This window comes from Saccharothrix sp. ALI-22-I, from assembly GCF_001984175.1.
GTDB lineage: Bacteria > Actinomycetota > Actinomycetes > Mycobacteriales > Pseudonocardiaceae > Actinosynnema.
This window is the reverse complement of sequence record NZ_MTQP01000056.1, coordinates 1-213,524: the sequence shown is the minus strand read 5'-3', so window position 1 is coordinate 213,524 and position 213,524 is coordinate 1. Positions and strand designations below refer to the sequence as shown.

Annotated in this window: 200 protein-coding genes, 1 tRNA gene, 8 pseudogenes and 2 riboswitches; of the genes and pseudogenes, 120 read left to right on the top strand and 89 right to left on the bottom strand. The window is 70.8% G+C overall.

The genetic code is table 11. The annotated features are described in order from the left end of the window. The first annotated feature begins 10 nt into the window (after positions 1 to 10). Genes ALI22I_RS54690 through ALI22I_RS16175 form a run of 4 tightly spaced genes read left to right on the top strand, consistent with a single transcriptional unit; the run spans position 11 to position 7,442 of the window. A complete protein-coding gene (locus ALI22I_RS54690; protein WP_274522974.1) occupies positions 11 to 4,162 on the top strand; it encodes a thioester reductase domain-containing protein in 4,152 nt (1,383 codons plus the stop codon). Positions 4,163 to 4,170: 8 nt separating this feature from the next. Next, positions 4,171 to 5,745 carry an acyl-CoA carboxylase subunit beta gene (locus ALI22I_RS16185; protein ID WP_077006306.1) on the top strand — a complete coding sequence of 525 codons (1,575 nt, stop codon included), beginning with the start codon at positions 4,171 to 4,173 and terminating at the stop codon, positions 5,743 to 5,745. Then, positions 5,742 to 5,921, top strand: a complete 180-nt coding sequence (locus ALI22I_RS16180; RefSeq protein WP_077006305.1) for an acyl-CoA carboxylase subunit epsilon — start codon at positions 5,742 to 5,744, stop codon at positions 5,919 to 5,921. The genes ALI22I_RS16185 and ALI22I_RS16180 overlap by 4 nt, the downstream gene beginning before the upstream one ends. Positions 5,922 to 5,936: 15 nt before the next feature. Then, positions 5,937 to 7,442, top strand: a complete 1,506-nt coding sequence (locus ALI22I_RS16175; RefSeq protein WP_077006304.1) for an aspartate aminotransferase family protein — start codon at positions 5,937 to 5,939, stop codon at positions 7,440 to 7,442. Positions 7,443 to 7,498: 56 nt separating this feature from the next. Here the strand turns inward: ALI22I_RS16175 and ALI22I_RS16170 are convergent, their stop codons facing one another. Next, positions 7,499 to 9,160 carry a hypothetical protein gene (locus ALI22I_RS16170; RefSeq protein ID WP_077006303.1) on the bottom strand — a complete coding sequence of 554 codons (1,662 nt, stop codon included), beginning with the start codon at positions 9,158 to 9,160 and terminating at the stop codon, positions 7,499 to 7,501. Between the two features lie 92 nt (positions 9,161 to 9,252). Here ALI22I_RS16170 and ALI22I_RS16165 point away from each other — a divergent pair, with 92 nt between their 5' ends. Beyond that, positions 9,253 to 9,906: a DUF2461 domain-containing protein gene (locus ALI22I_RS16165; protein WP_077006302.1), complete on the top strand. Its 654-nt coding sequence runs from the start codon at positions 9,253 to 9,255 to the stop codon at positions 9,904 to 9,906. On the opposite strand, the gene ALI22I_RS16160 is transcribed toward ALI22I_RS16165, so the two are convergent. Beyond that, positions 9,884 to 10,228 (bottom strand): VanZ family protein, encoded by a 345-nt coding sequence (locus tag ALI22I_RS16160; RefSeq protein ID WP_077006301.1) that lies wholly within the window; start codon positions 10,226 to 10,228, stop codon positions 9,884 to 9,886. The genes ALI22I_RS16165 and ALI22I_RS16160 overlap by 23 nt on opposite strands. A gap of 82 nt (positions 10,229 to 10,310) precedes the next feature. On the opposite strand from ALI22I_RS16160, the gene pyk reads away from it, so the two are divergent. Together pyk and tesB are read left to right on the top strand one after the other, a co-directional pair. After that, a complete protein-coding gene (gene pyk, locus ALI22I_RS16155; protein WP_077006300.1) occupies positions 10,311 to 11,735 on the top strand; it encodes a pyruvate kinase in 1,425 nt (474 codons plus the stop codon). An 8-nt stretch (positions 11,736 to 11,743) separates the two neighbouring features. Beyond that, positions 11,744 to 12,670 (top strand): acyl-CoA thioesterase II, encoded by a 927-nt coding sequence (gene tesB / locus ALI22I_RS16150; protein ID WP_077006299.1) that lies wholly within the window; start codon positions 11,744 to 11,746, stop codon positions 12,668 to 12,670. 172 nt (positions 12,671 to 12,842) lie between these two features. Here tesB and ALI22I_RS16145 read toward each other — a convergent pair whose 3' ends face one another. Both ALI22I_RS16145 and ALI22I_RS16140 read right to left on the bottom strand, forming a co-directional pair. Next, on the bottom strand, positions 12,843 to 14,228 hold the full coding sequence (locus ALI22I_RS16145) for a pyridoxal phosphate-dependent decarboxylase family protein (protein ID WP_077006298.1): 1,386 nt from the start codon (positions 14,226 to 14,228) through the stop codon (positions 12,843 to 12,845). A gap of 93 nt (positions 14,229 to 14,321) precedes the next feature. Continuing rightward, positions 14,322 to 15,329 (bottom strand): LacI family DNA-binding transcriptional regulator, encoded by a 1,008-nt coding sequence (locus ALI22I_RS16140; protein ID WP_077006297.1) that lies wholly within the window; start codon positions 15,327 to 15,329, stop codon positions 14,322 to 14,324. Positions 15,330 to 15,448: 119 nt separating this feature from the next. Here ALI22I_RS16140 and gndA point away from each other — a divergent pair, with 119 nt between their 5' ends. The 3 genes from gndA to ALI22I_RS16125 all read left to right on the top strand — a co-directional run bounded on the left by gndA (position 15,449) and on the right by ALI22I_RS16125 (position 19,941). Continuing rightward, on the top strand, positions 15,449 to 16,888 hold the full coding sequence (gene gndA / locus ALI22I_RS16135; protein ID WP_077006338.1) for an NADP-dependent phosphogluconate dehydrogenase: 1,440 nt from the start codon (positions 15,449 to 15,451) through the stop codon (positions 16,886 to 16,888). A gap of 24 nt (positions 16,889 to 16,912) precedes the next feature. Next, positions 16,913 to 17,530, top strand: coding sequence for a rhomboid-like protein (locus ALI22I_RS16130; RefSeq protein WP_077006296.1), 618 nt, complete (start codon positions 16,913 to 16,915; stop codon positions 17,528 to 17,530). A 203-nt stretch (positions 17,531 to 17,733) separates the two neighbouring features. Beyond that, positions 17,734 to 19,941, top strand: coding sequence for a SulP family inorganic anion transporter (locus tag ALI22I_RS16125; RefSeq protein ID WP_077006295.1), 2,208 nt, complete (start codon positions 17,734 to 17,736; stop codon positions 19,939 to 19,941). 172 nt (positions 19,942 to 20,113) lie between these two features. Here ALI22I_RS16125 and ALI22I_RS16120 read toward each other — a convergent pair whose 3' ends face one another. Then, positions 20,114 to 20,437, bottom strand: coding sequence for a hypothetical protein (locus ALI22I_RS16120; RefSeq protein ID WP_077006294.1), 324 nt, complete (start codon positions 20,435 to 20,437; stop codon positions 20,114 to 20,116). Positions 20,438 to 20,609: 172 nt separating this feature from the next. Here ALI22I_RS16120 and ALI22I_RS16115 point away from each other — a divergent pair, with 172 nt between their 5' ends. From ALI22I_RS16115 to ALI22I_RS16065, 12 genes are all read left to right on the top strand, one after another. Further along, positions 20,610 to 21,458, top strand: coding sequence for a helix-turn-helix domain-containing protein (locus tag ALI22I_RS16115; RefSeq protein ID WP_077006293.1), 849 nt, complete (start codon positions 20,610 to 20,612; stop codon positions 21,456 to 21,458). A 17-nt stretch (positions 21,459 to 21,475) separates the two neighbouring features. Continuing rightward, positions 21,476 to 21,667 (top strand): DUF397 domain-containing protein, encoded by a 192-nt coding sequence (locus ALI22I_RS16110; protein WP_077006292.1) that lies wholly within the window; start codon positions 21,476 to 21,478, stop codon positions 21,665 to 21,667. Positions 21,668 to 21,834: 167 nt separating this feature from the next. After that, on the top strand, positions 21,835 to 22,482 hold the full coding sequence (locus tag ALI22I_RS16105; protein ID WP_077006291.1) for a DedA family protein: 648 nt from the start codon (positions 21,835 to 21,837) through the stop codon (positions 22,480 to 22,482). Between the two features lie 1,034 nt (positions 22,483 to 23,516). Then, positions 23,517 to 26,369 (top strand): AfsR/SARP family transcriptional regulator, encoded by a 2,853-nt coding sequence (locus ALI22I_RS16100; protein ID WP_077006290.1) that lies wholly within the window; start codon positions 23,517 to 23,519, stop codon positions 26,367 to 26,369. A gap of 164 nt (positions 26,370 to 26,533) precedes the next feature. Then, positions 26,534 to 26,686, top strand: a complete 153-nt coding sequence (locus tag ALI22I_RS50885) for a hypothetical protein (RefSeq protein ID WP_179118252.1) — start codon at positions 26,534 to 26,536, stop codon at positions 26,684 to 26,686. 4 nt (positions 26,687 to 26,690) lie between these two features. Then, positions 26,691 to 29,627, top strand: a complete 2,937-nt coding sequence (locus ALI22I_RS16095; protein ID WP_077006289.1) for a helix-turn-helix transcriptional regulator — start codon at positions 26,691 to 26,693, stop codon at positions 29,625 to 29,627. 141 nt (positions 29,628 to 29,768) lie between these two features. Further along, the gene (locus tag ALI22I_RS16090; protein ID WP_077006288.1) at positions 29,769 to 30,521 is read left to right on the top strand and encodes an ABC transporter ATP-binding protein; all 753 of its coding nucleotides are present in this window, start codon (positions 29,769 to 29,771) and stop codon (positions 30,519 to 30,521) included. 4 nt (positions 30,522 to 30,525) lie between these two features. After that, entirely contained in the window at positions 30,526 to 33,036 is a 2,511-nt protein-coding gene (locus ALI22I_RS16085) for an ABC transporter permease (RefSeq protein WP_077006287.1), read from the top strand. A gap of 414 nt (positions 33,037 to 33,450) precedes the next feature. Then, complete coding sequence (locus ALI22I_RS16080) at positions 33,451 to 34,734, top strand: ABC transporter substrate-binding protein (protein ID WP_077006286.1); 1,284 nt, start codon at positions 33,451 to 33,453, stop codon at positions 34,732 to 34,734. Then, entirely contained in the window at positions 34,731 to 35,714 is a 984-nt protein-coding gene (locus tag ALI22I_RS16075; RefSeq protein WP_077006285.1) for a carbohydrate ABC transporter permease, read from the top strand. Before ALI22I_RS16080 ends, ALI22I_RS16075 begins: the two co-directional genes overlap by 4 nt. Beyond that, positions 35,711 to 36,547, top strand: a complete 837-nt coding sequence (locus ALI22I_RS16070) for a carbohydrate ABC transporter permease (protein ID WP_443216943.1) — start codon at positions 35,711 to 35,713, stop codon at positions 36,545 to 36,547. The genes ALI22I_RS16075 and ALI22I_RS16070 overlap by 4 nt, the downstream gene beginning before the upstream one ends. Positions 36,548 to 36,554: 7 nt before the next feature. Beyond that, positions 36,555 to 37,973 carry a GH1 family beta-glucosidase gene (locus ALI22I_RS16065; RefSeq protein ID WP_077006284.1) on the top strand — a complete coding sequence of 473 codons (1,419 nt, stop codon included), beginning with the start codon at positions 36,555 to 36,557 and terminating at the stop codon, positions 37,971 to 37,973. 58 nt (positions 37,974 to 38,031) lie between these two features. On the opposite strand, the gene ALI22I_RS16060 is transcribed toward ALI22I_RS16065, so the two are convergent. From ALI22I_RS16060 to ALI22I_RS16045, 4 genes are read right to left on the bottom strand one after another with little or no spacing between them, the layout of a single operon-like run. After that, positions 38,032 to 39,063, bottom strand: coding sequence for a LacI family DNA-binding transcriptional regulator (locus ALI22I_RS16060; RefSeq protein ID WP_077006336.1), 1,032 nt, complete (start codon positions 39,061 to 39,063; stop codon positions 38,032 to 38,034). 38 nt (positions 39,064 to 39,101) lie between these two features. Then, the gene (locus ALI22I_RS16055) at positions 39,102 to 40,199 is read right to left on the bottom strand and encodes a GNAT family N-acetyltransferase (RefSeq protein WP_077006283.1); all 1,098 of its coding nucleotides are present in this window, start codon (positions 40,197 to 40,199) and stop codon (positions 39,102 to 39,104) included. A gap of 60 nt (positions 40,200 to 40,259) precedes the next feature. After that, on the bottom strand, positions 40,260 to 40,646 hold the full coding sequence (locus ALI22I_RS16050) for a hypothetical protein (protein WP_077006282.1): 387 nt from the start codon (positions 40,644 to 40,646) through the stop codon (positions 40,260 to 40,262). A 60-nt stretch (positions 40,647 to 40,706) separates the two neighbouring features. Further along, complete coding sequence (locus ALI22I_RS16045; RefSeq protein WP_077006281.1) at positions 40,707 to 41,111, bottom strand: hypothetical protein; 405 nt, start codon at positions 41,109 to 41,111, stop codon at positions 40,707 to 40,709. A gap of 120 nt (positions 41,112 to 41,231) precedes the next feature. Here ALI22I_RS16045 and ALI22I_RS16040 point away from each other — a divergent pair, with 120 nt between their 5' ends. From ALI22I_RS16040 to ALI22I_RS16030, 3 genes are all read left to right on the top strand, one after another. After that, on the top strand, positions 41,232 to 41,780 hold the full coding sequence (locus tag ALI22I_RS16040) for a DM13 domain-containing protein (RefSeq protein ID WP_077006280.1): 549 nt from the start codon (positions 41,232 to 41,234) through the stop codon (positions 41,778 to 41,780). 240 nt (positions 41,781 to 42,020) lie between these two features. Further along, positions 42,021 to 43,013: an AraC family transcriptional regulator gene (locus tag ALI22I_RS16035; RefSeq protein ID WP_077006335.1), complete on the top strand. Its 993-nt coding sequence runs from the start codon at positions 42,021 to 42,023 to the stop codon at positions 43,011 to 43,013. A gap of 112 nt (positions 43,014 to 43,125) precedes the next feature. Beyond that, positions 43,126 to 46,494: a phosphodiester glycosidase family protein gene (locus ALI22I_RS16030; RefSeq protein WP_077006279.1), complete on the top strand. Its 3,369-nt coding sequence runs from the start codon at positions 43,126 to 43,128 to the stop codon at positions 46,492 to 46,494. A 183-nt stretch (positions 46,495 to 46,677) separates the two neighbouring features. Here the strand turns inward: ALI22I_RS16030 and ALI22I_RS16025 are convergent, their stop codons facing one another. Genes ALI22I_RS16025 through ALI22I_RS16015 form a run of 3 tightly spaced genes read right to left on the bottom strand, consistent with a single transcriptional unit; the run spans position 46,678 to position 50,443 of the window. Beyond that, positions 46,678 to 48,741 carry a 3-hydroxyacyl-CoA dehydrogenase NAD-binding domain-containing protein gene (locus tag ALI22I_RS16025; RefSeq protein ID WP_077006278.1) on the bottom strand — a complete coding sequence of 688 codons (2,064 nt, stop codon included), beginning with the start codon at positions 48,739 to 48,741 and terminating at the stop codon, positions 46,678 to 46,680. Continuing rightward, a complete protein-coding gene (locus tag ALI22I_RS16020) occupies positions 48,741 to 49,943 on the bottom strand; it encodes an acetyl-CoA C-acetyltransferase (RefSeq protein WP_077006277.1) in 1,203 nt (400 codons plus the stop codon). The genes ALI22I_RS16025 and ALI22I_RS16020 overlap by 1 nt, the downstream gene beginning before the upstream one ends. Before the next feature lie 56 nt (positions 49,944 to 49,999). Further along, positions 50,000 to 50,443, bottom strand: a complete 444-nt coding sequence (locus ALI22I_RS16015; RefSeq protein ID WP_077006276.1) for a GNAT family N-acetyltransferase — start codon at positions 50,441 to 50,443, stop codon at positions 50,000 to 50,002. A 185-nt stretch (positions 50,444 to 50,628) separates the two neighbouring features. Between ALI22I_RS16015 and ALI22I_RS16010 the strand changes: the two genes are divergently transcribed. The 8 genes from ALI22I_RS16010 (at position 50,629) to glyA (ending at position 57,729) form a co-directional block, all read left to right on the top strand. After that, positions 50,629 to 51,753, top strand: coding sequence for an acyl-CoA dehydrogenase family protein (locus tag ALI22I_RS16010; RefSeq protein ID WP_443216942.1), 1,125 nt, complete (start codon positions 50,629 to 50,631; stop codon positions 51,751 to 51,753). Beyond that, entirely contained in the window at positions 51,753 to 52,877 is a 1,125-nt protein-coding gene (locus tag ALI22I_RS16005; RefSeq protein ID WP_077006274.1) for a CaiB/BaiF CoA transferase family protein, read from the top strand. The genes ALI22I_RS16010 and ALI22I_RS16005 overlap by 1 nt, the downstream gene beginning before the upstream one ends. Before the next feature lie 427 nt (positions 52,878 to 53,304). Then, on the top strand, positions 53,305 to 53,466 hold the full coding sequence (locus ALI22I_RS50880; protein ID WP_179118251.1) for a hypothetical protein: 162 nt from the start codon (positions 53,305 to 53,307) through the stop codon (positions 53,464 to 53,466). Positions 53,467 to 53,657: 191 nt separating this feature from the next. Then, positions 53,658 to 54,146 (top strand): transcriptional regulator, encoded by a 489-nt coding sequence (locus tag ALI22I_RS16000; protein WP_077006273.1) that lies wholly within the window; start codon positions 53,658 to 53,660, stop codon positions 54,144 to 54,146. Between the two features lie 120 nt (positions 54,147 to 54,266). After that, a complete protein-coding gene (locus tag ALI22I_RS15995) occupies positions 54,267 to 54,668 on the top strand; it encodes a hypothetical protein (RefSeq protein ID WP_077006272.1) in 402 nt (133 codons plus the stop codon). 15 nt (positions 54,669 to 54,683) lie between these two features. Then, on the top strand, positions 54,684 to 54,986 hold the full coding sequence (locus ALI22I_RS15990) for a DUF3817 domain-containing protein (protein ID WP_077006271.1): 303 nt from the start codon (positions 54,684 to 54,686) through the stop codon (positions 54,984 to 54,986). Between the two features lie 62 nt (positions 54,987 to 55,048). Next, positions 55,049 to 55,142: riboswitch (glycine riboswitch) on the top strand. Position 55,143: 1 nt separating this feature from the next. Beyond that, a riboswitch (glycine riboswitch) is annotated at positions 55,144 to 55,239 on the top strand. 110 nt (positions 55,240 to 55,349) lie between these two features. Further along, positions 55,350 to 56,450: a glycine cleavage system aminomethyltransferase GcvT gene (gcvT, locus tag ALI22I_RS15985; RefSeq protein WP_077006270.1), complete on the top strand. Its 1,101-nt coding sequence runs from the start codon at positions 55,350 to 55,352 to the stop codon at positions 56,448 to 56,450. A gap of 13 nt (positions 56,451 to 56,463) precedes the next feature. Next, positions 56,464 to 57,729: a serine hydroxymethyltransferase gene (gene glyA / locus ALI22I_RS15980; RefSeq protein WP_077006269.1), complete on the top strand. Its 1,266-nt coding sequence runs from the start codon at positions 56,464 to 56,466 to the stop codon at positions 57,727 to 57,729. 87 nt (positions 57,730 to 57,816) lie between these two features. On the opposite strand, the gene ALI22I_RS15975 is transcribed toward glyA, so the two are convergent. Then, a complete protein-coding gene (locus ALI22I_RS15975; RefSeq protein WP_077006268.1) occupies positions 57,817 to 58,500 on the bottom strand; it encodes a COG4315 family predicted lipoprotein in 684 nt (227 codons plus the stop codon). Positions 58,501 to 58,626: 126 nt separating this feature from the next. Between ALI22I_RS15975 and ALI22I_RS15970 the strand changes: the two genes are divergently transcribed. Next, the gene (locus ALI22I_RS15970; protein WP_077006267.1) at positions 58,627 to 60,687 is read left to right on the top strand and encodes a S9 family peptidase; all 2,061 of its coding nucleotides are present in this window, start codon (positions 58,627 to 58,629) and stop codon (positions 60,685 to 60,687) included. A 193-nt stretch (positions 60,688 to 60,880) separates the two neighbouring features. Here the strand turns inward: ALI22I_RS15970 and ALI22I_RS15965 are convergent, their stop codons facing one another. The 4 genes from ALI22I_RS15965 to ALI22I_RS15950 all read right to left on the bottom strand — a co-directional run bounded on the left by ALI22I_RS15965 (position 60,881) and on the right by ALI22I_RS15950 (position 64,707). Then, the gene (locus ALI22I_RS15965) at positions 60,881 to 61,723 is read right to left on the bottom strand and encodes a spermidine synthase (protein WP_077006266.1); all 843 of its coding nucleotides are present in this window, start codon (positions 61,721 to 61,723) and stop codon (positions 60,881 to 60,883) included. Continuing rightward, positions 61,720 to 62,133, bottom strand: a complete 414-nt coding sequence (speD, locus tag ALI22I_RS15960) for an adenosylmethionine decarboxylase (RefSeq protein WP_077006265.1) — start codon at positions 62,131 to 62,133, stop codon at positions 61,720 to 61,722. Before speD ends, ALI22I_RS15965 begins: the two co-directional genes overlap by 4 nt. Before the next feature lie 55 nt (positions 62,134 to 62,188). Then, positions 62,189 to 63,388: a type III PLP-dependent enzyme gene (locus ALI22I_RS15955; protein ID WP_077006264.1), complete on the bottom strand. Its 1,200-nt coding sequence runs from the start codon at positions 63,386 to 63,388 to the stop codon at positions 62,189 to 62,191. A 98-nt stretch (positions 63,389 to 63,486) separates the two neighbouring features. Continuing rightward, positions 63,487 to 64,707: a metallophosphoesterase gene (locus tag ALI22I_RS15950; RefSeq protein WP_238598387.1), complete on the bottom strand. Its 1,221-nt coding sequence runs from the start codon at positions 64,705 to 64,707 to the stop codon at positions 63,487 to 63,489. A 78-nt stretch (positions 64,708 to 64,785) separates the two neighbouring features. On the opposite strand from ALI22I_RS15950, the gene ALI22I_RS15945 reads away from it, so the two are divergent. Both ALI22I_RS15945 and pabB read left to right on the top strand, forming a co-directional pair. Beyond that, positions 64,786 to 65,373 (top strand): hypothetical protein, encoded by a 588-nt coding sequence (locus ALI22I_RS15945; RefSeq protein ID WP_077006263.1) that lies wholly within the window; start codon positions 64,786 to 64,788, stop codon positions 65,371 to 65,373. 123 nt (positions 65,374 to 65,496) lie between these two features. Further along, a complete protein-coding gene (gene pabB / locus ALI22I_RS15940; RefSeq protein WP_077006262.1) occupies positions 65,497 to 67,515 on the top strand; it encodes an aminodeoxychorismate synthase component I in 2,019 nt (672 codons plus the stop codon). Between the two features lie 55 nt (positions 67,516 to 67,570). Here the strand turns inward: pabB and ALI22I_RS15935 are convergent, their stop codons facing one another. After that, positions 67,571 to 67,912, bottom strand: coding sequence for a histone-like nucleoid-structuring protein Lsr2 (locus ALI22I_RS15935; protein ID WP_077006261.1), 342 nt, complete (start codon positions 67,910 to 67,912; stop codon positions 67,571 to 67,573). 272 nt (positions 67,913 to 68,184) lie between these two features. Here ALI22I_RS15935 and ALI22I_RS15930 point away from each other — a divergent pair, with 272 nt between their 5' ends. The 5 genes and pseudogenes from ALI22I_RS15930 to ALI22I_RS15915 all read left to right on the top strand — a co-directional run bounded on the left by ALI22I_RS15930 (position 68,185) and on the right by ALI22I_RS15915 (position 69,964). Next, on the top strand, positions 68,185 to 68,466 hold the full coding sequence (locus tag ALI22I_RS15930; RefSeq protein ID WP_077006260.1) for a metal-sensitive transcriptional regulator: 282 nt from the start codon (positions 68,185 to 68,187) through the stop codon (positions 68,464 to 68,466). Between the two features lie 84 nt (positions 68,467 to 68,550). Continuing rightward, positions 68,551 to 68,624, top strand: a tRNA-Leu gene (locus tag ALI22I_RS15925). A gap of 162 nt (positions 68,625 to 68,786) precedes the next feature. Next, positions 68,787 to 68,930 (top strand): annotated as a pseudogene (locus ALI22I_RS54685) (helix-turn-helix domain-containing protein); the annotation flags it as partial. A gap of 6 nt (positions 68,931 to 68,936) precedes the next feature. Continuing rightward, on the top strand, positions 68,937 to 69,308 hold the full coding sequence (locus tag ALI22I_RS15920) for a transcriptional regulator (RefSeq protein WP_238598393.1): 372 nt from the start codon (positions 68,937 to 68,939) through the stop codon (positions 69,306 to 69,308). Continuing rightward, a complete protein-coding gene (locus tag ALI22I_RS15915; RefSeq protein WP_202970988.1) occupies positions 69,308 to 69,964 on the top strand; it encodes a nucleotidyl transferase AbiEii/AbiGii toxin family protein in 657 nt (218 codons plus the stop codon). Before ALI22I_RS15920 ends, ALI22I_RS15915 begins: the two co-directional genes overlap by 1 nt. Positions 69,965 to 69,988: 24 nt before the next feature. Here ALI22I_RS15915 and ALI22I_RS50875 read toward each other — a convergent pair whose 3' ends face one another. Continuing rightward, positions 69,989 to 70,132 (bottom strand): hypothetical protein, encoded by a 144-nt coding sequence (locus tag ALI22I_RS50875; RefSeq protein WP_179118250.1) that lies wholly within the window; start codon positions 70,130 to 70,132, stop codon positions 69,989 to 69,991. Positions 70,133 to 70,212: 80 nt separating this feature from the next. Next, positions 70,213 to 70,368: pseudogene (locus tag ALI22I_RS55595) on the bottom strand (IS701 family transposase); the annotation flags it as partial. A 193-nt stretch (positions 70,369 to 70,561) separates the two neighbouring features. Between ALI22I_RS55595 and ALI22I_RS15910 the strand changes: the two are divergent. Both ALI22I_RS15910 and ALI22I_RS15905 read left to right on the top strand, forming a co-directional pair. Then, complete coding sequence (locus ALI22I_RS15910; protein WP_238598386.1) at positions 70,562 to 71,440, top strand: alpha/beta fold hydrolase; 879 nt, start codon at positions 70,562 to 70,564, stop codon at positions 71,438 to 71,440. A gap of 24 nt (positions 71,441 to 71,464) precedes the next feature. After that, entirely contained in the window at positions 71,465 to 71,845 is a 381-nt protein-coding gene (locus tag ALI22I_RS15905; protein WP_077006258.1) for a hypothetical protein, read from the top strand. A 240-nt stretch (positions 71,846 to 72,085) separates the two neighbouring features. Here ALI22I_RS15905 and ALI22I_RS15900 read toward each other — a convergent pair whose 3' ends face one another. Continuing rightward, on the bottom strand, positions 72,086 to 72,583 hold the full coding sequence (locus tag ALI22I_RS15900) for a MarR family winged helix-turn-helix transcriptional regulator (protein WP_077006257.1): 498 nt from the start codon (positions 72,581 to 72,583) through the stop codon (positions 72,086 to 72,088). 67 nt (positions 72,584 to 72,650) lie between these two features. Between ALI22I_RS15900 and ALI22I_RS15895 the strand changes: the two genes are divergently transcribed. Further along, the gene (locus ALI22I_RS15895) at positions 72,651 to 73,091 is read left to right on the top strand and encodes a RidA family protein (protein ID WP_338013493.1); all 441 of its coding nucleotides are present in this window, start codon (positions 72,651 to 72,653) and stop codon (positions 73,089 to 73,091) included. 33 nt (positions 73,092 to 73,124) lie between these two features. Here ALI22I_RS15895 and ALI22I_RS50870 read toward each other — a convergent pair. Beyond that, positions 73,125 to 73,253: pseudogene (locus ALI22I_RS50870) on the bottom strand (aldo/keto reductase); the annotation flags it as partial. 332 nt (positions 73,254 to 73,585) lie between these two features. On the opposite strand from ALI22I_RS50870, the pseudogene ALI22I_RS55590 reads away from it, so the two are divergent. The 3 genes and pseudogenes from ALI22I_RS55590 to ALI22I_RS15880 all read left to right on the top strand — a co-directional run. Continuing rightward, positions 73,586 to 74,179, top strand: a pseudogene (locus ALI22I_RS55590) (DUF6055 domain-containing protein); the annotation flags it as partial. 160 nt (positions 74,180 to 74,339) lie between these two features. Next, a complete protein-coding gene (locus ALI22I_RS50860; protein ID WP_077006255.1) occupies positions 74,340 to 74,915 on the top strand; it encodes a cellulose binding domain-containing protein in 576 nt (191 codons plus the stop codon). Then, entirely contained in the window at positions 74,897 to 75,313 is a 417-nt protein-coding gene (locus ALI22I_RS15880) for a hypothetical protein (protein ID WP_077006254.1), read from the top strand. Before ALI22I_RS50860 ends, ALI22I_RS15880 begins: the two co-directional genes overlap by 19 nt. Positions 75,314 to 75,332: 19 nt before the next feature. Here ALI22I_RS15880 and ALI22I_RS50855 read toward each other — a convergent pair whose 3' ends face one another. The 4 genes from ALI22I_RS50855 to ALI22I_RS15860 form a co-directional block, all read right to left on the bottom strand. Then, positions 75,333 to 75,500, bottom strand: a complete 168-nt coding sequence (locus ALI22I_RS50855) for an RGCVC family protein (protein WP_179118249.1) — start codon at positions 75,498 to 75,500, stop codon at positions 75,333 to 75,335. A 176-nt stretch (positions 75,501 to 75,676) separates the two neighbouring features. After that, positions 75,677 to 76,579 carry an acyl-CoA desaturase gene (locus tag ALI22I_RS15875; RefSeq protein ID WP_077006253.1) on the bottom strand — a complete coding sequence of 301 codons (903 nt, stop codon included), beginning with the start codon at positions 76,577 to 76,579 and terminating at the stop codon, positions 75,677 to 75,679. Between the two features lie 253 nt (positions 76,580 to 76,832). Continuing rightward, entirely contained in the window at positions 76,833 to 77,033 is a 201-nt protein-coding gene (locus ALI22I_RS15870) for a cold-shock protein (protein ID WP_077006252.1), read from the bottom strand. A 668-nt stretch (positions 77,034 to 77,701) separates the two neighbouring features. Beyond that, a complete protein-coding gene (locus ALI22I_RS15860; protein ID WP_077006250.1) occupies positions 77,702 to 78,565 on the bottom strand; it encodes a transglutaminase-like domain-containing protein in 864 nt (287 codons plus the stop codon). 234 nt (positions 78,566 to 78,799) lie between these two features. Between ALI22I_RS15860 and ALI22I_RS50850 the strand changes: the two genes are divergently transcribed. Continuing rightward, the gene (locus tag ALI22I_RS50850) at positions 78,800 to 78,952 is read left to right on the top strand and encodes a hypothetical protein (protein WP_179118248.1); all 153 of its coding nucleotides are present in this window, start codon (positions 78,800 to 78,802) and stop codon (positions 78,950 to 78,952) included. A 63-nt stretch (positions 78,953 to 79,015) separates the two neighbouring features. Here the strand turns inward: ALI22I_RS50850 and ALI22I_RS15855 are convergent. Beyond that, a pseudogene (locus ALI22I_RS15855) lies at positions 79,016 to 79,204 on the bottom strand (AAA family ATPase); the annotation flags it as partial. A gap of 79 nt (positions 79,205 to 79,283) precedes the next feature. Next, positions 79,284 to 79,829, bottom strand: a complete 546-nt coding sequence (locus ALI22I_RS15850) for an AAA family ATPase (protein WP_077006249.1) — start codon at positions 79,827 to 79,829, stop codon at positions 79,284 to 79,286. Between the two features lie 293 nt (positions 79,830 to 80,122). Between ALI22I_RS15850 and recQ the strand changes: the two genes are divergently transcribed. From recQ to ALI22I_RS15835, 3 genes are all read left to right on the top strand, one after another. Continuing rightward, on the top strand, positions 80,123 to 81,946 hold the full coding sequence (gene recQ / locus ALI22I_RS15845; RefSeq protein WP_077006248.1) for a DNA helicase RecQ: 1,824 nt from the start codon (positions 80,123 to 80,125) through the stop codon (positions 81,944 to 81,946). Continuing rightward, the gene (locus tag ALI22I_RS15840) at positions 81,943 to 82,728 is read left to right on the top strand and encodes a pentapeptide repeat-containing protein (protein ID WP_077006247.1); all 786 of its coding nucleotides are present in this window, start codon (positions 81,943 to 81,945) and stop codon (positions 82,726 to 82,728) included. The genes recQ and ALI22I_RS15840 overlap by 4 nt, the downstream gene beginning before the upstream one ends. A gap of 78 nt (positions 82,729 to 82,806) precedes the next feature. After that, positions 82,807 to 83,247: a DUF4175 domain-containing protein gene (locus tag ALI22I_RS15835; RefSeq protein ID WP_143532230.1), complete on the top strand. Its 441-nt coding sequence runs from the start codon at positions 82,807 to 82,809 to the stop codon at positions 83,245 to 83,247. Here the strand turns inward: ALI22I_RS15835 and ALI22I_RS15830 are convergent. Both ALI22I_RS15830 and ALI22I_RS15825 read right to left on the bottom strand, forming a co-directional pair. Continuing rightward, a complete protein-coding gene (locus ALI22I_RS15830; RefSeq protein ID WP_077006246.1) occupies positions 83,216 to 85,216 on the bottom strand; it encodes an NACHT domain-containing protein in 2,001 nt (666 codons plus the stop codon). The two genes, ALI22I_RS15835 and ALI22I_RS15830, sit on opposite strands and share 32 nt — an antisense overlap. A gap of 231 nt (positions 85,217 to 85,447) precedes the next feature. Next, on the bottom strand, positions 85,448 to 86,248 hold the full coding sequence (locus tag ALI22I_RS15825; protein WP_077006245.1) for an alpha/beta fold hydrolase: 801 nt from the start codon (positions 86,246 to 86,248) through the stop codon (positions 85,448 to 85,450). A 91-nt stretch (positions 86,249 to 86,339) separates the two neighbouring features. Here ALI22I_RS15825 and ALI22I_RS15820 point away from each other — a divergent pair, with 91 nt between their 5' ends. After that, complete coding sequence (locus ALI22I_RS15820) at positions 86,340 to 86,723, top strand: RidA family protein (RefSeq protein ID WP_077006244.1); 384 nt, start codon at positions 86,340 to 86,342, stop codon at positions 86,721 to 86,723. On the opposite strand, the gene ALI22I_RS15815 is transcribed toward ALI22I_RS15820, so the two are convergent. After that, entirely contained in the window at positions 86,698 to 87,072 is a 375-nt protein-coding gene (locus ALI22I_RS15815; protein ID WP_077006330.1) for a MerR family transcriptional regulator, read from the bottom strand. The genes ALI22I_RS15820 and ALI22I_RS15815 overlap by 26 nt on opposite strands. A 64-nt stretch (positions 87,073 to 87,136) precedes the next feature. Between ALI22I_RS15815 and ALI22I_RS15810 the strand changes: the two genes are divergently transcribed. Then, complete coding sequence (locus ALI22I_RS15810; protein WP_077006243.1) at positions 87,137 to 88,324, top strand: MFS transporter; 1,188 nt, start codon at positions 87,137 to 87,139, stop codon at positions 88,322 to 88,324. On the opposite strand, the gene ALI22I_RS15805 is transcribed toward ALI22I_RS15810, so the two are convergent. Further along, positions 88,325 to 88,744 (bottom strand): CoA-binding protein, encoded by a 420-nt coding sequence (locus ALI22I_RS15805; protein WP_077006242.1) that lies wholly within the window; start codon positions 88,742 to 88,744, stop codon positions 88,325 to 88,327. It lies immediately after the preceding gene. Between the two features lie 90 nt (positions 88,745 to 88,834). On the opposite strand from ALI22I_RS15805, the gene ALI22I_RS15800 reads away from it, so the two are divergent. Continuing rightward, positions 88,835 to 90,112 (top strand): PI-PLC domain-containing protein, encoded by a 1,278-nt coding sequence (locus tag ALI22I_RS15800; RefSeq protein ID WP_077006241.1) that lies wholly within the window; start codon positions 88,835 to 88,837, stop codon positions 90,110 to 90,112. On the opposite strand, the gene ALI22I_RS15795 is transcribed toward ALI22I_RS15800, so the two are convergent. The 8 genes from ALI22I_RS15795 to ALI22I_RS15760 all read right to left on the bottom strand — a co-directional run bounded on the left by ALI22I_RS15795 (position 90,109) and on the right by ALI22I_RS15760 (position 95,914). Further along, entirely contained in the window at positions 90,109 to 90,957 is an 849-nt protein-coding gene (locus ALI22I_RS15795) for a S1 family peptidase (RefSeq protein ID WP_077006240.1), read from the bottom strand. The two genes, ALI22I_RS15800 and ALI22I_RS15795, sit on opposite strands and share 4 nt — an antisense overlap. A gap of 85 nt (positions 90,958 to 91,042) precedes the next feature. After that, complete coding sequence (locus ALI22I_RS54680) at positions 91,043 to 91,348, bottom strand: FAD-dependent oxidoreductase (protein WP_274522973.1); 306 nt, start codon at positions 91,346 to 91,348, stop codon at positions 91,043 to 91,045. Beyond that, entirely contained in the window at positions 91,329 to 91,682 is a 354-nt protein-coding gene (locus ALI22I_RS53680; protein WP_077006239.1) for a hypothetical protein, read from the bottom strand. Before ALI22I_RS53680 ends, ALI22I_RS54680 begins: the two co-directional genes overlap by 20 nt. A gap of 70 nt (positions 91,683 to 91,752) precedes the next feature. Next, a complete protein-coding gene (locus tag ALI22I_RS15780; protein ID WP_077006238.1) occupies positions 91,753 to 92,406 on the bottom strand; it encodes a response regulator in 654 nt (217 codons plus the stop codon). Continuing rightward, positions 92,403 to 93,503 (bottom strand): sensor histidine kinase, encoded by a 1,101-nt coding sequence (locus ALI22I_RS15775; RefSeq protein ID WP_238598384.1) that lies wholly within the window; start codon positions 93,501 to 93,503, stop codon positions 92,403 to 92,405. Before ALI22I_RS15775 ends, ALI22I_RS15780 begins: the two co-directional genes overlap by 4 nt. A gap of 11 nt (positions 93,504 to 93,514) precedes the next feature. After that, positions 93,515 to 93,637 carry a beta-lactamase family protein gene (locus ALI22I_RS49220; protein WP_238598383.1) on the bottom strand — a complete coding sequence of 41 codons (123 nt, stop codon included), beginning with the start codon at positions 93,635 to 93,637 and terminating at the stop codon, positions 93,515 to 93,517. 160 nt (positions 93,638 to 93,797) lie between these two features. Continuing rightward, positions 93,798 to 94,307, bottom strand: coding sequence for a DinB family protein (locus ALI22I_RS15765; protein ID WP_143532228.1), 510 nt, complete (start codon positions 94,305 to 94,307; stop codon positions 93,798 to 93,800). Between the two features lie 20 nt (positions 94,308 to 94,327). Beyond that, positions 94,328 to 95,914: a thiamine pyrophosphate-binding protein gene (locus ALI22I_RS15760; RefSeq protein WP_077006236.1), complete on the bottom strand. Its 1,587-nt coding sequence runs from the start codon at positions 95,912 to 95,914 to the stop codon at positions 94,328 to 94,330. A 287-nt stretch (positions 95,915 to 96,201) separates the two neighbouring features. Here ALI22I_RS15760 and ALI22I_RS15755 point away from each other — a divergent pair, with 287 nt between their 5' ends. The 7 genes from ALI22I_RS15755 to ALI22I_RS15725 all read left to right on the top strand — a co-directional run bounded on the left by ALI22I_RS15755 (position 96,202) and on the right by ALI22I_RS15725 (position 103,197). Beyond that, the gene (locus ALI22I_RS15755; RefSeq protein ID WP_077006235.1) at positions 96,202 to 97,179 is read left to right on the top strand and encodes a hypothetical protein; all 978 of its coding nucleotides are present in this window, start codon (positions 96,202 to 96,204) and stop codon (positions 97,177 to 97,179) included. Positions 97,180 to 97,411: 232 nt separating this feature from the next. After that, positions 97,412 to 98,017: an ANTAR domain-containing response regulator gene (locus tag ALI22I_RS15750; RefSeq protein ID WP_077006234.1), complete on the top strand. Its 606-nt coding sequence runs from the start codon at positions 97,412 to 97,414 to the stop codon at positions 98,015 to 98,017. Between the two features lie 291 nt (positions 98,018 to 98,308). Beyond that, positions 98,309 to 99,484, top strand: coding sequence for a branched-chain amino acid ABC transporter substrate-binding protein (locus ALI22I_RS15745; protein ID WP_077006233.1), 1,176 nt, complete (start codon positions 98,309 to 98,311; stop codon positions 99,482 to 99,484). A 126-nt stretch (positions 99,485 to 99,610) separates the two neighbouring features. After that, positions 99,611 to 100,573: a branched-chain amino acid ABC transporter permease gene (locus ALI22I_RS15740; RefSeq protein ID WP_077006232.1), complete on the top strand. Its 963-nt coding sequence runs from the start codon at positions 99,611 to 99,613 to the stop codon at positions 100,571 to 100,573. After that, entirely contained in the window at positions 100,570 to 101,730 is a 1,161-nt protein-coding gene (locus tag ALI22I_RS15735; RefSeq protein WP_077006231.1) for a branched-chain amino acid ABC transporter permease, read from the top strand. Before ALI22I_RS15740 ends, ALI22I_RS15735 begins: the two co-directional genes overlap by 4 nt. 32 nt (positions 101,731 to 101,762) lie before the next feature. Next, positions 101,763 to 102,503, top strand: coding sequence for an ABC transporter ATP-binding protein (locus tag ALI22I_RS15730; RefSeq protein ID WP_143532235.1), 741 nt, complete (start codon positions 101,763 to 101,765; stop codon positions 102,501 to 102,503). After that, positions 102,493 to 103,197, top strand: coding sequence for an ABC transporter ATP-binding protein (locus ALI22I_RS15725; RefSeq protein ID WP_077006229.1), 705 nt, complete (start codon positions 102,493 to 102,495; stop codon positions 103,195 to 103,197). Before ALI22I_RS15730 ends, ALI22I_RS15725 begins: the two co-directional genes overlap by 11 nt. Positions 103,198 to 103,234: 37 nt before the next feature. Here ALI22I_RS15725 and ALI22I_RS15720 read toward each other — a convergent pair whose 3' ends face one another. After that, positions 103,235 to 103,792, bottom strand: a complete 558-nt coding sequence (locus ALI22I_RS15720) for a DUF4352 domain-containing protein (protein WP_238598381.1) — start codon at positions 103,790 to 103,792, stop codon at positions 103,235 to 103,237. Between the two features lie 73 nt (positions 103,793 to 103,865). Then, complete coding sequence (locus tag ALI22I_RS15715) at positions 103,866 to 104,288, bottom strand: hotdog fold thioesterase (protein ID WP_077006228.1); 423 nt, start codon at positions 104,286 to 104,288, stop codon at positions 103,866 to 103,868. Positions 104,289 to 104,339: 51 nt separating this feature from the next. Here ALI22I_RS15715 and polA point away from each other — a divergent pair, with 51 nt between their 5' ends. Next, positions 104,340 to 107,015 (top strand): DNA polymerase I, encoded by a 2,676-nt coding sequence (gene polA, locus ALI22I_RS15710; RefSeq protein WP_179118247.1) that lies wholly within the window; start codon positions 104,340 to 104,342, stop codon positions 107,013 to 107,015. Positions 107,016 to 107,039: 24 nt separating this feature from the next. On the opposite strand, the gene ALI22I_RS15705 is transcribed toward polA, so the two are convergent. Continuing rightward, complete coding sequence (locus ALI22I_RS15705; RefSeq protein ID WP_077006227.1) at positions 107,040 to 107,483, bottom strand: winged helix-turn-helix transcriptional regulator; 444 nt, start codon at positions 107,481 to 107,483, stop codon at positions 107,040 to 107,042. 78 nt (positions 107,484 to 107,561) lie between these two features. On the opposite strand from ALI22I_RS15705, the gene ALI22I_RS15700 reads away from it, so the two are divergent. The 5 genes from ALI22I_RS15700 (at position 107,562) to ALI22I_RS15680 (ending at position 112,498) form a co-directional block, all read left to right on the top strand. Beyond that, complete coding sequence (locus ALI22I_RS15700; RefSeq protein WP_143532227.1) at positions 107,562 to 108,065, top strand: GNAT family N-acetyltransferase; 504 nt, start codon at positions 107,562 to 107,564, stop codon at positions 108,063 to 108,065. 13 nt (positions 108,066 to 108,078) lie between these two features. Further along, on the top strand, positions 108,079 to 109,398 hold the full coding sequence (locus ALI22I_RS15695) for a hypothetical protein (RefSeq protein WP_077006225.1): 1,320 nt from the start codon (positions 108,079 to 108,081) through the stop codon (positions 109,396 to 109,398). Between the two features lie 108 nt (positions 109,399 to 109,506). Further along, on the top strand, positions 109,507 to 110,793 hold the full coding sequence (locus ALI22I_RS15690) for a Gfo/Idh/MocA family protein (protein ID WP_077006224.1): 1,287 nt from the start codon (positions 109,507 to 109,509) through the stop codon (positions 110,791 to 110,793). Positions 110,794 to 111,296: 503 nt separating this feature from the next. Further along, positions 111,297 to 111,893, top strand: coding sequence for an AAA family ATPase (locus tag ALI22I_RS15685; RefSeq protein WP_077006223.1), 597 nt, complete (start codon positions 111,297 to 111,299; stop codon positions 111,891 to 111,893). Beyond that, complete coding sequence (locus ALI22I_RS15680) at positions 111,890 to 112,498, top strand: hypothetical protein (protein WP_083751754.1); 609 nt, start codon at positions 111,890 to 111,892, stop codon at positions 112,496 to 112,498. Before ALI22I_RS15685 ends, ALI22I_RS15680 begins: the two co-directional genes overlap by 4 nt. A 158-nt stretch (positions 112,499 to 112,656) precedes the next feature. On the opposite strand, the gene ALI22I_RS15675 is transcribed toward ALI22I_RS15680, so the two are convergent. The 5 genes from ALI22I_RS15675 to ALI22I_RS15655 form a co-directional block, all read right to left on the bottom strand. Beyond that, positions 112,657 to 113,244, bottom strand: coding sequence for a TetR/AcrR family transcriptional regulator (locus tag ALI22I_RS15675; RefSeq protein WP_077006222.1), 588 nt, complete (start codon positions 113,242 to 113,244; stop codon positions 112,657 to 112,659). Next, positions 113,241 to 115,136: a YhgE/Pip domain-containing protein gene (locus ALI22I_RS15670; RefSeq protein ID WP_077006221.1), complete on the bottom strand. Its 1,896-nt coding sequence runs from the start codon at positions 115,134 to 115,136 to the stop codon at positions 113,241 to 113,243. The genes ALI22I_RS15675 and ALI22I_RS15670 overlap by 4 nt, the downstream gene beginning before the upstream one ends. Further along, positions 115,133 to 115,768, bottom strand: a complete 636-nt coding sequence (locus tag ALI22I_RS15665) for a hypothetical protein (RefSeq protein WP_077006220.1) — start codon at positions 115,766 to 115,768, stop codon at positions 115,133 to 115,135. Before ALI22I_RS15665 ends, ALI22I_RS15670 begins: the two co-directional genes overlap by 4 nt. 124 nt (positions 115,769 to 115,892) lie before the next feature. Next, positions 115,893 to 116,816 carry a GNAT family N-acetyltransferase gene (locus ALI22I_RS15660; RefSeq protein WP_077006219.1) on the bottom strand — a complete coding sequence of 308 codons (924 nt, stop codon included), beginning with the start codon at positions 116,814 to 116,816 and terminating at the stop codon, positions 115,893 to 115,895. Positions 116,817 to 116,826: 10 nt separating this feature from the next. After that, entirely contained in the window at positions 116,827 to 117,657 is an 831-nt protein-coding gene (locus tag ALI22I_RS15655; RefSeq protein ID WP_077006218.1) for a class I SAM-dependent methyltransferase, read from the bottom strand. A 191-nt stretch (positions 117,658 to 117,848) separates the two neighbouring features. On the opposite strand from ALI22I_RS15655, the gene rpsA reads away from it, so the two are divergent. From rpsA to coaE, 3 genes are all read left to right on the top strand, one after another. Further along, positions 117,849 to 119,345: a 30S ribosomal protein S1 gene (gene rpsA, locus ALI22I_RS15650; protein WP_033442914.1), complete on the top strand. Its 1,497-nt coding sequence runs from the start codon at positions 117,849 to 117,851 to the stop codon at positions 119,343 to 119,345. Between the two features lie 135 nt (positions 119,346 to 119,480). Continuing rightward, positions 119,481 to 120,092: a hypothetical protein gene (locus ALI22I_RS15645; protein ID WP_077006217.1), complete on the top strand. Its 612-nt coding sequence runs from the start codon at positions 119,481 to 119,483 to the stop codon at positions 120,090 to 120,092. 28 nt (positions 120,093 to 120,120) lie between these two features. Next, the gene (coaE, locus tag ALI22I_RS15640; RefSeq protein ID WP_077006216.1) at positions 120,121 to 121,293 is read left to right on the top strand and encodes a dephospho-CoA kinase; all 1,173 of its coding nucleotides are present in this window, start codon (positions 120,121 to 120,123) and stop codon (positions 121,291 to 121,293) included. On the opposite strand, the gene ALI22I_RS15635 is transcribed toward coaE, so the two are convergent. Next, positions 121,290 to 121,733, bottom strand: a complete 444-nt coding sequence (locus tag ALI22I_RS15635) for a DUF402 domain-containing protein (RefSeq protein ID WP_238598380.1) — start codon at positions 121,731 to 121,733, stop codon at positions 121,290 to 121,292. The two genes, coaE and ALI22I_RS15635, sit on opposite strands and share 4 nt — an antisense overlap. Before the next feature lie 211 nt (positions 121,734 to 121,944). Continuing rightward, positions 121,945 to 122,457, bottom strand: coding sequence for a DUF402 domain-containing protein (locus tag ALI22I_RS15630; protein WP_077006214.1), 513 nt, complete (start codon positions 122,455 to 122,457; stop codon positions 121,945 to 121,947). Between the two features lie 108 nt (positions 122,458 to 122,565). On the opposite strand from ALI22I_RS15630, the gene ALI22I_RS15625 reads away from it, so the two are divergent. Together ALI22I_RS15625 and uvrB are read left to right on the top strand one after the other, a co-directional pair. Further along, positions 122,566 to 123,879 (top strand): DUF5685 family protein, encoded by a 1,314-nt coding sequence (locus tag ALI22I_RS15625; protein ID WP_077006213.1) that lies wholly within the window; start codon positions 122,566 to 122,568, stop codon positions 123,877 to 123,879. A 64-nt stretch (positions 123,880 to 123,943) separates the two neighbouring features. After that, positions 123,944 to 126,103, top strand: a complete 2,160-nt coding sequence (uvrB, locus tag ALI22I_RS15620; RefSeq protein WP_077006212.1) for an excinuclease ABC subunit UvrB — start codon at positions 123,944 to 123,946, stop codon at positions 126,101 to 126,103. Between the two features lie 70 nt (positions 126,104 to 126,173). On the opposite strand, the gene ALI22I_RS15615 is transcribed toward uvrB, so the two are convergent. The 4 genes from ALI22I_RS15615 to ALI22I_RS15600 all read right to left on the bottom strand — a co-directional run bounded on the left by ALI22I_RS15615 (position 126,174) and on the right by ALI22I_RS15600 (position 131,016). Continuing rightward, a complete protein-coding gene (locus ALI22I_RS15615) occupies positions 126,174 to 126,566 on the bottom strand; it encodes a hypothetical protein (RefSeq protein WP_083751752.1) in 393 nt (130 codons plus the stop codon). Positions 126,567 to 126,603: 37 nt separating this feature from the next. Then, on the bottom strand, positions 126,604 to 126,975 hold the full coding sequence (locus ALI22I_RS15610) for a VOC family protein (protein ID WP_077006211.1): 372 nt from the start codon (positions 126,973 to 126,975) through the stop codon (positions 126,604 to 126,606). A gap of 250 nt (positions 126,976 to 127,225) precedes the next feature. Beyond that, on the bottom strand, positions 127,226 to 128,152 hold the full coding sequence (locus tag ALI22I_RS15605) for an ABC transporter permease (protein ID WP_077006210.1): 927 nt from the start codon (positions 128,150 to 128,152) through the stop codon (positions 127,226 to 127,228). After that, positions 128,149 to 131,016, bottom strand: coding sequence for an alpha/beta fold hydrolase (locus ALI22I_RS15600; protein ID WP_077006209.1), 2,868 nt, complete (start codon positions 131,014 to 131,016; stop codon positions 128,149 to 128,151). Before ALI22I_RS15600 ends, ALI22I_RS15605 begins: the two co-directional genes overlap by 4 nt. A 306-nt stretch (positions 131,017 to 131,322) precedes the next feature. Here ALI22I_RS15600 and ALI22I_RS15595 point away from each other — a divergent pair, with 306 nt between their 5' ends. The 5 genes from ALI22I_RS15595 to ALI22I_RS15575 all read left to right on the top strand — a co-directional run bounded on the left by ALI22I_RS15595 (position 131,323) and on the right by ALI22I_RS15575 (position 136,341). Next, on the top strand, positions 131,323 to 132,333 hold the full coding sequence (locus ALI22I_RS15595) for a TerC family protein (RefSeq protein WP_077006208.1): 1,011 nt from the start codon (positions 131,323 to 131,325) through the stop codon (positions 132,331 to 132,333). A gap of 53 nt (positions 132,334 to 132,386) precedes the next feature. Continuing rightward, positions 132,387 to 134,297 carry a S9 family peptidase gene (locus ALI22I_RS15590; RefSeq protein ID WP_077006207.1) on the top strand — a complete coding sequence of 637 codons (1,911 nt, stop codon included), beginning with the start codon at positions 132,387 to 132,389 and terminating at the stop codon, positions 134,295 to 134,297. Positions 134,298 to 134,369: 72 nt separating this feature from the next. Continuing rightward, entirely contained in the window at positions 134,370 to 135,053 is a 684-nt protein-coding gene (locus tag ALI22I_RS15585) for a Crp/Fnr family transcriptional regulator (RefSeq protein WP_077006206.1), read from the top strand. A gap of 58 nt (positions 135,054 to 135,111) precedes the next feature. Beyond that, positions 135,112 to 135,705 (top strand): hypothetical protein, encoded by a 594-nt coding sequence (locus tag ALI22I_RS15580; RefSeq protein WP_238598379.1) that lies wholly within the window; start codon positions 135,112 to 135,114, stop codon positions 135,703 to 135,705. 69 nt (positions 135,706 to 135,774) lie between these two features. Continuing rightward, positions 135,775 to 136,341, top strand: coding sequence for a GNAT family N-acetyltransferase (locus ALI22I_RS15575; RefSeq protein WP_077006205.1), 567 nt, complete (start codon positions 135,775 to 135,777; stop codon positions 136,339 to 136,341). 5 nt (positions 136,342 to 136,346) lie between these two features. On the opposite strand, the gene ALI22I_RS15570 is transcribed toward ALI22I_RS15575, so the two are convergent. Both ALI22I_RS15570 and ALI22I_RS15565 read right to left on the bottom strand, forming a co-directional pair. Then, entirely contained in the window at positions 136,347 to 137,003 is a 657-nt protein-coding gene (locus ALI22I_RS15570; RefSeq protein WP_077006204.1) for an RES family NAD+ phosphorylase, read from the bottom strand. Between the two features lie 28 nt (positions 137,004 to 137,031). Next, complete coding sequence (locus ALI22I_RS15565; protein WP_077006203.1) at positions 137,032 to 137,616, bottom strand: DNA-binding protein; 585 nt, start codon at positions 137,614 to 137,616, stop codon at positions 137,032 to 137,034. A 157-nt stretch (positions 137,617 to 137,773) separates the two neighbouring features. Here ALI22I_RS15565 and ALI22I_RS15560 point away from each other — a divergent pair, with 157 nt between their 5' ends. Continuing rightward, positions 137,774 to 138,976, top strand: a complete 1,203-nt coding sequence (locus ALI22I_RS15560) for a glycosyltransferase 87 family protein (protein ID WP_179118246.1) — start codon at positions 137,774 to 137,776, stop codon at positions 138,974 to 138,976. Here ALI22I_RS15560 and ALI22I_RS15555 read toward each other — a convergent pair whose 3' ends face one another. From ALI22I_RS15555 to ALI22I_RS15525, 7 genes are all read right to left on the bottom strand, one after another. Next, positions 138,977 to 139,864, bottom strand: coding sequence for a hypothetical protein (locus ALI22I_RS15555; RefSeq protein WP_077006201.1), 888 nt, complete (start codon positions 139,862 to 139,864; stop codon positions 138,977 to 138,979). Positions 139,865 to 139,994: 130 nt separating this feature from the next. Further along, the gene (locus ALI22I_RS15550; protein ID WP_077006200.1) at positions 139,995 to 140,342 is read right to left on the bottom strand and encodes a toxin-antitoxin system YwqK family antitoxin; all 348 of its coding nucleotides are present in this window, start codon (positions 140,340 to 140,342) and stop codon (positions 139,995 to 139,997) included. Positions 140,343 to 140,356: 14 nt separating this feature from the next. Further along, positions 140,357 to 140,719: a toxin-antitoxin system YwqK family antitoxin gene (locus ALI22I_RS15545; RefSeq protein ID WP_143532226.1), complete on the bottom strand. Its 363-nt coding sequence runs from the start codon at positions 140,717 to 140,719 to the stop codon at positions 140,357 to 140,359. Positions 140,720 to 140,724: 5 nt separating this feature from the next. Then, on the bottom strand, positions 140,725 to 144,984 hold the full coding sequence (locus tag ALI22I_RS15540; protein WP_179118245.1) for a WXG100 family type VII secretion target: 4,260 nt from the start codon (positions 144,982 to 144,984) through the stop codon (positions 140,725 to 140,727). A gap of 20 nt (positions 144,985 to 145,004) precedes the next feature. Further along, positions 145,005 to 145,307: a type VII secretion target gene (locus tag ALI22I_RS15535; protein WP_077006197.1), complete on the bottom strand. Its 303-nt coding sequence runs from the start codon at positions 145,305 to 145,307 to the stop codon at positions 145,005 to 145,007. A gap of 21 nt (positions 145,308 to 145,328) precedes the next feature. Then, positions 145,329 to 145,898 (bottom strand): YbaB/EbfC family nucleoid-associated protein, encoded by a 570-nt coding sequence (locus ALI22I_RS15530; RefSeq protein ID WP_338013492.1) that lies wholly within the window; start codon positions 145,896 to 145,898, stop codon positions 145,329 to 145,331. 206 nt (positions 145,899 to 146,104) lie between these two features. Continuing rightward, positions 146,105 to 146,479 (bottom strand): FKBP-type peptidyl-prolyl cis-trans isomerase, encoded by a 375-nt coding sequence (locus tag ALI22I_RS15525; RefSeq protein ID WP_077006196.1) that lies wholly within the window; start codon positions 146,477 to 146,479, stop codon positions 146,105 to 146,107. A gap of 160 nt (positions 146,480 to 146,639) precedes the next feature. On the opposite strand from ALI22I_RS15525, the gene ALI22I_RS15520 reads away from it, so the two are divergent. Beyond that, positions 146,640 to 148,577 (top strand): beta-propeller domain-containing protein, encoded by a 1,938-nt coding sequence (locus ALI22I_RS15520; RefSeq protein ID WP_077006195.1) that lies wholly within the window; start codon positions 146,640 to 146,642, stop codon positions 148,575 to 148,577. Here the strand turns inward: ALI22I_RS15520 and ALI22I_RS15515 are convergent. Beyond that, entirely contained in the window at positions 148,570 to 149,322 is a 753-nt protein-coding gene (locus ALI22I_RS15515; RefSeq protein ID WP_083751750.1) for an EI24 domain-containing protein, read from the bottom strand. The genes ALI22I_RS15520 and ALI22I_RS15515 overlap by 8 nt on opposite strands. 213 nt (positions 149,323 to 149,535) lie before the next feature. Here ALI22I_RS15515 and ALI22I_RS15505 point away from each other — a divergent pair, with 213 nt between their 5' ends. After that, positions 149,536 to 149,766 (top strand): hypothetical protein, encoded by a 231-nt coding sequence (locus tag ALI22I_RS15505; protein WP_238598378.1) that lies wholly within the window; start codon positions 149,536 to 149,538, stop codon positions 149,764 to 149,766. A 17-nt stretch (positions 149,767 to 149,783) separates the two neighbouring features. Here the strand turns inward: ALI22I_RS15505 and ALI22I_RS15500 are convergent, their stop codons facing one another. From ALI22I_RS15500 to ALI22I_RS15475, 6 genes are all read right to left on the bottom strand, one after another. Beyond that, positions 149,784 to 150,221 carry an SRPBCC family protein gene (locus ALI22I_RS15500; protein WP_077006193.1) on the bottom strand — a complete coding sequence of 146 codons (438 nt, stop codon included), beginning with the start codon at positions 150,219 to 150,221 and terminating at the stop codon, positions 149,784 to 149,786. 62 nt (positions 150,222 to 150,283) lie between these two features. Further along, a complete protein-coding gene (locus ALI22I_RS15495; protein ID WP_077006192.1) occupies positions 150,284 to 150,466 on the bottom strand; it encodes a hypothetical protein in 183 nt (60 codons plus the stop codon). Between the two features lie 33 nt (positions 150,467 to 150,499). Beyond that, positions 150,500 to 151,078 (bottom strand): GNAT family N-acetyltransferase, encoded by a 579-nt coding sequence (locus tag ALI22I_RS15490; protein WP_238598377.1) that lies wholly within the window; start codon positions 151,076 to 151,078, stop codon positions 150,500 to 150,502. Positions 151,079 to 151,133: 55 nt separating this feature from the next. Beyond that, entirely contained in the window at positions 151,134 to 151,583 is a 450-nt protein-coding gene (locus ALI22I_RS15485; protein ID WP_077006190.1) for a DUF309 domain-containing protein, read from the bottom strand. Between the two features lie 83 nt (positions 151,584 to 151,666). After that, entirely contained in the window at positions 151,667 to 152,077 is a 411-nt protein-coding gene (locus ALI22I_RS15480; protein ID WP_077006189.1) for a VOC family protein, read from the bottom strand. 23 nt (positions 152,078 to 152,100) lie between these two features. Further along, positions 152,101 to 152,508, bottom strand: coding sequence for a helix-turn-helix transcriptional regulator (locus ALI22I_RS15475; protein WP_143532224.1), 408 nt, complete (start codon positions 152,506 to 152,508; stop codon positions 152,101 to 152,103). A 32-nt stretch (positions 152,509 to 152,540) separates the two neighbouring features. Here ALI22I_RS15475 and ALI22I_RS15470 point away from each other — a divergent pair. The 3 genes and pseudogenes from ALI22I_RS15470 to ALI22I_RS15465 form a co-directional block, all read left to right on the top strand. Beyond that, positions 152,541 to 153,062, top strand: a pseudogene (locus ALI22I_RS15470) (Y-family DNA polymerase); the annotation flags it as partial. Between the two features lie 21 nt (positions 153,063 to 153,083). Next, positions 153,084 to 153,221 (top strand): annotated as a pseudogene (locus ALI22I_RS55120) (DNA polymerase IV); the annotation flags it as partial. 1 nt (position 153,222) lies between these two features. After that, entirely contained in the window at positions 153,223 to 153,780 is a 558-nt protein-coding gene (locus ALI22I_RS15465) for a dihydrofolate reductase family protein (protein WP_077006188.1), read from the top strand. A gap of 10 nt (positions 153,781 to 153,790) precedes the next feature. Here the strand turns inward: ALI22I_RS15465 and ALI22I_RS50845 are convergent, their stop codons facing one another. After that, complete coding sequence (locus tag ALI22I_RS50845; RefSeq protein WP_179118244.1) at positions 153,791 to 154,303, bottom strand: TetR-like C-terminal domain-containing protein; 513 nt, start codon at positions 154,301 to 154,303, stop codon at positions 153,791 to 153,793. Between ALI22I_RS50845 and ALI22I_RS15455 the strand changes: the two genes are divergently transcribed. Together ALI22I_RS15455 and ALI22I_RS15450 are read left to right on the top strand one after the other, a co-directional pair. Next, the gene (locus tag ALI22I_RS15455) at positions 154,229 to 155,500 is read left to right on the top strand and encodes an MFS transporter (protein ID WP_077006186.1); all 1,272 of its coding nucleotides are present in this window, start codon (positions 154,229 to 154,231) and stop codon (positions 155,498 to 155,500) included. The two genes, ALI22I_RS50845 and ALI22I_RS15455, sit on opposite strands and share 75 nt — an antisense overlap. 96 nt (positions 155,501 to 155,596) lie before the next feature. Continuing rightward, the gene (locus tag ALI22I_RS15450) at positions 155,597 to 156,436 is read left to right on the top strand and encodes an ADP-ribosylglycohydrolase family protein (RefSeq protein WP_077006185.1); all 840 of its coding nucleotides are present in this window, start codon (positions 155,597 to 155,599) and stop codon (positions 156,434 to 156,436) included. Here the strand turns inward: ALI22I_RS15450 and ALI22I_RS15445 are convergent. Both ALI22I_RS15445 and ALI22I_RS15440 read right to left on the bottom strand, forming a co-directional pair. Beyond that, positions 156,418 to 157,281 (bottom strand): SRPBCC family protein, encoded by an 864-nt coding sequence (locus tag ALI22I_RS15445; protein WP_077006184.1) that lies wholly within the window; start codon positions 157,279 to 157,281, stop codon positions 156,418 to 156,420. The two genes, ALI22I_RS15450 and ALI22I_RS15445, sit on opposite strands and share 19 nt — an antisense overlap. Next, on the bottom strand, positions 157,281 to 157,604 hold the full coding sequence (locus ALI22I_RS15440) for an ArsR/SmtB family transcription factor (protein ID WP_077006183.1): 324 nt from the start codon (positions 157,602 to 157,604) through the stop codon (positions 157,281 to 157,283). Before ALI22I_RS15440 ends, ALI22I_RS15445 begins: the two co-directional genes overlap by 1 nt. A 148-nt stretch (positions 157,605 to 157,752) precedes the next feature. On the opposite strand from ALI22I_RS15440, the gene ALI22I_RS15435 reads away from it, so the two are divergent. From ALI22I_RS15435 to ALI22I_RS15415, 5 genes are all read left to right on the top strand, one after another. Further along, complete coding sequence (locus ALI22I_RS15435; RefSeq protein ID WP_202970985.1) at positions 157,753 to 158,886, top strand: aminotransferase-like domain-containing protein; 1,134 nt, start codon at positions 157,753 to 157,755, stop codon at positions 158,884 to 158,886. A gap of 215 nt (positions 158,887 to 159,101) precedes the next feature. Beyond that, positions 159,102 to 160,202 (top strand): sensor histidine kinase, encoded by a 1,101-nt coding sequence (locus ALI22I_RS15430; protein WP_077006181.1) that lies wholly within the window; start codon positions 159,102 to 159,104, stop codon positions 160,200 to 160,202. Beyond that, positions 160,199 to 160,804 carry a response regulator transcription factor gene (locus ALI22I_RS15425; protein ID WP_077006180.1) on the top strand — a complete coding sequence of 202 codons (606 nt, stop codon included), beginning with the start codon at positions 160,199 to 160,201 and terminating at the stop codon, positions 160,802 to 160,804. Before ALI22I_RS15430 ends, ALI22I_RS15425 begins: the two co-directional genes overlap by 4 nt. 149 nt (positions 160,805 to 160,953) lie before the next feature. Then, entirely contained in the window at positions 160,954 to 161,349 is a 396-nt protein-coding gene (locus tag ALI22I_RS15420) for a hypothetical protein (protein ID WP_077006179.1), read from the top strand. 14 nt (positions 161,350 to 161,363) lie between these two features. Next, positions 161,364 to 162,122: a hypothetical protein gene (locus tag ALI22I_RS15415; RefSeq protein WP_077006178.1), complete on the top strand. Its 759-nt coding sequence runs from the start codon at positions 161,364 to 161,366 to the stop codon at positions 162,120 to 162,122. Here the strand turns inward: ALI22I_RS15415 and rnhA are convergent. After that, a complete protein-coding gene (gene rnhA / locus ALI22I_RS15410) occupies positions 162,078 to 162,563 on the bottom strand; it encodes a ribonuclease HI (RefSeq protein WP_143532222.1) in 486 nt (161 codons plus the stop codon). The two genes, ALI22I_RS15415 and rnhA, sit on opposite strands and share 45 nt — an antisense overlap. 160 nt (positions 162,564 to 162,723) lie before the next feature. Between rnhA and ALI22I_RS15405 the strand changes: the two genes are divergently transcribed. From ALI22I_RS15405 to ALI22I_RS15395, 3 genes are all read left to right on the top strand, one after another. Continuing rightward, the gene (locus ALI22I_RS15405; protein ID WP_077006177.1) at positions 162,724 to 163,581 is read left to right on the top strand and encodes an SGNH/GDSL hydrolase family protein; all 858 of its coding nucleotides are present in this window, start codon (positions 162,724 to 162,726) and stop codon (positions 163,579 to 163,581) included. A gap of 105 nt (positions 163,582 to 163,686) precedes the next feature. After that, positions 163,687 to 164,472: a class I SAM-dependent methyltransferase gene (locus tag ALI22I_RS15400; RefSeq protein ID WP_077006176.1), complete on the top strand. Its 786-nt coding sequence runs from the start codon at positions 163,687 to 163,689 to the stop codon at positions 164,470 to 164,472. A gap of 161 nt (positions 164,473 to 164,633) precedes the next feature. Next, entirely contained in the window at positions 164,634 to 165,239 is a 606-nt protein-coding gene (locus ALI22I_RS15395) for a DUF7711 family protein (protein ID WP_077006175.1), read from the top strand. 7 nt (positions 165,240 to 165,246) lie between these two features. Here the strand turns inward: ALI22I_RS15395 and ALI22I_RS15390 are convergent, their stop codons facing one another. Next, the gene (locus tag ALI22I_RS15390; RefSeq protein WP_179118243.1) at positions 165,247 to 166,020 is read right to left on the bottom strand and encodes a nucleoside phosphorylase; all 774 of its coding nucleotides are present in this window, start codon (positions 166,018 to 166,020) and stop codon (positions 165,247 to 165,249) included. A 404-nt stretch (positions 166,021 to 166,424) separates the two neighbouring features. Beyond that, the gene (locus ALI22I_RS15385) at positions 166,425 to 167,102 is read right to left on the bottom strand and encodes an MBL fold metallo-hydrolase (RefSeq protein ID WP_077006174.1); all 678 of its coding nucleotides are present in this window, start codon (positions 167,100 to 167,102) and stop codon (positions 166,425 to 166,427) included. 116 nt (positions 167,103 to 167,218) lie between these two features. Between ALI22I_RS15385 and ALI22I_RS15380 the strand changes: the two are divergent. Continuing rightward, positions 167,219 to 168,154: pseudogene (locus ALI22I_RS15380) on the top strand (acyltransferase family protein); the annotation flags it as partial. Positions 168,155 to 168,273: 119 nt separating this feature from the next. Here the strand turns inward: ALI22I_RS15380 and ALI22I_RS15375 are convergent. After that, positions 168,274 to 169,065 carry a maleylpyruvate isomerase family mycothiol-dependent enzyme gene (locus ALI22I_RS15375; protein ID WP_077006172.1) on the bottom strand — a complete coding sequence of 264 codons (792 nt, stop codon included), beginning with the start codon at positions 169,063 to 169,065 and terminating at the stop codon, positions 168,274 to 168,276. Between the two features lie 240 nt (positions 169,066 to 169,305). On the opposite strand from ALI22I_RS15375, the gene uvrA reads away from it, so the two are divergent. The 3 genes from uvrA (at position 169,306) to ALI22I_RS15360 (ending at position 173,930) form a co-directional block, all read left to right on the top strand. Further along, on the top strand, positions 169,306 to 172,179 hold the full coding sequence (gene uvrA / locus ALI22I_RS15370) for an excinuclease ABC subunit UvrA (RefSeq protein ID WP_077006171.1): 2,874 nt from the start codon (positions 169,306 to 169,308) through the stop codon (positions 172,177 to 172,179). Positions 172,180 to 172,241: 62 nt separating this feature from the next. Beyond that, on the top strand, positions 172,242 to 172,706 hold the full coding sequence (locus tag ALI22I_RS15365; protein WP_077006170.1) for an SRPBCC family protein: 465 nt from the start codon (positions 172,242 to 172,244) through the stop codon (positions 172,704 to 172,706). Positions 172,707 to 173,033: 327 nt separating this feature from the next. Next, positions 173,034 to 173,930: a hypothetical protein gene (locus ALI22I_RS15360; RefSeq protein ID WP_077006169.1), complete on the top strand. Its 897-nt coding sequence runs from the start codon at positions 173,034 to 173,036 to the stop codon at positions 173,928 to 173,930. A gap of 60 nt (positions 173,931 to 173,990) precedes the next feature. Here ALI22I_RS15360 and ALI22I_RS15355 read toward each other — a convergent pair whose 3' ends face one another. Genes ALI22I_RS15355 through ALI22I_RS15345 form a run of 3 tightly spaced genes read right to left on the bottom strand, consistent with a single transcriptional unit; the run spans position 173,991 to position 178,241 of the window. Continuing rightward, positions 173,991 to 175,388: a GntP family permease gene (locus ALI22I_RS15355; RefSeq protein ID WP_077006168.1), complete on the bottom strand. Its 1,398-nt coding sequence runs from the start codon at positions 175,386 to 175,388 to the stop codon at positions 173,991 to 173,993. Next, the gene (locus ALI22I_RS15350; RefSeq protein WP_077006167.1) at positions 175,385 to 176,974 is read right to left on the bottom strand and encodes an N-acyl-D-amino-acid deacylase family protein; all 1,590 of its coding nucleotides are present in this window, start codon (positions 176,972 to 176,974) and stop codon (positions 175,385 to 175,387) included. The genes ALI22I_RS15355 and ALI22I_RS15350 overlap by 4 nt, the downstream gene beginning before the upstream one ends. A 13-nt stretch (positions 176,975 to 176,987) precedes the next feature. Further along, positions 176,988 to 178,241, bottom strand: a complete 1,254-nt coding sequence (locus tag ALI22I_RS15345; protein ID WP_083751749.1) for an amino acid deaminase — start codon at positions 178,239 to 178,241, stop codon at positions 176,988 to 176,990. A gap of 148 nt (positions 178,242 to 178,389) precedes the next feature. On the opposite strand from ALI22I_RS15345, the gene ALI22I_RS15340 reads away from it, so the two are divergent. The 3 genes from ALI22I_RS15340 to ALI22I_RS15330 are packed head-to-tail and all read left to right on the top strand — an operon-like array spanning position 178,390 to position 180,514. Further along, the gene (locus ALI22I_RS15340) at positions 178,390 to 179,358 is read left to right on the top strand and encodes a sugar kinase (RefSeq protein WP_143532220.1); all 969 of its coding nucleotides are present in this window, start codon (positions 178,390 to 178,392) and stop codon (positions 179,356 to 179,358) included. Continuing rightward, on the top strand, positions 179,355 to 180,104 hold the full coding sequence (locus ALI22I_RS15335; protein WP_077006166.1) for an IclR family transcriptional regulator: 750 nt from the start codon (positions 179,355 to 179,357) through the stop codon (positions 180,102 to 180,104). The genes ALI22I_RS15340 and ALI22I_RS15335 overlap by 4 nt, the downstream gene beginning before the upstream one ends. 26 nt (positions 180,105 to 180,130) lie before the next feature. Further along, positions 180,131 to 180,514, top strand: a complete 384-nt coding sequence (locus ALI22I_RS15330; protein WP_077006314.1) for a RidA family protein — start codon at positions 180,131 to 180,133, stop codon at positions 180,512 to 180,514. Between the two features lie 185 nt (positions 180,515 to 180,699). Here ALI22I_RS15330 and ALI22I_RS15325 read toward each other — a convergent pair whose 3' ends face one another. Then, positions 180,700 to 182,988, bottom strand: a complete 2,289-nt coding sequence (locus ALI22I_RS15325; RefSeq protein ID WP_238598376.1) for an ATP-binding protein — start codon at positions 182,986 to 182,988, stop codon at positions 180,700 to 180,702. 108 nt (positions 182,989 to 183,096) lie between these two features. Between ALI22I_RS15325 and ALI22I_RS15320 the strand changes: the two genes are divergently transcribed. Further along, the gene (locus ALI22I_RS15320) at positions 183,097 to 183,693 is read left to right on the top strand and encodes a hypothetical protein (protein ID WP_077006165.1); all 597 of its coding nucleotides are present in this window, start codon (positions 183,097 to 183,099) and stop codon (positions 183,691 to 183,693) included. A 170-nt stretch (positions 183,694 to 183,863) separates the two neighbouring features. Here ALI22I_RS15320 and ALI22I_RS15315 read toward each other — a convergent pair whose 3' ends face one another. Together ALI22I_RS15315 and ALI22I_RS15310 are read right to left on the bottom strand one after the other, a co-directional pair. Next, a complete protein-coding gene (locus tag ALI22I_RS15315) occupies positions 183,864 to 185,378 on the bottom strand; it encodes a S8 family serine peptidase (RefSeq protein ID WP_077006164.1) in 1,515 nt (504 codons plus the stop codon). A gap of 378 nt (positions 185,379 to 185,756) precedes the next feature. Further along, positions 185,757 to 186,107, bottom strand: a complete 351-nt coding sequence (locus ALI22I_RS15310) for a DUF1844 domain-containing protein (RefSeq protein ID WP_077006163.1) — start codon at positions 186,105 to 186,107, stop codon at positions 185,757 to 185,759. 267 nt (positions 186,108 to 186,374) lie between these two features. Between ALI22I_RS15310 and infC the strand changes: the two genes are divergently transcribed. The 4 genes from infC to ALI22I_RS15290 all read left to right on the top strand — a co-directional run bounded on the left by infC (position 186,375) and on the right by ALI22I_RS15290 (position 188,547). Further along, positions 186,375 to 186,980 (top strand): translation initiation factor IF-3, encoded by a 606-nt coding sequence (infC, locus tag ALI22I_RS15305; protein ID WP_077006162.1) that lies wholly within the window; start codon positions 186,375 to 186,377, stop codon positions 186,978 to 186,980. A 73-nt stretch (positions 186,981 to 187,053) separates the two neighbouring features. Further along, the gene (rpmI, locus tag ALI22I_RS15300) at positions 187,054 to 187,248 is read left to right on the top strand and encodes a 50S ribosomal protein L35 (protein ID WP_053722438.1); all 195 of its coding nucleotides are present in this window, start codon (positions 187,054 to 187,056) and stop codon (positions 187,246 to 187,248) included. Positions 187,249 to 187,312: 64 nt separating this feature from the next. Then, a complete protein-coding gene (gene rplT, locus ALI22I_RS15295) occupies positions 187,313 to 187,702 on the top strand; it encodes a 50S ribosomal protein L20 (protein WP_077006161.1) in 390 nt (129 codons plus the stop codon). Then, on the top strand, positions 187,699 to 188,547 hold the full coding sequence (locus ALI22I_RS15290; protein WP_077006160.1) for a TrmH family RNA methyltransferase: 849 nt from the start codon (positions 187,699 to 187,701) through the stop codon (positions 188,545 to 188,547). Before rplT ends, ALI22I_RS15290 begins: the two co-directional genes overlap by 4 nt. A gap of 309 nt (positions 188,548 to 188,856) precedes the next feature. On the opposite strand, the gene ALI22I_RS15285 is transcribed toward ALI22I_RS15290, so the two are convergent. Beyond that, entirely contained in the window at positions 188,857 to 191,667 is a 2,811-nt protein-coding gene (locus ALI22I_RS15285; protein ID WP_077006159.1) for a hypothetical protein, read from the bottom strand. Next, a complete protein-coding gene (locus ALI22I_RS15280) occupies positions 191,664 to 193,418 on the bottom strand; it encodes an HSP90 family protein (protein ID WP_077006312.1) in 1,755 nt (584 codons plus the stop codon). Before ALI22I_RS15280 ends, ALI22I_RS15285 begins: the two co-directional genes overlap by 4 nt. Positions 193,419 to 193,733: 315 nt before the next feature. Here ALI22I_RS15280 and pheS point away from each other — a divergent pair, with 315 nt between their 5' ends. From pheS to sthA, 5 genes are all read left to right on the top strand, one after another. Then, positions 193,734 to 194,801 (top strand): phenylalanine--tRNA ligase subunit alpha, encoded by a 1,068-nt coding sequence (gene pheS, locus ALI22I_RS15275; RefSeq protein ID WP_077006158.1) that lies wholly within the window; start codon positions 193,734 to 193,736, stop codon positions 194,799 to 194,801. A 3-nt stretch (positions 194,802 to 194,804) separates the two neighbouring features. Continuing rightward, positions 194,805 to 197,282 carry a phenylalanine--tRNA ligase subunit beta gene (gene pheT / locus ALI22I_RS15270; RefSeq protein WP_077006157.1) on the top strand — a complete coding sequence of 826 codons (2,478 nt, stop codon included), beginning with the start codon at positions 194,805 to 194,807 and terminating at the stop codon, positions 197,280 to 197,282. 306 nt (positions 197,283 to 197,588) lie between these two features. Beyond that, the gene (locus ALI22I_RS15265; protein ID WP_077006156.1) at positions 197,589 to 198,086 is read left to right on the top strand and encodes a hypothetical protein; all 498 of its coding nucleotides are present in this window, start codon (positions 197,589 to 197,591) and stop codon (positions 198,084 to 198,086) included. 287 nt (positions 198,087 to 198,373) lie between these two features. Beyond that, positions 198,374 to 198,550: a hypothetical protein gene (locus ALI22I_RS50840; RefSeq protein ID WP_179118242.1), complete on the top strand. Its 177-nt coding sequence runs from the start codon at positions 198,374 to 198,376 to the stop codon at positions 198,548 to 198,550. A gap of 107 nt (positions 198,551 to 198,657) precedes the next feature. After that, positions 198,658 to 200,070: a Si-specific NAD(P)(+) transhydrogenase gene (gene sthA / locus ALI22I_RS15255; RefSeq protein WP_077006310.1), complete on the top strand. Its 1,413-nt coding sequence runs from the start codon at positions 198,658 to 198,660 to the stop codon at positions 200,068 to 200,070. A gap of 18 nt (positions 200,071 to 200,088) precedes the next feature. On the opposite strand, the gene ALI22I_RS15250 is transcribed toward sthA, so the two are convergent. Together ALI22I_RS15250 and ALI22I_RS15245 are read right to left on the bottom strand one after the other, a co-directional pair. Beyond that, on the bottom strand, positions 200,089 to 200,721 hold the full coding sequence (locus tag ALI22I_RS15250) for an HAD family hydrolase (protein WP_238598375.1): 633 nt from the start codon (positions 200,719 to 200,721) through the stop codon (positions 200,089 to 200,091). A 101-nt stretch (positions 200,722 to 200,822) separates the two neighbouring features. Continuing rightward, positions 200,823 to 201,230: a hypothetical protein gene (locus tag ALI22I_RS15245; protein WP_077006154.1), complete on the bottom strand. Its 408-nt coding sequence runs from the start codon at positions 201,228 to 201,230 to the stop codon at positions 200,823 to 200,825. 117 nt (positions 201,231 to 201,347) lie between these two features. On the opposite strand from ALI22I_RS15245, the gene argC reads away from it, so the two are divergent. The 9 genes from argC to ALI22I_RS15200 are packed head-to-tail and all read left to right on the top strand — an operon-like array spanning position 201,348 to position 210,301. Continuing rightward, positions 201,348 to 202,364 (top strand): N-acetyl-gamma-glutamyl-phosphate reductase, encoded by a 1,017-nt coding sequence (gene argC, locus ALI22I_RS15240; RefSeq protein ID WP_077006153.1) that lies wholly within the window; start codon positions 201,348 to 201,350, stop codon positions 202,362 to 202,364. Between the two features lie 26 nt (positions 202,365 to 202,390). Beyond that, a complete protein-coding gene (gene argJ / locus ALI22I_RS15235; protein WP_443216944.1) occupies positions 202,391 to 203,602 on the top strand; it encodes a bifunctional glutamate N-acetyltransferase/amino-acid acetyltransferase ArgJ in 1,212 nt (403 codons plus the stop codon). Beyond that, positions 203,599 to 204,474 (top strand): acetylglutamate kinase, encoded by an 876-nt coding sequence (argB, locus tag ALI22I_RS15230; protein WP_077006152.1) that lies wholly within the window; start codon positions 203,599 to 203,601, stop codon positions 204,472 to 204,474. Before argJ ends, argB begins: the two co-directional genes overlap by 4 nt. After that, on the top strand, positions 204,471 to 205,658 hold the full coding sequence (locus tag ALI22I_RS15225) for an acetylornithine transaminase (RefSeq protein WP_077006151.1): 1,188 nt from the start codon (positions 204,471 to 204,473) through the stop codon (positions 205,656 to 205,658). The genes argB and ALI22I_RS15225 overlap by 4 nt, the downstream gene beginning before the upstream one ends. Next, a complete protein-coding gene (argF, locus tag ALI22I_RS15220) occupies positions 205,658 to 206,608 on the top strand; it encodes an ornithine carbamoyltransferase (RefSeq protein ID WP_077006150.1) in 951 nt (316 codons plus the stop codon). The genes ALI22I_RS15225 and argF overlap by 1 nt, the downstream gene beginning before the upstream one ends. Then, the gene (locus ALI22I_RS15215) at positions 206,605 to 207,111 is read left to right on the top strand and encodes an arginine repressor (RefSeq protein WP_077006149.1); all 507 of its coding nucleotides are present in this window, start codon (positions 206,605 to 206,607) and stop codon (positions 207,109 to 207,111) included. Before argF ends, ALI22I_RS15215 begins: the two co-directional genes overlap by 4 nt. Beyond that, positions 207,104 to 208,300, top strand: coding sequence for an argininosuccinate synthase (locus ALI22I_RS15210; protein WP_077006148.1), 1,197 nt, complete (start codon positions 207,104 to 207,106; stop codon positions 208,298 to 208,300). The genes ALI22I_RS15215 and ALI22I_RS15210 overlap by 8 nt, the downstream gene beginning before the upstream one ends. Continuing rightward, positions 208,297 to 209,688, top strand: a complete 1,392-nt coding sequence (gene argH / locus ALI22I_RS15205; protein WP_143532219.1) for an argininosuccinate lyase — start codon at positions 208,297 to 208,299, stop codon at positions 209,686 to 209,688. The genes ALI22I_RS15210 and argH overlap by 4 nt, the downstream gene beginning before the upstream one ends. Beyond that, positions 209,672 to 210,301: a DNA-3-methyladenine glycosylase gene (locus ALI22I_RS15200; protein ID WP_077006146.1), complete on the top strand. Its 630-nt coding sequence runs from the start codon at positions 209,672 to 209,674 to the stop codon at positions 210,299 to 210,301. The genes argH and ALI22I_RS15200 overlap by 17 nt, the downstream gene beginning before the upstream one ends. Before the next feature lie 185 nt (positions 210,302 to 210,486). On the opposite strand, the gene ALI22I_RS15195 is transcribed toward ALI22I_RS15200, so the two are convergent. Beyond that, positions 210,487 to 211,008 carry an EF-hand domain-containing protein gene (locus tag ALI22I_RS15195; protein WP_179118241.1) on the bottom strand — a complete coding sequence of 174 codons (522 nt, stop codon included), beginning with the start codon at positions 211,006 to 211,008 and terminating at the stop codon, positions 210,487 to 210,489. Between the two features lie 102 nt (positions 211,009 to 211,110). Further along, positions 211,111 to 211,599, bottom strand: a complete 489-nt coding sequence (locus ALI22I_RS15190; protein ID WP_143532218.1) for a hypothetical protein — start codon at positions 211,597 to 211,599, stop codon at positions 211,111 to 211,113. Positions 211,600 to 211,693: 94 nt separating this feature from the next. Between ALI22I_RS15190 and tyrS the strand changes: the two genes are divergently transcribed. Further along, entirely contained in the window at positions 211,694 to 212,968 is a 1,275-nt protein-coding gene (tyrS, locus tag ALI22I_RS15185; RefSeq protein ID WP_077006145.1) for a tyrosine--tRNA ligase, read from the top strand. Positions 212,969 to 213,524 lie beyond the last annotated feature (556 nt).

Here is a 213,524-nt window from a genome sequence, read left to right as displayed (position 1 = left end):
CGGTCATTCGATTGGTGAGTTGGCGGCGGCTCATGTTGCGGGGGTGTTTTCGCTTGAGGATGCGTGCCGGGTTGTCGAGGCGCGCGGGCGGTTGATGCAGGCGTTGCCGGTGGGCGGCGCGATGATCGCGGTGCAGGCATCGGAAGACGAAGTGCTTCCGCTGCTCAAGGGGCAGTCGCGGTTGGCGTTGGCGGCGGTGAACGGGCCGCGGGCGGTGGTGATCTCCGGTGATGCGCGTGCGGCTGAGGCGGTCGCGGCGCAGTTGGCGGCGATGGGGCGTAAGACGAAGCGGTTGACGGTGAGTCATGCGTTCCACTCGCCGCACATGGAGCCGATGTTGGAGGCGTTCCGGGCGGTTGTGCTTGGGGCGGGTCTTGGGTCGGCGCGGATTCCGTATGTGTCGACGGTTGGTGAGGCGGGGTCGTGGGAGTCGGCTGACTACTGGGTGGAGCAGGCGCGTCGGCCGGTGCGGTTCCGGGACGCGGTGGACACGTTGATCGCGGCGCAGGCCACCACGTTGGTGGAGGTCGGGCCCGGCGCGGTGTTGACGGCGATGGCCGCGGAGTGGGTCGGTGAGCCCGCCGCGGTGCTGGCGTCGGTGCGCGCGGACCGGCCCGAGCCCGCGTCGGTGGTCACCGCGTTGGCCGGGCTGCACGTGCGGGGCGTGGCAGTGGACTGGGACGCGTTCTACGCGGGCACCGGCGCCCGGCGCGTCGACCTGCCGTTCTACCCGTTCCGGCGGGACCGCTACTGGCTGACCGCGCAGACCTCCGACGCCACCGGGCTCGGGCTGGGCGCGGTGGACCACCCCGTGCTCGGCACGGCGGTGGACGTCGCGGGCACTGGGCAGACCGTGCTGTCCGGCCGGCTGACCCCGCGCGACCTGGCGTCACCGGCGGTGCTGGTGGAGTGGGCGTTGCGGGCGGCGGACCAGGTCGGCTGCACGGTGGTCGACGAACTCACCGTTCGGACGCCCCTGGTGGTGGACGGCGCGCTCCAGGTGCAGGTGGTGGTGGGTGCGCCGGAGGGCGACGGACGTCGTGCGGTGACCGTGCACAGCCGTCCGGACACCGACCTGGGCTGGACCACGCACGCGGTCGGGTACCTCGCGTTGGGCGGGCCCGCGCCGGTGGTGTTCGAGGCCGGTGACGTGGTCGAGGTGGCCGACGCGGCGGGCTACGACCTGCACCCCGCGTTGCTGGAAGCGGCGGTCGGGGACGGGTTCGGGTACCACTGGCGGTCGGTGCGCCTGCACGCTGCGGGCGCGACGGCGCTGCGGGTTCGTCGGGTCGCGACGCCGGACGGGGTTTCGGTCGAGGCGGTCAGCCCGGGTGGTGTTCCGGTGTTGACGGTGGGCGAGGTGCGGACCCGGTCGGTGGCCGAGCCGGACCGGAGTCGGGCGCACGACTCGCTGTTCCGGACCGAGTGGGTGCCGATCGTCGCGCCGAAACCGGTGCGGGCGTTGCGGTGGCGGGTGCTGGACACCGATCAGGCCGGTGCCGACGTGTCCGGTGTGGACGCGGTGGCGGTGCCGTTCGTGCTGGGTGTGGAGGACGCGCCGGGCAACGTGCACCGGGCGACGCGGGAGGCGTTGGCGTTCGCCCGGCGCTGGCTGGCCGACGACGGGCTCGCCGACACCCCGCTGGTCGTGATCACGCGGTGCGCGGTGGGTGTCGACGGCGGGCCGCGCGACCCGGCGGCCGCGGCGGTGTGGGGCCTGATCCGGTCCGCGCAGGCGGAGGCGCCGGGGCGGATCGTGCTGGTCGACGTGGACCACCTGGCCGAGCCGGGTGGGTCGCTGGCCGCGGTGCTGGCGTCCGGGCAGTCCCAGGCGGCGGTGCGGGACGGAACGGTGCTGGTCCCGAGGCTGACCCGGGTGCACGAGCCCGCCGTGCCGGGGCCGGGTTGGGACACCGCGGGCACCGTCCTGATCACCGGTGGCACGGGTGCGCTGGGTGCGCTCGTCGCCCGCCACCTGGTCACCGAGCACGGTGTGACGCGCCTGCTCCTCGCCGGTCGTCGCGGTCTGGCCGGCCCCGGCGCGGCCGAACTCCAGGCCGAGCTGACCGGTCTCGGCGCGCACGTCACCGTCGCCGCGTGCGACGTCGGCGACCGTGCCGCCGTCGGCCGGCTCATCGCCGCCATCCCGGCCGAGCACCCGCTGACCGGTGTCGTGCACACGGCCGGTGTGCTGGACGACGCGGTGATCGGCTCGCTCACCCCGGACCGCCTGAGCGCCGTGCTCGGGCCCAAGGCCGACGCCGCCTGGCACCTGCACGAGGCGACCCGGCACCTCGACCTCACCGCGTTCGTCCTGTTCTCCTCCATCGCGGGTGTCGTCGGCGGACCGGGCCAGGGCAACTACGCCGCCGCGAACGTCGCCCTCGACGCCCTCGCCGAGCACCGCGCGGGCCTCGGCCTGGCGGCGACGTCCATCGCGTGGGGCCTGTGGGCGGGTGTCGGCGGTCTCGGCGGGCACCTGGAGGAGGCCGACCTCAAGCGCATCGCCCGCACCGGGTTCCTCCCGGTCACCGCCGACACCGGGCCCGGCCTGCTCGACGCGGCGCTGCGCAGCGGCCTGCCGGCGGTGGTCGCGACGCCGATCGACGTGCCGACCCTGCGGACGCGGCCCGACCGGGTGCCCGCGATCCTCACCGGCCTGACCCGCACCACCGCCCGGCCGCGGGCCACCGACCGGGCCGACACCGCGCTCGACCTCGCCGACCTGCCCGAGGCGGAACGCCGCGCGGCCGTGCTGGACCTGGTGCTCGGCGAGGCGGCCCACGTGCTGGGCCACACCGGCGGTGTCGAGCCCGACCGGAAGCTGGCCGACCTCGGGTTCGACTCGCTCACCTCGGTCGAGCTGCGCAACCGGCTGGCCGCGGCCACCGGTCTGTCGCTGCCCGCGACGCTGGTGTTCGACCACCCCACGCCGGCCGCGCTCGCCGACTACCTGCACGCGGAGGTAGGTGAAGAGAACAACGCCCAAGGGGTCGACTACGCCGCCGACATCCGGTTGGCCGACGACATCCGGCCCGCCGCCGAGGTCGTCCGGGTCGCGGACGACCCGCGCGAGGTGTTCCTCACCGGCGCGACCGGGTTCCTGGGCGCGTTCCTGCTGCGCGACATCCTCCGCGACACGACCGCGCGCGTGCACTGCCTGGTTCGTGCGGACAGCGAGGAGCAGGCACGCGACAAGCTCGACGCGAACCTGCGCTGGTACCAGGTGGACGTCGACCGCGACCGGGTGTCCATTGTGGTCGGTGATCTCGGCGCGCCCCGGCTGGGGCTGACCGAGGAGCGGTTCGACCGGCTGGCCCGGGACGTCGACGTGGTGTTCCACGCGGGTGCGACGGTCAACTGGCTGCGTTCCTACGACGAGCTGAAAGTGCCCAACGTGCGCGGCACCGAGGAGGTGCTGCGGCTGGCCGCACGGCACCGCACCGTCCCGGTGCACCACGTGTCCACGGTCGGCGTGTTCCAGGGCGTGGTCGAACCGGGCGTGCCGCTGAAGGTCACCGACCCCACCGGCCCGGCCGAAGCCCTGCCCAGCAACTACCTGCGCACCAAGTGGGTGGCCGAGCAGGTGGTCGACCTCGCCCGCGACCGCGGCCTGCCGGTGTCGGTCTACCGGGTGGACGTGATCTGCGGCGACCAGGACAACGGCGCCGGCCAGACCCGCGACTTCGTCTGGCTCAGCCTGAAGGGCCTGGTGCAGGCACAGGCCGTGCCCGCGGGACTCAACGGCGCAGTGCACATGGTGCCGGTGGACTACGTGTCGGCCGGCATCACCGCGCTCGCCCGGCAGGGGACCGGGCGGACGTTCCACTTCTGCAACCCCGGCCACCAGGGCTTCGCCGACTTCGTGGAGCACCTGCGCACGGCGGGCTACCCGTTGCGCGAGCTGGACCGCGACGCGTTCCGCGACCGGGTCCGCGCCGACCGGGACAACGCCCTGCTGCCGCTGCTGGACGCGTTCGAGCTGATGGCCGCGGACAGCGAGGCCTTCTACCCGCCCATCGACACCACCGAGACCGACGCGGCGCTGGCACCCACCGGGGTGCGCCGCCCGGTCGTCGGGGAGGACCTGTTCACCAAGTACGTCGACTTCTTCGTGCGCGCCGGGTACCTCCCGCCGTCGCCGCCGCGAACCCTGGATTGAGGGGGACCATGACTGTCACCGACGAAGCGCCGCGCGACATCCGCGCCCGCGTCGCCGAACTGCGCGCGTTACGCGAGCAGGCCGAGCCCGGACCGTTCGCCAAGGCCTCGCAGGCGCAGCGCGACCGGGGCAAGCTGACCGTGCGGGAACGGCTGGACCTGCTGTTCGACGAGGGCACGTTCCGCGAGATCGAACAGCTGCGCCGGCACCGGGCCACCGGGTTCGGCCTGGAGGACCGCCGCCCGCACACCGACGGCGTGGTCACCGGCTGGGGCCGCGTCCACGGCCGCACGGTGTTCGTCTACGCGCACGACTTCCGCATCTTCGGCGGGTCGCTGGGCGAGGCGCACGCCGAGAAGATCCACAAGGTGATGGACCTCGCCGAGTCGGCGGGCGCGCCCATCATCAGCCTCAGCGACGGCGCGGGCGCGCGCATCCAGGAAGGCGTCTCCGCGCTCGCCGGGTACGGCGGCATCTTCCGCCGCAACGTCCGGGCGTCCGGCGTGATCCCGCAGATCAGCGTGATGCTCGGGCCGTGCGCGGGCGGCGCCACATACTCGCCCGCGTTGACCGACTTCGTGTTCATGGTGCGGGGCATCTCGCAGATGTTCATCACCGGGCCGGACGTGGTGCGCTCGGTGACCGGCGAGGACATCACGCACGAGCAGCTGGGCGGTGCCGACGTGCACGCCGGGGTGTCCGGGGCGGCGCAGTTCCTCTACGACGACGAGGTCGAGTGCCTGGCCGACGTCCGGCACCTGGTGTCGATGCTGCCCGCGAACAACCGCGAGCTGCCGCCGGTCGTGGCGTCGGACGACCCGGTCGACCGGGAGAACACCGCGCTGCTCGACCTGGTGCCGGCCGACCCGAACCAGGCCTACGACATGCGCGCGGTGATCGAGGAGATCGTCGACGACGGCGACCTGTTCGAGGTGCACGCCACCTGGGCGACCAACATCATCTGCGGGTTGGCCCGGCTCGACGGGCACGTGGTCGGCATCGTGGCCAACCAGCCCGCGTCCCTGGCCGGCGTGCTCGACATCCACGCGTCGGAGAAGGCGGCGCGGTTCGTGCAGACGTGCGACGCGTTCAGCATCCCGCTGGTGACGCTGGTCGACGTGCCCGGCTTCCTGCCCGGACGGGAGCAGGAGCACGGCGGCATCATCCGGCACGGCGCGAAGCTGCTGTACGCGTACTGCGCGGCGACCGTGCCCCGCATCCAGATGATCCTGCGCAAGGCCTACGGCGGCGCGTACATCGTGATGGACTCGCGGTCCATCGGCACCGACCTGTCGTTCGCCTGGCCCATCAACGAGATCGCGGTGATGGGCGCCGAGGGCGCGGCGAACGTCGTGTTCCGCCGCGAGATCGCCGCCGCGCCCGATCCGGAGGAAGCGCGGGTGCAGCGGATCAAGGAGTACCAGCGCGAGCTGATGCACCCCTACTACGCGGCCGAACGCGGGCTCGTGGACGACGTCATCGACCCGGCGCGGACCCGGTCCACGCTGATCGAGGCGCTGTCCGTGCTGCGCGCCAAGCGCGCCGACATCCCCGCCCGCAAGCACGGGAACCCGCCCACGTGACCGGCACACCGTTCCTGCGCGTGGACCGCGGCGCGCCGGACCCGGAGGAGCTGGCGGCCGTCACGGTCGCCGTGCTGGCGCTCCTGCGCGTCGACGAGCCCGCACCGGCCGCGGCGCCCACGTGGTCCTTGCCGCCCTATCACGCGCCCGGCGCGTGGAACCAGTACTCCCGTTGAGGAAGAGAGGCACCCATGACCGCCGTCCACAGCGACCGCGAACTCGCCGAGCCCCACCTGCGCGGGTGGCTGTCGAGCATCGGGCTGGACGTCGAGTACGTCCGCGCCGAGGGCAACACGCTCTACCGGCGTGCCGAAGACGGCCGCGAGGTGCCGGTGCTGGACTTCGCGGGCGGCTACGGCTCGTTGATGCTCGGCCACAACCACCCCGCGATCGTGGCCCGTGCGCAGGAGCTGCTCGCCGCGCGGACCCCGATCCACGCCCAGTTCTCCCGACACCCCTACGCCAACGAGGTGGCCAACCGGCTCAACCGGATCATCCGGCGCGAACTGGGTGACGACGAGGCGTTCTCGGCGATCTTCGCCAACAGCGGCGCGGAGGCCATCGAGGCGGCGATCAAGCACGCCGAGCTGGACCGGGTGCTGCGCGCGGGTGAGCTGATGGACTCGGTGCGGGCCAACCTGGCCGCTGTTGCGCCCGGCCGGCTCGCCGCGAGCGAGTTCGAGCGGATCGCCCGGCACAACGCGTCGGTCACCGCCCGCCCGCCGCTGTTCCTGACGCTGGAGGGCTCGTTCCACGGGAAGCTGGCGGGCAGCGTGCAGCTGACCCACAACGCCGACTACCGCACACCGTTCTCGGCCCTGGCGGCGCAGGCGCGGTTCGTGCCGTTCGACCAGCCGGGCGCGGTGAAGGAAGTGGTGGACTCCGCGCGCGCCGTGGTGCTCGACGTCGTCGTCGAGGGCGGCGAGGTGCGAGTGGTCGAGCGGGACTACCCGGTGATCGCGGCGTTCCTGCTGGAGCCCATCCAGGGCGAGGGCGGCATCAACGTGGTGTCGGCCGAGCTGGCGGGCGAGATCCAACAGGCGTGCGCCGGGCTCGGGGTGCCGATCGTGGTGGACGAGATCCAGAGCGGGATGGGGCGGTCCGGGGCGTTCCTGGCCAGTTCCCTGGTGGGGCTGCGCGGCGACTACTACGCGTTGGCGAAGAGCCTCGGTGGCGGGGTGGCGAAGGCGTCGGTGCTGCTGGTGCGCGAGTCGCGGTACCGGCCGGACTTCGAGCTGGTGCACAGCTCGACGTTCGCGAAGGACGCGTTCTCCTGCCACATCGCGTCGACCGTGCTGGACCTGCTGGAGGCCGACGACGGCCGCGCGTACCGGCAGGCGGCCGAGCTGGGCGAGAAGCTGGCGGGCGCACTGCGTGCGGTGCGGGCCGACTACCCGGACGTGGTCAAGGACGTCCGCGGTCGCGGCCTGATGCTGGGCCTGGAATTCCACGCCCAGACCGAGGCGTCGTCGGCGGCCATCCGCGAGAACGCCGGCTTCCTCGGCTACGTGATCGCCGGCTACCTGCTGCAGGCCCACGACATCCGCACCTTCCCGACCGCGAGCGCCGTCACCACGCTCCGCTTCGAACCGTCGATCCTGCTGACCGACACCGAGATCGCCCGCCTGCACACCGCCCTGCGCGCGGTGTGCGAGATCCTGCGGACCCAGGACGCCCGGGGCTTCACCACGTCCTGACCGCAACGGCCCACGCCGGCCCTTCCCACCGCGCGGAGTGGGAGGGGCCGGCCACATCAGACGCCGGTCACCGCGCGCACCGAACGGATGCGGCTGACCGGGAACTCGCGGTGTTCACCGCGAGGTGCGCAGTTGGCTTTCAGGTTCCCGGCGGCGTGGTCGACGGGGGTGATCACGTGCTTCACGGTGCTCCTCGGGCCGTTCGCCACGGCGATCTCCACCGACGTCCGGGTCACCAGAGCCTCCGCCAGCAGCACCACCTCCGCATCCCGCAACACCAGCGACTGGTCCCGCAGCAGGCGCACCGTCCCCGTGTTCGGTCTCGGCCGCTCCCGCTCGACCAGCGCCGACGCCAGCTCCGCCAGCTCCGGCCCGGTCAACGGCGGCCGCGACCCACCGGTCGTCCCGCGCACCGGCGCGGGCGGCTCGACCCGGCGCCTGGGCACCCGCTCCAGCACCGACATGCCGTCCGCGGTCGACGTCGTCGGCGCGTAACCGGCCGCCCGCAGCAGCGCCAACGTCTCCGGCGCGGGCTTCGCGGACGCCAGGACCGTCGGCCCCAACGGCTGCAACGACAGCCGCGCCAACGACCGGTGCCCGGCGATCTCGCTCAACAGCACCGGGTCCTCCGCCCGCACGCAGCACGCCACCGGCGTCACGGTGATCCGCCCGTGTCGCCGCGCCACCTCCGGCACCACCCGCTCCAACGCGTCGGGCGGCACGAACCGGTCCGCCACCTCCGCCACCTCCGCCGCACGACCCGCCAACACCGCGCGGCCCAACGCGGTCGGCGCGCCCAACGCGACCAGACCCACCGACTCGGCCTCCGCCAGCGCCGCCTCCGTCGCCGCCCGGTCGTGCACCGCGGGCCGCGTCCACACCAGCTCCGCCACCACCTCGTGCCGGTGCTCGTACGCCTCGTCCTCGCCCAGCCGCCCGTAGTGCTCCAGCACACCCCGCCTGGTCCACGTCATCCGCGGCCACGCGTCGGCCAGCGCCGCGAGCCGGACCGCGGGCGTCCCGGCACGCCACCCGTCCGACCGGCCGGTCGGCACCAGCCTGCCGTCGTCCACCGCGAGCAACCGCGCCTCCACCGCCAGCTCCACCCACAGCCGCGCCCGCACCTCGTCGGTGCGCAGCACACCCGCGACCCGCCGCAGCTCCCGCAACCCCACCCCGACCCGGCACACCACGTGCTCCACGTCGCACAGCTCCACCAGCCGCGTCACACCGTCCACAGTGGACGTCGCGGCCCGGATCGCGGCCCGGTCGGCGAAACCCCGTTGCTGCGCGGCACGGCGAGGCGTGCGCGGCGCGGGCGTGATGCGGCGCGGCGGCACCTCCTCCAACGGCCGCAGACCCGGCGAGCTGATCAGCCGATCACCCGCCGGCCACAGCAGCGCCCGCGCGCGCAACTGCCCCAACGCCCGCTTGAGCTCCGCCCGCGACGCCTTCCCGGTGCACCGCAACCGTTCCGCCAGCACGTCCACACCGGCCTCGTCGCCGAGCCGCACCGCGGTGTCCAACACGTCCCGGCAAGCCTGGTCGAGCCCGTCGACGGCGGCCCGCAGCGACACCGTCGTGGTCAACTCGTCCGCCAACGCCCGCAACGAGTGGGGTCGGCGGTCGGCGGCGTCCTCGCGCAGCGCCAGGATGTCGCGGATCTCCTGTGCGTCGAGTCCCCGCAGCCAGCCGGCCAGCGCCGATTTCCTACCCATCCGGCCGATTATGCACAGAAAGCGACCACTCGGTGACGCGTTGGTATAGAGCGTCCGAATGACCACGGATGGACGTACGTAAGCTGTGTGCCGTGGAATTCACCGGCTTCGGCGAACACGCCATCGACTTCTACGACGGACTGGAGGTCGACAACTCCAGGGCGTACTGGGACGACCACAAGGACGTGTACCTGCACGATGTCCGAGCGCCCATGGAGGCCCTGCTCGCCGCGCTGGAGTCCGAGTTCGGTAAAGGAAAGGTCTTCCGGCCCTATCGCGATGTGCGGTTCAGCAAGGACAAGACGCCCTACAAAGACCACTGCGGCGGCGTGGTCGAGTTGGGCCGCGGCGGCGGCGCGCACTACGTCCAGATCGGCACCGAAGGCCTGTTCGTGGCCGGCGGGTCGTTCGCCATGGCGTCCGACCAGCTCGCCCGCTACCGCGAATCGGTCGCCGACGACGTACGCGGCCGGGCCCTGGAGAAGCTGCTCGCCAAGCTCGCCAAGACCGGCTGGGAACTGCGCGGCGACAAGCTCAAGCGGGCGCCGCGCGGCGTCGACCCCGAGCACCCCCGCATCGAGCTGCTCAAGCACAAGCGCGTCTACGTGGCGAAGGTGTGGCCCCCGGACGACGTGCTGCACGAGCCGGGCTGCCTGGACCGGGTCCGCGGCGCGTGGCGCGAGGTGACCCCGTTCGTCGACTGGTGCGCCGACCACATCGGGCTCACCGAGGTCGGCTTCCGCTGAGCCTGCCCGTGCGGGTGACCAGGTAGCCCAGGCCGACACCGGCCACGTCGACCAGGCCGTCCAGCACGTCACCGCCGCGGCCCAGCGCGGTGATGAGCCACTGCAACACTTCCGAGACCGCCGCGTAACCGATCAGGCCCGCGAGCAGCGGCGTGAGCGGCAGGCCCGCGTACCGCCCGGTGGCCATGAGCAGGGCGAACAGCAGGAAGTGCACCACCTTGTCGGTGCCCGGTGGCGCGGTCGGCAGACCTGACGCCGGAGTGAACAGCACGATGACGCTGAGCAACGCGGCGACCACGAACGGAAGGATTCTGACGCCCACGACGCCGATTCTGCCTGTTTCGGGGAGATTACCCCCCGGTACATCCTGATCGGTCCAGTGACAGCGACTACGCTACTGAAACGTGAGTCGACGCGCGAAGATCGTCTGTACGCTGGGTCCTGCCACCGCGACCGAGGACAAGGTCAACGAGCTGGTGGCGGCCGGCATGGACGTGGCCCGGATGAACTTCAGCCACGGCAGCCATGCCGACCACAAGCAGGTCTACGACCTCGTCCGGTCGGCGGCCGACGCCTCCGGGCGCGCGGTCGGCATCCTGGCCGACCTCCAAGGCCCCAAGATCCGGCTCGGCCGGTTCGCCCACGGCCCCGTGGAATGGCGCACCGGTGACATCGTCCGGGTGACCGTCGAAGAGGTCGAAGGCACCCACGACCGCGTCTCCACCACCTACAAGCAGCTGGCGCAGGACGCCAAGGTCGGCGACCGGCTGCTGGTGGACGACGGCAAGGTCGGCCTGATCGTCACCGAGGTCGACGGCCCGGACGTGGTCTGCGAGGTCACCGAGGGCGGCCCGGTCAGCAACAACAAGGGCCTCTCGCTGCCCGGCATGGACGTGTCCGTGCCCGCGATGTCCGAGAAGGACATCGAGGACCTGGAGTTCGCCCTCAACCTGGGCGTGGACTTCATCGCCCTGTCGTTCGTGCGCTCGCCCGCGGACATCGACCTGGTCCACCAGGTGATGGACCGCGTGGGCCACGGCCGCAAGCCGGTCATCGCCAAGGTCGAGAAGCCCGAGGCGGTGGACAACCTCGAAGCGATCGTGCTCGCCTTCGACGGCGTCATGGTCGCCCGCGGCGACCTGGGCGTGGAACTGCCGCTGGAGCACGTGCCGCTGGTGCAGAAGCGGGCGATCCAGATCGCCCGGGAGAACGCCAAGCCGGTCATCGTGGCCACCCAGATGCTCGACTCGATGATCACCAACTCCCGGCCGACCCGCGCCGAGACCTCGGACGTCGCCAACGCGGTGCTCGACGGCGCGGACGCGCTGATGCTGTCCGGCGAGACCTCGGTCGGCCGGTACGCCATCGAGTCGGTCAAGACCATGGGTCGCATCATCGAGGCCGTGGAGACCGAATCCACCGTGGTCCCGCCGCTGACGCACGTCCCGCGCACCAAGCGCGGCGTGATCTCCTACGCGGCCCGCGACATCGGCGAGCGGCTCAACGCGAAGGCGCTGGTCGCGTTCACCCAGTCCGGCGACACGGTGCGGCGGCTGGCCCGCCTGCACACGCCGCTGCCGCTGCTGGCGTTCACGCCGGAGCCCAGCGTGCGCAGTCAGCTTTCTCTCACCTGGGGCACCGAGACGTTCTTGGTGCCTAAGGTGGACTCGACGGACGAGATGGTCCGCCAGGTGGACCTGTCGATGATCGACATCGGCCGGTACCAGCCGGGCGACCTCGTCGTGGTCGTGGCAGGCTCGCCGCCTGGCACCATCGGCTCGACGAACCTCATCCGGGTGCACCGCCTGGGGGAGGACGACCACGCTTAGGAGATGACGTGACCGAGGCTGCCCGCGCCGCGGCAACCGCCGAGTTCTCGGATGTTCCCCTGGACATCGACGGTGTGCCGCACGGGCAGCCCGTTCTCGATCGTCTCGTAGCACTGCTCGACCTCGAACGCATCGAGGAGAACATCTTCCGCGGGGTGTCACCCGCCCAGTCGCCGGTGCGGGTGTTCGGCGGCCAGGTCGCAGGCCAGGCCCTGGTCGCGGCCGGCCGCACCGTCCCGCCGGAACGCCGGGTGCACTCGCTGCACTCGTACTTCATCCGCGGCGGCGACCCGACCGTGCCGATCGTGTACGAGGTGGACCGCATCCGCGACGGCCGGTCGTTCACCACCCGGCGCGTGGTCGCGGTCCAGCACGGCAAGGCGATCTTCGCCCTGTCGGCGTCGTTCCAACTGGACGAGCCCGGCCTGGACCACCAGGAGCCGATGCCCGCCGTGCCGTCGCCGACCACGCTGCCCACGTACGCCGAGTCGGCGTCCGGGTACCTGGAGAAGGTCGGCATGGCCGGCCTGCCGAGGCCGATTGACATCCGCTACGTCACCGAGCCGCCGTGGCGCGCCCGCGACGACGGACCGGGCGAGGCACGCAGCCAGGTGTGGATGCGCGCCGACGGCAAACTCCCCGACGACGACCTCCTGCACGTCTGCGTACTGGCCTACGCCTCCGACCTGACCCTGCTCGACTCGATCCTGGTCCGCCACGGCGTGTACTGGGGCACCGACAAGGTCCTCGGCGCCAGCCTCGACCACGCCATGTGGTTCCACCGCCGTTTTCGCGCCGACGAGTGGTTCCTCTACGACTGCGCCTCCCCGTCAGCCTCCGGCGCCCGCGGCCTGGCCACCGGCCACTTCTACAGCCACGGCGGCGAGCTGGTGGCCACCGTGGTCCAGGAAGGCCTTCTCCGAGTGCTGCCGTGAACTCGCGCACCGCCGATCGGCCTGAGCTAGACTAGAGCTCTGACCTGGCCTTATATCGGACCAAAGGTGCCCCGATCGGGTGATCATGACCCGACCACCTATAGAAACGCCGTTATTCCAAGGTCGAAACGTCGGTTGAAACAACGAGGCCGCGACCAACCGGACGCACGGATCACCCGGCAGCCCGCAGCGCGTCCCACAATGCCCGGACGTGGTGTTCCTTCGTCGATTCCGCGCCGATCGCCACGCGGATGGTGAACCGGCCGTTGACGGTGGTGTGGGTGATGAACGCGTCACCGCCGGCGTTCACGCGGTCCATTGCGGTTTTCGTGGTCTCGTCGCCGTTCTTGTGCGCGATGGTGAGCAGCGAAAGGGAACGCGGGGCGACGAGTTCCCAGTTCTCGTCCGCCGCGACCCACGACTCCAGCAGCGCCGCCAACGCCACGTGGCCGCGCAGGTGCGCCCGCACACCCTCCAGGCCGTACCAGCGCAGCACCGACCACAGCTTCAACGCGCGGAACCGGCGGCCCAGGGGGATTTGCCAGTCGCGGTAGTCGACGACCGCGCCCGAATCCGTCGCGGTGTTGCGGAGGTATTCCGGGAGGATCGTGAGGGCGTTCACCAGCACGTCCGGGTGGGCGGTCCAGAACAGGGACAGGTCGAACGCGGTCAGCATCCACTTGTGCGCGTTCGCGGTGAACGAGTCGGCGTGGTGCACGCCGTCGAACAGGTCGCGGAACTCCGGGCAGAGGGCCGCCGGGCCCGCCCACGCGGCGTCCACGTGCAGCCAGATCCCGTGCTCCTCGCACAACGCGGCGATCTCGCGCACCGGGTCCACCGCGCCGGTGCCGGTGGTGCCGATCGTGGCGCACACCAGGACCGGCTTGTGGCCCGCGTCCACATCGGACCGGATCTGCGAGGCCAGGTCGTCCACTCGCATGGCGTGCGCGGCGTCCACGGCGATCGACCGCACCGCCTGCTCGCCCAGCCCGGCCATGCGGGCGGCGCGCTCGATCGACGAGTGGGTCTGCGATGACACGTACACCGTCTCCGAACCATCCACACCGGACTGCCGCCACTTGTCGCCGGACTTGCGGTGCAGGGCGGCGAGGATCGCGATCAGGGCAGCCGACGACGCGGTGTCCTGGATGACGCCGCCGCCGAGGAACCGCTCCGGCAGGCCCATCGCGCCGACGAGTTCGTCCAGCAGGTGCTGCTCGACCTCGGTGGCGGCGGGGGAGGTGGACCACAACATGCCCTGCACGCCCAGGCCCGACGAGAGCAGGTCGCCCAGGACCGAGGGCAGGGACGCGTTCGACGGGAAATACGCGTAGAAGCCGGGGTGCTGCCAGTGCGTGGTGCCGGGCAGCACGATCCGGTCCAGGTCCGTGAGCAGACCGTCGAAGCCTTCGCCCTGCTCGGGCAGCCCGGCCAGCCGGTCGCGCACCCAGCCGGGTTCGACCTGCGACTTCACCGGGAAGTCCGTGACGCGCGAGCGGTAGTCGGCGATCCAGTCGATCACCTCGTGGCCGATCCGGCGGAACTCGTCAGGCTGCATGGGACGCAGATTAGACGCGCCGCCAGAGGCGGGTGGTTCAGCGTCGGGAGGTCTGTAACAAATGGAACAGTGGAACAGTGGAACAGGCGTGCGTCAGAGCTGCGGCACGGGGCCGGTGGATGCCCTGACCACCAGTTCCGTGGCCAGCTCCACGTGCAGCGCCTCCAGCTCGTGCCGGTCCAGCAGCCGCATCAGCAGCGTCACGGCCATCCGGCCCATCTCCTGCAACGGCTGCCGCACGGTGGTCAGTTCCGGCCTCGTGGCACGGCTGAGGTCGAGGTCGTCGAAACCCGCGACGGACAGGTCGCGCGGCACGTCCAGCCCGCGTTCCCGGGCCGCCCGCAACGCGCCGACGGCCATCCTGTCGTTGAACGCGACCAGCGCGGTGGGCCGGCCCGCCAGGCCGAGCAGGTCGCGGGCGACGAGGTAGCCGTTCTCCTCGGTCGGCTCGTCCACGTGCCGCAGCAGCTCCGCCGACGGCAGCACGCCGACATCCGACAACGCCGCCGCGTACCCGGCGAGCCTGCCGTCACTGGCCAGCCAGTCGCTCGGCCCGCCGAGGATCCCGATCCGCCGGTGCCCCAGCTCCACCAGGTGCGCCATCAGCCGGCGCGCGCCCGCCGAGTGCGCCGCGGACACCGAGGCCACGTCACGCGGCAGTTCGGTGCGCGGATCGACCACCACGAACGGGAACCGGCGGTCCCGCAGCCGGACCAGCTCCTCGGTCGGCTCCGGGGGCAGGATCAGGATCGCGCCGCCCACGTCCGACCGGCCGGCCAGGCCCGGCAGCACGGACGCGTGCCGCGCCGACGTGCCCGCGCTCAGCACGACCTGCCGGTGGTGCAGGGTCAACGTCTCGGCCACGCTGGACACGATCAGCCCGAAGTAGTCGGTGAGCAGGTACGGGCAGCGCACGTAGATCGGGCCGATCGGCTTCGCGCCACGCGGTCTCGGCGCCTCCGCGCCCAACCCGGCAACGGCCTTGAGCACCAGCTCCCGGGTGGGCTCGGAGACGTTGGCCTGGCCGTTGAGCACCCGCGAGACGGTGGCGATGGACAGACCGGTCGCCCGCGCCAGGTCCCGCACCGTCACCTTGGCCATCGCGCCCCCTGTTCCAGCGTGTTACACAACGTTACAGGGCACGCCGCCTACTTGACGGTCCGCGCGTTCTAGGGGTCCGCACAGGTGCGCGCGGGCGCGGATTTAGGCAGGCTGTGCAGATGACCACCTCCGAGGCACCCGCGCGGATCGCCGTCACCGGGCTCGCCGTCATGGGCAGCAACCTGGCGCGAAACCTCGCCCGGCACGGCTACCGCGTCGCCGTGCACAACCGCAGCCACGCCCGCACCAAAGCGCTGATCTCCGAACACGGCCACGAAGGCGACTTCGTGCCCGCCGAGACGCTGGAAGAGCTCGTCGCGAGCCTCCAGACCCCGCGCCAGATCATCATCATGGTCAAGGCGGGCGGGCCGACCGACGCCGTCATCGACGAGCTGGTGCCCCTGCTGGAGCCCGGTGACATGGTGATCGACGGCGGCAACGCGCACTACGCCGACACCCGCCGCCGCGAGGCCGCGTTGAAGGAAGCCGGCCTGCTGTTCGTCGGCGCGGGCATCTCCGGCGGCGAGGAAGGCGCGCTCAACGGCCCGTCGATCATGCCGGGCGGGCCGAAGGAGTCCTACGTGCACCTCGGGCCGGTGCTGGAGGACATCGCGGCCAAGGTCGACGGTGTGCCGTGCTGCGTGCACGTCGGGCCGGACGGCGCCGGGCACTTCGTGAAGATGGTGCACAACGGCATCGAGTACGCCGACATGCAGCTCATCGCCGAGGCCTACGACCTGCTGCACCGGGTGGGCGGCATGTCGCCCGCCGAGATCGCCGAGGTTTTCCGCGGCTGGAACAGCGGCGACCTGGAGTCCTACCTGGTGGAGATCACCGCCGAGGTGCTCGGCCACGTGGACCCCGAGAGCGGCGCCGCGCTGGTGGACGTGATCGCGGACGAGGCCGAGCAGAAGGGCACCGGCCGCTGGACCGTGCAGGAGGCGCTGGAGCTGGGCGTGCCGGTGACCGGTATCGCGGAGGCGGTGTTCGCGCGGTCCCTGTCCGGGCGGGCCGGTCAGCGTTCGGCGGTGCGGGAGGCGTTCGGGCCCGCCGACGTGCCGCACGCGATGGACTCGTCGCTGGTCGAGGACGTGCGGCAGGCGCTGTACGCGTCCAAGGTCGTGGCGTACGCGCAGGGCTTCGACCAGATGCGGGCGGCCGGCGCCGAGTACGGCTGGGACCTGGAGCTGGGCGCGATGGCCACCATCTGGCGCGGCGGCTGCATCATCCGGGCCCGGTTCCTGGACCGCATCCGCGAGGCCTACGACAAGGAGCCGGAGCTGGCGTCGCTGCTGGTGGACGACTACTTCCGGGACGCCGTGCGGTCGGCGGAGGCGGCGTGGCGGCGGGTCGTGGTGAAGGCGGTGTCCGCGGGCGTGCCCGCGCCCGGTTTCGTGTCCGCGCTGGCGTACTACGACGGGCTGCGGTCCGAGCGCCTGCCCGCGTCCCTCATCCAGGGGCTGCGCGACTTCTTCGGCGCGCACACCTACCGCCGCACCGACCGCGAGGGCAGCTTCCACACCCTCTGGTCGGGTGACAGGTCTCAGGTGGACGCCTGACCCCACTGCCCCGATCATGGCCGGGTGCGTGATCGTTTCCGCCGCTACCCCGTCACGGCCGGCTACCTGTCGGCCGTGGCGGGGCTCGCGCTGTTGATGCGGTTCGTGTTCGCCGACGGGATGTCGGCGCAGGTCCGCGAGTCGCTGAGCACGAACGCCGACAACCTCGCCGACCACCCGGTCAACGCGTTGCTGGGCAGCGCGTTCGTGCTCGACCCCGCCGGCGACGGCCTGGTGGCCACCGGTCTCGCCCTGGTCGCGGCGGCGGTCTGCCTCGGCGTGCTGGAACGCGAGGTCGGGTCGTGGCGGGCGGTGGCGGTGGTTCTCGCGGGCCACGTCGGCGCCACGCTCGTGACGGCCGCCGTCATCTCTTCGGGTGTTTACCCGACCGATCTCGCCGACGTGGTCGACGTCGGTGTCGGCTACGCCGCGTTCACCGCGGCCGGCGCGATCACCGCGTTGGGGCCGGTGGTGCTGCGCGTGCCGTGGTTGGCGCTGCTCGTGGCCTACCCGTTGGTGAACGCCGAGTGGTTCGGCGCGGTGCCCGAGTTCGCCGCCGTGGGCCACCTCGCGGCCGTCCTCATCGGACTGGGCTGCGGCACGTTGGCGGTCAGCCGCGCCTACGCGGCGACGGGCCGCTGACGCCCGCAAGGCCGTTACCAGGGGTGACGACCCCGTTGGTGATCAACACGACCGGGTGGAACCGCTGTCAGATCGGCCACCTCCTCGTCATCATGGTGTGGACACCGCCGCCCTCGGCGCGGCTGTAGGCACCCCTCCCCCGAACGACGACACCCCGCGCCCGCGTGGGGCGATGACCCCTTTCCACTCGAAAGGACCCCGGAATGAACCGACCGCGCCCCAACAAGTCCCACGCCGGCGAGCACACCACGGCGGGCCCACCGGGCGGTCTCGCCGCCGTGCTCCGGCACGACCTGCCCGCCTCGGTCGTGGTGTTCCTGATCGCGGTGCCGCTGTCGCTCGGTATCGCCGCCGCGACCGGCGCGCCGCTGATCGCCGGGCTGATCGCCGCCGTCGTCGGCGGCGTCGTGGCGGGCGCGCTGGGCGGCGCTCCGTTGCAGGTCAGCGGACCGGCGGCGGGCATGGTGATGATCACCGCGGCGATGATCGCCGAATACGGCTGGGCCGCCACCGCGGCCATCACCCTCGCCGCCGGCGCGGTGCAGATCGTGTTCGGCCTGAGCCGGCTCGGCCGGGTCGCCCTGTCCTTGTCGCCCGCCGTGGTGCACGGGATGCTGGCCGGCATCGGCCTGAGCATCGCCGTCGGCCAGCTCGCCGTCGTCCTCGGCGGCACGGCGGCCACCTCCGTGTTCGACAACCTCGCCAAGCTGTTCACCACCGACGTGCGGTGGTCCGCGCTGCTGGTCGGCGCGCTCACGGTGGCGGTGCTGGTGGGATGGCCGCGGGTGCCGCGCGCCGCGGTCGTGCCCGCGCCGCTGGTGGCGGTGCTGATCGCGACGGTGGCCACCAGCGGGCTCGACGTGGCCAGGGTGGACCTGCCCGACGACCCGCTGGGCCAGGTCGTGCTGCCGCAGATGCCGTCCGGCAGCTTCGGCGGCATCGTGTTCGCGGTGCTGACCGTGGCCGTGGTGGCGAGCGTGGAATCGCTGCTGTCCGCCGTCGCGGTGGACAAGCTGCACGACGGGCCGCGCGCGGACCTCGACCGGGAGCTGATCGCCCAGGGCGCGGCCAACGCCGTGGCCGGCGCGCTCGGCGGCCTGCCGGTGACCGGGGTGATCGCGCGCAGCTCGGCCAACGTCGCGGCGGGCGCCCGCACCCGCGCGTCCACCGTGCTGCACGGCCTGTGGATCGCGGTGTTCGTGCTCGCCCTCGGGTCGGTGCTGGAGCTGATCCCGCTGGCCGTGTTGGCCGGTGTGCTGCTGGTGATCGGCGTGCGGCTGGTGAGCGTGCCCCGGATGCGCGCGCTGTGGCGGCACGGCGAGTTCTCCGCGTACGCGGTCACCGTGGTCGGCGTCGTGACCCTCGGGTTGGTGGAGGGCGTGCTGCTGGGCGTCGCGGCGGCGGCGCTGCGGTCGCTGCACCGACTGACCCGCAGCTCGGTGCGCATCGAGGAGGAGCCCGACGGCTGGCGTGTGGTGATCCGCGGCTCGCTGGTGTTCCTCGGCGCCGGACGGCTGGTGCGCGGCCTGCGCGCCATCCCGTTGGGGCAGCGCGTGGTGCTGGAGCTGCACATCGACTTCCTCGACCACGGCGCGTACGAGGCGATCGACGACTGGCGCGTCGGCTACGAGCGGTTGGGCGGCCACGTCGAGGTGGACGAGGTGCACGACACCTGGTTCAGCAAGGCGACCAGGGGCATCCCGGCCCTGCGCAAGACCCCGCTGTCACCGCTGCCCCGGTGGTTCGCGCCGTGGTCGCACTGGCAGCGCCGCCACCGGTCCGTCACCGTGCCCCGGCCGCGCGGCGACGTCGACCCGATGATCCGCGGCATGCACGAGTTCGAGCGGACCACCGCGCCGTTGGTCCGCCCCTTCCTGGCGGAGCTGGCCGCGCGAGGCCAACGCCCGCGGCAGCTGTTCATCACGTGTGCCGACTCCCGCGTGGTGCCCAACCTCATCACCACCAGCGGACCGGGCGACCTGTTCTGCGTGCGCAACATCGGCAACCTCGTGCCGCTGGACAACGACGACTCCGTCGGCGCGGCGATCGAGTACGCGGTGGAGGTGCTGGCCGTCGAGACGATCGCGGTGTGCGGCCACTCCGACTGCGGCGCGATGAAGGCCGTGGTGCACGGCTCCACCCGGCCGGGCTCCCGGCTGCACGCGTGGCTCAAGGCGGTCGAGCCGAGCCTCATCCGGTTCCACGCGGGCGAATCGGACCTGCCCGTGGTGGAACGGCTGGCGGTGGCCAACGTCGCCCAGCAACTGGACAACCTGATGACGTACCCGAGTGTGCGCGAAGCCGTGGCCACGCGGTCCCTGCGGCTGCTCGGCATGTACTTCGACATCTCGGCGGCCCGTGTCTACCTGGTCGACCCGGAACGCGATGGCCTGGAGCCGGTGCGGGTGTGAGAGGCGCGAGCGGCCGACTTCCCAGGCGACCGAGCCGCCGTCTGCGGAGCAGCGGCCATTAAACACGGGGTGGTCGGCTCGGATGACCGCCGACCACCCCCTGCCGAGCCTTGGCCTGGAACCGACGCCGGTCGGGGGTGCGGGGTCGGCTCGCCTCGGGCTCGGGTCCTGGCTAGCCGACGCTGCGCAGGTGCCTGCGGTGCTCGTCGTACGGGTCGTCGCCGGCCACGGTGAGGCACAGCTGCGCGCCCAGGTACGCCCGGCACGGCGCGGGCAGCCGGCGGCTCCACCAGCGGGTGCGGCAGGTCGGGCAGCGGCCGTGTTCGTCGGGGGTGTGCTCGTCCAGCAGTGCCTTGACCACGGCGACCACCCGGGGCAGCTCGCAGCGGGCCAGATCGACCGCCGTCTCGTCGTCCCCGGTCGACGCCAGGCGGACCAGCGTGGCCAGGTGTTCGTGCAGGGACCTGTCGAGCTGGCTGAAGACGGTCACGGACACCTTCGGCGCTCCTTCCCCAGAGTGCGTGGTGTGTGCTCCACGCACTCTGGGACCGCGTCCGGCCGTCTGCAAGTTGCACCACACGAATGGATGACGTCCCTTTGCTCCGTTCGCGCCCGGCCACAGACTGGGCGGTGTCGCCTGGACGGGCCGCGGACGGGGAGGTGTGCGGATGCCACGGGGCAGCAGCCCGACGCTGCGCAAGCGCCGGCTGGTCAGCGAGCTGCGCAGGCTGCGGGAAGCGGCCGACCTCACCATCGAGGAGGTCGGCGAGCGGTTGGAGTGCTCGGCGTCCAAGATCAGCCGGATCGAGACCGGCCGGGTCGGCGTCACGCCGCGCGACGTGCGCGACATGCTCGCCGCGTACGGCGCGGACCGGGCCACCGTGGACGAACTCGTGCAGCTGGCCCGTGAGGCGCGGCGCAAGGCGTGGTGGGACGAGTTCGGCGACATCGCGCCCGGCCGGTACGTCGGGTACGAGGCCGACGCCGAGTCGGTGCGCGCCTACCAGGGGCTCATGGTGCCCGGCCTGCTCCAGTGCGAGTCCTACACCAGGGCGTTGATCCGGGACGTGCGGCCCGACGCCGCGCCGGCCGAGGTGGACCGGCGGGTCGAGCTGCGCAAGGCGCGCCAGGCGCTGCTGCTGGAGGACGACCCGCTGCGGCTGCACGTGGTCGTGGACGAAGCGGCCCTGCGCCGGCTGGTCGGCGGCCGGGAGGTGATGGCGGAGCAGCTGCGGCGACTCGACGAAGTCGAAAAGCTGCCGAATGTCACCCTCCAGGTGGCTTCTTTCGAGGCGGGCGGTCACGCTGCGATGGATGGCCCGTTCGTGATCCTGGCATTTCCCGAGCAGCTCGATCCGGACGTGGTATACATCGAAAGCACGAGAAGCGACGTCTATTTGGAACAGCCGTCCGACGTCGCCAGGTATTCCCACATGTTCGCGCGGCTCTGCGCGGAATCACTCGACCCGGCCGCGTCGTCCGCGCTGGTCGGGCGGGTGGCGCGCGAGCTGGCCTGAAATCGAGGTGAACTGCCATGCAACGCCAGTGGCGCAAGAGCACGCGGTCGTCCGCGGGCGGTCCGGAGTGCGTGGAAATCGCGCTCGACCCGACCGGGGCCGGTGTGCGGGATTCGAAGAACCGGACCGGCGGCGAGTTGGGCTTCGGTTCCGCGCAGTGGGTCCGATTCGTCGGTACCGCGAAGAACGGCGCGTTCGACTCGCGCTGAGCTCAGGGGTGTGCCCGAGGGCGTGCCCCTGACTTTTGAGCCCCTACCCGTACGACCAAGGTCTGGTATCCGGTCAGCCTCCGGTCCGATGCGCCCGGAGGCGTGACTGCGGTGGACTCCCCTTAGCCTGCACTCCGGTGCTGTCATGATCCACAGGGGGATGAACCATGGCCTTGCTGACCGACGCCCTGGAAGGGCTCGCCGGTCTGCCCCAACCCGCCGTTCTCGCGGTGACGGGCGCGTTGACGTTGGCGGAGTGCACGCTCGGCGTGGGCTTCATCGCGCCGGGGGAGAGCGCCCTGCTGCTGGCCGCCACCACGGTCACCACGGTGCCCCGGTTCCTGGTCATGTGGCTGGTGGTGTCGGTGTGCGCGGTGGCCGGCGACAGCATCGGCTACTTCCTGGGCCGCAGGTACGGCGACCGGCTGCGCGAGAGCAAGGTGGTGCGCAAGCTCGGCCAGGAGCACTGGGACAAGGCGGGCGCGCTGCTGCGCCGGCGTGGCGCGTGGGCGGTGTTCTTCGCCCGGTTCATGCCGGTGGTGCGGACCCTGGTGCCGGCCTCGGCGGGCGCCTCGAAACTGGAGTACCGCCGGTTCCTGCCCGCCTCGATCGCGGGCGCGGTGGGCTGGTCGGCGCTGCACATCGGCATCGGCTCGGCCGCGGGCGCGTCGGCGAAGTACATCGAGTCCGTGTTCAACGGTGTGATGTGGGTCCTGCTGGCCGGCGCGATCGCGATCGGCGCCGTGGTGGTGCTGCGCCGGCGGCGCAAGGCGGCCAGGGCGGTCGAGCCGAAGGAACTCGAAGAAGTCGCCTAGCCCAGCCTTGACCCCGGATGTTGCCGTCCCGGCTACCGGTGCCGCTACGGCTACAGCAGCGCCCGCCCGTGTCCTGCCGACGGGCCCAGGCCCCGGCGGTGACGGCTCACAGGCCCTGGTCGCCGATGCCCCCCACTGAAGTCGTCACCGCGTGCGGGCTACCGCTGTCATGGCGTGACCAGGGCGAAAGGCCCTGGTCCGGGTGCCGTTCCGGGGAGGGCAGTGGAGCTGTCCGCGTCCTCTGTGGAGGGAGCATCGAATGGCTAAGACAAGTCGTACGCGAGCAGGGTGAGGGTGACGCCTACTGGGTGCTGGGCGGGCTTTACGAGGTCAGGGTCGCCGGTGACGAGACCAACGGCGAAATGACGATCATGGAAATGACGGTTCCGGCGGGCATGGGCCAGACCTCACCCCGGCGCTGAGGACCAACCGCCGACTGCGGCGACCAGTGCATCCGGCGCCGACCACGCGGCGTGTATGTACTGGTTGACGAGGCCGCCGAGGAACGGAAGATGTCCGACTACGCCTCAAACGCGCCGGGCGCAGACACTGGCCACAGCCCACCCGCGACCCCGCCGAGGCGGTCCGGATCGCACCGCCCTACCGCGCCGTCTCCGTCGACAAGCAGCGCAAACCACTCTAAGCCACTGGTATTGCGCCTAGCCCAGGCCCGGACGTAGTTGAAGGGGCCGCGTCCGGGGGTTCGGTCCCGGGCGCGGCCCCTTCACTGGGGGGAGGGCAAAGGAGGCGACCATCCCCTACCGGATGGCCTCCTCCGGTGGAGAAGGGGACGAGGGCGGGCCGGCGTTCCGCCGCCGCGGGCTGGATGCCCCTTGCACGCCGGCCTGCCCTCGTCGTTCAGGGAGAGCAGCGGATGTTCCGCTGTCTGGTCCAACCTGCCGCACCGGGTTTCGCCCTGTGTGGTTGATCGGACACGCTTAGCGTAAGAATGCGGCTACAGGACGACTGGAGCCGGACTGAAGTGATCTCCTAGGCTCCTTCGTGGGTCCAACTTCTCGGCGAAGGATCGGTCGGTGGAAGACGGCGGCGGTGAGCGCTTGCGGTTCGAGGTGCTCGGCCTTCTCCGGGCGGTGCGCGGCGGCGGGGAGGTCGATCTCGGCGCCGCCAAGCAGCGTGCCGTGCTCGCGGTGCTGCTGCTGGCCCGCAACACCCCGGTCAGCCGGGACCAGATCATCGAGGCGGTGTGGGGCGACAACACGCCCAGCAGCGCGGTCAACCTCGTGCAGACCTACGTGGCCGGGCTGCGGCGGGCGCTGGAGCCCCGACGTGCCCGGCGTGCCCCGGCCGAGCTGCTGACCTCGGTCGGTGACGGCTACCTGCTGCGCGTGGAGCCGAGCGCGGTCGACCTGGACGAGTTCGAACGCGGTGTGGTGAGCGCGGCCAGGCTGCGCTCCACCGGCGACCTGGACGCGGCGGCCGCCGCCCTGGACGAAGCCCTCGGCCTGTGGCACGGCGAACCGCTGGGCGGTGTCGCCGGCCTGTTCGCCGAGGTCGAGCGCGGCCGGCTGGCCGAGCGCCGGCTGGCGGTGCTGGAGGAACGCGCCGAACTGCTGCTGCTGATCGGCCGCGGCACCGAGCTGGTGCCGTCACTGACCTCGCTGGTCGGCGAGCACCCCCTGCGGGAACGCGGGCACGGCCTGCTGATGCGCGCGCTGTGCCAGGCGGGACGGCAGGCCGAGGCGTTGGCCGTCTACCGCGAGGCACGCCGGGTGCTGATCGACGAGCTGGGCGTCGAGCCCGGCCCGGAGCTGCGCAAGCTCCAGCAGGCCGTGCTGGCGGGGGAGGACCCCGAGCCCGAGCGCCCGACCCGGCCGATGACGCTGCGCACGGCGGCGGACACCTCGCCCGCCATCACGCCCGCGCAGCTGCCGCGCGTCTCGGCGTCCCTGATCGGGCGGGACGACGAGCTCAAGCGGCTGGACGGCCTGCTGGCGGCGTACCCGGAGGGCGGGCTGGTGCTCGTCGTCACCGGCCCCGCCGGCGTCGGCAAGACCGCGCTGGCCCTGCACTGGGCGCAACGCGTGCGCGAGGACTTCCCGGACGGCCAGATGTACGTGGACCTGCACGGCTACGACCCGAACCAGGAGCCGCTGGGCGCGGGCGAGGTGCTGAGCCGGTTCCTGCGCGCGCTGGGCGTGCCGTCGGCGGACATCCCGGTGACGGTGGAGGAGCGGTCGGCGCTGTTCCGCACGCTCATCGCGGACCGGCGCATGGTGGTGATGCTGGACAACGCCCGCGGCTCGACCGAGCTGCTGCCGTTGCTGCCCGGCCCGCCGTCGTGCGTCGTGGTGACATCGCGGCGGAGACTGGTGGGGTTGGTCGCGCACGCCGAGGCGCGGCTGGTCGAGCTGGACATGCTGGACCTGGACGCGTCGGTGGCCGTGGTGGGCCGGATCGCCGGGCGGGACGGCACGGAGGCCGCCGCGTTGCGCCGGCTGGCGGTGCTGTGCGACGGGCTGCCGCTGGCGCTGCGGATCGCGGCGGCCCGGCTGGCGGTCGCGCCGACGTTGCGGGTGGCCGAGCTGGTGGCCGAGCTGGACGACGAGCACGGCCGGCTGGCGGCGCTGGGCCTGGAGGACGAGGACTCGACGGTGCGGGCGGCGCTGGACGCGTCACGCCGGGCGCTGCCGCCGCTGCCCGCGCGGCTGCTGGCGCTGCTGGGCCTGCACCCCGGCCCGGACGTGACGGCGTTCGTGGCGGCCGCCATGGCACAGGTGCGCGTCGCCGAGGCGCAGCGCGCGCTGGACGCGTTGACGGCGGCGAACCTGCTGTCGGTCAACGAGCCCGGCCGGTACGGGGCGCACGACCTGGTGCGGGTCTACATGAGGACGTTGGCCGGCGAGCTGCCGGCCGAGCTGCGGCGCGAGGCGACCAGCCGGATGCTGGACTACTACCTGCACTGCGCGGACCTGGCCGACGGTCAGCTGCCGGTGGGGCGCGGCAGCGTGCGGGTGGCGCCCGAGCACGTGCCGGTCGAGGTGCCGAAGCTGTCCGGCCCGGCCGACGCGATCGGCTGGCTGGACGCCGAGCAGGGCAACATCATCGCCGCCGCCGAGTTCGCCGCCGCCCAACGCGGGGACCCGGAACGGCTGGTGCACGCCTGGCAGCTGCCGTACACGCTGTCGCGGTTCCTCTGGCTGCGGGCCGACCGGACGACGTGGCTGCGCACGACCGAGGCCGCGTTGGAGGCGGCCGTGACGCTGGGCGATCCCGCGGCGAAGTTCGTGATGCTGTTCAACCTGGGCATCGCGCTGGCCCAGTTCCAGCGGTTCGACGAGTCGTTGGGCCGGCACCGCGAGGCGTTGGAGGTGGCGCGGTCGTCGGGTGACGTCAACGCGCAGGCCAGGGCGTTGACGACGGTCGGTGACCTGCTGGCGTTCCTCGGGCGGGTGGACGAGTCGGAGGCGTCCTACCGGGAGGCGCTGGAGGTCAGCCGGGCGGCCGGTGCGCGGTGGACCGAGGCGAACGCCCACCACAACCTCGGCCTGCTGCACCTGTCGTCGCGGCGGTACGACGACGCCAAGTCGTGGCTGCGGGCGGCGGTGAGCATGTACCAAGAGGTCGGTGAGCAGTGCGGTGAGTCGACGTGCCACACGGACCTGGCGCTGGTGCTGCTGGAGTCGGGCGAGGAGGCGGAGGCCCTGACGTCGGCGCGCACCGGGTTGTCGGTCGCGTCGGCCGCGGCGAGCCCTTACCACCAGGCGATGGCGCACGACCGGCTGGCGACGGTGTTCGAACGGCAGGGGGTGCCTGCCGCGGTGTCGCACTGGCAGCGGGCGTTGGCGCTGTTCACGGAGCTGAACGCGCCGGAGGCGGACCAGGTGCGGGAACGCCTGGCACGCGCCCGCGCCACGACAGCCGTCTGACCCCGACGGGCACCTGAGGCATCCCTTACCCGCCATTCGCCATCCCTTACGGCGCCGGGTAAGGGCTCCGACGCCGCAAGCCACGTGAACGACCGATGCCCGCCCGAGGCCCTCAGGACGAATCTTCGTGTCACCAGAGAAGCGCACGACACGAGGAGCAAGTCATGGAATGGACGCCCGAGGCCCTGAAGGCTGAGATCGACTACCGGCAGGCCGCGCTGCGCTCGGACGCGGCGCACTACCGCGTCGGCCGGCGGTCCCTCCCGGCCAGGCGGTCGTGGTGGCGGCGGCTGGGTCACCGTCCCGGCCAGGTGTGACAGCATGCCCGGTGTGGCACGCCTCGGTTCCGGAATCCCCTTGGTGGCGCGTAGCCGGGAGATGACCAGGCTGCGCGGCGCCCTCGACGAAGCCGCCCTCGGCAAGGCGGGCGCGATCCTGCTCGCCGGTGACGCGGGCGTCGGCAAGACCAGAGTGGTGGACGAACTGTCCGCGGCGGCCGGTGACGCGCTCGTGCTCACCGGCCGCTGTCTGGACGTGGGCGAGACCGGCATCCCCTACCTGCCCTTCACCGAGGCGTTGGGGCAGGTGCGGGAGGCCGGTCTGCTCGACCTGGACGCCCGGCCCGCGCTCGGCCTGCTGCTGCCCGAACTGGCGCTGTCGACCGGTCACGGCCGCCGTCCCGAGCAGGACGTCGGCCAGCTCCGGCTGTTCGACGCGGTGCACGGGCTGCTCGGCGACCTGGCCGACCGGCGGCCGGTGCTGCTGGTGCTGGAGGACCTGCACTGGGCCGACGCCTCCACCCGCTACCTGCTGTCGTTCCTGCTGTCCCGGCTGCGCGCGCAGCGGCTGCTGGTGATCGGCAGCTACCGCTCCGACGACCTGCACCGCAGCCACCCGTTGCGGCCGCTGCTCAACGAGCTGGTCCGGCTGCCCGCCGTGCAGCGGCTGGACCTGACCCCGCTGAGCGCGATCGACGCGCGCTCGTTCGTCGCCGCGCTGGCCGACGACCTGGCCGACGACGTGGTGCTGGAAGTCGCCGAGCGCTCCGACGGCAACCCGTTCTTCGCCGAGGAGCTGATCGCCGTCGCCGCCTGCGGTGACCGAGAGGTGCCGTGGACGCTGACCGAGGTGCTGCTGGCCCGCATCGAACGGCTCTCCCCGGACGCCCAGCGCATCGTGCGCGTCGCGTCGGTCGGCGGCCGGTCGGTGCGCCACGACCTGCTGCGCGACGTGGCCGGTATGGACGAGTTCGTGCTGGACGCCGCGCTGCGCGAGGCCGTGCAGCACCACGTGCTGCTGATCAACCGCGACGAGGTCTACACGTTCCGGCACGCGCTGCTGCGCGAGGCCGTCTACAACGACCTGCTGCCCGGCGAACGCGTGCGGCTGCACTCCGCGTACGCCGACCGGCTCGCCTCGTCCGGCGACCGCGGCGCCGCCGCCGCGTTGGCCCACCACAGCCTGGAGTCGCACGACCTGGCCCGCGCGCTGCGGGCGTCGGTCGAGGCGTCGGTCGAGGCGGAGGCGGCCGGCGCGCCCGCCGAGTCGTTGCGGCACCTGGAACAGGCGTTGAAGCTGTGGCCCGCGGTGCCCGAGGATGCCCGCCCGCCCGGCCTGACCGAGTCGACGCTGCTGCGCAACGCTTCGTGCACCGCGGGGACGGCGGGCCAACCGGAGCGGTCCATCGCGTTCGCCCGCACCGGCACCACGGTGATCGACGAGTCGGACGCGGAGGGCGCGGCCGTCATGTGGCGACGCCTCGCCCAGGCGTTGCAGGCGTTGGAGGGCACCGAAGACGAGATGTACCACGCGGTGGAGCAGGCGTGGCGGCTGATCCGGGACCGGCCCGCGAGCCCCGCCCGCGCGTGGGTGTCGGCGGTCTGGGCGGCGGCGCTGCGGGGTGACCGCAAGTACGCCGAGGCCCGTGAGCGCGCCGAGATGGCCGTGGCGGACGGGCGGGTGTCGGGCGCGGAGTCCGCGGTGGCGGACGGGTTGACCACGTTGGGGCTGCTGGACGAGGCCGCGGGCGAGGTGTCGCGGGCACGCGGGCACCTCACGGCTTCGGTGGCGTGCGCGATGGAGGCGGAGGCGTTCAGCACCGAGTTGCGGGCCCGGTACTTCCTCGGCGTGCACCACTACGACCTCGGTGAGCTGGACGAGGCCGGGCGGGTGTTCGACGAGGGCGTGGCGCGGGCCAAGGCGACCGGGCTGACGTGGAGTTCGTTCGGCCTGGAGCTGCGCATCCTCCAGGTGCTGACCAAGTACTACCGGGGCGAGTGGGACGACGCGGCGACCGCGGCCGAACCGCCCGGACTGCGGGTGTCCAGCACGGTGTCCGCGCGGCTGGCCGCGGCGGGCACGCACGTGGCGGTCAGCCGGGGCGAGTTCGAGCAGGCCGAGCGGATGATCCGGGAGCTGCGCGCGGACTGGCACCGCGACCTCCAGATCGCGCTGATCACCGGCGGCACGGGCGCGGAACTGGCGCTGTGGCGCGGTCAACCGGAACTGGCGGTGGACCGGGTCGCGGACGCGATCAGCTGGTCCCGCAAGGAGGACCCGTGGCTGCTGGCCGGCATCCGGCTGGCCGGACTGGGCGTGGCGGGGCACGTGGAGCTGGCCGCGCGGGCACGTCGGCGGCGCGACCGGGCGGCCGAGGAGGAAGCCGTGCGGGCCGGCCGGGAGCTGGCCGAGTACGCGCGCACCACGGCCGAGATGGGGACGCCGCGCACGGGGTCGTTGGGGCCCGAGGGGCAGGCGTGGCTGGCGCGGAGCGAAGCCGAGGAGTCGCGGCTGACCGGGCCGGGCGACCCGGAGCTGTGGCGGTGCGCGGTCGACGGGTTCGGCTACGGGTCGGTGTTCGAGCAGGCCGTGTGCCGTTGGCGGCTGGCCGAGGCGCTGCTGGCCGCGGACCGGCGCGAGGAGGCCGCGCAGGAGCTGCGGCGGGCCGGCGCGGTGGCCGACGAACTGGGCGCGGAGCCGTTGCATGAGGCGTTGGACCTGGTCGCCCGGCGGGCGCGGGTGGCGTTGCGCGATGTCGGGCCGCGTGACCGGGTGGACCCGTTCACGCCGCGCGAGCGGTCGGTGCTGGAGCTGGTCGCGTTGGGGCGCACCAACCGCCAGGTCGGCGAGGAGCTCTACATCTCGGAGAAGACGGTCAGCGTGCACCTGAGCCGGATCATGTCCAAGCTCGGCGCGAGCAGGCGGACCGAGGCCGTGGCCACCGCGTTCGACCGGGGACTGCTCGACCTGCCCGAGTGACGACTGCCCGGGACGTCAGACCGCAGGACTAGCGGCTGTCATCCCGCCGGTTGACCTCTGGTTCCGCCGTCGTGGTGACGACCGGTTACCCGTGTTCCCCATAGCTTTTCGGCGTCCGGAAGAGCTAGGGAATGAGGGAGCATGTCCGCACTGGTGTCCGACGTCGGGACCCGAACCGCTGTAGCCGCCGAGAACCTGGTGAAGGTGTACGGCAAGGGCGACACCGCCGTCCGGGCGCTGGACGGGGTCGGCGTCGCCTTCACGGCGGGCAGGTTCACCGCCATCATGGGCCCGTCCGGGTCCGGCAAGTCCACGTTGATGCACTGCCTGGCCGGGTTGGACAACGTCGACGGCGGCAGCGTGCAGATCGGCGGCACCGAGATCACCTCGCTCGCCGACAAGGAGCTGACCAGGCTGCGCCGCGACCGGGTCGGGTTCGTCTTCCAGGCGTTCAACCTGCTGCCCACGCTCACCGCCGAGGCGAACATCCTGCTGGGCCTGGAGTTGGCCGGCCGCAAGCCCGACCGCGAGTGGTTCGACACCATCGTGGACGTGCTCGGCCTGCGCGACCGCCTCAAGCACAAGCCGAGCGAGCTGTCCGGCGGCCAGCAGCAGCGCGTGGCCTGCGCCCGCGCCCTGGTCGCCCGGCCCGACGTGGTGTTCGCCGACGAGCCGACCGGCAACCTGGACTCGCGCTCCGGCGCCGAGGTGCTGGACTTCCTGCGCATGTCCGTGCGCAAGCTCGGCCAGACCGTGATCATGGTGACGCACGACCCGGTCGCCGCGTCCTACGCCGACCGCGTGGTGCTGATGGCCGACGGCCGACTGGCCGGCGAGATCGACAACCCGACCGCCGACTCCGTGCTGTCCGCGCTCAAGCACCTGGGGGCGTGACCTGATGCTGCGCACGATCATCGCGGGCCTCAAGGCCCGCACCGCGCGGCTCGTGCTGTCCTCGGTGGCGATCGCCCTCGGCGTGGCCTTCGTGACCGGCACGCTGGTGCTCGGCGACGGCATGAACGAGAGCCTGCGCGACGAGCTCGCCAAGGGCGCGCGCAACGTCGACGTCTCGGTCACCGTGTCCGAGGAATCGTCCACCGATGTCCAGGGGATCAGCCCGGAGACGCTGGCGAAGATCCGGCAGGCGCCGGGTGTGGCAGGCGCCGACCCGCGCGACGCCCAGCAGGTGCCGCTGGTCGCGGCCAACGGCAAGGCGAAGCCCGCGATGGCCGTCTCGTTGGCGAGTGACGAGAAGCTGCGCGAGTTCGACCTGACCGACGGCCGCTACCCGACCGCGGCCGACGAGATCGCGGTCGACAAGCGCACCGCCGCCACCGCCAAGCTCACCATCGGCCAACCGGTGGTGTTGCTGGGCAAGGAGGACCAGCGGCACACGTACACGCTCGTCGGCACGTACCAGCAGGGCACCAACTCGATGTCGCTGTCCGGGTCCGACCATGTCGGGCTGACGCAGGAGGGGTTCCAGGCGCTGGAGCCGGAACGGCCGCCGTACCAGGTCGTCGGCACCGCCGCGGCCGGGTTCACCCAGCAGCAGGTGGCGGACAACGTCCGCAAGGCCATCGGCGACAACGGTTTCGTCGTGCAGACCGGCGCGGAGCTGACCCAGGCGGCGCTGGCGCGGGTCGAGTCCCAGTCGGGTGAGTTCACCACGCTGCTGCTGGCGTTCGCGCTCATCGCGCTCGTGGTCGCGGCCATGGTCATCTACAACACGTTCACCATCCTGGTCGCCCAGCGCACTCGCGAGCTGGCCCTGATGCGGTGTGTCGGCGCGAGCCGCGGCCAGGTGTTCCGCAGTGTGCTGGTCGAGGCGTTGGTGATGGGCCTGACCGCGTCGGTGATCGGGCTGTTCGGCGGTCTCGGCGTGTCCGCGCTGCTGCAAAAGGTGGTCTTCGCCATCGGTGACAGTGAGGGCGTGGTGCGCCTGCCGATGACGGTGACGACGGTGCTCGCCGCGTTCGCGGTCGGCACGTTGGTGACCGTGCTCGCCGCCGTGCTGCCCGCCCGCAAGGCGACCCGCGTCGCACCGGTCGCCGCGCTGCGCAGCCAGCCGGACAGCGGTGAGGAAGTCGCCCGCACCGGTGTGCTGCGCGTGCTGACCGCCGTGCTGTTCGGCGCGATCGGCGTCGGCGCGATCGTGTTCGGCATGGGCATCGACAACGAGGAAGCGGCGATGGTCGTCAGCGGCGCCGGCACGATGGCGCTGCTGGCCATGGTGCTCGTGCTCGGCCCGTTGCTGGTCGGCCCGGTCAACCGGGTGCTCGGCGCGCTGCCGCGGGCGTTGCTCGGCGTGCCCGCCAAGCTCGCCTCGGCCAACGCCGGCCGCAACCCCAAGCGCACCGCCGCGACCACCGCCGCGTTGATGATCGGCGTGACCATCGTGGCGCTGGTGACCGTGGTCGCCAACAGCGCCAAGGAGACCGTCAACGCCGAGATCGACCAGCGCATGCCCGCCGACTACACGGTGTCCTCGGCGGTCTACGACCGGCCGTTGCCCGAGGAGTTGGCCGCGCAGTTGGCCGCCGCGCCGGAGGTGGCGAAGGTCGCCCCGACCACGGTGGTCTACGGCGACCGCGCGTACCTGACCGGCGTCCCGCGTGACGCGATCGGCGACCTGATCCGGCCAACGGTCACCAGCGGATCGCTCGCCGATCTCGGTGACGGTGCGATCGCGGTGAACGCGGACTACGCGAAGCGGTCGAACCTGTCGGTCGGCTCGACGGTGGACTTCACGCCGGTGGAGGGGACGACGCAGAAGCTGAAGGTCGTCGCGGTGATCGAGGGGCAGGGGATGTCCGACGGCTTGATGACGCTGGAGACGTCGAAGCGGTTCCCCCAGGCTCTTGAGGGCTACGAGAGCATCCTGGTGAAGCTGAAGGACGGCGTCACGAACGGGCGTGCGGCGGTGGAGAAGGTCACCGACCCGTCGCCGCTGGCCGTGTTGGACAGCGCGGCGGAGACCAAGGAGCAGCTGAACCAACAGCTCAACCAGGTGCTGGGGTTCATCTGGGCGCTGATCGGGTTGGCCGTGGTGATCGCGTTGTTCGGCATCGCCAACACGTTGACGCTGTCGGTGCTGGAGCGGACGCGCGAGTCGGCGTTGCTGAGGGCTCTCGGCCTGACCCGCGGCCAGCTGCGGCTGATGCTGGTGGTCGAGTCGGTGCTGATGGCGTTGATGGGTGCGGCGATCGGCCTCACGCTGGGCATCGGCTTCGGCTGGGTGATCATCGAGGCGCTGTCCACGGACACCATGGCGGTCCCCCTCGCCGTGCCGTTCGGGCAGATCGGCGTGATGCTCGCCGGCGCCGTCGTGGCGGCCGTCGTGGCCGCGGCGCTGCCTGCCCGGCGCGCCGCCCGGACCTCGGTCGTTGCGGGGATGGCCGAGGCGTAAGGGGGGCGGTGGTCCGTTCCTTGTCGGGAGGAGCGGGCCACCGGATCGGGTGAGGGCGTCGAGCGGTCTCCGGACCGGCTCGGCGCCCTCACGCGCGTTGCGGGACGAGTGCGACGCTGGTCACAGAATTTCCGGCGGACACGCGTCCCATCCAGGCCTGAAAGCCCTCTAACAGGGTGCGGGGTGGCCCGGGCGAGGGCCGGGCCACCCTGTCTCAGCGCCACTCGCGCACGTCCCGTCGCCGGACTCACGGACTGTCGCCGGCTGTCACGGTCGGTGCGCAAAGCGCTTCAGAATGTTGCGGATAGGTGTCGACCCGTTGATCGCGGGTTGACAGCGGTGACCGTCACTCACGACTGTGAGAGCGCTCTCATGACGTCGGGTAGAGCCCGGCGAGTGCGTCGAGGAGGACGGATGAGCAGGACTCCGGTCGGCCGGACGACGGCGATCACCGCGATGGCCGTGACCGCGACCCTGGTGGCCGCGTGCAGTGGCGGGGGAGGTGACGCGGGTGACGGAAAGATCAAGTTGTCGATCGGGGTCTTCTCCGACTTCGGCTACACCGACCTGATCGAGGAGTACCAGGCGTCGCACCCGGGCATCGAGATCGAGCAGCGCACGGTCAAGATGGAGCAGCACCACACGCAGCTCGCGACGCAGCTCGCGGGCGGCCGGGGCGCCGCCGACATCGTGGCGGTCGAGGAAGGCAACATCGCGCAGTTCCGCCAGTCCAAGGACAAGTTCGTCAACCTCGCCGACTACGGCGCCAAGGACCTCGAAAGCCAGTGGGCCGCCTGGAAGTGGAACCAGGGCACCACCGACGGCGGAAACTTCGTGCTGGGTCTCGGCACCGACATGGGCAGCCTCGCGCTCTGCTACCGCCGTGACCTGTTCGAGGCCGCCGGCCTGCCGACCGACCGCGAGGAAGTCGGCAAGCTGTGGCCCACCTGGGACGAGTACCTGAAGGTCGCGGACACCTTCACCCGGAAGACGCCGAACGTGAAGTTCGTCGACACCGCCCAGAACGTCTACAAGGCGATCCTCGACCAGACCGAGGAGGGCTACTTCGCCAAGGCCGACGACTCGTTCATCGCGGACTCCAACGCCAAGGTGGAGCAGGCCTTCGCGCTCGCCGCGAGCCTGGGCGAGAAGAAGCAGACCGGTGCGCTGGCCCCGTTCAGCCAGGACTGGAACGTCGCGCTCAAGCAGGCGTCCTTCGCCACCACCACCTGCCCGGCGTGGGCGCTCGCGCTGATCAAGGCCGGCGCCGGCGACGAGGCCGCGGGCAGGTGGGACGTGGCCGCCGCGCCCGGTGGCGGCGGCAACTGGGGCGGCTCGTTCCTGGCCGTGCCCAAGCAGGGCGAGCACCCCGAAGAGGCCTACGAGCTGGCCAAGTGGCTGACCGCGCCCGAGCAGCAGAAGCGGATCTTCAAGGAGACCGGCAACCTGCCCAGCGAGCCCGCCGCGTACCAGGACCCCGAGGTCACCGCGACGACCAACGAGTACTTCAACTCCGCGCCGGTCGGCCGGATCTTCGGCGACTCGGCGGAGAACCTCAAGCCCACCTACCGCGGCACCAAGGACTCCAAGGTCACCCCGGTGTTCAACAACGCCCTGTCCCGCGTCGAGAGCGGCAAGCAGTCCACATCGGACGCGTTCGACCAGGCCGTCCAGGAAGCGCGGGACGCCGCCAAATGACGGTCGTACCGGAACGGACGACGGCGGGACGGGGCACGACGCCCGTCCCGCCGTCGGCGGAGCGCCTGTCGTGGCGGGACAAGCTCGGTCGGTGGGACACGAAGTACACGCCGTACTTCATCATCGCGCCGTTCTTCGTGGTGTTCGGCGTCTTCGGCCTCTACCCGCTGCTGTTCACCGCCTGGGTGTCGCTGCACGAGTGGCAGCTCATCGACGGCGACCAGGGCTTCACCGGCCTGGACAACTACACCGAGCTGCTGTCGGACAAGAACTTCTGGAACGCGCTGGGCAACACGGTCAGCCTGTTCCTGCTGTCCACCGTGCCGCAGCTGTTCGCCGCGCTCGGCCTGGCCGCCCTGCTCGACCGCGGCCTGCGCGGCCGGGCGTTCTGGCGGGCGGGCGTGCTGCTGCCCAACGTCATCTCGGTGGCCGCCGTGGCGCTGGTGTTCGCGCAGCTGTTCGGCCGTGATTTCGGCATCGTCAACGCCCTGCTCGGCGTGGTCGGCATCGACCCGGTCGACTGGCGCGCGCAGACGTGGGCCTCGCACCTGGCGATCAGCTCGATGGTGATGTGGCGGTGGACCGGTTACAACGCGCTGATCTACCTGGCCGCGATGCAGTCGGTGCCCAAGGACATGTACGAGTCGGCGATGCTGGACGGCGCGTCCCGTTGGCGGGTGTTCTGGTCGATCACCGTGCCCGGCATCCGGCCGACGATCCTGTTCACCGTCATCGTGTCGACCATCGGCGGCATGCAGCTGTTCGTCGAGCCGCAGCTGTTCGACCCGGGCGGCACGGCCACCGGCACCGGCGGTGACGACCGGCAGTTCCAGACCCTGGTGATGTACCTGTACGAGAAGGGTTTCCGGCTGTTCGACGCCGGCTACTCGTCGGCCATCGCGTGGGTGTTGTTCCTGTTGATCCTCGTGGTCGCGGTCGTGAACTTCACGGTGGCGCGGCGCATCGCGTCGAAGGGGTGAGCACGGTGAAACGTCTCACGCACGCCGGGCCGCTCGCCTACGCGGCGCTGGTGGTGATCCTGCTCACCTCGGTGTTCCCGCTGTACTACTCGTTCCTGATCGCCAGCAAGGACAACTCGGCGCTGGGTGACGCGGTGCCGTCGCTGGTGCCGGGCGGGAACCTGATCGAGAACCTGACCAGGGTGTTCGACACCGTCGACTTCTGGCTCGCGATGCAGAACTCGCTGGTGGTGGCGGGCACGGTGGCGTTGAGCAACGTCGTGCTCGGCACGCTGGCCGGGTTCGCGTTCGCCCGGCTGCGGTTCCGCGGCGGCAACTCGCTGTTCCTGATCGTGGTCGGCACGTCGATGGTGCCCACGCAGCTGGGCGTCATCCCGCTGTACATGCTGATGTCGGACCTGGACTGGTACGGCACGCTCCAGGCGGTGATCGTGCCCGCGTTGATCGGCGCGTTCTCGGTGTTCTGGATGCGGCAGGCGTGCGAGGAGTCCGTGCCGTACGAGCTGATCGAGGCGGCGCGGGTGGACGGCTGCTCGGTGCTGCGCACGTTCTGGCACGTGGCGTTCCCTGCCGTGCGGCCACAGGCGGCGGTGATGGGCATGTTCACGTTCATGACCGCGTGGAACGACTTCTTCTGGCCGCTGATCGTGCTGGACCCCAACGACAGCCCCACGGTGCAGGTGGCACTGTCGACGTTGGCCAGCGGTTACTACACGGACTACTCGCTCATGCTCTCCGGCGCGTCGCTCGCGGTGCTGCCGGTGGTGGGGATCTTCATCCTGCTGGCACGGCAGATCGTCGGCGGCATCATGCAGGGCGCTGTGAAGGGGTGAGTTCGCTATGACGACAACCGACCCGGACACCGAGGTCGGGCGGGACCTGCTGCGCTTCCCACCGGATTTCCTGTGGGGATCGGCGACGGCGTCCTTCCAGATCGAAGGAGCGACCACTGTGGACGGTCGCGGACCGTCCATTTGGGACACCTTCGCGGCCAAACCCGGTGCTGTGCTGGGTGGTGACACCGGCGACCCGGCGTGCGACCACTACCGCCGCTACCCGGCCGACGTGGAGCTGATGGCGGAGCTGGGGCTGGGCGCGTACCGGTTCTCGCTGGCGTGGCCGCGCATCCAGCCGCTGGGGGCGGGCCGGGTGGAACCCAGGGGACTGGCGTTCTACGACCGGTTGGTGGACGAGCTGCTGGGGAAGGGCGTCCAGCCGGTGGTCACGCTGTACCACTGGGACCTCCCGCAGGCGCTGGAGGACCACGGCGGGTGGCGCAACCGCGATACCGCGTACCGGTTCGCCGAGTACGCGGCGCTGGCGCACGAACGCCTGGCCGACCGGGTGCAGCTGTGGACCACGCTGAACGAGCCGTGGTGCTCGGCGTTCCTCGGGTACGCCAACGGCATCCACGCGCCGGGGGTGGTCGACCCGAAGGCGTCGCTGGAGGCCGCGCACCACCTCATGCTCGGGCACGGGCTGGCGGTGGAGGCGATGCGCGCGCAGGCGCCGGCCGACCACCGGTTCTCCATCGTGCTGAACTTCTGCTCGGTGTGGGTGGACGACGACGCGTCCCTGGACGCGGCGCGCAAGGTCGACGGCCTGCAGAACCGGCTCTTCCTCGACCCGCTGGCCGGGCGCGGCTACCCGGAGGACGTCGTCGAGGACACCGCGTGGCTGGGAGACTGGACGTCGGTGGTGCGGGACGGCGATCTCGACGTGATCGCGACGCCGATCGACTGGATGGGCGTGAACTACTACAGCCCGACCCGCGTGGCCGTCGCCGACGACCCGCTGGTGGTGAGCGGTGGGCCGTTCCCGGGCCTGCGGGGCGTGGAGTTCCTGCCGGCGCGCGGTGAGGTGACCGGGTTCGGCTGGGAGGTGGACGCGCGGGGGCTGACGGAGCTGCTGGAACGGCTCCAGCGCGATGTCGGCCTGCCGTTGGTGATCACCGAGAACGGCTCCGCGTTCCCCGACGTGGTCGAGGGCGGGGAGGTGGTGGACGAGGCCCGGACCAGGTACCTGGTCGACCACCTGCGCGCGGTGCACCGGGCCATCGCGGCCGGGGTGGACGTGCGCGGGTACTTCGCGTGGTCGCTGCTGGACAACTTCGAGTGGGCGGCGGGGTACAGCCAGCGGTTCGGCATCGTGCACGTCGACTACGACACGCAGGTGCGGACGGTGAAGCGCAGCGGTCGCACGCTGGCCAAGGTGATCGGCGCCAACGCCGTCCCCGCCCACGGCTACGACCTGCCCTGACCGGTGTCGGTCGGGGGCCGCCCGGTGTCGCCTGGGCCGGCCCCCGACCGACACGCGGCTACGCGGACTCGCGGCGGACCAGGACGGTGGGCAGGATCTCGCGTCGTGCGCGGATGGTCTCGCCGCGCAGGAGCCGGAGCAGGTGGGTCACCATGTGCCGCACCTGCGCGCTCGTGTCCTGCTGCACGCTGGTCAACGGCGGTGAGGTGTGCGGCGCGATCATCGGGTGGTCGTCGAACCCGACCACGGCGACGTCCTCCGGCACCCGCTTGCCCGCCTCGCGCAACGCGTCCAGCACACCGGCCGCCATGTGGTCGGACGCGACGAACGCCGCGTCGAGGTCCGGCACCCGGGCGAGCAGCTTCTCCATCGCCCGCTTCCCGCCCTCACGGGAGAAGCCGCCGTCCTCGGTCAGCAACGTCGTCGTCTCGTCGTCCGCGCCGACCGCCGCCCGCCACCCGCGCAGCCGGTCCATCGCCGAGTGCTCGTCCAACGGCCCGGTCACCGACACGATCCTCTTGCGCCCCAACGAGATCAGGTGCTCGGTGCCGAGCAGCCCGCCGCCCTCGTTGTCGTGGTCCACCAGGTGCAGCCCGCGCAGCGAACCCCACGGCCGCCCCGCGTAGACCACCGGCAGCGCCAGCTTGCGGGCCACCGTCGGCAGCTGGTCGCCCTTGTGCGGCGCGAACAGCATCGCGCCGTCCACGTGCCCGCCGGCCAGGAACCGCTCGGCCCGCGCCTGGTCCTGCGGCGAGTGCACGAGCATCAGCACCATCTGCACGTCGGCGTCGGCCAGCGACCGGGCCGCCGACCGGATCAGCCAGGCGAAGTGCGGGTCGTCGAAGATCTTGGGCTCGGGTTCGGAGAACACCACCGCCACCGCGCCGGACCGCCGGGTCACCAGCGCCCGCGCGGCCTGGTTGGGCTGGTAGCCCAGCTCCAGCACCGCCGCCGTCACCGCTTCGTGGGCCTCCGGGCTCACCCTCGGTGACGCGTTGAGCACCCGTGACGCCGTCGCGCGGGACACGCCGGCCTTCGCCGCTACGTCCTCCAGCGTGGGCCGGGCGCTCGGGTGCGACTGGACGGACACGGGCACCACTCCTCGACGATCGCCATACGAGACCCAGCTTAGCTGGAGGCGATCTGTCGGGGAGCGCTCCCAACCCGACCGGGGGCGGCGTTCTTCGCACCACCGGGAACGATGGAGACCCGCACCAACCCGTACTCCCGGCGCACCGAGGTCGGCAGCCCGGCGCGGGCCGCGGTGCGGACCAGGCCGGTCTCGGCGGGCAGGCACCAGCCGACCAACTCGCGGTACCCGCCCGCCCGTGCCGCGACGGCCAGTGCGGCGAGCAGCGCGGTGCCCACGCCCCGACCCTGCCAACCGTCCTCGACCAGCAGCGACACCTCGGCGCTGTCCGGGGTGGACGTGGGGATCAGCTGCCCCATCGCGATCACCCGGTCGGCGCACTGGGCGAGGACGGTGGTGCCGCGCGGCGGGCTGAGCAGCCGGTGCAGCCAGCGCCTGGGCACGGTCCGCATACCCGAGTGGTAGCGGTTGAACAGAGTGCCCATCGAGCACCGGGAGTGCAGCTCGGCCACCGCGTCCTCGTCGCCCGCCCGTCCCGGGCGCAGCACCACGGCCATGCCGTCGTCGGTCAGCAGCGCGGTCGGCTGCGGCGTGGCCACGCCCTCGTCGGACAGCAGGTCGATCAACGCCTGCCCGCGGGCCAGCTCCACCTGGGTGAACGGCGACCAACCACGCCGCGCGACCACCACCATCCCATCGCGTGTCACCAGCCGCGCTGTGTTGGATGGCCGCTGCTCCGCAGACGGCGGCGAGGTCGCGTCGTCCGGTTCGATCACGACCGAGTCGGCGGCCAGCACGGCGCGCAGCGCGTCGCACACGGCGCCCGGATCGCGCATCGCGTGCCCGGCCGCGCGCAACGCCGCGGTCGGCGCGTCCACCAGGTCGCGCATGTCGGCGCTGGTGATGCCCATGCACCGGCCGCCCTCGGCGCGCACCGCTTCCACCAGGTCCGCGGGCAGCAGGCCGGGCGCGGCGCGCACCACGATCTCGTCGATGACGCCGCCGGGCACCGGGATCACGGACAGCGAGAGGACGTTGCAGTCCTGCGCCGCGAGCCGGATGGTCACCCGAGCCAGGGCGCCGGGACTGTCGTCCAGTTCGACGCGCAGTCGCCAAGTCTTCGGTGTGGTGTCCATGCGCCCAGGCTGCTCGACCGACGTTGCCACGCGGGGACGTGGGGGTTTCGGCTGGGTGTTTCAGCCGTTGCAGCTGGGCGGCGGGAACAGGTTGAGCGGGCTGCACGGCCACTCGGTGCTGCGCACGGACGTCGTCGTGGTCGTCGGCGGCGCCGCCTCGGTGGGCTGCTGCGGAGGCGGCGGCGGGGCCGCCGGCGGATTCGTCGTCGTGGTGATCTTGACCGTGGTGGTCGGGGAACCGGCCGGCGACGACAGCGCGTCCGTGGTGACGGAACTCGCCGACGTCGTGGAGTTGCTACTGGTCGACGGCCGTCCGGTGATCCACGTCGAGGCCGGCGTTTCGGCCTGCTGGTCGTCGTTCACCCCGTCGAGGTACACCCCGATGAGAATGCCCGTCAGGGCCGACGCCGCGATGGCCAAGCCGCACGTGGCCCACAGCACCCGCACAGCAAGCCTCCTAACAGAACGTACTTGTCCCGCAACGGTGAGCGGCTGAACAGTACCGCCTCACGGCCTCACTTGTGGTCTCCCTTGTTCCTCCACCGCCGTGAGTCTGCGCTCCAACACCGCCGTCCCGAGCACCCGGGCCAGCACCAGACCGGCGCCGGACAGCCCGGCCACCAGTACCGCCCCGGTCATGTGCCAGGTAGGTGCGTCACCCGTGCAGGTGAACACTTCGGTGAACTTCGCCGAGGAGCAGGTCACGAACGGCACGGAGGCCAGGCCGATGCTGGCCGCGGCCACCCCGCCGAGCAGGGCGGACCCGAACGTGCGCATCAACGGGAACGCGGCGTTGGCCGCGCCGACCGCGGCGATGGCGAACAGCAGCGGCACCGGGTGCGGGAACCGCCCGAACGCGGCGCAGCCCACCATCAGCGCGCACACGATCGCCAGCCCGGCCCGTTCACCCACGCCGCGACCTTAACAACGCCGGCCGCGAAGGCGTCAGAACTTCGTAAGCCGGTTTCGCGGGACTCCCGGCGCCCGATTCGTCAGAGTTGTCCCTGACGGGACGACTCTGGAAGGCGTGCGATGTCCAAGCGGGTAGTGGTGATCGGGGTGGCCGGCGTGCTGGTGGTCGCCCTGGTGGTGGGGCTGTACCTGTTCCAGCCGTGGCGGTTGGTCACCGACCGGACGGCCGACGAGGCGTTGCTGGTGCCGGCTGGGACGACGACCTCGGCCGCCGCGACCACGACGACGGTCGCCGCGACGACCACGACGTCGGCCGCGCCCGCCGGTCCGGTCGCGCTGGCCACCGGGCCGTTCCGCTCGCTCGACTACACCACGAGCGGTAGTGCCACCTTGGTCCGATTGGCCGACGGCAAGCACGCCGTCCAGTTCGAGGCGCTCGACACGAGTGACGGACCGGACCTCTACGTGTACCTGTCGGACAAGACCGCGGACTCGCCCGAGGCGGCGTTCGACTCCGGTTTCACGAACCTCGGAAAACTCAAGGCCAATCGCGGCAACCAGGTCTACGAGGTGCCTGCCGGGATCGACCTGAAGACCGTCCGCAGCGTCGTGATCTGGTGCAAGAGGTTTTCCGAAGGTTTCGGAGTAGCACCCCTGGAACAGGGATGACATATTGCCGAAACACATCGACAGTGGTCTAGGCCACGTATGGCCTTTTCGCCGTATTGACGTATCTGGTCTAGACCAAATATAGTTATGGCACCAACACGTCCTTCGTTGGTGGGCGAGCGGACAGCCCCATCGACGAGGAGCCGGCTCACTGGGGTGGGCCACCGTTGGCGGCGGCGCGGTAAGTCCTCTCTCCCCACACCGCGCCGCCGCTCTCGGCTCTGATGCACACTGTGAGTGATGCTCACCAGGACCATCGCCATCCACTACGTCACCGCCGCACTGCGCGGAGCCCGACGACGTGGTCATGACGTCGCCGGACTCCTGGCGTCGGCCGGTATCGGCGAGGCCCTGCTCGCGGACGAACGCGCCCGCGTCACGCCCACCCAGTACACGAAGCTGATCCGGACGCTGTGGGAAGTGCTGGACGACGAGTTCATGGGCCTGGGGCCGCAGCCGAGCAAGCGCGGGACGTTCCCGACCATGTGCCTGCTCGCCGTGCACTGCTCGTCGCTGGAGGACGCGCTGCGGCGCGGTCTCGCGTTCTACGAGCTGTTCGACGTGCGGCCGGTGATGACGTTGACCGAGCGGGACGGCGTGGCCACGTTCACGCTGTCCGCGGCGGGGGTGGACGACCCGGACCGGTTCCTGGTCGAGTCGCTGCTGGTGCTGTGGCACCGGTTCTCGTCGTGGTTGATCGGGCGGCGGATACCGCTGCGCGGGGTGGACCTGGCGTACCCGGAGCCCGCGCACGGCGCGGAGTACCACCTGATCTTCGGCGCGCCGCTGCGGTTCTCCGCGCACGCGACGAGGTTGACGTTCGACGCGCGGTTCCTGCGGATGCCGGTGGTGCAGGACGAGGCCGCGTTACGGCGGTTCCTGCGCGACTCGCCCGCCGAGCTGCTGTCCCGGCGCGATTACGGCGCGGACGCGTCCAGCCAGGTGCGACGGATGCTCGGCAGCGGTGTGGTGGGGCTGGAGAACGTGGCCGCGCGGCTCGGGGTGAGCGCGCCGACGTTACGGCGCAAGCTCGCGGCCGAGGGAACGTCGTTCCGCGAGGTGCGGGAGCAGTTGCTGCGCGACCAGGCGGTGGCGAGCCTGGTGCGCGGCGGCGAGTCGGTGGAGGAGCTGGCGTTGCGACTGGGGTTCTCCGAGGCGAGTGCTTTTCACCGGGCGTTCAAGCGGTGGACGGGCAGCAGTCCTGGTATGTACCGGAGCGGATCTGTTAGCTGATCGGCTCGGTGGTCGATCGGACCGGAACTGCGGCCGAACGGCCGTGTCCGGCGAATCTCCAACACGGTGGACTGACATCGCGTAACTTCTCACCCACTCCGCGGGAGTCGCCGTGCCCCCACGCCCTCGCTCCTCCGCCCTGGTCGCGGCGCTGGTCTTCGCCCTCGTGCCACCGGCACCTGTGGCACACGCCCAGCCGCCACCCGTCGTCGACCTGCCGGGCGTCGCGGTCGCGCCCGCCGTCGACCCCGCCCGCCGCGTCGAGACCGCCCGCGCCACCCGCCCGGTCGCGCCGGGCGTGTTCCTGAGCTCGTTCGACTGGTACGAGCCCGGCGGCGCGGGCGGGTGGATCCGCGGTGACGCGCTCACCGTCGACCTGACCGCGGGCACCAGGGTCGACTACCTGCACCCCGGCCGGGTGGCCGCCGCCGAACCGCTGTCCGCGCAGGCCGACCGGACCCGCGCGGTCGCCGCCGTCAACGGCGACTTCTTCGACATCAACAACTCCAACGCGCCGCGCGGTGTCGGCGTCCAGGACGGCCGGACGGTCAAGTCGCCCGCCGCCGGGCACCGCCGCGCGGTCGGCCTCGACGCGGCCGGGGTCGGCCGGGTGATGGAGGTGTTCTTCGACGGGCGGATCACCCGTGCCGACGGCACCTCGATCCGGCTGGACCAGCTCAACAGCGCCGCCGTCGAGGCGGGTGGTGTCGGGCTGTTCGACCCGATGTGGGGCTCGTACAGCAGGGCGCGGGCGGTGCAGGGCGCGTCACGCGTGACCGAGGTCGTCGTGCGCGCCGGCGTGGTCGCCGAACTGCGCGACCGGGCGGGCGACGACCCGATCCCGGCCGACGGTCAGGTGCTCGTCGGTCGGGAGGCAGGGGCTGACGCGCTCGCCACGCTGGCCGTAGGGGAGCGGATCGCCGTGGAGCACACCACGAAGACCGGTGACGGCGGCGCGTTGCGTGCCGCGATCGGCGGGAACCAGTTGCTGATCAAGGACGGTGTGGTGGTCGCGCCCGACGACCCGCTGCACCCGCGCACGGCGGTCGGCTTCTCGGCCGACGGCAAGAAGATGTTCCTGCTGACCGTGGACGGCCGCCAGGGCGCGTACCTGCTCGGGCTCACCCTCAAGGACGTGGCCGCGATCCTGCTCGAACTGGGCGCGCACAACGCGCTCAACCTCGACGGCGGCGGCTCGTCGACGCTTTTGGCCCGCACGCCCGGCGCGGAGTCGGTGGTCGTGGAGAACACGCCGTCCGACGGCGGTGAGCGTCCCGTGCCCAACGGGCTGGCGCTGTACGCGCCTGCCGGCAGCGGGTCGTTGACCGGGTTCTGGGTGCGCACCGCGATCGACCCGCGGGGCGCGCCGGGCGCGGACACCGTGCCGGGTGGTCACCCGGAGCGGGTGTTCCCCGGCCTGACCCGGCGGCTGGTCGCCGACGGGCACGACGAGACCTACGGCCCGGCGCGCGACGACGCGCACCTGTGGCGGACGACGCGTGCCGACGTGGGGTGGGTCGATCGGGACGGCGTGTTCCGCGCTCATCGGCCGGGCACCACGAAGGCCGTGGCGCAGCGCGGTGGCGTGACCGGTGAGGTGGAGCTGACCGTGCTGGGCGCGTTGGCCGGGCTGTCCGCGACCACGAGCCGGCTGAGCCTGCCCGAGGTGGGCGGCGTCGGCGGGTTCGGGGTGGTGGGTCGGGACGGTGACGGGTTCACCGCGCCGGTCGAGCCCGCGGACCTGGCGTTGGAGTACGACCGCTCGGTGGTCGACATCGCAGCCGGGGCGGACGGTTCGCTCCGGATCACCGCGTTGCAGCCGGGTGCGACGACCGTCGTGGCGCGGGTCGGGTCGCACGTGGTGCGCGTGCCGGTGACGGTCGGGCTGGAGGAACGGCTGGTCGCCGGGTTCGACGACGGCGCGTCGTGGACGTTCGGCTCGGCCCGCGGCTCGGGTTCGGTGACGCCGGTCGCCGAGGGGCACACCGGTGCCGGGCTGCGGATGTCGTACGACTTCTCGAAGTCCACCGGCACCAGGACGGCCTACGCCAACCCGCCGCGGCCGATCGAGGTGGAGGGCCAGCCGTTGGCGCTGGGCGCGTGGGTGTACGGGCACGGTCGGGGCGAGTGGACCGCGTTCACCGTCACCGATTCGACCGGGGTCAGCCGGTCTTTGTACGGGCCGTACATCACCTGGACGGGGTGGCGGTACCTGGAGGTGCCGGTGCCGTCCGGGCTCGCGTTCCCCTTGCGGGTGAACAGGTTCTACACGATCGAGACCAAGGCGGACCGGCAGTACACCGGCGAGGTGATCGTGGACGACATCGTCGCCAAGGTGCCGCCGGCGGTGGAGCTGCCGGAGGCGGAGGAACCGGCGGACCGGTTCGTGGTGCGGGACGGCACGGTGGCCGATCGGCCGTGGCGGTTCGCGGTGATGTCCGACGCGCAGTTCGTGGCGCGCAACCCGGACAGCGACCTGGTGCGGTCGGCCCGGCGGACGTTGCGGGAGATCAAGGCGCAACGGCCCGACTTCGTCGTGATCAACGGCGATTTCGTGGACGAGGCGTCGCCCGCGGACCTGGCGTTGGCGCGCCGGGTGCTGACCGAGGAGCTGGGTGACGAGCTGCCTTGGTACTACGTGCCGGGCAACCACGAGATCATGGGACCGGGCACGATCGACAACTTCCGCCGCGAGTTCGGCGTCACCAACCGGGTCTTCGACCACAAGGGCACCCGGTTCGTGCTGCTGGACTCGTCCACCGGCACCGTGCGCGGCGGCGGGTTCGACCAGGCCGTGATGCTGCGCGACGCGTTGCGCGACCACGATCCGGTGAACTCGGTGGTGGTGCTGGAACACCACCCGACGCGCGACCCGACGCCGACCAAGGGCAGCCAGCTGTCCGACCGGCTGGAGGCCGACGTGGTCGAGGACTGGCTGGCCGACTTCCGGCGCACCACCGGCAAGGGCGCGGCGTTCATCGGCGCGCACGTGGGCCTGTTCCACGCCTCGCGGGTGGACGGCGTGCCGTACTTGATCAACGGCAACTCCGGCAAGGCACCCGCCGGCGAGGCCGGTCGGGGCGGCTTCACCGGCTGGACGATGCTGGGCGTAGACCCCCGCCGTGGTGCGGACGACTGGCTGGCCGCCGAAATCCGCCCGCACGTGGACACCCTGACCCTCGACGCGCCCACGGTCGTCCGCATGGGCACCCCCGCCCAGATCACCGCCACCCTCACCCAAGCCGCCCGCCAGGTCCCGGTGGCCCACCCCGTGACCGCGGACTGGTCCGGCTCCCTGAACCTGCACATCGGCCCGGCCCACGGCTTGCGCCCGTGGCACGTGGCGTGGCTCGACCCCACAACCGGCACCCTGAAAGCCCTACGCCCCGGCCAGCTCACGCTGGCCGTGACCGTGAACGGCGCAACCCAACGCACCACCCTCACCACAGCCCTCCCCACCTGGCCCCGAGCCACCGCCTAACCCCACGAAACCGCGCGTGTCCAACCCCCAGAACGCGCGTGTCCAACGTTCAGAACAGCCGTGTCCTACGTTCAGAACACCCGAGTTGAACGCTCGCGTCCGAGCGGGGGTGTTCTGAACGTTCAACTCGGGTGTTCTGAGTGTTGGACACGGCTGTTCTGAACGTTGGACACGCGGGGGGTGTTAGAAGGGGGTGCGGCGGGCGGCGCGGTCGCGTAGGGAGGCGGGTGGGCGGAAGCGTTCGCCGTAGGTGTCGGCGAGGTAGTCGGCGCGCTCCACGAACTCCGTCAGGCCGTAGGAGTTGATGAACTGGATCGTGCCGCCGCTCCACGGTGCGAAGCCGAAGCCGAAGATGCTGCCGACGTTGGCGTCACCGACCGACGTCAGCACGCCCTCGTCCAGGCACCGCACCGTCTCCAGCGACTGGATGAACAGCAACCGGTCCTCGACGTCCTTCTCCGTCACGCCCGCGTCAGGCCGCGCGTAGCGCGCCAAGCCCGGCCACAGGAACTTCTTGCCGCCCTCCGGGTACTCGTAGAACCCGGCCCCACCGGACTTGCCGGTACGGCCCTCCGCGACCAGCTCCTCCAGCACGCGAAAAGCCGGGTGGTCGGCCAGGGCACCGGAGGCGCTCGGGTCGTCGGCCAGCGTCTGATCGCGGATCTTCAGCTGCAGGGTGAGGGTGACCTCGTCCGACACCGCCAAGGGGCCGACGGCCATGCCCGCACGGCGCGCCACGTTCTCGATCAACGCCGGCGACACGCCCTCCGCCACCATCGACACGGCCTCGGTCACGTAAGTGCCGAACGTCCGCGACGTGTAGAAGCCGCGGCTGTCGTTCACCACGATCGGGGTCTTGCCGATCTGCAACACGTAGTCGAACGCCCGCGCCAACGTCTCGTCCGACGTCTGCGCACCGCGGATGATCTCCACCAACCGCATCTTCGGCACCGGCGAGAAGAAGTGCAGCCCGATGAACCGAGTCGAGTCGCCCACCGCCGACGCCAGCCCCGTGATCGGCAGCGTGGACGTGTTCGACGCGATCACCGCGTCCGGCAGCGCGAACGACTCCGCCGCCGGCAGCACCTTGTTCTTCAGCTCCCGGTTCTCGAACACCGCCTCGATGACCAGGTCGCAACCGGCCAGGTCGGCGTCGGAATCGGTCGGCGTGATGCCCGGCGTGTCACCGGCGCCGCGCCGGGCCGCCTCCAGCGTCACGTCCTTCAGCACCACCTCGATACCGGCCTTGGCACTGACCGACGCGATGCCCGCGCCCATCATGCCCGCGCCGAGCACACCGAGCTTGCTCACCTTCGACGCCGCCACCCCACCAGGCCGCGACCCGCCCGCACTGATCTCGTTCAGCTGGAACCAGAACGTGCTGATCATGTTCTTGGCGATCTGACCGGTGGCCAGCTCCACGAAGTACCGCGCCTCGACCCGCAACGCCGTGTCGAAGTCCACCAACGCGCCCTCGACGGCCGCCGCCAGGATCTTCTCCGGCGCCGGGTACGCGCCGTGCGTCTTCTTCCGCAGCACGGCGGGCGCGGCGGCCAGCAGCCCGTACAGGTTCGGGTCGCCGATCCGCACGTCCGGCACCGCGTACCCCGGCTTGTCCCACGGCTGCACGGGCGCCGGGTTGTCCTTGATCCACGCCCGCGCCTTGGCGATCAGCTCCTCGCGCGACGACGCCAGCGCGTGCACGAGCCCCGCCTGCAACGCCCGCGCCGGCCGCAGCTGCTTGCCCTCCATCAACAGCGGCAACGCGGGCTGCACGCCCAGCAGCCGCACCATCCGGGTCACGCCGCCACCGCCGGGCAGCAGGCCCAACGTCGCCTCGGGCAGCCCCAGCTTGATCCTGTCGTCGTCCAGCACCACCCGGTGGTGGCAGGCCAGCGCGATCTCGAACCCGCCGCCGAGCGCGCTGCCGTTGATCGCCGCGACCACCGGCTTGCCCAGCTGCTCCAACCGCCGCAGCTGCCCCTTGATGTCCTCCAGGTGCCCCAACGCCTCGGCGGCGTTCTCGGGCGTGATCTGGATCAGCAGGTTCAGGTCGCCACCCGCGAAGAACGTCTTCTTCGCCGACGTCAGCACCACACCGGTGATGTCGTCGCGCTCGGCCTCCAGCCGGGAGACAGCCTCGCCCATCGCCTCCTGGTACTCGGCGTTCATCACGTTCGCCGAGCCGGACATGTCCATCGTGAGGGTGACGACGCCCTCGTCGTCCCGCTCGAAGTGGATAGCCATCAGACCCTCTCGATGACCGTCGCGATGCCCATGCCGCCGCCCACGCACAGCGTGGCCAGACCCCGCCGCAGGTCCCGGCGCTCCAGCTCGTCGAGCAGGGTGCCCAGGATCATGCAGCCGGTCGCGCCCAGCGGGTGGCCCATCGCGATCGCGCCGCCGTTGACGTTGACCTTGTCGTCGGGCAGGTCCAGCTCCCGCTGGAACTTCAGCACCACCGACGAGAACGCCTCGTTGATCTCGAACAGGTCGATGTCCTCGACGCTCAGCCGCGCCTTGTCCAACGCCTTGCGCGCGGCAGGGGCCGGGCCGGTGAGCATGATCGTGGGCTCGGTGCCGACGACGGCGGTCGCGATGATCCGCGCGCGGGGCGTCAGGCCCAGCTCCTCGCCGATGCGGGCGTTGCCGATCAGCATCGCCGCCGCGCCGTCCACGATCTGCGACGAGTTGCCCGGCGTGTGGACGTGCTCGATGCGCTCCACGGTCGGGTACCGGTCGATGGCCACCGCGTCGAAGCCCAGGTCGCCGTGGAACGCGAAGCTCGGCTTGAGCTTGCCCAGGCCCTCCAGCGTGGTCTCCGGCCGGATCGCCTCGTCGTGGTCGAGCACGACCGCGCCGTTCTGGTCGACCACGGCCACCAGGGACCGGTCGAACCAGCCCTTGTCACGCGCCAGCGTCGCCCGCTGCTGCGAGCGCAACGCGTAGGCGTCCACGTCCTCGCGGCTGAACCCCTCCATCGTGGCGATGAGGTCCGCGCTCACGCCCTGCGGCACGAAGTTGACCTTCATGTTGGTCTCCGGGTCGGCCATCCACGCGCCGCCGTCCGAGCCCATCGGCACCCGCGACATCGACTCGACGCCGCCCGCCACCACCAGGTCCTCGAACCCGGACGCCACCTTGGCCGCGGCCAGGTTCACCGACTCCAGGCCGGACGCGCAGAACCGGTTGAGCTGCACGCCCGCGGGCCGCAGGTCCCAGCCGGCCGCGAGCACCGCCGTGCGGGCGATGTCCGAGCCCTGCTCGCCGACCGGTGACACGACGCCGAACACCACGTCGTCCACCGCCGAGGTGTCCAGGTCGTTGCGCCGCGCCAGCGCCGCGAGCACCCCGGAAGCCAGGGTGATCGGCTTGACGCTGTGCAGCGATCCGCGCTTTCCCCTGCCACGCGGTGTGCGCACCGCGTCGAAGATCAAGGCTTCGCTCATGTACTCAACGGTAGGCAGCCGGCCCGTGGTTGCCCATGACCGCGCGAGGTGACTTATTAGCTCAACAAGCGGTCCATGATCTCCCCGTTGCCGACGAACCCGAGCCGCGCGTAGAGCCGCCGCGCCGTCTCGTTGCCCTGGAACACGCGCAGCCGCACGAGCGTCCACCCGTGCTCCCGCGCCCACTCCAGCACGTCGGCCACCAGCGCCTCGCCGATGCCCTGCCGCCGGAACTCCGGCTTGACCCACATGGAGTAGAGGTACAACACGCCCAGGTGCTCTTCGTGGGGCACGCCGGCCACCAGCGCGACCGGTTCCGGCGCTTCCGCCACCACGTTCACCCCGTGGCCCGGCCGCAGCAGCTCACGCCACCGCGCCTCGTCGAACTCCCGCTCCACGGCCAACGCCGAGCCGAACGCCTCGGGATCGCTGCTCAGCGCCGTGAGCCGGATGTCGCGCCACGTCGCCCAGTCCGCGGGACCCAGCCTCCGGAGTTGCATATGACCAGTTTTACGCACCGCGAGGTCGCGACTTCCAGGCGACCGAGCCCGCGACGCCGGAGGCGGCGCCATCCAACACTGACAATTGCGCTCACTGGTGGCCGTCACGCTGGCGTACACGGTCATGGCGGACCGGCTCACCAGGTGGGAACGTCGGGGGTATGCCAACTCGCCGTTCCGCATGGATGACCGAGGACCTGGACCAGCTGCGCAAGCTGGCCCGGACGTTCTTCGAGAGGGAGTCGGTCCCCCACCACGAGCGCTGGGCCGCGCAGAAGCAGGTGGACCGGGACTTCTGGAACAAGGCCGGTGAACTGGGCCTGCTCTGCATGTCCATCCCCGAGGAGTACGGCGGTGGCGGCGGCACGTTCGCGCACGAGGCCGTGCTGCTGGAGGAGCAGGCGCGGTGCGGCGACAGCGCGTGGGGCAACAGCGTGCACAGCGGGATCGTCGCCCACTACATCAACTCCTACGGCACGGAGGAGCAGAAGCGGCGCTGGCTGCCGAAGATGGCCTCCGGCGAGTACGTCGGCGCGATCGCCATGTCCGAGCCCGGCGGCGGCTCGGACCTGCAGAACATCAAGACGCGGGCGCTGCGGCAGGGCGACGAGTACGTGCTGAACGGCTCGAAGACGTTCATCACCAACGGCGTGCAGGCCGACCTGGTGATCGTGGTGGCCAAGACCGACCCGAGCCAGGGCGCGACGGGCATCTCGCTGCTGGTCGTGGAGACCGCCTCGGCGCCCGGGTTCCGCCGCGGCCGGGTGCTGGACAAGATCGGGCTGAAGGGCCAGGACACCGCCGAACTGTTCTTCGACGACGTCCACGTGCCCGCGGCGAACCTGCTCGGCACCGGCGAGGGCCAGGGGTTCGTCCAGCTCATGCACCAGCTGCCGCAGGAACGGCTGATCATCGCGGTGGCGTCGGTGGCGGGCATCGAGACGGCGGTGGACCTCACCCTGGCCTACGTGAAGGACCGCACGGCGTTCGGGCGGGAGCTGATCAAGTTCCAGAACACCCGCTTCACCCTCGCCGAGTGCGCCACCGAGGCGCGCGTGACCAGGGCGTTCGTGGACGAGTGCGTGCTGGAGCACTTGGCGGGCAAGCTCGACGTGCCGACCGCGGCGATGGCGAAGTGGTGGGCCACCGAGCGGCTGTGCCGGGTGGTGGACGAGTGCGTCCAGCTGTTCGGCGGCTACGGCTACATGACCGAGTACCCCATCGCCCGTGCCTGGGCGGACGCGCGCGTGCAGAAGATCTACGGCGGGACGAACGAGATCATGAAGGAAATCATCGCGAGGTCGCTCTAGTGCCGGGGCCGCTGGCGGGGTTGAAGGTCGTCGAGCTGGCCGGGCTCGCGCCCGCGCCGTTCGGCTGCATGGTGCTGGCCGACCTGGGCGCGTCGGTGATCCGGGTGGACCGGATCGGCGGCCACACCGAAGTGCCCCTGCTGGGACGGGGGCGGCGTTCGATCGGCGTGGACGTCCGCCGATCCGAAGGTGCCGAGCTGGTGCTCCGCCTGGTCGCGGAGTCCGACGTGCTGATCGAGGGCTTCCGACCGGGCGTCACGGAACGGCTGGGCATCGGGCCCGCGCACTGCCTGGCCCGCAACCCGAGGCTGGTCTACGGGCGGATGACCGGGTGGGGTCAGGACGGGCCGTTGGCGGACCGCGCCGGGCACGACATCAACTACATCGCGGTCGCGGGGGCGCTGGAGCCGATCGGGCGGGCCGGCGCGCCGCCGATCGTGCCGCTGAACATCATCGGCGACTTCGGCGGGGGTGGGCTGCTGCTGGCGATGGGGGTGCTGGCGGCGCTGTACGAGCGGGAGCGGTCCGGGCGTGGGCAGGTGGTGGACGCGGCCATGGTCGACGGGGCCGCGTTGCTGACGACGTTCCTGCACGGGATGTCGTCGGTGGGCGCCTGGTCCGGTGGGCGCGGCACGAACCTGCTGGACGGCGGCGCGCCGTTCTACGACGTGTACGAGGCCGCGGACGGCCGGTTCGTCAGCATCGGGGCGCTGGAGGAGAAGTTCTACGCCGAGCTGCTGGCGGTGCTGGGGCTGGCCGACGCCGGGCTGCCGGCGCGGCACGACCCGGCGAACTGGCCGGAGCTGCGGGCCCGCATCGGCGCGGCGGTGGCCACCCGGACCCGGGACGAGTGGGCGGCGCTGGCCGAGGGCACGGACGCGTGCCTCGCGCCCGTGCTGGCGCCCGGTGAGGCGCCCGAGCACGCGCACAACGTGGAACGGGGGACGTTCGTCGAGGTCGACGGGGTGGCGCAGCCCGCCCCGGCGCCCCGGTTCGAGCGGACGCCCGCGTCCGTGCCGGGCCCGCCGCCCGTGGTCGGTGCGCACACGGTGGAGGTGTTGGCCGAGCTGGGGCTGGGGGAGGACGAGATCGCCGACCTGCGGGGGTCCGGAGTGATCGGCTGACCCGCGCCCGACCTACTGGCAAGTAAACCTGCGGTGATCAGAAAAAGGCGCAAAAAATCCACCTGAAGGGGTACAGGAAATGAGTGGCGGCCGCCATCGGCCTTTGTCACGCTCAGTGCGTGAGCCAGCGCAATCAGGTGAGGGGCTACGAGGAGCTGAGGGTGTCTGAAGACCTCGGTGTCCGTGCTGGGGGAGGGGCGAGTGGCCCGTACCTTGGTGATCGGCGGGACCGTGGGTCCCCTTGATCGTCCGATCGGGTGACAACCAGGGCGGCCCAGGCACGGTTGGGTGGCCGTCCATGCCGCCGGTCGAGCGATGACAGGGGGTTCCACGGTCATCATCCGGGTGAATGAGGGACCATGTCGGGTGACCCGACCGGAGCGGCATCAGGCCGCCCCTGCCCTGTGATACGGACGGAGACCGATCAGTGAACGTCAAGAAGGTGGTGACACTGGCGGCGGTCGCGCTGGTGCTGTTCCTCCTGATCACCCAGCCGAACGAGTCCGCCGACGGGGTGAGGACCGCGCTCGGGTGGCTCCAGTCCGGCGCCGAGTCGATCATCACCTTCGTCCGCAGCCTCTTCGCCTAGCGGACCCGACGAAGTCCGCTCAATGCGGTTACACCCGGTAGTTGCCAGCCGTCGGCGTTGCACCGTACGGGTGGAATGAGGGCTATAACGCCCTGGTAACAGGGTTTTTGACAAACCAGGGTCTAGCGGTTGTCGGTACCCGCTAATACGGTGCGTCGCATTGGCTGATCTTCGACCGACGAGGAGGCAGAATGGTCGAGGACTCCGGAGTCGACGAGCTGCTGAGGCAGTGGGCGGCTGAGCGCTCGGACGACGCCGAGCTGCAGGAGGTGAACCGGATCAAGGACGCGTGGCTCGCGGAGGCACCACCGTCCGCGCCGGGGATCCCCGTGCAGCGGGCGAATGGCGGACCGCGAGGCCTGGTGAAGGTCGAATCCGCGGATCCGGCGTACGTCGCGGCGATGCGGAAGCGGGCGCCCGAGGTGCCCGAGGCTCTGCTCGCCGCGGCCGCCAGCTACTGGCAGCTGGTGGGCGACCTGTCCGAGGCGGAGCAGTGGTGGGACGCGGGCATCAGCCCGTTGGACCAGCGGGCTCTGGACTACCGGGCGGCCGGGCTCACGCCCGCCGACCTCGGTCGTCGTCTCGGCCCGATGACGGTGCTCCAGCACCTGCGTCGGGGTAGCGCGGCGGCCTGGTGCGTGGCCAGGTTGCAGAGGCAACGCCGGGACGGCGTGGCCTGAGTCGGGACGAGTAGTCGGGCAACCGAGTCGGGGCGGGCTCCTGCGGTAGCGGAGCCCTCACCTTCGAGGGGTGGGCTCCCGTGCGGGGAGCCCAAGCCCTGGCGCAGTACTCTTGAAGGCGTGCAAGGCCTCTTCACTCCCCAGCGCCTGGCCGTCGGGGCCGTGTGCCTGGCGGCACTCGTCGTCTGCTGCGGCCTGGCCTACTGGCAGTGGGAGCGGTTCTCCGAGGCCGGTGGCACGTTCCAGAACCTGGGCTACGTCTTCCAGTGGCCGCTGTTCGGCCTCTTCCCGGCGTTCATGGTGTGGCGCATCCGCAGGCTGGACGCGCGACGCAAGGCCGAGGAAGCCGCCGAGGCCGCGGCTGCGGGCGCGCACGAGGCCGCGCCGGAGCCGGTGGCCGCGCCGTCGAAGCCGGTCGTTACCGTTGAGCCCGTCAGAGCACCCGCGCACGACGACGAGGACGACGAGCTCGCGGCCTACAACCGCATGCTCGCCCAACTCCACGCGCGGGACCAGCGGTGAGGCGAAGGTAGGGCGATGAGCGGCGCGTTGACCAGGTTCCGGTTCATGGCTTACGTGGTCGGCGTCGGCCTGCTGCTGCTCGTGGTCGCGATGATCGCCAAGTACGCGGGCGGCAACGAGGGCATGATGCAGGTCGTCGGCCCGATCCACGGTTTCCTGTACGCGGTGTACCTGGTGATCACCGTCGACCTGGCGCTCAAGGCCCGCTGGTCGATCAAGGGCACCGCCCTGGTGCTGCTCGCGGGCACCATCCCGTTCGTGTCGTTCTACGCCGAGCGCCGGGTGGTCGAGAGCGTCCGGGCCGAGAAGAGCCTGTGACCAGGCTTGACCCCGTCCCCGGGCACGCCTAGCGTCTGGCGGTACCAACTGAACACGGCCGTCGATGTCGCGCGGGAGAGTCCTCAGCACCGCCTGGGGCGCCGAAGGAGCAACTCCTCCCCGGAATCTCTCAGGCACAGCTACCGCCCGACGAAGGCAACTCTGGAAAGCAGGCGTGTTCGCGGCGCCTCGCCCACGGTGCAAGCCGCCCTCATCCGGCGGCGAAGCTCTCAGGCTCATGAACAGAGGGGGAGGCTCACTCGACGAGGAGTCTCCGATGGACCGTGTCATCCTTCGTACGCTTCCGCCGACCCGACCGGTCGGCGCTACCGGCATGTCCGCACCCAGGGAGGACCCCGCCTGATGGAAAGCCGCCGCACGCCCCTGCACGCCGAGCACGAGGCGCTGGGCGCCATGTTCACCGATTTCGCGGGCTGGCGGATGCCGCTGCGCTACGACAGCGAGCTGGCCGAGCACCACGCGGTGCGCACCTCGGCGGGCCTGTTCGACCTGACCCACATGGGTGAGATCGTGCTCACCGGCCCCGAGGCGGGCGCCGCGCTGGACCACGCCCTGGTCGGCCACGCGTCCGCGATCGGCGTCGGCCGCGCCCGCTACACGATGATCTGCGAGGCCGACGGCGGTGTGATCGACGACCTGATCGTCTACCGCACCGGTGAACTGGAGTACCTGGTCGTCGCGAACGCCTCCAACGCCGCCGTCGTGCACGAGGCGCTGGTGGCGCGGGCGAAGGGCTTCGACACGACCGTCGCGGACAAGTCGACCGACTACGCGCTGCTCGCCGTGCAGGGCCCGAAGGCCACCGCGATCCTCGAAGGCCTCACGCCCACCGACCTGGCCACGGTGAAGTACTACGCGTCGTACCCGACCGAGGTGGCCGGCAAGGCGGTGCTGCTCGCCCGCACCGGCTACACCGGTGAGGACGGCTTCGAGCTGTTCGTCGCGCCGGACGACGCCGCGCACGTCTGGCAGGCCCTGCTGGCGGCCGGCGCGCCGCACGACCTCAAGCCCGCCGGCCTGGGCTGCCGCGACACGTTGCGGCTGGAGGCGGGCATGCCGCTGTACGGCAACGAGCTGGGCCGCGACAGCACGCCGTTCCACGCCAACCTCGGCCGGGTGGTGAAGCTCGACAAGCCGGGCGACTTCATCGGCCGCGACGCCCTGGCCGCCGTCGCCGAACAGGGGCCGGACCGCAAGCTGGTCGGCCTGAAGACCGCCTCACGCCGCGCGCCCCGGCACGGGTACCCGGTGCTGGACGCGACGGGCAACGTCATCGGCGAGGTCACCAGCGGTGCCCTGTCGCCGACCCTGGGGTACTCGGTGGCGATGGCGTACGTCGCCGTCGGCAACACCGAGCCCGGCACCGAGCTGTCGGTGGACGTCCGCGGCAAGCGCGAGCCGGTCGAAGTCGTCGCACTGCCCTTCTACAAGCGCTCTTCGTAAGGGAGACCCACACATGTCCGAGCACTTCAACACCTCCCTCGCGGAGTTCGACCCGGAGGTCGCGGACGCCGTGGCCGCCGAGTTGCGCCGGCAGCAGAGCACGCTGGAGATGATCGCCTCGGAGAACTTCACGCCGGTGTCGGTGCTCCAGGCGCAGGGGTCGGTGCTGACCAACAAGTACGCCGAGGGCTACCCCGGCCGCCGCTACTACGGCGGCTGCGAGAACGTCGACGTGATCGAGCGGCTGGCGATCCAGCGGGTCAAGGACCTGTTCGGCGCCGGTTTCGCCAACGTGCAGCCGCACTCGGGCGCGCAGGCCAACGCGTGCGCGATGTTCGCCCTGCTCCAGCCGGGCGACACGATCCTGGGCCTGGACCTGGCGCACGGCGGGCACCTCACGCACGGCATGCGGATCAACTTCTCCGGCAAGCTCTACAACGTGGTGCCCTACCACGTCTCGGAGGAAGACGGCCGGGTCGACATGGCCGAGGTCGAGCGGCTGACGCTGGAACACCAGCCGAAGCTGATCGTGGCGGGCTGGTCGGCCTACCCGCGTCAGCTCGACTTCGCCGAGTTCCGCCGCATCGCCGACTCGGTGGGCGCCTACCTGATGGTCGACATGGCGCACTTCGCCGGTCTGGTGGCGGCCGGGCTGCACCCGAGCCCGGTGCCGCACGCGCACGTCGTGACCACGACCACGCACAAGACCCTCGGCGGTCCGCGCGGCGGTGTGATCCTCACCAACGAGGCCGACCTGGCGAAGAAGATCAACTCTGCGGTGTTCCCCGGCCAGCAGGGCGGCCCGCTGGAGCACGTGATCGCGGGCAAGGCGGTGGCGTTCAAGCACGCCGCGTCACCGGAGTTCGCCGACCGGCAGCGGCGCACGGTCGAGGGCGCGAAGATCCTCGCCGACCGACTGTCCCAGCCGGACGCCGCGGCGGTGGGGGTGAAGGTGCTCACCGGCGGCACGGACGTGCACCTGGTGCTGGTCGACCTGGTGGCGTCCGAATTGGACGGCAAGCAGGCCGAGGACCGGTTGCACGAGGTGGGGATCACGGTCAACCGCAACGCGGTGCCGAACGACCCGCGTCCGCCGATGGTGACCTCCGGCCTGCGCATCGGCACGCCGGCGCTGGCCACGCGCGGGTTCGGTGCGGCGGACTTCACCGAGGTGGCGGACGTCATCGCGGCGGCGTTGCAGGCGTCGCCGGACCTGGCGGAGCTGCGGGCGCGGGTCGAGGTGCTGGCCGCCAAGCACCCGCTGTACCCCACGCTGTGAACGACGACACGGAATAGCGGCCCACTGCACAACGCCCAAATCCCCCGGCCAACCCCAGGCCGGGGGATCAGGGCATTCCACAGTGGACTACGACTTGGCCGGCGGCGCCGGCGGCACGGTCACCCCCGCGGGCAGGCACTCCACGTTGCGCTTGCCGTTGGGCTGCACCACGAACCAGGTGTTGCCGACACCCTGGCCCTTCCACTGGCCCGGCGCCTCGTCCTTCGAGTAGGTGTAGAGCGGCCAGCCGTCCAGGGTGACCTGCTCGGTGCCATCGGCCCGCTTCACCGTCGAAACGAGCGCCGGGTCCACGCCCTGCAACTGCGGCGCGCCGTTGGACAACACGGGCGGCCACGTCACGGCGCACTGACCCTCGCAGTTGGACTTCGCCGGGTCCGGCGTGTCCTTGTCGAACCGGTACAGCGTCCGGCCGTCGCCATCCTGCACGACGTCGCCCATCTTCGGCACGCTCTTGCCCACCAGCGTCACCTGGGGACCGGACGGCGCCGGCGCCGCCTGGCCCTCCGGCGCTTCGGCGGCGGGCACCTCGACCGGGGCGTCCTCGACGGGCGCCGCTGCTTCTTCGCTGGTCGGAGGGGCCAAGGGCTCCTGGACGTCTCCGTAGTCGCCCTGGGCCGCGGCCCCCACCTGCTCGGTCTGCGCGACCGTCTTGCCCTGCAGGCCGGTGGCGTTGGATGTCCACATGACCAGCGCGAGCACGGCTGCCATGCCGCCCGCGACGGCGATGGCGATTCGGTTTCGTCGGATCACACTCACTCCTCCTTGGTCCGTCTGTCGCTCCACCGACAACTACGGCCCTCCTGGCGGTGCGGTTCAGGTCGGCTCAAAGACGTGAACCAAGACAGGGGTGGGTCGCGACCCCCGTAGGGTGTCCGGGTGGGCAACGAGATCTCCTTCCCGCGCCAGCACGCGCGCACCCAGCGGTTCACCCTCGGCGCGCCGAGGACCTTCACCGCGGCACCGGACGGCGCCAAGGTGTACTTCCTCCGCACCGCCACGGCCACGAGCCGGGCCAACGGCCTGTGGGCGTTCGACACCGCCACCCGGACCGAGACGCTGCTGGCCGACCCGAGCACCCTGCTGACCGACCCCGAGGACCTGTCCCCGGAGGAGAGGGCGCGCCGCGAGCGCACCCGTGAGTCGGCGGCGGGCATCGTCGGCTACTCCACCGACAGTGACGTGCGGCAGGCGGCGTTCGCGTTGTCCGGCAGGTTGTTCGTGGTCGAACTCGCCGGCGGCGCGGTGCGGGAGCTGCCGGTGACGGGTGCGGTGATCGATCCGCGCCTGGACCCGACCGGCCGCAAGGTCGGTTACGTGGCGGACGGCGCGCTGCACGTCGTGGACCTGGAGACCGGCGCGGACCGGGTGGTCGCCTCACCGGACGGGCCGGACGTCACCTGGGGTCTGGCGGAGTTCATCGCGGCCGAGGAGATGAGCCGCTTCCGGGGGTACTGGTTCTCCCCGGACGGCGAGCACGTGCTGGCGGCCCGGGTGGACAACGCGCCGGTGCCGCGCTGGCACATCGCCGACCCGGCGAACCCCGGCACGCCCGCCGCCGAGATCGCGTACCCGGCCGCGGGCGAGGCCAACGCCGTGGTCGGGGTGGCGGTCTTCGGCGCCGGTCGGGTGGACGTGGCGTGGGACCACGACGCGTTCCCGTACCTGAGCGCGGTGTCGTGGTCTTCGCACGGCAAGCCGCTGCTCCAAGTCCAGTCCCGCGACCAGCGCCGCGTGCAGGTGCTGGCGGTGGACGTCGAGACCGGCGCGGCCGACGTGGTGGCCGACGACACCGACCCGCACTGGCTGGAGATCGTCCCCGGGACGCCGGCCTGGACGCCGGACGGCGAACTGCTGCGCGTGCTGCCGATCGGTGACGCGAACCGGCTCGTCGTCGGCGACCGCGCGTGGACCCCGGACGGCTTCCAGGTGCGGTCGGTGGTGGACGTGGCCGAGGACGGCGTCCTGGTCACCGCGTCCACCGACGACCCGACCCAGACGCACGTCTTCCTGGTGACGGGGGACAACATCACCCGACTGTCCACAGAGGACGGTGTGCACGGCGCGACCCGCGCGGGCGGCGTGCTGGTGCTGGCCCGTTCGTCGATGGACCACTTCGGGCCGAAGGTGACGGTGTCCACCGGCGGTGAGATCGGCACGTTCGCCGAAACCCCGGTGCTCACGCCGGAAGTACGGCTGATGACCGTCGGCGACCGCGACCTGCGGGCCGCGCTGCTGTTCCCGCGCGACCACGTGCCGGGCGTGAAGCTGCCGGTGCTGCTGGACCCGTACGGCGGCCCGCACGCGCAGCGCGTGATCTCGGCGCGCAACGCCTACCTGACGTCGCAGTGGCTGGCCGACCAGGGCTTCGCGGTCCTGGTGGTGGACGGTCGCGGCACGCCCGGTCGTGGTCCGGCGTGGGAGCGGGAGATCGCGTTCGACTTCGCCGGCGCCACCCTCGACGACCAGGTCGACGCCCTGCACGCGGTCGCCGCGCAGGAACCCGACCTCGACCTCACCAGGGTGGGCATCCGCGGTTGGTCCTACGGCGGCTACCTGGCGGCGTTGGCCGTCTTGCGCCGTCCGGACGTGTTCCACGCGGGCATCGCCGGCGCGCCGGTCACCGACTGGCGGCTCTACGACACCCACTACACCGAGCGCTACCTCGGCCACCCGGCCGACCAGCCCGACGTCTACGACTCGAACTCGCTCATCGCCGACGCCCCGAAGCTGGAGCGCCCGCTGATGATCGTGCACGGCCTGGCGGACGACAACGTGGTGGCCGCCCACACCCTGCGCCTCTCATCGGCGCTCCTCGCCGCAGGCCGCCCCCACACCGTCCTACCGCTCTCCGGCGTGACCCACATGACCCCCCAGGAGCAGGTGGCCGAAAACCTCCTCCTGCTCCAGGTCGACTTCCTCCACCGCGCCCTCGCCTAACCCCCACCCCCGCGTGTCCAACGCCCAGAACACGCGTGTCCAACGTTCGGAACACGCGTGTCCAACGTTCGGAACACGCGTGTCCAACGTTCAGAACGCGCGTGTCCAACGTTCAGAACACCCGAGTTGAACGCTCAGAACACGCAGCGGGGCCGTCCTGCCCGGAGGTAGGACGGCCCCGATCAAGCGGATCTCAGGCCGGCGAGTGGCGCACCAGGTACGGCGGGATCGAGTTGCCGACCAAGGCCAGGTCGTCGATCGTCTCCGGCTGGTAGCCGCACTCCGGCAGCCGTTCGACCATCAACGCGGTCGGGTCGGCCACCTCGTCGGCGCGCCCGAACAGGTAGGCCCACTCGTGCTCGTCCGAGCCGTAGTAAGCCACCGTGCCGAACACCTCGTTGAACCGCTGCCACATGCGGATCAGCGTGGTGTTGCGCCACATCGTCTGGCAGCCCGCCTGGGACACCACGACGCCACCCGGCGTGAGCAGCGCCTTGCACAGGGCCAGGAACTCCGCGCCGTACAGGCGGTTGTGCTGCGCCTCCTCCTCGCGCTCGTCCGGCAGGTCCACCAGGACGATGTCGTAACGCTCGGAGGTGGTGCGGATGTACTCGTAACCGTCGATGTACTGGACGCGGATCGCGCCCTCGCCCTTCTCGGCGAGCGCCAACTCCTCCACCGTGTACCCGTAAGGCAGGTGCTCGGCGCACAGCCGCACGGCCTGCGCGTCGATGTCGATGTGGTCGACCACCGAAGCGCCCGCCGCCACCGCCATCTGGCACACCACGCCCTCCGAGGACCCGATGACCAGCACCCGGTCGACGCGGTCGGCGAGCAGCAGCGCCGGCGCCATCAGGGCCTCGTGGTAGGTCAACTGGCTGAACTCGGTGCTCTGCCGGTCGTCGTCGCAGAACAGCGACAACCCTTGTGCGGTACGGGCGATCACCAGGTGCTGGAACTCGGTCCGGGTGTCGACCACGACCTCGGACACGTCCCAGTGCCTGGTCATACCGGCCGCGAGCGGTTCGCGGATCAAGACGCCTTCTCCTCACCGATGAACGCGGGGACGCGGTGGCCCCGGCTGACCATGTCCGTCCGTGCCGACGCAGCTCCCAGCGCTTGGGCCAGCAACTGCACCGCGAGCGCGGGCTTGGCGCGCGTGCCGCAGGTGAACACGTCCACGAACACCGCTCCGACTTCCGGATAGGTGTGGATGGACGCGTGCGACTCCGACAACAGGGCCAGCACGGTGACCCCTTGCGGCTCGAACTGCTTGGAGACCACCTCCAACACCGTGGCATCAGCCTGGGTGAGCGCTTCACCGAGCGCGTGTCGCAGGAACTGTTCGTCGTCCAACAGTTCTGGGCTCACGCCTTCGAGCTCGGCGAGCACGTGCTGTCCTGCGAACAAGCCCACGGGCTCGGTTTCGCACGGGAGTTCGGACATCAATCACTCCAAACATCTTCAGGAGGTGCACTGCAACGGACAACCGGGGGCGCGCTCATCGCACGCAGTGGGTGGCCAGCGGCGGGAAGCCGTTGAACGCCACCGACGAATAGCTGGCCGTGTAGGCGCCCGCGCCGATCAGGTCGACGTAGTCGCCCGCGCGCAACTCCAACGGCAACTCGTAGCACGTTTTCTGGTACAGGACGTCGTCCGCGTCGCACGTCGGACCGGCCAGCACCACCGGGCCGACCGGCACCCCGCCGAACGGCGCACCGTCCCGGCTCGGCACCAGCGGGTACGCGATCGCCTCGCCCTCGGTCTCGGCCAGGCCGCCGTAGCGGCCGATGTCGAGGAACACCCAGCGGCGTTCGTCCGAATAGGACTTCCGCGACACCAGCACCACTTCGGAGCGGATCACGCCTGCCTCAGCCACGATAGCGCGTCCGGGCTCGATCATCACCTCGGGCGCACGGCAGCCGTCCGGGAGGGCGCCGAAGTGACGGGTGATCGACGCGGTGATGGCCGCGGCGTACTCGGCCAACGGCGGCGGCTGCGTCAGGTAGCCCGCGGGCAGGCCGCCACCCAGGTTGACCGTGGTCAGCGAAAGCCCTTCGGCGTGCAGCTTCGCGGTGATCACCGCGGCGTCGGCGATCGCGCCGTCCCAGCCGCTCGGGTCCAGTTGCTGCGACCCGGCGTGGAATGCCACACCCAGCGGAACCAGACCGAGTTCGGCGGCCGACCGCAGGAGATCCGTCGCCATTTCGGGCGAACAGCCGAACTTCTTGCCGAACGGGTAGGTGGAACCCTTGCTGTTGACCAGAATCCGCAGCAGCACCGACGCGCCGGGCGCGTGCTCGGCGAGCGCGCGCACGTCCTGTTCGCTGTCGGACACGAACAGTCGCACCCCACGCCCGTAGGCGTAGGCGATGTCCCGCGCTTTCTTGATCGGGTTGCTGTACGAGATCGCCTCCGGCGCGGCGCCGCGCTCCAGGCACAGGTCGATCTCGGCGGGGCTGGCCACGTCGAAGCAGGCGCCCTCGGCGGCCAGCAGTCCGACCACTTCGGGCGTGGGGTTCGCCTTCACCGCGTAGAAGATGCCCACCTGCGGCAGTGCCGCGCGGATGGCGTGGAACCGGTCGCGCACGGTCGGCAGGTCGATGACCAGACAGGGGGTGTCCGGTTGCTCATGGTCCAGGAAACGACGGATACGAGCTGTTGCCTCGCGAAGCCGTTGGTCGGCAAAGCTCTTCGTCATCTCGCTAGGGGTCCCCCTCCGCAACCGTGAACAGGCACGGTCTGACCGTCATCAGGCACGGCGGTCCACTCTAGGCGGTGAAGGCGAAAAATGCGCTATCAGCCGGCGAACTTGTGACGCAGCTCCACGACGGTGATGTCCGGCGCCGCGCCGACGCGCACCGGCGGACCCCAGAACCCGACGCCGTTGGTGGTGTAGACCTGGGTGCCGTCGACGGTCTCCAGCCCGCTGCGCACCGGCTGCTGCAAGCCGACCGCGAGGTGGAACGGGAACATCTGGCCGCCGTGCGTGTGCCCGGACAGTTGCAGGTCCACACCGTGCTTGGCGGCCTCGCGGACCTGCACCGGCTGGTGCGCCATCAACACCACCGGCGTCGACGTGTCGCGGCCGTCGAGCGCGCGGGCGTAATCGGGACCGTCCTCGAAGTCCGCACCGGTGACGTCGGTGACGCCCGCCAGGTCGAACGACGCGCCGGCCCGTTCGATCGTCAGCCGCTCGTTGCGCAGCGGGTTGACGCCGAGCCGCTCCAGCTCCGCCAACCACGGCTCGGCGCCCGAGTAGTACTCGTGGTTGCCGGTGACGAAGAAACTGCCGTGCGTGCTCACCAGATCGCGCAGCGGAGCCGCCGCTTCACCCAGCTCGGCCACCGTGCCGTCGACCAGGTCGCCCACGATCGCCACCAGGTCCACCTGCTGGCCGTTGATCATCCGCACGATCCGCTCGGTGTGCGCGCGGCCGAGCAGCGGCCCGAGGTGGATGTCGCTCACCACCGCGATCCGGTAGCCGGACAGCCGCTGGTCGAGCTTGCCCAGCGTCACTGGCACCCGCTTGAGCACCGGGTCGCCCAACGCCTGCGTGGCGCCGTGGGTGACGACGCCCGCCGTGGCCACGCCGCCCGCGACGGCGAGCGACCGTGCGATGAACAACCGTCGGCTCGGGTCCACCGGCTGCGCTTCGGGTGCCGGCGTGGCCTCGGGCGTCTCCACCGCCGCGTCCGGCGCGCCCACCGCGACCGGCACCTCGTGCCTGCGCGCCGAGCGGACCAGCAGCAGCCGCGGGATCTCCAGCACACCCAGGATCAACGCGAAGTAGAACGCGCCCGCCAGCCAGATGAACCCCGACCACGCCACCGCGTCGCCGAGCCGCGACCCCAGCCTGCTCACCGACAGGGCGGCCATCACCAACAGGTAGAGGAACAGCACCACCGCCGTGCCGATCCGACGGCCGCGACCGGGGCCGGTCGTGTCCCGGACGGCCCGCTTCCAGATGTAGTAGTGGGCCGCGCCCATCACGACGGCGAACAGCACGAAGAAGAACAAGCGGGGCCTCCCAGGTGGTGGTGACACCAGTTTCCACGAATCTCGAAACAGCCGTGCAACCCCCTGGGCCCCACCCCGTTGCCGAACGGGCAGACCGACCGGATCGCGACCAGCGGGCCGCGGGCGGACAAGGGCGTCGCGGTGCTCAACAACCTGGTGTCGTCGTTGCCGACCGGGGTGAAGGCCGAGGACAAGACCCGGATCGGCTTCGAGGACTACGGGCCGATGACGCGCACCCAGTCGCAGTTCTCCGAGTACGCCGCCGGTGATCTGGAGGTCTGGGAGTACATGGCCTACGCGGCGGTGGTGCGCGCCGGCGCGCCGGGCGTCGGGGAGCTGTGGATCCAGGTCGAGACCAAGGGCAACACGCAGGTCAAGGGTCTGCCGGGCTGCGGGTCGGCGATCAGCCGGCCGTACCCGGTGACCGGTGACGGTCGGTGCGACGTGGTCGACGCCGGCGGCAAGGAGGTCGCCGTCGTCACGGCGAACAGCGCGGAGGACGGCATGGAACAGGCCGCCTTCTTCCGGCACGAGGACGGCACCCTGGTGATCGTGGCCCAGTCCAGGGAGTACCCGAACTCCGGCCACCCGGCGTTGGCCGAACTGCCGCTGACGCCGCAGCAACTCGCGGCGATCGCCGGGGACCCGAAGTTCCACCTGGACTGAGTCGGGGAGGGACGGGGAGGCCGGGCAGCTGTTGCCCGGCCTCTTCGGTTTCGCCGGCCTCTCAGCCTTGTTCGATCCGGGGTACTCCATTCGGGTGTTCGTGCAGGTACCGTGCTGTGTGCCATGCGGACCCTGCTGATCGACAACTACGACTCGTTCACCTTCAACCTCTTCCAGTACCTGGCCGAGGTGAACGGGCGCGAGCCGGTCGTCATCACCAACGACGACCCGCGGTTCCGGCTGGCCGACCTGCGGCGGTTCGACAACGTGGTGATCTCGCCGGGACCGGGTCGGCCGCAGAACGCGGCCGACTTCGGCCTGTGCCGGGCGGTGATCGAGCAGGCCGAGATCCCGCTGCTCGGGGTGTGCCTGGGCCACCAGGGGCTGTGCCTGGCGCACGGCGCGTCGGTGGGGCTGGTCCCGCCCCGGCACGGGGTGGTGGACCTGGTGCGGCACACCGGGGTGGACGTGTTCGCCGGCCTGCCGTCGCCGCTGCCCGTGGTGCGGTACCACTCGCTGGCCGTGTCCGACCTGCCCCCGTCGCTGGAGCCGATCGCGTGGACGGCTTCGGACGACGTGCTGATGGGCGTGCGGCACCGGTCGCGGCCCGCCTGGGGCGTGCAGTTCCACCCCGAGTCGGTGTGCACGTCGCACGGCCACCAGCTGCTGGCCAACTTCCGCGACCTGACCGACGCGGCCGCCGCCGTGACCTCGGTCCCCCCGCTCCCGGTGCCCGCTGCCGTTCCCCCCGCTCGTGAGGTGCTGGTGCGGCGCGTGGACGTGCACCCGTCACCCGAGGACGTGTACGCGGCCCTGTACGGGGCGTCCCGTGACGCGTTCTGGCTGGACAGCAGCCTCGTCGGTGAACGGGGCCGGTTCTCCGTGATGGGGGACGCCGGCGGGCCGCTGGCGCGCGTGGCCACGTACGACGTGTGGGCCGGCGAGGTGACGGTGGACGGGGTGACGCACCCCGGACCGTTCTTCGACTGGCTGGAGGCCGACCTGGCGGCGTGGCGGGTGGCACCGCCGGAGGTGCCGTTCGAGTTCGCGCTCGGCTGGGTCGGTTACCTCGGGTACGAGCTGAAGGCCGAATGCGGCGGGGTGGCGGCACACCGTTCGGAGCAGCCCGACGCGGCATTCGTGTTCGCCGACCGGGCCCTGGTTTTCGACCACCTTTCCCGGTGCGTCTACCTGTTGGCGTTGTCCGACGACGACGGCTGGTTGGGCCGAACGGCCGAATTCCTGCGCGATTTCACCGCGCCACCCGTAGCCCCACCCACACCGGCCCGCGCGGACTTCGTGCGGTCGCGGCACAGCCGTGCGCACTACCTGAAGCTGGTGGCGGCTTGTCAGGAGGCCATCACGGCGGGCGAGAGCTATGAGGTGTGCCTGACGAACACGGTGACGTGGCGCGGCGCGGTCGATCCCTGGGACGCCTACCGGTTCCTGCGCGCGGAAAGCCCGGCGCCGTTCGGGGCGTTGCTCCGTTTCGGTGCGCTCCGCGTGCTCAGCACTTCACCCGAGCGGTTCATCCGGGTCGACCGACAGGGCGTCGTCGAATCCGAGCCAATCAAGGGGACACGACCCCGCGGTGCGACCGCCGCCGAGGACGAGGCTTTGCGCACGGCCTTGGCCACCAGCGCGAAGGACCGCGCCGAGAACCTCATGATCGTGGACTTGGTCCGCAATGATCTGGGCCATTGCGCGGAAGTCGGCAGCGTCGAGGTGCCCAGGATCTTCGAGGTGGAGAGCTACGCGACAGTGCACCAGCTCGTCAGCACCGTTCGGGCCCGACTGCGTTCCGGTAGTTCCGCCGCACGCGTGGTTAGGGCGGCGTTCCCGGGCGGGTCCATGACGGGTGCGCCCAAGATCCGGACAATGCAGATCATCGACGGGCTGGAAGCCGGGCCCAGGGGTGTCTACTCCGGGGCGCTCGGTTACTTCTCCCTGTCCGGAACGGCCGACTTCAGCATCGTCATCAGGACGCTGGTGGTGGACCGGGACAAGGTGAGTTTCGGGGTGGGGGGCGCGGTCATCGCGCTGTCCGACCCCGAGGAGGAATTCGAGGAGACCGCGGTCAAGGCGACTGCCCTGCTCAGGCTGCTCGGCGTCGACTTCCCAGGTCGCACCACCGTGGTCTGACCTGCGGTTTTCCCCTGCGGTAGGTGAGGTCCACCGCAGGGGAAAACGACTCGCGTCAGGAAGCGTGCGCTTCCTGGAACTGCACGACCAGGCCCTGGGGAATGCGGCCGCGGTCGGAGATCTGGTGGCCCTGCTCGCGCGCCCAGTCCCGAATGCGCTGGGCCTGGGCCTTGTCGCCTGCCTTTACCGTGCTCTTACCGGTGCCCTTGCGCTGCTTGCGGCCACCAGCCCGGCGCGCCTTGGCGACGAAGTCGGCCAGGGACTCGCGGAGCTTGTCCGCATTGTCCTTGGAGAGGTCGATGGAGTACTCCACACCGTCCAGCGCGAAGGTCACGGTCTCGGCGGCTTCGCTGCCGTCGAGGTCGTCGATGAGTTGGACGACGGTCTGCTGTGCCACTGTTCCTCCGTGTGTGCTCGCATAGCGCGTGCTGCCCTCGACTTGTTCTGCGCCACACGCTTGGTTCGACACCATAGTGCACGAGAGGAATATCGCCTAACCTTTCGCGATGAAAATGTGACTGATGCCCCCGGACGGGTCATTTCCCGCCCTAAACCGCACCGGCTGAAATGGGAGGTCCCGAAGCCGTCACCCCGTGGTGCCGGTCACACCCGGTCGAGTGGCCTATCCTGGAGTCGGATACCCGCCCAGGGTAGGGAAGGTCGGGAGCGATGCACGGTTACACGGCGGACAAGGACGCGTACCTCAAGCGATTGCGCCGCATCGAGGGGCAGGTCCGCGGCCTCCAGCGGATGGTGGAGAACGACGACTACTGCATCGACGTGCTGACCCAGATCTCCGCGGCCACCAAGGCGCTGCAGGCGGTCTCCCTGGGTCTGCTCGACGAGCACCTGAAGCACTGCGTGGCACAGGCCGTGGCCGAAGGAGGCGAGGTAGCCGACGAGAAGATCGCCGAAGCCTCCGCCGCAATCGGCCGCCTGGTCCGCTCCTGACCCCCACGCGCCCGGCCGCCGTCCCCCGAACCAGGGGACCCACACGGCGGCCGGGCAACCTGATCCAGTAGAGTGCTCCCGCCGGCCCCCGTAGCCCAATCGGCAGAGGCAGCGGACTCAAAATCCGTCCAGTGTGCGTTCGAGTCGCACCGGGGGCACATCGCGATTCATCCAACTCGGCCCCTGACCGGTGCTCTTCCGGTCGGGGGCCGAACTCGTTACCGCCTTGCCGGCTCGTCGGGTGCCGGACCCGGTGCGCGTTGTCGCCGGTGAACTGACGGCGTACCGTATCCCTTCGGATACGTCACTGAGGGGTGGCAATGGCGGATATGGCGGAGATGCTTGTCCGGGCGAGGCGCGCTGCGGGGCTCAGTCAAGAGGAACTCGCACGTCGAGCAGGTACTTCGCGGCCGACGCTGTCCGCATATGAACACGGACGGAAGTCGCCTACGGCGGACACGTTGGGGCGGTTGTTGGCTGAAGCGGGTCACGAGCTGGCGGTCGTGCCCGTGCCGCGGGTGGTCGAGCACGTGACCTCGCGTGGTCGTGCGGTCTTCACGTTGAGCGAGCTTCCTCGGCTTCCGGTGGATCGGGCTTTTTCCGCCGTGACCCTGCCTGTCCACTTGAACTGGTCTGCGCCGGGGCGGCGGTTCAACCTGGCCAACCGGTCCGAACGGGCGCGCGTCTACGAGATCGTGCTTCGCGAGGGTGGTCCGGAGGACGTGATCACATACGTGGACGGTGCTCTGCTCGTCGACTTGTGGGACGAACTCGTCCTTCCTCGTGACATCCGAGCCGCTTGGTCGTCGGTTGTCGGTCGTGTCGCGGCAGAGGCCGCGTAATGCCTGACGAGTCGTCACCGGAGGGCTTGACCGACTTCCAGGTGGAGGTGGCCAGGCTGTTCTTCGGTCTGGTGGAGAGCGAGGGGTTCCTGCTCGCCGGAGGTGCGGCACTGGTGGCTCAAGCCTTGACCGACCGGCCCACGCAGCACTTGGGCTTCTTCGCAGGCCCCGACAGCGGAAATGTTGTCGCCACTCGTGACGCCTTCGAAACGGCTGCGCAAGAGCGGGGCTGGTCTGTGCGGCGAGTGCGGGACGGGGTGACGTTCTGCCGGCTGGTGGTTTCCGGGCCGGATTCGCTCGTGGTCGACCTGGCTCTGGACACACCTCCCAGCAGGCCTCCCACGGCCGGCTTCATCGGTCCGACGTTTGACCTGGAGGAGCTGGCCGGTCGTAAGACGCTCGCCCTGTTCGATCGTGCGGAAGCCCGTGACTTCACAGACGTCTACGCGCTCGTTCGGCGTTACGGCAAAGAGTTGCTGCTCGCCCGCGCCGCCGAAGTCGACACGGGGTTCGACACGGCGGTCTTCGCGCAGATGCTCGGAACGCTGTCCCGCTTCGAGGACAGCGAACTCCCCGTCCCCGGTGACCGAGTGTCGGAACTTCGGTCGTTCTTCGCGAGCTGGGCCGTCGAGCTGGTCGACGACCTCGCTGGTTGATCATCCTTTGTAGACTCGGGCGCTTCAGCCCTTCAACAACAGCGGGACTTCCGCGTACCCGTTGAAGATGAACGTCGCCGCGGGCTTTGCTTTACCTGGTTTCAGCAACTTGGGATACGGGGCCTGCACCCGGTGGAGCTGGTCGGCCAGGACACCTTCTGGGACCACGGCGGCGCGGTTGTGAGGCGGGGGGAGCGCTCGCCGTGATCCGCGCCGACGGACGCGGCAGATGTCCGTGGCGATGTACGGCAACGAGGTCTGGGAGTGGTCGAGTCCGAAGTGGTCTTTGCCGACTCGAAACCTTCCTCGACCGGCGACCGCGAACACGCGACACGGACGAGTGTCATCGGCGTGACCGGCTGCCCGGTCGGTATGTGGCAGTAGTAGTAGGCCAACTCGCCGGTATGTGGCATTTGTGCTTCCCGGAGCAGTGCGGCCGGTCTCCGACCAGATGCCATCCCCACGCGGTCGATGCGCAGCAACGTCCCGTCGACGATTCACGAATGCCTTCCACCCGGCGGCGGTCACAGCGTCACGCAGCGTCGGTGCCAACGCGGCCAGACGTCGAGGGCTTCGCGCGGTAGCGTGGTCGTGATCATGCAGCTGCCCTGGAGGTTGGCGATGCACTCGACGGTCGACTCGTTCCGCACACCCGAAGGCGTCACGCTCGGGGTCGAGCACTTCGGCGATGCGGCGGCGCCACTGGTGCTGCTCGCGGGCGGCCCGACCATGCTCTCCTGGCCCGACGCGCTCTGCGAGGCACTCGCTCGCGGCGGACGTCACGTCGTGCGCTACGACCTGCGCGACTCCGGCACGTCGACAACCGTCGACCCCGAGGCACCGGCGTACACGCTGCGCGACCTCGCCGCCGACGCCGCCGCGCTCGCCCGCGGACTCGACGACCGGCCCGCGCACCTGGCGGGCGTCTACGTCGGCGGGATGGTCGTCCAGGTCGCCGCGCTCGACCACCCGGACGCGTTCTCGGCGCTCACCCTCGTCGGGACGCGGTCCGTCGCACCGGGCCCGGTCGACGACGACCTGCCCGACCACGACCCGGCGACGATGGGCCGGCGGTTCGCACTGCCGATGCCCGACTGGTCCGACCGCGCCGCCGTGGCGGAGTTCGCCGCCGCCGGCGCGGAGATCCTCGGCAACGACCCCGCTGCGGCACGCACGACCGCCGAGCGCATCTTCGACCGCATGCCGAGCACGCAACCCGCGATCACCATGGCCAACCAGTTGGGCATGGTGTTCTCCAGGCTCGACTGCGAGCCGCGCTGGCGCGAGCGCCTGCCCGAACTCGCGATACCGGCACTCGTGGTGCACGGTCGTCACGACCCGTTCTTCCCGCTCGGCAACGGCGAGGCGCTCGCGCGCGAGATCCCCGGCGCGCGGCTGCTCGTGCTGGAAAGGGCCTCGACCGCGATCCCCGCCGCGTCCGCCGATGAGATCGCCGCGGCGATGCTCGCGCTCTGATCATTTCATCGAGCCTTCTTCATCGTGACGTTGCAGGTCACGGCGCAGGCTGAGCGGCGGGAGCGGAGCGCGTGCGGCGTCGGTCCCGTTGGCGGCGGCTCGATCCTGGTGCACCGGACCCGGACCGCGTTGCTCCAGGCGTACTCCCACGACCTGCCGTTCAACGACATCATCGCCCAGTCCGCACCGGAACTGATGCGAAGCACGACCATCAATGTGAACAGCGTCGTCACCGCGTTCCAGATCTCCCGGTTTCCGTCGGAACTGGAAGCAGAGGGCATCGGCGATATCCGCTACACGGCGCTCCGTCGGCGCCTGATGTCGTCCGTCGACACCTCGGAACCCCGGACGGCAACCTGTGGGAATTCGACCCGGACCCGACCGGGGACATGGTGGGCGTCGTGAAGTTCAACAGCCTCGATTTCGATCAGTCGACCATCATCGCGATGGTCGACGAGTACCGGGAGTTGCTGCGCGCGTCGCTGAAGTCCCCGGATTCGGCATTGCCGCGGTAGGAACCCAGCGCGAGAACTGGATATGACGAGAGCCCCGCCCGGGAAGGAGGGCTCTCGTTTCTGCAATCACGCCCGCCGTCCTCGGGCGGGCGTGGAGCGGGCGGTGGCGACCGTCGTCGAGCGGCACGGGCTAGGCCAGGTCGGCGGGCCGCACGCGCAGTTTGGCGGCGATGCGGGCAAGTGCTTGCTGGTCGGTGGCGGTGAGCGGGTCGAGCACGAACTGCCGGACTGTGCGCACATGGACGGGTGCGGCGGCGACCACCACGTCGTAGCCGGTCTCGGTGAGGGTGACGATCGTGTAGCGGCCGTCGGCGGGATCGGGTGAACGCTCCACCCAGCCTCGTTGCTCGAACCGCTTGACGACGTTGGACAGGCGTGAGAGGGAGCCGTTGGCCAGGTAGGCGAGTTCGCTCATCCGCAGGCGGCGGTCCGGGGCCTCCGAGATGTGGCTGAGGGTCAGGTACTCGAAGAGGGTCAAGCCGGCTTCGTGCTGCAGCGGGGACTCCAGCCGCCCCGGCAGCAGCAGGACCAGCGAGACCAGCCCGGTCCAGGCTTCCTTCTCGGTGGCGGTGAGCCACAGCGTCTCGTCCGGGGTGTGTGCGCCGGGGTCCGGGGTCGCTGTGGCCATGGGCGCACCATACCGAGCCATGAGGACTTCAAGCATGAAGTGACATCGTGGTAGCTTAACTTCAAGCGTGAAGTCAACCGATGGGATGATCATGAGTGAGCCGGAGTTCTTCGCCACCCCGGGGTACGGCGAGTCGCAACTGGTCAAGATGCACTACAACCAGGCGGTTCGAATCGGCGACCGCGTCGAGACCTCGGGTCAGGGAGGGTGGGACGACGACTGGAACTTCCCCGAGGCCCTGGAAGACGAGATCGTTCAGGCCTTCGACAACGTCGAACGAACCCTCGCCTCGGCCGGCGCCACCTGGCGTGACGTCATCGCCGTGAACTCCTACCACATCCCCGAATCCGCCGACTTCATCGGAGAAGTCCACAACCGGGTCATGGTGGAGCAGTTCCGCAAGCGCATGGGCGACCGCGCACCCATCTGGACCGAGACCGGCGTTCCGGCCCTCGGGGCGCCGAAGATGCGCGTCGAGATCCGCGTTACCGCCATCAGTCGCGTCTGAGTCGTGACCTCGGCTCAGACGCGACTGTCGGCGGTTCGCGGCGGCCATGTTCTCCTCCAGGTGCGCCACCGAAGACGTGCCGGGGACCGGTAGCACCACCGGCGAACGGCGCAGTAGCCACGCCGGGGCCGGCTGCGCCGGGTGACGAACTGCGCCACGTCGCGCAAGGGCTTCCGGACTGAGGCACGGGATTGCCGAAAGCATTTTCGGCTGTCGCAGTGGCCACTGCGCCGGCCCGGAGGGCGACCGGGTGCCGGCGCGGGAGGTTCGCGATGACAATGGCGTCACCGGCCGGCGACGACGCCGGTGCTTTCTCCGCTGTCCCGTCCCGAAGAGACCCCCGGTAGGCGATCCACCTTCGACGGGTGTGTCGCTGTCGTTCGCGACACCGTCGATCTGTGTCCCGTGTGGACTACTACCGTATGCGTCCTTTGCCTTTGTGGACGCACGTCTCCCGCACGAGCTCGACGACGTGATCGAACGGAGAAGGCACCGTGAGAACTGCGATCCGCCGGGGGCACCGGGCAACGCTCGTCGCCTGCCTGCTCGCCCTGGGTCTGGCCCTCGTGCTGGTTCCCCTGCCCGGCACACCCGCCTCCGCCGCGGCCAAGACCACCTACATCCCGGAACGGTGGGCGCGCACCGGCGAAGTGCCGTGGGTCCGTGAGCGCACCAAGGAGTCGGCCAACTTCATCCTGCTCTGGGGCGACCGCTCGGGCACCGACCCGCGGTCCGCGCCGTCGCCGTACAACTTCGACCCCGACAACGTGCTCAGCCAGCTTGAGACGCTGTACTCCTTCTACGTCAACACCATGCAGTTCACCCCGGAGACGGGACTGCTCGCCCAGCACAAGATCAACGTGATCATCACGACCACCTGGTCGAACGCGCCGCTGGACGCGTGGGCGACGGGCGGGTCGGTCGACGGCAGGGTCGGCGTCATCAACATCGCGCCCGGTGCCGCCCTGCCCGGTTCGTGGGGACTGGCGCACGAACTCGCGCACGTCTTCCAGAACTACACCTTCCTCGGCCGCAGCGGGTACGGGTTCACCGACGCGTCGGCGGGCACGTTCTGGGAGACCAGCGCCGAGTTCATGGCGATGCAGGTCTACCCGAAGACCGCGGCCGGCGGCCACCGCCTACGTCGGGCCGCGGGCCGCCGTCTACGGCCGCAGCACGGTCGCCGACAACGCCCGCATCGAAGACCTGGCCTGGGTCAACAACGGCGCCAGGGTCGGCGGCAACGCGGTGGTCAAGGGCAACGCCATCGTGCAGGGCGGCGCCAACCTCTCCGGCAACGTCGTCGTGGGCGGCGACGCCGAGCCGTCGATCGCCTGCGGTTCCGGCACCTACCTGATGTTCAGACCCGAACGAGGCTGCGACGGTGGCGGCGGCGAGGCCGACGTCAACCCGCCGCACGGCACCTTCACCGACGAGGAACTGGCCATCACCGACGGCGGCCAACCGCCGACCACCACGACGCCGACCACCACGACCACGACCACCACGACCACAGCGCCGCCGGCCGGCCGGTGCACGGCCACCCAGCAGGTGACCAGCCAGTGGCAGGACGGCTTCCAAGCCGAGATCACCGTGCGCGCCGGCGCGTCGCCGATCACCAACTGGACCGTCACCTGGACACCGCCGGCCGGTCAGTCGGTCACCCAGGCGTGGAACGCCACCGTCACCGCCAACGGCGGTGTCACGACGGCCCGCAACGTGACCTGGAACGGCACGCTGGGCGCCGGAGCAGGCACCACGTTCGGCTACATCAGCACGGGTACCGCCACCACGCCGACCCTGAGTTGCACCACGGCCCAGTAGGCACACGTGTCGACGCGGCGCGCGGGGATACTCGCGCGCCGCGTTCGTACGAGAACAAGTCCGGCAGCGAGTCCAAGCGCCTGCTCACCGACATGGTCGGCGAGGTCGCCGAGAAGGTCGGCATCGACCTGCACGAACGCGAGTGGGGGAAGGACGGGCACGTCGACGTCGAGCACGGCGAGAAGGACGGCGACTTCGAGGCGGGCCCGCTCTCCGGCAAGGGCCGGATCGGCGACACGAAGCTGCTGGACCGGGTGCTGGCGGAGGACCGGCGGCTGTTCGGTGACGAACCTCCGCAGGAGCCCGTCACCGCCGTCGCGCCCCGCGTTGTCCGGCGCGGGGCGCGGGTGGAGGAAGAGGAGCGGGAAACGGCCTACCAGAGCCGCCCCGCCTGGTGATCCCCTCTTCGCGAGGAGGTCATCGGCAGACGCATCCCCGGCTGTGGTTCTCGGTGGTGGTCGCGGTGCAGAAGCGCATCGCGATCCGGTCGTGCGTGGCCCACGGGTGCGGGCACACGGCGCACGCCGGCGTCTCGACTTCCAGGGTGGTGACGTTCGGCTCGATCGTCGGCATGCCTTGGTTCATCGGATCTGTCCTGTCCGCACGCACGAAGCACGTCGATCGACCTGACGGCCGGCGCGGAGTGTCATCGCCGGACTGAGCGGTCCCGCCCACGGGCGATGCGAGATGGCGTCGGGAAACCGGCAACACGGTTGCTCGAACGGTTCCCGCCGCCACCCACCGTACACGCGGTCAGGTGGTCAGGCCGCGTTGGCCTTGAGTTTGCGGGCCAGGTGTTCCGGCCTGGCCCAGCGGACCTTGGTGGCCCAACCGAGCTTTTCGAAGACCCGGATGAGGCGGGCCGAGATGTCGATCTGGCCGCGGCGCACGCCGTGGCGGGCGCAGGTCGGATCGGCGTGGTGGGAGTTGTGCCAGGACTCGCCCATGGAGGCGATCGCCAGCGGCCAGAAGTTGGCCGACTTGTCCCTGGCGGTGAACGGGCGGTCGCCGATCATGTGGCAGATGGAGTTCACCGACCACGTGACGTGGTGCAGGACGGCGACGCGGACCAGGCCCGCCCAGAAGAACGCGGTGAGCGCGCCCCACCAGCTCCAAGTGGCCAGGCCGCCGATGACGGCGGGCGACACGAGCGTCACCACGGTCAGGGCGGGGAACCAGCGGTTCACCCGGCTGATATCCGCGTCCGACAGCAGGTCGGGCGCGAAGCGCGCCGCGTTCGTCCGCTCCCGTTCGAACAGCCAACCCAGGTGCGCGTGCCAGAAGCCCTTGGCCAGCGCGCCGGCCGACGTGCCGAAGCGCCACGGGGAGTGCGGGTCGCCGTCGCGGTCGGCGTAGGCGTGGTGCCGGCGGTGGTCGGCGACCCAGTCGGTGATCGGGCCCTGCATGGCCATGCTGCCGGTGACGGCGAGCGCGATCCGCAGACCGCGGTTGGCGGTGAACGCGCCGTGGGTGAAGTAGCGGTGGAAGCCGACCGTCACTCCCAGGCACGTGAACGTGTAGAAGGACAGGGCCAGGCCGATGTCGAGCCACCCGAGACCCCATCCCCAGGCGAGCGGGACGGCCGCGGCCAGGGCGAGGGCCGGGACGACCACGAAGAGTTTGACCAGGAACACCTGGGTCGAGGACTTCTCGCCCGCCAGCATCGGTTCCGGCGCGGTGCGGGGAACGGGCGGGGGAGTGGTGCGTACTGCTTCGCTCACGAGCGAACCTCCGTGCGTGTGCGGTGACCGGGTCTCCGCCGCCGGGGTCTCGGGCGATCGGTGTGCAGTTGTGCGGATCAGGTGCGACGAACGCCGACGCCCCTCGGCCTCAAGCGGGATCGAGGGGCGCCGGTTTTCCGAGTCTCCGTCAGCGTTTACGCTGGTAGGAGCAAGTCGGGGGAGGGGTCGGGCGGTTCTAGAGGGCGCGGACGCCGACAGCCTGCGGGCCCTTGGGGCCCTGGTTGACGTCGAACTCGACGCGCTGGTTCTCCTCGAGGCTGCGGAAGCCGGCGCCCTCGATCTCGGAGTAGTGCACGAAGACGTCCGGGCCGTCCTCACGGGAGAGGAAGCCGAAGCCCTTCTCCGCGTTGAACCACTTCACGGTGCCCTGGGTCATGTTTTCTCCTTGACAGTGCTGGAGGCGGCGCCGCTGATCGCGGCTCCGGGTCGGATTTCAGACGACGACTTCTCCAGCTTGTCCTGCAAGGCAAAGGAAGAACTTCGTCCGCAACATCATTCCCGCGAAACTTCTGGAAACACGGACACAAAATTGACGACCACTCCGTACAACCCGGTGGGCGGCCGATTAGTTCCACGGAGTGCCGCACGTCACCCGTTCGGGTGTACGGAGGCTCCGTCGGAGGAGCGCCGCGCGGTGCGGAACAGGTCGTGCCCCCGCACCGCTGGTGACGGCGACGGCGACCTCGCTGAGCTTGAGGTTGTTCCGGCGCGCGTACCCGCGGAGCACGGCGAAGGCGGCCTCCATGTCCACGCCGGGCCCGCGGGGTGCGCGCCGCCGTGTCGGACAGCTCGCCCGCGTCGACGCGGAACAGGTTGAGCGCCCCGATCACGTCACCGCGCAGCCGCATCGGCCTCGTCGACCAGGGTGTCCGCCAACTCGACGAACGCCTCCAGCAGCCGGTCATCGCCCATGCCCGGTCACCTCCACCGGAGTCCCAGGATATGGCAGCTCCGCGGAGGTGGACGAGCCGTAGCGTGGCCGCACAACCGTGGCCGCCGCTGGAAGTCCTCAGTGGAGGGTGCGATACCCGACGCCCTGGCGGGTCACCGGCGTGCGGAGGCGAAGTCCTCCTCGGCGTGCACGACCATCGACTCCAACGCCGGTCCGCCGAACGTGGTGGCCATCGCGACATCGGCGGCGTCCCGGCCGCGCCCGATCACGACCCGGCCCTTGCGGCGGGCGTTGTTGCGCGGGTCGAACGTCCACCAGCGGTCGCCCAACCGGACTTCCGCCCAGGCCGCGAAGTCCATCTGCGCGCCGTCCGATGGCACGTCCAGCTCCGGCAGGTAGCCGAAGACGTACCGGGCCGGGATGTTGAGCGCACGGCAGAACGAGATCGCCAGGTGCGCGTAATCGCGGCAGACGCCCACGCCCGACTTGTTGACGTCGGCGGCCGTGGACAGCGCGGTGGAGCCGCCGTAGTCGAAGGTCAGGTGCTGGTTGACGTGCTCGCAGATCGCCTGCACCCGGCGGTAGCCGGGCGGGTGCCCGCCGAACCGCTGCCACGCCTCGTCGGCGAGCACGTCGGGCAGGCAGTAGCGGCTGGGCAGCGTGTAGTGCAGCACGTCGTCGGAGAGGTCGTCGGGCGCGTTCTCCGGCGCGTCCTCGTCGGCTTCCTCCGTCGCGTCGGGCACTTCGGCCAGCGCGCTGTAGTGCATTGTGGACAGACCGCTGGGCAGCACGACGCGCGAGCACAGGTTGCCGTACAGGTCCACGTAGTGGCGCATGGTGACGTCCGGCTCGACCGACAGCCGTTCGTTGGTCACCCGCACGTGTTGATCCCGGACCGGCCGCACCTGGAACACGGTGGACGTGTCCACCTCGGCCCGGTAGGTGAAATCGCACCCGATCCGCAGGAACCTGCGGTCCGCGCGCGGACCGCCGTTGCCATCAGCACCCGACGCCATGTCGGTGCTCCCGTCCTCGATCTGGACCAGACCGGACTGAAGTTCGTCGGAAGTCGGTTGCGTCCGACACGCCCACCCTATCGCTGTGGCGCCCACGGCACCACGGCGTGTACCGTGGCGGCATCGGGGCATTTCTCATTCTTTGAACCCGAACACCCTCGCGTCGTGCGGGGATCTCCGGTCCGGCATCGCCGGCCGTGAGCACGCACCGGATGCGAAGAAAGTCGGAAACACATGTCAACCAAGTTCAACGAGCTGTTCAGCCACCCGGACACGGACCGGACGGAGAACGCGAGCGGTGCGCGCCGGGAGGAGCAGCGGTCGTACACCGACCTGTTCCAGGAGCCGGTCGACGTGCCGCCGCAGAACACCGGCGGAACGGCCTGACGCAGCCCGAGGACGCTCGGCGGAGCCCGTGACCACCACTGGTCACGGGCTCCGCTGCAACCCCTTGAGGTGCTGACCGGCCGCGAGCAGCCGTTCCGAGTGCTCGGCGATGCCGACCACGTGCTGCTCGATCGAGTCCAGCACCCCGTCCGGCAGGACCACGTCGTCGGCGTCGAGCGCGGGCCGCGGCAGGAACGTCACCAGCTCGTTGCCCCGGTGCTCGCTCACCCCGAACGACAGCACCTGCCGGCGGAACTCGGCGGAAGGTTGAGTCGCTGACGTGCAGCCCGTCAGGTAGGTCCGGACGCTCCGCTCGGCGAGTCGTCCGGGTCTACTTGGCGGAATCGAAGCGCTGCTGGCCTGCGGCCAGCACCTCGTCGGCCAGTTCGGCCGGGGTGAGCCGGTCCGAGCGCAACACGACTGTCCCGTCCGGCTGGCGGGCGCCGGCGGCCGGATCCATACGGCTCAGGGCCCATTCGAGGGCCGACTGGCCCGACTCCGGATCGCCAGGGACCGGCGTACGGGCGCTGAGCCGCTCCCTCAGCACGTCGGCGTCCGCCTCCAGGAAGACGTGCAGGACTTCCTCGCCCGCGTCGGCCAGGCCGCCGAGGATCTCCGCCCGGTAGGCGTCGCGGACCAGCGACATCGGCACGATGAGCGTGTGCGCGTGGTGCCTGCGCAGCGACAGCGCCGTCGCGACGACCAGCTCCCGCCAGCTCGGCAGGTCCTGGAAGTCGTCGTTGGGCTGCATCCACTTCCACAGCATGAGGCCGACGTCCTCGGGGTTGTACACGAGCGCGTCCGGGAGCCGCCGGTGCAGCTCCTGTGCCAGCGTCGTCTTTCCCGCTGCGAACCCGCCGTTGAGCCAGATGATCACCGTCGCAAAGTATCCGGGTAGTCCGCGACACCGCCACCTTCATCCGGCAAGGACATCAGGCAGTTCGAGTTGTTCGGACCCCGTCCCGTGCCCCGCTCACCACCCCGTCACCTAACCCCGAACTCCGCCACTACCTCCGTCAACTACCCCGAACACCGTCATCTTCTCCCGGACAGAACACACCCCGTGCCAGCCATCACCACCCGTCCACGCCGCCGTGTCGCGTGATCCGGTCAGGCATCCCTGGACCTGGCACGGCGGGGAGTGTCGGAGGGGTCCGTTAGGATCGCGCGATGGCTTCGCGAGAGGTGCTGCGAAGGATTTTCGGGTACGAGTCCTTCCGTGGGGACCAGCAGGACATCGTCGACCACGTCATCGCGGGCGGCGATGCGCTGGTGCTCATGCCGACCGGGGGCGGGAAGTCGCTGTGCTACCAGATCCCCTCCCTGGTGCGCGAGGGCACCGGTGTCGTCATCTCGCCGTTGATCGCGTTGATGCAGGACCAGGTGGACGCCCTGCGCGACCTCGGCGTGCGCGCCGGGTTCCTCAACTCCACCCAGTTCCCCGACGAGCGCGCCCTGGTCGAGGCCGAGTTCCTGGCCGGTGAGCTGGACCTGCTCTACCTCGCCCCGGAACGCCTGCGCACCGAGCAGACCACCCGGCTGCTGGAGCGCGGCAAGATCGCCCTGTTCGCCATCGACGAGGCGCACTGCGTCTCGCAGTGGGGCCACGACTTCCGGCCCGAGTACCTGGCCCTGTCTCACCTGCACGAGCGGTGGCCGGAGGTGCCGCGCATCGCGCTCACCGCGACCGCCACCCGGGCCACCCACGCCGAGATCGCCGAACGCCTCCGGCTCGGCGACGCCAAGCACTTCGTGGCCAGCTTCGACCGGCCGAACATCCAGTACCGGATCGTGCCCAAGAACGAGCCGAAGAAGCAGCTGCTGGAACTGCTGCGCAGCGAGCACAAGGGTGACGCGGGCATCGTCTACTGCCTGTCCCGCAACTCGGTGGAGAAGACCGCCGAATTCCTCACCCAGAACGGCATCCCGGCGCTGCCCTACCACGCGGGCCTGGACACGGGCACCCGCGCGCGCAACCAGTCCCGGTTCCTGCGCGAGGACGGCCTGGTGATGGTCGCCACCATCGCCTTCGGCATGGGCATCGACAAGCCGGACGTCCGGTTCGTCGCGCACCTCGACCTGCCGAAGTCCGTGGAGGGCTACTACCAGGAGACGGGCCGCGCGGGCCGCGACGGGCTACCGGCCACCGCGTGGCTGGCCTACGGCCTGCAGGACGTCGTCCAGCAGCGGAAGATGATCGACGACTCCGAGGGCGACCAGCAGCACCGCCGCAAGCTCATGGCGCACCTCGACGCGATGCTCGCGCTGTGCGAGACGGTCAAGTGCCGCCGCGTGCAGCTGCTGGAGTACTTCGGCCAGTCCGGCACGCCGTGCGGCAACTGCGACACGTGCCTGGTCCCGCCGGAGACGTGGGACGGCACCGTCGCCGCGCAGAAGGTGCTGTCCACGGTGGTGCGGCTGCGCAACGAGCGGCGGCAGAAGTTCGGTGCGGGGCAGACGATCGACATCCTGCTCGGCCGCAAGACCGCGAAGGTCATCCAGCACGACCACGACCAGCTCAAGGTGTTCGGCATCGGCACGGAGCTGAACGAGAGCGGTTGGCGAGGTGTGGTCCGGCAGCTGCTGGCGCAGGGCCTGATCGCGGTGGAGGGCGAGTACTCGACGCTCGTCGTCACGCCCGGCAGCGACGAGGTGCTGTTCCAGGGCCGCAAGGTGCTGATGCGGCGTGAGCCGGAGCGCCTGGCCAAGGTCAAGGTCGCGAAGACCGCCAAGGGCGCGGCGCCGCAAGTGGAGCTGTCCGCCGAGGCCACGCCGGTGTTCGAGCGGCTGCGTGCGTGGCGGACGACGCAGGCGAGGGAGCAGGGCGTCCCGCCCTACATCATCTTCAACGACGCGACGTTGAAGCAGATCGCCTCGTCCGTGCCGACGACGCTCTCCGAGCTGAGCACGGTCAACGGGGTCGGCGAGAACAAGCTGGCCAAGTACGGGCAGCAGATCCTCGACACGTTGAGCGCGGACACGTTGAGCGCATGAACGACCTCCGCGCCGACTGCACCCGCTGCTTCGCCCTGTGCTGCGTGGTGCCCGCGTTCGCCAAGTCGGTCGACTTCGCGATCGACAAACCCGCCCGGACGCCGTGCCCCAACCTGGCCGGTGACTTCCGCTGCGGCATCCACACCAAGTTGCGGGACACCGGTTTCACCGGCTGCACGGTGTACGACTGCTTCGGCGCGGGCCAGCAGGTGGCGCAGGTGACGTTCGGCGGCACGAGCTGGCGCGACGACCCGGCGTCGGCCGCGACCATGTTCGACGTCTTCCCGGTGATGCGCCAGCTGCACGAACTGCTCTGGTACCTGACCGAGGTGCTCGACCTGGCACCCGCCCGCGCACTGCACCCGGCGGCCCGCGACCTGAAGACGACGATCGAGGCGCTCACCGCCGGCTCGCCCGAGGAACTGCTGGCGTTGGACGTCGGACCGTACTGGGAACAGGCGAACGCCGTGCTGCTGCGGGCGAGCGAACTGGTGCGCGGCAAGGGCAAGAACCGCCGTGGCGCGGACCTGATCGGCAAGGACCTGAAGGGCGCCACCATGCGGGCGTCCAACCTGCGCGGGGCGTACCTCATCGGCACCAACCTCAAGGGCGCGGACCTCCGCCTGGTGGACTTCATCGGCGCCGACCTACGCGGCGCAAACCTGTCCGGCGCCGACCTGACCGGCAGCTTCTTCCTCACCCAAGCCCAACTCGACGCCGCCAAGGGGGATCGCGCCACCAAGCTCCCCACATCCCTGACCCACCCGGCCCACTGGCACTGACTACGTCGTCAGGCGTAGGTGGGGGAGTCGCTGTCGGGGGGACGTGGTGACGGGGTGGGGACGGGGACGCTGTGCGGCATGAAGCCGAAGGTGCGGAAGTTGTGGCTGGTGTTGCACGTTGTGTCGTCTGTGGGGTGGCTTGGGGTCACCGTTGGCATGTTGGTGCTGGCGTTGGCGGCGTTTGATGCGCCGCAGCTTTATGAGGCGATGTCGCTGCTTGGGGACCTTGTCGTGTTGCCGCTGGCGTTGACCGCGTTGGGCACCGGCGTGGTGTTGTCGTTGGGGACGAAGTGGGGGCTGGTGAAGTATCGGTGGGTGTTGGTGAAGTTTGTGCTGACTGTTGTTGCGGTGGTTGCTACGACGTTCTCACTGCGCTCGGGACTGCATGAGGCGGCGGATGGGGTGGTGGGGGCGGCGGGGGCGGATGTTCTGGTGGCGTCGTGTGTGTCGTTGACGCTCTACACGTTCAACACGGTGTTGTCGGTGTTCAAGCCGTGGGGTCGGACGCGGTGGGCTTGAGGGCGGTTCGTCTGGTCTCGACGTTCGTCGTCAGTTGTGCCGGGTCGCACTCGGCCAGGTGGTCGCGGACCAGGCTGTGCGGGAAACGGAGTTCGTCCACCAGCAGTACCCGGTCGCGGGCGGACTGGAGGATTGCCTTGCGGCGTAACGGGAATTCGTCCAGCGCGAGCGGTCTGGCCAGCAGTTCGGCGACCGCGTCGAACGGTCGGTGAGCGATCGGCGTGACGGCCAGGCCGAGCAGGAGACCGGTCACCGCGCCCAGCATCGAGGGACCCACGATCGCACCGGCGAGCGCGGCGAGGCCGACACCGACCACGCCCGCGGCGGGCAGCCAGCGCAGGCCGGTGGCAGGTCTGACGCGCAGACCGGACCACACGCCGGACAGACCGCCGACGAACACCCCGACCAACGCACCCGTGGCCAGGCCGATGCCCAGACCGATCGGCAGATCCGGTGTCGGCCCCGTCACCACCATCGCCCCGGCCGGCACCAGCGTGCACGCCACCGCCCAGTACCGGTCACGTGTGTTGCCGTAGGCGACGAGCAGTGCGATCACGACCACCAGCCCGTACACGGCGGCCGTCGGCCACCGGGCGACCTGCGCGCCGAGCGCGCCGCCGAGCGTCGCCACGCAGCCGGCGACTAGTGCCCCCGCCGCGAAACCCATTACGGCCCAACGCTTCCCCCGTCGCGGATCACCCCGCGCCACCGTGAACGTGCTGCGCGGCACGGCGATCGTGGCCACGGCGGCGACGGCGGCCGTCACCAGACCCAGCCGCACACCCACCACGAAGCACAACGCGGCCGCCGCACCCGCCAACGCACCCGGCGCGGCACGTTGGAACAGCCGCCACACCACGTCCTGGCCGACGAAGTCCAGCCACACGTCCCGCGCGGGCAACCGTTGCCGTGCCTGGAGGTCGCGGTTGCGCCGGGCGATCCGCGCCAGGAACCGCAGCGCGCGCACCGTCCGTTCCGGACGCATCGGGACACGCGCCGCCGACTCCACCACATAGGTGTCCAACACACCCCGGTACTCCGCGCGCCCGGCCCGGTAGGCCAACGCCAGCAGCCCGAACGCGAGTGGCGTGGACACCTCGTCCCACAGGTCCGGGTTCTTGTCCAACGCGTCGTGCAGACCGTCCAGACGTGGGCCGCACGCGGCGATCAGGTCGAGGACTTCACCCCGCTGCAACGGTTCCACGTGGACGACGTCGTAACGCGGCAGGCGTTCGTGCTCGTCGCCCGCGCTGCACAGCACGACCTGCGGCAGGTTCAGCGCGGTGATCCACGCGAGGCACTCGACCCGGTCCGGGCCGGGCAGTTCGTCCAGCCCGTCGAACAGCAGCACGAGGTTCCGCTCACGCAGCCACGTCCGCCCGACCCGCACCCCGATCCGGTACCGCTCGGCGAGCGAGTGGAGCAGCCACTCGCCGAAATCCTCGTCCCGCCGCCACCCGCCGAGGTCCACCACCACCGGCACCGGCCGGCCGGGGTCGTGACGAGCCCGGGCCAGCAGGTTCTCGGCCAGTTCCAGCAGCAACGTCGTCTTGCCCGCGCCCGGCTCGCCCGTCACGACCAGCGGGTTGCGGATGCGCGTCGGCAGGCGCGGCCCGACCCGAGGCGCGACACCGAGCTTCAGCCGCACCTGCTCGGCCAACGACCCGTCCACCCGCGCCCGCACGAACCGCTCCACCCGGTCCAGCGCCGCCCTCCGGTTGGCCGGGTGCGTGGGACGTCGTCGCACGAGGAGCGCGCTCAGCGGTTCCCACGCCGCGAGGGACACGGTCAGGGCGGACAGCACGGCCAGCGACGGCCACAGCCACTGCGCGTACGGGCCGAGCACGCGCGGCGCCGACCCGCCGGTGACGCTGTTGATCGCGACGGGGACGAGCACGAGACACGTCACGCCACCCACCGCGATCAGGGCGATCAGGCGGGAGGTGCGGGCGAGCCGTCTCGCGTCCATGTGCTCCTTCCACCAGGTGCGATCGACGGTAACGGCGTTCGCAGCCGTGTGGTAGGCAGGTTCCCGTGGTCGATCGGTCACGGTCGGTGGCCACGTCCCCGGGCACGGCGCCGGGCGCGCCGGTGGGCACGTTGGTGGCGCGAGAAGACCCCACGGGGCCCTGGAGGTACGCGGGCACGCGGTACGGGTTGTCGCTCCACGGGATCAGCACGGACGACCGACCCGCTCGGTTCAGTCCGCGAGGAAGTCCACCAGCAGGCGGTTGACGGCGGCCGGCTGTTCGAGGAAGCCGAAGTGGCCCGCGTCGGCCACCTCCTCGTACCGCGCGCCGGGAATGACGTCGGCCACCTCGCGGGCCAGGTACGCGGGCAGCACGCGGTCGTCGGCGAAACCGATCACCAGGCACGGCACGGTGATCGCGCGGTACGCGTCGAGGCGGTTCTCGAACTCGTTCATCTCCATCTGCGCCCGCACACCCTTGCTCACGGCGGAACCGGTGAGCTCGAAGATGTCCAGCCAGTCCCGCACACCCACCGGGTCGCGCAGCGTCGCGGGCGACAGGTTGAGCACCGCGTTCACCGCGGCGAAGTAGCGTTCCGGCAGCGTGATGCCCTGGTCGTGCAGCTCCCGCTCACCGCGCGACCACGCGGTCTGCACGGCGTCGTTGCGGCCCGTCGTCGCCATCAGCACGGCCTTCGACACCAGGTCCGGCCGGGCCAGGGCGAGTTCCTGCGTCACCCGCGCGCCCAGGGACGTGCCGACCACGTGCGCCCGCCCGCCGAGCGATTCGATCAGCGCGGCGGTGTCGCCGACCAGGTCCCCGATCACCATCCCGGACGCGCACTCGTCCGTCGGCGGGATGCCCCGGTTGTCGACGGTGGCCACCCGGAACCCGGCGGCGCGCAGCGCGGGCGCCTGGTGCGCCTGCCACACCCGCCCCGGGCTACCGGTGCCCATCACCATGACGACGAGATCGCCCTCGCCGTCGACCTGGTAGCTGAGGTTGATCCCGTTGAGCGCGACGACCGGCATGGCCCGCAGGCTACTGACCGCGTGCGGCCGATCGCCATCACCGCGCGGAAACCGCTGCGAAGTACCGAGGTTCGGCCGTTAGGGTGACGCCATGAGGCGAGTGATCCTGTCCGGTTCGACGTTCGAAGAGCAGATCGGCTACGCGCGGGCCGTGGTCGACGGCGACTGGGTGCACGTCTCCGGCACCACCGGCTTCGACTACGCCACCATGACCATCTCCGACGACGTGGTCGCGCAGGCCGAGCAGTGCCTGGCCAACATCGGCGCCGCGCTGACCGAGGCGGAGTGCACGTTCGCCGACGTCGTGCGGGTGACGTACTACCTGCCCGACGCCAAGGACTTCGAGCCGTGCTGGCCCGCGTTGCGCGCGGTGTTCGGCGAGGTCCGCCCGGCCGCGACGATGCTGGAGTGCGGCCTGGCCGACTCGAGGATGCGGATCGAGATCGAGGTCACCGCCCGGCGCCAGGCCCGTTGACGACGGCCTCCAGGTACTCCGAGATCGCGTCCCGGTTGCGGGCCAGGCACGTGATGCGCCGGGTCATCCGGTCGCGCTCGTGCTCCAGGGTGGCGATCATCTCCGGCGTGGCGTCCGGGAAGTGGATGGCCCGCGGCTTGTCCAGGCACGGCAGGATCTGCTTGATGATCCGGGTGGGCAGGCCCGCGTCGAGCAGTCCCCGGATCTGGACGACCCGGTCCACGGTGGCCTCGTCGTAATCGCGGTACCCGTTCGCGCACCGGTTCGACACGATCAGGCCCTGCTCTTCGTAGTAACGCAGCAACCGGCGCGGCGTCTCAGTGCGCTCCGACAGCTCTCCGATGCGCATGTGCCCGACCTCACGTCCGAACGAGTAGACCTTCACACTTGTGTGATGGTTTGAGCATACGGTCATGCGAAACACGGCAACCCGAAACCCGGCCGCACCGGACACGGCAAGGCTTCCCCTGCGACCGTTGGCCGCGCTGGCCACCGCCGCGTTCATCACCGTGCTCACCGAGGCGCTACCGGCCGGCGTGCTGCCCGGGATGAGCGCCGGCTTGGACGTGAGCGAGTCCGCGACCGGTCAACTGGTCACGGTCTACGCGATCGGGACGGCGGTGGCCGCGATCCCGCTGTCCGCGGTCACGTCGACGTGGCGGCGCAAGCGTTTGCTGCTGGCCGGCGTGGCGGGGTTCGCGATCGCCAACACGGTCACGGCGGTGTCCGCCGATTTCCCGCTGACCCTGGTCGCCCGGTTCGTCGCCGGCGTGGCCGCGGGCCTGGTGTGGGCGCTGCTGGCCGGGTACGCCCGCCGGATCGCGCCCGAGCACCTGCGCGGCAAGGCGGTCGCGGTCGTCATGGCGGGTATCCCGCTCGCGTTGTCGCTCGGCGTGCCCGCGGGCACGTTCCTCGGCGGCGTGGTCGGCTGGCGTGCCGCGTTCTGGGTGATGACCGGGCTCGCCGTGGCACTGGTCGGGTGGGTGGTGGCGGTGGTGCCGGACCACCCGGGGCAGCCGCGCGGCGGCCGGGTCCCGATCGTGCGGACGCTCGCCGTCCCGGGCGTGGCGCCGGTCCTGGTCGTCACGCTGGTGTTCGTGCTGGCGCACACGATCCTCTACACCTACATCGCCGCGTTCCTGGCCCGACTCGGCTTGGCCGGCGAGATCGACGTGGTGCTGCTGGTGTTCGGCGTGGCGTCGGTGGTGGGCATCTGGGTGGTGGGCGCGCACATCGACCGCCGACTGCGCGTGCTCACGATCGCCGCGGCCGTCCTCTTCGCGGTGGCCGTCACGGTGCTGGCCACCACCACGACCCTGGTCTACGTCGCCGCGGCGTTGTGGGGCCTGGGGTTCGGCGGCGTGCCGACGCTCCTGCAGACCGCCGTCGGTGACGCGGCCGGCGAGGCCGCCGACACCGCGCAGGCCCTGCTGGTCACGCTGTGGAACGCGGCCATGGCGGGCGGCGGTGTCGCGGGCGGCCTCCTGCTCGGCCGGTTCGGCGCGGTGTCACTGCCGTGGAGCGCGCTCGTGCTCCTGGCGCCGGTCCTGGTCGTGGTGATCGCCGCCCGCGTCCACGGGTTCCCGGCGGTCCGGCGGTGATCAGCGCGGGCCGAGTCCCGACCACTCGATGGCCGGGCAGCGGTCCATGACCATGTCCAGCCCGGCCGCCGTCGCCCGCTCGTAGGCCTCCTCGTCGATCACGTCGAGTTGGAACCACACCGCCTTCGCGCCGATCTTCACCGCCTCGTCGGCGAACTCGCCCGCCGCCTCGGAGCGGCGGAACACGTCCACCACGTCCACCGGGAACGGGATGTCGGCCAGCGTCGGGTAGCCCTGCTCGCCGTGCACGGTCGCGGCGTCCGGGTGCACGGGCACGATCCGCTTGCCCCGCTCCTGGAGGAACTTCGCCACGCGGTAGGCGGCGCGGTGCGGGTGGTCGGCCAGGCCGACGACGGCCCAGGTCCGGCCGTCGGCCAGAATCCGGCGGATCTTCTCGGGGTCACCCCAGGGTTCGGTCATGCCACCAGCCTAGAGCGGGCTGACCTGAAGGTCTTTCGCGTTTACCCTGTGCGATGTCCGCCGCCGCGGAGCCTTCGAGAGGACTTCTTGATGCGCGCCACCCGATCGGCCCTGATCGTCACGCTCGTCGCCTCCCTGTCAGCCGCGGCACCCGCGTCCGCACAAGCCGCCGACGGCGTCTACTACCTGCAAAGCGTCACCACCGGCCTGAACGCCGGCGTCTCGGGCACGTCCGTGCTCCAACGCCGGCCCAAGGGCAACGAGGACCGCCAGCAGTGGACCCTCACCGGCCGCACCCTGCGCGAAGGCACCCAGTGCCTGGGCCGTCAGGGCGACCAGGCGGTGGTGCTGTCCTGCGACAGCGCCGACGCCCAGTGGGACGTGCTGCCCGACGGCGACCGCCACCGGCTCAAGGTCCCCGGCGCCGACCGCTACCTGATCGCGTCCGGCACCGACCAGGTGCGGATCGGCACCGGCGCCGACCGCTGGTACCTCACCCCGGTGTCACCCCAACGAGTGCCCGTGCCGGCGGAGGGTGAGCGGCGGCTGGACCAGGTCACCTTCCTCACCGCGCACAACGCCTACGCCAACGGCGTGGACGGCGGCTTCGCCCCACCGTTCGTCAACCTCGCCCCCAACCAGGCGCGCGGGATCGAACAGCAGCTCAACGACGGTGTGCGCGGGTTCCAACTCGACATCCACCAGACCCCGGACGGCGCGATCCTGTGCCACAACAGCTGCACGTGGGTCAGCCGCCCGGTGGCGCTGTGGGTGGACGTGCAGCGGATCGTGGACTTCCTCAACCGCAACCCGAACGAGTTCGTCACGGTCTTCCTGGAGGACTACGTCCCCGCCGAGCTGCTGCGGTCCGAGCTCGGCCGGGTCAACGGCCTGGCGAACCTGCTGTTCCGCCCCGACAAGGCGGGCGTGCGGACCAACGGCTGGCCGACGCTGAACACCCTGCGGGCCAACGGCAAACGCCTGATGATCTTCACCGATCACGGCCGGTCGGGTGACGCGGTGCCGCGCGACAGCTTCGGCGTGATGTACCAGCCGGAGTGGACGGTGGAGAACTACTGGTCGATGGGCTCGGGCGTGGGCGGCTCGGACTGGTCCTGCTACAGCCGCTGGAGCACGCCGCTCAACCGCACCGAGCCCGGTTTCCGGCCGCTGTTCGTGATGAACCACTTCCGGGACGTGCCCGTCACCGGCACCGCGACCACCGACAACGGCAAGCTCGCCGACCGGGCCCGCCGGTTCTGCGAGCCCGCCGCCCGCAAGACCCCGACGTACCTGGCCGTGGACCACTACCACCTGGGCAACCCGATGGCGGCGGTCCAGACCCTGTCCGGCGAACGGTTTAACTAGTGGTTGTCCTGAGGACGCGGCAGTCCGCAACCGGAGGCGGTCAGGTCGACCCGGCCGCCCCCGGTCAGGCAGGGCACGATCTGGTGGGTCTGCTGCCCGTACCGGATGCCCTCGCGCACGGTCACCTCGCCGTTCGCGTCGACCTCGCACGGGTTGTTGTGCGTGCACCGCTCGCCGTTCTCGTTGCCGGTGTTGTTCACCGCCACCACCTTGCCGGTGTCCACGTCCAGCACCGGCGAGCCGGACGAGCCGCCCCTGCTGTCGCACGGCCTGGTGTAGCGCACCGAGTCGTGCCAGGTCCACCGGTCCTCCCGCAGCTCGTGCACGAAACCGTGCACGCGGCAGGAGTAGATCCGGCGCCAGTACCCGGACACCACGCGGATCTCGATACCGGCCTTTGGGTGCTCCGGCGACAGCTCCAGCACCCGCGTGCCCATCGCCTCGACCTGGGCGTAGGTCGAGGTCAGCCGGTAGAGCGCGACGTCGGTGCCCGACATCGTCGCGTAGGCCAGCCGGGACGCGCGCAGCGTGCCGAGCGAGCCGTCGCCGTCCTTGTCGAGCAGGGTGAACTGCCGGTCCACCGGCTCGTCCACCGCCACCTCGTCGGCGCCCATGAACCGCACGCAGTGCCCGTTGGTCATCACCAGCGCCGGGTCGGACGGCGAGTGCTCCGGTGGTCGGACCACCGACCCCGAGCAGCCGTTCAACGACACGATCCCGGTGAAGTCGACGTCGACACGGGTGGGCGCGGGTGCGAGCGCGGCGGAGACGGGCGTGGCGGAGGCGGGTGTGGCGGGCAGGGACAGCACGAGCACGGAGGCGAGCACGGCTACCAAGTGGCGCATGGATGTTGATCCAATCAGCCGCCGCCGAACGGCGCATCCCCGTTCACCCGCAAGCGTTATCGCCCAGCCCGCCGCCCGTTTCGCCTCACACGATGTTCAGCTCGGGTCGGAGTTCCGCGCCGAACCGCGATACGTCCAGTGCGGACACGTCCACCACCGGCTCACGACCCAGGACCAGATCGCGCAGCACCTCCCCGACCGCGGGCCCCTGCATGAACCCGTGCCCGGAAAACCCCGTGGCGTAGAGGAAACGGCCGGACCCGAGCGCGTCCCGCTCCACCAGCACCACGTCCCGCACACCGGCCTCGGCCAGGTGGAACGCCGCGCTCACCCCCATCACCCCGCCGCCGACGATGACGACGGACGCCCGGTCAGGGGAGCCGGAAGTCAAGATCGGCCTCGACGGCGGCGGTGTCCATCTGCGCCTTCTGCAACGACCCGGAGTGGTAGAACAGGCCGCGCTCCGGGTCGCCCAGGAAACCCTTGCGCGGGTGGGCATTCGTGATCCGGCCGGTCGCGGTGGAGCCGTGCACGGTGTGGTGGTCGCGAATCCAGCCGCGGTGCTTCTCGAAGCCCAGCGCGAACTTCTCGTCCATCATCGGCCCGTACAGGACGTCGTCGAACGGATCGCCGACCACGGCGGCCTCGGCGGCGACGAACTCCTCGGCGCCGACGAGGTCGACACGGGTGACGACATCGGCGAGGTCGGCGGGGTTGGTGGACACGTAGGTCGGCGTGTCCCCAGCGTGGTCGGCGCGCAGCCGGGTGCCAAGAGTCGATGGTTGTGCGGGAGGGTCAATCCGCGATGAGACCGGCCTCGTGGGCGAGGATCGCCGCTTGGACGCGGTTGTCCAGGTCGAGTCGGGTGAGGATGGCGCTGACGTGGCCCTTGACGGTGCCTTCGACGAGGCCGAGCCGGCGGGCGATCCGGGCGTTGGACAGACCGGCGCCGAGCAGGGCCAGCACGTCCCGTTCCCGTCCGGTCAGCGAGTCGGTGCGGGCACGTGCGGTGGTCGCGCGGCTCAGGCCGGTGGAGCGCAGCGTGGTGATCACCCGTGCGGCCACGCGCGGCGCGAGGTAGGCGCCGCCGCCGGCCACCGCGTGGACGCCCGCGAGCAACTCGCGCGGATCACCGGACTTGAGCAGGAAGCCCAGGGCGCCACCGTCGAGCGCCCGGGTCACGTAGGCGTCGTCGCCGAAGGTGGTCAGGATCGCCACGGCGACGGCGGGCGTCACGCGGGTGATCTCGGCGGCGGCGGCGAGACCGTCGACGTGGGGCATGCGGATGTCGAGCAGGGCGACGTCGGGGCGGTGGGCGAGGGTGAGTTCGACGGCTTCCCGGCCGTCACCGGCCTCGGCGACCACCGTGATGTCGGGGTCGGTGGAGAGGATGGCCCGCACTCCGGCGCGGATCATGGCCTCGTCGTCGGCGAGCAGTACCCGGATCACGGCTTCCCCTCGTGCGGCAGCACGGCCACGACCTCGAAGGTGTGGTCGTGGCGGCTGATGTCGAGCGTGCCGCCGACCGACCGGATGCGATCCCGCAGCGCGACCAGGCCGACGCGTCCCCCGGCGCCTCGCCGCGGTCTTGGTGGCAGGGTGTTGGTCACCGTGACGACGGTCGCGGCGTCCGCGTTCACCACCCGCACCTGGACCGCGGAACCGGCCGCGTGCTTCACGGCATTGGTCAACGCCTCGCGCACGACACCGTGGACGGCCTGATCGACCAAGGGCGGCAACAGCTGCGGACCGCTCCACTCCAGCGAGACCGCCAGACCGGCCTGCGCTGCCCGCTCGACGAGGTCTCCGACGTGTTCGGGGACCGGGTGCAGCGGTGCGGGCTCGCCGTCGCGCAGCACGGCGATGATGTCGGTCAGCCGCTCGGTGGCCGCTCCGGCCGCGTCGCGCAACTGCGCCACCGCGGCCCGGTGCCGCTCGTCGAAGTCAGGGGCGATCTCCAGCGCTCCGGCGCGCAGTGCCAGCAGGCTCAGCTCGTGTCCGAGCGAGTCGTGCATGTCGTGGGCGATGCGAGCGCGCTCCCGCAAGTGGACCCGCTCGGCTGCTGCCGCGGCCAGTTCGGTCTGCTGACGGACGGAACGGCCGAGGAACCAGGGGAGCACCACGACCAGCACCAACAACAGCAGCCCGGTGGCCCCCGCCTCCGCCTCGACCAGGACGAGCAGGACCACCAGAACCGCCCCCGCCGCGAACACCGCCATCACGGAAGCGGAGCCCGATGGGCCACGACCGGCCAGGAAGCTGATCACGCACAGCGCCACACCGAGCGCCGCGCTCCACGGGGGAACGCTGTCGTGCACGGCCAGTGCCATCGTCACCGCCGTGGCCGCGCACACACCGAGCGAGACCGGCGGAGCCTTCGCGAGCAGCGCCACGGCCACGACCGGCGCCGACAGCGCACCGGCCAGAGCCCACCCCCCGAGTTCCTCGTGGGCGAAGGCGACCACTGCCAGCAGCGCGCCGAGCGACGTCAGCGCCCACGGCGGGACGGGCGACTTCCGCGACCAGCCGCCTTCGGAACGCCTCACGGTCCCCGACGCTACCGTGCCGCGACCAGGTGCGACGCCGTCGGCGAGGGCACGTCCAACACCACCCGTCCCGCCTCCACCAACCGCATCACGGCGAGCGCGGTGAACGCCTTGCTCACCGAAGCCACCGGCATCAACGCCACCACCGCAACCAGCACAATTCGCCGCCAACACCTGTCCTGCCGCACAGCGCACCCCGATCGTCCGGTCGACGTCGGTCACGCTAGAAATCCCCGGACCCCGGCACAGGACCCGAACGACACCCCCCACCCCTGACCTTCGTCAGGGGTGTCGCTACTCGCCCTTCTCGCCGTCCGCCAGTTCGCGCAGGAAATCCAGGTGGCCGACGTGTCTGCCGGTTTCCTGCACCAAGTGCGCGAGCACCCAGCGCACCGTGCGGCCGTTGCCTTCGTGGTCGCCGCGGGTCCGGTCGTCCGGGCCCAGGCCTTTGAGCGCGTCCTCGGACCGGGCCCACTCGGCGCGGTACTCGGCGATCACCGACTCCACCGTGTCGCCCTCGTGAAGCAGCCACGACGCGTCCGCGTCCTCGCCCCACAGCGACGGCAGCTCCACGCCGCCCGCCTCGATCGACAGCCACCACCGCTCCACCGCGGTCAGGTGCCGCAGCACGCCGAGCGCGCTCACCACCGGCGACGTCGGGATGGGCGTGGCCGAGGCGTCCGCCCAGCTCAAACCCTCCACCTTCAACACGGCGGTCAGCCGCAGGAAGGTCAGGAAATCGGTCATCAACAGCAGCTCGTCGTGAGCGTCCGCTGCGGGCCACACGCGTTCGTTCGAACTCATGTTCGGCACCCTACGACACCCTAGGACGTCTTGCGGTACCAGCGCGGCGACGTGTTGACCGGCGGCTTCAGCGCCGTCGCCCGCACGACCAGGACGTTGGGCCCCGAGCGCCGCACGTACTCGCCCAGTCGCGCGCGGAACGCCTCGCCGAAACCGTCCACAGCGGACGCTTCCACGCCGAAGCTCCCGGCCAGCGCGACGAAGTCCGGCGACCGCAGGTCCACCCCGAACGGCTCGTGCCCGGCCCGCACCTGGTCGTGCCGCAACATCCCGTACCCGCCGTCGTCCACCAGCACCACCGTCACCGGCAGCTGCTCCTGCGCGGCGGTCGCCAGGTCACCGCACGCGAACAGGAACCCGCCGTCACCGCAGACCGCGACCACCCGCCCGGTCAGCGCCGCGCCCAGAGCGGCCGGGAACCCGAAACCGAGCGTGCCCCACCCGACCGGGTAAGCCAGCGCGCGCGGTCGGGTGATCCGGCCGAACCCGCCGACCCAGTACCCGGCCACGCACATGTCGGCCACCACCCGGTGACCCTCCAACGCCTCCAGCAACGGCACCGCCCGCGGCTCGTCGGCCTCCACCGCCTTGCGCACCAGGTCGTTCAGCTCGGCGACGCGCGCGGCGACCCCGGCGTCCGGCCGCGCGGGAACCGCTTCGGCCAGCGCCGACACCACGATCCGCGCGTCACCGCGCAACGTCACGTCCGGCGGGTAGTTCCGAATCGTTTCAACGTTGACGTTCAGCAACCGGCGCGGCGCGGGCTGGAGCCAGTTCTGCGTCATCATCCCGTCGAAATCGCTGCCCACCCCGATGACCAGGTCCGCCTCGTCCCACAGCGCGCCCACCTCCGGCAGGTGCACGGGTCCGTGCACCACGTGCGGGTGGTCGACCAGCCCACGCGCGCCGTACGTGGTGACGATCGGCGCGCCGATCCGCTCGGCCAACGCGGCCACCGCCTCGCCCGCACCCGACCGCGCGGCCCCGCCACCGGCCCAGATCAGCGGACGTCCGGCCTCGGCCACCAACCCGACCCCCGCGCTCACGTCCGGCACGGACGGCGCGCGGGTCGGGATCCGGTTCCACACGCCGGCGTCCGCGGTGAGGAAGTCGGTCGGCACGCCCAGGTAGACCGGCCCCTGCGGCGCGGTGGTGGCCAGCAGCGCGGCGCTGTCGGCGTAGATGCCGATCGACTCGGCCGCGCGCAGCGTCCACCCGCCCTTCACCACGGGCAGGAACATCGCCCGCTGGTCACGCGTCTCGTGCAGCACGCCCCGGTACTCACCGGGACGGCGCAGCGTCGACGGGATGTCGGTGGCGATGACCAGCAGCGGCGTCCCGGACGCGTGCGCCTCGCCGGTCGCGCCCAGGCAGTTGGCCGCACCCGGACCGGTGGTCACCAGCACGACACCCAACCGCCCGGTGGCACGGGCGTAGCCGTCGGCCGCGTACACCGCCGTCTGCTCGTGCCGGACGCCGACCAGCCGGATCCCGGAGGTCCGCAACGCCTCCCACACGGGCAGGTTGTGCACACCGGGCAGCCCGAACACGACCTCGACGCCGTGCGCGGCCAACACCCTCAGCAACCGCTCCGCCCCGCTCACCATGCGGCAGACGCTAGGGACGCGGGGCCGCCCCGGCAACGTCACGCGTCCGGTTGCACCAACGGCACGACCGCGGAGAAACGTCCGTGAAACCGGGTATCGCGCTTTGCTATCGTCGGAAACGGCGTGTGTGAGCAGACGTGAGGCTGGAGCCACTCCCCGGCAACCGGGTGGCGTGATCCGCCGCGGGGTGGGGGCACCCCTGCTCACGGAGCAGTACCGACGACCATTGGACGACGCGTGTTCGCGTCCTTGTTGCGCCGAGCCGGGCGGCGGGAGCGAGGACTGCCATGGCGCGATCGTCGTTGACCGAACAGCTGGTCGACCTCCGCCGGACCTACACCGGCGAAAACCTCACCCAGGCCGTGCCCGCGGTGAAAGCCGTGCTGCACGACCTGCCCGACGACCGGCGCGAACGCGTGGTCGACGCCCTGCGGGGCAAGGCCGACGTGCGCGGCCTTTTCCTGCCCGACGCGCAGGACGACGACCAGCGCGCGCTCGAATGCGTGGTGCTGCAAGCGGGCCTGGACGCCGCCGGGCACCTGCAACTGCGCCCGCCCGCGAGCATGCTGCGCCCGGCGCACGCGTTCCGCACCGTCGAGCCGGGCGTGCACCTCCGCCTGCACCTCACCGAACACGCCCTGGGCCCGCTGCTCTACGAGCTGCTGCCGCGCTACGACGAGTCGTGGGTGGCGGGCGCGCCCGGCCTGCGGGTCACCCACCACCCGCGTTCGGTGGAGCTGCGGCTGGTCGGCCTCGACGCAACCGTGAACCCCCCGGCTGTGCACCTCGCGGGCGTGGACGAGCGGGCGTGGGCGGACGGCCTGAAGTACGTGCGGAACCTGCTCAAGGGCCGCAACCTGGGCGGTACGTTCATCGACGGCCCGCTCACCGCCGCCGAGCGCGACCACCTGGCGGAGACGCCGCGCCCGACGGGCGTGGGCAGCGCCGTGCTGCGCCGCTACCACCTGTTCAGCGCCGCGCCGTGGGTGCGCGCACTGGCCATGGGCGACAGGTGGTGGGTCGAGTGGCCGACGAGCCTGGGCGTGCCGGCGGTGGCCGACCGGCTGCTGCACCCCGTGTTCGGCCTGCCCGATTCGGTGGAGGTGCCCAGTGCAGGCGGCGGCCTCGGCATCTCCACCGGCTGGTACGACCTGTTCCTGCGCGAGGTGGAGGGCCCGGACCCGGCGCACGAGCCCGCGCTGGCCGCGTTCGAGTGGCCGGAGGGCGTGACGGGCTGGTGGGAGCCGCCGCAGTCGGTGAAGTGAATCGATCGGGGGTGCCGGGCGGCCACGATCCGGCACCCCCGATCGGGGAACACCCGCGCATGAGTGGTGTCCACAATGCATTCAGCCGATCGGCTGCGTCCCAACCGACGAAGTGGACTCCGGTGGCCGCGATCACGGCCGGACCGCACCGGCACCGCCCGGCACGCTTGTAGACTGCGCTTTCGTCCGACGCGACCGCGTCGAGCCGCCGAAGAGTGTCAGGAGGACCCCGGTGACCAACCAGGCTGCCGAGGCCCAGCCAGAGGTCGCGCCCAAGCGCGTGCTCGTGGCCGAGGACGAAGCCCTCATCAGACTCGACCTGGTCGAGATGCTGCGCGAAGAGGGGTACGAGGTGGCCGGTCAGGCCGCCGATGGCGACGAGGCGGTCACGCTGGCCACCGAGCTGCGACCGGACCTGGTCATCATGGACGTGAAGATGCCCAAGGTGGACGGTATCGAGGCCGCGTCGGTGATCGCCGGCAAGCGCATCGCGCCGGTCGTCATCCTGACCGCGTTCAGCCAGCGCGACCTGGTGGAACGCGCGCGGGACGCCGGGGCGATGGCCTACCTGGTCAAGCCGTTCGCCAAGCGCGACCTGGTGCCCGCGATCGAGTTGGCGATGAGCCGGTTCGCCGAGTTGCAGGCGTTGGAGAACGAGGTCGCCGGGCTCACCGAGCGGCTGGAGACGCGCAAGGCCGTCGAGCGCGCCAAGGGATTGCTGATGACCAAGCAGGGTCTGTCGGAACCCGAGGCATTCCGTTGGGTGCAGCGCACCGCGATGGACCGCCGCACGACGATGAAGGCAGTCGCCGAAGCCGTCATCGAAAACTTCGGGTGAGTAACCCGGCGGGGGATACCCGTTCGAGTATCGGACGGCCTACCCGGCCATTGTTGGTTACTGCCCGCATTGGCTTTGTGACCTGCGGCGATTTGAGCTGGATTTGAGGTTGTTAACTCTGGGGCTTTTTTCGTTGACTTCGCATGACTACCGTCACGATGTGGACACAGAGCAGTAAGACCACCTGTTCACCGAAGTGATCTGAAGCTACGTTCCTGCCCTAACCCACGCCCTCGTGTGAGGGCTCTTCCGCCTACCGGCGGGTTGGTTGGTGTCTTGGGAGGTATTCCGGTGTCAGGAGCACGACTCGGCCGAGTTCTGGCGCTGGCGGCGGCTTCGTCGCTGGTGCTCGCGGCTTGCGCTGGAGGCGGCGGCGGTACCGACGCGGGTGGCGACGTCACCTCGGTCAAGGTCGGGTTCATGGGTGACCTCACCGGCGAGAGCTCGGCGATCGTGATCCCGCCCCGGAACGGGGCCGTGATGGCGATCGACGAGTACAACGCCACGAACCCGAAGGTCAAGATCGAGCTGGTCCAGTACGACAGCCAGGGCAAGCCCGAACAGGCCACCGGTCTGGTCACGAAGGCCGTCACCCAGGACAAGGTCGTCGCCCTGATCGGGCCGGCCTTCTCCGGTGAGTCCAAGGCCGTCGGCGGTCTGCTGGAGGAGAGCAAGATCCCCAGCGTCTCGCCGTCCGCGACGAACCCCGGTCTGGCCGAGAACGGCTGGACCTACTGGCACCGCGTCGTGGCCAACGACGCCGACCAGGGTCCCGGCATCGCCGAGTTCCTGGTGAAGGCCAAGGCCCCGAAGAAGGCGTTCGTCCTGTCCGACGACCAGGAGTACAGCGTCGGCCTGGCCGAGACCGTCGCCAAGTCGTTCACCGACGCCGGCGTCGCGGTCGAGACCGACAAGTTCTCCAAGGACGCGTCCGACTACTCCTCCACGGTCACCAAGGTCCGCTCGGCGAACCCGGATGTGATCGTCTTCGGTGGCTACTACGCCCAGGGCGGCCGGCTGCTCAAGCAGCTGCGTGACGGTGGCGTGACCGCCACGTTCGCCTCCGGTGACGGCTCGCTCGACCAGCAGCTCGTCACCGGCGCGGGTGCCGCCGCGGCCGAGAACGCCGTCCTCGCCTGCCCGTGCAACATCCCGTCCGCCGACGTGACCGGCCCGCTGAAGACGTTCTTCGACAACTACAAGAAGAGCGCCAACGTGGACCCGGCCATCTACGCGACCGAGGGCTACGACGCGGCGACCGTGTTCATCAAGGCCATCCAGGCGGGCAACACCACCGGCGAGAAGATCAACGAGTACCTGAAGACGATCAGCTTCGAGGGTGTCTCCAAGCCGATCAAGTTCAAGGCGAACGGTGAGCCGGAGAACAACGCCATCTTCATCTACCAGGTCAAGGCTGGCGTCCTGAAGCTGCTGGGCCCGGCGGAGGAAGCGAAGATCGAGGGCTGATCCGAGACGGATCAGGCAAGCAAGCTAGTGCGCTGGGGAGCGGGAGCGTCGTGGGAACGACTGCTCCCGCTCCCCACCCCTATGGCGAAGTTTCTCTCCCAGCCCGTCTCGTGAGGCAAACCTGTCATGCTTGATGATTTCCTCAACCAGTTCCTGCCCAGTACGGTGGGCGGACTGGTGTTCGGCTCCATCTACGCGCTCGTCGCCCTCGGCTACACGATGGTTTACGGCGTGCTGCGTCTGATCAACTTCGCGCACTCCGAGATCTTCATGATCGGCACGTTCACGTCGCTCGTGGTGATCACGGCGATCGCGCCCGCGTCGCCGCTCACCGGTATCGCCCTGTTCGGCGTGATGCTGTTGATCATCGTGCTGTCCGCCGCGGTCTCCGGCGGCGCCGCGATCCTGCTGGAGCTGGTGGCCTACCGGCCGCTGCGCAGAAAAGGCGCGACCAGGCTCACGGCCCTGATCTCCGCCATCGGCGCGTCGCTCTTCCTGCAAGAGCTGTTCGCGCTGGTCATCATCCCCTGGTTGACCGGCAAGCCCGGTCGCAACCAGCAATCCTCGCCCCGCCTGGTCGACCGCGACACGGTGTTCAGCATCGGCAACGCGGACGTCCGCACCGACCACATCATCGTCGTGGTCGCCGCGGTCATCATGATGATCGCGCTGGACCGCCTGGTGAACCGCACCAAGATCGGCCGCGGTATCCGCGCCACCGCCCAGGACCCCGAAGCCGCCGTCCTCATGGGCGTCAGCATCGACAACATCGTGCGGGTCACGTTCCTGCTCGGTGGCGCGATGGCGGGCGTCGCGGGCGCGCTTTACCTGATGGAGTTCGAGAACACCGTCTACAACGTCGGTTTCGTGCTCGGCATCAAGGCGTTCACCGCGGCCGTGCTCGGCGGAATCGGCAACCTCCGCGGCGCACTGCTCGGCGGTATCGTGCTCGGCCTCATCGAGAACTGGGGCGCGATCTTCCTGGGATCGGAGTGGAAGGACGTCATCGCGTTCACCGTGCTGGTGGTCGTGTTGATGTTCCGACCGACCGGCATCCTCGGCGAATCCCTTCAGAAGGCCCGCGCATGAAAGGCAACGGAGTGACTGGCAACGCGAATCCGTTGAGGCGCGTGGGCGCCCTGGTCGACGGCGCCCGCGACTGGTGGGAACACGCCAAGGCGTGGCAGCGGTACGCGGTGTACCTGGGCGCGGTCGTGTTCGCGCTGATCCTGCCCGCGCCGGCGATCGGCACGTTCATGTCGCCCGGCTCGGACTGGACCACGGTGCTGATCTACCCGATCGGCACCTACATCCTGCTGGCCGTCGGCCTGAACGTGGTGGTCGGCCAGGCGGGCCTGCTCGACCTCGGGTTCGTCGCGTTCTTCGCGATGGGCGGCTATTCGGTGGCCTACTTCGGCACCGAGTACGGCTGGAACTACTGGGCGACCGCGGTGATGGGCATCGCGATGGCCGCGGTGTCCGGCGTCATCCTCGGCGCGCCGACGCTGCGGTTGCGCGGCGACTACCTGGCGATCGTGACGCTCGGCTTCGGTGAGATCGTCCGCATCACCGCGAACAACACCGACGAGATCGGCGGCGCGCGCGGCATCACCAACGTGCCGCACCCGACGGACATCCCCGGCGTCGTGGACTTCGGGCTCCTCCCCGCGCCGTACTACTACCTGATCGTGATCGCCATCGTGTTGGTGATCATCTTCTCGGTGCGGCTCCAGAAGAGCCGGGTCGGCCGCGCGTGGGCCGCGATCCGCGAGGACGAGGACGCGGCCGAGCTGATGGGCGTGCCGACGTTCAAGTTCAAGCTGCTCGCGTTCGCCATCGGCGCCATGATCGGCGGTCTCGCGGGCGGCCTCCACGCGGGCCGGGCGGTGTTCATCGAACCGAACACCTTCCCGTTCATCCTGTCCGCGACCATCCTCGCCGCGGTCGTGCTCGGTGGCGCGGGCAACCTGCCCGGCGTCATCCTCGGCGCGTTCGTCATCGCCTGGCTGCCCGAGCGGTTCCGCGAGGTCAACTGGCTCAAGGACCTGCTGGGCCGGGACCCGGCCGAGTACCGCATCCTGCTGTTCGGCGGTGTGCTGGTGCTGATGATGGCGCTGCGGCCGGAGGGCCTGCTGCCCTCCCGGCGGCGCAAGGCGGAACTGCACGAGGGCACCGGCGGCATGGGCACCATGGGTGCCGAGGTCACCGGCCCGGACACCGATGTCTCGACGGAGGCGGCCAAGTGAGCACTCCCGTCCTTCAGCTGGACAACGTGACCATGCGCTTCGGCGGCGTGGTCGCCCTGCGCGAAGCGAAGATCAGCATCGCGCCGGGCGAGATCTTCGCCCTGATCGGCCCGAACGGCGCCGGCAAGACCACCGTGTTCAACGTGGTCACCGGCGTCTACCAGCCCACCGAGGGCCAGGTGCTGTTCAACGGGACGCGGATCGACGGCACCAAGCGGTTCAAGATCACCAAGCTGGGCATCGCCCGCACGTTCCAGAACATCCGGCTGTTCCACAACATGTCGGCGCTGGAGAACGTGATGGTGGGCGCGGACGCGCACCACAAGACCGGTGCGATCGGCGCCACGCTGAACCTGCCCTGGCACCGCAAGGAGGAGAAGCGCGGCCGTGAGCTGGCGCGGGAGCTGCTCGACTTCGTCGGCATCCCCGGCCGGATGACCGAGACCGCGAAGAACCTGCCCTACGGCGACCAGCGGCGGCTGGAGATCGCCCGCGCGCTGGCCACCGATCCGAAGCTGCTGCTGCTCGACGAGCCCGCGGCGGGCATGAACCCGGCCGAGAAGGAAGCGCTCCAGGCGCTCATCCGCAAGATCCGCGACAGCGGCCGGACCGTGCTGCTGATCGAGCACGACATGAGTCTGGTCATGGGCGTCAGCGACCGCGTGGCGGTGCTGGACTTCGGCCAGCTGATCGCAGAAGGGCTCCCGCACGAAGTGCAGACCAACCCGAGGGTCATCGAGGCCTACCTGGGGGTGTCCGAAGATGCTTCTTGAGATCAAGGACATCCACGTCCACTACGGCAAGATCGCCGCGATCAAGGGCATCAGCCTCGAAGTGGACGAAGGTGAGATCGTCTCGCTCATCGGCGCCAACGGCGCGGGCAAGACGACCACGCTCAAGACGATCTCCGGCCTGCGCCCGCTGACCAGCGGCAAGGTGCTGTTCAACGGCGAGGACATCTCCAAGATGCCCGGCCACAAGCGGGTCATGGCGGGCATCGGCCAGTCACCGGAAGGCCGCGGCGTGTTCCCCGGCATGACGGTGCAGGAGAACCTGCTCATGGGCGCCTACACCCGCAAGGACGAGCTCGCTGCGGACCTGGCCGAGGTCTACGAGCTGTTCCCGCGGCTGGCGGAGCGCAAGAGCCAGTTCGGCGGCACCATGTCCGGCGGCGAGCAGCAGATGATCGCCATCGGCCGGGCGTTGATGACCAAGCCGAAGGTGCTCCTGCTCGACGAGCCGTCGATGGGCCTCGCGCCCATGCTCATCGCGCAGATCTTCCAGATCATCAAGGAGATCAACAAGCGCGGCACCACCGTGCTGCTGGTGGAGCAGAACGCGCAGCAGGCGCTGAAGCTCTCCGACCGCGCGTACGTGCTGGAGACCGGACGGGTGGTGAAGAGCGCACCCGGACCGGCGCTGCTGGACGACCCCCAGGTGCGCGCGGCGTACCTCGGCGGTCACTGAACCCGATCCACCCCCGGAGATCCCGCCGGCCCCGCCGCTACGGCTGGGCCAGCGGGATCTCCGTGCTCGACTGGTCCTTCAGGTCGGTCAGCGTCGGACCGCCGTACACCCGCAGGGCCAGCGGCTTCGCGTCCTTGGGCAGGTCGTAGTAGACGTCGTACTCCAGGCGCACGTTCGCGCCCAGGTCGATCGTCTCCGGCTGCCGCTTGATGGTCATGGCCTGCGAGTCCACCGTGTACTCGGTCTCGCGGTCGTCGATCATCACGTGCCGGCGCGCGTCGAACGACACGCTGCTGCGGCCGTTGTTGATCACGCTCATCCGGACCCGCACGAACTGGCCCTTGGCGTGGAACTCGGCGTGGCTGCCGATGATCGTCGGCATCTCGGTGGTCAGCCCGATCAGCGTGAACGCCGTGTCGCCGTCCGCCGTGGTGGGGATCTTCAGCGCCTTCTCGTCCGGCCGCACCGTCACCGCCGGCACCGGGTACGTCGCGGCCGAGGTCGGCGCGGACTCCGGCCCGGGTCCGGCCTCCAGCGGCGTGTCACCGCACCCGGCCGCCAGCACCACGACCATCACCGGCACCAGCCGTCGCACGCGCGCCTCCACACCACGAGTTCTACGCCCGGCGCCCGCCGAATTCCACATCGGTTGGGACACGACTGCACCTTCACACTTTCGGTGCATCCTTGAGGAAGCACGTGAGCCGGGCCGTGCACGCGCGCCGCCCCTGCTCGTCGGTGAGGACGATCTCGAAGGTGGCGGTGCTGCGACCGCGGTGGATCGGCGTGCACACCCCCGTGACGACGCCCTCGGTGACGCCCCGGTGGTGCGTGCAGGACAGCTCCAAGCCGACGGCCAGCCGGTCCGGCGCCGCGTGCATCGTCGCCGCGTACGAGCCCAGGGTCTCCGCGAGCACCGCGTTGGCGCCGCCGTGCAGCAGCCCGTACGGCTGCCGGTTGCCCTTCACCGGCATCGTCCCGACCAACCGATCGGCGTTCCAGTCGGTGATCTCGATGCCGAGCCTGTTCGTCAACTGCTCGTGGGCGACGCCCTGGTCGATACCAGGCAGGTCCTCGGGCGCTGTCGTCATGTGTCCCCCAGCCGGTGCGAAACTGTCGGACCTCCACCCTAGACTCGCCGCGTGAGCACTTCAGAAGCCTCCCGCCTGCTGCTGGTCGACGGCCACTCGATGGCCTACCGGGCGTTCTTCGCGCTGCCCAAGGAGAACTTCCAGACCGGCACGGGACAGACCACCAACGCGGTCTACGGCTTCACGTCGATGCTGATCAACCTGCTGCGCGACGAGAAGCCCACGCACATCGCGGTGGCGTTCGACGTCTCGCGCAAGACCTTCCGCACCGAGGCCTACGCCGAGTACAAGGCCGGTCGCAGCGCGACACCGGACGAGTTCCGCGGCCAGGTGAGCCTCATCGAGGACGTGCTGGGCACGCTGTCCATCCCGTCGCTCTCGAAGGAGAACTACGAGGCCGACGACCTGATCGCCACCCTCACCACCCAGGCCACCGCGCTGGGCTACGAGGTGCTCATCTGTACCGGCGACCGCGACGCGTTGCAGCTGGTCACCGACAAGGTGACGGTGCTGTACCCGGTCAAGGGCGTGTCCGAGATGGCCCGGTACACCCCCGAGCTGGTGCTGGAGAAGCAGGGCGTGCCGCCCGAGCTGTACGCCGACTACGCGGCCGTGCGCGGCGACTCGTCGGACAACCTGCCGAACACCCCCGGCGTCGGCCCCAAGACGATCGTGAAGCTGCTCACCCAGTTCGGATCGCTCAACAACCTGATCGACCACGTGGACGAGGTGCCCGGCAAGGTGGGCGACGCGCTGCGCGCGAACCTGTCCAACATCATGCTCAACCGGCAGCTCACCGAGCTGGTGCGGGATGTCGAGCTGCCCCTGGGGCCCGCCGACCTGGAAGCCCGGTCGTGGGACCGGGACGCGGTGCACCGGCTGTTCGACGAGCTGGAGTTCCGGGTGCTGCGGGACCGGCTGTTCGCCACCCTGTCCACCGCCGAGCCGGAGGCCGAGGAGGGCTTCTCGGTCAGCGGCGGCGCGGTGCCAGTCGGCTCGGTGGCGTCCTGGCTCGACGCGCACGCGCGTTCCGGCCGGGTCGGCATCGCGTTCCGCTCGTCCGGCGGCGACCTGGAGGGCCTGGCGCTGGCCGCGGTCGGCGGCGAGGGCGGGTACATCGAGGTCTCCTCGCTCACCGAGGAGGACGAGAACGCGCTGGCCGCGTGGCTGGCCGACGAGTCGGTGGTGAAGGCGGCGCACGACCTGAAGCTGCCGTTGCGCGCGCTGCGGGCCCGCGGCTGGAAGCTGCGCGGGGTGAACAGCGACACCGCGCTGGCCGCGTACCTGGTGCGGCCCGGCCAGCGGTCGTTCGCGCTGGACGACCTGGCGCTGCGCTACCTCCAGCGGGAGCTGCGCGCCGAGGAGCCGGACGACGGGCAGCTGTCGCTGCTTGCCGACGAGGAAGAGGACCGCCAGAAGACCGCGCAGGCCACGATCGTGCGGGCGTTCGCCGTCGCCGAGCTGGCCGACGCGCTGGACCGGGAGCTGGTCGACACCGGCCAGCAGTCGCTGCTCGCGACGCTGGAACTGCCGCTGATGGTCGTGCTCGACGAGGTGGAGGCGGTCGGCATCGCGATCGACTCCGAGCACCTCGCGGCGCTGGAGGCGCACTTCGCGGCGGGCGTGAAGCAGGCGGCGCAGGACGCGTACTCGGTGATCGGCAAGGAGATCAACCTCGGCTCGCCCAAGCAGCTGCAGACGGTGCTGTTCGACGAGCTGAACATGCCGAAGACGAAGAAGACCAAGACCGGGTACACGACGGACGCGGACGCGTTGCAGAACCTGTTCGAGGCCACGCAGCACCCGTTCCTCCAGCACCTGCTCGCGCACCGGGACGTGACCAGGCTGAAGTCCACGGTCGACGGGCTGCTCAAGTCGGTGGCCGACGACGGCCGCATCCACACCACGTTCCACCAGACGATCGCGGCGACCGGCCGGCTGTCGTCCACGGACCCGAACCTGCAGAACATCCCGATCCGGACCGACGAGGGCAGGCGCATCCGCGAGGCGTTCGTGGTCGGGCCGGGCTACGCCGAGCTGATGACCGCCGACTACAGCCAGATCGAGATGCGGATCATGGCGCACCTGTCGGAGGACGCGGGCCTGATCGAGGCGTTCCGCAGCGGCGAGGACCTGCACACGTTCGTCGCCTCGCGGGCGTTCTCGGTGCCGACGTCGGAGGTGTCGGGCGAGCAGCGCCGCCGGGTGAAGGCCATGTCGTACGGGCTGGCGTACGGGTTGTCCGAGTACGGGCTGGCGCAGCAGCTGCGGATCTCGGCGGTGGAGGCGCGGGAGCAGATGGAGGCGTACTTCGCCCGGTTCGGCGGGGTGCGCGACTACCTGCACGAGGTGGTGGAGGACGCCCGGAAGAAGGGCTACACCGAGACGATCCTCGGCCGGCGGCGCTACCTGCCGGACCTGAACAGCGACAACCGGCAGCGCCGGGAGATGGCCGAGCGGATGGCGTTGAACGCGCCGATCCAGGGCAGCGCGGCGGACATCATCAAGGTGGCCATGCTCGGCGTGTTCCGCGCGCTGGAGGAGTCCGGGTTGAGGTCGCGGATGCTGCTCCAGGTGCACGACGAACTCGTGCTGGAGATCGCCGAGGGCGAGCGCGAACAGGTGGAGGCGCTGGTCCGGGAACACATGGGTCGGGCGTACGAATTGTCGGTGCCTTTGGAGGTCTCGGTGGGCGTCGGGCGTTCGTGGGACGCCGCCGCCCACTAGATCCGGCGCCCCGAGGGTGCGGCGTCAGCGGAGAGGTGTGACCCGGACGTCCCGCGCGGTCAGCTCGGCGCCGCACTCGTCGCAGGCCACGTGCACCCCGACGCCGCCGCCGCACGAACGGTGGTGGAGGTCGTACGACGGGCCCTCGTCCGGCGCCATCCAGCGGTTGCCCCACTTCCGCAGGGCCATCAGCACCGGGTAGAGGTCCAGGCCCTTCTCGGTCAGCCGGTACTCGTACCGCGTCCGCACGTCCTTGTACGCCTCGCGGCGCAGGATGCCCTCCTCGACCAACGTGCCCAGGCGTTCGGCCAGCACGCTGCGGGAGATGTCCATCTCCGACTGGAAGTCCTCGAACCGCCGCGTCCCCAGGAACGCCTGCCGCAGCAGCAGCAACGTCCACCGCTCACCGAGCAGGGCGGCGGGCAACGACACCGGGCACAGCTCGTCGACAACCTTCACGGGGGCCATGTCCACCGACGATACCCCTTGCATTCGGAAAACGAATCCAGCTACGGTTCGGATTCCGAACCCAAGGGGTCGCCCGTCATGAGAGTCCGCGAACTGCACGCCGCCGAGGCCGGTGACGCCGTCGACACCGTCTTCCGCGGCCTGTCCGCGCAGAGCCGCTACCTGCGCTTCCACGCCCCGGTGCCCCGCCTCACCGCGTCCATGCGCCGCCGCCTCACCGACCTCGACGGCCACCGCAAGGCCGCCGTCGTCGCCGAGTGCCACCGCACACCCGTCGGCATCGCCCGCCTGATCGCCACCAGCGAGGACACCGCCGAGATCGCCCTCGCCGTCGTCGACCCCTGGCAGCGCAAAGGCGTCGGCACCAGGCTCATCGACGCACTCGGCCGACTCGCCACCGACCTGCGCTACACCGAGCTCCACGGCGACGTCCTCGGCGAGAACCAGCCGATGCTGCGCCTGATCGCCCGCGTCTTCCCCGGCGCCCGCCTGACCAGGGACGAGGACGACGTCATCCGGGTCAGCTACCCGCTCACGTTCGAGTTGACCCACGAGGAGCTGGTGGCGGATCTCCGGTGGTGAGCAGAATGGCCCTATGCGACGGATCTTCGGGTTGGCGCTCATCCTGGTCCTGTTGGCACCACCGGCCTCGGCAGCGGGCTCGCCCGGCTTGCCCGGCTCGCCCGGTGACCAGCCGCTCCCCGGCTACACCATCAGCAACCCGCCACTGCCGCCCGCCCAGATCGGCGGCCAACCGTCACGGGTCCTGCAAGGCGTCCACGAACACGCCGCCTACATCATCGAGGTCCCGCCGCGCTGGAACGGCCGCCTCGCCATGTGGGCGCACGGCTACCGCGGCACGGGCACCGTGCTCACCGTCGACCCGCCCGCCTACGGCCTGCGCCAGAAGCTCCTCGACCAGGGCTTCGCCTGGGCCGCCTCCAGCTACTACGCCAACAACTACGACGTGAAAGCCGGCGTCCTGAGCACGCACGACCTGGCCGAGCACTTCCGGAAGCTGGTCGGCAAACCCAAGGACACCTTCATCGTCGGCGTCTCCATGGGCGGCCACGTCATCGGCCGGTCGCTGGAGCAGTTCCCCGGCTTCTACAAGGCCGCCCTGCCGGTGTGCGGCGTGCTCGGCGACCAGGAGCTGTTCGACTTCTTCCTCGACTACAACCTCACCGCGCAGGCCGTCAGCGGCATCCGCGCCTGGCCGACGCCGGACGACTACGTCAGCGCGGTCGTCCCCCGCATCCAGGCCGAACTCGGCCTGACCGGCACCCCGAACGAGCGCGGCGCGCAGTTCGTCTCGATCGTCACCAACCGCACCGGCGGCCCACGTCCCGGCGCGGCACCGGCGTTCGCGTTCTGGAAGGACTTCCTGTTCGGCCTCGGTGCCGCCGCGACCGGCGAGAGCCTGTCCACCAACCCGTCGCAGCTCGCCACCAACGTCGTGACCCGGTACGAGCCGAACACGCCGGTCGACGTCAACCGCGAAGTCGAACGCGTCTTCCCGGAGAACGTGAAGGCCCGCGTCACGCCGAAGCTGACCGAGGTGCCACGCATCGCCGGCCGCCCGACCGCGCCGGTGCTGTCGCTGCACAACCTCGGGGACCTGTTCGTGCCGTTCTCGATGGAGCAGATCTACGAGCGGGACGTGCAGCGCAACGGGCGCAGCCACCTGCTCGCGCAGCGCGCGATCCGTGCGGTCAACCACTGCGAGTTCAGCCCGAACGAGGTCGGCGCCGCGTGGGACGACCTGGTCACGTGGGCCGACACCGGTCGTCGGCCCGCGGCGGACGTCGTGGACGACCCGGCCGTCGTCGCCGCGCCGAACTACGGCTGCCGTTTCAGCGACCCCGCCGCCTACACCGACCCCAACAGCACCCGCCGCCTCTTCCCGGCCTGCTAGGCGACCCGACGGGTCAGCACGACGTTCGGCCGCCCTTGACGGGGTGCGGACCACTCCGGCTAGCGTGTCCGGCTAGCGTGAGGAAAACGCTTACCTGGAGGCCTGGGCATGGCACGCAGGCGTTACGCGGTCGTGGGTACCGGCGCACGGGCCGAACGGCACATCGACGCGATCGTCCGGCACGCGGAGTTCGGGGAGCTGGTCGCGTTCTGCGACGTCAACCCCACCCGCATGGCCGTGCACAACGAACGCCTCGACCGGCCCGTGCCGACCTACGCGGCCGAGGACTTCCTCCGAATGCTGGCCGCCGAGCGGGTCGACGTCGTCGTGGTCACCACCGTCGACCGGCACCACGACACCTACATCGTGGAGGCGTTGGACGCGGGGTGCGACGTCGTCACCGAGAAACCGATGACGGTCGACGCGCCGAGCGTCGGCAAGATCTTCGACGCGGTGGAGCGCAACGACGGCCAGGTCACCGTCGCGTTCAACTACCGGTACAACCCGGTGCACGAGAAGGTCCGCGAACTCCTGACCGAAGGCGCGGTAGGCGAGATCGGATCGGTGCACTTCGAGTGGCTGCTCGACGTCCGCCACGGCGCCGACTACTTCCGCCGCTGGCACCGGGACAAGGCCAACTCCGGCGGCCTGATGGTCCACAAGGCCACGCACCACTTCGACCTGCTCAACTGGTGGGTCGACTCCGTGCCCGAGGTCGTGTACGCGCACGGCCGGCTGTTCTTCTACGGCGAAGAGAACGGCGAACGCCACGGCTACCACCGCCCCTACGACCGGGTCCACGGCTCACCGGAAGCGCAGGACGACCCGTTCGCCCTGCACATCGAGCGCAACGACTGGCTACGCCGGCTCTACCTCGACGCCGAACACGACGACGGCTACCACCGCGACCAGAACCCCTTCGCCCCCGGCGTGTCCATTGAGGACGACATGTCGGTGCTGGTCCGCTACGCCAACGGCGCCGACCTGACCTACCACCTCACCGCCTACTCCCCGTGGGAGGGCTACCGCCTGATGGTCAACGGCAGCAGGGGACGGCTGGAGCTGGAGGTCGTAGAGAACACCTGGGTCAGCGGCCAACAGCCCGCCGTGCACGGCAAACAGGCCAACCCCGAGGAGTCCCGGGTCCGTCTGACCGTCCAGCCACTGTTCGAGCAAGCCCACGAGATCCCACTGGAACTAGCCACCGGCGGTCATGGCGGCGCCGACCAACGCATGACCGAGGTCCTGTACGGCACACCCGGCCAACCCGACCCACTGGGACGCCACGCCACCCACCGCGACGGCGCCCTCTCCCTGCTCACCGGCTTCGCCGCCAACCGCAGCTTCGAAACCGGCGACCCCGTACGCGTACTGGAACTACTAGACCTCCGCTAGCGCCCGCACTAGCACCCCCGCCAGCACCCGCCGGCCCCCTGACCACGCGTTACCGCCGCACCACGACGCTGCTCATGCCAACCACCAGCAGCCGGCTGCGCCGCCCTGCCCGCTACCCGGCCTCCGCTTGCCGACCTCCGCTGGCCCCTGCCCGACCGCCGGCCCCCTGCCCGACTGTCGACCGGCGTCCCAGCGGGTCGGGTTGGTCGCCTGCTGGCCTCCGCCTGCGCCAGAGCCCGTGGTGGCTGAGCGTCCGTGGTGGCCGAGCGCGTGGTGGGCGCCTTCGCCAGTGTCCGCCTTCGTCCTGCTGTTCGACCCCGCGTCCGGCGCTGTGCCCACTGGTCCCGCCGTGCCGCCTCCTTCTTCTCTCCCGGCAACGTCAATGGTGCGCTGAAAGTTTCCGTCGAATCTTCCATTCACGGATGGTTCGCTCACTCGGGTGATCTTCACTCCGTGTTCCGGACTCGCCACCGGCGGTTGCGGTGCGGCGGTAGCCTGGCTCGGTGCCGCTCTTGGGACCAGCCGACGAGTTGCCGCACCCGCCGCGCCGGGTGCTCGTGGCCGGTACGTCGGGCTCGGGGAAGTCGACGCTGGCGAGTCTCGTCGCACGCGCGCTCGGGCTGTCCTATGTGGAGATGGACTCGCTGTTCCATGGTCCACAGTGGACACCGAGGCCGGAGTTCGAGGCTGACGTGCGCCGGTTCGTCAAACTGGGCGCGTGGGCTACCGAGTGGCAGTACAGCCTGGCTCGGCCGTTGCTGCTGGAGCACGCCGACACGTTGCTCTGGTTGGACCACCCGCGGCACGTGGTGATGCGGCGGGTGGCGGTGCGGACGGCGGTGCGGCGGTTCCGCCGGCAGGAACTGTGGAACGGTAACGTCGAACCGCCGCTGCGGACGGTGTTCACCGATCCCGAACACCTGCTGCGGTGGGCGTGGAAATCGCACGGGCGCACCGGCGAACGGGTCCGCGCCGTGCTCGAAGGCGAGCACGGCGATCGACTGGCGGTGGTGCGGTTGCGCGGGCAGCGTGAGGTCGACCAATGGCGGTCCGGGCCTCTGCGTCGGGCCGCCGAACGCGGCGAGGAGTCGGTGCGATGAGCGAGCGGACGGCGTTGGTGCTGGGCGGCACCGGGATGCTGAAGGGGTGCGCGGACGAGCTGCTGGCCCAGGGGTGGCAGGTGGTGCTGCCCAGCCGCCGGCCGGACGGGACGTTGGGCAGTGCGGCCAAGGCGGCCCTGCGCGGGCGCAGCCACGTGCCGCACGTGAGCCGGGCCGAGACCGGGCAGCAGGGCGGGCAACGGGTCGCGGTCGCGGCGGACTGGTCCCTGCCGCGCGAGTTGGCCGACCGGGTCCGGGAGGTGATGGAGCGGCCGGCGGACCTGCTGGTGGCGTGGGTGCACGCGAGTTACCGGGACGACGTGCTCCAGGCCGTCGCGCCCCTGCTCGCCCCGCACGCCCCGGTGGTTGAGGTGCACGACAGCGCTGCCATCCGCGCGGTGCGCGGCGTGCCCGACCCGGCGTTGGAGGGCCACCCGACGCAGCAGGTGGTGCTGGGGTTCGTCCGGCACGGCGGCAAAACCCACTGGCTCAGCCACGAGGAGGCGTCGGTGGGCGTGCTCGAAGCCGTGCACCGAGCCCTGGACGGCAGACCGCCGTCGGTGCACCAGGTCGGCGAGGTCGACACCTGGGTCATGCGGCGCTAGGCGTCGGGTGACCACCCGGACGGGAGCGTGTGCCGCAACCCGGCCACGCAACCCGGCCACGCCCCCTGCCTCGGCTGCTACGAGTCGCCGCTCGGGCCCGACCGATGGGCTGCCGCCGCCGCACCGAGCACACACAACGGTCGAGCCGTGATCGCCGTTCAGCTCGGCCGCAGGCCCCGGACCAGGGATAACACCGACTCGCGCACGTCGGCGAGGCTCCGTTCGGGCTGGAACACCTGCCAGTCCAGCGCGATCACCAGCAGGGTGCCGAACAACGCCGCCGACGCCGTGCCGACCTGCACGCCGTCGGGCAGCCGACCGGTGTCGGACAGGCGCTGCATCTGGCCGCGCACGATGGACACGATGTCGTCGCGCAGCAGGCTCAGCGTGTCGTGCCACTGGCCGGGCGTGCGCCACAGCTCGGACACCAGCAACTGCCCGAACGCCGGGTACTCGGCGAAGAACCCGAGCATCCCGTCCACCAACGTCGCCATCGCCGAGGACGTCTCGTCCTCCTCCTCGGCGACTCGGAGCCGGGCGGCCAGCAGGTCGACGCCGTGCCGCAGCAGCGCGTCCACCAGCGCGTCCTTGCTGGCGAAGTTGTAGTAGACCGTCCCCTTCGCCACCCCGGCCTCGGCGGCGATCTCCTCCACCGTCACGCTCGCCGCGCCGCGTTCGCCGACGAGCCGCAGCGCGGCGTCGAACAGCTTCTGCTTGGTCGCCGCGGTGCGACCGGGGCGGGTCACAGCACCAACTCGGGCTTGAGACGAGACGGGGTCCACACCCGCTGCTTGTACGCGGCGAGCGTCGCCAAGGCAAGGCCCGCGACGAGGTAGCCGACCAGGATCAGCGCGTCCCGGCCGACGCCGCCCAGCGACCCGCCGTACATGAGGTGCCGCAGCCCGTCCACGGCGTAGCCCATCGGCAGCCCGTAGTGCAGCGGGTACAGCGGCACCGGGATGGTCTGCCACGGGAACGTGCCGCCCGCGCTGACCAGCTGCAGGATCAGCAGCACCAGGCCGATGAACTTGCCGACCGCGCCGAACAGGGCGTTCAACGCGTGCAGCACCGCCACGAACGTCGCCGACACCAGCAGCAGGAACCCCAGCGTGCCCAGCGGGTGCGACGGCCGGATGTCCACCACCAACGTGACCACGGCGAACATCACCACGACCTGCGCCGCACCCAGCAGCACACCGGGCAGCCAGCCACCCAGAGCCACCCGCAACGGCGACTGACCGCCCGCGAGTCCACGCCGGGACAGCGGCTTGAGCAGCAGGAACAGCACGAACGCGCCGATCCAGGTGGCCAGCCCGAGGAAGAACGGTGCCAGGCCCGCGCCGTAGCTGCCCGCGGACGTCTGGCTCACCCCGCGCACGTTCACCGGGTCGCCGATCGTCTGCGCGGTCGACTCACGGGTCGGGTCGTCGGGGTTGGGGATCTCCGAGACACCCGCGGCCAGCCCGTCGCGCAGCTGATTCGCCCCGTCCACCAGCTGCTTCGAGCCGTCACGCAGCTGCCCCGCGCCGTCCCGCACCCGCACCGCCCCGGACGCGACCTGCGCCGCGCCGTCGTTCAGCCTGGTGATCGCGTCGGTCAGCGCCGGCGTGCTCGCGGCCAGCTGCGCCGCCCCGTCGGAGACCTGCCGAGCGCCGTCCGCCAACGTCCGCAGCTGCCCGGCCGCGCCCTGGACCTTGCCGTTCGCGTCGTCCACCGGCTTGCGGACCTCGCCCAACGCCCCGAGCACGCGTTGCACCTCTTCCTCGGAGAACCCGAGCGCCCGCAGCCGCGTCGCCACGTCCCCGTTCACCGCGTCCAGCCGGTTCACCAGGTCCTGGGCCTTGACCGCGTAGTCCTCGGCGGTGATCGCGACCGTCTCGTTGCCGTCCGCGACCTGGCGAGCGCCGGACGCCAGCTGCTGCGCCTTCACCGGCAGGGAAGCGGTCGAGTCGCGCAGCCGCGTCAGCCCGGACGACACCTGCGCCGAACCATCGGCCAAAGAAACACTGCCGTCCGCGAGTTGCTGCGCGCCCGTGTAGGCGTCCTGCTGGCCGGTGGCGAGCTTCGTCGCGCCGTCGGCGGCCTCGGCGGTCTTCTGCCGGATCGTGGAGAAGCCGAGCAGCAGCTTGTCCGCCGCCTCCGCGCCCACCTTCACCGACACCGACCGGCGGACCTCGGCGACGACCTGGTTGGCGATCGTGGAGCCCAGGTAGTTGTTCGCGTCGTTGGTGGTCAGCACGATGACGCCTTGGCGGGGCGTGAAGTCGCCGGACGACAGCAGCGCCTGGGAGAAGTCCTCGGGCAGGGTCAACGCGAACGTGTAGGTCCCGTCGCGCACGCCTTTCTCGGCCTCCGAGGCGTTCACCCGGTGCCAGTCGAACCTGTCGCCGTTCACCAGCTCCTCGGCCACGTCGCGCCCCGCGTCCAGGCGAGTGCCGTCACTCGCGGCCGCGCCCTTGTCCTCCACGACCAGCGCGGCGGGCACCTGGTCGAGGTGCGCGTACGGGTCCTTGTTGGCGTACAGGTAGAGCGCCGCGTAGAGCAGCGGCACCAGCGTCAACGCCAGCACCGCGAGCTTCGGCAGCTTGCCGGAGGTGATCCGGCGCAGCTCGTTGAACGCCATCCGGACGGCGGTCACTCGGACTCCTCGGGAACGGTGTCGGGAACGTTGTCGGCGCCGATCCGCGCGGTGGGCACATCCAGCGCGGTGGCGGTGGTGGTCGTGCAGAGGGCGATCACGGACCGGTCGGGCGTCACGTGTGCGCGCGCCAGCTCCCACCAGCCCTTCGGGTCGCCGTGGTAGCGGTCGGGGCTGTCCAGCACGAGGGTCGTCACGCCGGGGCGCGCGGCGGCCAGCTCCAGCATCAGCGCGCACCGGGTGGCGGCCGGGACCTGCTCGAACCGGTGGTCCAGGTACTCGTCCGCACCCCGCTCGACCAGCCAGTCCGCCACCGCCCTGCGGCCGCTGCGGGCGCCGTTCATGGCCAGCTCCTCGCCGACCACGCCGGCCAGCGCCAGCGACGCTTCCGGCTCGGTGACGTCGGGGGAGTCCACCAGCACGACCCGTTTGCGCAGCTCGGCGGGGGAGGGGAAGACCTCGCCGGTGTTCGGGCGCATCCGCCCGGACAGCACCAGGCCGAGCGCGGTGTGGCCCGCGCCCGGGTCACCGGCCACCAGTACCAGCTCACCCGGCTTGACCAGCAGGGACGTCGGCTTCAGCAACGGACCGTGCGGCCCGGTGACGCCGACGCGCCGAGCGAGGATCTGCACCGCGGACCTCCTATTTGAACTGACTGGTCAGTTCAAATAGTCGTCCGGCAGGTGTCGGATCGCAACCCGATGGGCTGTGACATGGCGCTCTGCCAGCGCAAACGGTGCAAATCGGGCGAACGGTCTAGCGCAGCGCCCCGGCCGGGCGCACCTCCCACATCGTCCACAGTGGACGGTAACCCTGGCGTGGCCAGAAAACCGACGACAGCGGGTTCGGCGGGTTGTAGTAGAGGTAGGTGCCGACCGTGCCCAGCCGCTGGAACTCGCGGTGCGCGTGCGCCATGAGCTGGCGGCCCACCCCGGTGCCCCGCGCGCCCGGCGGCACCGACACGCAGTTCACGTAACCCCAGCGGCCGTACGGCAGCCTGGTCGCGGTCCAGTTGCCCGGCTCCGACGTCACCAGTGCGCACTCGGCCAGCCCCACCGCGATGCCGTCCCGCTCGGCCAGCCACGCCGGACTGCCCGCGGCCAGCCGCTCGGCCAACGTCCGCCGCTTCAGCTCCACCGCGTCCGGCCGGTGCACCGTCGAACCCACCATCGACGAGTAGCGCAGCTCCGCCAGCGCCAGTGCCAGCACCGTCTCCAGGTCCGCGGGCGTGGCACGGCGGATCGTCGCGGCGCCCGTCACCGGTTGGGCCGGGGCCTGCCGCACGGCGATCACGGTCAACGGCACCAGGCCGTGGTCCAACAGCGCCCTGGTCGCCTCCGCGTCCCGGCTCGGCCAGGTCAGCACGCACGCCGAGTCGCGCTCGGCCGGTCCGAGCAGGTCCAGCCGCTTGCGCCACGCGCGCAGCAGCGCGTCCATGCCCGCCGCGCCGGCGGCGCCCAGCAACGGCGTCAGCTCCCACACCTCGGTGGCCGACCAGAGCCGGGCGGGCGAGCGCCGCTCGTGCACCTGGCGGTGCAGCACGCCCGCGACCCTGGTGCCGTCCGGCAGCGCGGCGGTGATGACATCGCCTTCCGGCGGCGCGACCACCGACGGCAGCAGCGGGTCGACGCTCGCGAAGCGCGCGCTCTGCGCCTCCATCAGCCCTTGACCGGCGGTCATGCCAGGCAGGTTACGGCTTCCGGGTGCGGAAGATCGCGGTGCCCGGGAACAGGCGGCCGCGCAGCGGGCTCCACTGCCCCCACGTGCGGATGTGCCCGGCCGGCCACTCCGGCTCCACCACGTCGAGCAGTTCCAGGCCGGCGCCGGCGAGGGCCCGCACGTAGTCACCGGTGGTGCGGTGGTGCTCCACGTACGTCGCCCGACCGGTGTCATCCACTTCCACGTACGGGGTGCGGTCGAAGTACGACTGGGTGACGGTCAGTCCGCCCGGCCCCGGGTCGTCCGGGAAAATCCACCGGATCGGGTGAGTTACCGAGAACACCCACGGCGCGCCCGGCCGCAGCACCCGCGCCACCTCGCCGAACACCTCGCCCACGTCCGCCACGAACGGCACCGCGCCGAACGCCGAGCAGGCCGCGTCGAAGCTGCCCGACGCGAACGGCAGCTGGTCCGCGCTGGCCTGCACCAACGGCACGGCCACGCCGGTCGCCGCGTTCGCCGCCACCGCGTGCCGCAGCATCCCGGCCGAGATGTCGAACGCCACCGCGTGCGCGCCCTGCGACGTCAGCCACCGGGCGCACGGCGCGGAACCGCAGCCGACCTCCAGCACCCGGCGTCCGCGCAGGTCACCGAGGTAACGGGCGTCCTCCTCCCGGACGCCCTCGGGGCACCACACGAAGTCCGCCGCGCCCAGGAAGTCGCCGTGTTCGGCGTGGTAGTCGTCGGCGTCGGCGTCCCACCACATCCGGTTGGCCGCGCGCGACTCGGCCGCGTCGACGCCCCGCTTGGCGATGCCGGTGGTGCCGAGCGCCTGCTCCGCGCTCGCGTGCTGGTCGGACACACTGCTCCATTCAAGGGGACCGGTTTGCCCGGTGGACGGTGATCCGCGTACGATATCGCCCGCGTAGTGGGTTCGCGCTGGCCTTGATCGGTGATCACCTGGTGAGTCGGTCTTCGTTGTGGGGCGTGCCCTCCGCGTAGCGTTGAATCCGCAGGCCACAAACCCCAATCCGTACCGGAGCCACCTACCTAATGTCCACCGACACCACCACTGTCCCGGTTGCCGCTGCGCCGAAGCAGGTCGCCATCAACGATATCGGGACGGAGGAGGACTTCCTCGCAGCCATCGACAAGACCATCAAGTACTTCAACGATGGCGATATCGTCGAAGGCACCATCGTCAAGGTCGACCGGGACGAGGTCCTGCTCGACATCGGCTACAAGACCGAGGGTGTCATCCCCTCGCGCGAGTTGTCGATCAAGCACGACGTCGACCCCAACGAGGTTGTGAAGGTCGGTGACGAGGTCGAGGCTCTTGTCCTCCAGAAGGAGGACAAGGAAGGCCGGCTGATCCTCTCCAAGAAGCGCGCGCAGTACGAGCGCGCCTGGGGCACCATCGAGGCGCTCAAGGAGAAGGACGAGCCGGTCAAGGGCACCGTCATCGAGGTCGTCAAGGGCGGCCTCATCCTGGACATCGGTCTGCGCGGCTTCCTCCCCGCCTCGCTCGTCGAGATGCGTCGCGTCCGCGACCTGCAGCCTTACGTGGGCCGCGAGCTCGAGGCGAAGATCATCGAGCTGGACAAGAACCGCAACAACGTGGTCCTGTCCCGCCGCGCGTGGCTGGAGCAGACCCAGTCCGAGGTCCGCAGCGAGTTCCTCAACCAGCTGCAGAAGGGCCAGGTCCGCAAGGGCGTCGTGTCCTCCATCGTCAACTTCGGTGCCTTCGTGGACCTGGGTGGCGTGGACGGCCTGGTGCACGTCTCGGAGCTGTCCTGGAAGCACATCGACCACCCGTCCGAGGTCGTCGAGGTCGGCCAGGAGGTCACGGTCGAGGTCCTGGACGTCGACATGGAGCGCGAGCGCGTGTCGCTGTCGCTCAAGGCGACGCAGGAAGACCCGTGGCGCCAGTTCGCCCGCACCCACGCGATCGGTCAGATCGTGCCGGGCAAGGTCACCAAGCTGGTTCCGTTCGGCGCGTTCGTCCGGGTGGACGAGGGCATCGAGGGCCTGGTCCACATCTCCGAGCTGGCCGAGCGCCACGTCGAGATCCCGGAGCAGGTCGTGCAGGTCGGCGACGACGTCATGGTCAAGGTCATCGACATCGACCTGGACCGCCGCCGGATCTCGCTGTCGCTCAAGCAGGCCAACGAGGGCTTCACGGTCGACTCCGAGTTCGACCCGACCCAGTACGGCATGGCCGCCGAGTACGACGACCAGGGGAACTACATCTACCCCGAGGGCTTCGACCCGGAGACCCAGGAGTGGCAGGAAGGCTTCGACAAGCAGCGCGAGGAGTGGGAGCGTCAGTACGCCGAGGCCCACACGCGCTACGAGGCCCACATGAAGCAGGTCGCCAAGGCCGCCGCCGCCGAGGAAGAGGCTGCCGGGGAGACCAACTACTCCTCCGGTGGCGAGGCCCCGGCTGCCGCGACGTCGTCCAGCACGGGCGCCCCGGCTCAGGCCGGTGGCACCCTGGCCAGCGACGAGCAGCTGGCCGCGCTGCGCGAGAAGCTGTCGGGCGGCGCCTGAGCAGCACCGGCCGACGGCACCTCGTCGGCTGACTGAATGACCACGATCGCCCCTCGCCGACCACGGCGGGGGGCGATCGTCGTTTCGGGTCGCTCGCAGTGCGAAGTCGTTGTGGTGCGCTAAGTTGAGAGACCTATGAGTGTGCGAACGATGGTGTTGGCGGCGGTAGTGGTGGGCGTGTGCGCTGCGTGCTCCGCCGAGAAGCCGCCGCCCGCGGCGCCCCCGCAGATCCCGACGATCGTGGCGCCCACGTCGTTCACCCGCGTCCCGCAGATGGTGGACCGCCCCCTGCCGGACGACTGCGAGCTGATCGTCCCGGTCGAGATCCTGCACCAGCGCCTGGGCCGTGAGCTGCCCGGCGAGTTGCAGACCATCATCGGCATCCCCGAGCCGTCCCTCGGCCGCACCGGGAAGATCGACTGCTACTACGGCATGGAACGCCAGGCGCTCGCCGCCGCACCGGTGATCATCGGCCTGGCCACCTACGTGGACGAGGCCACCGCCACCGGCCGGGTCGCCGACAGCGTGGCCGCCGAACGCCAGGACGGCGCGACCGTCACCGAGGTCGAGGTGGGCAAGCGCAAGGCGTCCCTGGTCGTCACCAAGGACGAACGGCTGCTCATGGGCTCACTCGGCAAGACGACGTTCGTGTCGCGCGCGAAGGCCGGTGTGCTGCCGGACGACGTGGTCGGGACGTTCCTCGCGGCCCTCGCCCAGCAGGCGATGACGCCTATAGAGGAAGCCTGAAGATCCTCCGCGTGGCAGGCTTGGCGCCATGTTGCGCGTGGGGCTCTCCGGGGGCATCGGGTCGGGCAAGTCGACAGTGGCGGCCAGGCTCGCCGAACACGGTGCGGTGGTCGTGGACGCCGACCGGCTGGCCCGGGAGGTGGTGGAACCCGGCACCGAGGGCCTCCGGGAGATCGTCGAGGCGTTCGGTCCGGACGTGCTCGACGCGGACGGCGCGTTGATCCGGTCCGCCCTGGCGGCGAAGGTGTTCGGTGACGCCGAGGCCCTCGCCACCCTCAACGGCATCACGCACCCGAAGATCGCGGCCCGCACGCGTGAGCTGATCGACGCGGCGGCCGAGGACGCGATCGTCGTGCACGACGTGCCGCTGTTGGTGGAGAACAACATGGCTCCGCTCTACCACCTGGTGCTGATCGTGCACGCGGAACTCGACCAGCGCCTCAGCCGGTTGCGCGACCGGGGCGTGGCGGAGGAGGACGCGCTCAAGCGCGTCGCCGCGCAGGCCGACGACGAGCGCCGCCGCGCGGTGGCGGACGTGTGGCTGGACAACTCCGGCACGCCGGACCTGGTGTTGGCGCAGGTGGACGCGCTGTGGGCGGACCGGCTGGTGCGCTACGAGTCCAACGTGCGGCTGCGCCGTCACGCCTCCGGATCGCCGATCGTGGCGCCCTACGACGAGACGTGGCCGGTGCAGGCGGAACGGGTCGCGGCACGCATCCGACTCGCGGCGGGCGGTCGTCGGGTGGAGCACATCGGCTCGACGTCCGTGCCGGGACTCGCGGCGAAGGACGTGCTGGACTTCCAGCTGGGGGTGAAGTCGCTGGAGGAGGCCGAGGAGTTGGACGAGGCGCTGGCCCAGGCGGGTTTCCCCGGCGTCGGCATCGGCGAGGACACCGTGAGGTACGAGGGTGATCCGCCGGAGCTGTGGCACAAGAGGGTGCACGCGGGCGCCGATCCGGGACGGCGGGTCCACCTGCACGTTCGAGTGGAGGGCGGTCCGGGGTGGAACTGGGCGATGCGGTTCCGCGACTGGCTGCGTGCCGATGAGCGGGCGCGGGACGAGTACGCGGCGGTGAAGCTGAAGCTGTCCGAGCAGCACAGGGGTGACGCGGACGGGTTCGCCTACGGCGAGTCGAAGGAGCCGTGGATGGCCGCGGCGACTGCGCGCATGGACGCGTTCTACCGGGACGAGCGGTTCTAGAGGGACGGCCACACGTCGTAGATGCCGCCGTGGGTCAGCCACGCGCCGAGGTCGTGCCGGTGCAGGCTGATCTCCTCCAGGGTGCGGTGCACGGTGCGCAGCGCCTGGTCGGCGTCGCCGGGCCCGAGGACGCGTCCGGCGACGGCGGCGGCGAACTCCTCGGAGCGCACGATCCGCGCGGTCGTGCCGCCCGGCACGGCCAGGCCGAGCAGCAGGTCCGTGGTGCGCCACGAGCGGCCGTCGCGCTGTACGCGGACCGCGCTGAGCACGCTCGGGCCGCTGCGCGCGTGTCTTGAGCGTGGCCGGTAGTGCGTCAACCGGAGTCCCAGTTCGGGCATCAACCAGGTGACTTCGGAATCGGAGAACGGGTCCTCCGGGGTGGGGCATTCGAGCCTCAGACCCCAGTGCTCCACCCGGCACGTCGACAGGTGCCGCGACATCCCGCTGGAGTAGCTGCGAACTGCGCTTACGGTGTCGACAACGTCGACCAGCTGAGGTGTGATGACCGCTCCCACACGACCCGAGGGTAGCCGCAAGTATGCGCCGGGTAACTGTGCGGGTTGATTCGTTACATCACGGTCTGTGGGGTACGCGGTCTCTATCCGGTGACGGACACGGAGAGCGGTTGACCTGGGAGTGTGACTGTCTGTATTACCGGTGACGCCACGTCGTGATCGTTCCCTGGGACGCCAGCCAGCGCACCGCGTCGTGCCCGTGCGCGGCGATGCCGGCCACCGCGCGGTAGGTCGTCTCCAGCGCCCACTGCGCCCGGTCCGCCTGGATGAGGCCCTGGTCCAGGGCGGTCAGCAGCTCGTCGGTGTCGAGCACGGTGACGCTGCGGCCGGTGCGCACGACGAGGTCCAGGTAGAGGTCGATGGTCTTCCACACCGATCCGCTGGAGCTGATCTCCACCACGTCCACGTACAGGTCGTAGTCGCGCTCGTGGCCGGGGTGCCAGGACTGCCGGGTGACGCGCAGGCCGTGCGCGGGCAGCAGCCACGACTCGAAGTGGGACAGGTGCGGGTGTCCGGGTACCGGGCGGAACATGTAGAGGCCGTGCTGGGTCAGCCGGTACTCCTCGACCCCGCGCAGGTGGCCCTTGGGGTCGGTGTTGCTCTTCGCGTCGAGGTCGAAGTACTCGATCTTCGGCGGGTGGATGTGCATGCGGGTCCCGGCGGCACTCGTCGTCACAGCGCCGACCTTAGGCAACGACACGGCTGGATTACCCCTTTCTGTCACCCAAAAGGAGGATGATCGCTTACTCTTCCCGCCATGTTCGGCATCATTCGCCCTTGTCGCAACCGTCTGGGTCCTGAACTGCGCGAGTCGTGGCTGGCCCACCTGTGCGGGCTGTGCCTGGCGTTGCGCGACGACCACGGCCACATGGCGCGGGTGGTCACCAACTACGACGGTCTGGTCATCTCGGCGTTGGTGGAGGCGCAGGTAGGGGCGGGGCCGGGGGCGTCGCGGCGGTCTGCGGGGCCGTGCGCGCTGCGTGGGATGCAGTCGGCGGACGTGGCGGTGGGGGCGGGCGCGCGGTTGGCGGCGTCGGTGTCCCTGGTGCTGGCTTCGGCGAAGGTCGGGGACCACGTGTCCGACGGCGACGGGGTGTTCGGGCACGCGCCGATGCGGGGTGTCGGGCGGCAGGTGGCGCGGCGGTGGGCGGCGCAGGCTTCGGCCACGGGGTCGGATCTGGGGTTCGACACGGCGGTGCTGGTGGATGCGGTGCGGCGGCAGTCGTCGGTCGAGGCGGCGGCCGGTCCGGGGTCGTCGGTGCTGGCGGTGACCGAGCCGACGGAGACGGCAGCGGGGGAGGCGGTGGCGCAGACGGCCGTGTTGGCCGGGCGGCCGGGGAACCTGGTGCCGTTGCGGGAGGTGGGGCGGCTTTTCGGGCGGTTGGCGCATCTGCTGGACGCGGTGGAGGACCTGGAGGCCGACCGGGCGTCCGGGGCGTGGAACCCGTTGGTGGCGACTGGTACCGGGTTGGGTGAGGCACGGCGGTTGTGCGATGACGCGGCGTTGGGGATCAAGCTCGCGATGAAGGAAGTGGAGTTCGCCGACGACCGGCTGGTGCACGTGCTGCTGGTGCATGAGCTGCAGGAGTCGATCCGGCGGGCGTTCGGGGAGGCGCACACGCACGAACCGAGCGCGAACACCCCTGAGTCGCACACGCCGCAGCCGCCGCCCGGTTGGCAGCCCCAGCGCGGGATGTACCCGCCGCCCGCGCCCGGTCCTTACGGTGGGCAAGGTCCGTACGGCGGCAGCGTGCCGCCTCCGGGGCCCGTGCCGCCGCCGTCGGCGCCGGGCACCGGTGGGCCGCCTGAGCCGCCTGCGGATGGTAAGAAGCGGCGGAAGGGCAAGTCACCCGGTCCGGGCAGCGGTCTGTGGTTCTGGCCGAAGCTCGTGCAACCGCCCCGCAGCCGCGGTGTGTTGCTGGGCTGTCTCGCAGTGCTCTACCAGTGCGGCACGTGCCAGTACTGCTGCCGCGACCCGTTCCCGGGAGCGTGGAGCGGCAAGTGGCACGACGGGTGCTGCAACTGCGACTGCCCGAGCTGTGACTGCTCGGGCTGCGACTGCAACTGCTGATCTGCACCGCGCCTGACCTGGGGTCGATCGAAATTTGTCGTACCCCCGGCGTACCGTCGTACCCGTGGCTTTCCCAACCGAGATCCCGGTCAAGGCGCACTCGTCGCATCGTCCCGTCGGTGACATCCCCCGCACCGACGGGAAGTTCCGCATGGTGAGCGACTACCAGCCGGCGGGCGATCAGCCGGCGGCGATCGCGGAACTCGAACGGCGCATCCGCGCCGGGGAGAAGGACGTGGTGCTGCTCGGCGCCACCGGCACCGGCAAGTCGGCCACCACGGCGTGGCTGGTGGAGAAGGTGCAGCGGCCCACGCTGGTGATGGCGCCGAACAAGACGCTGGCCGCGCAGCTGGCGAACGAGCTGAAGGGGTTCTTCCCGGACAACGCGGTGGAGTACTTCGTCAGCTACTACGACTACTACCAGCCCGAGGCGTACATCCCGCAGACCGACACCTACATCGAGAAGGACTCCTCGATCAACGAGGACGTCGAACGGCTGCGCCACTCGGCCACGATGAGCCTGCTGACCAGGCGTGACGTGATCGTGGTCGCGTCCGTGTCGTGCATCTACGGCCTCGGCACGCCCCAGTCGTACCTGGACCGGTCGATCAAGCTGGAGGTGGGCGGCGAGGTCGAGCGCGACCTGTTCCTCCGCGCCCTGGTCGACATCCAGTACACCCGCAACGACATCGCGTTCAACCGCGGCACGTTCCGGGTGCGCGGCGACACCGTGGAGATCATCCCGGCGTACGAGGAGCTGGCGCTGCGGGTCGAGTTCTTCGGCGACGAGATCGACAAGCTCTACTACCTGCACCCCCTGACCGGTGACGTGGTCAAGGAGGTCGACGAGCTGCGCATCTTCCCGGCCACCCACTACGTGGCGGGCCCGGAGCGGATGGAGAAGGCGATCCGCAACATCGAGGTCGAGCTGGCCGACCGGCTGGCCACGCTGGAGCGGCAGGGCAAGCTGCTGGAGGCGCAGCGCCTGCGCATGCGCACCGCGTACGACATCGAGATGATGCGCCAGGTCGGCTTCTGCAACGGCATCGAGAACTACTCGCGCCACATCGACGACCGGGGTCCGGGCACCGCGCCCGCGACCCTCATCGACTACTTCCCGGACGACTTCCTGCTGGTGGTCGACGAGTCGCACGTGACGGTGCCGCAGATCGGCGGCATGTACGAGGGCGACGCGTCCCGCAAGCGCAACCTGGTGGAGCACGGCTTCCGGCTGCCCAGCGCGCTGGACAACCGGCCGCTGACGTGGGAGGAGTTCGCCGACCGGATCGGCCAGACCATCTACCTGTCCGCCACCCCCGGCCCGTACGAGATGGGGCAGGCGGGCGGCGAGTTCGTGGAGCAGGTCATCCGCCCGACCGGCCTGGTCGACCCGGAGGTGGTCGTCAAGCCGACCGAGGGTCAGATCGACGACCTGGTGCACGAGATCCGGGTGCGGGCGGAGAAGGACGAGCGGGTCCTGGTCACCACGCTGACCAAGAAGATGGCCGAGGACCTGACGGACTACCTGCTCGAACTCGGCATCCGGGTGCGCTACCTGCACTCGGAGGTCGACACGTTGCGTCGGGTGGAGCTGCTGCGCCAGTTGCGGCTGGGCGACTACGACGTGCTGATCGGCATCAACTTGTTGCGCGAGGGGTTGGACCTGCCGGAGGTGTCGCTGGTGGCGATCCTCGACGCGGACAAGGAGGGGTTCCTGCGGTCGGGGACGAGCCTGATCCAGACCATCGGGCGTGCGGCTCGTAACGTGTCCGGTGAGGTTCACATGTACGCGGACCGGATCACCGACTCCATGCGGCACGCGATCGACGAGACGAACCGCAGGCGGGCCAAGCAGGTCGCGTACAACGAGGAGCGAGGGCTCGATCCGCAGCCGTTGCGGAAGAAGATCACGGATATCTTGGAGCAGGTCTACGCCGAGGCCGAGGACGCCATCGCTCCCGGCGGCTCCGGTCGCAATACCTCCCGCGGCAAGAAGCCGACCGGTGACCCGGGTGCGGGAGGCCGCAGCAGCTCCGGCGTGCTGGCCGACCGCGATACGGGCACGATGGCTCGTTCGGAGCTGGCAGACCTGGTGCAGCAGCTGACCGATCAGATGATGAACGCGGCTCGCGAACTCCAGTTCGAACTGGCCGCCCGGCTGCGGGATGAGATCCAGGATTTGAAGAAGGAACTGCGGGGCATGGACGCTGCGGGCGTCAAGTAGGCGAGTAGGGAGTGCGGGGATTGGGTCCGCCCTCGGCGGTGTGGGGTCGGGCTACCGGGCTGTGAGGGGTCTAGCGGGCCGTGACGGCTGCGCGTACCTTGCCGACCACCGTGCCCTCGGCCGCGCCGATGCGTCCGTCGGCTGAGGCGACCTCCTCGCAGATCGCGAGCACGGCCGTGGGGAACGCTTCGGCCTCGGCGGGCGACTTCGCGGCCAGGATGGCCATCGAGCGCCGCAGCGCCGCCAGCACGCCGTTCTCCACGTCGGCGGCGGAACCTGCGGGTAGTTCGGGAGGAGCGGCCCCGAGTACTTGGCGGAGCTGCGGTGAGAACGTCGCCATGGCCCGGATGCCGGCGTGGCTCTCTTCGTCGAGCGCCCCCGGCTCTGCGGTGGACACCAGCACCATCGCGCCGAAGACGGCCGTGCGCAGGGTCCGGCTCTCGTCGTCCGTGTAGACAGTCACACGAACAGCCTAAAGGCTGATCACGCGACGACCGTTGCTAGTCGCCCTGGAGGATGCCGAACAGGTTGCCTTCGGTGTCGCGGTAGTAGGCGAGCCAGCCGACGCCCGGCATGTGGTTCTTCGGCAGCACCACGGCCCCGCCCACGCCCTCGATCGACGCGATCGTCGCGTCCAGGTTGGGCACCTCGGTCGTCATCACGTACCCGCTCACCGGGCCGTCCGGCGCCGGGTCCGGGCCTTGGCGGGGGAGCATGCCGCCGTTCACGCCGGGGCCCTCGTTGCCGGTGGTGATGATCCAGTAGTCCTGGTCGCCCCACTGCGCGAAGGTCCAGCCGAACACCGTCTCGTAGAACCGCTGCGCCCTGGCCGGGTCGGCCGCGTAGATCTCGAAGTGCACTGGTCGAGGCATGACGGCACGGTACGACGGCCCGTCGATGCCTGCCCGACGAACGCGGCCCGGTCGCGTCGATCGTTCGCGCCTCATTTCCGGCGATCACGCTCTTCGATCGTCGGAAATGAGGCGCGAGCGGTCTGCCCCGACGCGGAGCGTCGCAATTGACTACAGCCAGGCGACCGGGCCCGCCGTCTGCGGAGCAGCGGCAATCCAACACGGCGCACCGGCCCTGGTGGGCCGGTGCGCCGTCGTGGGGTTGGGATCGCTAGCTGGTGATGTCCTTGTGCGCGAACTTCCGTGCCGCGAGGAGTGTGAAGAACGATCCGAAGGCCAGCGCGGAGAACGTTCCCTTCGCCATCTGCGACCAGTCGATGTCCGACGACATCAGGTCCACCCACGCCATCGCGTAGTGCGTCGGCAGGTAGTCCCGCAGGCCCTCCAGCGCGGTGATCTGGTCGAGGATCTGCGACAGGATCGACGCCAGCACCGCGCCGCCCACCGCGCCCAGCGGCGCGTCCGTGGACACCGACAGGTACAGCGCCAGGCCGGCCACCCAGAACAGGTGGATCGAGATGTAGACCACGGCCAGCGCGATGCCGTAGACACCGGCCCCGAAGGACGCGGCCTCACCGGTCGGTGACACCGCCTCCCCGGCCCCGTACCAGACCACACCGACGCCGAGCGCCACGGCGGGCAGCAGTGCCAGCGCGAACACCGACATCAGGCCGGACGCCAGGGCCTTGCGCCGCAGCAGCCGGTGCCGGGGGATCGGCGCGGCCAGCAGGTACTTCAGCGACGACCACGACGCTTCGGAGGCGATCGTGTCGCCGAAGAACAGCGCCACGATCATCGGCAGCAGGAAGCTCCCGCTGACGAACAGCGCCAGGATCACGAAGTTCACGCCGCTGGCCGTGGCCAGGTCGACGAACCCGCCGGACCGCCGGTTCGGCGACGACTGCCCGAGCTCGAACGCCACCACCAGGATGAACGGCAGCAGCACCAGGAAACCCAGCACCAACTGCGTCCGCCGCCGGCGCAACTGCCGCGCCAACTCCACCCGGACCGGCAACGTGCGCCCGGCCCGGTACCCGACCTTCGACCCGTCCGGCGCGACCGACGACCGCTCGGCCGCGGCCGCGTCGGTCAGGTCGGCGATAGCGGTCGGATCCGTGTGCACACCGTTCTGAGTCATTCGCCCACCAGCTCCAGGAATGCGTCTTCCAACCGCCGCCGCGGACCGGCCTGGTCCACCGCCACGCCCGCCGCCACGAGGGCCTGCAACGCCGACGCACGGGGCGTGCCGTTGAGGCTGGCGTGGACCTGCTCGCCGTCCACGTGCACCTCGTGCACGCCGGACAGGCCGCGCAGCACGGTGGCCGCCTCGTCGGGCCGGTCGACCCGGAAGCTGGCCTCGCCGCTGCCCGTCGCGATCTCCTCGACCAGACCGGCCGCGACCAGGCTGCCCTTGTGCATCACGACCACGTGCGTGCACGTCTGCTCGACCTCGGCGAGCAGGTGGGACGACACCAGCACGGTCCGCCCGGCCGCCGCGTAGGCGCGCAGGACCTCGCGCATCTGGTGGATCTGGGGCGGGTCGAGACCGTTGGTCGGCTCGTCCAGCACCAGCAGGTCCGGCAGGCCGAGCATGGCCTGGGCGATCGCCAGCCGCTGCCGCATGCCCTGGCTGTAGGTCCGCACGCGCCGGTGCACGGCGTTGCCCAGACCCGCGATCTCCAGGGCCTCTTCGATGTGCGCCTGCTCCAGCGGACGGCCGGTGGCCGCCCAGTACAGCCGCAGGTTCTCCGCGCCGGACAGGTGCGGCAGGAAGCCGGAGCCCTCGACGAACGACCCGATCCGGGACAGCACCGGCGCGCCCGGGCTGACCCGGTGGCCGAACACCCTGATCCCGCCCTCGGTGGGCCGGATCAGGCCCATCAGCATGCGCAGCGTGGTGGTCTTGCCCGCGCCGTTGGGCCCGAGCAGACCCAGCACCTGGCCGTGCTCCACCCGGAACGACAGGTCCTTCACCGCGGTCAACCCGCCGGGGTAGGACTTGGTCAGGTTCTCGATCACCAGCGGTACCGACTCCAACGACGGGTCGACGTCCGCGGTCAGCCTGCGGCGGAACCACGCCACCACGGCCGCGATCACACAGATGACCAGCACGATCGCGATGCCCCACAGCGCCGCGGTCGGCACCTCGCTGGTCGCGTTCACGCCCGCCACCACCGGCACCGACAGCGCGGGCGAGGCCAGCGAGATCCGGTACGCGGCGGGCGTCTCGGCGTTGGCGTACGCCATGTCGGTGGTCGACACGACCAGTTGCAGCCGGTGGTCGGTCTCGATGGGCCGCACCGCGCCGGGCAGCGCCACGGTGACGTCGACCGGCGTGCCGTCGGCGGGCAGGTTCGCCACCCGCACCGGCGCGACCGCCGAGCCGGGCAGCGTCCGCACGCCGTTGGCGTCCGCGTCGTACAGCTTCACGAACAGCACCGCGCCCTCGGCGGGCACCGGCTGGCCGGGCACGGCCGCCACGCGCAGTCGCACCGTCGACGCGCCGGTCAGCAGGGTCTGCCCGGTCTGCGGTTCGCTCTGGAACACCGCCGCCTGACCGGGCATGTCGATCGCCAGGCGGGACGCCAGCGAACTGGACCCCGACACCACCGATCCGAGGCCGGGCAGGCTGGACACGGAGGCCGGGTTGCCGCCCGCCGGGTTCACCACGGTCTGCTCGCGGCCGGTCAGCTCCACGTCCTTGCGCTCGGCGCCCGCCGCGCCGTTGAGGCCCGGGTAGCTCGGCGCGATGACGTTGCGCAACGACGGCGAGCCGCTGCTGCGGAACGCGCCGACGACCGTGTACTCGAAGCTCGTGCCGGGGTCGGAGCCCTCGCCCTCCAGGTGGAACGCCATCCAGTCGGCGATCTGCCCGCGCAGTTCGGGGCCGGGGGAGCCGCCGTCGTGGCCGCCGGAGTACCAGACGACCTTGACCTTCGCGCCGTTGGCGGCGATCTGGCGGGCGTTGGCGTCGGCCTGGTCGAGGCCGAACAGGGTGTCCTGCTCGCCCTGCACCAGCATCGTCGGCTGGGTGATCTTGTCGGTCACCGCCGACGGCGAGGCGCGACGCAGCACCTCCAGGGTCTGCGGGCCGGCCTTGCCGGTGGTCGCGACCTCGGTGTACGCGGCGCACACGTCGGCCTGGAATCGACCGCACGCGCCGTCCACCGGGCCGGTGGGCCGGGCGTCGCCCTGCTGCTGAGCCGGTGCGGTGGCCGCCGCGGCGGCGTTGTCGAGGGCCTCGTCGTCTTCCTGACCGGGTTCGGTGGCCTCCTGGCCGGGGTTCGTGGCGTCCGCGCCGGACAGGCCGGCGGAGAAGAAGATGCCCGCCCACGACCGCTTGAACACGCCGGCGTCGGCGAACGCGCCGGGCGCCGGGGTGGCGGTGTCCACGCCGTCGGTGCGGCCCGAGTTCGGCAGCAGCGCCTGGCCCAGGTCGTTCCAGGTGATGACCGGGGCGATGGTGTCCACGCGCGGGTCGGCGCCGGCGAGCGACAGCGCCAACGCGCCGCCGTACGAGCCGCCGGTCACACCGACCTTCGGGTCGCCGCCGCCGTCGGTCGTCACCTCTTCGCGGGTGGCCAGCCAGTCGAGCAGCTTCTGCGCGTCGCGGACCTCGTGGTCCAGCGAGTTCAGCGCGATCTGCCCGGTGCTGCGGCCGAAGCCGCGCGCGGAGTAGGCCAGCACCACGAACCCGCGCTGGGCCAGTTCGGTCGCCTGGGCGGCGACGCTCGCCTTGCTGCCGCCGAAACCGTGCGGCAGCAGGACGGCGGGCGCGGGGGTGCTCTCGGGCAGGTACAAGGTGGTGTCGATCTGCACGGTGCGGTCGCTGTCCGGACTTTCCGGCACATCGATCACCGCTTCGCGGGTGCTCACCGGGGCGGGGTCATCTCCCTGGCGCGTCCAGACCACGATGGCGCCCACCAGGGCGACCAGCACGACGAGCGCGGGGAGCGACCACCTACCGCGGAGGCGGTTGAGGGGGGCCACGGAGTTGACCATAGGCGTCGCTTGCTGAGAACGGGCTGTCAGTCGTGACTAGCTGAGAACAGGCTGGCAGCGGGGGTGTCGTGCTCTCAGCGTAACCGGCGTCACCTGCCCCAGTCGGGTGCCGCTGATCACCTCGGCTGGCGCGAACCCGCACTTATGCGTGAGACTGTGAGTTGCGTGGAGGGGAGTACTCCCTCGCGGCGGTGTCGTCAGCACGGAGCCTGGCGTGGGGTTCCCGGTGCCGCCGGTCGGTTCGGTGAATCGGCGGAGGAGACCTCCGGTCATTGGCGTGCGCGCGATGCACCGGAGGTTTATTCAATGTCAGTACCCGTGTGGCTGTGGTTCGCCACGATCGCCGGCCTGTTGGTCCTGTTGGCCATCGACCTCTTCATCGTCGACCGCAAACCACACGAGGTCACCATCGGCGAAGCCGCCCGGTGGGTCACCTTCTACGTGGCCATGGCGGTCCTGTTCGGCCTCGGCATCTGGTACTGGTCGGGTGGCACCTACGCGGGTGAGTTCTTCGCGGGGTACATCACCGAGTACTCGCTGAGCGTCGACAACCTCTTCATCTTCCTGATCATCATGACCACCTTCAAGGTGCCCGCCATCCACCAGCACAAGGTGCTGCTGATCGGCATCCTGATGGCGCTGGTCATGCGCGGCATCTTCATCGCCGTCGGCGCGGCGGTCATCGCCCAGTTCAGCTGGGTCTTCTACCTCTTCGGGGCGTTCCTCATCTACACCGGCTACAAGCTGGCGCGGACCAACCACAACGAAGAGGAAGAGGAGGGCTACAAGGAGAACGCCGCGCTGCGGTTCGTGCGCAGGGTGTTCCCGGTGGCCGACCGCTACCACGACGCGAAGTCGTTCGTGAAGATCGACGGCAAGCGGTTCGTCACCCCGATGTTCATCGTCATGGTCGCCATCGGCACCACGGACCTGCTGTTCGCGCTGGACTCCATCCCGGCGATCTTCGGCCTGACCAAGGAGCCGTTCCTGGTCTTCACCGCCAACGCGTTCGCGCTGATGGGCCTGCGTCAGCTGTACTTCCTGCTCGGCGGCCTGCTGAGCAAGCTGGTGTACCTGTCGATCGGCCTGTCGGTGATCCTGGGCTTCATCGGCGTGAAGCTGATCCTGGAGGCGCTGCACACCAACTCGCTGTCGTTCCTCAACGGCGGCGAGCCGCTGAACGTGCCGACCATCGGGATCGAGCTGTCGCTGTCGGTGATCGTGGGTGTGCTGGCCATCACCACCGTCGCCAGCCTGGTCAAGACGCGGCGCGACCCGGTGGCGGACAAGCCGGTCGAAGCCGGCGACCATCTGTGAGCGTCAAATTCTCGTGAGTCTTGCTAATGATCAGTCGGGTAACGTGCTCAAGCGTGCGCCCCGATGAGTTGCAGTCGCTGACCCAGCCCGGCTCCGTGTCGGTGCGCGGGGACCTCGTCCTGGCGAGCGTCGCCACGCCGGACGTCGCCGCGAACGCCTACCGGGGCGGGCTGCACCGCGTCGCCCTGGACGGCGGTGGCGCGACGCGTTGGACGTGGGCGGAACGCGACCTGGCCCCCCGGATCTCACCGGACGGGCGCTGGGTCGCGTTCCTGCGCGTCACCGAGCGCGGCAAGCCGCCGCAGCTGTACGTGATGCCCGCCGACGGCGGTGAGGCACGACAGCTCACCGCCCTCAAGCTCGGCGCGAGCGTGCCGGTGTGGGCGCCGGACTCGCGGCGGATCGCGTTCAGCTCCCGGGTGCCCGAGAGCGGCCGGTACGGCTCGCCGGTGGCCGAGGGCGAGGAGGCCCCGACGCCGGACGCCGAGGCGCCGCGCCACATCACCCGGCTGGATTACCGGATGGACGACATCGGCTTCACCTCCGACCGGCACGCCCGGCTGTTCACCGTGGACGCGCTGGACCCCGACGCGGAGCCGGTGGAGCTGACCGACGGCACGTTCTCCGCGATCCAACCGGCCTGGACCCCGGACGGCGAGCGGCTGCTGTTCCTGGCCGAACGCGACCTCGGTGCGGTCGAGGCGTTCAACAACGACGTGTACTCCGTGCCCACGTCCGGTGGCGCGCCCGAGCTGGTCGTGCAGACCGCGGGCTGGGCCGAGCACCCGGTCGCGCTGCCCGACGGCGGCGTGCTGTTCTACTCGCCGGAGACCTCGCCCGGCACCGCCAGCGTGGCGCGCAACATGGGCCTGTGGCGGTTCGACGGCGAGCGCGTCACCCGGCTCACCGACACCGAGACGGTGGACTGCGAGAAGGCCGCCGGCCCGCCCGTGGTGACCGACGCGGGCGTGCTCGTGGCGGTCCGCAACCGGGGCGCGGTCGAGCTGCGCCGCGTGCCGCTCGACGCCGACAACGCCGTGCTGTCCGACCTGGAGCTGCTGGCGGGCGAGCGGGCCGAGGTGAAGTCGTTCGCCGCCGACGGCGACCGGATCGTGGCCGTGGTCTCCACCGCGGACAACACCGGCGAGGTCGTGCTGGTGGGCGGCGGCACGGTGACCGACTTCGGCTCGAAGGTGCCGCTGCGGCCCACCCTGGAGCTGACCGGCACGGCCCCGGACGGCTACCCGGTGCACGGCTGGGTCGTGCTGCCGGAGGGCGAGGGGCCGCACCCGGTGCTGCTGGCCGTGCACGGCGGACCGTTCATGTACCACGGCTGGGGCTTCTTCGACGAGGCCCAGGTGTACGCGGCGGCCGGGTACGCGGTCGTGCTGCCCAACCCGCGCGGGTCGGCCGGGTACGGCCAGGCGCACGGCCAGGCCGTGATCGGCGCCTTCGGCACGGTCGACGTGGACGACATCCTCACCGTGCTGGACGTCGCGCTGGAGCGCCCGGACCTCGACGCGGAGCGCGTCGGCGTGATGGGCGGCTCGTACGGCGGGTTCATGACCAGCTGGCTGGCCGCGCACCACGGCGAGCGGTTCCGCGCCGCGTGGAGCGAGCGCGCGGTCAACGCGTGGGACTCGTTCTCCGGGTCGTCGGACATCGGCTGGTTCTTCACCGACGCCTACTGCGGGCCGAGCCTGGAGACGCAGCGCGCCATGAGCCCGCTGACCTACGCCGAGAAGATCTCCATGCCGTTCATGGTCGTGCACTCCGAACACGACTGGCGCTGCCCGCTCGAACAGGCGCAGCGGATGTTCGTCGCGCTGCGCCGCAACGGCGTCGAGGCGGAGATGCTGGTGTTCCCCGGCGAGGGCCACGAGCTGACCCGCTCCGGCAAGCCGCGCCACCGGGTGCAGCGGTTCGAGGCCGTGCTGGCGTGGTGGGCCCGGCACTTGGGCTGAACCGGTCGGAATCCCGGATCTTCCTCGGTCGCGGGCGGCACACTGGTCGCTTCGTGGAGGAGGTCGAACGAGATGGCGATCCCATCACCCTGGCCCACCGGCACGTACCTGGAGACGGTGTCCGCCGCCGGTCGCGCGGCGCTGCTGGAGCTCGGCGTGCGGAAGGCGTTCAGGCGGGGCGAAGCGCTGGTGCGCGAGTCGGAGCGGTCCGACCACGTGATCCTGCTCCTCCAAGGGCTCGTCAAGGCGACCGTGACGCTGGACAACGGTCGGGTCGCGCTGCTCAACGTGAAGGTCGGCGGCGACCTGGTGGGCGAGATGGCCTTCCTCACCGGCAAACCGCGCTCGGCGACCGTGACCGCGTGTGTCGACACCCACACGCGGGTGATCACCGCCGCGCAGTTCACCGACTACCTGACCCGGTTCCCCGCCGCCCACTTCGACCTCGACAAGATGATCCTGCGCACGCTGGAGTGGGGCGAGCAGCGGCGCATCGATTTCAACGGCTACCCGGCGTCGGTGCGGCTGGCCCGCGTCCTGGCCTACCTCACCGATTCCTACGGCCACCAGGGCACCGACGGCATCGGGTTGAAGCTCAACCTGACCCAGGGTGAGATCGGGTCGCTCGTCGGCGTGGAGGAGGACACCGCGCGCCGGGAGTTCCGCACGCTGCGCGACCGCAAAGTCATCACCATGGGGTACCGGGCCATCACGATCGTGGATCGTGAGATGTTGCGGAAGATCGCCGAACTGTGAAACGGGAAACCCGGCGATCTCCCTGGTTCGGGACGCGGACCGGCGGGATGCTCCTCGTGTGACGCTGGAAATGGTGATGCCGCTCCACGGACTGGTCTACCGCCTGGTGGTGGCCGTGGACGTCGAGGGCTACAGCAAGCTCGACGCGCTGGACCAGTCCCTGGTCCAGTCGCGGCTGAGTGACGTGCTGGACGTGGCCGCCCGCAACGCCGGGCTGGACCGCGACCTGTGGTACCGGCAGGTGCGCGGCGACGGCGAGCTGGCCGTGCTGCCCACCGACGCCGACGCCGCGTGGGTGGTCGCCCACTTCACCGAGCAGCTCGCGGAGGCCCTGGCCCACCTGCGCGCCGCGGGCACCCCGCTGCGGATGCGCGTGGCCATGCACTGCGGCCCGCTCACCGCCGGCGCGTTCGGCCTGGTCGGCGACGCTCCGATCGTGACCTGCCGGCTGCTCGACGCCAAGGTGGTCCGCGACGCGCTGGCCGCCGCCGACAGCGACCTGGTGCTGGTGATCTCGCAACAGCTCCACGACGATGTCGTGCGCACCCGGTTCCACGACCTCGACCCGTCCCGGTTCCGGCCGACCCGTTTCCGGATGAAGAACCAGGTGTACTCCGGCTACCTCTGCCCCGGCCCGCCGAGGCGGGGATGAGGCCGGGGTGAGGCGAAGGGTTGCGCGAATAGCTAGCGGATCGCGCGGTCGTTGCGGCAGGCTTCCCCGATGCAGTGGACCGTGCGGGCCGGACGGCCCGACGACGCGCCCGAGATCGCCAGGATCAACGTCGATGCCTGGCAGCACTCGTACCGGGGGATAGTGGACGACCCGGTGTTGGACCGGATGCTGCCCGAGAGCAGGCTCCCGGCGTGGACGCGCGTGCTGCGGCTGCCCGAACCCAGTCGGGTCTTCGTCGCGGTCGAGGAGGGCACCGGCAAGATCGGCGCCTACTGCGCGGTCGACTCGGTCCGCGAGTCCAAGGACGCGCACCCCGACCTGCACACCGGAGAGCTGGTGGCGATCTACGCCGACCCGCGCTACCACGGTCGGGGCGCGGGCCACGAGGTGCACGAGGCCGGCCTGCGCCACCTGGTGGACCAGGGGTTCCGGTACGCGGTGCTGTGGGTGTTCCAGGACAACGCCAAGAGCCGGGAGTTCTACGAGGCGCACGGCTGGCGGCACGACGGGCTGGTGCACCGGTACGAGCTCGGCGACCAGGAACTGCCCGAGGTCCGCTACGGCCGGTTCCTCCCGGCGCCGCGCCGTCGCGGCAGGCAGCAGACCAACGTCTGACCGGGTCACCCGAGCAGGGTGTAGTTCAGCTCCTCGCACACCCGCGCCAGCGGCAGGTCCAGGCCGGGGTGCTCCAACGGCAGCAGCACGTCCGGCGAGGCGGGCAGCCCGCTGCCACCGGGCGGGTCCCACAGGCACACGGCCGGATCGCCGGAGTCCATCGAGGAGCGGTACCAGAGCCCGTCCAGCTCGGGGTGGGCCGCCCGGATCGCCCGCGCCCACGCCTGCGTCACGGCCTTGGGCCCGGTGCTGATCTCCTGTGAAGCGCCCACCCTGGTCGGCCACAGCCCGGTCAGGTCGAGCAGCCGCAGCGTCCGCCGGGGTCGCAGCACCACCAGGAACGGGCTGCGGGTCTGCCGGTCCACCACCGACGTCGCCTGGAACACCTCGGCCACCGACGTCCGCACGGACATGCCGAAGTACAGCACCCCCTGGTCGTGGGCGTGCGTGGGCGACCCGTCAGGGCCGGACGGCTGGGTGTCGAACCGCGCGTGCGGCAGCGGTCCGGTGTAGCGGAAGCTGTTCCACCGCTGCGGGTGCAGGCCCTTCGCGGCGAAGATGCGCACCAACCGGGTCGCGCGGTGCACCGCCACGACGTCCTCGGTGCGGCGCAGGTTCGCCTGGAGCACAGCGGGAGCGGGCGGCTGGGGAAGCCGTGACATTCGCGTCCAAGGTTGTCGGCGAGCGGGATCAGGCGGGCGTGCCCAGTTGCGCGGCCAGCGCCGCCACCCGGCGCGGTTCGCCGCCGGCCAGCAGCCACTCGCGCGGCGTCGTGGGCGTTGCGTCCACCACCAGATCCTCCTGCTCGGTCGTCATGAACCCGGCCACCACCAGCGCGGGCTGGTCCGGGGGCACGGCGGACAGCACGGCCTCCAGTCCCGGCAGCACGCCGGCGCCCGCGAACTGCCAGGCGGGCAGCCGCCAGCTGCCCCGGTCCTTCCAGCCGACCAGGCGTCCGACACCGAGCCGGTGCCGGACGCGGCTGGTGTCCACACCCAGCTGCCGTGCGGCCTCGGCGACGGTCAGCGCCGAATCGCGCAGCACGGCGTGCGCCACCACGGTCCGCGCCCGGCCCTGGTCGTCGGTGACGCGGTGCGGGCTCAGGTCCAGGCCCACGTCGACCAGCGCGTCGCGCTGGTCCGGTGGGAAGTAGTTCGCCGGATCGGGGTGCGGTGGGGCGAGCCTCTTGGCGGCGTCTGCCACCAGCGACAGGAATTCGTCGGGGGTGACCTGTAGACCTGCCTTGGCCAACACCGCCTCCAGCGCGGGACTCATGCGCACAGGGTATCCCGCGCGTGCGCCTTTGTGCGCATAGGTAACCCGATCGTCGGAAGGTGTCAACAGCGTGCGCACATATAGCGACTCTACGTAAACGAGCGAGGTCGGGCATGGTGACATGGGACTCACCTGGCGGCCGTCTACGATGCGCCGGGTGGAAGGCGGGGGTGGTCCGGTGGCGGTACCGGTGCGGGTGGACAAGCGGGTGGCGGTCGTCGCGGCGCTGTGGGCCGGGGCCGTCGTGACCGCGCTGGTCGTGGTGCTGCGCCGCTCCGGGGGTGACATCGGCCTGCTCGACCTGCGCGTGTACCGCACGGGCGGCGAAGCGTGGCTGGAGGGCGTCCGGCTGTACTCCGACGCCTTCCCGAAACCGCTGGACGGCCCGCCGTTCCCGTTCACCTACCCCCCGCTGGCCGCGGCGCTGTTCAGCCTGCTGGCGCTCGTGCCGTGGTCGGCCGCCGTGCTGATCTGGACGGGCGTGGGCCTCGCGCTGCTCACCGGCGTCTGCCTGGTCACCGCCGAGCACGCCTACGGCCGCACCCGGCGTGCCGTGCTCGTCGGCCTCGGTGTCGCCCTCGGGTCGCTGCTGCTCGAACCCGTCACCGCGACGCTGGACTTCGGGCAGATCAACCTCGTGCTGCTCGGCCTCGTCGCGCTGGACTGCCTGCTGCCCAAGACGGTGTGGCCCCGCGGCCTGCTCATCGGCCTCGCCGCCGCCATCAAGCTCACGCCGATGGTGTTCGTGCTGTTCTTCCTGCCCCGCAAGCGGATCAAGCCGGTCGTCACGGCGGTCGCGTCGTTCGTCGGGTTCAGCCTCGTCGGCTTCGCCGTCGCGCCGACCGACAGCAAGCAGTACTGGTTCGACGCGCTGCTCGACCCCGGCCGCGTCGGCGGCCTCGACTACGTGGCCAACCAGTCGCTGCGCGGCCTGGTCAACCGCTGGGGCCTCACCGGCACCACCGAGTCCGCCGTGTGGGCGCTGCTGTGCCTGGCCACCGTCGCCCTGGTCTGGGTCGCCGTCGCCCGAGCCGGGGACGACGAGGTGGCCGCGCTGATGGCGGTCGCCGTCGGCGGCCTGCTCGTGTCGCCCGTGTCGTGGACCCACCACTGGGTGTGGGTCGTGCCCGGCATCGTCTACCTGCTGCACCGGCACTGGCAGTGGGGCGCCGCCCTCGCGTTCCTCTTCTGGCTCGCGCCCATGTGGTACGTGCCGTACGAGAACAAGCTGGAGCAGACCTGGACGTGGTGGCAGCAGATCATCGGCAACGCCTACATCTGGGCGGGTCTGGCCGCCGTCGTCGTCCTGGCGCTCAGGAACCGGCGCCCGGCTTCCGGCGTGGCTTCCGGCGTGGTGTGATCAGCCGCCCGTGATCAACGCGACGGCCCGCTCGCGGGTCGCCTCGTCCACCTCGCCGAGCTGGAAACCGCGGGCCACGATGTGCTCCACCAGGTCCGGCTCCGGCGGGAGGCCGTGCTTGCGCAGGTAGTGCGGCACCGCGCCGGCCCAGATCCAGGCGCCGTCGGTGCGGAAGTTCAGCGGGACGTCCTGGTCGCCGGGGATGAACTCGTCCACGTCCAGGTTGCGCGCGGCCAGCACGACCGGCGCGCCTTCCAGGTAGGTCAGCAGGGCCTCGGCGAGCTGGTGGTCGATGGCCTGCCGGTTGACCACCGGGCGGCCCGCCTCGTCACGGCCGTCGTACACGTGCGCGGTGCGCAGGTCGCCGTCCGGCTGGGCGTGCTGGGCGGGTTGGGCGTGTCGGCCGGGCTCGTCGGGCTCCGGTTCGGCCGGTGGCGGCGTCGGCAGCGGCGGCAGACCCAGCCGCTGGCGCAGCCACTCCGGAATCCGCTCGTCCAGGCGCGGGAACGTGCGCAGCTCGTCCTGGAAGCCGATCACCGGCGGCGCGTTGCGCCAGTGCGGCTCGTCCTCGGCGTTGAAGTCCACCGAGAACGCGGCCGGGGCCTCGATCTCGTACACCGCGCTCAGCCACGTGCCGCGGTCGGCCTGGTACATGCCGGCGCGCAGCTGCCCGAACAGCTGCACCACGTCCATCGGCGGGCGCACCGGCCACCACTGGCCGTCCGGCCCGGCGAACGCCAGGTCCACCTCGATGTGCCGCCCCGCCGCCCGGTACTCCGCCCGGACCCGCTGCCAGGCGGGCGGCAGTGCCGGGAGCATGGCGCGGCCGATCTGCTTGACGAGCTGGTTCTGCTCCTGCTCGGTCAGCGGTATGGCTGGCTGGCTCATCCGTCGAACACCCCTTTGGCTCCCCCCGACACGGTGCCGCTGATCTTAACGGCCAGGACACGCAAGCGTGGTCCGGTTGGACGCACCCCACACCGCCGCTCGCCGCCGTTCGGACCCGGCTCGAACGTGTTCAGCTCAGCTTCTCGTCCTGGATGAGGTCGCCCTCGGCGTACCACCGCTTGACGTGCAGCGGCCAGCCGTTGTCGTCGAACATCCGGTGCACGGCCAACCGGCCGTTGGGGTGCCACTGGTACCAGTCGCCGACGGCTTTGCCCATCTTGCTGATTCCCTGGACCTTCTCCCGGCCGCCGGGGTACCACTGCTCCTGCACGCCGTGCTCGACGCCCTCGTAGTAGTTCGCCAATTCCAGCAGGTCGCCGTTCGCGTCCCTGGTTTCCAGCTCACCGGTGAACAACTCGCCCTCGTGGAGGACGCGCTGGGTGTCGTCGACGTACGTGTCGTCCTGGTCGATTCGCATCGTGCGTGGGCCGGTCAGAGGCCGCGGGTGATGGCCGACTTCTTGTCCTCCAGCAGGGTACCGGCCTCGTCCCAGCGCTTCAGGTGGATCAGCTCGCCGTACTTGTTGAACAGGCTGTACTCGGCGAGTCGGCCGTTGGCGTGCCACTGGCGCCACTCGCCCACCGCCGAACCGCGGTCGCACTGGCCTTCCAGCCGCTTGGCCCCGTCCGGGTACCACTCGGCCTGGGGACCGTGCTCCACGCCTTCCTGGTAGCCGGTGATGCCCAGCGTGCGGCCTTCGTCGTCCGTGTCCACCAATTCCCCGGTGAACAGCCGGCCCTGGTGCAGGACGCGCGAGGCCGAATCCATCGTGGTTTCTTCGCTTTTGACCTGCATCGCCCTCACCGTGGTGTTACGGAATGCTTTTCGTACCGGTAGTCGTCCGGGTGGAAAGAGTATCGGCCAGTGTAACTGGGCACGCCGCGCAGGACGTTGTCGCAGTTCGCGCAACAACCCGCCGGTTCGCCCTTTCGCATGTCGCCCCCGCCGGTGCCGTCCTTCAGCCACCGGGGGTCGACGCGCATCTCGTCCAGCGCCTCGGGGCCCAACGGGACGTCCGGGTTCTCCCGCTGGCGGGCCCAGAGCAGTTCGTTGGTCGCCTTGATCTCGGCGTGCCGGAGCGGGATGTCGGTGTGCGCCTTGCCGTCGAAGATGGCGGGATTGCCGTTGTCGTACGGGTTCTCCACGAACACGCCGTCGCTCTTCTGCACGCCGTGCCGGAAGTCCGCCATGTCCTTGTAGTTGTTCAGCAGCAGCGGGTGCAGGTCCTCGACCTGGAGCGGCTGGTTCGAGCGACCGTTGATGCCCTCGGTGACCATGCCAGTCCTGAGGTCGATGGCCACCGCCGAACAGGGACCGTCCTTGCTCCGGTGCATGTGCGGCGCGATCTGGTCCACGCGTTCCCGGGCGAGGTTGTCGACGTACTGGCCGACCGGGACGCCCTCGATCTCCTCGATGAGTCCGTCATCGCTGCGTTTCGTGACGCGCGGGTCGTCCGGCGGGAACACGTCGAGCACCGCGCCGCGTCGCGGGTTCGGTGGCGGACCCGTGGGGTTGGCGGGTGGCGTGACACCCGGATCCGCCGTGTGCACCTGCGACAGGTCGAGCGGCTCGTCAACCGGTCCGACCGCGGTGGGCGGTACGTGACGCTCCTCGGTGTCGTCCCCGCCCGTCGTGTCGTCCGGGTCGTCCTTGCCGCGGTCCTGGGCGTCGGTGGGGTCGAGGTCGGACTTGTCGGTGTCGTGGGTGCCGGGGACGAAGCCGTCTTCGCTCGCCTTGGTCTTGGTGCCGTCGGGGCGGTGGGTTTCCCATTCGCCGTTGGGCGGGATCTTGGGTTGGCGGTTGCCGTCGGGGCCGATGGTGGCGTCGCTGGTGTAGACGCGGCCGTTGCTGTCGGTCCAGGCGGGTTTGGTGGGGGCCAGGACGTCGGCGCCGGTGTGGGTGGAGAGGCGGTTGGCGAAGTTGTTGGTGCCGGCGTCGCAGCCGATGAGGCGGATGGGGGTTTTGCCGTCCCAGCCGTTGCGTCGGAGGAGGTCGCCGTACTGCTCGGGGCTGTAGGTGTGGTTGCCGATGCGGGCGCGTCCGTCGGGGGTGATGTGGACGTCGGCGGTGAAGTAGCGGGGGTCGGGCGGGACGCGGTGCGGTAGGTCGCCCATGTCGGGGTCGCCGCGGTGGTGGGAGACGCCGGCGGGGGTGGTTTCGCCGTGGCGGGCGTGGGCCTCGTCGATGTCCGGCCGGTCCGCGTCGGGGCGGTCGGTGCTCGGCTGGTCGGTGTCGGGGCGGTCGGTGTCGGGGTCGCGGTGCGATCCGTCGGGACCGCCGTCCGGGTCGCGGTGGGGCGTGCCGTCGGGGCCGGTGTCCCGGCGGTGCTGTGGGCCGCTGTCGGGGTCGCGTCGGGGACCGGGGACGCCGTCCGGGTCGCGTCGCGGGCTGGGGGCGCTGTCGGGGTCGCGACGGTGCTGTGGGCCGGCGTCGGGGTCGCGCCGAGGTGCGGGCGTGCCGTCCGGGGCGCGACGGGGACCTGGCGTGCTGTCCGGGTCGCGCCGTGGGCTCGGCGGGCCGTCGGGATCGCGGCGGGGACCGGGGGTTCCGTCGGGATCGCGGCGCGGGGCGGGTGCGGTGTCGGGGGCGCGGTGGGCGCCGGCGTCCGGGTCGCGGCGGGGCGGCGGTGGGCCGTCCGGGCTGCGGTGCGGTGGCGGGGCGTCCTGGTGCGGCCTGGCCTGGTTGTGCGGGGTGTTGGGGTTGGGGCGGTCGGGGGAGGTGGGGTGGCCGCTGGGGCCGTCGCCGCCTCGGGGGCGGGGGTTGTCCGGGTGGGTGCTCGGGAACGGACCGCCCTGCGGGCCGCCGCGTTGCTGTGGCGGGCCCGCGTTAGACGGGCCGGTACCGCCCGGACCCGTGTGCGACGGGCCGGTGTTGCCTGGGCTGGTGTGCGAAGGCCCGGGGTAGGTGGGACCTGCCTGGTTGGGGCCGTAGCCGCGGGGACCGGTTGGTGTGGATCCGTTGCCGGGGCCGGAGTGTGAAGGGCTGGTGCCACCGGGGCCGGTGTTCGTAGGGCCGTTGCCGCCCGGTCCGGTGTGGGTTGGGCCGGGGCGTGCGGGACCGGTGTTGCCGGGGCCGGGGTTTGCTGGAGTGCCGCTGTTGGGGCTTGTGTGGGAAGGACCTGTGCCGCCTGGGCCCGTGTGGGTCGGTCCGGTGCCGGTGGGGCCGAAGGTGGACGGGCCGTTCTGTGGCGGGCCTGCGTGGGACGGCCCGGCGTGCGGTGGGCCGGCGTTTGTGGGGCCTGCGTGGGAAGGGCCGGTGCTCGACGGTCCGGTGCTGGACGGGCCGAAGGAGGATGGCCTGGGGCTTTCGGGGCCGCGGGTGTTCGGGAGGCCTGAGCCGAGGTCGCCTCGGGTGCCGGGGGTTCCGGTCCAGCCGCCACCGCCACCAGGCCTGCCGCCGCCTGCCGGCGCGCCACCGCCGGCGCCGGGCGCACCGCCACCGCCGGCGGGGGTGCCGCCGACGGGCTGGTTGGTCTGTGGGGTACCGGGGTCGCGGGTCGGGGCGGGGGCGTTGGGCTGGTCTGTGCGGGGTGGGGCATCCGGGGTCGCGGCGGTCGCGGCCGCGGTTTGGTCCACTCGGGACGGGCCGGGCGCGGTCGGTGCGCCGCCACCTGTGCCGCTGCCACCGCCACCAGGGCCGCCGCCGCTGCTGCCGCCACCAGGGCCGCCTGGAGCGCCGCCACCCGGATTGCTGGTGCCGCCACCGCCACCGCCGCCGGGACCGCTGCCACCAGGGCCGTCCGGAGCGCCGCCGCCGGGGTTGCTGCTTCCTGGACCGCCGCTGCCTGGACCGCCGCTGCCACTGGGACTGCTGCCGCCTGGGCCGGTGGTGCCGGTGTTGGTGTTGGGGGCTGGTTGGCCCATGGGGCCGCCGCGGTGTTCGCCCGGAGGGGTGTTGCGGCTGGGAGTCGGGGGGCCGTTCGGGCCGGGTGGGTTGACGCCTCGGGGTGGGGCGTCGGTGTCCGGGCTGCTCGGGTCGCGTCCGGGGCGGGGCGTTGACGCGGGCATGTCGCCTGGATCGCCCCGGCCCGGCCTCGGCGTCGACGTGTCCGCTGGTGCGCCTGTGCTGGAAGTCGAGGTGGTGTCGCTGCCGGGGCGGGTCGACGACGGTGAGTCCGAAGAGGATGAAGAGGACGAAGAGGACGAAGAGGACGAAGAGGACGAAGAAGGGGAAGAGGAGTTGCCGCCCGGGGTGGAGCCTGAAGGGGTGTCGATGTCGGCGTTCCCGGTCTGCAGGAAGCCGCCCCGCTTGATGTTCTTCGGGTCCAGCACGTCCAGACCCGTTGCCTTGCCGGCGAGCTTGCCGACCACCTTCATGATCTTCTCGAAGACCTCCACCAGACGCTTCAGCATCGGCGAGACCCGCTTGATGGTGTTGAGCAGGTCCTGGATGATCTTCGCGATCTTCGCGGCCCACTTCGAGATCGCGGTCACCGCCTGCGCCACGATCACCGGCGTGCCGAAGCCGAGGGTGAACACCGCCTCCAGCACCCAGGCGATGAGCTTGCCCACCAGGTCCGCGATCAGATCGCGCACCATCTCGCGGACGAACCCGACGACCATCCCCATCAGACCCACGACCGTGCCGACGGTCCCGGCCGCCGAGGCCGCACCGGTCAACGCGTCGCCGTGCACCTTCGAATTGCTCTGGTAGGCCTCGGCGGCGGAACCGGTCCAGCCCTCGGTGCCGGACTTCACCGACGCGTTGTAGTCCTCGGCGATCTTCCCGAGTTCGGTGGCGACGTTGTTCCACGTCGTGGAGTACGACTCGATGACGGGCGGGTTGCCGGCCAGCCAGTCCAGCATGTCCTTCAACGGCTGCATGTGTTCCATCAGGAACGACGCCGCCGACGACAACAGGGTGCCGAACGGGTCGATGGCCATCGCGGCGGCGTCCGCGGCGAGACCGACCATCCCCAGGCCGGCCTCGACCCAGTTACCGTCCTTGATCCCGTTGAACGTGTCCATCGCCGACTCGGCAATGGAAATCCCCGTCGCCCAACCGTTGTCACCGGTACCGGCGTTGAAGAACGAACCGGACTCCGCCGGCGGCGCGGCCACCAGAGGGTTTTCCCCCGCCATCACTCACCGGCCTTGAAGCTGTCCCGGATGGCCTCTTCCATCTCCCGGTACTGGTCCACGGTGTCCTTCACTGCCTTGCCGGCAGCGTCCATCGCCTCCACCGCGCCCTGGAGCGCTTCCAGCCCGAACTGTTCGACCGGGTCGAGCATCATCCGGAACGGCTGGCAGATGATGCCGTACGCGTCGGTCGGCATGCTCACGGTCTTCGCCGCGTCCACCGCGCCCTGCAAGCGCGCGCTCAAGTCGCCCAACTGCTTGTTGTGGGCGTCGAGCGTCTCGGCGACGATCTCGAAACCGGCCATGCGATCCCCCTGGAAAGCTGGTTAGGAAAGGAAGGACTGTCCGCCGAAGTCGTCGTCCTCGTCCGGCCTGCGCGCTGGTCTGCGGGACGGCGGAGGGGCGGACGGCGGAGCCGGACGCGAAGCGGGAGGCGGGGGAGGAGGCGAGTCGTCTTCGATGCCGAAACGCATCTCCCGGGCGACCGGCGGCGGTGCCTCTTCGTGCGGCGGGGTGGGGAAGTTGCGCTTCGCCTGGTCGAACAGGACGTTGGCCGTCTCGTCCTGGGTGCCGATGGTCTCCGCCATGGCCTGCTGGAGCAGTTCCGGGATGCGCGACTGCGCGCGCTGCAACGTCCGCATCACCTCGGCCGACACCTCGGCCATCCGCTTGTCCCGTGCGGACTCGGCGATCTCCAGGTGGGTGAGGATGCCGTTGGAACCGATGGTGAGCCGCACCGAGCCGTCCCGTGACGCCTCGGAGATGGTCATCCCCTGCACGCGGGTGGCCATCTCCTGGTAGCGCTCGGCCTTCTGCTCGATGCTCTGCTGCCACTGGCCGAGCATCCGCTCGGACGCGCCGATGTCCTCGGGCACGGCGGCTTCCCCCTCGATCACGGCGGTGACGCCGGTTGTGTGTTCCTTGCAAGATGACGCAGCGGCGAACGGCCCGGTTCCGTGTTGGATTGCCGCTCCTCCGGAGACGGCGGGCGAGGTCGCCTGGAAGTCGATCGCTCGCGCCTGATTTTCCGACGATCGAAGAGCGTGATCGCCGGAAAATCAGTCGCGAACGATCGACGCGACCTCGCGGGGCCGGGTCAGCTCTAGTTGATGCCGAGTAGGTCGACTACGAAGATCAGGGTCTCGCCGGGCTTGATCACGCCGCCCGCGCCGCGGTCGCCGTAACCCAGGTGGGACGGGATGACCAGCTTCCGCCGGCCGCCGACCTTCATGCCCGCGACACCGCGGTCCCAGCCGGCGATGACGCGCCCGGCGCCCAACGGGAAGCTGAACGCCTCGCCGCGGTCCCAGGAGGCGTCGAACTGCTCGCCGGTCGAGTGCGACACACCGACGTAGTGCACGTGCACGAGCTGACCGGGCACCGCTTCGGGCCCCTCGCCGACGGTGATGTCCTCGATCACCAGGTCGGCGGGCGCGGCGCCCTCGTACGGCTCGACCTCGGGCTTGCTCGGGGCCATGTGACTCTCCTGTAATCGCTCCACCCCTGCGGACCAGGGGTGCCGGGCAATCGGTCCTGCCCTACTCAATCATGTCGCGTCGGATGCGGCCGATCGGCCTATACCCACGCCGGAAGCCGGTGCGCGCAACCCTTTACCCGGTTCGTCCCGTCCTGGGGGCATGAGGAGACGGTCGTGGGGTACGCGGGCGGCGCTGTTCGGTGGTGCCGCCCTGGTGGTGGGGGTGAGCGCGGCCTCCGCCGTGCCCGCCGCGGTGGAGGACTGGCGGATCGTGCCGCCGATCGAGGCGGTGCCCGTCGAGCTGGTCGCGTTCGACACGTGCGACACCGCGCTGACCGAACTGCGCAACGCGATCTCGCCCCACGTCGGGGTGTACGGGCTGGGCAACTCCGGCTTCTTGACCAAAGCCGACGGCCAGATCGCGGCCAACGGCACGGCGGACACCAGGCTGAGCGTGCCGCAGGCCGCGAACGAGTCGGCCGTGCCCGAGCACTCGAAGACCAACGCCCACGAGGCGGGCGTGGACGAGCCGGACCTGGCCAAGACCGACGGCAAGCGGGTCGTGACGGTCGTGGACGGCAAGCTGCGCGTGCTCGACGTCGCCACCCGCGAGATCACCGGCACGCTGGACGTGCCCGCCGGCCCCGCCACCCAACTGCTGCTGCACGAGGACCGCGCGCTCGTCATCGGTGACGGGCCGGGCATCGCGGCACGCGGCGGCGTGGTCGACGGCCCGTACGGGGAGGGCGCGTCGGTGACGCTGGTCGACCTGACCGGGACGCCGACCATCCTCAACACCCTCACCGTGGACGGCCGGTACGTGGACGCACGGCAGGTCGACGGCGTGGTGCGCGTGGTCGTGCACTCGGGCCCGAGCCTGCCGTGGGTGTACCCGATGGACGGTCGCAGTCTGTCGGAATCCCTGATCGCGAACCGTGAACTGGTCGCCACCGCGCCGATCGAGGCGTGGCTGCCGCGCTACCAGCTGACCGGCGCCGACGGCTCCCGCTCGGACGGCACGCTGGTGGCGTGCGACCGGATCAGCCACCCGGTGCGGCACTCGGCCACGTCGATGCTGTCCGTGCTGACGTTCGACTTCCCCGGCGAGCTGGGCAGCGGCGACGCGGTGACGATCATGGCCGACGGTGACACCGTCTACGGCACCGGCACTTCGCTGTACGTGGCGGACGACCACCACCTGCGGCCGATGACGCGCGCCACACCGAACGCGCCGCAGACCACCGCGATCCACCAGTTCGACATCTCCCAGCCGGGCCCGCCGAAGCACGTCGCGTCCGGCCAGGTCGCGGGCACGTTGCTGAACCAGTACTCGCTGTCCGACCACGAGGGGCACCTGCGGGTGGCGACGACGTCCGCGGACGCGCCGGGCATCCCCGAGCAGGCGCCCGCGACGCAGAGTTCGGTCACCGTGCTCAAGCGGGACGGCGCGCAGCTCAAGGAAGTCGGCCGGATCGACGGCCTCGGTCTGGGCGAGCGGATCTACAGCGTCCGGTTCGTCGGCCCGGTCGGGTACGTGGTGACGTTCCGGCAGGTCGATCCGCTCTACACACTGGACCTGTCCGACCCGACCAAGCCGCGCAAGGTCGGCGAGCTGAAGATCACCGGCTACTCGGCGTACCTGCACCCGGCCGGTGACGGGAAGCTGATCGGTGTCGGCCAGGAGGCCACCGAACAGGGTCGGACCACGGGCACGCAGGTGTCGTTGTTCGACGTGTCGAACCCGGCCGCGCCGACCAAGGTCGCGGGCCACCACCTGGCGGGCGCGAACTCGGAGGTCGAGTTCGACCCGCACGCGTTCCTGTACTGGCCGGCCCGCGACCTGGTGGTGCTACCGGTGCTCACCATGCCGACGGCGGAGAAGCCGATGACGCCGATGTCCAGTGGCCTGCTGGTGCTGCGGCTCGGTGACAACGCGTTCTCCACGCTGGGCACGATCCAGCACGAGTCGTCCACCTACGACGCGGGCATCCGCCGCGCGCTGGTGATCGGCGACGACCTGTGGACGGTGTCCGCGGCGGGCATCCAGGTCAGCCGGATCGACGGGCTGGCGCAGCAGGCGTGGGTGCCGTTCACCTGATCTGGTTGTGCAGCAGGCGGTGCGCGAGGACCGTGCCGCCTGCCATCGCCGCCGGGAGAACCACCAGCGCCGCCAACGGGATCAGGCACAACAGGTAGGTCGGCACGGCGAAGCCGAGCGTCACGGCCCGCCGTTGGCGCAGCGTCCGCCGGCGCACGTCGAGCTTGAGACCGCGCCGGGTGAACGGGATGGCGGTCAACTCGATGCCGAGCAGCGTCGCGTTGACGCACACCGCGATCACCGGCACCACCGTCTGCCCGACGACCGGGATGAACCCGGCCGCGAACAGCGGGATGGCGCACAGGATCGCGATGCCCACGAGCAGCACGGCGTCCCGCACGCCGACCGCGGCCGACTTCCACCACGGCACCTGCTCGGCCTCGGGCACGCCGCCGAGGTGGGTGTCCTCCACGGTTTCCGCGATGTGCTCGTAGAACGGGCCGCCGATGATCAGCGTGATCGCGGTGAACAGCAGCAGCCCGATCGCGATGAACGCGCCGATGATCGAGAACCCGGCGGCGAACCGGGTGGCCGTGCGCAGCCCGTCGCTCCAGTCGTCGGCGAACGGCGTCACCCAGGCGGCGATGTCGTCGATCCAGACCGCCAACCCGATCACGCCGCCGATCAGCAGCACGCTCGTGAGCAGCGCCGGGATCGCGCCGATCAGCAGCAGTTTGGGCGATCGGAACACCAGCCCGAAACCCTGGCCGAGCAGTCCGACACCGGTCGAGAAGTCGCGCAGCACCCTGATCACCGGCGGAGCATATCCGCGCGGCGGACGGCAGGACCCCGTAACGGCGGTCGCGCGCGAACCGGAACCCACGCAGCCGCCACCGTCGGACGCGGCCGGTGAACGCCGGGTCGACGCGCAGCAGCACTGCGGGCCGTACCGGCTGGACTTCTACGCGACGCCCGACGCCGTGGTGTGCGTCGTGACGGACGACGAACTGGTGGCCTCGTGAACGCCGCGCGGCGTTTCGAGGACCCGGTCCTGCTGGTGCGCAGACGCGGCGACCTCGTGGGCGAGTGGGACCGGAGCTGCCACCTGGCGCCGTTGCCCCACGGCACCCTGTCCACCCTGCTGACCCTGTGCGGCGAGCGGATCGAGGTGGGCACGGCGGAACTGCTGCCCGAGCCGGACGGCATGCCGTGCGTGGCGTGCCTGCTGTCGGCGCCGCCTCGCGGCTGAAGGTCTTCGCCGGACGGTCAGCCGACGTTGCGGGCCAGGGCCCGGAGGTCCTTGCGGATGTCGGCCCGCGCGAACCGGGCCATGAACGGCCCGAACAGCCGGTAGTACCGGCTCGCGTCGCCCCGGATGCGGATGGAGGCCGCCGTCCCGCCGCTCCGGGAGGGGTCGAACCGGTAGGTGACGTGCATCGGGAACGGCCCGGCCACCGACTTCATCTCCAGCAGCGCGGGCGGCTCGTGCGCCACGACCCGCAGCACGTAGTCGATCTCCTTGCCCAGGAAGTGCGCGGTGCGCGTCACCTCCGCGCCCACGCCGAACCCGCCGCCGGGTGCGGGCGAACTCAGCTCGGCCCGCTTGATGCCCTGCGTCCACTCGTGGTCGTGCCGCCAGTCCATGGCGTACCGCGCCACGACTTCGGGCGGCTGGGGGATCAGTCGGCTCGCGGACACGTCCACCCGACGATTGTCCACCGAGGACCCCGCCCGCACCCGGCGGACGGGGTCCTCGGTCGACGGGGTCAGCGGCGGCGGCGGAAGCTGGGGACGCGGGTGCCGGCGCCGACACCGGCCAGGTGCAACGCCAGGCAGAGCAGGCCGGCCATCAGCAGCGTCCCGCCGTCAAGGACAGTGCCGAGCGAGGCGTTCGCCAGGTCGAGCAGGAGTGCGAGGCCGAAGATGACCGCGGCGATGATCGCTAACACTGGAACCTCCAGGGTGAGGTGGTTACTCACCAGTTACCCCGCTGAAGTGCCCTTCAACCAGGCGTTCGGCCCAACTTCGAGCCCCAGGTAGGTCAACGGCTCGGCATTCGGCACATCGATCTGGTGGAAGCCCAGCCGGTGGTAGAACGCGCGGGCCGCGGTGTTCACCGAAAGCATCCCCAAGTGCACGGCGGGCACGTTTTGGTACGCCAACGCGCCGAGGAACGCGGTCATCAACGCCCGCCCGTGGCCGGACCGCTGGTACTCCGGCAGCAGGTCGATGTGCAGGTGCGCCGGGTAGTCGGCCAGCGCGGGCACGATCATCCGGCGTGGGTTGTGCAGCAGCCACACCATGTTCTCGGTCGGTGTGGACGGTTCGCTGACCGGTGGATAGCGGTCGGACACCTTGGGCAGCCACTCGGACTCGATCCGGGACACGAACGACGGCGTGTCCGCGGTGCCGACGACGTACCCGACCGCGCGTTCCCCGTTGTCCGCCACGAACGCCAGCGACGGCTCCAGGTCCGTGTACGGCCACGCGAAGATCGTCGGCATCAGCTCCAGGTCGGGGTAGATGTGCCGGGAGTCGCCGCCCGCGTCCGCGGTGCGCACGCAGATGTCCCCGACCGCCTCCCGGTCCGATTCCCGATAAGGCCTGATCAGCACGTTACGAGCCCCCAGTGAGTCGCGGCACGCCGATGCCCGTGGCGGCCCAGGCCACCAGGCCCGCCACGTCCACCCCGTGCGGCGGTTCGTCCAGATAAGCAGAGATGTTGCGCGCGCCGCGGTCCAGCAGCGCCGAAGCGCCGGACGCGTTGCCGCGCGCCGCGTGGGTCATGCCCACGGCCAGTTGTGCCAACCCGCGCCACAGCTCACGCTCGGGCTCGGGCGCCGCCTTCCACGCGTCCTCCAGCACTTCGTGCGCGTGGAACGGCCGGCCGAGGTCCAGCAGGCGCTGGGCCTCGGTCAACGACTCCTCCGGCGTGCGGGGCACACCCTCCGGCTGGCGCTCGACACCGGGCAGCCCGTAGGGCAGCGGCCGGCCGAGCCCGTCACGCGGTCGTGCGTTGCGGGCCCGACCCTGCTCGTCGCGATCACGGCGTGGGCTGGTCGACACCCTGTGATCGTGTCACGAACCCACGTGCGTGGAAAACGGGGCCGTCTTGTGTGGGAGCGTTCCCACGGGACCTGGTCGGAGGATCAGCCCTTGATCGGTCCGGAGAACCGCAGCGCGTTGCCGGACGGGTCGCGGAACCCGCAGTCGCGCACCCCGTACGGCTGGTCGATCGGCTCCTGCATGACCTCCGCGCCGGACGCGCGCACCTTCTCGAACATGGCGTCGCAGTCGTCCACGAAGAAGATCATCCCGCTCAACGAGCCCTTGGCCAGCAGTTCCCGCACCGCCGCCGCGTCGTCCGCGGACCGGCCCATGCTCGGGTCCTCCAACACGATCTCCACCCCGGGCTGGTCGGCGGGGCCGACGCTGAGCCAGCGGAAACGGTCGAACGGCATGTCGTTGCGCTTTTCCAGGCCGAGCACGTCGCAGTAGAAGGCGAGGGCCTCGTCCTGGTCGCGGACCGGGAGGAACGTGTGCGAGAGCTTGATCTTCATGCCGATGAACCTAGGCGTGCAGGTCAGGCCGGTGCTTCTCGAAATCTGCTTGGCCGGGTGGCGCGTTTGGCGTAGCAGGCGGGCACGACGGCGGTCTCGTCGTGGCTGCGCGCCCGGTAGGCGCTCGGCGTCTCGCCGACCAGCTCGGTGAACCGCGAGCTGAACGAGCCGAGCGACGTGCAGCCGACCTCCATGCAGACCTCGGTGACGGTGAGGTCGCCCAGGCGCAGCAGGGCTTTCGCCCGTTCGATGCGCCTGGTCATCAGGTAGTTGTACGGCGTCTCGCCGTAGGCCAGCTTGAACTGCCGGGCGAAGTGCGAGGCCGACATGAGCGCGGTGCGCGCCATGGCCGGCACGTCCAGGGGGCGGGCGTACTCGCGGTCCATCAGGTCACGTGCCCGGCGCAGGTGGGCGAGTTCTTCCGGTCGCACGCGGACAGCATGTCACGGCGATACTGGCGGACGTGTCCGAACAGGACTGGGTCCTGCACGTGGATCTCGACCAGTTCATCGCGGCGGTCGAGATCGCGCGCCGACCCGAGCTGCGCGGCAGGCCCGTGGTCGTCGGCGGAACCGGTGACCCGACGCAACGCGCCGTGGTGGCCACCGCGTCTTACGAGGCGAGGGAGTTCGGCGTCCACTCGGGGATGCCGTTGCGGCTGGCCCGCAGGCGCTGCCCGGACGCGGTGTTCCTGCCGTCCGACGCGCCCGCCTACGAGGAGGTGTCCGCGCACGTGATGGACGTGCTGCGCGAGTTGCCCGTGGTGGTCGAGGTGATCGGCTGGGACGAGGCGTTCCTGGGCGCCCGCACCGACGACCCGGAGGCGTTGGCGGACACCGTGCGGCGCGTGGTGAAGGGGGAGACCGGGCTGGAGAGCTCGGTCGGCATCGGCGACAACAACCTGCGCGCCAAGCTCGCCACCGGGTTCGCCAAGCCCGCCGGGGTGTACCGGCTGACCAGGGAGAACTGGGTCGAGGTGATGGCCGGGTGACCGTTCTTCACCTGCACGCGGGGCGTGGCGCCGGCGGAGCCGACGACGGAGTCGGAGCCGATCGAGGCCGCCGCCGTGGCGGCGTTGGCGAGATTCGACGACACTCGCGCCGTGCGCCTGCTCGGGGTGCGCGCGGAGTTCACTGGGGGATGACGTGGGGAAAGTCGTGTTGAACGGTTCGGTGTCGCTCGACGGTTACAGCGCCGGACCGAACGTCGGTGACGACCACCCGTTGGGGGAAGGCGGCGAACGCCTGCACCGCTGGCTGTTCGCCGAGGGCTCGGACCGCGACGCGGAGTTCTCCGCGTCCGTGGGCGCGGTCGTGCTCGGCAGGCGGACGTTCGACGTGGGACTGCGGTTCTGGCAGGACACCCCCTACCCGGTGCCCAGCTTCGTACTGACCCACGAGGACCGCCCGCCGCTGAAGATGAACTCCGCCTCGTTCACCTTCGTCACGGACGGCCCGAAGAACGCCATCAGCCAGGCCCGTGCCGCAGCGGGGGACAAGGACGTGCTCGTCATGGCCGGCGCCGAGTCCGCACGGCACGTGCTGCACGCCGGACTGGTCGACGAGATCCGCCTCCAGTTGGTGCCCGTGCTGCTCGGCTCGGGCGCACGCCTGCTGGACGGCCTCCACCCGACCGAGTTGGAACGGATCGAGGTGACCGAGTCGGACGACGTCGTCCACCTGCGGTTCCGCGTGCTCAAGTGATTCCGGGTGTTCAGGTGAGGCCGAGTGAGGAGATGAGGTCGGCCATCTCGGCGCGGTAGACCTTGTCCGGGGCACGGGTCTGGGTGCGCAGGTGGCCGTAGACCTCCAGCGCTACCGGGCCGTGCATCCGGCCCCACACGCGCAACGACAGTGCGATGGCGGCCGGTGGCAGGTCGGGGTGGTCGGCGCGGACGGCGTCCACTACGTGGGGGTCGAAGTCGGACCATTCGTGGTCGCCTTGTGATTGGCGGTCCGCCGCGCTCGGCCACGCGGCGGCGACGAGGTCCACCAGGTCCTTGCACGCCCGCAGTTCCGCCTCCACGCCCTCCTCCGGTGGCTGGTAGCCGGGTACCGGGTCGCCGTAGATGAGGCGGCAGCCCTCCGGGTTGGCCGGCGACCAGGTGCGGAAGTTCTCCGCCCAGGCCAGGATGCGGCCCGCCGCGTCGCCGTGGACTACAACATCGTGTACGTGGCGCTGCCCGACATCGGGCGTGCGCTCGGCTTTTCCAGCCAGTCCCTGCAATGGGTGGTCAGTGCCTACGCCGTCGTGTTCGGCGGGTTCCTGCTCTGCGCGGGTCGGGTGGTCGACCGGCTCGGCGCGCGCCGGGCGTTCGTGGCCGGTCTGGTGGTGTTCGGGGTGGCGTGCCTGGTCGGCGGCCTGGCGACGTCGCCGGGTGTGCTGGTCGCGGCGCGGGCGGTGCGGGGTGTCGGCGGCGCGTTGCTGACGCCGGCGACGTTGGCGCTGATCAGCACGACGTTCGCGGAGGGACCGGAGCGGACGCGGGCGCTGTCGGTGTGGGGTGCGGCGGGCAGCGGTGGGCTGGCCGCGGGCGCGCTGCTCGGCGGCGTGCTGACCGACGCGTTGGGCTGGGAGTGGACGCTGTTCGTGCTGGTGCCGCTGTCGTTGGGGGCGGCGGTGCTGGCCTTCTGGGTGTTGCCCGCCGACCGGACGGGCGGTGTGCGGCAGAGCTTCGACGTCCCGGGCGCGGTGCTCGCCACCGCCGGGTCGGTGCTGCTGGTGTTCGGGCTGGTCAGCGGTCCGGAGGCGGGTTGGGTGCGGGGCGGGCTCGCGTTGGCGGGCGGGGTGGTGCTGCTGGGCGTGTTCGTGGCCGTGGAACGGCGCACGCGTGACCCGCTGGTGCCGCTGCGGCTGTTCGGCAACCGGGCGCTGGTCAGCGCGATCGGCGTGGTGCTGCTGTTCCAGAGTTCGCTGGGCGGCGCGTACTACCTGTTCACCACCTACCTGCAAGACCAACTGGGTTACCGGCCGCTGGCCGCCGTGTCGGCGTTCGTGCCGCTGACGTTGGTGTCGATGACGGCGTCGCTCAAGGGCACCGGCGCGGCGATCGCACGGTGGGGTGTGCGGGTCACGTTGGTCGTCGGCATGGTCGTCAACGGTGTCGGCATCGCGCTGCTCGCCGCGGCGATGGCGTGGGACGGCGGGTTCTGGCTCCTGCTGCCGGGGCTGCTGGTCTGGGGGATCGGCGGCGGGCTCACGTTCCCGGCGATGTTCGTGGCCGCCGCGTCCGGGGTGGCCGACGCCGAGCAGGGCGTGGCGTCGGCGCTGACCACGACGTCCCAGCAGGTCGGCGGCGCGATGGGGCTGGCGGTGCTGATCGCGTTGGCGGGCACGGGGTTCGGCGCGGCGGGCGCGTTGGCCGTCGGCGGGCTCGCGACCGTCGTCGGTGGCGCGGTCCTGGCGTTTGGGAAGAACAAGTGATCAGCCACCGCACTGGTCACGGAGTTCCTGGAGGGACTCCGCTCGCGCGACTGGAATTCGCTGTGACGTCGCCTGATCGGCTTATAGCGTGGCGCCATGCTCGTCGAACTGGCCATCGGGGACGCGTACGGCGCGGGCTTCGAGTACGCCCCGTCGTCCTTCGTGACCAGGCACAACACCCTGGCCGGGTATGTCGCGCACCCGACCCACACCGGGCTTCGGCCCGGTAGCTACACCGACGACACGCAGATGACGTTGGCGCTGGCGGAACTGCGGGCATCCGGTGCGCGGTGGACGCGTGAGGCGGTGGCGTCGGCGTTCGTGACCGCGTTCCACCGTGACCCGCGCGAGGGATACGCCCGCGGTTTCCAGGCCTTTCTGGCGACCGTGCACACCGGTGCGGAGTTCCTGGCGCGCATCCGGCCGGACAGCGACAAGAGCGGTGCGGCGATGCGGGCCGCGCCGGCCGGTCTGCTGCCCACCGTGGACGACGTGCTGCACCACACCGACGTGCAGGCCAAGGTCACCCACGACACGCCGGACGGGGTGGCGGCGGCGCGGGCGGCAGCGCTGGCCGTGCACTACTGCCACCACGGGCTGGGGCCGGTGGCGTCGGTCGGCTCGTGGATCGCGGACCGGCTCGGCGACGGGCTGTGGGCGCGGCCGTGGCGGGGCAAGGTCGGGTCGAAGGGTGTGATGAGCGTGCGGGCGGCGTTGACCGCGTTGTCCGGTGGTGGCTCGCTGAGCGAGGTGCTGCGCTCGTGCGTCGCCTTCACCGGTGACGTGGACACGGTCGCGACCGTCGCCCTGGCCGCCGCGTCACGGTCCGCCGAGATCCGCGCCGACCTGCCCCCGGTGTTGGTGGACGGGTTGGAGAACGGGCGGTTCGGGCGCGACCACCTGGCCCGGCTGGACGCTCAGCTGCTGCTCTCGTAGTGCCGGACCAGTTCGGCGACGCGGTCCTCCGGCCACGGGCAGCGGATATCGCCGAACGTCGCCGCGAAGAACAGCTCCAGGTGCGCGTGCCAGGCGGCAAGCGCTTGCGGTGCGAACGCCGGGTCGCGGACCGCGTGCGTCAGCTCCACCGTCGTGCCCTGGTCCGGGTCGTGCCGGAACTCCCAGCGCACCCGCCCGGTCGGCGAGTCGAACTCCAGCACGCGCGGCGGGGTGCGCTCGACCACCGGGCCGGCTGGCACGTGCGGGTTGGCGGCACGGATCGGCACGCCGTCCTCCTCGCCTTCGGCGAGCAGCGACCACACCTCGTCCAGCGGGCGCCAGACGAGGTCGCGGACGAACCGCACCACGCCGTCCTCGAACCGGCCCTCGTCCAGCCCGAACTCCCGGATGTAGTGCTCCATCGGCCCGAGCACGTCCGTGCGCGGTTCGAACGGCCGGTCGTCGAGCCTGGCTTCGAGGCCCGCGAGGCAGGTGTCCCAGCCCACGGCGTTGCGCCCGGCGCTGTGCTCGTCGCCGAGGACGTGCGTGAACACCAGCAGGCACCCGCGCTCGTGCGGCCGGAGCTCGAACCGCAGCACGTCGGTGTTCCAGCGGAACGCGAACACCCTGGGCGGGTCGAACCCCAGCACCTCGCCGGTGGTGACCTGGTCGGGGAACGAGAACGTCATCGCCCGACCGTCGATCTCCACCGTCGCCGGGAACCAGTGCGCCAACTCGCCCGGCTCCGTGATCGCCCGCCACACCTTGGCCGGTGGGTGCGCGAGCACCCGTTCGAACCTCAGTACCGGCTTGCCGTCGATCCGCCGCGAGAACTCGGTGCTCATCAGTGAATCCCGTCCACTCGGTCAATCCCGTCCAGTCGGCGTTCCAGTGCGTCGAGGCTGTCCTCCCACATCCGCCGGTAGGGCGCGAGCCACGCGTCGACCTCGGCCAACGGCCCCGGCCGCAACCGGTAGAGCCGCCGCTGCGCGTCCCGCCGCACCTCGACCAGCCCGGCCTCGCGCAGCACCTTGAGGTGCTTGGACACCGTCGGCTGGCTCACCGAGAGCCCGTCGACCAGCTCGTTGACCGGCCGCTCACCGCCCCGCAGCAGGTCCAGGATCTGCCGTCGGTGCGGGTCGGCGAGTACGGCGAACGTAGATGCCATGGTGGCAATATAGCCAGCACGGCATATTCACTGTCAACCACTCCGTGATCACCCGGTAGGCTGAACTCGGCGCCTCGACCCCAGTGCAGCCACCTCAATGCGTGGCACGACCGCGTGAACTGCCCACTCCACGATGTCGAGGAGCGCCATGCCGCGCACGTTCTCCAGTTCGCCTGTCCGCGATCTGCTCGCCCTCACCGCCCGCCCCGAAGTGATCTCGTTCGCCGGCGGCCTGCCCGCGCCCGAGTTCTTCGACGTCGACGGCCTGCGCACGGCCTTCGACCAGGCGCTGTCCCGCCGTTCCCTCCAGTACGCGCCCACCGAGGGTGACGTCGACCTGCGCGCCCTGGTCGCCGACCGGCTCGCCCGGCGCGGCCTGCCCACCGACGTGGAAGACCTGCTGATCACCACCGGTTCGCAGCAGGCGTTGACGCTGGTCGTGACCGCCCTGCTGGAACCGGGCGCGGTGGTCGCGGTCGAGGAGCCGACCTACCTGGCGGCGTTGCAGTGCTTCCAGCTCGCCGGCGCGCGGATCGTGCCCGTCGCGAGTGACGAGCACGGCATGGACCCGGCCGCGCTGGCGGACGTGATCGCGCGGGAACGCCCGGAGCTGCTGTACCTGGTGCCGACGTTCGCCAACCCGACCGGCCGGACGTTGAGCCTCGAACGGCGGGTCGAGATCGCCGCGCTCGCCGACCGGCACGGCCTGTGGGTGGTGGAGGACGACCCGTACAGCGAGCTGCGCTACCGCGGCGAGCCGGTGCCCGCGCTGGCTTCGTTGAGCGAACGTGTGCTGTACGCGGGCAGTTTCTCCAAGGTCGGCGCGCCCGGTATGCGGCTGGGGTGGCTGCGCGCGCCCGCGTCGATCATGCGCACGCTGGTGATCGTGAAGCAGGCGGCGGACCTGCACACGTCCACCATCGACCAGGCCGCGGCGGCGGTGTACCTGAAGGCGAACGACCTGGACTTGCACGTCCAGGGGCTGTGCGCGGGCTACCGGGAGCGGCGGGACGCGATGATCGCGGCGCTGCCGTCGACCGTGCCGGACGGGACGCGGTGGACCGACCCGGACGGCGGGATGTTCGTGTGGCTCACGTTGCCAGGTGATGTGGACACGGCCGCGCTGGTGATGTCGGCGTTGGAGCGGGATGTGGCGTTCGTGCCCGGCGCGTCGTTCTACGCGACGACGCCGGACCGGTCGACCATGCGGCTGTCGTTCACCACCAACACGACCGCCGCGATCGCCGAGGGCATGAGGAGGCTGGCGACGGTCCTGCGCTGACCGGCGGTGCACGGTCGGGCCGTGTGTTCCGCACGGGTTTGTGGTGACACCGCGAGGGTGGGAGTTGTGCGCGGCCGGCCGCAACGTGGTTCCCATGACACGTTCTTCGATTCTCTCGCTCGCGGTGTCGACCGCGTTGGGCATCTTGATCGTCGCCGACGGCGGCGACGACTGATGCTGCCGTGCGTGGTCCTGGTGATGTGGCGGCACCGCGCATGACGTGGCGGGGCGGGATGCGGCGGGCGCGGGTGCTCACGCTGGTGTCGTTGGGCATGGCGTGGTCCACCAGCCTGGTCGGGCCGGGGGTCGGCGTGCTGCTGGAACCCCGGCCCACCTGGGTGGTCCTCGGGCTGGTCGGCGCGGTGCTGTTCAGCGTGGCGCACGCCGGTGTGCTGTACGCGGCGGTGACGCCGGCCGCGCGGGTGCGGTGGGACGCGGCTTTCGTGGTGGCGTCGTTGTTGTCGGTGCCGTTGCTGGCGCCGGTCGCGGCCGGGCGGTGGGACACGTGGGCGTGGGTCGCCGCGTCGCTCGTCGGGACGGCTCCGGTGCTGGTCCGGCGGTGGTGGGTGTTGGCGCCGGCCGTGGTCGCGGTGGCGGTGGTGCTGTCGGCGGAGCCGGTGCGGGCGTTGGTGATCGCCGGTGGTGTGGGCGTCGGGTTGGCGTTGATGCACGTGCTGCCGGTGTGGTTGTGGGACCTGGTGGTGCAGGCGCAGCAGGGACGTGAGGCGCGGGCGCGGCTGGCGGTGATCGAGGAGCGGCTGCGGTTCGCGCGGGACGTGCACGACCTGTTGGGGCACCGGTTGACCGTGATCGCGTTGAAGGCGGAGTTGGCTTCGCGGCTGGCGGTCGTGGACGGGGAACGGGCCGGTGCGGAGGCCGACGAGGTGCGGGTGCTGGCCGCGGCGGCGTTGGCGGACATGCGTGAGGCGGTGCACGGGTACCGGACCGTGGAGCTGGGTGAGCAGGCTTCGGCGATCGAGCAGGTGTTGACCTCGTCCGGGGTGCGGTGCACGGTGTCGGTGCCGTCATCGTTGCCTGCGGTGGCGCGTGAGTTGTCGTGGGCGTTGCGGGAGGCGGGCACGAACGTGCTGCGGCACAGCCGGGCGCGGTGGTGCACGATCGAGGTCGTGGCCGGGGCCGACGAGGTCCGGTTGACCGTGGCGAACGACGGGGCGTCGGGCGTCGCGCCGGGCGGTGGGTCAGGTGGTGGGTCGGGGTTGCGCGGGTTGGCCGAGCGGCTGGCCGGGGTCGGCGGGACGTTGCGCACGGGGGAGGAGGACGGGGTGTTCACGCTGGTGGCGACCGTGCGGCCGTGATACGCGTGCTGCTGGCCGACGACGAGGAGCTGATCCGCGTCGCGGTGGCGGCGTTGCTGGGCCTGGAGCCGGACCTGGAGGTCGTCGCGCAGGCCGCGGACGGTCGGGAGGCGGTGCGTGCGGCGTTGGCGCACCGGCCGGACGTGGCGGTGGTGGATCTCCAGATGCCGCTGCTGGACGGGTTCGAGGTGACCGCCGAGCTGGCCGCGTCCCTGCCGTCGTGTGCCGTGGTGATCCTGACCGGGCGCGGCAAACCGCCCCACCTGCAGCGGGCGTTGTCGACCGGGGCGAAGGGGTTCCTGCCCAAGGGGTCGCCGGGCGGCACGTTGGCCGACGTGATCCGTCGGGTGCACGGCGGCGCGCGGTACGTCGACCCGGCGTTGGCGGCGGACGCGCTGACCACGCCGCCGTGCCCGTTGACGCCCCGTGAGCTGGAGGTTCTTCGGCTGGCGGAGTACGACACGCCGGTGGCGGTGATCGCGCGCAAGACGCACCTGTCCACCGGGACGGTGCGCAACTACCTGTCGGCGGCGGTGGCGAAGCTGGGTGCCACGAGCCGTTCGGAGGCGTACCTGACCGCGCACGACAACGGGTGGCTGTGATCCCCCGGACCGGGCCGGAGCGGGCCGTTCCGGGGACCGGATCACCGGGGTCCCGGCAGGTAGCGGAAGTTTCCGGCCGATGGAGTCTTGGCCTGGCTGTCCGGCGTCTCTAACTTCCCAGGTATCTCATTTGGGGAAAGTAGGGACACATGACCGACCACGCGCTGCCGATCCCGTCGCCGCCACCACCCACGCCGCCGAAGGCCAGGCCGCGGGCCGCGGTCGTCATGCTGGGCGCGCTCGTCCTGGCGCTGGTGGGCGCGTCCGTGTTGACGATCGTGCTGTTCGTCGGTGCTCGCGACGAGCACAGCCTTGAAGTCCAGCGCCTGGACCAGACCAACCGGTCGCTGACCGAGGCCGAGGGGCGGCTGGAGGAGACCGAGACGTCCATCGACACCGTGGCGGGCCGGATCTCCACGCTGGAGGCGCAGAACGCCGAGCTGCACAAGTGCGCCGACCCGGCCAAGGACTCGATCAACGCCGCCAAGGGCGACGATGACGCGGTCCTGCGGGACGCCGTCGGCCGCGCCGCGGACAACTGCTGAACTGGGGAGCCGACATGACCACGCCCGAACCCGACCAGCAGCCCACCGCCACCACCACACACACCCCCGCGCCGCAGCCGCTGTCCGAACAGCCGACCGCGGTGCACTCCACGTCGTTGGCCGAGCAGCCCACCGCAGTGCACTCCACGTCGTTGGCCGAGCAACCGACCGCAGTGCACTCCACGTCGCTCGCCGAGCAGCCGACCGCGGTCCACACCACCACGCCACCCGCCACCCCACCCGCCGCCGTGCCACCCACCGCTGTGCCGCAGACCCCGGTGGCACAGCAGGAACCGCCACCCCTGATCCCGACGCAACCGTCGCCGCCGGACTTCATGCAGCAGGCCTACCCGCCGGCCATGACGCAGTCCGTCCCGACCCCGCCGAACGGGATGCAGTTACCGCACCCGCAGATGCCGCCCGCCCGCCCCAGCCGGGCGCCGATCATCGCCCTGACCACGCTGGCCGCCGTGTTCGCCATCGTCGCAGGCCTCTTCACCGTCCTGTACGTAGGCGAGACCTCCGACCGCGACCAGGTCGCCGCCACCCGCGCCGACAAGGAAGCCGCCCTCTCCGACCTGGCCGAGAAGCAGGACGAAGCCGACAGCACCCTGGAGACCAACCGCTCCCGCGAGTCCACCCTGACCTCCGAGCACGACCTGCTCACCCAGTGCGTGGAAGCCTCCAAGGCCTACTTCGACCTCCCCGTCGAGCAGACCCCGGAATCCTCACGCCTGTTCCGCATCATGTACGACATCTGCCCTCAGATCTGACTCCATCGCCGCTCGGACGCCGCGGACCGCGAGACGGTCCGCGCGTTCGTTCTCCGGGTGGCCCGCGTGGCCCTTCACCCAGTGCCACTCGACCTGGTGCGGGGCGGCGGCGGCGTCGAGGCGTTGCCAGAGGTCGACGTTCTTGACGGGCTGTCGGCCGGAGGTCATCCAGCCGTTGGTCTTCCACTTGGCCATCCACGACATGACCCCGTTGCGGACGTACGTGCTGTCGGTGTAGATCCGCACCACCGACGGCCTGCGGAGTGTTTCGAGCGCCCGGATCGGGGCCATCAGCTCCATCCGGTTGTTGGTGGTGGGCTGGGACTCCCCACCGAACAGATCGCGCTCGTGCGCCCCGTACCGCAGCACGGCGCCCCACCCTCCCGGCCCGGGGTTCCCGCTGCACGCGCCGTCGGTGTAGATCTCCACCACCTGCTCCATGCGGGGGAACATACCGAGCGCGCCGGCGGCGCCGGCGGGCTGTGGGCGGCCCGCCATCCGAGACGGACCGGCCACCCGAGACACGGCGTTAGGTCGGCCTCGACCACCACGCCACAGTGGAGGACACGCCGCTGTCCGGACACTCTCTGGTGGAGAAACAATGAAGCTTCCCTCGGGGAAACGGCTTGTCGCAGTGCTGGCCCTGCTCGTGCTGACGACGGCGGTCGGGGTCGACCGCGCCGCGGCGGCGCCCGACCCGGAGTCGGCCGCCGACTGCGTCGTCAAGCAGGACGGGGAGGCCGGCGCGATGGCCGGCCCCACGGTGTGGATGGCGGGTGACTCGACCATGGCCAACCCGAGGTCGACCTGCCCGGTCGGCTGGGGCAGCCGGTTCGACGCGTTGTTCAACGACGACGTCACCGTGGTCAACAGCGCGGTCGCGGGCCGGAGCATCCAGACGTGGCTCTACGAGGGCAACGTCAAGAGCACCATGGACTCCGCCGGCGAGTGCGTGGTCAGCCCCGCGACGTACGCGCAGCGCTGGCAGGACATGCTCAACGGGATGAAGGCGGGCGACTACCTCGTCATCCAGTTCGGCATCAACGACGGCGACCGCGCCTGCCCCCGGCACGTCGGCACGGCGCGCTACCAGCAACTGCTCGGCGTGATGGCGAAGGCCGCCAAGGACCGCGGCGCGCGGCCGATCCTCCTCACGCCGGTGTCGGCGATCAGGTGCAGCGGCAGCACCGCCGTGGGCAGCCGGGGCTTCCTCACCGAGACCGCGAACGCGGCCTCCGCCAACCAGGTCCCGATGATCGACCTGCACCGCTTGAGCTACAACCTCTACAACACGCTCAAGCTGTGCCCGAACAACGGCGACTACACGCAGGGCGCGGTGGGGGCGTTCTTCTGCAACGACCACACCCACTTCGAAGCCGCCGGCGCGGAGCAGATCGCGCGCGTCGTCGCGAAGGCGTTGCGGGACCAGAACATCGGCCTCGCGTCCTACCTGAGGTAGCAGCCGCGGTCCCGCTCCGCATCACCCGGTGGAGCGGGACCGCGGTGTTGCGCCGAGAGCGCAATCGCTGTCGTCCCACCGGAGTCCGTGGGCACTCTGTGAGGCATGGCGCTGGGTTTCGCGGGTGAGGTGGCCGGTTTCTACCACCGGTATCGGAGGGGGTATCCGCCGGCGGTGTTCGACGCGGTGGTGGAGGCGTTCGGGTTGACCGGCGACGACGTCGCGGTCGATCTCGGGTGCGGGACGGGGCAGGTGACCGTGCCCCTCTCGGCACGGGTTCGCGCCGTGGTCGGTGTCGATCCGGAGCCGGACATGATCGCCCACGGCCGCCGTGCCGCGGCCGAACGGGGGCAGGCGAACCTGAGCTGGATGATCGGGACGGACGCCGACGTGCCCGCGTTGCGCGCCCTGCTCGGTGACGCGTCGGTCGGCGTCGTCACCATCGGTCAGGCGCTGCACTGGATGCGGCACGACGAGCTGTTCCGGGAGCTGATCGCGCTGGCCAGGCCGGGTGGAGGCGTGGCCGTGCTGACCAACGGGACGCCGCTGTGGTTGCAGGACAGCGACTGGTCGCGCGCGTTGCGCGAGAGCATGGAGCAGTGGTTGGGCACGCGTCTCGCCAATGCCTGCGGCACCGACGAGGAGAGCCGGCGGCGGTACGGCGAAAGCCTGGTCGCCGCCGGGTTCCAGGTCGATCTGCACCGCGTGGACTACGTCGACACCCCGGACCTGGAGTCGATCGTCGGCGGTGTCCTCTCGGCCCTGCCCGTCGACCGACTGCCGCCGCTCGCCGAACGCCCCGACTTCACCGACCGCCTCCGCCGCGCGCTGGAGCCACACGCGCCGTTCACCGAGCACGTCCCGGTGACCGTCCTGACCGGACGGCGGTGAGGGCTGCAACGCCGGCAGCACCCGCTGTCCGAGCTGTCCTAGTTGCCCGAGCTGTCCGAGCTGTCCGACGACCAGGTGTGTCGGCCCGTCCAGCTTCGACTCGTTCCCCAGCACCGTCGTGGCCGATCTGCCGATTCACCGGGATGGGCGAGGATGGTCCGGTGAAATGGTCACGGGCGGTTCAGCACGTCGAGGAGTTGGCGGCCAAGTGCGGCGAGTTGGCGGGCAGTCCGATCCACCCGCTGCGCGTGGTGCAGGTGTGGGCGGTCGGGGACATCCTCGGTGCGGCTAGGGATATCGAACTGGTGACCGTCGCTCTGGTGGTCGATCTGCCGGTTGACGACGTGCCGTGGTTGAGCGAGCCGCACGGCGCGGAGCACTGGGCCAACGCGAGCCGCGTGTCGAGGAACCCGATCCGGCCGCTCTGGCGCTCGTCGCAAGCCCCGGTCTGGAACCACTCCATCTACCGCCCGGCGTTGGTCTGGGACGCGGTGGACGGGACGGCGGAGGAGACCCTGGCCGCTCTTGCCGACGGACGTGGTGAGGACGCTCGCCTGCCCGCGCCCGGAGCGGACGAGATGCGTGCACGTCTCCGGGACGAGTTGGCGGTGAGCCTGCGGGCGCTGCGCCGGCACACCCGTGCCTACGAGGACAAACGCTGGAGTCCCGGCAAGCTCACGGCGGTCTCGGACGCCCTGTGGCGGGTCGGTGACGGTTACCTCGACGTGCTGGACGCCGTGGCGCGGGTCGAGCCTGACAGCCCGTGAAAGTGCACTACATCGGGTGAATTCGCGCGGTGCCTTCGATCGCCAGGGTGAGCAGCTCGGCGCGGGCGTCGCTGGTGGTCCAGTCACGGGAGTCCCAGGTCGGGCCGCTGAGGTCGTCGGCGGCGTAGAGGAGCAGCCCCAGCCTCACGCCACGGAACCGTGCGGCTGCCAGCAGGGCCGACGCCTCCATCTCCACGACCAGGCACCCTTGTTCCCGCCGGGCCGCGACGGACGCGCGCGTCTCCCGGAACGGGGCGTCCGTCGTCCACGTCAATCCGGTGACGTGGGGGACGGACCGTTCTGCGAGCAGCCTGACCAGGGCGTTCACCACGTCGTGGTCGACGTCGATGGCGGACGCGGGCGGCGCGTAGTGGAACGACGTCCCCTCGTCCCGGATCGCGCCGGTCGCCACCACGGCACGTCCGAGCACCAACCCGGGCACGAGCGCTCCGGCGCTGCCGCACAGCACGACGTCACGGACACCGCCGGCGATCACCCGTTCGAGATGGTGCACGGCGGCCGGGGCGCCGACTCCCGGGTGGAGCACGACCACCGACGCGCCGTCATCGGCATCGACCACGTAGATGCCGTGCCCGCCCATCTCGACCGTGAACCGACCCACCAGACGGGCGATCCCCCGTTCGTGCAAGGCCGCGATCTGCTCGTGGAAGTAGCACAGCACCGCCCGGCGCGGCCAAGGCTCGGACAGCTCCGGGGCGGAAGGCGTGATCAGCGCCTCGACGTCGGAGTCGAACCGGAGCAGCGGCAGGTCCACGTCCACGTCGCCGAGTCTGACCGAATGCCGATCACCGCGACCACACCTTTTGCAGCGGCCGGTAGTCGATGACGGTGGGGCGCCCTCCGGGTCACGGGTACGAGGGTGGACAGAGGTGACCATGTCGTCGTGGATCCCCGCCGTGCCCGTAAGTGCCGCAGTGAACATCGCCGGTTTGCTCTACGTGACGTTGGTGGCTTCGATGTCCTTGATAGCGGTTTGTTCCAAAGAAACCCGTCGCGATGCCGCCAAGGACGTCCTTCGAATCTCCTGTGGCGACGAAATGGCAAGTAGCCCGCCGCCGGACATCGGCGAGCGGGCGGAGGCGAAACGATCGGCGTCCATGACGTGTCGGTGCGCGCCTCCCGTGAACCGGCGGGGCCCGGACTGGCCCCGCCGGCACTGCCCGCTTACCAACCGCGGGCGCGCCACTCGTCCAGGTGGGGACGTTGCTCGCCCAGCGTGGAGTCGTCGCCGTGACCCGGGTAGAACCAGGTCTCGTCAGGCAGTTCGTCGAAGACCCGCGACTGCACGTCGTCGATCAACGACTTGAAGGTTTCAGGTGACGTGGTTTTGCCGACCCCTCCCGGGAACAGCGAGTCCCCGGTGAAGAGGTGGGGGTGTCCGGTTGGGTCGCGGTACAGGAGGGCGATGGAGCCCGGGGTGTGGCCGCGCAGGTGGATCACCGTCAGGGGGACTTCGCCGACGTGCACGGTGTCGCCGTGCTCCACCAGGACGTCCGGTGGGATGGGCAGGACGCCCGCGTCGGCGGGGTGCGCGATGGTGTTCGAGCCGTTCGCGCCCGCTACCGCGCCCAGGGCTGCCCAGTGGTCCGCGTGCTGGTGCGTGGTCACGACGGTCTTCAGCCTGGGGCGGTTGACCGAGTGGCCCACCACGTCGGACAGGCGTTCGGGGTCGGCCGCCGCGTCGATGAGGAGTCCCTCGTTCGTCGCGCGGCAGACCAGCAGGTACGCGTTGTTGTCCATCGGTCCCACCGAGACCTTCGTGATGGTCAGCGCATCGAGGGTGCGCCGTGCCGCCGGGCCGCCCGGCGATACGTGCCCCGTGTAGTCCTCAAGTACGTCCACAGTGGCCGACGGTAGCCGACCGGGCGCCCTTCAGGATCCCTGCAGGTTGACCCCCTAGGGTTGGTAACGATCACCGCCGCTCCTCCGATGTCGTCCGGATAGGGTTCTTCCACCTCGTGCCTACCAAACGTCGGATCAACTGGGACCTCCTGCGCATCCTCGCGGTGCTGTGCGTGCTCCTCCAGCACGCCACCCACGCCGGGCCGTCCGTCCACTCCGAACTCGGCTCACCGCCCTTCGTCTTCAACCTCGAATTCGGCGCGAGCGCGCTCGTGGTGATCTCCGCCTTCTTCGCCTGCGCGTCACTGGCCAAGGGCAGGCCGGCCCGCTTCCTGCGCAACCGCCTGGCCCGCCTGGTCCCCGCCTACGTCGTCGCCGCCACCTGCACGTACGTCGTGCTGCGCTACGTCGCCCCCGAGGGCTGGAGCCACCTCGAACCGCGCGACCTGCTCTTCAACTCCCTCATGCTGCAGAACTGGTTCCCGGACGTCCGGCTGGTCGACTTCTCCTACTGGACCCTCCCGGTGCAGGTCACGGGCTTCGTCGCGGGCGCTCTCCTGGCCTCCCGGATCCGGGGCAGGGGAGTCAAGGTCCTCCTGTGGGCGCTCGTCGTCACGCCCCTGGTCGCCAGGATCTGGACGGTCGAGCCCGGCGCGATCCGCACCCTCTACGACGGCCTCGGCGTGCACCGCGCGCAGCTGTTCGCCATCGGCATCGGCATCTGGCTGTGGTCCAAGGGACGGCTCGGCGACCGGCACCTGTTCGCCCTGCTCATCGCCTCCCTCGCGGCCCAGGCGGTGCACACCGCCGATCTCAGGTCGACCATCGGGCTGGGCGTGCTGCTGATCGGCTTGTCCGCCGCGGCCGGCGGCCCGGACTGGGACATCGCCCCCGTGCGCGCGCTCGCCCGCCCCATCAAGTGGCTCGCGGGCATCTCGTACGGCGTGTACCTGGTGCACCAGGAGATCGGCTACGTCGTGATGGCGAAAGTCGCGCGCTTCGGCACGTGGGCTGAACTGGCGGCCTTCACCGGCACCGCCGTCGTCCTCGGCTGGCTGCTCACCAAGTTCGTCGAACGCCCCGCGCACCGCGCCCTGACCGCGCGCCGCCCGGCCGTCCCGGCCGTCCCGGCCGTGGTCGGCCTACTGCTCACCGCCCGCCTGCACGCCGCTCAGAGCCACTTGGGCAGCGTCGGCGCCGTCCCGTTCAGCCGCGCGCCGCTGTGGCGGCCGGTCAGCCACGCCAGCACGTCGGCCGCCGCACCGCTCACCGTCGGCGACGTCTCGCTGTCCGCGGTCAGCCCCCAGCTGCGCTGACGGCCGTCCGGGAACGTGGCCTCCACCCGCACCGACGGCACGTCGGGCCGTCCCGCGTACTGGCCGACGGCCTCCTCCAGGAAGCCCTCCAGCAACTCCGCCGGCAGGTCCTCGAAGCCGACCCCGTGGTCGAGGTCGACCAGGTGGAACCACACCTCGCGCACCCGCAGCCACGGCACCCGGTGCGCCGGCAGCACCCCGCTCTTCGGGTGCGCGACCTCCGCCTCCCACGCCGTGGGCGGCAGCTCGCGGGCAGCCGTGGCGAACCGCTGGCACGCCGCGTCGAGGTCCGCGCGCAGCAGCTGCGGCAGCCTGGCCGCACCCTCCGAGATGTCCGCGTCACGGTCCGCCGCGCTCGGGTACATCTGGTGCTCGACCCCGGTCTTCGCCCACGTGAGCAGGTTCACCAGGGCGTCGGCGTTGCGTGCGAGATGTGTCACCACGTGCGCGCGGCTCCAGTCGGGCAACAGGCTCGGCCCGCGCAGCGCGGGCAGGTCGAGCGCCGCCACGACCTCGTACAACGCCCGCGTCGCCCGTTCGACTTCGGCGAGCCCGGCGACCGCGTCCTGGACCGCGGCCGACTGCTCGCGGGGCGCGGGTACGCTCGTCCGATCGGATCGAACCTGAGCGGCATCGGCGAAGCTCATGGGCACCTCATCCCGGCGTCATGCGGCCGAACGGCCTATCACCCCAGCGTAGGGGCGTTCACTACCGACCGGTAGAGCCGTTGGCGCACGATCGTGGAAGTGCCGCTCGCAGTTTTTGTCGGTGGTCGCACCTAGCATGGTGGCGCCCTCCCCGACAGGGCTGTCCGCCGTGGCCCGGAGTGGTCCGATACGCTTTTCGAACGTCTGTTCGGGGGAAGGTCGAAACCGAAGGGAACCGTTGTGGCCGACCGGCTTGTCGTTCGCGGGGCGCGCGAGCACAACCTGCGAGGGGTGGACCTCGACCTGCCGAGGGACAGCCTCATCGTGTTCACCGGGCTGTCCGGCTCGGGCAAGTCCAGCCTCGCCTTCGACACGATCTTCGCCGAAGGCCAGCGCCGCTACGTCGAATCGCTGTCGGCCTACGCGCGGCAGTTCCTCGGCCAGATGGACAAACCGGACGTCGACTTCATCGAGGGCCTGTCGCCCGCGGTGTCGATCGACCAGAAGTCGACCAGCCGCAACCCGCGGTCGACCGTGGGCACCATCACCGAGGTCTACGACTACCTGCGGCTGCTCTACGCGCGCGCCGGCAAGGCGCACTGCCCGACCTGCGGCGAGGCGATCAGCAAGCAGACGCCGCAGCAGATCGTGGACCAGGTGCTGGCGATGGAGCCGGGCACCAAGTTCCAGGTCCTCGCGCCGGTCATCCGCGGCCGCAAGGGCGAGTACCTCGACCTGTTCTCCACGCTGCAGTCCCAGGGCTACTCGCGCGCCAAGGTCGACGGCGTGGTGTACGCGCTGGGCGAGGTGCCGAAGCTGAAGAAGCAGGAGAAGCACCAGATCGCGGTGGTGATCGACCGGCTGAGCGTGAAGGCGAGCTCCAAGCAGCGGCTGACCGACTCGGTGGAGACCGCGCTGCGCCTGGCCGACGGCCTGGTCGAACTGGAGTTCGTCGACGTGCCGGAGAACGACCCCGGCCGGGTGCGCGGCTTCTCCGAGAACCTGGCCTGCCCGAACGGCCACCCGCTGGCGATCGAGGACCTGGAGCCCCGGTCGTTCTCGTTCAACTCGCCCTACGGCGCCTGCACCGCGTGCACCGGCATCGGCGTGCGCAAGGAGGTCGACCCGGAGCTGGTCGTGCCGGACGACGAGCTGTCGCTGGCCGACGGCGCGATCGCCCCGTGGGCCAGCGGGCAGACCGCCGAGTACTTCACCCGGCTGCTGGAGTCGCTGGGCCTGGCGATCGGGTTCCGGATGGACACGCCGTGGCGGCAGCTGCCGGCCAAGGCGCAGAAGGCGGTGCTGCACGGCGTCGACGAGCAGGTCAACGTCCGCTACAAGAACCGCTACGGCCGTGAGCGCTCGTACTACGCCAACTTCGAGGGCGTGATCCCGTTCCTGGAGCGCCGCCAGGAGCAGACCGAGTCCGAGTTCATGCGGGAGAAGTACGAGGGCTACATGCGGGAGGTGCCGTGTCCCGCGTGCCAGGGCACCCGCCTCAAACCGGAGATCCTCGCCGTCACGCTGCACCACGGCCGCCAGGGCGACAAGTCCATCGCCGAGGTCTGCGCGATGTCGGTGGCCGAGTGCTCGGACTTCCTGGACGGGCTCAAGCTGGGCAAACGCGAGTCGATGATCGCGGGCGCGGTGCTCAAGGAGATCCAGGCCCGGCTGCACTTCCTGCTCGACGTCGGCCTCAACTACCTGTCACTGGACCGCGCGTCCGGCACACTTTCCGGTGGCGAAGCTCAGCGGATCCGGTTGGCCACGCAGATCGGCTCCGGCCTGGTCGGCGTGCTGTACGTGCTGGACGAGCCGTCCATCGGCCTGCACCAGCGCGACAACCACCGGCTGATCGAGACGCTGACCCGGCTGCGCGACCTGGGCAACACGCTGATCGTGGTCGAGCACGACGAGGACACCATCCGCACCTCCGACTGGGTGGTCGACATCGGCCCCGGCGCGGGCGAGCACGGCGGCAAGGTCGTGCACAGCGGCCCGTACCGGGAGCTGCTGAAGAACAAGGAGTCGATCACCGGCGCGTACCTGTCTGGGCGCAAGGAGATCCCGATGCCCGCCGCGCGCCGCAAGGTCGACAAGAAGCGGCAGCTCACCGTGGTGGGCGCGCGCGAGCACAACCTGCGCGGCATCGACGTGTCGTTCCCGCTCGGCTGCCTGGTGTCGGTCACCGGCGTGTCCGGGTCCGGCAAGTCCACGCTGGTCAACGACATCCTGGCGACGGTGCTGGCGAACAAGCTCAACGGCGCGCGGCAGGTGCCCGGCAGGCACACCCGCATCCGCGGGCTGGAGCAGGTCGACAAGCTGGTGCGGGTGGACCAGTCGCCGATCGGCCGCACGCCGCGGTCGAACCCGGCCACCTACACGGGCGTGTTCGACCACGTCCGCAAGCTGTTCGCGGCGACCACCGAGGCGAAGGTGCGCGGCTACCAACCGGGCCGGTTCTCGTTCAACGTCAAGGGTGGGCGCTGCGAGGCGTGCGCGGGCGACGGCACGATCAAGATCGAGATGAACTTCCTGCCGGACGTGTATGTGCCGTGCGAGGTGTGCAAGGGCGCCCGGTACAACCGCGAGACGCTGGAAGTGCACTACAAGGGCAAGACGATCTCCGAGGTCCTCGACATGCCGATCGAGGAGGCCGCGACGTTCTTCGAGCCGATCAACGCCATCCACCGGCACCTGCGCACGCTGGTCGACGTGGGGCTGGGGTACGTGCGGCTCGGGCAGCCCGCGCCGACGTTGTCCGGCGGTGAAGCGCAGCGGGTGAAGCTGGCGGCCGAGTTGCAGAAACGGTCCACCGGCAAGACGGTCTACATCCTCGACGAGCCGACCACCGGCCTGCACTTCGAGGACATCCGCAAGCTGCTCGGCGTGATCAACGGGTTGGTCGACAAGGGCAACACGGTGATCGTGATCGAGCACAACCTCGACGTCATCAAGACCTCGGACTGGTTGGTCGACATGGGGCCCGAGGGCGGGTCCGGTGGCGGCATCGTGGTGGCCGAAGGCACGCCGGAGCAGGTCGCGGACGTCGCGGACAGCTACACCGGGCAGTTCCTGCGGGAAGTGCTGCCCGACGAGGCGGCGGTCGGCTGACGTACCGCAGGGTCACGCGCGCACGGTTGGCCGAGCCGGCCGGCGTGCGTGACCATGGTGGTATGCCGCTGAACTCGTACCGCTTCCGCAGCGTGTGGTCGGTGGACAGCACACCGGCGCGCACCTTCGCCGTGCTCGCCGATCTCGGCAGCTATCCGCGCTGGTGGCCGGAGGTGCGGGACGCGCGCCAGGTCGCCGAGGACGCGGCCGAACTGCGGTGCCGTTCCGTGCTGCCCTACGACCTGGTGTTCCAAGCACACCACAACGCCAAGGAGCCGGAGGCGGGCCTCCTGCGCGCCGACCTCGTCGGCGACCTGGACGGCACCGCAAGCTGGCAGATCTTCCCCAACGGCACCGGTTCCCGCCTGATCTACGACCAGGAAGTCGTAGTCCGCAAACCGCTGCTCCGCCGCCTGGCCCTCATCACCCGCCCCTTCCTCAAGGCCAACCACGAACTGATGATGCGCAGCGGCCAACGCGGCCTCCGCACCTACCTAGCCGCCCTCCACCCCACCCCCGACACCTGACCCCCGCCAGAGTCGAACCCCCAGACCGCGCGTGTCCAACGTTCGCGTCACGCGTGTCCAACGTTCAGAACACCCGAGTTGAACGCTCAGAACACGGGCCGACCTACCTGAGTGTTCAACTCGGCGTACCTGAGCGTTGGACACGCGTGTTCTGGGGGTTGGACACGCGTGTTCTGAACGTTGGACACGCGCGTTCTGGAGGTTGGACACGCGGGGGGTGGGGGTAAAAGATCATGGGGGTGGGGGTGAACCGTTTGGGGTTGGTGTGCGTGTTGGTGGCACTCGGTTGCCGCAGGGGATGCGAGCGATCACCCAGGGAGGTTCACCATGACCAGCACTCGTGCAGTCGTAGTCGGTGCCGCCGCTCTCCTCGGCATCGCTCTGCTCGGCGCCTGTGGCAAGGCGGCGGAAAGCGGTACTGCGCAGCCTGCGGCGCAGGAGCAGGCGGCGGCGGGGCCGCTTGCGGGGCAGAACGCGGGCAACGAGGTCGTGCCGCAGGGCGCGCCGGACCTGGCCACCGCCGTGGTGCCGGGTCTCGGCACGGTGCTGACCAACGGTGAAGGCCTGACGCTGTACCGGTTCGACAACGACACGGCCAAGCCGTCACAGTCCACTTGCGACGGTGGCTGTGCGGAGAAGTGGCCGCCGCTGCTGGCGACGTCCGGTGACGTGCGGGTGCAGGGCGTGGACCAGTCGCTCGTCGCGACCCTCGACCGCGCGGACGGCACCAGGCAGGTCACCGTCGCCGGTTGGCCGGTGTACCGCTTCGCCGAGGACGTCTCACCGGGTCAGGCCAAGGGTCAGGGCGTGGCCGGCACGTGGTTCGTGGCCGCGCCGGACGGCAAGAAGGCCGCACCCGCGGCGGGTCTGGTGCTGACGACGGCGTCGGTCGGCAACCTGGGCACCGTGTTGACCGACAAGGACGGCATGACGCTGTACCGCTTCGACAAGGACACCGCCGACCCGTCGGCGTCCAATTGCGACGGTGATTGCGCGGTCCAGTGGCCGCCGCTGCTGGTCGACTCGCCGCAGTTCGAGGTGCAGGGCGTGGACCAGTCGTCGGTGGGCGCGGTGACCCGGGCCGACGGCAAGCTCCAGGCCACGGTCGCCGGTTGGCCGCTGTACCTGTTCGCCGACGACACGGTGTGCGGTGACGCGAAGGGCCAGGGCGTGGGCGGCGTGTGGTTCGCCGCCAAGCCGGACGGCACGAAGGCCGGCGTGTAGCCGCGAAGAAGAGGCGTGTGCCCCCGAGCGGCTGCCCGGGGGCACACGCATGGGCAGAAGTCAGACCACGAGGCTCAGCAGCGCGGCCATCACGAAGCCGACCACCGACAGGATCGTCTCCAGCACGGTCCACGTCTGGAGGGTTTCCTTCACCGACAGGCCGAAGTACCGCGACACGATCCAGAACCCGCCGTCGTTGACGTGCGAGGCGATGATCGAGCCGGCCGCGATCGACATGACGAGCAGCGCCAGCTGCGGCTGCGAGTAGCCGATGTCCGCCACGAGCGGCGCGACGATGCCGGTCGTGGTCACGATCGCCACCGTCGCCGAGCCCTGCGCGATGCGCATACCGCAGCTGATCACGTACGCCAACGCGATCACCGGCAGCCCCAGGTCCGCCAACGACGACGCGAGCACCTTGCCGACGCCGGTCGCGGCCAGCACCGCACCGAAGAACCCACCCGCGCCGACGACCAGCAGGATCATCGCCACCGGCCGCAGCGACGCCCCGGACAGCTCCGTCACCTGCTCCCGCGTCATGCCCCGCCGGTACCCCAGCAGCCAGAACGCCAGCAGCACCGCGATCGTCAACGCCACCGCGGGCGTGCCGAGGAACGCGAACACGCCCAGCGTGACCGACCCCTTGGGCAACAGGATGCTGCCGAACGTCCCGGCCAGGATCAGCACCAACGGCACCGCGATGATGCCCAGCACCTGCGACAACGGCGGCTCGTTCCGCGACGATTCCTCACCGCGCAGCTTCTCCGCGGCGGCCAGCATCTCCTCCGGCACCGGCACGTGCAGCCGCTTGCCCATCCACGCGGAGAACAGCACGCCGCCGATGAACCACGCCGGGATCGCCACGGCCAGCGCCATGATGATGATCCAGCCCAGTTCCACGCCGAGCAGCCCGGCCGCCGCGACCGGCCCGGGGTGCGGCGGCATGAACGCGTGCATCACCGACAGACCCGCCAGCAGCGGCATCGCGTACAGCACGATCGACCGGCCGCTGCGCTTCGCGGCCACGTACACCAGCGGCGCCAGCACGAAGATGCCGATGTCGAAGAACACCGGCACACCGAAGATCAACCCGGCCAGGCCCATCGCCAACGGCGCGCGGTTCTCGCCGAACGCCTTGAGCAGCGACCGGGTCAGCACCTCCGCGCCGCCCGAGGCCTCCAGGATGGCGCCGAGCAGGGTGCCGAGGCCGATGATCGCGGCGACGTGGCCGAGGATGCCGCCGAACCCCTTCTCCAACAGGGAGTCCGAAGCCTTCTGCGCCGAGCCGACCAGCGTCTCCACCGGCAGACCGGCGGCGACCGCCACCAGCAGGCCGACGATGAGCAGGGCGATGAACGGCTCGACCTTCCACCTGATGATCATCGCCAGGAGCAGGGCGATGCTGACGGCGGACAGCGTCAGCAGGCCTCCCGTCGAGTGCTGCAACCAGTCGATCATGCGCGGCTCCGGGTGTTTCGCAGGGAACGGCCGGGCAGGGCGGAGGTCCGCCGGCCCTCGTCGACCACGGGGACCCCGTTGACGACGACGTGGGTGATGCCCGCGGCGGCCTGCCGGGGCTCGTCGAACGTCGCCGTGTCGGCGACCGTGTCGGGGTCGAACAGCACCAGGTCGGCCGCGTAGCCCTCGAAGAGAAGCCCGCGGTCGGCCAACCGCAGCCGGCGCGCGGCCCGCCCGGTCAGGTGGGCGACGCACTCCTCCAGGCCCAGCACGCCGAGTTCGCGCACGTACCGGGCCAGGTAGCGCGGGAACGTGCCCCAGGCGCGGGGGTGGGGCCGGTCGCCGACCAGCAGCCCGTCGCTGCCGCCGGTGTGCGCGGGGTGCCGCATGATCGCCCGGACGTTGTCCTCGTGGCCGACGTGCATCAGGCACGAGGTACCCAGGCGTTCGGAGATCAACACGTCGAAGTACAGCTCGGCGGGCGGGCGTCCGGCCCGCCGAGCGGACTCGGCGACGGAGAACCCGACCAGGTGCGCGTTCTCCGCCTTGCGCACGCCGTTGACCTCGATGGTGTCCCAGTCCACCGGCACGCCGTGGCAGCCGTCGGACCCGGTTTCCTCGATCTCGACCCGAATCCGCTCTCGCGTGTCCACATCGGACAGACGGGCCAGCGTCGCCTCCGGGCCGCCCTCGCCGGACCAGCTCGGCAGCAGCGCGGACAGGTACGTCGCGCCCGGCAGGTACGGGTAGCTGTCCAGGGTGATGTCCGCGCCCGCCGCGATGGCGTGGTCGAGCAGGTCCAGCAGCTCGCCCGCCCGACCCCGGTTGACGTCGAAGTTCATGGTGGCGTGTGCCAGGTGCAGCGGACAACCCGAGTCACGCGACACCCGCACCATCTCCGCGTACGCCTCCAGCGCGCCCGCGCCGTAGCTGCGGTGGTGCGGGCTGTAGAAACCGCCCAGTGCGCCGACGACCCGGCACAGTTCGGTCAGCTCGGCGGTGTCGGCGTACATGCCGGGCGTGTAGGTCAGGCCGGACGACATGCCCATCGCGCCCTGCCGCAACGACTCGGCCAGCACCTCGCGCATCCGGTCCAGCTCGGCGTCGGTGGCGGGCCGGTCGTCGTAGCCGACGCACAGCATCCGCAGCGTGCCCTGCGGCACGAGGTACGCGGCGTTGACCGCGATGCCCCGGTCGAGGCGGTCCAGGTATCCGCCGACCGAGCGCCAGTCCCAGTCGAACCCGGGCGGGTCGTCGTTCCACCCGGCCAGCTGGCCGCGCAGCACGGCCAGCACGTCGTCGTCCACCGGCGCGTAGGACAGCCCGTCCTGGCCCAGCACCTCGGTGGTGACGCCCTGCGAGACCTTGGCCAGGTGGTCGGGGTTGGCCAGCACCTGGAGGTCGGAGTGCGAGTGCATGTCGATGAAACCGGGCGCGAGCACCCGGCCGTCGGCGTCGACCACCCGTCGGCCGTCGACCCGGTCGCCGATCTCCGCGATCCGCCCGTCGCGCACGCCCACGTCCGCCCGGTAGGCGGGCGCGCCGGTGCCGTCCACGACCCGTGCGCCCCTGAAGACGATGTCCACGCCGCCGTTCCTCCTAGAAGTAGGTGCGCACCAGGTCGACCACGGTGGTGCCCTCGACCACCGGGATGAGCTGCCACTTGTCGAACACCGTGCAGGGGTGGGACAGGCCGAGGCCGACCCAGTCGCCGACCTCCACGTCGGCACCGGACAGCCGCACGAACGCGTGCTGGTCGTTGAGCGCGGTGACCTCGGCTTCCAGCGCGCGCTCCACGCCGTCCCGGCCGCGGACCACCTGGGGTTCGGGCAGGCCTTCGTCGAACGACGCGTCCCGCTTGCCCAGGGTCAACAGCGCCAGGTCCGGCTCTGGCCGTGACGTGACCTGCGCCCACGCCCGCAGCGCGCTGCGGAACGGTTGCGCGCCGGGCGTGCGGCCCAACGGCGAGATGCCCCGGTAGAACCCGTCGTCGTGGGTGATGTACGCGCCGCTGCGCAGCACCGGCCGGACCGGGAACGGCCACGGCTCGGTCAGCTTCGCGGCCACCTGGTCGAAGTACGCGCTGCCACCCGCCGTGACGATCGGCTCGTCCACTTCGAACAGATCGTGTACGAGGATCACCAGTTCGCGCAACGAATCCAAGTAACCGTCCACAACGGACTGGGCTGCGGGTGACGCGTCGTGCGCCAGCGCGCCCTCGTAACCGCCGACACCGGCCAACCGCAGTGCGGGGCTGACGGCGGCCGCACGCGCGACTTCGAGGGCGGTCGCCTGGTCACGTGCGCCGGTCCGCCCGCCGGGCGCGCCGAGCTCGACCAGCACGTCGACCGGCCGTTCGACCGCGCCCAGGGCCTCGGTCATCCGCGCCACGCCCGCGACCGAATCCACCCAACAGGTGAACTCGAACGTGTCGTCGGCGGCCAGTTCCGCGGCCAGCCAGCGCAGCCCGGCCGGGTCCACCAGCTGGTTGGCCAGCAGCACCCGCCGCACCCCGAACGCCCGGTAGACCCGCAGCTGGCTGGTGTTGGCCGCGGTGATGCCCCACGCGCCGTGCGCCAACTGGCGGGCGAACAGCTGCGGGGCCATGGTGGTCTTGCCGTGCGGCGCCAGCAGCACGCCGCGGTCGGCGCACCAGCGGGCCATGGTGGCCAGGTTGTGCTCCAGCGCGGCGGCGTCCAGCACGACCAGCGGGCCGACGAAACCGTCGGCGAACAGGTCGAGCCGGCGCGCGGCGACGTCGCCGATCGTCGTGCCGAACACGTCGGCGGGCAGGCCCTTGAACCGCCAGTCGACCCGCTCGGCGCGGATGGCGGCCACAGCGTCGAGATCCACGTACCCGCTCCTTACGTTGCGTATAATGCAACGGCTATTGCGCGATGTGATGCCGAAGTGTGTAGCATTCGGTTGCCGCCCGTCAATGAAGCAACACCGCCCGTCGCCGGGAGCGACACGTCCACGAGGGAAATCCGGAGGAGCACGGATGCGGTTCGACCTACCGGGCGGCGTGGTGTGCCTGGGCGAGACCATGGCGGTCCTGGTGCCGGCCGAGCCCGGTCCCGTGCGCGCCGCGCGCACCTGGGAGCGGGCCATCGGTGGCGCCGAGTCCAACGTGGCCATCCACCTGGCGCGGCTGGGCGTGCGCAGCCGGTGGGTGAGCGCCGTGGGCGCCGACGCGTTCGGCGGCGCGGTCCTCGACACGGTGAGCGGCGCGGGCGTCGACGTCACCGATGTGCGGGTCGATCCCGATCGGCCGACCGGCCTCTACATCAAGGAGGCCAACGCCGCCGGCAGCCCGGTGCGGTACTACCGGAACGGCTCGGCGGCGTCCGCGATGGGCCCGGACACACTGGACCGACTGCGCCTCGACGACGTGGCGTTGCTGCACGTCAGCGGCATCACGGCGGCGCTGTCGGACAGCTGCCTGGCACTGATGCGCGCGATCCTGACCCGGCCGCGGACCGTGCCGGTGTCGTTCGACCTCAACTGGCGGCCCGCGCTGTGGCACGACCGGGACCCGTCGGTGCTGCGCGAACTGGCCGACGCGGCGGACGTCGTGCTCGCCGGCTCCGACGAGGCGCAGGCCGTGTGGGGCACCGGCGACCCGGCCGAACTGCGGGCGTTGCTGCCGGGCCCGAAGACGCTCGTGGTCAAGCACGGCGCACGCGGCGCGACCGTGGTCGAGAGCGGCGCGACGACGTTCCAACCGGGCCTGCGGGTGGACGTCGTGGAACCCGTCGGCGCCGGTGACGCGTTCGCCGCCGGCTACCTCGCCGCGCACCTCGCGGGCGAGTCACCCGGGCGCCGCCTGCGCGTCGGACACCTCCAAGCCGCCGCCGCCCTGCTCACCAGGGAGGATGTCGGCGAGTCGCTGCCGTTCGCGGTGACCGTGCCACTGCTGGACGCCGACTCCCGCACGTGGGCCGCCGCACACCTGAGGAGACGTCGATGAGCCAAAGCCTGGACCGGGCGCTGACCCTGGTGGGGGAACTGGCCACCGGACCGAAGACGCTCGACGAGCTGTCGAACGTCATCGAGGTGCACAAGTCGACCACCATGCGGCTGCTGCGGACGTTGGAGTCGCACCGGTTCGTGCAACGCGAAGGCGTGCACCACTACCGGTTGGGCACCGCGCTGTTCGACCTGGCCAACCGGGCGCTGGAGGAGCGGGACGTGCGGCGCAGCGCGGAGAACGCCCTGCGCGAGCTCAACACCCGCACCGGCTACACCGTGCACCTGGCGTCCTACGAGGACGGCGAGGTGATCTACATCGACAAGTACGACAGCACCCACCCGATGCGGATGTACTCGCGCATCGGCAGACGGGCGCCGCTGCACTGCACCGCCGTGGCCAAGGTGCTGCTGTGCGAACTGCCCGAGCCGCGCCGCCGCGAAGTCGCCCACAGCATCGACTACGTGCCGCTGACCGCGAACACCATCACGTCACCGGAGGCGTACCTGGCCGAGCTGGACCGCGTCCGCTCCGCCGGCTACGCGGTGGACAACGCCGAGCACGAGGACTTCATCCACTGCATCGCCGCACCCATCCGCGGCGCCCGCAACGAGGTCGTGGCGGCCGTGTCGATGTCCGTGCCCAAGGTGCTGCTGGACTTCGACGGCCTGCTCGCCCTCCAGCCCGACCTGCTCGCGACCGCGCGGGCGGCTAGCGTCGAGTGCGGCTGGTCGCCGCGCGAGTGAACCGAACCGAGAGGGAACACCGACACATGTCCAAGACCGAGATCCAGACCGACAAGGCGCCCACCCCGGTGGCGGCCTTCTCCCAGGGCGTCGTCAAGAACGGGATCCTCCAGGTGGCGGGCCAGGTCGGGTTCGATCCGGCCACCGGAGAGATCGTCGGCGACACGGTGGCCGAGCAGACCCGCCAGGCACTGCGCAACGTGGTGGCCGTGCTGGAGGCCGGCGGCTCGTCCCTGGCCGACGTGATGATGATGCGCGTCTACCTCACCGACACCGCGCACTTCGCCGACATGAACAAGGTCTACGACGAGTTCATGACCGAGAAGCCGTTCCCCGCACGCACCACCGTCTACGTCGGCCTGCCCGCGAAACTCCTGGTCGAGATCGACGCCCTCGCCGTGCTCGACTGATCCACATCACCCGTGCGGGTGACCTACTTCTGCCGGTTGTTCTGCGTGGTGTTCGCCGGTCACGGGGGCTTGACTGGCGGTACCCCCAGTGGTTCGTGATGGAAGGACACCCGGCGATGGCTAGGAACGCATCACCGATCGGATGAGTGTGCTGAACGGCCGCTGCTTCGCAGACGGCGGCTGGTTCACCCGGAATTCGACCCCACAGCGGCGGCCCGGTCGCGACAGTCCCCAGCGGCGACCGGGTCGCCGAGGTCGTCGTGGACCTCGGCCAACGCGCCGAGCGCAGCCGCCAGGCGGTGGTGGCGGTGCTCGGTGGCCAACCCGACCGCCAGCTCGAACTCGGTCCGCGCCCCGGCCGGATCACCGAGCCGGTGCAGCGCGAGCCCGCGCAGGTAGCGGGCGTCACACAGGCTCGGCGGCGCGGTCGCGGTGCGCAGCATGTCCAGCGCGTCGTCCGCCGCCGCCAGCACCTCAGGCCAGCGCGCCAACCGGGCCAGGCTGTCCGCCGTGCGCACCAGCAGCGTCGCCGACAGCTCGGCCACCATCACCGGCGCCAGCTCCAGCCGCCCCGACCGCAAGTTGCCCAACAGCTCCAGGTTCACCACCAAGGACTCCTCGTAGCGCGCCAACCCGTCCAGCACCAAGGCCAGGAACGACAACGAGATCTGCTCACCCAACGGGTACCCGGCCTGCCGGAACAGCTCCTGCGCCCGCCGCGCGCTGACCTGCGCCGCCTCCAACCGGCCGGACCGCAACTCCGACACCGACCGGTAGTGCACGGCCCAACCCTGCTCGGTGACGTCACCCGCGGCCACCGACGCGTGCCACGCCTGCTCGTGCAACGCCAACGCCTCCGGGTACCGGCGCATCAGCACCGCCAGCGTCCAGGTCAGGAAGTTCAGCTGCACGGCCTCGTCCCGCACACTGCCCAACGCGCGCGCCGCCGCGACCCCGGCGGTGAACACATCCACCCACGTCTCACCACGTCCGCGCTGGTCGGAGTACCAGTGCATGGCGGTGGCCAGCCGCAGCACCTCCGCGTGCAGCCCGTCGCGACCGGCCCACCGCAGCGCGCCCGCCCAGTTCGCGGTCTCGACGGTGAGCCAGGCGTCCGCGTCCTCCTGGCTGCTCAACGGCCCGAACGGCACGGTCCGCGCGTCCGGCCCGAAGAACCCCGCCGCCGCGACCGCCGTGTCCAACAGCCAGTCCACCATCCGCCGCCGCGCCTGCCCCACCACCGGCGCCGGCTCCTCGTCGACCAGCCGTTCACCGGCGAACACCCGGATCAGGTCGTGGAACACGTACCGGCCGGGCACCTCGGCGGTGTCCAACAGGCTCATGTCGACCAGCTCCTCCAACGTGTCCTCGGCGGAGAACCGGTCCACGTCGGCCAGCACGGCGGCCAGGTCCGGCCCGAAATCCGCACCCGGCACCAGGGACAGCCTGCGGAACAACACCGCGGCCTTGTCGCCCAGCTGCCGGTAGGACATCTCGAACGCCGTCCGCACCTGGAGGTCACCCGCGGTCAGCGCGGACAGCCGGCGGCGCTCGTCGACCAGCTGGCCGGCCAGGTGCCCGATCGTCCACTTAGGACGGCTGGCGAGCCGGTTCCCCGCGATGCGCAACGCCAACGGCAGGTGCCCGCACAACTTCGCCACCCGCGCGGTGGCCACCGGTTCCGCACCCACCCGCGCCCGCCCGGCGATCGCGCCCAACAGGTCGAACGACTCGCCCGGCCCCAGCACGTCCAGCCCCAGCCGCCGGCTCGCCTCCAACCCGCCCAGCACCAACCGGGACGTCACCACCACCACCGACCGCGAGCCGGTCGCCAACAGCGGACGCACCTGCGCCTCGTCGGAGGCGTTGTCCAGCACCAACAACGTCGACCGCTCCCGCAGCCGCGCCCGGTACAGGTCCGAGCGCTCCGCGTCGCTGGCCGGGATCTGCTTCTCCTCCACACCGAGCGCCAACAACATCCGGTACACCACCTCCGACGGGTGCACCGGCCGCACGTCCATACCGCGCAGGTTGAAGAAAAAGCACCCGTCCGCGAAACGAGACGCAAGCCGGTACGCCGCCCGCACCGCCAACGCCGTCTTCCCCGCGCCAGGCGGACCGTGCACCACGACCAACGACGTCGTCCGGGTCTGCTCGGCCACGGCGGTCAACGCGGCCAACTCGCCCTCGCGCCCGGTCAGGTCGGCGACATCCGGCGGTAACGCCGAGGGCGCGACCGACGGCGCACGCCGCACCCGACCCTCCTTGGCCGCGTCCAGCAACTCCCCGATCTGTGGCCCCACCAACGAGAGCACACCGGCCAGCGCCTCCACCGTGCGCCGTTGGGGCCCCTTGGCGCGACCGCGTTCCATATCGCTGATCGCCCGAACGCTGACCCCCGAGCCCTCCGCGAGCTCCTCCTGGGTCAGCCGGACGCGCAACCGGTGCGCGCGCAGCAGCTCACCGAACGTCATCGCCACCATCCCGACATTAGTGGGCACCGGTAGCGCCAACGGCCTCCGACTCCGGCGACGACGATCACGTCTGTCCCCGGTAACGCGCGACTGGTAAGACCACACCTCATGAAGTGGTACGCGGATCTCTCGCCCCGGCTGGTGCGGCAGGTGGTGGCCGACCTGCTGGCGGTCGCCTGGATGTGGTTCTGGGTGAAGCTCGCCCTGGCGGTGGGCGACGCGGTCCGCCTGCTGCGCGCGCCGGGCGACGGGCTCGTCGACGCCGGGCAGAGCCTGAGCCAGACGTTCGGCGACGCCGCCGCCAAGGCCCGCGAGGTGCCGTTCGTCGGCGGGCAGTTGGGCGACGCGCTGGACCGGGGCAAGTCCGCCGGCGGCACGCTGTCCGACGCGGGCGGCGCGCAGGTGCAGGCGGTGGAGTCCACCGCGCTGTGGCTCACCGTCGCGCTGATCGCGCTACCGCTGGCGTTCCTGCTGATCACGTGGCTGCCGCTGCGACTGCGGTTCGCCCGGCGGGCCGGCGTGGCGCGACGGCTGCGCGACCAGGGTCGCTTCGACCTGCTCGCGCTGCACGCGTTGAACACCCTGTCGCTGCGGGATCTGGCGGCCTTCCCCGAAGACCCGGTGGAGGGCTGGCGCCGTCAGGACGCCGAGGTCATCAAGGCCCTGGCCGGCCGGCAGCTGCGGGCCAGCGGCGTCCGGCCGTGAATCCGGTCGGCCGGTGAACGCGAAAGGCACCGGGCGGCGGCGCCCGGTGCCTGCGTGGTCGGTGTCAACCACGACGCCGGGGCCCGCGTGCGGACCCCGGCGTCGTAGGTGATGACTACTGAAAACGATGACTATTCGACTACTTCGACGACTGCTCGTTCGACGACCGCTTACTGGAAGCGGTGCCAGAAGTACTGGCCGTTCGGGCCGTAGAGCACCAGGTTCCCGTCGTTCTGCACCATCAGCCGGTTCGCCGCCGTGCCGTAGGTGAAGGTGTGCCACTTCGCCACACCCGCGGCCGTGTAGACGACGAGGTTGCCGTCGCTCTGGAGGATCGCGTGCGTCGCCCCGGAGCCGTAGGTGAAGGTGTGCCACACAGGCTGACCGGCCGCCGTGTAGAGCACCAGGTTGCCGTCACTCTGCATCGTCAGGCGGTACTGGCCGCTCTGCGACGCCTTGCTCTGGCCGGCGTTCAGCCGCTCGCCCCGGCCCAGGGTGTCGGGACCCGCGGCACCGGTGAACAGCAGCAGGTTCGGCGAGCCGGAGCCCGCGTCCGCGACCCTGTTCGGCGACGTGGTGCCCTTCAGCGCGTCCTGGACCTGCTGCGGAGACGCGGTGGGGTTGGCCGCCAGGTACAGCGCGGCGGCACCCGCCACGTGCGGCGACGCCATCGACGTGCCGCTGATGATCTCCGTCGCGGTGTCGCTGTCGCTCCACGTCGAGGTGATGTCCACACCCGGCGCGTACAGGTCCGTGCAGCTGCCCCAGTTCGAGAACCACGCCCGGGTGTCGGAGGCGCCCGAGGCGTTGACCGTGATCGCCTCGCTCACGCGGCCGGGGGAGTAGCGGCACGCGTCCTGCCCCGAGTTGCCGGAGGCGACGGCGTACGTGAGGCCCGACGCGATGGACCGGCGCACGGCCGCGTCCAGGGTGCTGTCCCCGTTACCACCGAGGCTCATGTTCACCACGGCCGGCTTCTGCGCGTTCGCGGTCACCCAGTCGATACCCGCGACGACGTCCGCGAGCGTGCCCTCGCCGTTGCAGTCCAGCACCTTCACCGCGTGCAGTCGCACGGCCTTCGCCACACCGTGCGCCGTGCCGCCGAGCGAGCCCGCGACGTGCGTGCCGTGACCGGCGCAGTCGGTGTTGATGCCGTCGTCGACGGTGTTGGCGTCGAAGCTGGCCCGACTGCCGAAGTCGGTGTGCGTGATGCGGATGCCGGTGTCGATGACGTAGGCGTGCACGGTGGACGCCGTGGTGGCGTAGCTGTACCTGGCGTTGAGCGGCCGGTCGCGCTGGTCGACGCGGTCCAGACCCCAGGACGGCGGGTTCACCTGGTCGACCGAGGCCCGGAACTTGTGGTCCTGGGTGACGTAGGCCACGGCAGGGTCGGCGGCCAGCCGCTTGGCGGCCTGCTCGCTCATCGACGCGGCGAAGCCGTTCAGCGCGGCGGAGTAGCGGTGGTCGACCCGGCCGTCGACCTTCGCGGCGACGGCGTCCGTGGTGGCGCCGTCGTTCAGCACCACGAGGTAGCTGCCGGCCACCGCGTCCGGTCTACCGGCGCCACGGATTTCCTTTTCGGCTGCCTGAGCCGGCGTGGCGACCAGCGCCGTCGCCAGCACAGCCGCCGCGCCGACGCCGACCGCGCTGCTCAGCCGTTTCCAGGGCGCGCGAAACTCTCCCATGTGGGGTTCTCCCTCGTGCAGGGTCGATGATCAGAAGTCTGATCGAACGTAATTTCGACCTTGCCACACGAACCGGTGAACCCGCAGCAAAATACCCGCACCCCCACCCCCTGCTCTACCCCCGCTCTACCCCCGCTCTGCCCCCACCTCCCCCCGCGCCCCCTCAACCCCCAGGTCACACGCGTGTCCAACCCCCAGAACGCGCGTGTCCTACCTTCCGGTCGCGCGTGTCCAACGTTCGCGTCGCGCGTGTCCAACGTTCAGAACAGGCATGTTGAACACTCAGGTGTGTCCCGCCTGCGGGACGGGATGTTCTGAACGTTCAACTCGGGTGTTCCGAACGTTGGACACACGCGTTCTGAACGTTGGACACGCGGGTCAGTAGACGGGGCCGGTGTACTTCTCGCCGGGGCCCTGGCCCGGCTCGTCCGGGTAGGCCGACGCCTCGCGGAACGCGCGTTGGACCGACTGGAGGCCCTCGCGCAGCGGACCGGCGTGCGGGCCCAGGTACTCGGCCGATGCGGTGATGAGGCCGGCCAGCGCGGTGATCAGGCGGCGGGCCTCGTCGAGGTCGCGGCGCGGGCTGTGGTCCGGGTCCTCGTCGGCCAGGCCCAGGCGCTCGGCGGCGGAGGACAGCAGCATGATCGCCGCCTTGCTGATCACCTCGACGCTGGGAACATCGGACAGGTCGCGGACGTTGTTCGAAGGCAGGTCGGTCACGGGAGCCATTCTCGCAACCACCCCGGTCGGCTCGCCGATTCGGGGGTTGACAAGGCCGTCTGCTACTATTCTCCGCGCGACCAGTCCCCGCACCTGTGGGGACGGCAAGTGGAGCCCCGCTCCCACCCGAGTCTGCCGCTTCGAGCAGGTGGCCGGGTCCGGTCCTTCGATGGGTGGACTGCGCCCTTCGTTGTGCGATCGGTCGGAAGCGGGCCTCACACCGGGCAGGTGTGGGGCCTCTTGTCTTTGGCGCAGAACGAGTCACAAAGGACGTGAATGACAAGTCCCTCGAACCGAGGTGCTCCCGCGAGCACCGAGCCGCGCATCAACGACCGCATCCGCGTGCCCGAGGTTCGTCTGGTCGGGCCGAACGGCGAGCAGGTCGGGATCGTTCGCATCGAGGACGCGCTCCGACTCGCCCAGGAATCGGATCTCGACCTCGTCGAGGTCGCCGCGCAGGCTCGGCCGCCGGTCTGCAAGCTCATGGACTACGGCAAGTTCAAGTACGAGAGCGCGCAGAAGGCCCGCGAGTCTCGCCGCAACCAGCAACTGACGGTCATCAAGGAGCAGAAGCTCCGGCCGAAGATCGACCCGCACGACTACCTGACGAAGAAGGGCCACGTGGCCCGCTTCCTGTCGCACGGGAACAAGGTCAAGGTGACCATCATGTTCCGGGGCCGTGAGCAGTCCCGGCCGGAGCTGGGTTACCGACTGTTGCAGCGGCTCGCGGAGGACGTCGCGGAGCTCGGTTTCGTCGAGTCGAACCCGAAGCAGGACGGCCGCAACATGATCATGGTGCTGGCCCCGCACAAGACCACGAAGACCCGCCCGATCAAGCACGACAGCGCCGACGAGGCGACGGCGGAGTCTGTCGAGGAGTGATCTCCCGGCCTCCGGGCCGGGAGCAAGCATGGCCGCCCCCATCCCCGGTGGCTGCACGAGACTGAGGACGGAAATGCCCAAGAACAAGAGCCACAGCGGGACCTCCAAGCGAGTGAAGGTCACCGGCAGCGGCAAGCTCGTCCGCGAGAAGGCGGGCAAGCGCCACCTGCTGGAGAAGAAGTCCAGCAAGCTGACGCGTCGCCTTTCCGGCACCACCGAGGTCGCGAAGAACGACGTGCCGCGGCTGAAGAAGCTGCTCGGCCTCTAAAGACCTTCACCCCCTTGAACACCGGGGCCCTCCACCGGCCCCACGAGATCGACAGGACGGACCCGTGGCACGCGTCAAAAGGGCAGTGAACGCCCAGAAGAAGCGCCGTACCACCCTTGAGCTCGCCAGCGGCTACCGCGGCCAGCGTTCGAGGCTGTACCGCAAGGCCAAGGAGCAGGTGCTCCACTCGCTCAACTACGCCTACCGGGACCGCCGCGCCCGCAAGGGTGACTTCCGGAAGCTGTGGATCCAGCGCATCAACGCCGGTGTCCGCGCCAACGGCATGACGTACAACCGCTTCATCCAGGGCATGCGGCTGGCCGAGATCGAGGTCGACCGCAAGATCCTGGCCGAGCTGGCCGTCAGCGACCCGGGCGCGTTCGCCGCGCTGGTGGAACTGGCCAAGGCCGCACTGCCCAGCGACGTCAACGCGCCCGCTGAGGACAAGGCCTGAGCGCGGACGACCGCGCACCACGACCCGGGGAAGCTCCGTTCACCGAACGGACTCCCCGGGTCGTTGCCGCTAGACGGCTGACCAGACGTCCCGGCCGCGACCGCGCGGAACGCTTCCTCGCCGAGGGCGCACAGGCCGTGCGCGAGGCCCTCTCGTGGGCCGCCGCCGGTCGGGGACGCGTGCACGAACTGTTCGTGACCCCCGCCGCCGCCTCACGGAACCCCGCGCTGGTGCGCGACGCCGTCGACGCCGGTGTTCCGGTGAGTTCGGTGACGGACAAGGCGGCCGCGGCGCTGTCGGAAACCGTGACGCCGCAGGGCATCGTCGCGGTGTGCTCGCTGGTGGACGTGCCGCTGGCAGTCGCGCTGGCGCCGGGGGTACGGCTGGTGGCCGTGCTGCACGGCGTGGCCGATCCGGGGAACGCGGGCACGGTGGCGCGCGTCGCGGACGCGGCCGGTGCGGACGCGGTGATCTTCGCGGGCGACACGGTCGACCCGCACAACGGCAAGTGCGTGCGTGCGTCGACGGGCAGTGTGTTCCACCTGCCCATCGCGCGGGTGCGGGACGCGGGTGAGGTGTTCGCGGCGTGCCGGGCGGCGGGGTTGCGGCTGGTCGCGGCGGACGGGTACGCGCCGGAGGACCTGGTGACGGCTGATCTGCGCGGGGATCTGGCCAGTCCTACGGCTTGGGTGTTCGGCAGTGAGGCGCACGGCTTGCCCGACGAGGTCGTGGCTAGCCTGGACGCTTCGCTGAAGGTGCCGATCTACGGTGGCGCGGAGAGTCTGAACCTGGCTACTGCGGCTGCGGTGTGTCTTTACGCTTCGGCTCGTGCTCAGCGTTCGTGAGTCCGGCTCATGCCCAGCGTTCGTGAGTTCGGCTCGTGCTCAGCGTGCCTGAGTCCGGATCGCGCCCGGCCTGTCTGAGTCTGGCTCGTGTTCAGTGTGCCTGAGTCCGGCTCAGCGTTCCTGAGGTGGCCTCCTTGCGCCTGAGCCGGGTGCCTGAGCCGGCCTCCTTCCTGTTTTAGGCGACGCGCGAAGTCGATTTTGGTTCTAGCTGGACCGGTGATTCGCTCTATTTGGTGATCTTAGTTGACATTGCGAGGTCTGCCTGGGTGGGTTGTTTGCGCTGGTCGGGTGTGTAGTGGAGGGTGGAAGTCAGTCCTCCAGGCGGGTGGTCAGGGCGCGGAGTAGGGGGTCGCCGCTCGTTGGTTTGGATTGGGCTCGTAGGGCTTCTTCCAGGACGTTCGCGGTGTCGCCGAGGATTTGTGGTGGCGTGTCGTCGTTGATCAGGGTGCCGGCGCGGCGGGCTTCGGCTTCGGCGTTGGCCGGGTCGCCGGATTCCAGGAGGAAACGGGCGCCGCGTGCTACGAGGAAGGTCTGCCAGTCGAGGTCGCCCAGTCGGGCGGCCAGTTCTTCGGCGATGCCGTTTTGTTCGATCGCGTCCGCGTGTTTGCCCGCCTGGATGTGCATGAACGCCCGGATCGCGGCGATTCGCGCGGTCAGGTGGGTGCGGTGGTCGGGGTCTTCCACGGACGGCAGGAGTTGTTCGGCCGCGGTGAGGGTGGTGGCGCACTCGGCGGCTTCGTCGTTCGGCAGTGCGGCGGCCGCTTCGACCAGGGAACCCGCCGCCTCGGAGAACTCCGACACCTCCTGCCACGCCGTCGCCGCGCCCTGGTAGGCCGAGGCGGCTTCCAGGGGCTGGTCGAGGCGGCGCAGGACGCCGGCCAGGACGTCGAGGACCATCGCGCGGCGCCACGGCTCGTCCGCCGGGACCAGGCCCAACGCCACTTCGAGGTGACGGCGGGCGGCTTCGGTCTCGTCGAGCCGGGCGCACACCTGACCTAGGCGGTACCGGACGGGGACGACCACGTCGGGGTCCACGTCGCCGTCCTCGATCACCCGCACGGCTTCTTCGAGCGCTTCGGCGGCCTCCACGAAACGGCCCGACTTGAGGTAGCCGCCGGCCAGCGCGTAGCACGCCTTGGCCACGTCGTCCGGCACACCGACCTCGTGACCGGCGGTGATGGCCTCGCGCAGTTCCGCCAGGTGTTCGGCCTCCAGACCGAGTCGCTCGACCGACGCCACCCGCTGCCGGTGCGCCTCGGCCGTCCACGGCCCGCGTGGCGTGCTGAACGAGCCGACGAACTCGGCGGCCGTGCCGACCGCTTCCTCGTCACCGCGCACGGTCTGCACCTTCAGCAGCAGCCGTAGCGCGTCGAACCGCACGGACGCGGACGGGTCGCTCGCCAGGATGTCGACCACCTCGGTGTGGGCCTCGTCCAGCTGCCCGGTCGTGGCCAGGTGCTGGGCCCGGTCGCACCGCGCCCGCGCCACCAGCTCCGGCACCTCGGCCCCCGCCAGCTCCAACGCCTCGGCGACCAGCGCGCCCTGCTCGTCGACCTCGTCCGCGTCGGCCAGCAGGTCCGCCAGCAGCAGCCTGGTCAGCACCCGCGTGTACGCGGTGCCGGCGACCTCGGCCTCGGCCAGGCACGTGCGCGCCACCGCCGTGCACTCCTCCAGACCGCCCTCTTCCGCGCGCAACCCGGCGCCACGCGCCCGGTACCGGTTGGCCAGGTCGTACTCGCCGCACGCGGCCAGCCGCTCGATCGCCAGGTCCAGCTCGGCCAGCACTTCGTCCTTCGGCCGCGCGTGTCCGCCGACGATCGCCCGCCGCGCCGCGACCAGCGCGCCGAGCGACTCGGGCAGCAACGGGTCCATGTCCTCCGGCAGCGACCGCAGCAGCCGCATGCCCAGGACGAACTCGCCCCGGTCGAACGCCTCGCACATCGACTGGGCCAACTCCACCGGGTCGGCGACCGCCACCGGCTCGTCGTCGAAGGCGTCACCGAAGGCAGGGGTCGGGGCGGCGGCGACCGGCACGGCCAGCGGCACCGGGATGGTGTCCGGCGCGGCCAGCGTCTCCCGGATGCGCGTGGTCACCGCGTCGGTGCCGTTGCGCCGGTCGAACCGCGCCGCGATCTCCAGCGCCTGCGCCTCCAGCAACGCCCGCAGCTCGGGCGCGGACATCACCGCGGTCCGCCCGTCCTGCGGCACGGCGAACTCCTCGTCCGGTGACACCCGGCTGAGCAGCAGCGCCGCGCCCGCGGCGAAGTGCAGTGCCCGCAACGGGCTGGTCGAGTTGTGCACCCGGTGCAGGTGGCCGCGCAGCAGCTCGACGCCGCGCCGCACGTTGCCCGACGTCGCGCAGAACCGGAGGTGGTCGTCCAGGTAGCCGCTGACGATGTCGTCGCGCACCAGCCGGTACGCCACCACGTGCGCCTGCCGCGCCCGGTCCACGTCGCCCAGCGCCACGAACGCGGGCGTCAACGTGGTCAGGATGCCCTGCGGCTGGCTCGCGCAGCCGGTGTCCTGCGACAGCTGGTGCTCGGAGTGCGCGACGGCCTCGGCGTGCCTGCCCTGCCGGATCAGGTGCCCGGCCTGCTCCTCGACGACGCACGCCTCGCAGTCGCTCATCGGGCCGCGGTCCATCGCCAGGTACCGCGCGAAGTGCTCCTTGTACGCCTCGTCGTCGCCGACGTGCGCGGCCAGGTCGGCGCGCGCGCCGTGCACCGGCTGCATCGAGTACCCGAGCCGCTGGTAGCGGGCCGCCAGCTGGTCGACGAACGAGCCGATCTGCTCCAGCGTGAACCGCGGGTCGGCGATCAGGCCGGTGACGATCCACTTGTGCGCCCAGTCGAAGCTGTGCGTCTCCCACTCGTCGAACGCCGTCGGGTCGCGCTGCTCGGCCGTGCCGCACCACGCGAACGGCGCCAGCATCAGGTCGTAGCGGCCCAGGTCGTGCGCCGACCGGATCAGCGCGATCCGGCAGCTCACCGCCAGCGGCAGGTGGTCCAGGGCGTCCGCGGCACGCGCCGCGCGCTCCAGCGCCTCGTGTCGCGCCATGCCCTCGGGCATGTGGTAGGCCTCGACGAACTGGCGCTCGGCGGCGTCCTTGTCCTCGTTCACAGGTGATCCCCCACGGCGCGGTCCAGCAGTTCCAGGAACGATCGGTTCAGCGCCGCGGTGTCCTTCGGGCGCATCGGCCGCCGTGCTTGCAGCAGGGCGTGCACGTACAGCGACTCCACGGTCAGCTCCACCAGCGCCGGGTCGGTCAGCTGGGCCAGCCGCCGCACCAGCGGGTTGCGGCAGTTGAGCACGAGCCGTTGCGCGGCGCCCGAGGAGGATTCGACCAGGCTGCCCAGCAGCTCCGCCCACAGCGGGTCGGCCTGCTCGCCGACCTGCTGCGCGTCGCGCTTGCGCTCGGCCTCCACGTTGGTGACCAGCAGCGCGGGCAGCGAGCCGGGGTCGAAATCGCGCGGCACGGCGTCGCAGTCGTGCCGTTCCAGCACGTCCTTGGCCTGCACCAGGCGTTCACGCATCGCGCGTTCCAGCTCCGGGTCCGGGTCGCCCAGCGCGGCCAGCACCTCGCTCGGCGCGACCCGCCGCGCGGCCGTCGGGCCATCCAGCGCGACCAGGCGTTCCATGATCTCCGCGTCGTAGGCGTAGCCCGCGTTGACCAAGCCCATGCCCTGGGCGTGCGCGACCGGCGCGAGTTGGCGGAACTCGTCCACGTCCGGCACGTGCGCGATGACGCCGTGCTTGCGGCGGAACTGGCGCAGCGACTGGGGGCCGTCGGTGGTCTCGAACGGCAGCCACCGCTCGACCAGCCGCAGCATCTCGTCGTCCACCCTGGCCAGCGATTTGATGCCCAGGTGGTGCGCGTCCAGCAGGGCCCGGGTGCGGTCGGGGTCGGTCGCGTCCAGCCGGACCAGCCAGTCGCGGACCTGGCGGCCCAGCTCCTCGCGCACGGCGAGCAGCGTCTCGTCCTGGTAGAGCGCTTCCCGACTCGCGGTCGGCCGCAGCGATGTCGAATCGACCACGCAGCGCACGAAGTACGCCCACTCCGGCAGCAGGCCTTCGATGGTGTCGCCGACGAGCATCCGCTTCAGGTAGACGCGGTGGGACTGGCGGGCGCCGGGGTGCACGCCGCGCGGCAGCACGTACGCGACGCCCTTGAGGCCCACCGTCGGCACCTCGACCGGGATCGCGTCGAACGGCCGCACGCCGAGCACCTTCTCGCCGTACGCCAACGCGTCCTCGGTCCACGGCAGCTCGCCGTGCGTGATGACCTCGTCACCGATCCGGACGGTGACCGGCAGCAGCTCGCCGTACTCGGTGACCAGCGCGCGTACCACGTCCTGTTCGAGCCAGTGCTCGGAGTCGCGGTGCGGCACCAACTCGATGGTGGTGCCGATGTCGACGCGGGCGTCCTCGTCGACCTCTACCTCGTAGTTGCCCGCCGCGTCGGCGGTCCACCGCACCGCGGGCCCGCCGGTGGCGGATCGGCTGACCAGCCGGATGCGTTCGGCGACCAGGAACGCGGACAACAAGCCCACGCCGAACTGGCCGAGGAAGCCCTGGCGGGCGAAGCCCAGGTCGTCGCGCTTGGACGTGCGGCCCAGGGTGGACAGCAGGTCGTGCACTTCGCGCTCGGTCAGGCCGATGCCGGTGTCGGAGATGCGGAAGGTGCCGCCGGAGGACCCGACCGGCTCGATCACGACCTCGCCCGGCGCGTCCGGTTGGAGCGCGCGGCGGGCGGTGATCGCGTCCACCGCGTTCTGCAGGAGCTCTCGCGCGTACACGCGGGGGCTGCTGTAGAGGTGGTGGCTGAGCAGGTCGATGATCCCGCGCAGGTCGACACCGAAGGTGTGTGCCATGGGACTGGAGTTCACCTCGGTCAAGGTCACGTGGGACGGACGATTCTAAGGGGGTGCCGGCGGCTTGTGACCCGGTTTTCCGCTGATCGCCCACCGGGGTCCTGCTCGCGGTGACCAGAGTGCCGGCACCCACCGACAATTCCGGCCACTGCGTGATTCCGGTGCCGTCGGCGGTGAGTGCGATATCACGCAGCTTGGGCCCTGTGGGCGGCGGTGGGGCCGTGGTCGGGCCGATCACCTAGGATCGAGCCGCCGCTCCGCATGCCTTGCGGAGGGCTGACCACCTGTGTCCGTGACGGGAGCTGTCCACCAACCATGTCCGGAGCCAACGACCCGTACGACCCCAAGCAGGTCGCGGCGCTCTCCCCGGAAGCGCTCGACGCGGCGGTCGAGCAGGCTCGTGAGGCGTTCGCGAAGGCGGCCGACCTCGACGAGCTGGCCGCCGTGAAGCCGAGCCACCTGGGCGACCGCTCGCCGGTGCTGCTGGCCCGCCGCGAGATCGGCGCGCTGCCGCCGGCCGCGAAGGCCGAGGCGGGCAAGCGGGTGAACGTCGCGCAGAACGCGGTCAAGGTCGCGTTCGAGGAGCGCCGTGCCCGGTTGCAGGCCGAGCGCGACGAACGGGTGCTGCGCGACGAGACGGTCGACGTCACGCTGCCGTGGGACCGGGTGCCGCGCGGCGCCCGCCACCCGATCTCGACGCTCGCCGAGCGCATCGCCGACGTGTTCGTGGCCATGGGCTACGAGGTCGCCGAGGGCCCGGAGCTGGAAACCGAGTGGTTCAACTTCGACGCGTTGAACTTCGGCAAGGACCACCCGGCGCGCAGCATGCAGGACACGTTCTACGTGGCGCCCGCCGACTCGGGCCTGGTGCTGCGCACGCACACCAGCCCGGTGCAGGCCCGCACCCTGCTCGACCGCGAACTGCCGGTCTACGTGGTGTGCCCCGGCCGCACGTTCCGCACCGACGAGCTGGACGCCACCCACACCCCCGTCTTCCACCAGGTCGAAGGCCTGGCCGTGGACAAGGGCCTGACCATGGCGCACCTGAAGGGCACGCTCGACGCGTTCGCCCGCGCCATGTTCGGCGAGGACTCCAAGACCCGCCTGCGGCCGAGCTTCTTCCCGTTCACCGAGCCGTCCGCCGAGGTGGACGTGTGGTTCCCGGAGAAGAAGGGCGGCGCGGGCTGGGTCGAGTGGGGCGGCTGCGGCATGGTCAACCCCAACGTGCTGCGCAACTGCGGCGTCGACCCGGACACCTACTCCGGGTTCGCGTTCGGCATGGGCCTGGAACGCACGCTCCAGTTCCGCAACGGTCTGCCCGACATGCGGGACATGGTCGAAGGCGATGTCCGCTTCACCCAGCCATTCGGAACGGAGGCCTGACCGGTGCGCATTCCGGTTACCTGGCTGGTCGAGAACCTAGAGTTCGCCGAGACCCCCACGCCCGACCAGCTCGCCGAGGCGTTCGTCCGGATCGGCATCGAGGTCGAGGACGTGCACAAGCTCGACTCGGTCACCGGCCCGCTGGTCGCGGGTCGTGTGGTGGAGATCGAGGAGCTGACCGAGTTCAAGAAGCCGATCCGGTACTGCCAGGTCGAGGTCGGCCCGGACCAGGTCAACGGCATCGTCTGCGGCGCGTCGAACTTCCAGGAGGGCGACACGGTCGTGGTGGCGCTGCCCGGCGCGGTGCTGCCCGGCGACTTCACCATCTCCGCCCGCAAGACCTACGGCAAGACCAGCAACGGCATGATCTGCTCGGCCCGCGAACTGGGCCTGGGCGACGACCACGCGGGGATCATGGTGCTGCCCAGCGGCACCGCGCAGCCCGGTGACGACGCGATCGAGCTGCTGGGCCTGGGCGACACGGTGATCGAGGTCGCGCCGACCCCGGACCGCGGCTACGCGTTCTCGGTGCGCGGCCTGGCCCGGGAGATCGCCTGCGCGTTCGACGTGCCCTACCGCGACCCCGGCCTGGCCGAGGTGCCCGAGGGCGAGGGCGAGGTGCTGCCGGTCCACATCGAGGACCGCACGGCGTGCTCCCGGTTCGTGGCCCGCCGCGTCAGCGGGGTGGACCCGACCGCGCCCACGCCGTGGTGGATGCGGCGGCGGCTGATGCTGGCCGGTATCCGGTCGATCTCGCTGCCGGTGGACGTCACCAACTACGTGATGCTGGAGCTGGGCCAGCCGCTGCACGCGTTCGACGCGTCGTCGGTCAAGGGCGGCCTGGTGGTGCGGCGCGCGGCGGTCGGCGAGAAGCTGACCACGCTGGACGAGCAGGTCCGCGCGCTGGACCCGGACGACATCGTGATCGCCGACGACAGCGGCGTGATCTCGCTGGCCGGTGTGATGGGCGGCGCGAGCACCGAGGTCGGCGCGACCAGCTCGGACATCCTGCTGGAGGCGGCGAACTGGGACCCGGCGTCCATCGCCCGCACGGTGCGCCGGCACAAGCTGCCCAGCGAGGCGGCCAAGCGGTTCGAGCGCACGGTGGACCCGGCGTTGGCGCCGGTCGCCCTGGAGCGCGCGGCACGGCTGCTGGACATGTTCGGCGACGGCAGCATCAAGCCCGGCCGCACGGACGTGGGCGCGCCCACGCTGCCCGCGCCGGTGTCGATGCCGATCAACCTGCCGGACCGGGTCGCCGGTGTCCTGTACGGGCGTGGCGTGACCGCGCGCCGGCTGGGCCAGATCGGCTGCCAGGTCGAGGTCACCACCGGTGACGGCGGCGCGACCATGGTCACCGCGGTGCCGCCGACGTGGCGCGCGGACCTGACCCAGCCCGCGGACCTGGTGGAGGAGGTGCTGCGGCTGGAGGGGTACGACACGATCCCGTCCACGCTGCCGCCCGCGCCCGCCGGTCGCGGGTTGACCGAGCAGCAGCGCCGCCGCCGCACGGTGTCGCGCGCGTTGGCGGAGAACGGTTTCGTCGAGGTCAAGCCGTTCCCGTTCATGGCGCCGTCGGTGTTCGACGCGCTGGGGCTGCCCGCGGACGACGTGCGGCGCAACACGGTGAGCGTGCTCAACCCGTTGGAGTCGGACAAGCACGCGCTGGCCACCACGCTGGTGCCGGGGCTGCTGGAGACCGTGCAGCGGAACCTGGCGCGCGGTCAGAAGGACCTCGCGGTCTACACGATCGCGCAGGTGACGTTGCCGCGCACGCAGCAGGTGCCGGTGCCGGACGTCGGTGTGGGCGAGCGGCCGTCGGACGCGCAGGTGGCGTCGTTGCTGGCGGCGTTGCCGCAGCAGCCGGTGCACGTGGCGGCCGTGCTGGCGGGCCACCGCGAGCACGCCGGCTGGTGGGGCAAGGGCCGGCAGGCGGACTGGGCGGACGCGGTGCAGGCCGCGCGGCTGGTCGGCCAGGCGTACGGCGTGGAGCTGACCGTGGTCGCGTCGGACCTGGCGCCGTGGCACCCCGGTCGGTGCGCGGAACTGCGCGTCGGTGACTGGCCGGTGGGCCACGCGGGTGAGCTTCACCCGAAGGTCGTGGAAGCGCTGGGGCTGCCGAAGCGGACCGTGGCGATGGAGTTGGACCTGGACGCGTTGCCGTTGAGCGACAACCGGCCCGCGCCGATCGTGTCGGCGTACCCGCCGGTGCTGCTGGACGTGGCCGTGGTCGTGCCGGTGGAGGTGCCCGCCGAGCAGGTGGCGCGGGTGCTGCGCGGCGGCGGTGGGGCGTTGCTGGAGGACATCCGGCTGTTCGACGTCTACACCGGTGACCAGGTCGGCGAAGGCAAGCGGTCGCTGGCCTACAGCTTGCGGTTCCGCGCGCCGGACCGCACGCTGACCGTGGACGAGGCGACGGCGGCGCGTGACGCGGCCGTGGCCGCCGCGGCGGAACGCTTCGGCGCCGTGCTGAGAGCCTGACGCAGTGTCCTGGACCCGCACTGGTGCGGGTCCAGGACTGGGCCGCCCGAGTGAATCCATCGGTGGCCGAGATAGTGTGAACGTGCTGATCAGAATGCGCCGCGTGACGTGTCAAGAGGTACAAAGACCCGTTTATCCGGGTCGGCTTGGTCCTTGCGCGCAGGGTGAACGTTCTCCAAGATTGGCTTCGCGGCCCGCTGGGCCGAGGGGCGAAGCGATGAACCGCCGGGCGAGTCTGGTCGCCGGTCCGACGGGGAGCTAGAGGCGAACCCACCGCCTGGAGTCGCAATCGAGTGAGGTTGCCTCATGCGCAGCTTGGGCCCGCGGATGGAAGTCGCCGTAGCCATGACCATTCTCGGAGTGGGTGCCGCCGTGGTGGCTGCCATGCACCTGACCTGGCCCGAACCCGAACTGCCCGCGATGGCGTACGCGGTCAGCGGCGGTGAGGCCGGGGTGTCGGACCTGAAGCCGTTCGAGATCAACGACATCTCCGGTGCGGCGGTGGAGTTGACGCCGGGCAGCGAGGGTTCGCGCCTGGTGCGGTTGTCGAACCCGAACAGCGTGGACATCGTGGTGTTGACGCTCCAGGCCGTGCCTGGGCAGCCGTTGGACGAGACGCAGAACCGGGTGCCGGACTGCCCGTCCGGCGTGCTGACCGTGCTGCCGATGCCGGAGCCGGTCACCATCCCGCCGGCCGGGTCGGTCGAGGTGGAGATGGTCGTGCAGATCGCGCACGACGTGCCGGAGTCCTGCGAGGACCTCGTCTTCCCGCTGACCTACTCGGGCCGGGCGGCGCGCGCCTGACCTGTTCGTGATCACTCGAACGGGAACCCGAGCCGGCGGGACAGCTGTGCGACACTCGATCGCATGAACGAAGTGCCCGGACGCGGTCTCTCGGGCGAGGCCCCTGAGTGCCCATTCTCCCCGGACGGGCGGCACGTGAAATCAGCCGTGCCGGGGCGCAACACCTGTCAGTTCTGCGGGGCGTCGATGTGAGCGCGGTTCAACTGCCCCACGACGCACGGGGCGAGCCGCTGTGCAACCACAACCAACCCGGGCGTTGTACCTGGTGGTGCAGCTACCGCCGGGGCGTGCTGTGCATCGGTCCCGTCGTCGCCCTGATGATCGCCGGGGCGCTCATCCTGTGGGCGACCGGCGAAGAGGACGCCCGTGAACGGGTGGCGCACGCGTTCGCCGCGGTCTGCCTCGTGCTCGGCGTGTCCGTCCCGATCGTGATCTTCGTGAACTCCGCCAGCGACCGCCCCTGACCCCTGAGTCACCGGATCGGCTACTGCGGCCGGGTCCGTGGCGAATCGCCGTGACGAGTCCGTTCACCGCGACACCGCGGAGCGCTCCGGTGTGCAACGCTTCCGGCATGAGCGAGTACGACTACGACCTGGTCGTGATCGGGTCGGGCCCCGGTGGGCAGAAGGCCGCCATCGCCGGCGCCAAGCTGGGCAAGCGGGTCGCCATCGTGGACCGGCCGGACATGGTGGGCGGGGTGTGCGTGAACACCGGCACCATCCCGTCGAAGACGCTGCGCGAGGCGGTGATGTACCTGACCGGTATGGCTCAGCGCGAGGTCTACGGCGCGAGCTACCGGGTCAAGCACGACATCACCATCTCCGACCTGCTCGCCCGCACGCAGCACGTGATCGGCCGCGAGGTCCAGGTGGTGCGCGCGCAGCTGCACCGCAACCAGGTGGACCTGCTCAGCGGCACCGCCAGTTTCGTCGACCCGCACACGATCGCCGTGCAGGGCGCCAACCGCGGCGACCACCACGAGATCACCGGCGAGCACATCGTGATCGCCACCGGCACCCGTCCCGCGCGACCGGACCAGGTGGACTTCGACGAGGAGCGGGTGCTCGACTCCGACGAGGTGCTGGCGCTGGAGTCGATCCCGTCGTCGCTGGTCGTGGTGGGCGCGGGCGTGATCGGCATCGAGTACGCGTCGATGTTCGCCGCGCTGGGCAGCCGCGTGACGGTGGTCGAGCAGCGCGACCGGATGCTGGACTTCTGCGACCCGGAGATCGTGGAATCGCTGAAGTTCCACCTGCGCGACCTCGCGGTGACGTTCCGGTTCGGCGAGAAGGTCGTCAACGTCGACGTGTCCGAGACCGGCACGGTGACCACGCTGGCCAGCGGCAAGCGCATCCCGGCCGCCGCGGTGATGTACTCGGCCGGGCGGCAGGGCAACACCGAGGCGCTGGACCTGCACAACGCGGGCCTGGAGGCCGACCACCGCGGCCGGCTGGCGGTGGACGAGCGCTACCGCACGCCCGTCGAGCACATCTACGCCGTCGGTGACGTGATCGGCTTCCCGGCGCTGGCCGCCACGTCGATGGACCAGGGCCGGCTCGCCGCCTACCACGCGTTCGGCGAACAGGCGCGCGAGCTGTCCGCGCTTCAGCCGATCGGGATCTACACCATCCCGGAGATCTCCTACTGCGGCGCCACGGAAGCCGAGCTGACGTCGTCCGCCGTGCCGTACGAGGTGGGTCTGGCGCGGTACCGGGAGCTGGCGCGCGGCTCGATCGTCGGCGACGCCTACGGCATGCTCAAGCTGCTCGTGTCCACTGTGGACCGCAAGCTGCTCGGCGTGCACCTGTTCGGCACGGGTGCGACCGATCTGGTCCACATCGGGCAGGCGGTCATGGCGTGCGGCGGCACGATCGACTACCTGGTCGACACCGTGTTCAACTACCCGACCCTGTCCGAGGCGTACAAGGTGGCGGCGCTGGACGCCACGAACAAGATCCGCGCCCTGGAGCGCTTCGGGGCCTAGGCACGGCTCAGGAACGGCCTAGGCGCCCACGAGCTTCGTGACGAGGTGCAGGCGCGCGTCGTGCACGTCCCGCAGCGGCGGCACGAGCAACGTCGGCATGCCGACCGCGACGCCGGCCCCGTCGTGGGTGGCGCGGTCGCCGACCATCAGCGTCTCGTCCGGTGTGGTGTCGAGTTCGCGCAGCGCGAGGCGGAAGATCGCCGGATCGGGCTTCACCACACCGTGTTCGAAGGACAACACGAACGAATCGACGGGCAGGTCGCCGAACGCCGGCCGGATGTCGAAGTGGATGTCGCTGAGCACCCCGATCCGCACGCCGCTGTCGTGCAGCGCGTGCAACGTCGGCTCGACGTCCACCGCGAACGGGTTGAACGCCGGGTCGGCCTCCACCGCGTACAGCGAATCGGCCAGCTCCCGGTCCAGCCCGGCCGCCCGGAACACCTCGTAGTACGTCTCCCGGTGCAGGACGGCGTCCGCGTCCACGCCGGGCACGTCCATCCGTGCCAGGTCCAGCCCACTCACCACCTCGGCGGCCTGGCCGACGTCCCGCCCGATCCGCCGCAACGCCTCGCCCACCCAGCCCCGGAACGTGGGTGTGAGCACCAACGTCCCCCGCCAGTCGAAGATCACGGCCCGCAGCCGGTCGGACATCCGCCCACACTCCTCGTTGTCACGGTGAGTAGTTCCTCGGCTCACTCTTGTGAGAGTGCCGAACCACTCCGGCAGGTGGCTACCGTTTTGAGGGGGCCTGCTCAGCGACGCTTGGACATGCTGTGGCCGAGGCCCGCGATGGTCGACAGGATGAAACCGACGAGGAACAGCCCGACACCGAGGCCGCGGTTGCCTTGCACCGAGTCGAACGTGTCACCCGCGCTGCCGATGACGCCGAACACGACGATCGCGAATCCCGCTATCGCGGTGAGCGCCCCGACCCACGTGAACACCTTGACCCAGGTCGGCGCGGTCGACAGGTCCAGGTAGCCGCGCCGGCGTCGGCCACGGCTGAAGCCGTGGTGGAAGTGGTGATGGTGGTCGTGGTCGTGGTCGTGGTCGGGACCGTCGTCCCAGGCGTTGGCGCTGGGGAAGCCGTTGTCCGGGATGCCGTCGTTGTTGAAATCGCCGTCGTGCCCGGATGAGTGGCCGTGCGTATTGTCGTCCATCGAGCCCCCCGTTTCCCCTGGCCACAGGTGATAGCACGGCGGAACGGGCCGGCGCGGGCGTTCGCGGCAACCTCGAACAAGTTGAGTGACTTTGCATCAGCGTGCATACTTATCCGTATGACGGTACGGATCGCGGTCGCCGGGGCCAGCGGGTACGCCGGGGGCGAGGTGCTCCGGCTCCTGCTCGGGCACCCGGACGTGGAGATCGGCGCGTTGACCGCCGGCGGCAGCGCGGGCTCGACCCTGCTCGCCCACCAGCCACACCTGCTGCCACTGGCCGACCGGGTGCTGGAAGAGACGACCGCGGACACCCTCAAGGGCCACGACGTCGTCTTCCTCGCCCTGCCCCACGGACACTCGGCCGAGATCGCCGCGCAGCTCGGCGACGACACCCTGGTCATCGACTGCGGCGCGGACCACCGGCTCACCGACGCCGCCGCCTGGGACCGCTGGTACGGCGGCACGCACGCGGGCAGCTGGCCGTACGGCCTGCCCGAGCTGCCCGGTCAGCGCGACGAGCTGCGCGACACCCGCCGCGTCGCCGTGCCCGGCTGCTACCCGACCGTGTCCTCGCTGGCCCTGGCCCCCGCGATGGGGCTGGTCGAGCCCGAGGTGACCGTGGTGGCCGTCTCCGGCACGTCCGGCGCGGGCAAGTCGCTCAAGCCCAACCTGCTCGGCTCCGAGGTCATGGGTTCGCTCAGCGCCTACGGCGTCGGCGGCGCGCACCGGCACACACCCGAGATCACGCAGAACCTCTCCAAGGTGGCGGGGGAGAACATCAAGGTCTCGTTCACCCCGATCCTGGCGCCGTTGCCGCGCGGCATCCTCGCCACCTGCTCGGCGACGCTCAAGAACGGCGACGAGGACATCCGCGCCGTCTACGAGAAGGCGTACGCCGACGAGCCGTTCGTGCACCTGCTGCCGGAAGGCCACTGGCCGACCACGGGCGCGGTGCTCGGCTCGAACGCCGTGCAGCTCCAGGTCACCGTGGACCGCGACCTCGACCGGCTCGTGGTCGTCGCCGCGATCGACAACCTGGCGAAGGGCACCGCGGGCGCCGCGGTGCAGTGCATGAACCTGGCACTCGGCCTGCCGGAGACCACCGGCCTGTCCACCGTGGGAGTGGCACCGTGAACCGCAACACCACCGGCCTGTCCACCGTGGGAGTGGCACCGACTGCGCACAGCGGGGCACCCGCACCCGAGCGCGATAAAGGCGTCACCGGACCGAAGGGCTTCAAGGCCGCCGGTGTCGCGGCCGGCATCAAGGAGTCCGGTGCGCTGGACCTGGCGCTGGTCGTCAACGAGGGCCCCGGCCAGGCCGCCGCGGGCGTCTTCACCACCAACCAGGTGAAGGCCGCGCCCGTGTTGTGGTCGCAGCAGGTGCTGAAGGAGCGCAAGCTCGCCGCGGTCGTGCTCAACTCCGGCGGCGCGAACGCGTGCACCGGCCCCGAGGGCTTCCAGGACACGCACGCCACCGCCGAGAAGGTCGCCGAGGTGCTCCAGGTGGGCGCCATCGAGATCGCGGTGTGCTCCACCGGTCTGATCGGCGAGCGGCTGCCGATGGACAACCTCCGGATGGGCGTGGAGAAGGCGGCGCAGGAACTCGCTTCCACCGACCAGGCCGGGCTGAACGCCGCCACCGCCGTGATGACCACCGACACGCACCCCAAGCAGTCCTGGGCGAGCCACCCGGACGGGTGGTCCGTGGGCGGGTTCGTCAAGGGCGCGGGCATGCTCTCGCCGAACATGGCCACCATGCTCAGCGTGATCACCACCGACGCGGTGATCGACGGCGACGCCCTGGACGCGGCCCTGCGGGCGGTCACCGCCAAGACCTACGACCGGCTCGACGTGGACGGCGGCACGTCCACCAACGACACCGTCCTGGTCCTGGCCTCCGGCGCCTCGGGCGTCACGCCGACCGCCGAGGAGTTCGCCGGCGTCCTCACCGCCGTGGCGCACGACCTGGTCAAGCAGCTCCAGGGGGACGCGGAGGGCGTGACCAAGGAGGTCGCCATCACGGTCAACGGCGCGCTCACCGAGGCCGAGGCGGTCGTGGTCGCCAAGACCGTCGCCGAGGACAACCTGGTCAAGACCGCGCTGTTCGGCTCGGACCCGAACTGGGGCCGGATCGCGATGGCCGTCGGCCGTTCGCAGGCCACCGTGGACCAGCACAAGCTCGGCATCACCATGAACGGCGTCACCCTGTTCGAGGACGGCCACAAGGCCGCCGACCGCAGCGAGGCCGACCTGTCCGGCCGCGACGTCGAGATCGTGATCGACCTGAACCTGGGCGACGGCACCGCGACCGTGCTCACCACCGACCTGTCGCACGCCTACGTCGAAGAGAACAGCGCGTACAGCTCATGACGACACCGCAGGCCAAAGCGGGCATCCTGATCGAGGCGCTGCCCTGGTTGCAGCGCTTCCGGGGCGCGATCGTGGTCGTCAAGTACGGCGGCAACGCCATGGTGGACGACGAGCTGAAGCGCGCGTTCGCGCAGGACATGGTGTTCCTCAAGCTCGCGGGCCTGCACCCGGTCGTGGTGCACGGCGGCGGACCGCAGATCGCGGCGATGCTCAAGCGGCTCGGCATCGAGACCGAGTTCCGCGGCGGCCTGCGCGTCACCACGCCGGAGGCGATGGACGTCGTCCGCATGGTGCTGGTCGGCCAGGTCCAGCGGGAGCTCGTCGGCCTGATCAACGAGCACGGGCCGTTCGCGGTGGGCCTGTCCGGTGAGGACGCCCACCTGCTGACCGCCGCCCGCCGGCCGGCCATCGTGGACGGTGAGCCGGTGGACATCGGCCTGGTCGGCGACATCGCGGAGGTCAACCCGGACGCGGTGCTGGACATCGTGCGTGCGGGCCGCATCCCGGTCGTGTCCAGCGTCGCCCCGGACATCGACGGTGTGGTGCACAACGTCAACGCCGACACGGCGGCAGGCGCGGTGGCGGTGGCGCTGAAGGCCGAGAAGCTGGTCGTGCTCACCGACGTCGAGGGTCTGTACTCGGACTGGCCGGACAAGAGCTCGCTGCTGCACCAGGTGCGCGCCGAGCAGCTGGAGAAGATGCTGCCGGACCTGGACAGCGGCATGGTGCCGAAGATGGAGGCCTGCCTGCGCGCGGTGCGCGGCGGCGTCCCCGAGGCGCACGTGATCGACGGCCGGCTCGCGCACTCGGTCTTGCTGGAGGTCTTCACCTCGGAAGGTGTCGGAACAATGGTGTTGGGGGACGAGGCATGAGAGACCAGCAGCGGTGGCAAGCCGTGATGATGAACAACTACGGCACGCCCGGCCTGACCCTCACCCGCGGCGAGGGCGCGTACGTCTGGGACGTCGACGGCAACCGGTACCTCGACCTGCTCACCGGTATCGCGGTGAACGCGCTAGGCCACGCCCACCCGGCGATCGTGGCCGCGGTGACCGAGCAGATCGGCAAGATCAGCCACACCTCGAACCTCTACATCAACGAGCCCGCGCTCAAGCTCGCCGAACGGCTGCTGGACCTGTCCGGTGTGGACGGTGACGGCCGGGTGCTGTTCTGCAACTCCGGCGCGGAGGCCAACGAGTCCGCGTTCAAGCTGAGCCGCCGCACCGGCCGCACCAAGGTCGTGTCCACCGACGGCGGTTTCCACGGCCGCACCATGGGCGCGCTCGCGCTCACCGGCCAGCCCAAGAAGCGCGACCCGTTCGAGCCGCTGGTGCCCGGTGTCGTGCACGTCCCGTACGGCGACGTGGCCGCGCTCGAAGCCGCGATCGACGACGAGACCGCCGCGTTCATCGTGGAGCCCATCCAGGGCGAGAACGGCGTGGTCGTGCCGCCCGAGGGCTACCTCCAGGCCGCCCGCCGGATCACCACCGAGCACGGCGCGCTGCTGATCCTGGACGAGGTGCAGACCGGCATCGGCCGGCTCGGCACCTGGTTCGCGTTCCACCAGGTCGGGATCGTGCCGGACGTGATCACCCTGGCCAAGGGCCTGGGCGGCGGCCTGCCGCTGGGCGCGTGCATCGCGGTCGGCCCGGCCAAGGACCTGTTCGAACCCGGCCAGCACGGCACCACGTTCGGCGGCAACCCGGTCTGCTGCGCCGCCGCGCTCGCGGTGCTCGACACGATCGCCGCCGACGGCCTGCTGGAGCACACCGCCGCGGTCGGCAAGGAGATCGCGACCGGTGTCGAGGCGCTGGACCACCCGCTCATCTCCGGTGTGCGGGGCGCCGGCCTGCTGCTCGGGATCACGCTGCGCGAGGCGGTCTCGGCGAAGGCCGCGGCGGCCGCGCAGCAGGCCGGTTATCTGATCAACCCGATCCAGCCCGACGTCATCCGGCTGGCACCGCCGCTGGTGCTGGCGGAGGCCGACGCCCACCGACTGGTGGCCGACCTGCCGTCGTTCCTCGCGGCGGACCTGAAGACTGGTCAGGAGACGTGATGGTGCGACACTTCCTGCGTGACGACGACCTGACGCCCGAGGAGCAGGCGCAGGTCCTCGACCTCGCCGACAGCTACAAGGACGACCGGTTGAGCCACAAGCCGCTGGCCGGGCCGAAGTCCGTCGCGGTGATCTTCGAGAAGAACTCCACCCGCACCCGGCTGTCGTTCGAGGTGGGCATCGCCCAGCTCGGCGGCAACCCGGTGATCATCGACGGCCGGTCCATGCAGCTCGGCCGCGAGGAGACCATAGAGGACACCTCCCGCATCCTCTCCGGGTACGTGGACGCGGTGGTGTGGCGGACGTTCGCGCAGAAGCGCATCGACGCGATGGCGTCGGTCTCGCGCGTCCCGGTGATCAACGCGCTGACCGACGAGTTCCACCCGTGCCAGGTGCTCGCCGACCTGCAGACCATCCGGCGCGTGCACGGCGGGCTGGCCGGCCTCACCGTCACCTACCTGGGCGACGGCGCGAACAACATGTCGCACTCGATGCTGCTCGGCGGCGTCACGGCGGGCATGCACGTGCGGATCGCCGCGCCGGAGCTGTTCCAGCCGCTGCCGTGGGTGATGGACGACGCCCGCAAGCGCGCCGAGGAGACCGGCGGCTCGATCCAGGTCATCGTCGACCCGCGCGAGGCCGTGGACGGCGCGGACGTGCTGGTCACCGACACGTGGACGTCGATGGGCCAGGAGAACGACGGCCGTGACCGGATGCGCCCGTTCCGGCCGTACCAGCTCAACGCCGAACTCGTCGCCGCGACGGGTGTGAAGACGACCGTGCTGCACTGCCTGCCCGCGCACCGCGGCCAGGAGATCACCGACGAGGTGCTGGACGGCCCGCACAGCGCGGTGTGGGACGAGGCGGAGAACCGCCTGCACGCCCAGAAGGCGCTGCTGGTCTGGCTGCTGGAGCAATCGCCGGAGCAATCGCCGGAGCAGCGACGATGACCCGGACCGCGCGGCAGGCCCGCATCGTCGAACTGGTCGCCCAACGCGCCATCCGCAGCCAGTCCGAGCTGGCGAAGACGCTGGCGGTGGAAGGCATCGAGGTCACCCAGGCCACGCTGTCGCGCGACCTGGACGAGCTGGGCGCGGTCAAGCTGCGCGGACCCGACGGCGGCGCGCCGGTCTACGTCATCCCCGAGGACGGCAGCCCGGTGCGCGGCGTGCAGGGCGGCACGTCCCGGCTGACCAGGGTGCTCAACGAACTGCTGGTGTCGGTGGACCACTCCGGCAACCTCGCCATCCTGCGCACCCCGCCCGGCGCGGCCCAGTTCCTGGCCAGCGCGTTGGACCGGGCCGCGCTGCACGACATCGTCGGCACCATCGCGGGTGACGACACCATCCTCGCCGTGGCGAGGGAACCGCTCACCGGAGCGGACCTGGCAGCACGCGTGAGCGCGCTCGCCGCGGGGCAGGACCAAGGACAACAGGGAGAAAGTCATGAGTGAGCGGGTCGTACTCGCGTACTCCGGCGGACTGGACACCTCCGTCGCCATCGGCTGGATCGCCGAGGAGACCGGCGCCGAGGTCGTCGCCGTCGCGGTCGACCTCGGCCAGGGCGGCGAGGACCTGGAGACGATCCGCAAGCGCGCGCTGGACTGCGGCGCGGTGGAAGCCGTCGTGGCCGACGCCCGCGACGAGTTCGCCGAGCAGTACTGCCTGCCCGCGCTCCAGGCCAACGCCCTCTACATGGACCGCTACCCGCTGGTGTCGGCGCTGTCCCGGCCGGTGATCGTCAAGCACCTGGCCGAGGCCGCCAAGTACCACGGCGCGACGACCGTGGCCCACGGCTGCACCGGCAAGGGCAACGACCAGGTCCGCTTCGAGGTCGGCATCGGCGCGCTCGCGCCCGACCTGAGGGTGATCGCGCCGGTCCGCGACTACGCGTGGACCCGCGAGAAGGCCATCGCGTGGGCCGAGGACCGGAACCTGCCGATCGACGTGTCGAAGAAGTCGCCCTACTCGGTGGACCAGAACGTGTGGGGCCGCGCGGTGGAGACCGGGTTCCTGGAGGACATCTGGAACGCGCCCGTCGAGGACGTCTACTCCTACACGCAGGACCCGGCCGAGCCGCGTGACGCCGACGAGCTGGTCATCACCTTCGACAAGGGCGTGCCGGTCGCCATCGACGGCGAGACGGTGACCGTGCTCCAGGCCGTCCAGGAGCTCAACCGGCGGGCGGGCGCGCAGGGCGTCGGCCGGCTGGACATCGTCGAGGACCGGCTGGTCGGCATCAAGTCGCGCGAGGTCTACGAGGCGCCGGGCGCCATCGCGTTGATCACCGCGCACCAGGAGCTGGAGAACGTCACCCTGGAGCGCGACCTGGCCCGCTTCAAGCGGCAGGTCGAACAGCGCTGGGGCGAGCTGGTGTACGACGGCCTGTGGTTCTCGCCGCTCAAGTACGCCCTGGACAGCTTCATCCAGAACACCCAGCAGCACGTCACCGGCGAGATCCGGGTGGTGCTGCACGGTGGCCGCGCGGTCGTCACCGGCCGGCGCAGCGAAGAATCGCTGTACGACTTCAACCTGGCCACCTACGACGAGGGCGACACGTTCGACCAGTCGTTGGCCAAGGGCTTCGTCCAGTTGTGGGGCCTGCCGAGCAAGATCGCCGCGAAGAGGGATTTGGGCAAGTGAGTTCACTGTGGGGTGGCCGGTTCGCCAGTGGTCCGGCGGACGCGATGGCTTTGTTGTCCGCGTCGACGCACTTCGACTGGCGGCTCGCGCCGTACGACATCAGGGGTTCCCGCGCGCACGCCCGCGTGCTGCACCGCGCGGGCCTGCTGACAGCCGACGAACTGGACCGGATGCTGGTGGCGTTGGACGCCCTGGAGGCCGACGTGGCCTCTGGAGCGTTCACGCCGACGTTGGCCGACGAGGACGTGCACACCGCGCTTGAGCGCGGCCTGATCGAGCGTGCCGGGGCCGAGTTGGGCGGCAAGCTGCGCGCCGGCCGGTCCCGAAACGACCAGGTGGCCACGCTGTTCCGGATGTGGCTGCGTGACGCGGCCCACCGGGTGTCCGCGGGCGTGCTGGACGTGGTCGAGGCGTTGGCCGACCAGGCGACGGCGCACGCCACCGCCGTCATGCCCGGCCGCACGCACCTGCAGTCCGCGCAGCCCGTGCTGCTGGCGCACCACCTGCTCGCGCACGGGCAGGCGTTGCTGCGGGACGTCGACCGGCTGCACGACTGGGACAAGCGGGCCGCCCTGTCGCCGTACGGGTCGGGCGCGTTGGCGGGGTCGTCGCTGGGGCTGGACCCGGCGGCGGTGGCCGCCGAACTGGGCTTCGACGGGCCGGTGGAGAACTCGATCGACGGCACCGCGTCGCGCGACTTCGCCGCCGAGATCGCGTTCGTGCTGGCCATGATCGGGGTGGACCTGTCCAGGATCGCCGAGGAGGTGATCATCTGGACGACGGCCGAGTTCCGGTTCGCCGTGCTGGACGACGCGTGGGCCACCGGCAGTTCGATCATGCCGCAGAAGAAGAACCCGGACGTGGCGGAGCTGACGCGGGGCAAGTCCGGTCGGCTGATCGGCAACCTGACCGGGCTGCTGGCGACGTTGAAGGCACAGCCCCTGGCGTACAACCGGGACCTCCAGGAGGACAAGGAGCCGCTGTTCGACTCGGTCGAGCAGCTGGAGCTGCTGCTGCCCGCGTTGGCCGGGATGATCGGCACCATGCGGTTCGACACCGCGCGGATGGCCCTGCTCGCGCCGGCCGGGTACACGTTGGCGACCGACATCGCCGAGTGGCTCGTGCGGCAGGGCGTGCCGTTCCGGGTGGCGCACGAGGCGGCGGGGTCGTGCGTGCGGGCGGCCGAGGCGCGTGGCGTCGGTCTGGAGGAGCTGACCGATGAGGAGTTCGCCACCATCTCGCCCGCGTTGACGCCGGACGTGCGTAGCGTGTTGACCGTGGAAGGTTCCATCGCCTCACGTGACGCCCACGGCGGCACCGCGCCCGACCGGGTCGCCGAGCAGTTGAAGAGGTTGCGCGACAAGGTGTCCATTGCCCGACACACCTAGACAGCTCACCGAGCAGGAGCTCGCGATCGACCCCGTCGACGCCGCGCGGCTCCTGCTCGGCAGCGTCATCGAGTCGACCACCCCCGAAGGCGTGGTGGGTGTGCGGATCGTGGAGGTCGAGGCGTACCGGGGCGGTGACGACCCGGCGTCCCACTGCTACCGGGGACGTACGCCGCGCAACGACGTGATGTTCGGGCCGGCGGGTCGGCTGTACGTGTACTTCGTCTACGGTATGCACTTCTGTGCGAACGTGGTGTCGTCGACCGACGGCGTGCCCGGTGCCGTGCTGCTGCGTGCGGGCGAGGTCGTGACCGGCACACCTTTGGCCCAGGCCCGCCGCCCATCCGCCCGCAGCCACGCCGAACTGGCCAAGGGCCCCGCCCGCCTCACCGGCGTCCTAGGCCTGGACCGAGCCCACAACGGCGTCAACCTCACCTCTTCCGACGCCTCCGTCCGCCTACTGGCCGCCGACCCAGTCGACCCCACCGACATCCGCACCGGCCCCCGCGTAGGCGTAGCCGTAGCAGTGGACGTCCTCTGGCGCTTCTGGCTCGACTCACCCGCCGTCAGCACCTACCGCCGAGGCACCCGCCGCACCCGCCTAACCTTCTAACCCCCCGCGTGTCCAACACCCAGAACGCGCGTGTCCAACGCTCGGAACGGGTGAGTTCTACGCTCAGGTTCGACGAACCGGCGACTCGTGGCGTTCTGAGCGTTCAACTCGGGTGTTCTGAGCGTTGGACACGCGCGTTCCAGACGTAGGACACGCGCGTTCTGGAGGTTGGACACGCGGTGGGGTCAGAGTTCGCCGAAGACGTGGGTGCCGGGGGCGTCGGCGTCGTCGCCGGCCCAGAACTCGACCCAGTGCTGGACGAACTCCGACTTCGAGATCGAGCCGTCACCGTCCAGGTCCAGGCGGGCGAAGACGGCGTCGGTCGGGGCGTCGTCGCCGGTCCAGGCGTGGATCATGCGGGCGTACTCGGGCGCGGACACCTCGCCGTCGCCGTCCTCGTCCACCGCCTCGAACATCGACTCGGCCGTGGCCACCACGAGGTCGAGCATGGTGCCGAGGTTGCTCACCACGCTCAGCACCTCGTCCAGCGTGGCCTTGTCGTCGCGGTTCTGGTCGGACGCCGCACGCAGCGCGTCCCACCAGCCCATCATGATCTCCCGCAGCCGTTCCTGCTCGTCCGCGCCCCGGATGTGCACCCACCGGTCCGTCAGCGCCTCGAAATCGGCCCGCTCGAGGAACCCGTCGCCGTTCACGTCCATCGCGTTGAACACGATGGAGGTCTTCTTCCGCTGCAAGTCGCTGGCCACGAAAGCAAACTTGGCCGGGGAACGCGGCGAGGACAATTGACCAGCCGGGGCATACCGGAGTGCGCCAGAGTGAACGCCGTGGTGACGGTCGGTAGTGCCCGCTTACCGCACGGTCCGCCGGTACCAGACCCGCCGCTCACCGGTGGGCAACGCGACGCGGCTGATGATGTTCGTCAGCACCGCCCCGATCACCAGCCACAGCAACGCCGCCAGACCGTCGTTGAACAACGCCCGCAGGCCCGCGTTCGGCGGCGTGAACAGGTCGCGCAGGCCCAACGACACACCCGCCGACCACGACTCGATGAACTGCGCGAACCCGTTCGCCGGGTTGGCGCCACCGATCACCAGGAAGATGTGGATCGCCAGGATGACGGCGAACGACCAGCACACCACGTCGATCACCGCGCACGCGACGCGCACCGCACGCACCCTGCCGTCACCGCGCTCGACGACCTCCTCCTGCTGGTACGGCTCCTCCTGCCGGTAAAGCTCCTGCCGGTAAGGCGTCTCGGACGGGGGCACGACCTCGGCGGGACGGCGGTGAACGTGACGCGGGTCAGCGGGACGTCGATCGCGATCCGGGTAGGTCATCGCTGCGGTCCTCCTCGTTAGAGCCCTCTGGGCGGCTACCCGGCACCGACACCGACTCAAACTGCTTTGACCAAGTGGAGGAGAATGGCCTCCCGTGAGCGAGCACATCCTCGATGAGCTGTCCTGGCGCGGCCTGATCGCGCAGTCCACCGATCTCGACGCCCTGCGGAAGGATCTCGACGCCGGCCCGCTCACCCTCTATTGCGGGTTCGACCCCACCGCGCCCAGCCTGCACGCCGGCAACCTCGTCCCGCTGCTCATGCTGCGCCGCTTCCAGCGTGCCGGGCACCGGCCGATCGTCCTCGCGGGCGGCGCGACCGGCATGATCGGCGACCCCCGTGACAGCGCGGAGCGCGCGCTCAACTCACTGGACACCGTCGCCGACTGGGCCGGGCGCATCCGCGGCCAGCTGGAGCGGTTCGTCGAGTTCGACGACAGCCCCACCGGCGCGGTCGTGGCCAACAACCTCGACTGGACCGGCAACGTCTCGGTGCTGGAGTTCCTGCGGGACGTCGGCAAGCACTTCTCGATCAACGTCATGCTGTCCCGCGAGACGGTCAAGCGCCGCCTCGACGGCGAGGGCATGTCGTACACCGAGTTCAGCTACCTGCTCCTGCAATCGCACGACTACCTCCAGCTCAACCGGAAGTACGGGACCAGGCTCCAGGTGGGCGGCTCCGACCAGTGGGGCAACATCATCGGCGGCGTCGACCTGGTCCGGAAGGTCGACGGCAGGTCCGTGCACGCGCTGACCGCACCGCTGGTCACCGACGCCGACGGCCGCAAGTTCGGCAAGTCCACCGGCGGCGGCAACGTGTGGCTCGACCCGCAGATGACCTCGCCGTACGCCTGGTACCAGTACTTCGTGAACGTGGGCGACGCCGACGTGCTGCGCTACCTGAGGCTGTTCACCTTCCTGTCCCAGGAGGAGATCGCCGAGCTGGAGCGGCAGACCGCCGAGGCGCCGCACCTGCGGGCCGCGCAGAAGAAGCTGGCCCAGGAGTTCACCGACCTGGTGCACGGCGAGCACGAGACCCGGCAGGTCATCGCGGCGAGCCAGGCCCTGTTCGGCCGGGGCGAACTGCGCGAGCTGGACCTGTCGACGTTGGAGGCCGCGATGGCGGAGGCGCCGACCGGCGAGGTTCGGCTGGCCGACGCGCCCACGATCGTGGAGCTCCTGGTCAGCTCCGGGCTGGCGGACAGCAAGGGCGCGGCGCGGCGCACGGTGAAGGAGGGCGGTGCGTACGTGAACAACGCGAAGGTCACCGACGAGGAGTGGGTGCCCGCCAAGGAGGACCTGCTGCACGGGTCTTGGCTGGTCGTCCGACGCGGCAAGCGCAACACCGCAGGGGTGCGGGTACAGGTCTGACCTGCGCGAACACCCTCCGGCAGAGCTGGGTTGAAGGCCGTCGGTCCCGCGAGGACCGACGGCCTTCGTGATCTCTGAGTGTGATCGCGGTCACACTGTTGTAGTCGGATCGGGTCGGATAGCGTGGAGACGACTGCGGCACGGGCTGCTGACCTGCGGTTTCAGCCTGTGGTGTGGTGCTGTGCCCCCGATTTGACCTCCGGTTCGGGTGCGTGTAACTTTCTCCATGTCAGCGCGGAACGGGCCGGGAAGCCGGAACGGAGTGCTGGTAGGTCACGAACCAAGCTCACACCTAGCGTGGTAGAGTGGGTGACCTCGGAACGGAAGACCCAGTCGAGGCTCGTTTGAGCCGTAGCGACCAGGGCGTCTAGTTTCAAACACAAGCTTTATGAAACACAAGCCTCGGATCTGGCCGCGTCAGCGGTGGGTGATGATGAGCGCGTGTTCTTTGAGAACTCAACAGCGTGCCGAATAGCCAGTAAATTGTATGAACCTCGTCAAGAGGTTTTCCTTTGAGATTGTTACTGGACAACTGACATTATTGTCAGTGTTGTTC

What these genes read in the sequence shown, in the direction of transcription:
- ALI22I_RS16185 (WP_077006306.1), top strand. Translation starts at nt 4,171, where the DNA reads ATGACTGTCACCGACGAAGCGCCGCGCGACATCCGCGCCCGCGTCGCC.
- ALI22I_RS16175 (WP_077006304.1), top strand. Translation starts at nt 5,937, where the DNA reads ATGACCGCCGTCCACAGCGACCGCGAACTCGCCGAGCCCCACCTGCGC.
- ALI22I_RS16170 (WP_077006303.1), bottom strand. Translation starts at nt 9,160, where the DNA reads ATGGGTAGGAAATCGGCGCTGGCCGGCTGGCTGCGGGGACTCGACGCA.
- ALI22I_RS16145 (WP_077006298.1), bottom strand. Translation starts at nt 14,228, where the DNA reads ATGCAGCCTGACGAGTTCCGCCGGATCGGCCACGAGGTGATCGACTGG.
- ALI22I_RS16140 (WP_077006297.1), bottom strand. Translation starts at nt 15,329, where the DNA reads ATGGCCAAGGTGACGGTGCGGGACCTGGCGCGGGCGACCGGTCTGTCC.
- gndA (WP_077006338.1), top strand. Translation starts at nt 15,449, where the DNA reads ATGACCACCTCCGAGGCACCCGCGCGGATCGCCGTCACCGGGCTCGCC.
- ALI22I_RS16125 (WP_077006295.1), top strand. Translation starts at nt 17,734, where the DNA reads ATGAACCGACCGCGCCCCAACAAGTCCCACGCCGGCGAGCACACCACG.
- ALI22I_RS16115 (WP_077006293.1), top strand. Translation starts at nt 20,610, where the DNA reads ATGCCACGGGGCAGCAGCCCGACGCTGCGCAAGCGCCGGCTGGTCAGC.
- ALI22I_RS16110 (WP_077006292.1), top strand. Translation starts at nt 21,476, where the DNA reads ATGCAACGCCAGTGGCGCAAGAGCACGCGGTCGTCCGCGGGCGGTCCG.
- ALI22I_RS16105 (WP_077006291.1), top strand. Translation starts at nt 21,835, where the DNA reads ATGGCCTTGCTGACCGACGCCCTGGAAGGGCTCGCCGGTCTGCCCCAA.
- ALI22I_RS50885 (WP_179118252.1), top strand. Translation starts at nt 26,534, where the DNA reads ATGGAATGGACGCCCGAGGCCCTGAAGGCTGAGATCGACTACCGGCAG.
- ALI22I_RS16095 (WP_077006289.1), top strand. Translation starts at nt 26,691, where the DNA reads ATGCCCGGTGTGGCACGCCTCGGTTCCGGAATCCCCTTGGTGGCGCGT.
- ALI22I_RS16090 (WP_077006288.1), top strand. Translation starts at nt 29,769, where the DNA reads ATGTCCGCACTGGTGTCCGACGTCGGGACCCGAACCGCTGTAGCCGCC.
- ALI22I_RS16085 (WP_077006287.1), top strand. Translation starts at nt 30,526, where the DNA reads ATGCTGCGCACGATCATCGCGGGCCTCAAGGCCCGCACCGCGCGGCTC.
- ALI22I_RS16080 (WP_077006286.1), top strand. Translation starts at nt 33,451, where the DNA reads ATGAGCAGGACTCCGGTCGGCCGGACGACGGCGATCACCGCGATGGCC.
- ALI22I_RS16075 (WP_077006285.1), top strand. Translation starts at nt 34,731, where the DNA reads ATGACGGTCGTACCGGAACGGACGACGGCGGGACGGGGCACGACGCCC.
- ALI22I_RS16065 (WP_077006284.1), top strand. Translation starts at nt 36,555, where the DNA reads ATGACGACAACCGACCCGGACACCGAGGTCGGGCGGGACCTGCTGCGC.
- ALI22I_RS16055 (WP_077006283.1), bottom strand. Translation starts at nt 40,199, where the DNA reads ATGGACACCACACCGAAGACTTGGCGACTGCGCGTCGAACTGGACGAC.
- ALI22I_RS16040 (WP_077006280.1), top strand. Translation starts at nt 41,232, where the DNA reads ATGTCCAAGCGGGTAGTGGTGATCGGGGTGGCCGGCGTGCTGGTGGTC.
- ALI22I_RS16035 (WP_077006335.1), top strand. Translation starts at nt 42,021, where the DNA reads ATGCTCACCAGGACCATCGCCATCCACTACGTCACCGCCGCACTGCGC.
- ALI22I_RS16025 (WP_077006278.1), bottom strand. Translation starts at nt 48,741, where the DNA reads ATGGCTATCCACTTCGAGCGGGACGACGAGGGCGTCGTCACCCTCACG.
- ALI22I_RS16020 (WP_077006277.1), bottom strand. Translation starts at nt 49,943, where the DNA reads ATGAGCGAAGCCTTGATCTTCGACGCGGTGCGCACACCGCGTGGCAGG.
- ALI22I_RS16015 (WP_077006276.1), bottom strand. Translation starts at nt 50,443, where the DNA reads ATGCAACTCCGGAGGCTGGGTCCCGCGGACTGGGCGACGTGGCGCGAC.
- ALI22I_RS16010 (WP_443216942.1), top strand. Translation starts at nt 50,629, where the DNA reads ATGACCGAGGACCTGGACCAGCTGCGCAAGCTGGCCCGGACGTTCTTC.
- ALI22I_RS16000 (WP_077006273.1), top strand. Translation starts at nt 53,658, where the DNA reads ATGGTCGAGGACTCCGGAGTCGACGAGCTGCTGAGGCAGTGGGCGGCT.
- ALI22I_RS15990 (WP_077006271.1), top strand. Translation starts at nt 54,684, where the DNA reads ATGAGCGGCGCGTTGACCAGGTTCCGGTTCATGGCTTACGTGGTCGGC.
- gcvT (WP_077006270.1), top strand. Translation starts at nt 55,350, where the DNA reads ATGGAAAGCCGCCGCACGCCCCTGCACGCCGAGCACGAGGCGCTGGGC.
- glyA (WP_077006269.1), top strand. Translation starts at nt 56,464, where the DNA reads ATGTCCGAGCACTTCAACACCTCCCTCGCGGAGTTCGACCCGGAGGTC.
- speD (WP_077006265.1), bottom strand. Translation starts at nt 62,133, where the DNA reads ATGTCCGAACTCCCGTGCGAAACCGAGCCCGTGGGCTTGTTCGCAGGA.
- ALI22I_RS15955 (WP_077006264.1), bottom strand. Translation starts at nt 63,388, where the DNA reads ATGACGAAGAGCTTTGCCGACCAACGGCTTCGCGAGGCAACAGCTCGT.
- pabB (WP_077006262.1), top strand. Translation starts at nt 65,497, where the DNA reads ATGCGGACCCTGCTGATCGACAACTACGACTCGTTCACCTTCAACCTC.
- ALI22I_RS15930 (WP_077006260.1), top strand. Translation starts at nt 68,185, where the DNA reads ATGCACGGTTACACGGCGGACAAGGACGCGTACCTCAAGCGATTGCGC.
- ALI22I_RS15915 (WP_202970988.1), top strand. Translation starts at nt 69,308, where the DNA reads ATGCCTGACGAGTCGTCACCGGAGGGCTTGACCGACTTCCAGGTGGAG.
- ALI22I_RS15910 (WP_238598386.1), top strand. Translation starts at nt 70,562, where the DNA reads ATGCAGCTGCCCTGGAGGTTGGCGATGCACTCGACGGTCGACTCGTTC.
- ALI22I_RS15900 (WP_077006257.1), bottom strand. Translation starts at nt 72,583, where the DNA reads ATGGCCACAGCGACCCCGGACCCCGGCGCACACACCCCGGACGAGACG.
- ALI22I_RS50855 (WP_179118249.1), bottom strand. Translation starts at nt 75,500, where the DNA reads ATGAACCAAGGCATGCCGACGATCGAGCCGAACGTCACCACCCTGGAA.
- ALI22I_RS15875 (WP_077006253.1), bottom strand. Translation starts at nt 76,579, where the DNA reads ATGCTGGCGGGCGAGAAGTCCTCGACCCAGGTGTTCCTGGTCAAACTC.
- ALI22I_RS15870 (WP_077006252.1), bottom strand. Translation starts at nt 77,033, where the DNA reads ATGACCCAGGGCACCGTGAAGTGGTTCAACGCGGAGAAGGGCTTCGGC.
- ALI22I_RS15860 (WP_077006250.1), bottom strand. Translation starts at nt 78,565, where the DNA reads ATGGCGTCGGGTGCTGATGGCAACGGCGGTCCGCGCGCGGACCGCAGG.
- ALI22I_RS50850 (WP_179118248.1), top strand. Translation starts at nt 78,800, where the DNA reads ATGTCAACCAAGTTCAACGAGCTGTTCAGCCACCCGGACACGGACCGG.
- recQ (WP_077006248.1), top strand. Translation starts at nt 80,123, where the DNA reads ATGGCTTCGCGAGAGGTGCTGCGAAGGATTTTCGGGTACGAGTCCTTC.
- ALI22I_RS15840 (WP_077006247.1), top strand. Translation starts at nt 81,943, where the DNA reads ATGAACGACCTCCGCGCCGACTGCACCCGCTGCTTCGCCCTGTGCTGC.
- ALI22I_RS15835 (WP_143532230.1), top strand. Translation starts at nt 82,807, where the DNA reads ATGAAGCCGAAGGTGCGGAAGTTGTGGCTGGTGTTGCACGTTGTGTCG.
- ALI22I_RS15830 (WP_077006246.1), bottom strand. Translation starts at nt 85,216, where the DNA reads ATGGACGCGAGACGGCTCGCCCGCACCTCCCGCCTGATCGCCCTGATC.
- ALI22I_RS15825 (WP_077006245.1), bottom strand. Translation starts at nt 86,248, where the DNA reads ATGCCGGTCGTCGCGCTCAACGGGATCAACCTCAGCTACCAGGTCGAC.
- ALI22I_RS15820 (WP_077006244.1), top strand. Translation starts at nt 86,340, where the DNA reads ATGAGGCGAGTGATCCTGTCCGGTTCGACGTTCGAAGAGCAGATCGGC.
- ALI22I_RS15815 (WP_077006330.1), bottom strand. Translation starts at nt 87,072, where the DNA reads ATGCGCATCGGAGAGCTGTCGGAGCGCACTGAGACGCCGCGCCGGTTG.
- ALI22I_RS15810 (WP_077006243.1), top strand. Translation starts at nt 87,137, where the DNA reads ATGCGAAACACGGCAACCCGAAACCCGGCCGCACCGGACACGGCAAGG.
- ALI22I_RS15805 (WP_077006242.1), bottom strand. Translation starts at nt 88,744, where the DNA reads ATGACCGAACCCTGGGGTGACCCCGAGAAGATCCGCCGGATTCTGGCC.
- ALI22I_RS15800 (WP_077006241.1), top strand. Translation starts at nt 88,835, where the DNA reads ATGCGCGCCACCCGATCGGCCCTGATCGTCACGCTCGTCGCCTCCCTG.
- ALI22I_RS15795 (WP_077006240.1), bottom strand. Translation starts at nt 90,957, where the DNA reads ATGCGCCACTTGGTAGCCGTGCTCGCCTCCGTGCTCGTGCTGTCCCTG.
- ALI22I_RS49220 (WP_238598383.1), bottom strand. Translation starts at nt 93,637, where the DNA reads ATGCCGGTGGCTTCGGTGAGCAAGGCGTTCACCGCGCTCGCCGTGATG.
- ALI22I_RS15765 (WP_143532228.1), bottom strand. Translation starts at nt 94,307, where the DNA reads ATGAGTTCGAACGAACGCGTGTGGCCCGCAGCGGACGCTCACGACGAG.
- ALI22I_RS15760 (WP_077006236.1), bottom strand. Translation starts at nt 95,914, where the DNA reads ATGGTGAGCGGGGCGGAGCGGTTGCTGAGGGTGTTGGCCGCGCACGGC.
- ALI22I_RS15755 (WP_077006235.1), top strand. Translation starts at nt 96,202, where the DNA reads ATGGCGCGATCGTCGTTGACCGAACAGCTGGTCGACCTCCGCCGGACC.
- ALI22I_RS15740 (WP_077006232.1), top strand. Translation starts at nt 99,611, where the DNA reads ATGCTTGATGATTTCCTCAACCAGTTCCTGCCCAGTACGGTGGGCGGA.
- ALI22I_RS15735 (WP_077006231.1), top strand. Translation starts at nt 100,570, where the DNA reads ATGAAAGGCAACGGAGTGACTGGCAACGCGAATCCGTTGAGGCGCGTG.
- ALI22I_RS15730 (WP_143532235.1), top strand. Translation starts at nt 101,763, where the DNA reads ATGCGCTTCGGCGGCGTGGTCGCCCTGCGCGAAGCGAAGATCAGCATC.
- ALI22I_RS15725 (WP_077006229.1), top strand. Translation starts at nt 102,493, where the DNA reads ATGCTTCTTGAGATCAAGGACATCCACGTCCACTACGGCAAGATCGCC.
- ALI22I_RS15715 (WP_077006228.1), bottom strand. Translation starts at nt 104,288, where the DNA reads ATGACGACAGCGCCCGAGGACCTGCCTGGTATCGACCAGGGCGTCGCC.
- ALI22I_RS15705 (WP_077006227.1), bottom strand. Translation starts at nt 107,483, where the DNA reads ATGGCCCCCGTGAAGGTTGTCGACGAGCTGTGCCCGGTGTCGTTGCCC.
- ALI22I_RS15700 (WP_143532227.1), top strand. Translation starts at nt 107,562, where the DNA reads ATGAGAGTCCGCGAACTGCACGCCGCCGAGGCCGGTGACGCCGTCGAC.
- ALI22I_RS15695 (WP_077006225.1), top strand. Translation starts at nt 108,079, where the DNA reads ATGCGACGGATCTTCGGGTTGGCGCTCATCCTGGTCCTGTTGGCACCA.
- ALI22I_RS15690 (WP_077006224.1), top strand. Translation starts at nt 109,507, where the DNA reads ATGGCACGCAGGCGTTACGCGGTCGTGGGTACCGGCGCACGGGCCGAA.
- ALI22I_RS15680 (WP_083751754.1), top strand. Translation starts at nt 111,890, where the DNA reads ATGAGCGAGCGGACGGCGTTGGTGCTGGGCGGCACCGGGATGCTGAAG.
- ALI22I_RS15660 (WP_077006219.1), bottom strand. Translation starts at nt 116,816, where the DNA reads ATGACCGCCGGTCAAGGGCTGATGGAGGCGCAGAGCGCGCGCTTCGCG.
- rpsA (WP_033442914.1), top strand. Translation starts at nt 117,849, where the DNA reads ATGTCCACCGACACCACCACTGTCCCGGTTGCCGCTGCGCCGAAGCAG.
- ALI22I_RS15645 (WP_077006217.1), top strand. Translation starts at nt 119,481, where the DNA reads ATGAGTGTGCGAACGATGGTGTTGGCGGCGGTAGTGGTGGGCGTGTGC.
- coaE (WP_077006216.1), top strand. Translation starts at nt 120,121, where the DNA reads ATGTTGCGCGTGGGGCTCTCCGGGGGCATCGGGTCGGGCAAGTCGACA.
- ALI22I_RS15635 (WP_238598380.1), bottom strand. Translation starts at nt 121,733, where the DNA reads ATGTCGCGGCACCTGTCGACGTGCCGGGTGGAGCACTGGGGTCTGAGG.
- ALI22I_RS15630 (WP_077006214.1), bottom strand. Translation starts at nt 122,457, where the DNA reads ATGCACATCCACCCGCCGAAGATCGAGTACTTCGACCTCGACGCGAAG.
- ALI22I_RS15625 (WP_077006213.1), top strand. Translation starts at nt 122,566, where the DNA reads ATGTTCGGCATCATTCGCCCTTGTCGCAACCGTCTGGGTCCTGAACTG.
- ALI22I_RS15610 (WP_077006211.1), bottom strand. Translation starts at nt 126,975, where the DNA reads ATGCCTCGACCAGTGCACTTCGAGATCTACGCGGCCGACCCGGCCAGG.
- ALI22I_RS15605 (WP_077006210.1), bottom strand. Translation starts at nt 128,152, where the DNA reads ATGACTCAGAACGGTGTGCACACGGATCCGACCGCTATCGCCGACCTG.
- ALI22I_RS15600 (WP_077006209.1), bottom strand. Translation starts at nt 131,016, where the DNA reads ATGGTCAACTCCGTGGCCCCCCTCAACCGCCTCCGCGGTAGGTGGTCG.
- ALI22I_RS15595 (WP_077006208.1), top strand. Translation starts at nt 131,323, where the DNA reads ATGTCAGTACCCGTGTGGCTGTGGTTCGCCACGATCGCCGGCCTGTTG.
- ALI22I_RS15585 (WP_077006206.1), top strand. Translation starts at nt 134,370, where the DNA reads ATGGCGATCCCATCACCCTGGCCCACCGGCACGTACCTGGAGACGGTG.
- ALI22I_RS15575 (WP_077006205.1), top strand. Translation starts at nt 135,775, where the DNA reads ATGCAGTGGACCGTGCGGGCCGGACGGCCCGACGACGCGCCCGAGATC.
- ALI22I_RS15570 (WP_077006204.1), bottom strand. Translation starts at nt 137,003, where the DNA reads ATGTCACGGCTTCCCCAGCCGCCCGCTCCCGCTGTGCTCCAGGCGAAC.
- ALI22I_RS15565 (WP_077006203.1), bottom strand. Translation starts at nt 137,616, where the DNA reads ATGAGTCCCGCGCTGGAGGCGGTGTTGGCCAAGGCAGGTCTACAGGTC.
- ALI22I_RS15555 (WP_077006201.1), bottom strand. Translation starts at nt 139,864, where the DNA reads ATGAGCCAGCCAGCCATACCGCTGACCGAGCAGGAGCAGAACCAGCTC.
- ALI22I_RS15550 (WP_077006200.1), bottom strand. Translation starts at nt 140,342, where the DNA reads ATGCGAATCGACCAGGACGACACGTACGTCGACGACACCCAGCGCGTC.
- ALI22I_RS15545 (WP_143532226.1), bottom strand. Translation starts at nt 140,719, where the DNA reads ATGCAGGTCAAAAGCGAAGAAACCACGATGGATTCGGCCTCGCGCGTC.
- ALI22I_RS15535 (WP_077006197.1), bottom strand. Translation starts at nt 145,307, where the DNA reads ATGGCCGGTTTCGAGATCGTCGCCGAGACGCTCGACGCCCACAACAAG.
- ALI22I_RS15525 (WP_077006196.1), bottom strand. Translation starts at nt 146,479, where the DNA reads ATGGCCCCGAGCAAGCCCGAGGTCGAGCCGTACGAGGGCGCCGCGCCC.
- ALI22I_RS15520 (WP_077006195.1), top strand. Translation starts at nt 146,640, where the DNA reads ATGAGGAGACGGTCGTGGGGTACGCGGGCGGCGCTGTTCGGTGGTGCC.
- ALI22I_RS15480 (WP_077006189.1), bottom strand. Translation starts at nt 152,077, where the DNA reads ATGAAGATCAAGCTCTCGCACACGTTCCTCCCGGTCCGCGACCAGGAC.
- ALI22I_RS15450 (WP_077006185.1), top strand. Translation starts at nt 155,597, where the DNA reads ATGCTCGTCGAACTGGCCATCGGGGACGCGTACGGCGCGGGCTTCGAG.
- ALI22I_RS15445 (WP_077006184.1), bottom strand. Translation starts at nt 157,281, where the DNA reads ATGAGCACCGAGTTCTCGCGGCGGATCGACGGCAAGCCGGTACTGAGG.
- ALI22I_RS15440 (WP_077006183.1), bottom strand. Translation starts at nt 157,604, where the DNA reads ATGGCATCTACGTTCGCCGTACTCGCCGACCCGCACCGACGGCAGATC.
- ALI22I_RS15435 (WP_202970985.1), top strand. Translation starts at nt 157,753, where the DNA reads ATGCCGCGCACGTTCTCCAGTTCGCCTGTCCGCGATCTGCTCGCCCTC.
- ALI22I_RS15430 (WP_077006181.1), top strand. Translation starts at nt 159,102, where the DNA reads ATGACGTGGCGGGGCGGGATGCGGCGGGCGCGGGTGCTCACGCTGGTG.
- ALI22I_RS15420 (WP_077006179.1), top strand. Translation starts at nt 160,954, where the DNA reads ATGACCGACCACGCGCTGCCGATCCCGTCGCCGCCACCACCCACGCCG.
- ALI22I_RS15415 (WP_077006178.1), top strand. Translation starts at nt 161,364, where the DNA reads ATGACCACGCCCGAACCCGACCAGCAGCCCACCGCCACCACCACACAC.
- rnhA (WP_143532222.1), bottom strand. Translation starts at nt 162,563, where the DNA reads ATGGAGCAGGTGGTGGAGATCTACACCGACGGCGCGTGCAGCGGGAAC.
- ALI22I_RS15405 (WP_077006177.1), top strand. Translation starts at nt 162,724, where the DNA reads ATGAAGCTTCCCTCGGGGAAACGGCTTGTCGCAGTGCTGGCCCTGCTC.
- ALI22I_RS15400 (WP_077006176.1), top strand. Translation starts at nt 163,687, where the DNA reads ATGGCGCTGGGTTTCGCGGGTGAGGTGGCCGGTTTCTACCACCGGTAT.
- ALI22I_RS15375 (WP_077006172.1), bottom strand. Translation starts at nt 169,065, where the DNA reads ATGAGCTTCGCCGATGCCGCTCAGGTTCGATCCGATCGGACGAGCGTA.
- ALI22I_RS15365 (WP_077006170.1), top strand. Translation starts at nt 172,242, where the DNA reads ATGCCGCTGAACTCGTACCGCTTCCGCAGCGTGTGGTCGGTGGACAGC.
- ALI22I_RS15360 (WP_077006169.1), top strand. Translation starts at nt 173,034, where the DNA reads ATGACCAGCACTCGTGCAGTCGTAGTCGGTGCCGCCGCTCTCCTCGGC.
- ALI22I_RS15355 (WP_077006168.1), bottom strand. Translation starts at nt 175,388, where the DNA reads ATGATCGACTGGTTGCAGCACTCGACGGGAGGCCTGCTGACGCTGTCC.
- ALI22I_RS15340 (WP_143532220.1), top strand. Translation starts at nt 178,390, where the DNA reads ATGCGGTTCGACCTACCGGGCGGCGTGGTGTGCCTGGGCGAGACCATG.
- ALI22I_RS15335 (WP_077006166.1), top strand. Translation starts at nt 179,355, where the DNA reads ATGAGCCAAAGCCTGGACCGGGCGCTGACCCTGGTGGGGGAACTGGCC.
- ALI22I_RS15330 (WP_077006314.1), top strand. Translation starts at nt 180,131, where the DNA reads ATGTCCAAGACCGAGATCCAGACCGACAAGGCGCCCACCCCGGTGGCG.
- ALI22I_RS15325 (WP_238598376.1), bottom strand. Translation starts at nt 182,988, where the DNA reads ATGACGTTCGGTGAGCTGCTGCGCGCGCACCGGTTGCGCGTCCGGCTG.
- ALI22I_RS15320 (WP_077006165.1), top strand. Translation starts at nt 183,097, where the DNA reads ATGAAGTGGTACGCGGATCTCTCGCCCCGGCTGGTGCGGCAGGTGGTG.
- ALI22I_RS15315 (WP_077006164.1), bottom strand. Translation starts at nt 185,378, where the DNA reads ATGGGAGAGTTTCGCGCGCCCTGGAAACGGCTGAGCAGCGCGGTCGGC.
- ALI22I_RS15310 (WP_077006163.1), bottom strand. Translation starts at nt 186,107, where the DNA reads ATGGCTCCCGTGACCGACCTGCCTTCGAACAACGTCCGCGACCTGTCC.
- infC (WP_077006162.1), top strand. Translation starts at nt 186,375, where the DNA reads ATGACAAGTCCCTCGAACCGAGGTGCTCCCGCGAGCACCGAGCCGCGC.
- rpmI (WP_053722438.1), top strand. Translation starts at nt 187,054, where the DNA reads ATGCCCAAGAACAAGAGCCACAGCGGGACCTCCAAGCGAGTGAAGGTC.
- ALI22I_RS15280 (WP_077006312.1), bottom strand. Translation starts at nt 193,418, where the DNA reads ATGGCACACACCTTCGGTGTCGACCTGCGCGGGATCATCGACCTGCTC.
- pheS (WP_077006158.1), top strand. Translation starts at nt 193,734, where the DNA reads ATGTCCGGAGCCAACGACCCGTACGACCCCAAGCAGGTCGCGGCGCTC.
- ALI22I_RS15265 (WP_077006156.1), top strand. Translation starts at nt 197,589, where the DNA reads ATGCGCAGCTTGGGCCCGCGGATGGAAGTCGCCGTAGCCATGACCATT.
- sthA (WP_077006310.1), top strand. Translation starts at nt 198,658, where the DNA reads ATGAGCGAGTACGACTACGACCTGGTCGTGATCGGGTCGGGCCCCGGT.
- ALI22I_RS15250 (WP_238598375.1), bottom strand. Translation starts at nt 200,721, where the DNA reads ATGTCCGACCGGCTGCGGGCCGTGATCTTCGACTGGCGGGGGACGTTG.
- ALI22I_RS15245 (WP_077006154.1), bottom strand. Translation starts at nt 201,230, where the DNA reads ATGGACGACAATACGCACGGCCACTCATCCGGGCACGACGGCGATTTC.
- argC (WP_077006153.1), top strand. Translation starts at nt 201,348, where the DNA reads ATGACGGTACGGATCGCGGTCGCCGGGGCCAGCGGGTACGCCGGGGGC.
- argB (WP_077006152.1), top strand. Translation starts at nt 203,599, where the DNA reads ATGACGACACCGCAGGCCAAAGCGGGCATCCTGATCGAGGCGCTGCCC.
- ALI22I_RS15225 (WP_077006151.1), top strand. Translation starts at nt 204,471, where the DNA reads ATGAGAGACCAGCAGCGGTGGCAAGCCGTGATGATGAACAACTACGGC.
- argF (WP_077006150.1), top strand. Translation starts at nt 205,658, where the DNA reads ATGGTGCGACACTTCCTGCGTGACGACGACCTGACGCCCGAGGAGCAG.
- ALI22I_RS15215 (WP_077006149.1), top strand. Translation starts at nt 206,605, where the DNA reads ATGACCCGGACCGCGCGGCAGGCCCGCATCGTCGAACTGGTCGCCCAA.
- ALI22I_RS15210 (WP_077006148.1), top strand. Translation starts at nt 207,104, where the DNA reads ATGAGTGAGCGGGTCGTACTCGCGTACTCCGGCGGACTGGACACCTCC.
- ALI22I_RS15190 (WP_143532218.1), bottom strand. Translation starts at nt 211,599, where the DNA reads ATGACCTACCCGGATCGCGATCGACGTCCCGCTGACCCGCGTCACGTT.